The sequence below is a fragment of the Streptomyces sp. NBC_00234 genome, from assembly GCF_036195325.1.
GTDB lineage: Bacteria > Actinomycetota > Actinomycetes > Streptomycetales > Streptomycetaceae > Streptomyces.
Map to the genome: position 1 here is coordinate 1,315,764 of NZ_CP108101.1, position 228,337 is coordinate 1,544,100.

Annotated in this window: 204 protein-coding genes, 7 tRNA genes and 4 pseudogenes (2 of these 215 only partly in view); 69 read left to right on the plus strand and 146 right to left on the minus strand. The window is 70.9% G+C overall.

The genetic code is table 11. From position 1 onward, the window contains the following. The 4 genes and pseudogenes from OG230_RS05565 to OG230_RS05580 all read left to right on the plus strand — a co-directional run. Positions 1-3,407, plus strand: the 3' portion of a protein-coding gene (locus OG230_RS05565; protein WP_328909005.1) for a putative T7SS-secreted protein. Its footprint begins 1,447 nt before the window's first position; 3,407 of the gene's 4,854 nt are visible here — the last part of the coding sequence; its start codon lies beyond the left edge, outside the window; the stop codon is at positions 3,405-3,407. After that, the gene (locus OG230_RS05570) at positions 3,397-3,726 is read left to right on the plus strand and encodes a hypothetical protein (RefSeq protein WP_328911653.1); all 330 of its coding nucleotides are present in this window, start codon (positions 3,397-3,399) and stop codon (positions 3,724-3,726) included. The genes OG230_RS05565 and OG230_RS05570 overlap by 11 nt, the downstream gene beginning before the upstream one ends. A gap of 23 nt (positions 3,727-3,749) precedes the next feature. Continuing rightward, positions 3,750-3,935, plus strand: a pseudogene (locus tag OG230_RS05575) (nitrate reductase); the annotation flags it as partial. 85 nt (positions 3,936-4,020) lie between these two features. After that, a complete protein-coding gene (locus tag OG230_RS05580; RefSeq protein WP_328909006.1) occupies positions 4,021-4,716 on the plus strand; it encodes a DUF5995 family protein in 696 nt (231 codons plus the stop codon). A gap of 49 nt (positions 4,717-4,765) precedes the next feature. Here the strand turns inward: OG230_RS05580 and OG230_RS05585 are convergent, their stop codons facing one another. The 6 genes from OG230_RS05585 to OG230_RS05610 all read right to left on the minus strand — a co-directional run bounded on the left by OG230_RS05585 (position 4,766) and on the right by OG230_RS05610 (position 12,256). Continuing rightward, entirely contained in the window at positions 4,766-5,695 is a 930-nt protein-coding gene (locus OG230_RS05585; RefSeq protein ID WP_328909007.1) for a GNAT family N-acetyltransferase, read from the minus strand. Then, positions 5,692-7,827, minus strand: coding sequence for a peptidase C14 (locus OG230_RS05590; protein WP_328909008.1), 2,136 nt, complete (start codon positions 7,825-7,827; stop codon positions 5,692-5,694). The genes OG230_RS05585 and OG230_RS05590 overlap by 4 nt, the downstream gene beginning before the upstream one ends. A gap of 42 nt (positions 7,828-7,869) precedes the next feature. Beyond that, complete coding sequence (locus OG230_RS05595) at positions 7,870-8,709, minus strand: SDR family NAD(P)-dependent oxidoreductase (RefSeq protein WP_328909009.1); 840 nt, start codon at positions 8,707-8,709, stop codon at positions 7,870-7,872. A 147-nt stretch (positions 8,710-8,856) separates the two neighbouring features. After that, complete coding sequence (locus OG230_RS05600; RefSeq protein WP_328909010.1) at positions 8,857-9,702, minus strand: amidohydrolase family protein; 846 nt, start codon at positions 9,700-9,702, stop codon at positions 8,857-8,859. Then, complete coding sequence (locus tag OG230_RS05605) at positions 9,699-10,886, minus strand: mandelate racemase/muconate lactonizing enzyme family protein (RefSeq protein WP_328909011.1); 1,188 nt, start codon at positions 10,884-10,886, stop codon at positions 9,699-9,701. The genes OG230_RS05600 and OG230_RS05605 overlap by 4 nt, the downstream gene beginning before the upstream one ends. After that, positions 10,886-12,256 carry an aspartate aminotransferase family protein gene (locus tag OG230_RS05610; protein ID WP_328909012.1) on the minus strand — a complete coding sequence of 457 codons (1,371 nt, stop codon included), beginning with the start codon at positions 12,254-12,256 and terminating at the stop codon, positions 10,886-10,888. The genes OG230_RS05605 and OG230_RS05610 overlap by 1 nt, the downstream gene beginning before the upstream one ends. A gap of 233 nt (positions 12,257-12,489) precedes the next feature. Between OG230_RS05610 and OG230_RS05615 the strand changes: the two genes are divergently transcribed. From OG230_RS05615 to OG230_RS05660, 10 genes are all read left to right on the plus strand, one after another. Further along, the gene (locus OG230_RS05615; protein ID WP_328909013.1) at positions 12,490-13,347 is read left to right on the plus strand and encodes an IclR family transcriptional regulator; all 858 of its coding nucleotides are present in this window, start codon (positions 12,490-12,492) and stop codon (positions 13,345-13,347) included. Positions 13,348-13,555: 208 nt separating this feature from the next. Beyond that, positions 13,556-15,706, plus strand: a complete 2,151-nt coding sequence (locus tag OG230_RS05620; protein ID WP_328909014.1) for a peptidase C14 — start codon at positions 13,556-13,558, stop codon at positions 15,704-15,706. Between the two features lie 32 nt (positions 15,707-15,738). Continuing rightward, entirely contained in the window at positions 15,739-16,995 is a 1,257-nt protein-coding gene (locus OG230_RS05625; RefSeq protein ID WP_328909015.1) for a Gfo/Idh/MocA family protein, read from the plus strand. Next, on the plus strand, positions 16,992-18,296 hold the full coding sequence (locus tag OG230_RS05630) for an ABC transporter substrate-binding protein (protein ID WP_328909016.1): 1,305 nt from the start codon (positions 16,992-16,994) through the stop codon (positions 18,294-18,296). Before OG230_RS05625 ends, OG230_RS05630 begins: the two co-directional genes overlap by 4 nt. Before the next feature lie 92 nt (positions 18,297-18,388). Next, positions 18,389-19,294: a carbohydrate ABC transporter permease gene (locus OG230_RS05635; protein WP_328909017.1), complete on the plus strand. Its 906-nt coding sequence runs from the start codon at positions 18,389-18,391 to the stop codon at positions 19,292-19,294. A 2-nt stretch (positions 19,295-19,296) separates the two neighbouring features. Further along, positions 19,297-20,247 carry a carbohydrate ABC transporter permease gene (locus OG230_RS05640; protein WP_328909018.1) on the plus strand — a complete coding sequence of 317 codons (951 nt, stop codon included), beginning with the start codon at positions 19,297-19,299 and terminating at the stop codon, positions 20,245-20,247. Positions 20,248-20,253: 6 nt separating this feature from the next. Then, on the plus strand, positions 20,254-21,282 hold the full coding sequence (locus OG230_RS05645) for an NAD-dependent epimerase/dehydratase family protein (protein WP_328909019.1): 1,029 nt from the start codon (positions 20,254-20,256) through the stop codon (positions 21,280-21,282). A gap of 8 nt (positions 21,283-21,290) precedes the next feature. Then, the gene (locus OG230_RS05650) at positions 21,291-22,346 is read left to right on the plus strand and encodes a dihydrodipicolinate synthase family protein (protein WP_328909020.1); all 1,056 of its coding nucleotides are present in this window, start codon (positions 21,291-21,293) and stop codon (positions 22,344-22,346) included. Further along, positions 22,330-23,367, plus strand: coding sequence for a hydroxyacid dehydrogenase (locus OG230_RS05655; protein WP_328909021.1), 1,038 nt, complete (start codon positions 22,330-22,332; stop codon positions 23,365-23,367). Before OG230_RS05650 ends, OG230_RS05655 begins: the two co-directional genes overlap by 17 nt. Positions 23,368-23,419: 52 nt before the next feature. Next, entirely contained in the window at positions 23,420-24,268 is an 849-nt protein-coding gene (locus OG230_RS05660) for a fumarylacetoacetate hydrolase family protein (protein WP_328909022.1), read from the plus strand. 9 nt (positions 24,269-24,277) lie between these two features. Here OG230_RS05660 and OG230_RS05665 read toward each other — a convergent pair whose 3' ends face one another. From OG230_RS05665 to OG230_RS05685, 5 genes are all read right to left on the minus strand, one after another. Then, positions 24,278-25,969 carry a flavin monoamine oxidase family protein gene (locus OG230_RS05665; RefSeq protein WP_328909023.1) on the minus strand — a complete coding sequence of 564 codons (1,692 nt, stop codon included), beginning with the start codon at positions 25,967-25,969 and terminating at the stop codon, positions 24,278-24,280. A 55-nt stretch (positions 25,970-26,024) separates the two neighbouring features. Then, positions 26,025-26,822 (minus strand): carbon-nitrogen hydrolase family protein, encoded by a 798-nt coding sequence (locus OG230_RS05670; RefSeq protein ID WP_328909024.1) that lies wholly within the window; start codon positions 26,820-26,822, stop codon positions 26,025-26,027. 195 nt (positions 26,823-27,017) lie between these two features. After that, a complete protein-coding gene (locus OG230_RS05675) occupies positions 27,018-27,476 on the minus strand; it encodes an Lrp/AsnC family transcriptional regulator (RefSeq protein WP_328909025.1) in 459 nt (152 codons plus the stop codon). Positions 27,477-27,587: 111 nt separating this feature from the next. Further along, the gene (locus OG230_RS05680) at positions 27,588-29,045 is read right to left on the minus strand and encodes an aldehyde dehydrogenase family protein (RefSeq protein ID WP_328909026.1); all 1,458 of its coding nucleotides are present in this window, start codon (positions 29,043-29,045) and stop codon (positions 27,588-27,590) included. Positions 29,046-29,216: 171 nt separating this feature from the next. Continuing rightward, the gene (locus OG230_RS05685) at positions 29,217-30,683 is read right to left on the minus strand and encodes a GuaB1 family IMP dehydrogenase-related protein (RefSeq protein WP_328909027.1); all 1,467 of its coding nucleotides are present in this window, start codon (positions 30,681-30,683) and stop codon (positions 29,217-29,219) included. A gap of 297 nt (positions 30,684-30,980) precedes the next feature. Here OG230_RS05685 and OG230_RS05690 point away from each other — a divergent pair, with 297 nt between their 5' ends. Further along, positions 30,981-32,039 (plus strand): terpene synthase family protein, encoded by a 1,059-nt coding sequence (locus OG230_RS05690; RefSeq protein ID WP_328909028.1) that lies wholly within the window; start codon positions 30,981-30,983, stop codon positions 32,037-32,039. Positions 32,040-32,097: 58 nt separating this feature from the next. Here the strand turns inward: OG230_RS05690 and OG230_RS05695 are convergent, their stop codons facing one another. From OG230_RS05695 to fmt, 4 genes are all read right to left on the minus strand, one after another. Further along, a complete protein-coding gene (locus OG230_RS05695) occupies positions 32,098-33,093 on the minus strand; it encodes a sugar-binding transcriptional regulator (RefSeq protein ID WP_328909029.1) in 996 nt (331 codons plus the stop codon). A gap of 133 nt (positions 33,094-33,226) precedes the next feature. Then, positions 33,227-33,907, minus strand: coding sequence for a ribulose-phosphate 3-epimerase (gene rpe, locus OG230_RS05700; RefSeq protein ID WP_328909030.1), 681 nt, complete (start codon positions 33,905-33,907; stop codon positions 33,227-33,229). 113 nt (positions 33,908-34,020) lie between these two features. Further along, on the minus strand, positions 34,021-35,454 hold the full coding sequence (locus tag OG230_RS05705) for an RsmB/NOP family class I SAM-dependent RNA methyltransferase (protein ID WP_328909031.1): 1,434 nt from the start codon (positions 35,452-35,454) through the stop codon (positions 34,021-34,023). A gap of 129 nt (positions 35,455-35,583) precedes the next feature. After that, on the minus strand, positions 35,584-36,516 hold the full coding sequence (fmt, locus tag OG230_RS05710) for a methionyl-tRNA formyltransferase (RefSeq protein ID WP_328909032.1): 933 nt from the start codon (positions 36,514-36,516) through the stop codon (positions 35,584-35,586). 307 nt (positions 36,517-36,823) lie between these two features. On the opposite strand from fmt, the gene OG230_RS05715 reads away from it, so the two are divergent. After that, positions 36,824-37,390 (plus strand): hypothetical protein, encoded by a 567-nt coding sequence (locus OG230_RS05715; protein ID WP_328909033.1) that lies wholly within the window; start codon positions 36,824-36,826, stop codon positions 37,388-37,390. Between the two features lie 83 nt (positions 37,391-37,473). Here the strand turns inward: OG230_RS05715 and OG230_RS05720 are convergent, their stop codons facing one another. The 14 genes from OG230_RS05720 to pyrR form a co-directional block, all read right to left on the minus strand. Then, positions 37,474-39,618, minus strand: coding sequence for a primosomal protein N' (locus OG230_RS05720; RefSeq protein WP_328909034.1), 2,145 nt, complete (start codon positions 39,616-39,618; stop codon positions 37,474-37,476). A gap of 153 nt (positions 39,619-39,771) precedes the next feature. Further along, a complete protein-coding gene (gene metK, locus OG230_RS05725) occupies positions 39,772-40,980 on the minus strand; it encodes a methionine adenosyltransferase (protein WP_328909035.1) in 1,209 nt (402 codons plus the stop codon). A 242-nt stretch (positions 40,981-41,222) separates the two neighbouring features. Beyond that, positions 41,223-42,425: a bifunctional phosphopantothenoylcysteine decarboxylase/phosphopantothenate--cysteine ligase CoaBC gene (coaBC, locus tag OG230_RS05730; RefSeq protein WP_328909036.1), complete on the minus strand. Its 1,203-nt coding sequence runs from the start codon at positions 42,423-42,425 to the stop codon at positions 41,223-41,225. Between the two features lie 117 nt (positions 42,426-42,542). Then, positions 42,543-42,815 carry a DNA-directed RNA polymerase subunit omega gene (gene rpoZ, locus OG230_RS05735; RefSeq protein ID WP_028814064.1) on the minus strand — a complete coding sequence of 91 codons (273 nt, stop codon included), beginning with the start codon at positions 42,813-42,815 and terminating at the stop codon, positions 42,543-42,545. Positions 42,816-42,888: 73 nt separating this feature from the next. Then, positions 42,889-43,506 carry a guanylate kinase gene (gmk, locus tag OG230_RS05740; protein WP_328909037.1) on the minus strand — a complete coding sequence of 206 codons (618 nt, stop codon included), beginning with the start codon at positions 43,504-43,506 and terminating at the stop codon, positions 42,889-42,891. Positions 43,507-43,544: 38 nt separating this feature from the next. Then, on the minus strand, positions 43,545-43,868 hold the full coding sequence (locus OG230_RS05745; RefSeq protein WP_328909038.1) for an integration host factor: 324 nt from the start codon (positions 43,866-43,868) through the stop codon (positions 43,545-43,547). A gap of 243 nt (positions 43,869-44,111) precedes the next feature. Beyond that, on the minus strand, positions 44,112-44,951 hold the full coding sequence (gene pyrF / locus OG230_RS05750) for an orotidine-5'-phosphate decarboxylase (protein ID WP_328909039.1): 840 nt from the start codon (positions 44,949-44,951) through the stop codon (positions 44,112-44,114). After that, on the minus strand, positions 44,948-46,057 hold the full coding sequence (locus tag OG230_RS05755) for a quinone-dependent dihydroorotate dehydrogenase (protein WP_328909040.1): 1,110 nt from the start codon (positions 46,055-46,057) through the stop codon (positions 44,948-44,950). The genes pyrF and OG230_RS05755 overlap by 4 nt, the downstream gene beginning before the upstream one ends. 67 nt (positions 46,058-46,124) lie before the next feature. After that, on the minus strand, positions 46,125-49,433 hold the full coding sequence (gene carB, locus OG230_RS05760) for a carbamoyl-phosphate synthase large subunit (protein ID WP_328909041.1): 3,309 nt from the start codon (positions 49,431-49,433) through the stop codon (positions 46,125-46,127). After that, positions 49,426-50,568 (minus strand): glutamine-hydrolyzing carbamoyl-phosphate synthase small subunit, encoded by a 1,143-nt coding sequence (gene carA / locus OG230_RS05765; protein WP_328909042.1) that lies wholly within the window; start codon positions 50,566-50,568, stop codon positions 49,426-49,428. Before carA ends, carB begins: the two co-directional genes overlap by 8 nt. Continuing rightward, the gene (locus OG230_RS05770) at positions 50,565-51,143 is read right to left on the minus strand and encodes a PH-like domain-containing protein (protein WP_328909043.1); all 579 of its coding nucleotides are present in this window, start codon (positions 51,141-51,143) and stop codon (positions 50,565-50,567) included. Before OG230_RS05770 ends, carA begins: the two co-directional genes overlap by 4 nt. Further along, positions 51,140-52,426: a dihydroorotase gene (locus tag OG230_RS05775; protein ID WP_328909044.1), complete on the minus strand. Its 1,287-nt coding sequence runs from the start codon at positions 52,424-52,426 to the stop codon at positions 51,140-51,142. The genes OG230_RS05770 and OG230_RS05775 overlap by 4 nt, the downstream gene beginning before the upstream one ends. A gap of 2 nt (positions 52,427-52,428) precedes the next feature. Then, on the minus strand, positions 52,429-53,406 hold the full coding sequence (locus tag OG230_RS05780) for an aspartate carbamoyltransferase catalytic subunit (RefSeq protein ID WP_328909045.1): 978 nt from the start codon (positions 53,404-53,406) through the stop codon (positions 52,429-52,431). A 95-nt stretch (positions 53,407-53,501) separates the two neighbouring features. Continuing rightward, a complete protein-coding gene (gene pyrR, locus OG230_RS05785) occupies positions 53,502-54,086 on the minus strand; it encodes a bifunctional pyr operon transcriptional regulator/uracil phosphoribosyltransferase PyrR (protein WP_328909046.1) in 585 nt (194 codons plus the stop codon). A gap of 221 nt (positions 54,087-54,307) precedes the next feature. Between pyrR and bldD the strand changes: the two genes are divergently transcribed. Next, complete coding sequence (bldD, locus tag OG230_RS05790; protein ID WP_328909047.1) at positions 54,308-54,805, plus strand: transcriptional regulator BldD; 498 nt, start codon at positions 54,308-54,310, stop codon at positions 54,803-54,805. Between the two features lie 672 nt (positions 54,806-55,477). Here the strand turns inward: bldD and nusB are convergent. The 9 genes from nusB to OG230_RS05835 form a co-directional block, all read right to left on the minus strand. After that, positions 55,478-55,909, minus strand: a complete 432-nt coding sequence (gene nusB / locus OG230_RS05795; protein WP_097968313.1) for a transcription antitermination factor NusB — start codon at positions 55,907-55,909, stop codon at positions 55,478-55,480. A gap of 2 nt (positions 55,910-55,911) precedes the next feature. Beyond that, positions 55,912-56,478: an elongation factor P gene (gene efp / locus OG230_RS05800; RefSeq protein WP_031097761.1), complete on the minus strand. Its 567-nt coding sequence runs from the start codon at positions 56,476-56,478 to the stop codon at positions 55,912-55,914. Between the two features lie 49 nt (positions 56,479-56,527). Continuing rightward, complete coding sequence (locus OG230_RS05805) at positions 56,528-57,634, minus strand: M24 family metallopeptidase (protein ID WP_328909048.1); 1,107 nt, start codon at positions 57,632-57,634, stop codon at positions 56,528-56,530. A 72-nt stretch (positions 57,635-57,706) separates the two neighbouring features. After that, positions 57,707-58,531, minus strand: a complete 825-nt coding sequence (locus tag OG230_RS05810; protein ID WP_328909049.1) for a Pro-rich N-terminal domain-containing protein — start codon at positions 58,529-58,531, stop codon at positions 57,707-57,709. 149 nt (positions 58,532-58,680) lie between these two features. Further along, on the minus strand, positions 58,681-59,121 hold the full coding sequence (gene aroQ / locus OG230_RS05815) for a type II 3-dehydroquinate dehydratase (RefSeq protein ID WP_328909050.1): 441 nt from the start codon (positions 59,119-59,121) through the stop codon (positions 58,681-58,683). Next, positions 59,118-60,767 carry a 3-dehydroquinate synthase gene (aroB, locus tag OG230_RS05820; protein ID WP_328909051.1) on the minus strand — a complete coding sequence of 550 codons (1,650 nt, stop codon included), beginning with the start codon at positions 60,765-60,767 and terminating at the stop codon, positions 59,118-59,120. Before aroB ends, aroQ begins: the two co-directional genes overlap by 4 nt. Next, positions 60,764-61,948, minus strand: coding sequence for a chorismate synthase (gene aroC, locus OG230_RS05825; protein WP_328909052.1), 1,185 nt, complete (start codon positions 61,946-61,948; stop codon positions 60,764-60,766). The genes aroB and aroC overlap by 4 nt, the downstream gene beginning before the upstream one ends. A gap of 370 nt (positions 61,949-62,318) precedes the next feature. Next, the gene (locus OG230_RS05830) at positions 62,319-63,086 is read right to left on the minus strand and encodes a transposase family protein (protein WP_328909053.1); all 768 of its coding nucleotides are present in this window, start codon (positions 63,084-63,086) and stop codon (positions 62,319-62,321) included. A gap of 368 nt (positions 63,087-63,454) precedes the next feature. Beyond that, a complete protein-coding gene (locus tag OG230_RS05835) occupies positions 63,455-63,925 on the minus strand; it encodes a hypothetical protein (protein ID WP_328909054.1) in 471 nt (156 codons plus the stop codon). A 409-nt stretch (positions 63,926-64,334) separates the two neighbouring features. Between OG230_RS05835 and OG230_RS05840 the strand changes: the two are divergent. Then, a pseudogene (locus tag OG230_RS05840) lies at positions 64,335-65,238 on the plus strand (ISAzo13-like element transposase-related protein); the annotation flags it as partial. Between the two features lie 677 nt (positions 65,239-65,915). Here OG230_RS05840 and OG230_RS05845 read toward each other — a convergent pair. The 6 genes from OG230_RS05845 to OG230_RS05870 form a co-directional block, all read right to left on the minus strand. After that, on the minus strand, positions 65,916-66,752 hold the full coding sequence (locus OG230_RS05845; RefSeq protein WP_328909055.1) for a shikimate dehydrogenase: 837 nt from the start codon (positions 66,750-66,752) through the stop codon (positions 65,916-65,918). Further along, positions 66,749-68,473, minus strand: a complete 1,725-nt coding sequence (mltG, locus tag OG230_RS05850) for an endolytic transglycosylase MltG (RefSeq protein WP_328909056.1) — start codon at positions 68,471-68,473, stop codon at positions 66,749-66,751. The genes OG230_RS05845 and mltG overlap by 4 nt, the downstream gene beginning before the upstream one ends. 95 nt (positions 68,474-68,568) lie before the next feature. Beyond that, positions 68,569-69,054, minus strand: a complete 486-nt coding sequence (gene ruvX, locus OG230_RS05855) for a Holliday junction resolvase RuvX (protein WP_328909057.1) — start codon at positions 69,052-69,054, stop codon at positions 68,569-68,571. Beyond that, positions 69,051-71,720, minus strand: a complete 2,670-nt coding sequence (alaS, locus tag OG230_RS05860) for an alanine--tRNA ligase (protein ID WP_328909058.1) — start codon at positions 71,718-71,720, stop codon at positions 69,051-69,053. The genes ruvX and alaS overlap by 4 nt, the downstream gene beginning before the upstream one ends. Continuing rightward, positions 71,720-72,073 (minus strand): DUF6167 family protein, encoded by a 354-nt coding sequence (locus OG230_RS05865; RefSeq protein WP_328909059.1) that lies wholly within the window; start codon positions 72,071-72,073, stop codon positions 71,720-71,722. The genes alaS and OG230_RS05865 overlap by 1 nt, the downstream gene beginning before the upstream one ends. Before the next feature lie 7 nt (positions 72,074-72,080). Beyond that, on the minus strand, positions 72,081-72,530 hold the full coding sequence (locus OG230_RS05870; RefSeq protein ID WP_328909060.1) for a DUF948 domain-containing protein: 450 nt from the start codon (positions 72,528-72,530) through the stop codon (positions 72,081-72,083). Positions 72,531-72,748: 218 nt separating this feature from the next. Here OG230_RS05870 and OG230_RS05875 point away from each other — a divergent pair, with 218 nt between their 5' ends. Continuing rightward, on the plus strand, positions 72,749-74,953 hold the full coding sequence (locus OG230_RS05875) for an ATP-binding protein (RefSeq protein ID WP_328909061.1): 2,205 nt from the start codon (positions 72,749-72,751) through the stop codon (positions 74,951-74,953). A 14-nt stretch (positions 74,954-74,967) separates the two neighbouring features. Here OG230_RS05875 and rpsD read toward each other — a convergent pair whose 3' ends face one another. Then, the gene (gene rpsD / locus OG230_RS05880; protein WP_328909062.1) at positions 74,968-75,582 is read right to left on the minus strand and encodes a 30S ribosomal protein S4; all 615 of its coding nucleotides are present in this window, start codon (positions 75,580-75,582) and stop codon (positions 74,968-74,970) included. 193 nt (positions 75,583-75,775) lie between these two features. Between rpsD and OG230_RS05885 the strand changes: the two genes are divergently transcribed. Beyond that, positions 75,776-76,477 carry a DUF2470 domain-containing protein gene (locus OG230_RS05885; RefSeq protein WP_328909063.1) on the plus strand — a complete coding sequence of 234 codons (702 nt, stop codon included), beginning with the start codon at positions 75,776-75,778 and terminating at the stop codon, positions 76,475-76,477. Positions 76,478-76,520: 43 nt separating this feature from the next. On the opposite strand, the gene OG230_RS05890 is transcribed toward OG230_RS05885, so the two are convergent. Both OG230_RS05890 and OG230_RS05895 read right to left on the minus strand, forming a co-directional pair. Next, positions 76,521-77,903, minus strand: coding sequence for a replication-associated recombination protein A (locus tag OG230_RS05890; protein ID WP_328909064.1), 1,383 nt, complete (start codon positions 77,901-77,903; stop codon positions 76,521-76,523). Positions 77,904-77,947: 44 nt separating this feature from the next. Then, positions 77,948-78,583 carry a vitamin K epoxide reductase family protein gene (locus tag OG230_RS05895; RefSeq protein WP_328909065.1) on the minus strand — a complete coding sequence of 212 codons (636 nt, stop codon included), beginning with the start codon at positions 78,581-78,583 and terminating at the stop codon, positions 77,948-77,950. Positions 78,584-78,681: 98 nt separating this feature from the next. On the opposite strand from OG230_RS05895, the pseudogene OG230_RS05900 reads away from it, so the two are divergent. Continuing rightward, positions 78,682-78,810, plus strand: a pseudogene (locus OG230_RS05900) (ABC transporter ATP-binding protein); the annotation flags it as partial. A 128-nt stretch (positions 78,811-78,938) separates the two neighbouring features. Here OG230_RS05900 and hisS read toward each other — a convergent pair. Next, the gene (gene hisS / locus OG230_RS05905; RefSeq protein ID WP_328909066.1) at positions 78,939-80,201 is read right to left on the minus strand and encodes a histidine--tRNA ligase; all 1,263 of its coding nucleotides are present in this window, start codon (positions 80,199-80,201) and stop codon (positions 78,939-78,941) included. Positions 80,202-80,216: 15 nt separating this feature from the next. Then, on the minus strand, positions 80,217-80,903 hold the full coding sequence (locus tag OG230_RS05910; protein ID WP_328909067.1) for an MBL fold metallo-hydrolase: 687 nt from the start codon (positions 80,901-80,903) through the stop codon (positions 80,217-80,219). A gap of 148 nt (positions 80,904-81,051) precedes the next feature. Between OG230_RS05910 and OG230_RS05915 the strand changes: the two genes are divergently transcribed. Together OG230_RS05915 and OG230_RS05920 are read left to right on the plus strand one after the other, a co-directional pair. Continuing rightward, entirely contained in the window at positions 81,052-81,840 is a 789-nt protein-coding gene (locus tag OG230_RS05915; protein ID WP_328909068.1) for a peptidylprolyl isomerase, read from the plus strand. A 190-nt stretch (positions 81,841-82,030) separates the two neighbouring features. Beyond that, positions 82,031-83,260: a DUF349 domain-containing protein gene (locus OG230_RS05920; RefSeq protein ID WP_328909069.1), complete on the plus strand. Its 1,230-nt coding sequence runs from the start codon at positions 82,031-82,033 to the stop codon at positions 83,258-83,260. Positions 83,261-83,337: 77 nt separating this feature from the next. On the opposite strand, the gene OG230_RS05925 is transcribed toward OG230_RS05920, so the two are convergent. The 15 genes from OG230_RS05925 to pgsA form a co-directional block, all read right to left on the minus strand. Then, positions 83,338-86,016, minus strand: coding sequence for a RelA/SpoT family protein (locus OG230_RS05925; protein WP_443051502.1), 2,679 nt, complete (start codon positions 86,014-86,016; stop codon positions 83,338-83,340). A 172-nt stretch (positions 86,017-86,188) separates the two neighbouring features. Then, positions 86,189-86,740: an adenine phosphoribosyltransferase gene (locus tag OG230_RS05930; RefSeq protein ID WP_328909070.1), complete on the minus strand. Its 552-nt coding sequence runs from the start codon at positions 86,738-86,740 to the stop codon at positions 86,189-86,191. Further along, positions 86,737-87,849, minus strand: a complete 1,113-nt coding sequence (gene secF / locus OG230_RS05935) for a protein translocase subunit SecF (protein WP_328909071.1) — start codon at positions 87,847-87,849, stop codon at positions 86,737-86,739. Before secF ends, OG230_RS05930 begins: the two co-directional genes overlap by 4 nt. Before the next feature lies 1 nt (position 87,850). After that, positions 87,851-89,605, minus strand: coding sequence for a protein translocase subunit SecD (gene secD / locus OG230_RS05940; RefSeq protein WP_328909072.1), 1,755 nt, complete (start codon positions 89,603-89,605; stop codon positions 87,851-87,853). A 147-nt stretch (positions 89,606-89,752) separates the two neighbouring features. Continuing rightward, positions 89,753-90,217, minus strand: a complete 465-nt coding sequence (gene yajC, locus OG230_RS05945) for a preprotein translocase subunit YajC (RefSeq protein WP_328909073.1) — start codon at positions 90,215-90,217, stop codon at positions 89,753-89,755. A gap of 165 nt (positions 90,218-90,382) precedes the next feature. Then, positions 90,383-91,474, minus strand: coding sequence for a Holliday junction branch migration DNA helicase RuvB (ruvB, locus tag OG230_RS05950; protein ID WP_328909074.1), 1,092 nt, complete (start codon positions 91,472-91,474; stop codon positions 90,383-90,385). Positions 91,475-91,544: 70 nt separating this feature from the next. Next, the gene (gene ruvA, locus OG230_RS05955; RefSeq protein WP_328909075.1) at positions 91,545-92,171 is read right to left on the minus strand and encodes a Holliday junction branch migration protein RuvA; all 627 of its coding nucleotides are present in this window, start codon (positions 92,169-92,171) and stop codon (positions 91,545-91,547) included. Beyond that, a complete protein-coding gene (gene ruvC / locus OG230_RS05960; RefSeq protein ID WP_328909076.1) occupies positions 92,168-92,701 on the minus strand; it encodes a crossover junction endodeoxyribonuclease RuvC in 534 nt (177 codons plus the stop codon). The genes ruvA and ruvC overlap by 4 nt, the downstream gene beginning before the upstream one ends. Positions 92,702-92,832: 131 nt before the next feature. Beyond that, entirely contained in the window at positions 92,833-93,585 is a 753-nt protein-coding gene (locus tag OG230_RS05965; protein WP_328909077.1) for a YebC/PmpR family DNA-binding transcriptional regulator, read from the minus strand. 61 nt (positions 93,586-93,646) lie between these two features. Next, complete coding sequence (gene pdxT / locus OG230_RS05970; protein WP_328909078.1) at positions 93,647-94,240, minus strand: pyridoxal 5'-phosphate synthase glutaminase subunit PdxT; 594 nt, start codon at positions 94,238-94,240, stop codon at positions 93,647-93,649. Positions 94,241-94,246: 6 nt separating this feature from the next. Further along, positions 94,247-95,167 carry a pyridoxal 5'-phosphate synthase lyase subunit PdxS gene (pdxS, locus tag OG230_RS05975; protein WP_328909079.1) on the minus strand — a complete coding sequence of 307 codons (921 nt, stop codon included), beginning with the start codon at positions 95,165-95,167 and terminating at the stop codon, positions 94,247-94,249. Between the two features lie 112 nt (positions 95,168-95,279). After that, positions 95,280-95,825, minus strand: coding sequence for a hypothetical protein (locus OG230_RS05980; protein WP_328909080.1), 546 nt, complete (start codon positions 95,823-95,825; stop codon positions 95,280-95,282). A 173-nt stretch (positions 95,826-95,998) separates the two neighbouring features. Next, positions 95,999-97,159 carry a glycosyltransferase family 4 protein gene (locus OG230_RS05985; RefSeq protein ID WP_328909081.1) on the minus strand — a complete coding sequence of 387 codons (1,161 nt, stop codon included), beginning with the start codon at positions 97,157-97,159 and terminating at the stop codon, positions 95,999-96,001. After that, positions 97,156-98,079 (minus strand): phosphatidylinositol mannoside acyltransferase, encoded by a 924-nt coding sequence (locus OG230_RS05990; RefSeq protein ID WP_328909082.1) that lies wholly within the window; start codon positions 98,077-98,079, stop codon positions 97,156-97,158. Before OG230_RS05990 ends, OG230_RS05985 begins: the two co-directional genes overlap by 4 nt. Then, on the minus strand, positions 98,076-98,750 hold the full coding sequence (gene pgsA / locus OG230_RS05995; RefSeq protein WP_328909083.1) for a phosphatidylinositol phosphate synthase: 675 nt from the start codon (positions 98,748-98,750) through the stop codon (positions 98,076-98,078). Before pgsA ends, OG230_RS05990 begins: the two co-directional genes overlap by 4 nt. A gap of 286 nt (positions 98,751-99,036) precedes the next feature. On the opposite strand from pgsA, the gene OG230_RS06000 reads away from it, so the two are divergent. Both OG230_RS06000 and OG230_RS06005 read left to right on the plus strand, forming a co-directional pair. Continuing rightward, positions 99,037-101,256: an elongation factor G-like protein EF-G2 gene (locus OG230_RS06000; protein ID WP_328909084.1), complete on the plus strand. Its 2,220-nt coding sequence runs from the start codon at positions 99,037-99,039 to the stop codon at positions 101,254-101,256. Positions 101,257-101,416: 160 nt separating this feature from the next. Beyond that, positions 101,417-103,087: a hypothetical protein gene (locus tag OG230_RS06005; RefSeq protein ID WP_328911315.1), complete on the plus strand. Its 1,671-nt coding sequence runs from the start codon at positions 101,417-101,419 to the stop codon at positions 103,085-103,087. Between the two features lie 75 nt (positions 103,088-103,162). On the opposite strand, the gene OG230_RS06010 is transcribed toward OG230_RS06005, so the two are convergent. Then, entirely contained in the window at positions 103,163-103,735 is a 573-nt protein-coding gene (locus OG230_RS06010) for an HIT family protein (RefSeq protein ID WP_328909085.1), read from the minus strand. Between the two features lie 66 nt (positions 103,736-103,801). On the opposite strand from OG230_RS06010, the gene OG230_RS06015 reads away from it, so the two are divergent. Beyond that, on the plus strand, positions 103,802-104,479 hold the full coding sequence (locus OG230_RS06015; protein ID WP_328909086.1) for a potassium channel family protein: 678 nt from the start codon (positions 103,802-103,804) through the stop codon (positions 104,477-104,479). Between the two features lie 29 nt (positions 104,480-104,508). Here the strand turns inward: OG230_RS06015 and thrS are convergent, their stop codons facing one another. The 3 genes from thrS to OG230_RS06030 form a co-directional block, all read right to left on the minus strand. After that, positions 104,509-106,485 carry a threonine--tRNA ligase gene (thrS, locus tag OG230_RS06020; protein ID WP_328909087.1) on the minus strand — a complete coding sequence of 659 codons (1,977 nt, stop codon included), beginning with the start codon at positions 106,483-106,485 and terminating at the stop codon, positions 104,509-104,511. A 99-nt stretch (positions 106,486-106,584) separates the two neighbouring features. Further along, positions 106,585-107,856 (minus strand): hypothetical protein, encoded by a 1,272-nt coding sequence (locus OG230_RS06025; RefSeq protein WP_328909088.1) that lies wholly within the window; start codon positions 107,854-107,856, stop codon positions 106,585-106,587. Beyond that, positions 107,856-108,452 (minus strand): DUF4365 domain-containing protein, encoded by a 597-nt coding sequence (locus OG230_RS06030; protein WP_328909089.1) that lies wholly within the window; start codon positions 108,450-108,452, stop codon positions 107,856-107,858. The genes OG230_RS06025 and OG230_RS06030 overlap by 1 nt, the downstream gene beginning before the upstream one ends. A 197-nt stretch (positions 108,453-108,649) precedes the next feature. Here OG230_RS06030 and OG230_RS06035 point away from each other — a divergent pair, with 197 nt between their 5' ends. Then, a complete protein-coding gene (locus OG230_RS06035; RefSeq protein ID WP_328909090.1) occupies positions 108,650-109,375 on the plus strand; it encodes a 3'-5' exonuclease in 726 nt (241 codons plus the stop codon). An 85-nt stretch (positions 109,376-109,460) separates the two neighbouring features. On the opposite strand, the gene OG230_RS06040 is transcribed toward OG230_RS06035, so the two are convergent. Further along, positions 109,461-109,532: transfer RNA gene (locus OG230_RS06040), tRNA-Val, on the minus strand. Between the two features lie 39 nt (positions 109,533-109,571). Beyond that, on the minus strand, positions 109,572-110,018 hold the full coding sequence (locus OG230_RS06045; RefSeq protein ID WP_328909091.1) for an SRPBCC family protein: 447 nt from the start codon (positions 110,016-110,018) through the stop codon (positions 109,572-109,574). Between the two features lie 113 nt (positions 110,019-110,131). Here OG230_RS06045 and OG230_RS06050 point away from each other — a divergent pair, with 113 nt between their 5' ends. Continuing rightward, positions 110,132-112,594, plus strand: coding sequence for an SCO7613 C-terminal domain-containing membrane protein (locus OG230_RS06050; RefSeq protein ID WP_328909092.1), 2,463 nt, complete (start codon positions 110,132-110,134; stop codon positions 112,592-112,594). A gap of 28 nt (positions 112,595-112,622) precedes the next feature. On the opposite strand, the gene OG230_RS06055 is transcribed toward OG230_RS06050, so the two are convergent. The 7 genes from OG230_RS06055 to OG230_RS06085 form a co-directional block, all read right to left on the minus strand. Then, on the minus strand, positions 112,623-115,379 hold the full coding sequence (locus tag OG230_RS06055; protein ID WP_328909093.1) for an exo-rhamnogalacturonan lyase family protein: 2,757 nt from the start codon (positions 115,377-115,379) through the stop codon (positions 112,623-112,625). 82 nt (positions 115,380-115,461) lie between these two features. Then, positions 115,462-116,055: a hypothetical protein gene (locus tag OG230_RS06060; protein WP_328909094.1), complete on the minus strand. Its 594-nt coding sequence runs from the start codon at positions 116,053-116,055 to the stop codon at positions 115,462-115,464. A gap of 8 nt (positions 116,056-116,063) precedes the next feature. Beyond that, entirely contained in the window at positions 116,064-116,924 is an 861-nt protein-coding gene (locus OG230_RS06065; protein ID WP_328909095.1) for a carbohydrate ABC transporter permease, read from the minus strand. Then, positions 116,921-117,910, minus strand: a complete 990-nt coding sequence (locus OG230_RS06070; protein ID WP_328909096.1) for a carbohydrate ABC transporter permease — start codon at positions 117,908-117,910, stop codon at positions 116,921-116,923. The genes OG230_RS06065 and OG230_RS06070 overlap by 4 nt, the downstream gene beginning before the upstream one ends. Then, on the minus strand, positions 117,910-119,181 hold the full coding sequence (locus OG230_RS06075) for an ABC transporter substrate-binding protein (RefSeq protein ID WP_328909097.1): 1,272 nt from the start codon (positions 119,179-119,181) through the stop codon (positions 117,910-117,912). The genes OG230_RS06070 and OG230_RS06075 overlap by 1 nt, the downstream gene beginning before the upstream one ends. A 316-nt stretch (positions 119,182-119,497) precedes the next feature. Continuing rightward, positions 119,498-119,569: transfer RNA gene (locus OG230_RS06080), tRNA-Val, on the minus strand. 66 nt (positions 119,570-119,635) lie between these two features. After that, positions 119,636-120,088: a TIGR02611 family protein gene (locus OG230_RS06085; protein ID WP_328909098.1), complete on the minus strand. Its 453-nt coding sequence runs from the start codon at positions 120,086-120,088 to the stop codon at positions 119,636-119,638. A gap of 190 nt (positions 120,089-120,278) precedes the next feature. Here OG230_RS06085 and OG230_RS06090 point away from each other — a divergent pair, with 190 nt between their 5' ends. Both OG230_RS06090 and OG230_RS06095 read left to right on the plus strand, forming a co-directional pair. Continuing rightward, positions 120,279-120,692: an SsgA family sporulation/cell division regulator gene (locus OG230_RS06090; protein ID WP_003959770.1), complete on the plus strand. Its 414-nt coding sequence runs from the start codon at positions 120,279-120,281 to the stop codon at positions 120,690-120,692. Between the two features lie 349 nt (positions 120,693-121,041). Further along, positions 121,042-121,614 (plus strand): CGNR zinc finger domain-containing protein, encoded by a 573-nt coding sequence (locus tag OG230_RS06095; RefSeq protein WP_328909099.1) that lies wholly within the window; start codon positions 121,042-121,044, stop codon positions 121,612-121,614. A gap of 73 nt (positions 121,615-121,687) precedes the next feature. On the opposite strand, the gene OG230_RS06100 is transcribed toward OG230_RS06095, so the two are convergent. From OG230_RS06100 to OG230_RS06110, 3 genes are all read right to left on the minus strand, one after another. Continuing rightward, positions 121,688-121,843, minus strand: a complete 156-nt coding sequence (locus OG230_RS06100; RefSeq protein ID WP_164711272.1) for a hypothetical protein — start codon at positions 121,841-121,843, stop codon at positions 121,688-121,690. Positions 121,844-122,049: 206 nt separating this feature from the next. Further along, positions 122,050-123,066: a LacI family DNA-binding transcriptional regulator gene (locus tag OG230_RS06105; protein WP_328909100.1), complete on the minus strand. Its 1,017-nt coding sequence runs from the start codon at positions 123,064-123,066 to the stop codon at positions 122,050-122,052. A gap of 305 nt (positions 123,067-123,371) precedes the next feature. Continuing rightward, on the minus strand, positions 123,372-123,821 hold the full coding sequence (locus OG230_RS06110; RefSeq protein WP_328909101.1) for a hypothetical protein: 450 nt from the start codon (positions 123,819-123,821) through the stop codon (positions 123,372-123,374). A gap of 155 nt (positions 123,822-123,976) precedes the next feature. On the opposite strand from OG230_RS06110, the gene OG230_RS06115 reads away from it, so the two are divergent. Continuing rightward, a complete protein-coding gene (locus OG230_RS06115) occupies positions 123,977-124,492 on the plus strand; it encodes a DsbA family protein (RefSeq protein ID WP_328909102.1) in 516 nt (171 codons plus the stop codon). A gap of 32 nt (positions 124,493-124,524) precedes the next feature. Here OG230_RS06115 and OG230_RS06120 read toward each other — a convergent pair whose 3' ends face one another. From OG230_RS06120 to OG230_RS06130, 3 genes are read right to left on the minus strand one after another with little or no spacing between them, the layout of a single operon-like run. Then, positions 124,525-125,361 carry a GNAT family N-acetyltransferase gene (locus OG230_RS06120; protein ID WP_328909103.1) on the minus strand — a complete coding sequence of 279 codons (837 nt, stop codon included), beginning with the start codon at positions 125,359-125,361 and terminating at the stop codon, positions 124,525-124,527. 50 nt (positions 125,362-125,411) lie between these two features. Beyond that, positions 125,412-126,233 (minus strand): aminotransferase class IV, encoded by an 822-nt coding sequence (locus OG230_RS06125; RefSeq protein ID WP_328909104.1) that lies wholly within the window; start codon positions 126,231-126,233, stop codon positions 125,412-125,414. Beyond that, on the minus strand, positions 126,230-127,267 hold the full coding sequence (locus tag OG230_RS06130; RefSeq protein WP_328911316.1) for a chorismate-binding protein: 1,038 nt from the start codon (positions 127,265-127,267) through the stop codon (positions 126,230-126,232). The genes OG230_RS06125 and OG230_RS06130 overlap by 4 nt, the downstream gene beginning before the upstream one ends. A gap of 163 nt (positions 127,268-127,430) precedes the next feature. Between OG230_RS06130 and OG230_RS06135 the strand changes: the two genes are divergently transcribed. The 5 genes from OG230_RS06135 (at position 127,431) to OG230_RS06155 (ending at position 127,876) form a co-directional block, all read left to right on the plus strand. Further along, positions 127,431-127,503, plus strand: a tRNA-Gly gene (locus OG230_RS06135). Between the two features lie 37 nt (positions 127,504-127,540). Beyond that, positions 127,541-127,614 (plus strand) — tRNA-Cys (locus OG230_RS06140). A 1-nt stretch (position 127,615) separates the two neighbouring features. Continuing rightward, positions 127,616-127,687 (plus strand) — tRNA-Val (locus tag OG230_RS06145). A gap of 19 nt (positions 127,688-127,706) precedes the next feature. Continuing rightward, positions 127,707-127,778, plus strand: a tRNA-Val gene (locus OG230_RS06150). 23 nt (positions 127,779-127,801) lie between these two features. Further along, positions 127,802-127,876, plus strand: a tRNA-Val gene (locus OG230_RS06155). A gap of 108 nt (positions 127,877-127,984) precedes the next feature. Here OG230_RS06155 and OG230_RS06160 read toward each other — a convergent pair. The 4 genes from OG230_RS06160 to OG230_RS06175 all read right to left on the minus strand — a co-directional run bounded on the left by OG230_RS06160 (position 127,985) and on the right by OG230_RS06175 (position 130,318). Beyond that, the gene (locus tag OG230_RS06160) at positions 127,985-128,281 is read right to left on the minus strand and encodes a TFIIB-type zinc ribbon-containing protein (protein ID WP_328909105.1); all 297 of its coding nucleotides are present in this window, start codon (positions 128,279-128,281) and stop codon (positions 127,985-127,987) included. A gap of 65 nt (positions 128,282-128,346) precedes the next feature. Next, entirely contained in the window at positions 128,347-129,423 is a 1,077-nt protein-coding gene (locus OG230_RS06165) for a phosphotransferase family protein (protein WP_328909106.1), read from the minus strand. A gap of 242 nt (positions 129,424-129,665) precedes the next feature. Then, entirely contained in the window at positions 129,666-129,872 is a 207-nt protein-coding gene (locus OG230_RS06170) for a hypothetical protein (protein WP_328909107.1), read from the minus strand. A gap of 188 nt (positions 129,873-130,060) precedes the next feature. After that, entirely contained in the window at positions 130,061-130,318 is a 258-nt protein-coding gene (locus OG230_RS06175) for a hypothetical protein (protein ID WP_328909108.1), read from the minus strand. Positions 130,319-130,523: 205 nt separating this feature from the next. Here OG230_RS06175 and OG230_RS06180 point away from each other — a divergent pair, with 205 nt between their 5' ends. Beyond that, positions 130,524-131,852: a serine/threonine-protein kinase gene (locus tag OG230_RS06180; RefSeq protein WP_328909109.1), complete on the plus strand. Its 1,329-nt coding sequence runs from the start codon at positions 130,524-130,526 to the stop codon at positions 131,850-131,852. A gap of 10 nt (positions 131,853-131,862) precedes the next feature. On the opposite strand, the gene OG230_RS06185 is transcribed toward OG230_RS06180, so the two are convergent. The 8 genes from OG230_RS06185 to OG230_RS06220 form a co-directional block, all read right to left on the minus strand. Continuing rightward, positions 131,863-132,681: a TrmH family RNA methyltransferase gene (locus tag OG230_RS06185; RefSeq protein ID WP_328909110.1), complete on the minus strand. Its 819-nt coding sequence runs from the start codon at positions 132,679-132,681 to the stop codon at positions 131,863-131,865. Positions 132,682-132,744: 63 nt separating this feature from the next. Then, positions 132,745-133,998: a uroporphyrinogen-III C-methyltransferase gene (cobA, locus tag OG230_RS06190; RefSeq protein ID WP_328909111.1), complete on the minus strand. Its 1,254-nt coding sequence runs from the start codon at positions 133,996-133,998 to the stop codon at positions 132,745-132,747. Between the two features lie 299 nt (positions 133,999-134,297). Beyond that, the gene (gene cobT / locus OG230_RS06195; RefSeq protein WP_328909112.1) at positions 134,298-137,639 is read right to left on the minus strand and encodes a nicotinate-nucleotide--dimethylbenzimidazole phosphoribosyltransferase; all 3,342 of its coding nucleotides are present in this window, start codon (positions 137,637-137,639) and stop codon (positions 134,298-134,300) included. A gap of 332 nt (positions 137,640-137,971) precedes the next feature. Continuing rightward, on the minus strand, positions 137,972-139,207 hold the full coding sequence (gene cbiE, locus OG230_RS06200) for a precorrin-6y C5,15-methyltransferase (decarboxylating) subunit CbiE (RefSeq protein ID WP_328911317.1): 1,236 nt from the start codon (positions 139,205-139,207) through the stop codon (positions 137,972-137,974). Positions 139,208-139,313: 106 nt separating this feature from the next. Then, positions 139,314-140,000, minus strand: a complete 687-nt coding sequence (locus tag OG230_RS06205; RefSeq protein ID WP_328909113.1) for a GNAT family N-acetyltransferase — start codon at positions 139,998-140,000, stop codon at positions 139,314-139,316. Between the two features lie 101 nt (positions 140,001-140,101). Continuing rightward, the gene (locus tag OG230_RS06210; RefSeq protein ID WP_328909114.1) at positions 140,102-140,968 is read right to left on the minus strand and encodes a MetQ/NlpA family ABC transporter substrate-binding protein; all 867 of its coding nucleotides are present in this window, start codon (positions 140,966-140,968) and stop codon (positions 140,102-140,104) included. 72 nt (positions 140,969-141,040) lie between these two features. Further along, positions 141,041-141,712, minus strand: a complete 672-nt coding sequence (locus tag OG230_RS06215; RefSeq protein ID WP_328909115.1) for a methionine ABC transporter permease — start codon at positions 141,710-141,712, stop codon at positions 141,041-141,043. Next, complete coding sequence (locus OG230_RS06220) at positions 141,709-142,770, minus strand: methionine ABC transporter ATP-binding protein (RefSeq protein WP_328909116.1); 1,062 nt, start codon at positions 142,768-142,770, stop codon at positions 141,709-141,711. Before OG230_RS06220 ends, OG230_RS06215 begins: the two co-directional genes overlap by 4 nt. A gap of 635 nt (positions 142,771-143,405) precedes the next feature. Between OG230_RS06220 and OG230_RS06225 the strand changes: the two genes are divergently transcribed. Both OG230_RS06225 and OG230_RS06230 read left to right on the plus strand, forming a co-directional pair. Then, complete coding sequence (locus tag OG230_RS06225) at positions 143,406-143,765, plus strand: hypothetical protein (RefSeq protein WP_328909117.1); 360 nt, start codon at positions 143,406-143,408, stop codon at positions 143,763-143,765. Positions 143,766-143,767: 2 nt separating this feature from the next. Then, positions 143,768-144,199: a hypothetical protein gene (locus OG230_RS06230; RefSeq protein ID WP_328909118.1), complete on the plus strand. Its 432-nt coding sequence runs from the start codon at positions 143,768-143,770 to the stop codon at positions 144,197-144,199. Between the two features lie 21 nt (positions 144,200-144,220). Here the strand turns inward: OG230_RS06230 and OG230_RS06235 are convergent, their stop codons facing one another. The 3 genes from OG230_RS06235 to OG230_RS06245 form a co-directional block, all read right to left on the minus strand. After that, complete coding sequence (locus OG230_RS06235) at positions 144,221-144,724, minus strand: GNAT family N-acetyltransferase (RefSeq protein WP_328909119.1); 504 nt, start codon at positions 144,722-144,724, stop codon at positions 144,221-144,223. A gap of 37 nt (positions 144,725-144,761) precedes the next feature. Then, the gene (locus OG230_RS06240; protein ID WP_328909120.1) at positions 144,762-145,310 is read right to left on the minus strand and encodes a sigma-70 family RNA polymerase sigma factor; all 549 of its coding nucleotides are present in this window, start codon (positions 145,308-145,310) and stop codon (positions 144,762-144,764) included. A 116-nt stretch (positions 145,311-145,426) separates the two neighbouring features. Beyond that, positions 145,427-146,587 carry a glycerophosphodiester phosphodiesterase gene (locus OG230_RS06245; RefSeq protein ID WP_328909121.1) on the minus strand — a complete coding sequence of 387 codons (1,161 nt, stop codon included), beginning with the start codon at positions 146,585-146,587 and terminating at the stop codon, positions 145,427-145,429. A gap of 235 nt (positions 146,588-146,822) precedes the next feature. Here OG230_RS06245 and OG230_RS06250 point away from each other — a divergent pair, with 235 nt between their 5' ends. After that, on the plus strand, positions 146,823-147,494 hold the full coding sequence (locus tag OG230_RS06250) for a lysophospholipid acyltransferase family protein (protein WP_328909122.1): 672 nt from the start codon (positions 146,823-146,825) through the stop codon (positions 147,492-147,494). Between the two features lie 84 nt (positions 147,495-147,578). Here the strand turns inward: OG230_RS06250 and OG230_RS06255 are convergent, their stop codons facing one another. Continuing rightward, positions 147,579-149,123, minus strand: a complete 1,545-nt coding sequence (locus tag OG230_RS06255; RefSeq protein ID WP_328909123.1) for an MFS transporter — start codon at positions 149,121-149,123, stop codon at positions 147,579-147,581. Next, positions 149,120-149,671, minus strand: coding sequence for a TetR/AcrR family transcriptional regulator (locus tag OG230_RS06260; RefSeq protein ID WP_328909124.1), 552 nt, complete (start codon positions 149,669-149,671; stop codon positions 149,120-149,122). The genes OG230_RS06255 and OG230_RS06260 overlap by 4 nt, the downstream gene beginning before the upstream one ends. 92 nt (positions 149,672-149,763) lie before the next feature. Here OG230_RS06260 and OG230_RS06265 point away from each other — a divergent pair, with 92 nt between their 5' ends. Beyond that, entirely contained in the window at positions 149,764-150,270 is a 507-nt protein-coding gene (locus OG230_RS06265; protein ID WP_328909125.1) for a hypothetical protein, read from the plus strand. 58 nt (positions 150,271-150,328) lie between these two features. Here the strand turns inward: OG230_RS06265 and OG230_RS06270 are convergent, their stop codons facing one another. The 3 genes from OG230_RS06270 to OG230_RS06280 form a co-directional block, all read right to left on the minus strand. Next, positions 150,329-151,300 carry an aldo/keto reductase gene (locus OG230_RS06270; protein WP_328909126.1) on the minus strand — a complete coding sequence of 324 codons (972 nt, stop codon included), beginning with the start codon at positions 151,298-151,300 and terminating at the stop codon, positions 150,329-150,331. 68 nt (positions 151,301-151,368) lie between these two features. Beyond that, entirely contained in the window at positions 151,369-152,796 is a 1,428-nt protein-coding gene (gene argH / locus OG230_RS06275) for an argininosuccinate lyase (protein ID WP_328909127.1), read from the minus strand. A gap of 123 nt (positions 152,797-152,919) precedes the next feature. Next, positions 152,920-154,113 carry an argininosuccinate synthase gene (locus tag OG230_RS06280; RefSeq protein ID WP_328909128.1) on the minus strand — a complete coding sequence of 398 codons (1,194 nt, stop codon included), beginning with the start codon at positions 154,111-154,113 and terminating at the stop codon, positions 152,920-152,922. A gap of 168 nt (positions 154,114-154,281) precedes the next feature. Here OG230_RS06280 and OG230_RS06285 point away from each other — a divergent pair, with 168 nt between their 5' ends. From OG230_RS06285 to OG230_RS06295, 3 genes are all read left to right on the plus strand, one after another. Further along, on the plus strand, positions 154,282-155,451 hold the full coding sequence (locus tag OG230_RS06285; protein WP_328909129.1) for a hypothetical protein: 1,170 nt from the start codon (positions 154,282-154,284) through the stop codon (positions 155,449-155,451). 42 nt (positions 155,452-155,493) lie between these two features. Beyond that, positions 155,494-156,099: a pyridoxamine 5'-phosphate oxidase family protein gene (locus OG230_RS06290; RefSeq protein ID WP_328909130.1), complete on the plus strand. Its 606-nt coding sequence runs from the start codon at positions 155,494-155,496 to the stop codon at positions 156,097-156,099. A 64-nt stretch (positions 156,100-156,163) separates the two neighbouring features. Further along, positions 156,164-156,865 (plus strand): L,D-transpeptidase family protein, encoded by a 702-nt coding sequence (locus tag OG230_RS06295; RefSeq protein ID WP_328909131.1) that lies wholly within the window; start codon positions 156,164-156,166, stop codon positions 156,863-156,865. A gap of 7 nt (positions 156,866-156,872) precedes the next feature. Here the strand turns inward: OG230_RS06295 and OG230_RS06300 are convergent, their stop codons facing one another. From OG230_RS06300 to argC, 5 genes are read right to left on the minus strand one after another with little or no spacing between them, the layout of a single operon-like run. Beyond that, positions 156,873-157,409 carry an arginine repressor gene (locus OG230_RS06300; RefSeq protein ID WP_018515284.1) on the minus strand — a complete coding sequence of 179 codons (537 nt, stop codon included), beginning with the start codon at positions 157,407-157,409 and terminating at the stop codon, positions 156,873-156,875. A gap of 25 nt (positions 157,410-157,434) precedes the next feature. After that, positions 157,435-158,631, minus strand: a complete 1,197-nt coding sequence (locus tag OG230_RS06305; RefSeq protein WP_328909132.1) for an acetylornithine transaminase — start codon at positions 158,629-158,631, stop codon at positions 157,435-157,437. Continuing rightward, complete coding sequence (gene argB, locus OG230_RS06310) at positions 158,628-159,542, minus strand: acetylglutamate kinase (protein WP_328909133.1); 915 nt, start codon at positions 159,540-159,542, stop codon at positions 158,628-158,630. The genes OG230_RS06305 and argB overlap by 4 nt, the downstream gene beginning before the upstream one ends. After that, positions 159,539-160,693: a bifunctional glutamate N-acetyltransferase/amino-acid acetyltransferase ArgJ gene (gene argJ, locus OG230_RS06315; RefSeq protein ID WP_328909134.1), complete on the minus strand. Its 1,155-nt coding sequence runs from the start codon at positions 160,691-160,693 to the stop codon at positions 159,539-159,541. Before argJ ends, argB begins: the two co-directional genes overlap by 4 nt. Beyond that, complete coding sequence (gene argC, locus OG230_RS06320) at positions 160,690-161,718, minus strand: N-acetyl-gamma-glutamyl-phosphate reductase (RefSeq protein ID WP_328909135.1); 1,029 nt, start codon at positions 161,716-161,718, stop codon at positions 160,690-160,692. The genes argJ and argC overlap by 4 nt, the downstream gene beginning before the upstream one ends. Before the next feature lie 287 nt (positions 161,719-162,005). On the opposite strand from argC, the gene OG230_RS06325 reads away from it, so the two are divergent. The 3 genes from OG230_RS06325 to rox all read left to right on the plus strand — a co-directional run bounded on the left by OG230_RS06325 (position 162,006) and on the right by rox (position 164,966). Further along, positions 162,006-162,611 (plus strand): dihydrofolate reductase family protein, encoded by a 606-nt coding sequence (locus OG230_RS06325; RefSeq protein WP_328909136.1) that lies wholly within the window; start codon positions 162,006-162,008, stop codon positions 162,609-162,611. A 257-nt stretch (positions 162,612-162,868) separates the two neighbouring features. Further along, the gene (locus OG230_RS06330; RefSeq protein ID WP_328909137.1) at positions 162,869-163,387 is read left to right on the plus strand and encodes a hypothetical protein; all 519 of its coding nucleotides are present in this window, start codon (positions 162,869-162,871) and stop codon (positions 163,385-163,387) included. 106 nt (positions 163,388-163,493) lie between these two features. Continuing rightward, positions 163,494-164,966 (plus strand): rifampin monooxygenase, encoded by a 1,473-nt coding sequence (rox, locus tag OG230_RS06335; protein WP_328911318.1) that lies wholly within the window; start codon positions 163,494-163,496, stop codon positions 164,964-164,966. Positions 164,967-165,007: 41 nt separating this feature from the next. Here rox and OG230_RS06340 read toward each other — a convergent pair whose 3' ends face one another. The 8 genes from OG230_RS06340 to OG230_RS06375 all read right to left on the minus strand — a co-directional run bounded on the left by OG230_RS06340 (position 165,008) and on the right by OG230_RS06375 (position 173,251). After that, a complete protein-coding gene (locus OG230_RS06340) occupies positions 165,008-165,676 on the minus strand; it encodes a response regulator transcription factor (RefSeq protein WP_328909138.1) in 669 nt (222 codons plus the stop codon). Beyond that, a complete protein-coding gene (locus OG230_RS06345) occupies positions 165,673-166,965 on the minus strand; it encodes a sensor histidine kinase (RefSeq protein ID WP_443051505.1) in 1,293 nt (430 codons plus the stop codon). Before OG230_RS06345 ends, OG230_RS06340 begins: the two co-directional genes overlap by 4 nt. Before the next feature lie 10 nt (positions 166,966-166,975). Beyond that, positions 166,976-168,136 (minus strand): acyltransferase family protein, encoded by a 1,161-nt coding sequence (locus tag OG230_RS06350; RefSeq protein ID WP_328909139.1) that lies wholly within the window; start codon positions 168,134-168,136, stop codon positions 166,976-166,978. Then, positions 168,129-169,097, minus strand: coding sequence for an alpha/beta hydrolase (locus tag OG230_RS06355; RefSeq protein WP_328909140.1), 969 nt, complete (start codon positions 169,095-169,097; stop codon positions 168,129-168,131). Before OG230_RS06355 ends, OG230_RS06350 begins: the two co-directional genes overlap by 8 nt. Before the next feature lie 348 nt (positions 169,098-169,445). After that, positions 169,446-170,597: a serine hydrolase domain-containing protein gene (locus tag OG230_RS06360; RefSeq protein WP_328909141.1), complete on the minus strand. Its 1,152-nt coding sequence runs from the start codon at positions 170,595-170,597 to the stop codon at positions 169,446-169,448. A gap of 116 nt (positions 170,598-170,713) precedes the next feature. Beyond that, a complete protein-coding gene (locus OG230_RS06365; RefSeq protein WP_328909142.1) occupies positions 170,714-171,289 on the minus strand; it encodes a histidine phosphatase family protein in 576 nt (191 codons plus the stop codon). Positions 171,290-171,347: 58 nt separating this feature from the next. After that, on the minus strand, positions 171,348-171,779 hold the full coding sequence (locus OG230_RS06370; protein WP_328909143.1) for a GNAT family N-acetyltransferase: 432 nt from the start codon (positions 171,777-171,779) through the stop codon (positions 171,348-171,350). Continuing rightward, positions 171,776-173,251: an aminotransferase-like domain-containing protein gene (locus OG230_RS06375; RefSeq protein WP_328909144.1), complete on the minus strand. Its 1,476-nt coding sequence runs from the start codon at positions 173,249-173,251 to the stop codon at positions 171,776-171,778. Before OG230_RS06375 ends, OG230_RS06370 begins: the two co-directional genes overlap by 4 nt. Between OG230_RS06375 and OG230_RS06380 the strand changes: the two genes are divergently transcribed. From OG230_RS06380 to OG230_RS06390, 3 genes are all read left to right on the plus strand, one after another. Beyond that, complete coding sequence (locus OG230_RS06380) at positions 173,250-174,281, plus strand: DMT family transporter (protein WP_328909145.1); 1,032 nt, start codon at positions 173,250-173,252, stop codon at positions 174,279-174,281. The genes OG230_RS06375 and OG230_RS06380 overlap by 2 nt on opposite strands. A 42-nt stretch (positions 174,282-174,323) precedes the next feature. Next, on the plus strand, positions 174,324-174,527 hold the full coding sequence (locus OG230_RS06385) for a DUF1918 domain-containing protein (protein WP_328909146.1): 204 nt from the start codon (positions 174,324-174,326) through the stop codon (positions 174,525-174,527). Positions 174,528-174,775: 248 nt separating this feature from the next. Then, entirely contained in the window at positions 174,776-175,636 is an 861-nt protein-coding gene (locus OG230_RS06390) for a 3-hydroxybutyryl-CoA dehydrogenase (RefSeq protein WP_328909147.1), read from the plus strand. Between the two features lie 67 nt (positions 175,637-175,703). On the opposite strand, the gene OG230_RS06395 is transcribed toward OG230_RS06390, so the two are convergent. The 9 genes from OG230_RS06395 to ureA all read right to left on the minus strand — a co-directional run bounded on the left by OG230_RS06395 (position 175,704) and on the right by ureA (position 188,534). Continuing rightward, positions 175,704-176,234 carry an NUDIX hydrolase gene (locus OG230_RS06395; protein WP_328909148.1) on the minus strand — a complete coding sequence of 177 codons (531 nt, stop codon included), beginning with the start codon at positions 176,232-176,234 and terminating at the stop codon, positions 175,704-175,706. 87 nt (positions 176,235-176,321) lie between these two features. After that, complete coding sequence (locus OG230_RS06400) at positions 176,322-177,662, minus strand: transcriptional regulator (protein WP_328909149.1); 1,341 nt, start codon at positions 177,660-177,662, stop codon at positions 176,322-176,324. A 430-nt stretch (positions 177,663-178,092) separates the two neighbouring features. Next, entirely contained in the window at positions 178,093-180,606 is a 2,514-nt protein-coding gene (pheT, locus tag OG230_RS06405; RefSeq protein WP_328909150.1) for a phenylalanine--tRNA ligase subunit beta, read from the minus strand. Next, complete coding sequence (gene pheS / locus OG230_RS06410) at positions 180,606-181,745, minus strand: phenylalanine--tRNA ligase subunit alpha (RefSeq protein WP_328909151.1); 1,140 nt, start codon at positions 181,743-181,745, stop codon at positions 180,606-180,608. The genes pheT and pheS overlap by 1 nt, the downstream gene beginning before the upstream one ends. 116 nt (positions 181,746-181,861) lie before the next feature. Beyond that, positions 181,862-183,013: a sensor histidine kinase gene (locus tag OG230_RS06415; RefSeq protein WP_328909152.1), complete on the minus strand. Its 1,152-nt coding sequence runs from the start codon at positions 183,011-183,013 to the stop codon at positions 181,862-181,864. Between the two features lie 158 nt (positions 183,014-183,171). Further along, complete coding sequence (locus tag OG230_RS06420) at positions 183,172-184,494, minus strand: MFS transporter (protein ID WP_328909153.1); 1,323 nt, start codon at positions 184,492-184,494, stop codon at positions 183,172-183,174. Beyond that, the gene (locus OG230_RS06425; protein ID WP_328909154.1) at positions 184,491-186,233 is read right to left on the minus strand and encodes an amidohydrolase; all 1,743 of its coding nucleotides are present in this window, start codon (positions 186,231-186,233) and stop codon (positions 184,491-184,493) included. The genes OG230_RS06420 and OG230_RS06425 overlap by 4 nt, the downstream gene beginning before the upstream one ends. A gap of 10 nt (positions 186,234-186,243) precedes the next feature. Next, on the minus strand, positions 186,244-187,929 hold the full coding sequence (locus OG230_RS06430; protein ID WP_328909155.1) for an urease subunit alpha: 1,686 nt from the start codon (positions 187,927-187,929) through the stop codon (positions 186,244-186,246). Beyond that, positions 187,926-188,534 carry an urease subunit gamma gene (gene ureA / locus OG230_RS06435; protein WP_328909156.1) on the minus strand — a complete coding sequence of 203 codons (609 nt, stop codon included), beginning with the start codon at positions 188,532-188,534 and terminating at the stop codon, positions 187,926-187,928. The genes OG230_RS06430 and ureA overlap by 4 nt, the downstream gene beginning before the upstream one ends. A 121-nt stretch (positions 188,535-188,655) precedes the next feature. Here ureA and OG230_RS06440 point away from each other — a divergent pair, with 121 nt between their 5' ends. Next, complete coding sequence (locus OG230_RS06440) at positions 188,656-189,879, plus strand: PucR family transcriptional regulator (RefSeq protein ID WP_328909157.1); 1,224 nt, start codon at positions 188,656-188,658, stop codon at positions 189,877-189,879. A gap of 43 nt (positions 189,880-189,922) precedes the next feature. Here OG230_RS06440 and OG230_RS06445 read toward each other — a convergent pair whose 3' ends face one another. The 4 genes from OG230_RS06445 to infC all read right to left on the minus strand — a co-directional run bounded on the left by OG230_RS06445 (position 189,923) and on the right by infC (position 192,391). Further along, positions 189,923-190,762, minus strand: coding sequence for a TrmH family RNA methyltransferase (locus OG230_RS06445; RefSeq protein ID WP_328909158.1), 840 nt, complete (start codon positions 190,760-190,762; stop codon positions 189,923-189,925). A gap of 116 nt (positions 190,763-190,878) precedes the next feature. Further along, complete coding sequence (gene rplT, locus OG230_RS06450) at positions 190,879-191,262, minus strand: 50S ribosomal protein L20 (protein ID WP_007457565.1); 384 nt, start codon at positions 191,260-191,262, stop codon at positions 190,879-190,881. 105 nt (positions 191,263-191,367) lie between these two features. Next, complete coding sequence (gene rpmI / locus OG230_RS06455; protein ID WP_030918579.1) at positions 191,368-191,562, minus strand: 50S ribosomal protein L35; 195 nt, start codon at positions 191,560-191,562, stop codon at positions 191,368-191,370. A 124-nt stretch (positions 191,563-191,686) separates the two neighbouring features. Beyond that, complete coding sequence (gene infC / locus OG230_RS06460) at positions 191,687-192,391, minus strand: translation initiation factor IF-3 (RefSeq protein ID WP_328911320.1); 705 nt, start codon at positions 192,389-192,391, stop codon at positions 191,687-191,689. A 369-nt stretch (positions 192,392-192,760) separates the two neighbouring features. Between infC and OG230_RS06465 the strand changes: the two genes are divergently transcribed. Beyond that, complete coding sequence (locus OG230_RS06465) at positions 192,761-193,123, plus strand: DUF1844 domain-containing protein (RefSeq protein ID WP_328909159.1); 363 nt, start codon at positions 192,761-192,763, stop codon at positions 193,121-193,123. 93 nt (positions 193,124-193,216) lie between these two features. On the opposite strand, the gene OG230_RS06470 is transcribed toward OG230_RS06465, so the two are convergent. Then, the gene (locus OG230_RS06470; RefSeq protein WP_328909160.1) at positions 193,217-193,933 is read right to left on the minus strand and encodes an MIP family channel protein; all 717 of its coding nucleotides are present in this window, start codon (positions 193,931-193,933) and stop codon (positions 193,217-193,219) included. Between the two features lie 92 nt (positions 193,934-194,025). Further along, positions 194,026-194,754 carry an SseB family protein gene (locus OG230_RS06475; protein WP_328909161.1) on the minus strand — a complete coding sequence of 243 codons (729 nt, stop codon included), beginning with the start codon at positions 194,752-194,754 and terminating at the stop codon, positions 194,026-194,028. An 86-nt stretch (positions 194,755-194,840) separates the two neighbouring features. On the opposite strand from OG230_RS06475, the gene OG230_RS06480 reads away from it, so the two are divergent. Further along, positions 194,841-195,785, plus strand: a complete 945-nt coding sequence (locus OG230_RS06480) for a serine hydrolase (RefSeq protein WP_328909162.1) — start codon at positions 194,841-194,843, stop codon at positions 195,783-195,785. Here the strand turns inward: OG230_RS06480 and mycP are convergent. Continuing rightward, positions 195,769-196,968: a type VII secretion-associated serine protease mycosin gene (mycP, locus tag OG230_RS06485; protein ID WP_328909163.1), complete on the minus strand. Its 1,200-nt coding sequence runs from the start codon at positions 196,966-196,968 to the stop codon at positions 195,769-195,771. The genes OG230_RS06480 and mycP overlap by 17 nt on opposite strands. Next, complete coding sequence (locus OG230_RS06490) at positions 196,965-197,846, minus strand: hypothetical protein (protein WP_328911321.1); 882 nt, start codon at positions 197,844-197,846, stop codon at positions 196,965-196,967. The genes mycP and OG230_RS06490 overlap by 4 nt, the downstream gene beginning before the upstream one ends. 616 nt (positions 197,847-198,462) lie before the next feature. Between OG230_RS06490 and OG230_RS06495 the strand changes: the two genes are divergently transcribed. Next, the gene (locus tag OG230_RS06495; protein WP_328909164.1) at positions 198,463-199,665 is read left to right on the plus strand and encodes an amino acid deaminase/aldolase; all 1,203 of its coding nucleotides are present in this window, start codon (positions 198,463-198,465) and stop codon (positions 199,663-199,665) included. A 33-nt stretch (positions 199,666-199,698) separates the two neighbouring features. Here OG230_RS06495 and OG230_RS06500 read toward each other — a convergent pair whose 3' ends face one another. Next, on the minus strand, positions 199,699-200,640 hold the full coding sequence (locus OG230_RS06500) for a DUF2510 domain-containing protein (protein WP_328909165.1): 942 nt from the start codon (positions 200,638-200,640) through the stop codon (positions 199,699-199,701). Positions 200,641-200,716: 76 nt separating this feature from the next. Next, positions 200,717-201,787: a hypothetical protein gene (locus OG230_RS06505; protein ID WP_328909166.1), complete on the minus strand. Its 1,071-nt coding sequence runs from the start codon at positions 201,785-201,787 to the stop codon at positions 200,717-200,719. Positions 201,788-201,942: 155 nt separating this feature from the next. On the opposite strand from OG230_RS06505, the gene OG230_RS06510 reads away from it, so the two are divergent. Genes OG230_RS06510 through eutC form a run of 3 tightly spaced genes read left to right on the plus strand, consistent with a single transcriptional unit; the run spans position 201,943 to position 204,926 of the window. Beyond that, the gene (locus OG230_RS06510; RefSeq protein WP_328909167.1) at positions 201,943-202,767 is read left to right on the plus strand and encodes a hypothetical protein; all 825 of its coding nucleotides are present in this window, start codon (positions 201,943-201,945) and stop codon (positions 202,765-202,767) included. A 12-nt stretch (positions 202,768-202,779) separates the two neighbouring features. Beyond that, positions 202,780-204,180, plus strand: coding sequence for an ethanolamine ammonia-lyase subunit EutB (locus tag OG230_RS06515; RefSeq protein ID WP_328909168.1), 1,401 nt, complete (start codon positions 202,780-202,782; stop codon positions 204,178-204,180). Beyond that, positions 204,177-204,926, plus strand: a complete 750-nt coding sequence (gene eutC, locus OG230_RS06520; RefSeq protein ID WP_328909169.1) for an ethanolamine ammonia-lyase subunit EutC — start codon at positions 204,177-204,179, stop codon at positions 204,924-204,926. Before OG230_RS06515 ends, eutC begins: the two co-directional genes overlap by 4 nt. Positions 204,927-204,949: 23 nt before the next feature. Here the strand turns inward: eutC and OG230_RS06525 are convergent, their stop codons facing one another. Next, positions 204,950-205,873, minus strand: coding sequence for a LysR family transcriptional regulator (locus tag OG230_RS06525; protein ID WP_328909170.1), 924 nt, complete (start codon positions 205,871-205,873; stop codon positions 204,950-204,952). A gap of 175 nt (positions 205,874-206,048) precedes the next feature. On the opposite strand from OG230_RS06525, the pseudogene OG230_RS06530 reads away from it, so the two are divergent. Then, positions 206,049-206,966 (plus strand): annotated as a pseudogene (locus OG230_RS06530) (TDT family transporter); the annotation flags it as partial. Here the strand turns inward: OG230_RS06530 and OG230_RS06535 are convergent. From OG230_RS06535 to OG230_RS06550, 4 genes are all read right to left on the minus strand, one after another. Next, the gene (locus OG230_RS06535; protein WP_328909171.1) at positions 206,956-207,744 is read right to left on the minus strand and encodes a helical backbone metal receptor; all 789 of its coding nucleotides are present in this window, start codon (positions 207,742-207,744) and stop codon (positions 206,956-206,958) included. The pseudogene OG230_RS06530 and the gene OG230_RS06535 sit on opposite strands and share 11 nt — an antisense overlap. 16 nt (positions 207,745-207,760) lie before the next feature. Next, complete coding sequence (locus OG230_RS06540; RefSeq protein WP_328909172.1) at positions 207,761-208,306, minus strand: helix-turn-helix domain-containing protein; 546 nt, start codon at positions 208,304-208,306, stop codon at positions 207,761-207,763. Between the two features lie 178 nt (positions 208,307-208,484). Continuing rightward, positions 208,485-211,115: an ABC transporter permease/substrate binding protein gene (locus OG230_RS06545; protein WP_328909173.1), complete on the minus strand. Its 2,631-nt coding sequence runs from the start codon at positions 211,113-211,115 to the stop codon at positions 208,485-208,487. Next, positions 211,108-212,199: a quaternary amine ABC transporter ATP-binding protein gene (locus OG230_RS06550; RefSeq protein ID WP_328909174.1), complete on the minus strand. Its 1,092-nt coding sequence runs from the start codon at positions 212,197-212,199 to the stop codon at positions 211,108-211,110. The genes OG230_RS06545 and OG230_RS06550 overlap by 8 nt, the downstream gene beginning before the upstream one ends. 268 nt (positions 212,200-212,467) lie before the next feature. Here OG230_RS06550 and OG230_RS06555 point away from each other — a divergent pair, with 268 nt between their 5' ends. Next, a complete protein-coding gene (locus OG230_RS06555) occupies positions 212,468-213,376 on the plus strand; it encodes a 5'-3' exonuclease (protein WP_328911322.1) in 909 nt (302 codons plus the stop codon). Positions 213,377-213,423: 47 nt separating this feature from the next. Next, on the plus strand, positions 213,424-214,266 hold the full coding sequence (locus tag OG230_RS06560; protein ID WP_328909175.1) for a siderophore-interacting protein: 843 nt from the start codon (positions 213,424-213,426) through the stop codon (positions 214,264-214,266). Between the two features lie 89 nt (positions 214,267-214,355). Here the strand turns inward: OG230_RS06560 and OG230_RS06565 are convergent, their stop codons facing one another. Then, on the minus strand, positions 214,356-215,012 hold the full coding sequence (locus OG230_RS06565; RefSeq protein WP_328909176.1) for a MerR family transcriptional regulator: 657 nt from the start codon (positions 215,010-215,012) through the stop codon (positions 214,356-214,358). Positions 215,013-215,130: 118 nt separating this feature from the next. Here OG230_RS06565 and OG230_RS06570 point away from each other — a divergent pair, with 118 nt between their 5' ends. The 4 genes from OG230_RS06570 (at position 215,131) to OG230_RS06585 (ending at position 218,001) form a co-directional block, all read left to right on the plus strand. Then, positions 215,131-216,102: a hypothetical protein gene (locus OG230_RS06570; protein WP_328909177.1), complete on the plus strand. Its 972-nt coding sequence runs from the start codon at positions 215,131-215,133 to the stop codon at positions 216,100-216,102. Continuing rightward, entirely contained in the window at positions 216,099-216,599 is a 501-nt protein-coding gene (locus OG230_RS06575) for an ABA4-like family protein (RefSeq protein WP_328909178.1), read from the plus strand. Before OG230_RS06570 ends, OG230_RS06575 begins: the two co-directional genes overlap by 4 nt. 68 nt (positions 216,600-216,667) lie before the next feature. Continuing rightward, positions 216,668-217,252 (plus strand): sigma-70 family RNA polymerase sigma factor, encoded by a 585-nt coding sequence (locus tag OG230_RS06580; RefSeq protein ID WP_328909179.1) that lies wholly within the window; start codon positions 216,668-216,670, stop codon positions 217,250-217,252. After that, positions 217,249-218,001 (plus strand): anti-sigma factor, encoded by a 753-nt coding sequence (locus OG230_RS06585; RefSeq protein ID WP_328909180.1) that lies wholly within the window; start codon positions 217,249-217,251, stop codon positions 217,999-218,001. Before OG230_RS06580 ends, OG230_RS06585 begins: the two co-directional genes overlap by 4 nt. Before the next feature lie 142 nt (positions 218,002-218,143). On the opposite strand, the gene OG230_RS06590 is transcribed toward OG230_RS06585, so the two are convergent. The 4 genes from OG230_RS06590 to OG230_RS06605 all read right to left on the minus strand — a co-directional run bounded on the left by OG230_RS06590 (position 218,144) and on the right by OG230_RS06605 (position 222,373). After that, on the minus strand, positions 218,144-218,947 hold the full coding sequence (locus OG230_RS06590) for a DUF1295 domain-containing protein (protein ID WP_328909181.1): 804 nt from the start codon (positions 218,945-218,947) through the stop codon (positions 218,144-218,146). Next, positions 218,944-220,272, minus strand: a complete 1,329-nt coding sequence (locus OG230_RS06595) for a cyclopropane-fatty-acyl-phospholipid synthase family protein (protein ID WP_328911323.1) — start codon at positions 220,270-220,272, stop codon at positions 218,944-218,946. Before OG230_RS06595 ends, OG230_RS06590 begins: the two co-directional genes overlap by 4 nt. Before the next feature lie 2 nt (positions 220,273-220,274). Next, positions 220,275-220,997 carry a DUF1365 domain-containing protein gene (locus OG230_RS06600; protein WP_328911324.1) on the minus strand — a complete coding sequence of 241 codons (723 nt, stop codon included), beginning with the start codon at positions 220,995-220,997 and terminating at the stop codon, positions 220,275-220,277. Between the two features lie 92 nt (positions 220,998-221,089). Then, complete coding sequence (locus tag OG230_RS06605) at positions 221,090-222,373, minus strand: NAD(P)/FAD-dependent oxidoreductase (RefSeq protein ID WP_328909182.1); 1,284 nt, start codon at positions 222,371-222,373, stop codon at positions 221,090-221,092. Positions 222,374-222,572: 199 nt separating this feature from the next. On the opposite strand from OG230_RS06605, the gene OG230_RS06610 reads away from it, so the two are divergent. The 5 genes from OG230_RS06610 to OG230_RS06630 all read left to right on the plus strand — a co-directional run bounded on the left by OG230_RS06610 (position 222,573) and on the right by OG230_RS06630 (position 228,076). Beyond that, complete coding sequence (locus OG230_RS06610) at positions 222,573-224,162, plus strand: molybdopterin-dependent oxidoreductase (protein WP_328911325.1); 1,590 nt, start codon at positions 222,573-222,575, stop codon at positions 224,160-224,162. A gap of 72 nt (positions 224,163-224,234) precedes the next feature. Continuing rightward, positions 224,235-224,879, plus strand: a complete 645-nt coding sequence (locus tag OG230_RS06615) for a fasciclin domain-containing protein (RefSeq protein WP_328909183.1) — start codon at positions 224,235-224,237, stop codon at positions 224,877-224,879. Between the two features lie 152 nt (positions 224,880-225,031). Further along, entirely contained in the window at positions 225,032-226,576 is a 1,545-nt protein-coding gene (locus OG230_RS06620; RefSeq protein ID WP_328909184.1) for an amino acid permease, read from the plus strand. Then, positions 226,573-227,556, plus strand: a complete 984-nt coding sequence (locus OG230_RS06625) for an ADP-ribosylglycohydrolase family protein (protein ID WP_328909185.1) — start codon at positions 226,573-226,575, stop codon at positions 227,554-227,556. The genes OG230_RS06620 and OG230_RS06625 overlap by 4 nt, the downstream gene beginning before the upstream one ends. 82 nt (positions 227,557-227,638) lie before the next feature. Next, on the plus strand, positions 227,639-228,076 hold the full coding sequence (locus OG230_RS06630; RefSeq protein WP_328909186.1) for an SPW repeat protein: 438 nt from the start codon (positions 227,639-227,641) through the stop codon (positions 228,074-228,076). A 68-nt stretch (positions 228,077-228,144) separates the two neighbouring features. On the opposite strand, the gene OG230_RS06635 is transcribed toward OG230_RS06630, so the two are convergent. Then, on the minus strand, positions 228,145-228,337 hold the 3' end of the coding sequence (locus tag OG230_RS06635; protein WP_328909187.1) for a TetR/AcrR family transcriptional regulator. Its footprint extends 458 nt past the window's final position; only the last 193 of its 651 coding nucleotides appear in the window; its start codon lies beyond the right edge, outside the window; the stop codon is at positions 228,145-228,147.

Here is a 228,337-nt window from a genome sequence, read left to right on the forward strand (position 1 = left end):
GCGCCCCCGTCATGCCCACACACGGCCGACGCTGGCCCCTGGACCGGGTAGGCGACGGCTACACCATCACCGACCCGGAAACCGGCCAGGTCCGGCACTTCGTCGACCATCCCACCGGGGAGCTGGCACTCCTGGCCCAGATCGACGACCGCAACGGCCGCTGGATCACCTTCGAGTACGACGAGACAGGTGCTCCTGCCTCGATCGTGCACCACGGCGGCTACCACCTGAAACTCACCACGCACGAAGGCAGAGTCACCGCCCTGCACCTGGCAGGCGCCGCCCCCGACGGCACCGACCAGGAAATCCTCCGCTACGGCTACACCGACGGACACCTCACCGAAGTCACCAACTCCTCGGGCAAGCCCGTGCGCTTCGACTGCGACGAGCTGGGCCGCATCACCGCGTGGACGGACACCAACGGCAGCCGGTACGAGTACGTCTACGACGAACACGACCGCTGCGTCTACCAGACCGGCACCAACGGCCACCTCGAAGCCCACTTCACCTGGGACGACACCGACCCCGCCACCGGCCTGCGCATGACGTCCATGACGGACAGGCTCGGTCACACCACCCGATACGTGATCAACGACCGCTCCCAGGTCGTCGCCGAGATCGACCCCCTGGGAGCGGTCACGCGCCACGAGCACGACCGCTACCACCGACTGCTGTCCGTCACCAACCCGCTCGGCCACATCACCCGCTTCACACATGACGAGCATGGGCGACTGGTTGAGGTGGAGCGACCGGACGGACGCCGGTCATGCGCCGAGTACAACGAACTGGGACTCCCCGTACGCATCGTCGGCACCGACGGCAACGTCACCCGGCAGGCCTTCGACGATCACGGCAACCGCACCTCGATCACGGAACCCACTGGCGCCACAATCGCGTTCTCGTACGACGAGGCGGGCCAACTCGTCTCCATGGCCGACGCCCTCGGGCACACTTCGATCCTCACGCCCGACAAGGCCGGGCTTCCGGTCGCAGTCACCGGCCCTTTCGGCGCGACCACTCGCTACGAGCGGGATGCCTTCGGCCGCCCAGTATCGATCAGCGACGCACGGGGTGCCGTCACCCGTCTCACGTGGACTGTCGAAGGCAAACTCGCCTGTCGCATCGAGGCCGACGGAAGTCAGGAGTCGTGGACCTACGACGGTGAGGGAAACTGCCTCACCCATACCAATGCCGTCGGCGCGACCGTCAGCTTCGAGTACACCGACTTCGACCTGCTCCTGGCACGCACAGAGCCAGACGGCGGCCGGTACGAATTCACGCACGACAGCAACCTCCGGCTCACCCGGGTCACCAACCCTCAATGCCTGACCTGGGACTACGGATACAGTCCAGCCGGACAACTGATAGCCGAGACGGACTTCGACAACCGGACGCTCCTCTATGAGCGGGATGCTGCAGGTCGGCTCACCGCACGTACCAGCGCCGCAGGCCAAACAACCCGCTATGAACGGGACATGCTCGGCCGCGTCGTCCGCAAGAACGCTGCCGGAACCACCACGACCTTCGCCTACGACTTCGCCGACCACCTCGCGGAAGCAGTCAACGAGGACGCAACCGTCACGTTCCTTCGGGACAGGTACGGCCGCCTTGTCTCCGAAACGGTCAACGGCCGCACCATGTCGTACACCTACGACGCCCTCGGCCGCCGTACCGGCCGCACCACCCCCACCGGCGTGGTCAGCACCTGGACCGACGACTCCGCCGGCCGCCGCACCTCCCTCACCACCTCCGGCCGCACCATCACCTTCGAACATGACGCCGTCGGCCAGGAAACCGCCCGCCACATCGGCGACACTGTCTCCTTCACCAACCAGTACGACCCGCTCGGCCGTCTCACCAGCCAGCAGATCACCGGCACCACGGGCAGCAGCATCCAGCGCCGCGACTACACCTACAGCGCCGACGGCAGCCTGACCACCCTCACCGACCAGCTCAGCGGTACCCGCACCTTCGACCTCAACCTCGCCGGACGCGTCACCGCCGTGCACGCCGCCGGCTGGACAGAGCGTTACGCCTACGACGCAGCCGGCAACCAGACCCACGCCACCTGGCCACAAGACCACCCTGGACAGGAAGCCACAGGCCCGCGTGAGTACAAGGGCACCCGCCTCACCCGGGCCGGTTCCCTCCGCTACTCCCATGATGCTGCCGGCCGGATCGTCCAGCGCCGCAAGACCCGCCTATCGGGCAAGGCGGAGGTGTGGCACTACACGTGGGACGCCGAGGACCGGCTCACCGCAGTGACGACGCCGGACGGAACACGATGGCGGTACGAGTACGACGCGTCAGGCCGACGCATAGCCAAGCTGCGCCTGTCGGCGGACGGTACGACGGTCATCGAGCGCAGCGACTTCACCTGGGACGGGCCGACACTGTGCGAGCAGACCACGGTCTCGGACGAGTCACCTCATCCGGTCACCCTCACTTGGGACCACGACGGCCTGCGGCCGGTGGCCCAGACCGAACGCATTATGGCGGTGGTGGCGCAGGAGGCGGGGGATGGCCAGCATGGCGCTCAGGTGCGCCCCATGGGGAGCCTGCACACCATGGGGCAAGCGGCCGGTGCGGTTGAAGCGGCTGCATCAGTCGGTGTGCCGAACGGGGTGCACGCAGCCCAGCACGAGATCGACTCTCGCTTCTTCGCCATTGTCACCGACCTCGTCGGCGCACCCTGCGAGCTCGTCGACGAGCAAGGCGGAATCGCCTGGCGCAGCCGCCGGACCCTGTGGGGTACCACCACGTGGGCATCTGACAACACCGCGTACACGCCACTGCGCTTCCCCGGCCAGTACTACGACCCTGAAACAGGGCTGCACTACAACTACTTCCGGCATTACGATCCAGAGACAGCCCGATACCTCACCCCGGACCCGCTCGGCCTCGTACCGGCGCCGAACCCGTCGACGTATGTCCTGAATCCGCACACCTGGACCGACCCGCTCGGCCTGTCACCGTGCCCTCCCCATCTGTTCCGCGGAACCACCACAGGTTTCGAGGGCAGCCCCGGTGTGCAACGGCACGGCATCACACCAACCTCGTCCGACCCCGGCGTCGCCAGCGTGTTCGCGACGCAAGCCGAGCGGTTCGGCGACGCCGTCGTCGAGATCTATCCGCGCGGCGCACTGGACGGGGTCCCGGTCCACCAGGGGTACATCGCGCGCGAGGCCGAATGGCCCGTCGAGCTGAGTCCGGCGGAACTGTCGTCCCGCGCATCCGCGCAGGTGCCATCGGCGGTAGCCCGGGAGATCCTCTCCGAGATGGGCATCCACGTGCCACGCAAGATCGGCAACGGGGACATCGATCCGCTCCTTGAATACGATGTTCCCAAGCTCACCCCTGAGCAGATCGCGCACTTCGTCGAGGAGGCACACCGTCGTGCTGGATAACCTGCCCGAGAAGGCAGCCCTGAGCATCGAATCCATCGAATCCATGACGCCGGGCGTTACCGACGCGGCGGACGACGTGGCCGTGTGCGTGGTTCGCTGTGTTGAGGGGACGGCACGGCTGGGCATGGTGTTCCAGCACCCGGGTTCCGCAGTTGGCCCGGGCACGGCCACGCCAGGGTTCTTGCTGACCGCCATTGAGTGGTACGGCAAGCAGGTCGAGCAACTGGACACCGTTCACTCCGGCAAGGTCACGCTCACGGGAGCCGGAGCGGAGACGCTGGCCAAGCGCGATGTCCTGAACTCGGTGCCGCGGTACTGAATGACCCCGTCGGCCCCGGCCGCGGTGTCGGCGGGGTCAGCCTGAAGATCACCGACAACTTCGAGCTGAGCGGCATCGCGCTCGGCACCATCGTCGTGATCACCGGCTACCACGTGCTGCGGGCCTTCGCCCCGGCCCACCTCAAGACCCAGGAGCCCCTGCTGGACGAGGGCACCTCCACGTACGACGAGGACGCGTCCCGGGACTGAGGCGTACGGGGCGGATCTTCGCCCGTTCCGATGAACCCCCGGCCGGTCGGCGCCACGGCCGGCCCGGGACTGGGACGCTGCCCGCATGGCGCAGTTCGAGCAGTACGCAGACCCGGCTGGCTCCGGCACCGCGACGGCGGACGTCCCCGCGGTGATCGGGCGGATGCGCGCCCTCCGCTCCGACGGGCCGCCCCACGACGGGGTCGCGGTCTTCCACGAGGTCTATCTGACGGTGGCGGAGACCCTCGGCCGGCAGAACCGGTTCGGGACCGGGCCGGACGCGCTGGACGTCCTGTTCGCCGAGCGCTATCTGATGGCGGTCGACTCCGCCTCGGCGGGGCTGCGCCCGCCCGCCTGCTGGCGTCCGCTGTTCCAGTACCGGCGCCATCCCGGCGTACGCCCCGTGCAGTTCGCCCTGGCCGGGGTCAACGCGCACCTCGGCCACGATCTCGCGCTCGCCGTGGTGGACGCCTGTCACGCGCTCGGCTGCTCCCCCTCCGATCTGGAGGAGGAGTTCGACCGGGTCGGCGACCTCCTGGCGATGCTGGAGGAACGCATCGTCGAGGACCTGGTCCCGGGCCCCGATCTGCTGGAGGTCACGGACCCGCTCACCCATCTGGTGGGGTCCTGGAATCTGGAACGGGCCCGCGAAGCCTCCTGGTCGGCCGCGCGGGTGCTGTGGGAGCTCCGCGGATTCCCGCTGCTCGCCGAGGAGTTCAGGGAGCGGCTGGACACGGGCGCCGGGCTGGTGGGGCGCTGTCTGCTCACGCCGTGCCGATGACGCCTCCGGTCCCCCGCGCCCGTTCCTTGCGCGTTCCTTGCACGTGCTTTCAGAAGCAGTCGCCGTACCAGTGGACGGCTCCCGGCGCCGTGACCGTGGCCAGGACCGGGCCGGGTGCGGCCAGCAGGGGCCGGGCCATGCCCACGTGTTCCTCGTGCGTCCGGGCGTTCCGCAGCAGGCGGGGCAGCGCCGTTCCGGCATCCGGCGCATCGGGCAGCCGGACGCGGACGCGGTCCGCACCCGCCTCGCGCCCCTGCGCGGCGACCGCCGCGAACAGGTCGCCCAGGCACTCGGCGGCCCCCGCGAACTCGCGTACCTCCACGCACTCCCCCACGCACCCGGCCGCGAGCCAGCCGACGGTCTCCCCGGATACGGGGTGCTCGGCCACGAGCGAGCGGTCGAGCGGCCCGTACCAGGCGGGGACGCGTACGGCCCAGTCCTCGGGCCCCCGCAGCGAGCTCAGCGGCCGGGTCGCGTTGTGCGCGGCGTGCAGGGCGGCCACCGCGCCGGCGTCCGCCGCCGTGGCCGCGCGGACCCGGAACACCGCCGGGTCCCCGGCGGCCGGCGCGATCGTCCCCTCCACGTACGTGGAGGGGAACTCCCGCCAGCCCGAGCTCCGGTAGACGCCCGGCGTTGCGGTGAAGAGGAGCGACCACGCGCAGCCCTCCGCCGTCATCGTCCGCTCGGCCTCGGACAGCAGCCGGCGCACCAGGCCCCGGCCGCGCGCGGACGGCCGGGTGGCGACGCTGCCGATGCCGCCGACCCGCTGCGGGACACCGTGCGCGTCGCGGATCGTACGCGGCACGTAGACCACGACCGCGTCGATCCGGCCGTCGCTCTCCGCGAGGAAGGTACGGCGGTGGCGGTCCGGATCGAGGGCGTACAGGCGGGAGATCTGCGGGGCGTCGAAGCACAGCCGCCACAGCGCGGACAGCGCGGGTTCGTCCGCGGGGACGGCCGTACGGACCCCGGCGCTCACAGGGTCAGATTCCCGTCGGTGCGGGCGGATGCGCCGCTCTCCGGCATCGCGGTGCGCCTGGTCCCCCGCTCGACGCAGCAGGTGTGCAGGGCCGTGTCGAGTGCGGCGGGGGCGAGATGGAGCGTGCCGCCGGTGAAGCGGCTGCCCGTCGCCGCGTAGTGGTTGCGGCCGTCGGCGATCCGGATGTGGGCGGTGCCGGCGTCCTCGGTGCTGCTGGTGAGTGCGGAGACGTCCCAGGTGACCGTGCCGGTGCCGGCGGCACGTCCGAGCAGCACCTTGGCCCTGTTGGTGCCGGTGATCCGCGTGCCGGAGGTGACGGTGAGGTGCTGGTCGCGTACGGCGCTCAGCTCGATGCCCGTGCCCGCGTACGTGCCGCCGTCGATGACGATCTCGGCCGAACCCACGGAGAGCGGGGCGGCGTTCGCGGCGCCGGTGACGGTGCAGTCCGTGAAGCGGACGGGGCCTGATCCGCGCAGGACGGCCCCGTCGACTCCCCCGAACGTGCAGCGCACGAAGTGGACCGGGGTGCTGACCGGGGTCTGCACGAGGACGGCGCCCGCCGGCGGCTCGAAGGAGCAGTCGCTGATCACGGTCGGCCGGGTGGAGCGCGCCGACCGCTGTGCGACGGCGAAGGTCTTCGCGGTGCAGCCCCTGACCTGCGCCCCGTCCGCGTTGACGGTCAGGGTGCCGGCCTGGTCGAAGGTCGGACGGGCGATCACCGTGACGTCCTCCAGCGTCAGGTCGGTGATCTTGGTGTTGGCGGTGAACCAGGAGCAGACGTGTCGGCGTACGGTGATCCGCTTGGCGGAGATGCCCCACTGCCCACCGGAGTTGGCGATGTCCATCAGCCCGGAGTTGCCGTCGAAGAGCAGATCGTGCTCGTACTGGCCGTGGGTGGTGAACGGGTTGCCGCCCGCGTCGTCACCGTCGCCGTGGCAGTTGGTGACGGTGCAGTACGCGGAGGCCGTGAGGTCGTTGAGGTGGCGGACGTTGCTGGTGGTGCAGTCGGCGATGTGGCCGTACAGGCAGTAGATCTGCTGGGTGAGGTAGCCCGCGCCGCCGTAGTCCACGGTCGGCGGATTCTTCAGTGAGCACTGTTCGGTACGGAACCGGGTGCACCAGCGCCGCATGATCACCGGCCAGAAGCTGCCCGTCGCGTGGATGCCGGAGACGTCGCAGTCCACCGCGTACTCGTAGGAGACCGGGTGCGAGCCGGTGTACTCGTCGTCGCCCGCGCCCTCGAAGACGAGGTTGCGGACGTGGGTGTTGCGCACCGGCTCGACGCGGGTCCAGGTCAGCCTGCGCCCGGCGGCGAGTTCCCAGCCGTTGAGGTAGCCGATCCGGATGTGGGTGGCGTCGATGATCTCGGTGATCTCGACCAGCTTCTGGAGCTCGCGCTCGTCGGCGCCGCCGCCCGCTACCGGAGCCACCTGCACGGCCCACCACTGCCCCACCCCGAACACCTCGGCGTCCGGGACCGGGAAGGCGTCGGTGAGTTCGACGACCTCGGCGGAGAGCGCGTGCTCGACCGTGGTGTCGGTGGTGGTGCCGCGGAAGGAGAGGACGGCGCCGAAGGGGTTGTCGTGGGTGTTCTTCTCGATGCCTGTGGTGTGGACGCGGTGGCCGCCGAAGTCGAGTTCGATGTTCGAGCGGTTCCAGAGGTGGCGTTGGGTGAAGAGGAGGTCGGTGTGGGCCTCGATGCGGTGGATCGTGGGGTCGTTGATCATCGCGTCGAGTGCGGCGTCGGCGGGGTGTTCGGCATCGAGGTGGCCGAAGGTGCGGAAGTCGACGGTTCCGGTGTGGAGTTGGTGCCAGCGGCCGGTGGGGTCGGTCTTCGGTGCGATGACGGTGCCGCCGTTGTGCGGGGTGTCGGACTCGCGGTCCCAGCGGAGGGTCATGGTTCCGCCGTCGCCGGGGGTGCGGTAGCCGGCGACCAGGACGAGGGTTCCGTCCGCGAGCGGGCCGGTGTTGAGCGCCCGCAGTGCGGCGACGGTGTCGACGTGCAGGACGTCGGTGGTGTGGGCGGGCGCGGCCTGTGCGCCGGAGGTGGCCACGGCCGTACCGGCCACGACCAGACCGGCCAGACCCGAAGCCCGCAGCAGACCACGGCGTGACGATGCGTGAACGGACATGACGGAGGTGCTCCTCGCGTGGTCGGTGCGTGCGCGGTGACGTCAGATGGTGTTGCGGTACGGCGGCATGAAGCGCATACGTGGCATCTGGTCGGCCAGGACCCCGCCGTCGACGACGATGCGCGCGCCGGTCATGTACGCCCCGGCGTCCGAGGCCAGCAGCAGCAGCGCGCCCACGCACTCGTCGGGCTGTGCGTACCGGCCGAGCGGGATGCGCTCGCGGTACGCGGCTTCGAACGCCTCGCGGTCGAAGGGGAATTCGCCGTCGATCGGTGTCTCGACCATGCCGGGGGCCAGGGTGTTGGCGGTGATCCCGTGCGGGGCCAGCTCGATGGCCAGGGTCTCCGTGAGGAGCTGGGCGGCGGCCTTGGACGCGTTGTAGTGGGCCAGGCCCGCCTCGGCGACCAGGGCGTTCTTCGAACTGATCGTGATGATGCGGCCGGCGACGCCGTCGGCCGTCATGTGCTCGGCGACGCGCTGGCTGAGGAAGAAGACCGCGTCGACGTTGACCCGCATGATGTGCGACCAGCCGGCGGGCGTGATCTCGTTGAAGCGTTCGAGGGCGGCCGTGCCCGCGTTGTTGACCAGGATGTGCAGCGGCCCGGCCTCGGCGCGTACCCGGTCGGCGAAACCGGCCAGTGCGTCGATGTCGGCGAGGTCCTGGCCGTACGTCCACGCCCTGCGGCCCAGCGCCTCGACGGCCGCCGCCGTCTCGGTGACGCCCTCGGCACCCGGCAGGTCGACGAGGACCACGTCCGCGCCCGCACCGGCGAGACCGACGGCGAAGGACCGGCCGAGGCCGCGGGCGGCTCCGGTGACGACCGCGGTGCGGCCGGTCAGGTCGAAGCGGTCGGTGCCGCGGGGCGGGACGGCTGCGGTCATGGCGGTCATTCCTCCAGGCTGAGCGGTACGGAGAGGTGGGCCGCCGCACCGACCGGGGGGGCGGGGGTGCGGCGGCCCCGCTGCTGGACCGCGGGGTGGCCGGGGGGCGGCCATGCCCGTGCCGTCCAGCAGGTTCGAGGGGGCGGGTCAGCCGTTCAGGCCCAGCAGGTCCAGCGACGGCCGGTGGATGATCTCCTCCACCGCGTCGGCGTCCAGCGGGGGCAGCCCGGGGATGCCGGGGATGCGGGCGATCTCCCGCAGGCCCTTCACCGAGTCGTCGACCGTGGTGAACGGATAGTCGCTGCCGAACATGACCTTGTCGAAGACCCCGTAGTCCTGGACAAGCCGGAGGCTGTGCCAGAGCTGGAAGGGCCGGTAGTGCAGGGCGCTGATGTCCGCGTACACATGCGGGTGCTTGCGGATGACGGCGATGCACTCGCCCTCGAAGGGGTGGCCGAGGTGGGCGAGGACCATCCGCAGTTCGGGGTGGCGGATGGCGACCGCGTCGAGGTGGCGCGGCATCGCCCATTCCAGCGGGGCGTTCGACACGAAGGTGGTGCCGGTGTGGACGAGGAGCGGCAGGCCGTGCCGTTCCGCGTAGCCGTACAGCTCGTCGTACTCCTCGGCGGCCGGGTCGAAACCCGCGTACATCGGCATGAGTTTGATGCCGCGCAGGCCGAGCTCCTGGTGGCCGTAGCGGAGTTCCTCCTGCCAGCCGGGCTGGGTGGGGTCGAGAGCGAGGTAGCCGATGAGCCGGTCGGGGTGCTGCCCGGCGTACGCGGCGACCGCGGCGTCGTCGACCCAGAGACCGCTGCGGCGGGCCTTGCCGCCCACCACGATCGTGCGGGTGTCCGGCGGGGCGGTGGCCGCGTACTCCTCCCACTTCACCGTCAGGTCGACCTCGCCCGCGTGGGCGCGGGCCGAGTCGGATCTGAACGGGTCGGTGAAGTCGTGACTGTGCCGGAAGAGATGCGAGTGGACGTCGACGATCATGTGCGGTTCCGCTTCTCCCAGCCGTCCGCGAACATGTTCCAGAAGCGGTGGCTGGGCGGGTGTTCCTCGAAGACCTCGTCGACGAGTTCGACTCCGAGGCCGGGGGCGGTCGGCAGCCCGATGTGGCCGTCGGCCATCGGCAGGGTGCCCTTGAGGGCGTCGAAGACGTACGGCTCCAGGAGCCCGTCGAAGGTTTCGAGGATCTTGAAGTTGGGGATTCCGAGGGCCGCGTGTACGGAGACCGTGGTGCACAGCGGCGAGTTGGAGTTGTGCGGGGCGATGAGCATGCCGTGCGTGTCGGCGATCGCGGCCAGCTTCCGCACCTCGGTGAATCCGCCGGCCATGGAGAGATCCGGCTGGATGATGTCGACGGCGTGCGTGGCGAAGAGCTGCTTGTACTCGTAGCGGTTGTGGAAGTGCTCGCCGCCGGAGATCGGGAAGGTGGCGCGCTGCCGCAGTTCCGCGTACCGCTCGATGTGGGTCCAGGGCATCGGCTCCTCGAACCAGCCGATGTCGAAGGGCTCCAGTTCGCGCACCAGCCGGGCCGCGGTCGGCATGGCGAAGCGGGCGTGCCCCTCGATGAAGAGGTCGACGTCCGGTCCGATCGCCTCGCGGACGGCTGCCACCAGGTCGACGGAGCGGCGCAGTTCGGCGCGCTCCAGCTCGTGGAGGCCGGGGCCGAACGGGTCGAACTTGAGGGCGGTGAAACCCTTGGCGACCGTCTCGCGGGCCTTCTGCGCGAAGGTCTCCGGCTCGCGTTCGCCGGTGTACCAGCCGTTGGCGTAGACCCGGACGGCGTCGCGGCAGGCGCCGCCGGTCAGGCGGTACGCGGGAACGCCGAGGGCCTTGCCCATCAGGTCGTACATCGCCTGGTCGAGGCCGGAGAGGGCGATGCCGCCCATGTCTCCGCCGCGCAGGAAGTCGCCCTGGTAGACGCGGAGCCAGAGCTCCTCGATGTCGAAGGGGTCGGCGCCGATCAGGTGGCGCTGCGCGAGGGCCTCGGTGAGGGCGCAGACCTCACTGACCCGGTAGGGGTGGGTGATCTCGCCGATGCCGGAGAGTCCCTCGTCGGTATGGACCCGGACGTAGCCGAAGTCGCGCCAGGAGGTACCGAGCATCAGGGTCTCGACCCGGGTGATGCGTCCGGCGGGTCCTGCCGGGCGGGTGCGGTTGACGGTCAGCATCAGCGGGTCGCTCCGCCCATGGTCGAGGTGTTCTCCAGGTCGCGGGCGCCGCCCTCGGCGAGGACGGCCTTGACGGCTGCCTCGGTGCCCTCGACGAGACGGTCCACGTCGGCGTCGGTGTGGGCGTAACTGATGTGGCTGCGCTTGAGGTTGAGCGGCAGCTCGAACAGACCGTGGTCGAGGAGCTTGCGGCGGTATCCGACGAAGAGCGAGGCGTCGTTGTGCAGCAGGTCGGCGTAGGTACGGGGGGTCTCGCCCGGCATGAAGTAGGTGACGAAGACGGAGCCGTATCCGGTGACGACGGCCGGGACGCCGAGGCGCTCGTAGAGACCGGTCAGTTCGGTGCGGACCCGGTCGCCGAGCCGGAAGACATGCTCGTGGACCGGCTCCTCGCGGAGCTTGCGGAGCGTGGCGAGGGCGGCGGCGACGACGGACGGGTGACCGTTGTACGTGCCGGCGAAGAAGGCGGGGGCGCCGGGGCGGGTCGAGAAGAGGTCCATCAGGTCGGCGCGGCCACCGATCGCGCCGACGGGGGCTCCGTTGGCGATGGCCTTGCCCAGGGTGGTGAGGTCGGGAGTGACGCCGGAGATCTTCTGCCAGCCGCCGATGTCGTGGCGGAAGCCCGTGATGACCTCGTCGAAGATCAGGACGCTGCCGGCCCGGGTGGTCTCCTCGCGGAGCGTGGTGAGGAACTCCTGGTACGGGAGGAGGGCACCGACGTTGTGCGGGACGGGCTCGACGATGACGGCGGCGATGTCGGAGCCGTGCTCGGCGAAGGTGCGGCGGACGGCCTCGCTGTCGTTGAACGGCAGGACGAGGGTGGCTTCCAGGACCTCGGGAAGGATGCCCGTCGAGATCGGGTCGTGGCTGCCGACCTGCTCCGGGGCGGAGATCACGTTGAGGCTGACCGAGTCGTGCCAACCGTGGTAGCAGCCCTGGAACTTGACGACGAGGCGGCGTCCTGTGGCGGCGCGGGAGACGCGCAGGGCGTGGAACGTGGCCTCGCTGCCGGTACTGGTGAGCAGGACCTTCTCGACCGACGGGATCAGCTCGGTGAGCTGTTCGGCGAGGAGGACCTCGCCCTCGGTGACGCCGACGCCCATGTGGCCGAGGGTGGCTCCGGCCTCGACGGTGGCGCGGGCCACGTCGGGGTCGTTGTGGCCGAGCAGCGGCGGGCCGAACGCGGAGTGGAAGTCGGTGTACTCGCGTCCGTCGGCGGTACGGAACCGTGCGCCGTCGGTCCCGGTGACGACCAGGTCGGTCAGTCCGGGAACGCTGCGCTGACCGCTGTTCACGCCGCCGGGAACGACCTGGCGGGCGCGCTCGGCGAGTCGGGCTCCGGAATCGTTGCCTACCGGGCCTGAGCTCATGGTGCTTGCTCCTTGCGTCGAGAGTCGTCGGTTTTCACAGGCCCTGCCCGGCCCGTGAGTCCCTGGCGCCATCCGCCCGGCAGTCGCCGCAGGAAGAGGAGAGTCACTTTTTCAAAACGCTGTTCTGTAGAGCAGAACAGTGCCCGATATTACGTCTGCCCCCAGGGCCGGTCAACCCCTTTCCGGCCACGAGAGCACCGTTCAACCCCTCGGAGGCACTAGGCTGTTCTGCTATGACGAACAGTGCTGCCCCAGAAGAGCCGAAGTACTGGGTCAAGAGCGTGGCCCGGGCAGCGGACATCCTCGAAGCGCTCGCCGCCCCCTCGCAGGGGAACGGCCTGAGCGTCACCGAGGTCGGCCAGGCGTGCTCCATCTCCAAGAGCGCGGCCTTCGGCATGCTCCAGACGCTGCGCGCGTACGGCCTCGTCTCGGACGACGGCGAAGGCATGAACCGCCGCTACCGGCTCGGCATGAGCCTGGCCAGGCTCGGCGACCGGGCGCGCTCCCAGGTGTCCCTGCGCGGGGTCGCCCACCCCGTCCTGCGCGACCTCACCGAGGTCACCGGCATGGCCTCGCGGCTCGCCGTGCCCGAGGACGGCCACGCGGTCGTCGTGGACCAGGTGGAGCTCGACCAGCGCGTCCGGCTCGATCTCCGGATGGGCCAGCGGGAGCTTCCGCACTGCACGGGGCTCGGCAAGGCGCTGCTCTCCGCGGTGCCGCAGAGCGAGGCCGCGGCGGTCGTCGAGCGGTTCGGGCTGCCCCGCCGCACGGCACGGACCATCACCGACCCGGCCACCTTCCTGTCCCATCTGCGCGACATCGCCCGCGTCGGCTACGCCCTGGACGACGAGGAGGACGCCGAGGGCATCATCTGCATCGGGGCACCGGTCTTCGACGACCGGTCGGTCTGCGCCGGAGCGGTGAGCATCACCGGCCTCAAGCTCGGTCTGCCGGCCTGGCGCTACCAAGAACTCGGTGGTCAGGTGCGGGACGCGGCGCGCAGGATCAGCGTTTCGCTGGGCTGGGTGGACGACGCGGTGGACGACAGCGCGACGACGGCCGCCTCCGATTCCGACGAAATCAGGTCTTGACCGATCGGCTCGACGCGCCGTAGGTTCCCTGCCAACCCCGCTGACATCCACACGTCACCGGATTTTCATCCTTTTCGGCCCGCTTCCGACGCCTGCCCACCGCGTCGTGAACATCCGACGGCCGAACCCTTTTGAGCCATCCGCCTCATGGCAGTCCACCGCAGGAACGCTCCCTCACTTTCGGCACTTCTCGGAAGGCGAAGTCCGCATGAGCGTTCCGCAGCACCCCACCCCCGTGCCGTCCACCCGCCGTAGCCTCCTGCGGGCTTCGGGTCTGGCCGGTCTGGTCGTGGCCGGTACGGCCGTGGCCACCTCCGGCGCCCAGGCCGCGCCCGCCCACACCACCGACGTCCTGCACGTCGACACCGTCGCCGCACTGCGGGCGCTCAACACCGGCCCGCTCGCGGACGGAACCCTCGTCCTGGTCGCCGGCTACCGCACCCCCGGCGACGGCGGCACCATGACCGTCCGCTGGGACCGCGAGTCCGACACCCCGCACAACGGGGGCACCGTCATCGCACCGAAGACCGACACCACCGGCCGCTGGCACCAACTCCACACCGGCACCGTCGACTTCCGCACCTTCGGCCACCTCGATGCCGAACACCCCGCCGACGCCGCACTCGACGCGATGATCAACGACCCCACGATCCACCGCATCGAGGCCCACACCGACCTCCTCTTCACCCAACGCCACCTCTGGAACCGCTCGAACATCGCACTCGACTTCGGCGGCCACCGCGTCCACACCACAGGCATCGAGAAGAACACCCACGACAACCCCTTCGGCGCCGTCCTCTCCTTCCGCGGCACCACCACCGACACGGTCCACACCCACACGCTGGGTGCCCCGATGCCCGACCTCTCCGATCTCTTCGAGGTCGGAGACGCGGAGAAGTTCGCCGTGGGCCAGTGGTGGGCGGTGGAGATCAACTCCCTGTCGGGCAGGTACGAGAAGGAGATCCAGCGGCTCGTCCAGGTGACCGACGTCGTGGACGCGACGCACATCCGGGTCAACTACAAGACCGGCTGGGACCTGGCCGCGGGACGCACCCTCACCTGGACCCGGGTCGAGCCCGTGGACCGCGCACACGTGCGCAACATGGTCTTCGAAGGCTGGGGCGAGGACGAGATGACCGGCTCGCACCCGGTCGCGTACGAGTACGCCGTGCGCTGCGACGTCTCCGGGATCGAGGCCGTCGGGACCTTCTGGCCCGTGGTGATGCGCCGCTGGTGCACGTACTTCCGCACCGAGCAGTGCTCGCTCACCAACCCGAAGTCCGTCACCTACGGCGGCGCGGGCTACCTCACCCAGCAGATCTACTGCCTGTACGGGCACGTCGAGGACTGTCACACCTCCAACGCCCGGCATCTCAACGACTTCACCGCGTCCGCGTACTGCTACGTCACCAACTGCCACGGCGACGGTGACGACCAGGGCCCGTTCGTCACCCACGGTCAGTTCGAGCACGACCTCGTCTACACCGGTAACTCCGGACTGATGACCTTCGCCAACTCGGGCGCCGCCTGGGGCGGCAGGGCGAAGCGCATCACCGTACGCAGGCACTCCTGCTCCTGGTTCGTGGCCCGCGTCAAGATCACCGATCTGACGCTGGAGGACGTCCTGGTCACCGGGAAGAAGTCGCTCGCCGGCTCCGGGATGCTCTGGGTCAACGCCGACGGCGTCCAGCTCCGCGGGTGCACGGCGAGCGGACCGCTGATCGTCTCGCGGGCCTCCGACCTCTCCGCGCGGCCCAACGTGATCGCCGACTCCTCGTTCGCCTTCGCGGCGGGCGCCGAGATCACCCAGGCGAACGTGACCGCCCCGGTCACCCTGCACCGGACCGTCCTCAAGGGCGTCGACGGTGCGGTGTTCAACGGCACCGGCCCCCTCGTCCTCGACCAGTGCGTGCTGACCGGATCCCAGGACACCGCGCCCGTCTCGCTCGCCCACTCCGACGTCACGGTGCTCGGCGGCGAGCTGCGTGACACCGGCCTCAGGCTGACCTCGGCCAAGGACCAGCGGCTGCGCGTCGACGGGACCCGGCTGACCGGCACCAACAAGGACGGCGCCCTCCTCTCCCGCACCGGCGCGGGGCGGACCGTCGACTGGCAGCTGACCGGGCTCGACTCGACCGCCCCGAAGGGCACCGCCCACGTCCTCGTCACCGAGGGCGTCAACCGCTACCGGGCGACGGGCGCCACCTTCAGCGGCGGCCGGCTCGAACTGCGGCCCGCGGCCTTCACCGGCGACAGCCATCTGCTGCACACCGGCTGCGTCGAGGACGGCACCGAGCGCACCGCGCTGCCGGACGAGGGCGACCGTGTCGCCCACACCGCGGCCACGCTGCGGTTCTGACCACCCCGCCCACTGATCACCAGGGAATCCCCGTGTCCACGCATACCCCGATCACCGGCCGGCCCGTACGGGTCGCGCTCGTCGGCGCCGGCAACCGCGGTCTGACGTACGCCGAGTGGATCAAGGCCAACCCGGAGCGTGCCGAGCTCGTGGCGGTCGCCGATCCGCGTCCCGCCGCGCGCGCCGCCGCCGGCGCCCCCGTCGAGTTCGACGACTGGCGCCCGCTGGTGGAGCACCGCATCGCCGACGCCGTCGTCGTCGCCACCCAGGACCGCTTCCATGTGGAGCCCGTACTGGCCCTGGCCGAGGCCGGTTACGCGATCCTCGCCGAGAAGCCGCTCGCCCCGACGGAGGACGAGACCCGGCGGATCGTCGAGGGGGTCGAACGGGCGGGCGTCCTCTTCGCCGTCTGCCACGTCATGCGGTACACGCCCTACACCGATCTGGTGAAGAGCGTGGTGGACTCCGGGGTCCTGGGCCAGCTGGTCTCCATCGACCACCTCGAACCGGTCGGCTGGTGGCACTACGCCCACAGCTACGTACGCGGGCCGTGGCGCAGCGAGAAGGACTCCTCGCCGATGCTGCTGGCCAAGTCCTGCCACGACCTGGACTGGATCACGTACGTCATGGGCGGCCGGATCGAGCAGGTCACCGGCTTCGGCGGACTGAAGCACTTCCGGCCGGAGAACGCCCCCGCCGGTTCGGCGGACCGGTGTCTCGACTGCGCGGTGGAGTCCGGTTGCCCGTACAGCGCGCTGAAGCTCTACATGCCGACGCTGCGCGAGAAGGGCGCGGTCTGGCCGGTCACCCATGTCACCGAGGCGACCGACGAGGCCGGGCTCGTGGCGGCCCTGCGCGAGGGGCCGTACGGCGTCTGCGCGTACCGGAGCGACAACGACGTGGTCGACCACCAGGTCCTCGCGATGCAGCTGACCGGCGGGGTGACCGCGACCTTCCAGATGGTGGCGTTCACGGAGCAGACCCACCGCCAGACCCGGATATTCGGCTCGCACGGCTGGCTGCGCGGTGACGGCGAACGGGTCACCGTGCAGGACTTCCGGACCGGCGCGACCACCGTCCACGAACTCGGCACGTCCGGGTCGAACGCGGCCGACGGGCACGGCGGCGGGGACGCCGCGCTCGTGGAGGCGTTCGTCACCGCCGTCGCCACCGGTGACGCCGGGGCCGTCCGGTCCGGTCCGGCCACCTCCCTCGGCAGCCACCTCGCGGCGTTCGCCGCCGAACGCGCCCGCCACACGGGCACCGTCCAGACGGTGCCCGCCGCATGAACTCCCCTCTTCCCGGCACCACCCTCACGTCCTCGGAGGACCCCCTCATGTCCCGTGTCCTGAAGCGCCGTTCCAGAGTGCGCCGCATCGCCGCCCCCGTCCTGGTCACCGCGCTCGCCTCGGGTGTCCTGGCGGGCTGCGGCAGCGGCGACGACGCGAACACCGTCACGATGTGGACCTACCCGGTCATCTTCGACGAGGCCAAGAACAAGTCGTACTGGGACGGCCTGGTCAAGGAGTTCGAGAAGACCCACTCCGGGGTGAAGGTCACCGTGGAGACCTTCCCGTGGGCCAACCGTGACACCGCCCTGGCCACCGCGATCGCCTCGGGCAAGGGCCCGGACGCCGTCTACCTGGTGCCGGACCAGCTGCCGAAGTACGCGAAGAACATCCTGCCCGCCGACGACTTCATGCCGGCGGCGGCCAAGGCCGACTACACGGACTTCGCCCTGAAGTCCGTGACGTACGACGGCAAGGTGCTCGGCACCCCTGTGCTGACCAGCGCCAACCCGCTGATCTGCGACAAGCGGGTGTTCGAGGCCATCGGTGAGTCGGCGTACCCGACGAGCTGGGCGGAGCTGGAGGCGCTGGCGCCGAAGCTGAAGGCGAAGGGCTTCTACGCCACCAGCCACAGCGGCGACACCCTCCAGACGCTGAACATGACCTTCTACCCGCTGCTGTGGCAGGCGGGCGGCGACGTCTTCTCGGAGGACGGCAAGACGGTCGCGTTCAACGACCCGGCGGGCGTGAAGGCCCTGACGTACCTCAAGAAGCTGGTCGAGGGCGGGTACACCGACAAGGACCTGATCACGACCACTCCGAAGCTGGAGCAGACACCGGTCGCCAAGGGCAAGGTCGCCTGTACCTGGCAGAACACCCCGGCCGATGTCGAGCCCTTCTGGGGCAAGGAGAACATCGTCGTCCAGCCGCCGCTCAAGGACACCACGTCGATCGGTTACGGCACGGTCGGCGCCGTGTCGATGCTCAAGGGAGCCGACAAGAAGAACACCGGCGACTGGATCAACTTCCTCTCCGAGTCGAAGAACGCGGCCGGTCTGCAGAAGGACGCGGGCTACTTCCCGGCCCGTACGTCCGGTGGCGACCTCTACCCCGGCGACGCCCTGCAGAAGGCGGTCGGCGCCACCCTGCCGAGCATGTCCGTGGGTCCGCTGGAGGACAAGTCCCGCGAGGTCATGGGCCTGCTGGCACCGGAGATCCAGGCCGCGCTGCTGGGCAAGAAGTCCCCGCAGCAGGCTCTCGACGACGCGGCCAAGGCCGCCGACGCGATGCTCGGGCGCTGACGCGCAACGCCCGTCCGGCGCAGGACACGTCCTCGGACGCCGGACGGGCCCGACCCACCCAAGCATTTCCCTCGTCCCGCAAGGAGATCCCCGTGGCAGTCGTCGCGGAACCCACCCGCCGGGGCCGTCGCAGCGGGCCGCAGGCGCGCCGCGAGGCCCGGATCGGCCTGCTCTTCGTCCTTCCGTGTTTCCTGCTGTTCCTCGCCTTCCGGTTCGGCCCCGGTGTGGCCGGTGTGCTGATGAGCTTCACCGACTACTCGCTCACCGGCGGCGGCAGCTTCATCGGCCTCGACAACTTCACGCGCCTCTGGGAAGACCCGCTGTTCTGGCAGGCCCTGAAGGTCACCGTCCTGTACACGGTGCTGGCGGTGCCGGGCACGCTGATCGCCTCCGTCTCGCTGGCGCTGATCACCCGCCGGGCCTTCCGCGGCGCCCGCTTCTTCCGGTCGGTCTTCTTCCTGCCGGTCGTCACCTCGCTGGTGCTGGCGGCCACCGTCTTCGTCTGGATCTTCTCGACCGGCGGCCCGTGGTCCACCCTGATGGGCTGGCTCGGCTTCTCCGAGGGCTCCTGGCTCTCCGACGACCTGCTGGTGCTGCCCGCGCTCGCGATCGTCGGGGTCTGGTCCCGTTTCGGGTACGGGATGCTGATCCTGCTCGCCCGCATGCAGGACATTCCGCGGGAGCTGGAGGAGGCGGCGCTCACCGACGGCGCGGGTCCCTGGCAGCGGTTCCGGTTCATCGTGCTGCCGCAGCTCAGGCCGGCCCTGTTCTTCCTCGCCGTGATCGAGACGACGGCCTCGTTCCAGGTGTTCGACGCCGTCTACACCATGACCGGCGGCGGCCCCGCCAACGCCAGCTACACGCTCGTCTTCCAGCTCTACGACGCGGGCTTCAAGTACTTCGACCTCGGCTACGCCTCCGCCATCGGTGTCGCGCTCTTCGTGCTGACCGTGGTGGTCGCCGTGATCCAGCGGCTCGTGATCGGGAAGGACCAGTGACCATGACCGCAGCACCCGCAGAGACACCCGTTGCCGACCCGCCGGCCCCGGCGCCCCTCGCACCCGACCGGGCGGCCCGCCGCGCGGAACGCCGGCTGCGCAAGCAGGCCGAGCAGGACTCCGTGCCGCACGGCATGCGCGCCACCCCGGCCGGCCGGATCGCCCGCGGCGCGCTGCTGACCGTGGCGGCGATCGTGACGGTCTTCCCGTTCTACGCGATGGTCGTGCTGTCCCTGAAGCCGTCCGCTGCGGTCGAGTTCCCCGGCAGTCTGCTGCCGTGGCCGGTGACCGGCGAGGCGTACGACAGCGTCATGAACGCCCAGGACGTACCGCGCTGGCTGTTCAACACCGTGATCTACTCGGTCGTCTCGGTCGTGGGTGTGCTGCTGCTCGCCTCGCTCGCCGGGTACGCGTTCGCCAAGAAGCGCTTCCCGGGCCGGGAGGCGATGTTCTGGTCGTTCCTGTCGATGGTCATGGTCCCGTACCACGTCACGATGATCCCGACCTTCGCGATGATCGCGAAGATGGGCGGGGTCGACACGTACTGGGGCATGATCGTGCCGACCCTGGCCAACGCCCAAGCCGTGTTCCTGATGCGGCAGTTCATCCAGGGGCTGCCCGACGAACTCTTCGAGGCGGCCCGCCTCGACGGGTGCAGCGAGTGGCAGATCTTCTACCGGATCGTGCTGCCCCTGCTGAAGCCGATCCTCGCCACGCTCGGTGTCTTCGTCTTCCTGTGGCACTGGAACGACTTCCTGTGGCCGCTGATCATCGGCCAGTCCACCGACATGCGCACCCTGACGGTCGGCATCGCCTCGCTCCAGCAGCAGAACGTACCGCTCAACGTGGTGCTCTCCGGCTCCGTCATCGCGTTCGTGCCCATCTTCGCCGCCTACCTGGTGGGCCAGCGCTACTTCACCGAGGGCGTCACCGCGTCCGGAATCAAGGGATAGTCACGCATGTTCACCGATGAGGCCGCCCTCGAAGAGCGGCTCGCCACCCCCTCCCCCGCGCTGATCGCGGACCTCGGCCGGCTGGAGGGCGACCTGCTCGTCCTCGGCGCGGGCGGCAAGATGGGGCCGAGCCTGTGCCGGCTCGCCCGCCGCGCCCTGGACGCCGCGGGCCGCGCCGACGTCACCGTGTACGCGGTGTCCCGCTGGTCCGACAAGGCGGCGGCCGACGACCTGGAGGCCGCCGGGGTCCGCACCGTCGCCTTCGACCTGATGGACCCGGGCGCCGATCTGGCCGCACTGCCCGACGCCGGCAACGTCGTCTTCATGGTCGGGGCCAAGTTCGGTTCGGCCGGGGCCCCTTCACAGGCGTGGGCGGTGAACGCCGCGATGCCGGACCGGGTGGCGCGCCGCTGGTCCGGCTCCCGGATCGCCGCGTTCTCCACCGGCAACGTGTATCCGCTGGTGTCCGTCTCCTCCGGCGGGTGCACCGAGAGCGACCCGGTGGGGCCGGTCGGCGAGTACGCCATGTCGTGCCTGGGCCGCGAGCGGATCTTCGGCCATGCCGCGCTGACCCTGGGCACGAAGGTCGCCACCATCCGCCTCAACTACGCGGTCGATCTGCGCTACGGCGTCCTCGCCGACATCGCCGCGCGCGTACAGTCGGGCGAGCCCGTCGATGTGACGACCGGTCATGCCAACGTGGTGTGGCAGGGGTACGCGAACGAGGTCGCCCTGCGCAGCCTGCTCCACGCGACCGACGGCGAGGCGTTCACCTTGAATCTCACCGGCCCCGAGACCGCTTCGGTACGGCGCCTCGCCCAGTGGTTCGGCGAGGAGTTCGACCGGGAGCCGGTGTTCGTGGGGGCGGAGTCCCCGACGGCGCTGCTCTCCGACGCGAGCCGCTGCCATGCTCTCTTCGGATACCCGGACGTCGCCCTGCGCACCCTCGTCGGGTGGCAGGCCGACTGGCTGCGCCGGGGGCTGCCGTTGTCCGGCAAGCCCACCAAGTTCCAGGTCCGTGACGGAAGGTTCTGATCCACTCCATGTCCACTCCCTCCCTCCTGTCCACCCCCGCCCTGGAGCAGCTCGCCCGCGGGGCGGTGATCCCCGCGCATCCGCTCGCCCTCGCCGCGGACGGCACGTTCGACGAGCGCAGGCAGCGTGCACTGACCCGCTACTACCTGGCGTCCGGTGCGGGCGGCGTCGCCGTCGCCGTACACACCACCCAGTTCGAGATCCGGGAGCCGCAGGTCGGACTGTTCCGCCCGGTCCTGGAGCTCGCCGCCGAGACGATCGACGCGGAGGCCGGCCGGCCCTTCGTCAAGGTCGCCGGGGCCTGCGGCTACACCGCGCAGGCGGTCGCCGAGGCCGAGACGGCCGCCTCGCTCGGCTATGACGCGGTGCTGCTCAGCCCGGCCGTGCCGGGCGCCGACGAGAAGGGCCTGCTGGAGCGTGCCCGCGCGGTGGGCGAGGTGCTTCCGGTCATCGGCTTCTACCTCCAGGAAGCGGTGGGCGGGCGGTACTTGTCGCCCGGCTTCTGGTCGGCGTTCACCGATCTGCCGTCCACGGCCGCCGTGAAGATCGCCCCGTTCGACCGCTACCGCACCGCCGATGTCATCCGGGCGGTCGCGGCTGCCGACCGGGCGGACGAGGTGGCGCTGTACACCGGCAACGACGACGACATCATCGGTGACCTGCTCACCCCGTACGAGACGGCGAGCGGTGAGCGCCGCTGGTTCGCCGGAGGGCTGCTCGGCCAGTGGGCCGTGTGGACGAGCTCCGCCGTGACCCTCCTGGACGACGTACGCGCCGCCCGCGCCGGTGACCACGAGGCGATGGTGCGCTGCCTGGCCCGCCGCCCCGGGCTCACGGACGCCAACAGCGCCGTCTTCGACGTACGCGGGGCGTTCCGCGGCTGCATCGCCGGAGTGCACGAAGTGCTGCGCCGCCAGGGCCTGTTGGAGAACATCCGCTGCCTGGACCCGGCCGAGACGCTGTCTCCGGGGCAGGCCGACGAGATCACCCGGGTGTCCGGGACCTACCCTTGGCTGACCGACGACGCCTTCATTGCGGAGCACCTCGATGCCTGGCTCTCCTGACGCCGCCCGATCCGACCGCTCCGACCGCCCCCGGGTGGTCGTCTCCGTACCGCCGAATCTGCGGGCGCAGTTCTTCACCGCCGAGGTCTGGCGGGAGCTGGAGCGGGCGGCGGAGCTCACCGTCCTCGACGAGCACAGGGACCGGGCGGCGCTGCTCGCGGCGCTTCCCGGCGCCCGCGCCCTCGTCACGTCCTGGCGGAGCCCCCAGGCCGACAAGGAACTCCTCGACGCGGCCGACCGGTTGGAGCTCATCGCCCACACCGGCTCCGCCGTCGCCCCGTACGTGACGGAGGAGGTCTTCCACCGTTCCGTCCTGGTCACGCAGGCCGGCGACGAGATGGCCCGGCCGGTCGCCGAGGTGGCACTCGCCTTCACGCTTTCCCTGCTGCACCGCATCCAGCGTTTCGACCACGCCCTGCGGGGCGGCGCGGAGTGGGCGGCGGCGAGCCAGGCGCCGCCGCGTCACGAGATCCACGGCAGCGACATCGGGGTGATCGGGGCCTCCCGTACCGGTCGCGCGTACATCGCGATGGTGCGGGCCATGGGGGCGCGGGTGAGCGTCACCGACCCGTTCCTGTCGGAGGAGGACGCGGCGTCCCTCGGCGTGGAGTCCGTACCCCTGGAGACCCTGCTCTCGCGCAGCAGGATCGTCGCCGTGCACGCGCCGGTGACCGAGGAGACCCACCGGATGATCGGCGCCGCGCAGTTGGCGCTGATGCCGGACGGGGCCGGTCTGGTGAACACCGCCAGGTCCTGGCTGGTCGACGAGGACGCCCTGCTCGCGGAGGTGTCCTCGGGCCGGCTGGACGCGGCGATCGACGTCTTCGACGCCGAGCCCCTGCCCCCCGGCCATCCGTTCCGCGCGCTCCCCAACGTCCTGCTCACCCCGCACCAGGCGGCGGGCAGCGTCGAGTGCCGTCAGCGGCTCGGGGCGAGCGCCGTCGACGAGGTGCTGCGCCTGCTCTCCGGGCGGCCCCCGGCCCACGCGGTCGGCGTCGACGCCCTCGCCCGGCTGCGCTGAACCGATCCCCCGTGCACCTCACCCGCCCGACCTCCCAGGAGAGTTGAACCCCATGCGTCTGATGCGCGTCGGCGAACCGGGCCACGAGCGCCCGGTGCTCGTCTGCCCCGAAGGCCGCCACTACGACCTGTCGGCGATCACCGACGACATCGACGGCGCCTTCCTCGCGGCGCTGGCCGAGAAGCCGCACCTGATACCCGCCGAGCCGAAGCTCCCCGAGATCGACATCAGCGGGCAGCGGATCGGCGCCCCCGTGGCCCGCCCGTCCGCGCTGCTCTGCATCGGCCAGAACTACGCGGCGCACGCGGCGGAGTCCGGCTCGGAGCCGCCCGAGCAGCCGATCCTCTTCTACAAGTCGCCGAACACGGTCGTCGGGCCGTACGACGACGTGCTCATCCCGCGCGGCTCGAAGAAGACGGACTGGGAGGTCGAGCTGGCCGTCGTCATCGGCCGCCGCGCCTCCTACCTGGACTCCCCCGCCGACGCCGCCGCGCACATCGCGGGCTACGCGGTCAGCAACGACGTCTCCGAGCGCGCTTTCCAGCTGGAGCAGTCGGGCGGCCAGTGGTCCAAGGGCAAGAGCTGCGCCACCTTCAACCCGCTCGGCCCGGTGCTGGTGACCGCCGACGAGGTGGGCGACCCGCAGCAGCTCCGGCTGCGCAGCCGCGTCAACGGGGAGCCGCGCCAGGACTCGTCCACCGCGGACATGATCTTCGACGTGGCGCATCTGGTGCACCATCTGTCGCAGTACCTGGTGCTGGAGCCCGGCGACGTCATCAACACCGGCACCCCGCAGGGCGTGGCCCTGTCCGGCCGCTTCCCCTACCTGGGGCCGGACGACGTGATGGAGATCGAGATCTCCGGCCTGGGCCGGCAGCGCAGCGTCTGCCGGCCCGCGTGACGGCCGTCCTCAGTCCTCCGGAAGCTCCACCGGGCTGATCTCGTCGAAGACGTCGCCGGGGCCGGGGTTCGTCGCGTCCGTGCCACCGCCGAACTGGGTCATCACACCCCACACGGCGTTGAGCGCGGTCTGTACGGCGCCCTCGGCCCATCCGGCCGTCCAGGAGATGTCGTCGCCCGCGAGGAAGACCCCGCGCTTGTCGGCGGGCAGCCGGTCCTGCATGAAGTGGGTGAACAGCCGCCGCTGGTAGCGGTAGTGGCCCGGCAGGTTGGCCTTGAACGCACCCATGAACCAGGGCTCGTTCTCCCAGGAGACGGTGACCGGGTTCCCGATGACGTGCTTGCGGATGTCCACGTTCGGATAGATCTCGCCGAGCGACTTGAGCATGACGTCCATGCGCTCGTTCGGGGAGAGCGGGAGCCACTTCAGGCTGTCGTCGCACCAGGTGTACGAGAGGCAGATGACGGCGGGCTTGTCCGGGCCCTCGTCCAGCAGGTACGTCCCCCGGGTCATCCGGTCGGTGAGCGTCATCGACATCGTGTCGCGCCCCGTCACCTCGTCCTTGTCCAGCCAGAACGGCCGGTCGACGGGGACGAACAGCTTGGACGACTCCATGTAGTGGGTGCGCTCCATCGCCGTCCAGTGGTCGATCGGGAAGAGCGCGTCGTCGCAGGCGATCTTGGAGAGCAGCAGCCAGGACTGCGCGGTGAAGATCGCGGCACGGTACGTGCGGATGTCACCGCTCGCGTCGGTGACGGTGATCTTGTTGCCCGCGGTGCGGTTCAGCCGGGTCACGGCGGGGCGCGGCTCGCCGTCGTGCAGCGAGGACAGCGACGTGCCGAGCGGCCAGTGGACGATCTTCTGCGGCTCGCGGTCCCAGAGGCGCAGCGGGAGCTGCTGGCTGCCGCCGACGATCCCGCGGTGGTGGTCGTCCGCCTCGCTGTAGACGACGCGCAGGATCTCCAGGATGGAGTTGGGGAAGTCGGTGTCCCAGCCGCCGGTGCCGAAGCCGACCTGACCGAAGATCTCGCGGTGCCGGAAGGACTTGAAGGCATCGGACGCGCAGAGGAAGCCGTAGAAGGTCTGGTTGTCGAACTTCTCGACGAGCTTCGCCCAGATCTCGCGGATGCGCGGTACGTCGCGCTCGCGCATCGCCCGGTTCATGTCGGAGAAGTCGGCACCCTCCTCCAGGCACGCGTTCCAGGCGTCCATGACGTCGCGGTAGACCTGGGGCAGGTCGGCGATGGTCTCCGCGTAGTGCGACTCGCCCTTGAGGTCGACGACGGTCGACGGGGTGGCCGGGGACAGCGGGTTGGGGAACGGCTTGGTCTCCAGGCCCACCAGGTCGATGTAGTGCTGGAGGGCCGTGGAGGACGGCGGGAAGCGCATCGCGCCCATCTCGGCGGTCAGTTCGGGGTCGCAGCCCTCGAAGCCGACGGTACGCAGCCGGCCACCGATCTGGTCCGCCTCGTAGACGACGGGCCTGAGGCCCATCTTCATCAGTTCGTAGGCGGCGATGATGCCGGAGAGCCCGCCACCGATGACTGCCACCTCGGCACCGTGCTCGGTGGCCGGGATCTGGCCGATGCCCGCCGGGTGGGCGAGGAAGTCGTCGTACGCGTAGGGGAAGTCCGGCCCGAACATGGTGATCGGCGGCTGCGCGTCGGTGTGCTGGACGGCGTTGGGCACCGTGGACGTCATGGGGTACGGACTCCTTGCGCGAAAAAGTGGAACGAGGTGTGGCAGGGGGACGGGCTCAGACGAGGGAGCCGTAGAGACCGGGGCGGCGGTCGTTCAGATACGGGTTGGCGGCGCGCGAGGCGGTCAGCACCTCGGGGTCGACCTCGCCGACGACGAGCTCCTCGCCGCGCCCGGCGCGGACCCGCACCACACCGTCGGGCCCGGCCAGGCAGCTGAGCCCGACGAACTCGAACTCGCCTTCCTGGCCGGTCCTGTTGACGTACGCCACGTACATCTGGCTCTCGAAGGCCCGTACGGGCACGACGGATTCCGCGACGAACTGGAAGGGGTGCATCTGCGCGGTCGGCACCAGCAGCAGACCGGTGCCCGCGAGGGCGTGCGCCCGGACGTTCTCCGGGAACTCGACGTCGTAGCAGATCAGCAGTCCGATGCGGACGCCACCGAGCTCGGCCTGCACCACGGCCTGCTCACCGGGGGTGAACCACTCCTGCTCGAAGCAGCCGAAGAGGTGGGTCTTGCGGTAGTTGGCGAGCGCGGCGCCGTCCGGGCCGATGAGCTGCGCCGCGTTGAAGATCTGTTCCCCGGAGCGCTCCGGGTAGCCGTAGAGCACCGCGAGCCCGTGACGCACGGCGATCTCGGCGACGGCCCGCGCGCCGGGACCGTCGGATGCCTCCGCCAGCCGGGGAACGGCGTCGCCGATGGCGTAGCCGGTGAGGAACATCTCGGGGCAGACGAGCAGCTGCGCACCGGCAAGGGCGGCGCGTCCGGCGGCCTCGTCGAGGACCTTGAGATTCTCGTCCACGGCACCGGGCCGGCCGGAGCTCTGGAGCAGGGCGGTACGCAACGACGGCATGGCTGACCTCGGGCGGTGCGAGCGGGGTGGGGAGACGTAATGACGGTACGGGCCCGCGATCCCCCCGGACAAGGCGCGACCGTTGCGACCCCCCGACGATCCGTTGCGCCCGCCGACCCCGGCACGGCGATTTGTTGCGCGGGGCGTTAGCGCAGGTCAGAAGGGTGATCTGGGTCTCAGCCGGCACCGGCGGCCCTAGGCCGGCGGCGACCCCGCCGAGTACCGCCGCAGCAGGGGCGACAGCACGAGCACGGACTTCGTCCGCTCCACGTACGGCTCGCCCGCGATCCGCTCCAGCACCTGCTCGAAGTGCCGCATGTCCGCGGCGAAGACCTGCACGATCGCGTCCGCCTCCCCCGTGACCGTCGAGGCCGACGCGACCTCCGGATAGACCGCGAGGCCCCGCTTGATCGCCTCCGGCGACGTGTTGCGGCTGCAGTAGATCTCGATGAACCCCTCGGTCTCCCACCCGAGCGCCGCCGGGTCCACCCGCACGGTGAAGCCGGTGATCGCACCCTCAGCGCGCAGCCGGTCCACCCGGCGTTTCACGGCGGGGGCGGACAGCCCCACGAGTGCGCCGATATCGGCGTAGGAGCGCCGGGCGTCTTCGGCGAGGGCGTGGACGATGCGTTCGTCGAGGTCGTTCAGGCGCACGTCGGGCGGGTCACTTCTCTGCGATGGCCGGTTCGGGGGCGACGGCACTGCCGCCGCCCCCGAAGTAGACCATGCGCGCCCGCCCGCGGCGCGCTCACCGCCTCCGGCCGGTCAGAACGGGAACTGCGACCGCCCGTGCTGCACCGAGATCCACTTCTGGGTGGTGAACGCCTCGATCATCGACTCGCCGTTCAGCCGTCCCAGACCCGACGCCTTCTCGCCGCCGAACGGGACGATGGGCTCGTCGTGGACGGTGCCGTCGTTGATGTGGATCATCCCGGTGCGGATGCGCTGCCCGACCCGCACACCGCGCTCGACGTTGGCGGTGTGCACGGCGCCGCTCAGCCCGTACGGGGTGTCGTTGGCGATCCGTACCGCCTCGTCCTCGCCGTCGAACGGCACCAGCAGCGCGACGGGACCGAAGATCTCCTGGTGCAGGACGGGCGAGTCGGCGGCGAGACCGGTCAGCACGGAGGGGCTCACCAGGTTGCCGTCGATACCGCCGTGCAGCAGCGCCGTCGCGCCGGCCTCGACGGTCTGGTCCACGAGCTTGGAGACCGCCTCGGCCTGCGAGGAGTTGATCAGCGGGCCGATCTGGGTCGCCGGGTCGGCCGGGTCGCCGACCCGCAGCGAGGCCACCTTGGCGACGAACTTCTCGGTGAACTCCTTCTCCACCGCACGGTCGACCAGGATCCGGTTGGCCGCCATGCAGACCTGGCCCTGGTGGATGTACCGGCTGAAGACGGCCGCGTCGACGGCGTAGTCCACGTCGGCGTCGTCGAGCACGATGAGCGCGCTGTTGCCGCCCAGTTCGAGCACGGCGCGCTTGAGGTTCGCCGCACAGACGGTCGCGACGTGCCGGCCGACCTTGTCCGAGCCGGTGAAGGAGATGACCTGCGGGACGGGGTGCTCCAGCAGCGTGTCGCCGATCTCTGCGATGTCGGTGACCACGACGTTCAGCAGCCCGGCGGGCAGACCCGCGTCCTCGAACACCTTGGCCAGCAGGGTGCCGCCGCAGATCGGGGTGTTCTGGTGCGGCTTGAGGACGACGGCGTTGCCGAGGGCGAGCGCGGGCGCGACCGACTTGAGCGAGAGCAGGAAGGGGAAGTTGAAGGGGCTGATGACTCCCACGACGCCGACGGGCACCCGGTAGACCCGGTTCTCCTTGCCCTCGGTCGGCGAGGGAAGTATCTGTCCGGCGGGCCGGAGCGCCAGCTGCACCGCCTCGCGCAGGAACTCCTTGGCCAGGTGGATCTCGAACGCGGCCTTGAGGCGGGTACCACCCAACTCGGCGACGATCGCCTCACCGATCTCGGGCTCGCGCTCCTCGACGATCCGCAGCGCCTTCTCCAGCACACCCCGCCTGGTGTACGGGTTGGTGTCGGCCCACGCCTGCTGGGCGCGCTCCGCCGCCCGGTACGCCTGGTCCACCTCGTCGGCCGTGGCGACCGGGATCGACGCGAGCTTCTCCCCGTTGAACGGGTTGAAGTCGATGATGTCCCACGACCCCTTCCCCGGCCTCCACTCGCCGTCGATGTACTGATGGGCCAGGTCAGTGAAGAAGGACATGAGATCCCTTACCGCAGAGAGGCGGGCAGCTGATTGCGCTTCATATTACTTAATTTTCAACCGAGTTGAAGCGTGCGAAGAGCCACTGCGGAACGGCCTGACCGCCCCACGCAAAAGCCCCTCCCGGCATCATTCACCGGAAGGGGCTCAGCGGTTACGGACGGGGCGGGATCAACTCCAGCTGGCGTGCAGCGGCTTGCCCTCGGCGTATCCGGCGGCGCTCTGCACACCGACGACCGCCTTCTCCGCGAACTCCTCCAGGGAGCTCGCGCCCGCATAGGTGCAGGAGGAACGGACACCGGCGATGATCGAGTCGATCAGGTCCTCGACGCCGGGCCGGGTCGGGTCCAGGAACATCCGCGAGGTGGAGATGCCCTCCTCGAACAGGGCCTTGCGCGCGCGGTCGTACGCGGACTCCTCCGACGTACGGTTCTTCACCGCGCGGGCCGAGGCCATGCCGAAGGACTCCTTGTAGAAGCGGCCGTCGGCGGACTGCTGGAGGTCACCGGGCGACTCGTACGTACCGGCGAACCAGGAGCCGATCATCACGTTGGACGCACCGGCGGCGAGGGCCATCGCGACATCGCGCGGGTGACGGACACCGCCGTCCGCCCATACGTGCTTGCCGTACTTCTTCGCCTCGGCGGCGCACTCCAGGACGGCGGAGAACTGGGGCCTGCCCACCCCGGTCATCATCCGGGTGGTGCACATGGCGCCGGGTCCGACACCGACCTTGATGATGTCCGCGCCGGCCTCGATCAAATCGCGCACGCCTTCGGCGGCGACGATGTTGCCCGCGACGATCGGCACCTTCGGGTCGAGGGCCCGGACGGCCCTGACCGCGGCGATCATGGATTCCTGGTGGCCGTGCGCGGTGTCGACGACGAGCGTGTCGGCGCCCGCGTCGAGGAGCTGCTTGGCCTTGCCCGCGACGTCGCCGTTGATACCCACGGCGGCGGCGATGCGCAGCTTGCCCCCGGCGTCGGTGGCGGGCGTGTAAAGAGTCGCGCGCAGTGCGGCCTTACGGGTGAGGATGCCGACGAGCTTGCCGTCCGCGTCGACGGCGGGGGCCAGCTTGCGGTTGGCGCCGTCGAGCTTGTTGAAGGCGTCGCGCGGGTCGATGTCCGCGTCGAGCAGGACCAGGTCCTTCGACATGACCTCGGAGAGCTGGGTGAAACGGTCGACGCCGGTCAGGTCGTGCTCGGTGACGACACCGACGGGGCGGTGCGCCTCGTCGACGACGACGCCCGCGCCGTGGGCGCGCTTGTGCAGCAGCGACAGGGCGTCCGCGACGGTCTGTCCCGGCGCCAGCACGATCGGGGTGTCCAGCACGAGGTGGCGGGTCTTGACCCAGCTGATGACCTCGGTCACGACCTCGATCGGAATGTCCTGCGGGATGACGACGAGACCACCGCGGCGTGCGATGGTTTCGGCCATCCGGCGGCCCGCGATCGCGGTCATGTTGGCGACGACGAGCGGGATGGTGGTGCCTGTTCCGTCGGGCGAGGAGAGATCCACGCCCTGCCGGGACCCGACCGCGGAGCGTCCGGGGACCATGAAGACATCGTCGTAGGTGAGGTCGTACGGGACCGAGGGGGACTCTGTGTAGCGACCGGTGCCCGGCTCAAGAAAACGCATAACACTCATTTTTTCATACGAAACGGTGCAGGTCGTTTCCACGAAGACACAGCAAAAGACCCCCGCTTTCGTCTGTTCCTCCAAGGAGGAGGTCGGGAGGGCCGGGCAAGTGGAACCTGCCTTACCCAGGGACCTTACCCGAACGGGATTCGAACCATTCGTGATCACCATCCCTGGACCCGGTGACAAGGGGTCAGGTAGCTTCAAATCCGCAGGTCTCAGAGGTAACCGCAGCGCCGACGATCACCCATCGGAACACCTGTCACGCGTTTGACCGGAGAGGATTCAGATCCGCCCGTGGAGAGCGAACTGCCGGACATCTACTGCCCGTTCCCCCAGCGGACCAATCCGCACGTCGGGCAGACCCGTGAGCACCTCGACACCTGGACACGCCGCACCGGCCTCGTGCACAGGGAGTCCGCGAGAGCCAGATTCGAACAAGCCGATTTCGGCGCCTTCGTCGGCATGGTCTACCCGACGGCCGGCAGCGAGCACCTCGATCTGGTGGCGGACTGGTTCGTCTGGCTGTTCCTCGTCGACGACCAGCTCGACGACGGCCAGCTCGGCCGCGATCCGGAACGCGTACGCGGCGTTGTCGCCCGGATGCTGGCCGTGGTGGACGGCATGGACACCGCCCCCGTACCCGACGAGGAGCTCCCGGCCGCCGTCGTCGCCCTGGAGGATCTGTGGGCACGGACGACCCCGGCCATGGCCCCGCACTGGCGCAGACGCTTCGCCTGGCACCTCACCACGTATCTGACGACGGCCACCAGCTGGGAGGCGGGCAACCGGGCCGACGGCGTGGTCCCCTCCGAGGAGACGTACATCGCCAAGCGCCGGCACACCGGAGCGATCCACGTCTGCATGGACCTGATAGAGATCGTGGCCGGGATCGAGGCACCCGAGTCGATTCACAACGATCCCCGCTTCATCACCGCACTGGAAGCCTCGTGCAACGTGGTGTGCTGGGCCAATGACGTCTACTCCTTCGAGAAGGAGCAGGTCCTCGGCGAGATCCACAACCTCGTGCACCTGGTCCGCCACCACCGCGGCTACGGGGAACAGCGGGCCATCAACCACGTCTGCGCCCTGATCGCCACCGAGACCGAGCGGTTCCTCACGGCCGAGGACGAGCTGCTGGAGATGTACCCGCAGCTGGCGGACATGCTCGTCCCGTATCTGGACGGCATGCGCAGCTGGATGCGCGGCAACCTGGACTGGTCCCGGCTCACCCCCCGCTACAACCCGGCGGACGTCAGCCAGTACGAGGAGCCCGAGGAGTATCTGGAGGAGACGGTCCTCGGCTTCTCCGCGGACCGCGCCGGAGAGAGCGTGAGCGACGCCCGCAAGGGCTGACACACCACGAAGGCCGGGCGCACACCGCGCGCCCGGCCTTCAAGCTGTCGCCCGCCGGTCAGACGCTGTCGGGGTCCGCCCGCTCCAGCGCCGGCCGGGGTCCCGGTGCCGACTCCGTCAGCAGGAAGTCCGCGGCGGCCGTGTCCGTCACCAGGCTGGTGACCAGGCCGGACCGCAGGACGGCCCCGATCGCCGCCGCCTTGCGCTGGCCGCCGGCGATCGCCACCACCTCGGGAATCCGGCGCAGCCGGTCCGCCTCCACGGTGATGCAGCGCTCGCCGAGGTCACGGCCGACCCTGCGCCCCTCGGTGTCGAAGAGGTGCGCGGACATCTCGGCCGCGACGCCGAGCGAGGCGTAGTGCGCCCGCTCCTCGTCCGAGAGCATGTCGTGCACGGTGGAGATGCCGGGTTCCCAGGAACCGATGGAGACCGCGGCGACCGTCACCTTGTCGAAGTACTCGAAGGCCCGGGCGATCCCCGTCTGGTGCCGCAGCGCGGCTGCCGTCGCCGGGTCCGGCAAGAGCATCGGCGCGTAGATCGGGTGCGCCTCGCCGCCGGAGACCTGCGCGGCGCGGCGGACCGCCTCGACCGAGCCGCGCTCGGCCGTCCCCGCGTCGTACACCCCGGTGAGCTGCACGACCGTGCAGGGCGGGAGCCGGTCGAGGGCCGCCGCCATGTGAATCGTGGACCGGCCCCAGGCCAGGCCCAGCACATCGCCCTCGTTCACCAGTTCGCCGAGAAGATCGGCCGCGACCTCGCCCAGGTTCTCCGGGTCGGGGGCGTCCTCCTGCTCCTCGGCCGGGGATTCGACGACGACCGCGTGGCGCAGCCCGTAACGGGCCCTGAGCGCGTCGGAGCGCTCCGCGTCCAGCTCGGCCGGCACCCGGATCTCGATGCGTACGAGATCACGCTCGAGGGCGGTCTCCAGAACCCGGGCCACCTTGAAGCGGCTGACGCCGAACTCCTCGGCGATCTGGATCTTCGACTTTCCCTCAAGGTAGAACCGGCGGGCCATGGCCGCCGCCTGCACCAGCTCCGCGGGTCCCATCCGCATGGCTGACCGACCCGCCGAGATGCCAGACACCGCGATCTCCTCACTGCTGTTCACACGCTCGATACGCCGTTCATCCTGTCAGATCCGGCGATCCTTGATCAGACCCGTCGGGCCGCGTTCATCTGCCCTTGGTTCAGTGGTTGCATCCCCAGGAGGCGGCCGTGGCCGCCTCCGCCTGGGCCCTCAGTCCCCGCACCGCCCCGGCCGGGTCCGCGGCCCCGTACACCGCCGAACCCGCGACGAACACATCGGCGCCGGCCTCGGCGCACCGCTCGATGGTGGTGGCGGAGACCCCGCCGTCCACCTGGAGCCACAGTTCGAGTCCGTGCTTGGTGATCAGCTCACGGGTGCGGCGGATCTTCGGCAGCATGATGTCCAGGAACGCCTGGCCGCCGAAGCCCGGCTCCACCGTCATGATCAGCAGCATGTCGAGCTCGGGGAGCAGGTCCTCGTACGGCTCGATCGGGGTCGCGGGCTTGAGCGCCATCGAGGCGCGGGCCCCCTTCGCCCTGATCTCCCTGGCCAGCCGGACCGGCGCCGCCGCCGCCTCCACGTGGAAGGTGACGGAACCGGCGCCCGCCTCGACGTACTGCGGCGCCCAGCGGTCCGCGTCCTCGATCATCAGGTGGCAGTCCAGCGGAGTGTCCGTGGCCTTGCTCAGCGCCTCCACGATCGGCACGCCGAGCGTCAGGTTGGGGACAAAGTGGTTGTCCATGACGTCGACATGGAGCCAGTCGGCACCTTCGACGGCCTTCGCCTCGTCGGCGAGTCGCGCGAAGTCGGCGGACAGGATGCTGGGGTTGATCTGGGCCATGCCCCCAGCCTGCCATGTTCCGCGCCACTTCCCCGCCTCGGTGCGTCCCAAAGCCTCACGGGATCATCACAGTTCACGCAATCCCGGCTTTTTGCCGGTCCTCAGTCCCCGGATCAGCCGGTACGGCGCAGCAGCGCGAGGTACATCGCGTCCGTGCCGTGCAGGTGGGGCCAGAGCTGTACGTCGGGTCCCTCACCCAGCGCGGGCACTCCCGGCATCAGAGGACGCGCGTCCACCCACTCGGCCTCGACGGGCTGTCCGCCCCGGCCCCTGAGTACGTCGTCGACGACGATCCGGGTCTCCGCGAGATGCGGCGAACAGGTCGCGTAGCCGACGACGCCGCCGATCCGCACGGCCTTCAACGCCTCGCGCAGCAGGCCGCGTTGGAGCGGAGCGAAGCTTTCGAGATCCTCGGCGCGGCGCCGCCAGCGGGCTTCCGGGCGACGGCGCAGCGCGCCCAGTCCGGAGCACGGAACGTCCATCAGGACCCGGTCGAAGGAGCCCGGCTGCCACGGCGGACGGGTGCCGTCGGCGGTGATCACCTGGTACGGGCCGGGGTTGCCGGCCAGCGCCCGCTCGACGAGCCGGGCACGGTGCGGCTGCTTCTCTGCGGCGAGCAGCGCGGCGCCGCGGCCGGCCGCGAGGGCCGCCAGCAGGGCGGCCTTGCCGCCGGGCCCCGCGCAGCCGTCGAGCCAGCGGCTGTCCCTGCCGTCCACCGGCGCGTTGGCCAGGGCGGCGGCGACGAGCTGGCTGCCCTCGTCCTGCACTCCGGCCCGGCCGTCCTGGACGGCGGTCAGCGCGCCCGGCTCGCCGCCCTCGGCCATCCGTACGGCGTAGGGCGACCAGCGGCCGGGAAGGCCGTTGTCCTCGCCGAGGGCGCTCAGGAGCTCGTCGGTGGTGGAGCGGCCCGGCCGGGCGACCAGGGTCACCTCGGGCCGTTCGTTGTCGGCTTCGAGGAGGTCCTCGATGCCGGCCCGGCCCCCGCCGAGGGCGTCCCACAGCGCGGAGACGATCCATCGCGGATGCGAGTGGACGATGGAGAGGTGCTCCTCGGCGTCCTTCTCGTACGCCGGGGCGACGAGCTCCACCCAGCCGTCCAGGTCGTGTGCCGTCACCTTGCGCAGCACGGCGTTGACGAACTTGGCGCGCCCCTCGCCCAGCACCACCCGGGCCAGCTCCACGCTGGCCGAGACCGCGGCGTGGGTCGGAATGCGGGTGCCCAGCAGCTGGTGCACGCCCATGTTGAGGACGTCGAGCACCGGCGGGTCGACCTCGCGCAGCGGCCGGTCGATGCAGGCGGCGACGATCGCGTCGTACGTCCCCTGCCGGCGCAGCGTCCCGTAGACCAGCTCGGTCGCGAGCGCGGCGTCCCTGCCGTCGAAGTCGCCCTTGGCCCGTGCCTTCTTGAGCAGGGGCGGCAGGACGAGGTTGGCGTACGCGTCGCGTTCGTCGACGGCCCTGAGCGCCTCGAAGGCGAGGAACCGGACGGGGTCCTTCTGCGGACGGCGGTGCGGCTTGGCGGGACGGCGACGCTGCTGGTCGTTCACGTGAAAGGTGCTCCGCTGATGGTGAGGGGGCGAACGCTCCCAGCGTACGTCGTGGCCGGGCCGGGCCCGTCCGGCGTGCGACGGCGGGACGGCCGCCCGGCCCCGGCGCGCTTCCTAGGACGGCAGGCCCTAGACGCCGACCAGCTCACCCGGAACGATCCGCACCCCGCGCGCCCAGTCGGCGCCCCGCATCGGCTTCTTCCCCTGCGGCTGGACCCACAGCAGCTCCACCGCGTGCGAGCCGGTACCGACGTACACGTTGTTCTTGGCGGCGGACAGCTCGCCCGGGGCCAGGTCGGTACGGTCCAGGACGGGCACCGCCTGGATCAGCTTGAGGCGCTCCCCGCGGAAGAGCGTCCACGCACCGGGGGCCGGGGTGCAGCCGCGGACGACCCGGTCGACCCGCAGCGCGGGTGCGGACCACTGCACCTGGGCGTCCTCGACAGTGATCTTGGGGGCGAGGGTGATGCCGTCGGCCGGCTGCGGCACGGCGTGCAGCGTGCCGTCCTCGATGCCGTCCATGGTCGCGGCGAGCAGCCCCGCACCGGCGAAGGCGAGCCGGGTGAGCAGATCGCCGCTGGTGTCGGTGGGCCGCACCTCCTCCGTGAGGACGCCGTACACCGGACCGGAGTCCAGCCCCTCCTCGATCAGGAACGTCGACGCGCCGGTCACCTCGTCGCCCGCCATGACCGCGTGCTGCACGGGGGCGGCGCCGCGCCAGGCGGGCAGCAGCGAGAAGTGGAGGTTGACCCAGCCGCGGGCGGGGACGGCGAGCGCGGCCTTGGGCAGCAGCGCCCCGTAGGCGACGACGGGACAGCAGTCGGGCGCGATCTCCCGCAGCCGTGCCAGGAAGTCCTCGTCCCGGGGCCTGACGGGCTTGAGGACCTCGATCCCCGCCTCCTCGGCGCGCTCGGCGACGGGACTGGCGACCAGTCGGCGCCCGCGCCCGGCCGGTGCGTCGGGCCGGGTGACGACGGCGGCCACTTCGTGACGGCCGGAGGCGAGCAGGGCGTCCAGGGCGGGTACGGCTACCTCTGGGGTGCCTGCGAAGACGAGCTTCATGGGGGCTGACTGCCTCTCGGGCCGAAACGTACGGTGATGAGCAGCACACCAGTCTAGGGCCTGTCGTCGAACCGCCGTCGTCCGGCCGAAGGCCGGGGCGGCCGACGGTCCGACGAAGGCCCCGGCCCCCGGAGCCGCGCCGGATGGCGGGGGGCGTACGCACGGCCGTGCGCCCCGCGCATATGCACATACGCCCCTATAGCGTGACCACATCCCCGGGTGGCGCGTTGGTCAAGTGAGATTGACCGAAGTGGGCCGCCTCGGTGCGGCCCCGATCCCTTTCATCGCCGGTTCGAGAGGCTTCTTCATGGCCGACCACGCAACCCACGACGCCCAAGCGCGGGCCAGTCTGCATCTTCTGGTGCGGGACATCGAGCGGGTCCGGCGGCAGGTGGACGCGCTGCGCACCCTCACCGCCCAGCTGGGCAACGTCTACCGTCCGCGCCGCTCCGGCCCGTCAGCGGGCTTCGTCGTCTACGGCAGGGCCCCGGCCCCCACCGTCCGGCTGGCCCAGGAGCTGCGGGACAGCGTCGAGACCCTGGTCACGGCGGCGGTCGACTTCGACCGCTCGCTCGGATTCTCCTGGGACGCGGTGGGCTCAGCCCTCGGGGTCACGAAGCAGGCGGTGCACCGCCGCTACGGCGCCCGCCGCAACGCTCCCAGCGCAGCGCCCGAGGGGGCTGTCGCCGCCGAGACCACGCAGCGCCCGGTGGCCGTGGCCCCCGGCATGGCCGGGGCTCCGTCCGGCCCCTCCGGCCCCCCGCTTCCCTCGGTGCCCGCGGCTCGCTCGATGCCGCCCCAGCCCTCGACGGCCGGTCCGTCACTGCGGGAGGAGCTGCGCCCCGGGGCGTTCCCCGGCCCGCGCAACGGCTGACGCCGCGATACCCCCCTCTGCCCCTCCGTGCCGCGCGCACGGCGGGGCAGTCCCTTGTGCCCGCAGGTCCGCTCCGCCGCTCCTCAGCCGATGTCCGGCGGGTCGATCCTGATCCGGACGGGATCGCCGCCGCCCTTGGCCATCCGCGCCGCCTGGGCCGTCTTCAGGGCGGCGGCCAGCGCCGCTCCCCGCCCCGGTTCCACCCGGATCAGTGCCCGCTCCCAGGTCTCGCCCGGCGGGGCGTCCCACGGCCGCCGCGGGCGGCCCGGCTCGGCGGCGGGCACCGGCACGGGACCCAGGATCTGGGCTTCCGGCGGCAGTTCGGCAGCGGCGAGAAACGCGGCCAGTGCCTCGGCGGGACCCGTGACCGAGGCCATCCGGGACACCGGAGGGAAGCCCAGCTCCGCCCGCTCCGCCAGTTCGCGCCGTGCGTACCCGGCGGGGTCCCACCGCACCAGTGCCTGCACGGCCCGCAGTGTCGGCTCGGCGACGATCACCACGGTCCCGCCCTCGCCCTGCCCCCGTACCAGCGAGGCGGCGGACGTCCACCGGCGCAGTGCCTCCTCGCCGGCCCGCAGATCGGGCCTGCCGAGCATGGCCCAGCCGTCCAGCAGCAGCGCCGCCGCGTACCCGCCCTCGGCGACGGGTTCGGCGCCGGGTGTGCTGACGACCAGCGCGGGCACGTCAGGCACCGAATCCAGGATGTGGTCGCGCCCGGACGTCCGTACCGGCACGGCGGGGAAGGCTCTGCCCAGCTCCTCCGCCGTCCTGCGGGCCCCGACGATCTGGGCGCGCAGCCGGAAGGCCCCGCAGCTCTCGCAGTGCCAGGCCGTCTCGGCGCGCCCGCACCAGGCGCAGTTGAGGTCCTGCTGGTCCGGGGCCTCCAGCGGCCCGGCGCAGTGCCTGCACCGCGCAGGTGTCCGGCAGCGCTCACAGGCCAGCCGTGGCGCGTATCCCCGGCGGGGCACCTGCACCAGGACCGGACCGCTGCGCAGCCCGTCCCGGACGGTCTGCCAGGCGAGACTGGGCAGCCGCGCACTCCGGGCCGCACCGTCCCGCGCCAGCTCGCCGTCCCCGACCGTACGCACGAGGGGCGCCGCGCTCCTCAGCTGCTCCCGGTCCGGGGCCAGCGGCAGCGCCCAGCCGGTCTCGACGAGCTGGGCGGCCTCCACCGTGCAGCTCGTACCGCCCAGCAGGAAACCGCACCTGCCGTGCGCCGCCCGCAGTTCGAGCACCTCACGGACATGGGGGAACGGCGCGTTGTCGTCGCTGTGGCTGGAGTCGCCGTCGTCCCAGATCACGACGAGACCGAGATCGGCGACGGGCGCGAACATCGCCGCGCGGGTCCCGACCACCGCCCGTACGGACCCCCGCCGCACGGCGAGCCACTGGCGGTAGCGCTTCTCGGGTCCGGAGTCCGCCGTCAGGAGCGTGTGGTGCCCCTCCCCCAGCAGTCCGGTGAGCGCGCTGTCCACCCGCGCGGCGGCCCGCCCGTCCGGTACGACGACGAGCGCGCCGCGTCCCGAGGCGAGCGTGGCGGCCACCGCCCTGGCGATCTCCTCGGGCCAGTGCGGGCCCGGCAGAGCGGTCCATACGGCGCGCGGTGCCCCGCCTTCGGCCAGCGCCCGGAGGAACGCGGGCCCCTGCCCGTACCTCTCCCAGCTGCCGGCCTCCGGCGGGGCGGGCGGCGGCAGGGGGTCCGGGGACGGCCTGGACTCGGCCCTGCCGTTCCTGGGCGGCACGGCGAGCTGGAGGACGTCGGCGAGGCTGCCCGCGTACCGGTCGGCGACGGCGCGCGAGAGTGCGAGCAGTTCGGGGCCGAGCACCGGTTCGGGCGACACGACGTAGGCGAGGGCGGCGAGCGCCCCCTGATAGTCCGATTCGGCGCGCCGCTCGACGAGGAAGCCGTCGATCAGCCCGCCGCCCTCGCGTCGGCCGCCCCGGACGTTGCGCCCCCCCGCGCCGAACCGCACCCGCACCCGCACTCCGGGCCGGGCGTCGGCGTCGAGCTCCTCGGGTACCGCGTAGTCGAAGTACTGGTCGAGATGGAGCACGCCCTTGTTGACCAGGACCCGGGCGACGGGCAGCTCCTTGGCCAGCGCGGCCCCGCGCCAGGTGCGCGGCTTGGCCCGCGGCACCTGCGCCTTGCGCACGGTCTCCCGGATCAGCGCAAGCTGCTCCGGCGCCCCGGCGTCGGGCTCGGCGGATCGCTCGTTCTCGCTGCTCACAGCCAAATTCCTACCAGACGGGACTGACAGCGGCGCCGGGCCCCACGACGCCGGGGCCCGGACACCGCGATCGGTGTCCGGGCCCCGGCGTGAGCCAGACGGCTGCGGTCGTACGGCCGCGGGACGGAGCCCGAAGGCCCTCCCCGCGGATCGTTACAGGCCCGCGGCCCTGCGCAGTGCTTCCACGCGGTCGGTGCGCTCCCAGGTGAAGTCGGGGAGCTCGCGGCCGAAGTGGCCGTATGCCGCGGTCTGGGCGTAGATCGGGCGGAGCAGGTCGAGATCGCGGATGATCGCGGCCGGACGGAGGTCGAAGACCTCGCCGATCGCGTGCTCGATCTTCTCCGTGTCGACCGCGGCCGTGCCGAAGGTCTCGACGAACAGGCCGACGGGCTCGGCCTTGCCGATCGCGTAGGCCACCTGGACCTCGCAGCGGGCGGCGAGACCGGCCGCGACGACGTTCTTCGCGACCCAGCGCATCGCGTACGCCGCGGAGCGGTCGACCTTCGACGGGTCCTTGCCCGAGAAGGCGCCGCCGCCGTGGCGCGCCATGCCGCCGTAGGTGTCGATGATGATCTTGCGGCCGGTGAGGCCGGCGTCGCCCATCGGGCCGCCGATCTCGAAACGCCCGGTCGGGTTCACCAGGAGGCGGTAGCCCTCGGTCTCCAGCTTGATGCCGTCCTCGATGAGCTGCGCCAGGACGTGCTCGACGACGAACTCACGGATGTCGGGCGCGAGCAGCGAGTCCAGGTCGATGTCCGACGCGTGCTGCGAGGAGACGACGACCGTGTCGAGGCGGACGGCCTTGTCGCCGTCGTACTCGATGGTGACCTGGGTCTTGCCGTCCGGGCGCAGGTACGGGATGGTCCCGTTCTTGCGGACCTCGGACAGCCGGCGCGAGAGCCGGTGCGCGATGTGGATCGGGAGCGGCATCAGCTCGGGCGTCTCGTCGCAGGCGTAGCCGAACATCAGGCCCTGGTCGCCGGCGCCCTGCTTGTCGAGCTCGTCCTCGTCGCCCTCGACGCGCTGCTCGTACGCCGTGTCGACGCCCTGGGCGATGTCGGGGGACTGCGCGCCGATGGACACCGAGACGCCGCAGGAGGCGCCGTCGAAGCCCTTCTTGGAGGAGTCGTAACCGATCTCCAGGACCTTGTTGCGCACAAGGTTGGGGATGTCGGCGTAGGCCTTGGTCGTGACCTCACCCGCGACATGCACCAGACCAGTGGTGATCAAGGTCTCGACGGCGACGCGCGAGGAAGGGTCCTCGCGCAGGAGCGCGTCGAGAATCGTGTCGCTGATCTGGTCAGCGATCTTGTCGGGGTGGCCCTCGGTGACGGACTCCGAGGTGAAGAGACGGCGGGACACATCGCTCCCTGGGGTTGCAGCGGCTGCTGGCTGATCATTGATGGAACGCCCGGGAGCTGCGCCCGGGTACGTTCCAGCGGCCAGTTTATCGGTCGGTTCCGGCGCTTGGTCCACGCGTCTCGCCCCTTGGGAGTTCTGTGACGTGCGGCACTGATGACGCCAGTGTGACAATCCCTCCTGCTGGGCGACATAAACATCCGCTTTCCGATATTTTCAGCCACCCATGCGAGGGAATCGGGAATCTAGCCGAAACGCGCTGTCACCAGATCCCAGACCGTGTCGGCGAGAGCCTCCTTGGGCCCGTACGGCACAGGCGTCTCACCGCCGTCCGCGGCGAGCACCACGGCTTCGTTCTCCTCGGAACCGAACGTCTTGCGCTCCCCCACCTCGTTGACGACCAGCAGGTCGCAACCCTTGCGGCGGAGCTTCTCGCGGCCGTTGGCCAGTACGTCGTCCGTCTCGGCCGCGAATCCGACGACGAGCTGACCGGCCCGGGACCGGTCGGCGGAGATTTCCGCCAGGATGTCCGGGTTGCGGACCAGGGCGACGGGCTCGGGCTCGCGCCCGTCCTTCTTCTTGATCTTGCCGCTCGCGTAGACCGCGGGGCGGAAGTCGGCGACGGCCGCCGCCATGACCACCACGTCGGCGTCGGCCGCGGCCTTCAGTACGGCTTCGCGCAGCTGCATCGCGGTCCCGGCCCGCAGGACGTCGGCTCCCGCCGGGTCCGGCAGGCCGGTGTTGGCCTCGACGAGGGTGACCCGGGCGCCCCGGGCGACCGCGGTGCGGGCGAGGGCGTAGCCCTGCTTCCCGGAGGAGCGGTTACCGAGGTAGCGGACCGGGTCGAGCGGCTCGCGCGTACCGCCCGCGCTGATGACCACGTGGCGGCCGGTGAGGTCGGGAGCGGCGGTGCCTCGTGCGAGGATCCGGCGGCAGACCTCGAAGATCTCGCCCGGGTCCGGGAGCCGGCCCTTGCCGGTGTCGACGCCGGTGAGCCGGCCCACGGCCGGCTCGATGACGACGGCCCCGCGCCTGCGCAGCGTGGCGACGTTCTCCCGGGTGGCGGGGTGCTCCCACATCTCGGTGTGCATCGCGGGCGCGAAGACGACCGGACAGCGGGCCGTGAGCAGGGTGTTCGTGAGGAGGTCGTCGGCCAGGCCGTGGGCGGCCTTCGCGAGCATGTCGGCGGTGGCGGGCGCGACGACGACGAGGTCGGCGGCCTGCCCGGTGCGCACGTGCGGCACCTCGTGGACGTCGTTCCAGACCTCGGTCGACACGGAGTGGCCGGAGAGCGCGGACCAGGTGGCGGCCCCCACGAAGTGCAGCGACGCCTCGGTGGGGACGACCTGGACGTCATGCCCCGACTCGGTCAGCCGGCGCAGCAACTCGCACGCCTTGTAGGCGGCGATGCCTCCGCTGACCCCAAGGACGACCTTCGGCTTGTCCACTGCCTCTCCCCGCACTCGTGATTCCCGGCGCACCCGGCTGCGTACGCACCGTCCCATAAGACACCACAGGCCCGGCGGTGGGACCGCCGGGCCTGAGGTGAAGGTGCTGGTTCCTGCTTACTGCGCGGGGCCCTCGATGGCCTCGGAGGTCAGCAGGCCCGCGTTGATCTCGCGGAGCGCGATCGAGAGCGGCTTCTCGTGCACGTGGGTGTCGACAAGCGGACCGACGTACTCGAGGAGGCCTTCACCGAGCTGCGAGTAGTACGCGTTGATCTGGCGCGCGCGCTTGGCGGCGTAGATCACAAGGCTGTACTTCGAGTCGGTGGCCTCGAGGAGCTCATCAATCGGCGGGTTGATGATGCCCTCGGGCGTGGAAATGGAAGAGGACACTCTCTGCCTTCCGAAGGGGGTAGAGACCAAAGAGATCTTTGATCGCGCGGTTCCGTGGTGTACGTGCTTCGTGTCAGTCGCTGCTGTCACGGAGGCCGGAAGCCTGCAGCATCAAGGTTAGCAGCTCACGTGCTACATCCTCGACCGAGGTGTTGACAAGCGTCGTATCGAACTCGGACTCGGCGGCCAGCTCGATTTTGGCAGCCGCGAGCCTGCGCTCGATCACGTCGGGCGCTTCGGTTCCGCGGCCGGTGAGCCGGCGGACCAGTTCGTCCCAGCTCGGCGGAGCCAGGAAGACGAGCTGGGCGTCGGACATCGACTCGCGGACCAGCCGGGCGCCCTGGAGGTCGATCTCCAGCAGCACCGGCTCGCCCGCCTCCAGGCGGTCGAGAACGGCGCGGCGGGGCGTGCCGTAGCGGTTGCCCGCGAACTCCGCCCACTCCAGTAGTTCGCCGTTGGCGATGAGCTTGTCGAACTCCTCGTTGTCCACGAAGAAGTAGTGGACACCGTTGCGTTCGCCGGGTCGGGGCTTGCGGGTCGTGGCCGATACGGAGAGCCAGACCTCGGGGTGGACCTTGCGCATATGCGCGACGACCGTGCTCTTGCCGACCCCCGAGGGGCCGGAGAGCACGGTCAGCCGCGGACGTACGTCCGGGGGTACGGGGGACGTCCCCCGGGATGTTGCAGCCATGGAGCGATTATCCAGGTTCTCAGGAGTGCCTGAGAACGTCAGGCGGCGCTGCCGCCGAACTCACGCTCCAGGGATGCGATCTGGTTGGAGCCGAGACCCCGCACCCGGCGGCTCTCGGAGATGCCGAGCCGCTCCATGATCTGCTTGGCGCGGACCTTGCCCACGCCGGGCAGGGACTCCAGGAGGGCGGAGACCTTCATCTTGCCGATGACGTCGTTCTCCTGGCCCGTCTTGATGACCTCGTGGAGCGAGGCGCCGGAGTGCTTGAGTCGATTCTTGACCTCGGCCCGCTCCCGGCGAGCCGCGGCGGCCTTTTCGAGCGCGGCTGCGCGCTGTTCAGGGGTAAGGGGCGGAAGAGCCACGCCTACGTCACCTCGGATGTCGATCTGTCGGATACGGACCGGTGAGGAACCTAGTCGCCCCACACCTCGTGAGCAACGAACAACGTGTGCTCGTTGACTCTCGACGGAGACTAGCGGCCAAGGGCGCTCGAGTCAGCGAGAACGGACTAAAAGTCCTGGTCAGCCTCAGCCTACCGGGACTTTTCCGGCATATTGACCCTGATTTTGCTCAGGAATTCGTCAACGGGCTGTTACGTGGCATGGTCAGCTTCCCGAGACCGCCGCACGGACCTCGTCCGCGAAGCGACCGGCGGCTTCGCGCAGCCCGGAAACATCCGGACCGTGGCGCAGCACGCCCCGGCTCACGCTGGGCACCACGTTGCCCACCGCGGCGCCGAAGACACCCGGCAGGTCCGCGGGGGTCGCGCCCTGGGCACCGATGCCGGGAGCGAGCAGCGGACCGTTGATCTCCAGATTCACGCCGGCGTCGCCGAGTGTGGCGCCGACCACGGCGCCGACCGAGCCGAGCGGCGTGACGCCCTCGTTCTCCGCGGCCATGTGGTCGAGCATTACCTGGGCCAGCGACCGGCCGTCGGCCGCCGTCGCCCGCTGCACCTCCGCGCCCTCGGGGTTGGACGTGAGGGCGAGCACGAAGACACCGGCGCCGGAGACCGCCGCCGCGTCGAGCGCCGGGCGCAGCGAGCCGAAGCCCAGGTACGGCGAGACCGTGACCGCGTCGGAGAACAGCGGCGAGTCCTTGTCCAGGTAGGTCGCCGCGTAGGCGCCCATCGTGGAGCCGATGTCGCCCCGCTTGGCGTCCATCAGGACCAGGGCGCCGGCCGCACGGGCCTCCTCGACGGCCTTCTCCAGGACGGCGACGCCCCGGGAACCGAAGCGCTCGAAGAACGCGGACTGCGGCTTGAGCACGGCGACCCGGTCGGCCAGTGCCTCGACGACCGTACGCGTGAAGCGCTCCAGGCCCGCGATGTCGTCGTTGAGGCCCCAGGAGGTGAGCAGCGAGGCGTGCGGGTCGATGCCGACGCAGAGCGGCCCACGGGTGTCCATGGCGTGGCGCAGGCGTGCGCCGAAGGGTTCAGGGGTCACTTCATGACCTTCCGTGTCTCGGCGCCGACGGCTTCGGCGAGGGTGGCGTACGGGGAGGCGGCCAGGCGCGCGGCCAGGCCCTTGTGGATCGCGCGGGCGTAGACCGGGCCCTCGTAGATGAAGGCGCTGTAGCCCTGGACGAGCGTGGCACCGGCGAGGATGCGCTGCCAGGCGTCCTCGGCGTTCTCGATGCCCCCGACGCCGACGAGCGTGAGCCGGTCGCCCACACGGGCGTACAGACGGCTCAGGACCTCCAGGGAGCGCTCCTTGAGGGGCGCGCCGGAGAGACCGCCGGTCTCCGCGGTCAGGGACGGCGAGGACTTCAGCCCGAGGCTGTCACGGGCGATCGTGGTGTTGGTGGCGATGATGCCGTCCAGGCCGAGCTCCACCGCGAGGTCGGCGACCGCGTCGACGTCCTCGTCGGCGAGGTCGGGGGCGATCTTGACCAGGAGCGGGACCCGGCGGTCCGTGACGGTCCGGTCGGCTGCCTCGCGCACCGCCGAGAGCAGCGGGCGGAGCGCCTCGGTCGCCTGGAGGTTGCGCAGGCCCGGCGTGTTGGGCGAGGAGACGTTCACGACGAGGTAGTCGGCGTGGGCGGCCAGGCGCTCGGTGGACTTCACGTAGTCGCCGACTGCCTCGGCCTCCGGCACGACCTTGGTCTTGCCGATGTTGACGCCGACGGTCGTCCGGAAGACGGGGTTACGCGCTGCCAGGCGCTCGGCCACGGCGGCGGAGCCCTCGTTGTTGAACCCCATGCGGTTGATCAGCGCGCGGTCCTCGACGAGGCGGAAGAGCCGCTTCTTGGGGTTGCCGGGCTGCGGCTCGCCGGTGACCGTACCGATCTCGATGTGGTCGAAGCCGAGCATCGACATGCCGTCGATCGCGATGGCGTTCTTGTCGAAACCCGCCGCGAGACCGAAGGGACCGTGCATGCGCAGGCCGAGGGCCTCCGTACGCAGTTCCTCGTAGCGGGGGGCGAGCGCGGCGGCGACGAAGGTGCGCAGTACGGGTACGCGGGCGGCGAGCCGGATCCAGCGGAAGGCGAGGTGGTGCGCCTGCTCCGGGTCCATCCGCTTGAAGACCAGCTGGAAGAAGAGTTTGTACATCGGGGTGTCCTCGGTGTCCTCACAGAGAGGGGGACACCGTTTCCGGTGTCCCCCTGCTGGGCTTCTATCAGTCGCGGGCCGCGGTGAGATGTTCCGCGTGTTCCTGGAGGGAACGTACGCCGACATCACCGTGGTTGAGCGCGTCGATGCCCTGGACGGCGGCGGCGAGCGCCTGCACCGTGGTCAGGCAGGGCACCGAGCGGGCCACGGCCGCGGTGCGGATCTCGTAGCCGTCGAGCCGGCCGCCCGTGCCGTACGGCGTGTTGACGATGAGGTCGACCTCGCCGTCGTGGATGAGCTGGACGATGGTCCGCTCGCCGTTCGGGCCCTCGCCCTCGGACTGCTTGCGCACGACCTTGGCGTTGATGCCGTTGCGCTTGAGCACCTCGGCCGTCCCGGAGGTGGCCAGCAGCTCGAAGCCGTGGGCGACCAGTTCGCGGGCCGGGAAGATCATCGAGCGCTTGTCGCGGTTGGCGACGGAGATGAACGCGCGTCCCTTGGTGGGAAGCGGACCGTACGCGCCGGCCTGCGACTTGGCGTACGCCGTGCCGAAGACCGAGTCGATGCCCATGACTTCACCGGTCGAGCGCATCTCCGGGCCGAGGACCGTGTCGACGCCGCGGCCGTGGATGTCGCGGAAGCGCGACCACGGCATGACGGCCTCCTTGACGGAGATCGGCGCGTCGAGCGGCAGGGTGCCGCCGTCACCGGTCTTCGGGAGCAGGCCCTCGGTGCGGAGCTCGGCGATGGTCGCGCCCAGGGAGATCCGGGCGGCGGCCTTGGCGAGCGGCACGGCGGTCGCCTTCGAGGTGAAGGGGACGGTGCGGGAGGCACGCGGGTTGGCTTCCAGGACGTACAGGATGTCGCCGGAGAGCGCGAACTGGATGTTGATCAGGCCGCGTACGCCGACGCCCTTGGCGATGCCCTCGGTGGAGGCGCGCAGCCGCTTGATGTCGTAGCCGCCGAGCGTGATCGGGGGCAGGGCGCAGGCCGAGTCGCCGGAGTGGATACCGGCCTCCTCGATGTGCTCCATGACGCCGCCGAGGTAGAGCTCGGTGCCGTCGTAGAGCGCGTCGACGTCGATCTCGATCGCGTCGTCGAGGAAGCGGTCGACCAGGACCGGCCGGGTGGGGCTGATCTCGGTGGACTCCGCGATGTACGAGGAGAGGCGGGTCTCGTCGTAGACGATCTCCATGCCACGGCCGCCGAGTACGTACGACGGGCGTACGAGGACGGGGTAGCCGATCTCGTCGGCGATGGCCTTGGCCTCGGAGAAGGTGGTGGCGGTGCCGTGCTTCGGGGCCGGCAGGCCGGCCTCGGCCAGGACCCGGCCGAAGGCGCCGCGGTCCTCGGCGGCGTGGATCGCCTCCGGGGACGTACCGACGACGGGCACACCGTTGTCCTTGAGCGCCTGCGACAGCCCCAGCGGGGTCTGGCCGCCGAGCTGGACGATGACACCGGCGATCGGGCCCGCGAGGGACTCGGCGTGCACGATCTCCAGGACGTCCTCCAGCGTGAGCGGCTCGAAGTACAGCCGGTCGGAGGTGTCGTAGTCGGTGGAGACGGTCTCCGGGTTGCAGTTGACCATCACGGTCTCGTAGCCCGCGTCGCTCAGCGCGAAGGAGGCGTGGACGCAGGAGTAGTCGAACTCGATGCCCTGGCCGATGCGGTTGGGACCCGAGCCCAGGATGATCACCGCGGGCTTGGTGCGGGGCGCGACCTCGCTCTCCTCGTCGTACGAGGAGTAGAAGTACGGCGTGTTCGCGGCGAACTCGGCGGCGCAGGTGTCGACCGTCTTGTAGACCGGGCGGATGCCGAGCGCGTGGCGGACCTCGCGTACGACGTCCTCGCGCAGACCGCGGATCTCGCCGATCTGGGCGTCGGAGAAGCCGTGCCGCTTCGCCTCGGCGATCAGGTCGGCGTCGAGGCGCTCGGCTCCGGCCAGCTCGTCCGCGATCTCCTTGATCAGGAAGAGCTGGTCGACGAACCAGGGGTCGATCTTCGTGGCGTCGAAGACCTCTTCCTGGGTGGCGCCGGCCCGGATCGCCTGCATGACGGTGTTGATCCGGCCGTCGGTCGGGCGGACCGCCTCGGCCAGCAGCTCCGCCTTGTCGCCGGGCTCACCGGTGAAGGCGAACTGCGAGCCCTTCTTCTCCAGGGAGCGCAGTGCCTTCTGGAGCGCCTCGGTGAAGTTGCGGCCGATCGCCATGGCCTCGCCCACCGACTTCATGGTGGTGGTCAGGGTCGAGTCGGCGGAGGGGAACTTCTCGAAGGCGAAGCGCGGGGCCTTCACGACGACGTAGTCGAGAGTCGGCTCGAAGGAGGCCGGGGTCTTCTCGGTGATGTCGTTGGGGATCTCGTCGAGCGTGTAGCCGACGGCCAGCTTGGCGGCGATCTTGGCGATCGGGAACCCGGTGGCCTTCGACGCGAGCGCCGAGGAGCGGGAGACCCGCGGGTTCATCTCGATCACGATGACCCGGCCGTCGGTCGGGTCGATGGCGAACTGGATGTTGCAGCCGCCGGTGTCGACGCCGACCTCGCGGATGATCGCGATGCCGATGTCGCGGAGCCGCTGGTACTCGCGGTCGGTGAGGGTCATCGACGGGGCGACGGTGATCGAGTCACCGGTGTGGACGCCCATCGGGTCGAAGTTCTCGATGGAGCAGACGACCACGACGTTGTCGTTCTTGTCGCGCATCAGCTCCAGCTCGTACTCCTTCCAGCCGAGGATGGACTCCTCCAGGAGCACCTCGGTGGTCGGGGAGAGCGTGAGGCCCTGTCCGGCGATCCGGCGCAGCTCCTCCTCGTCGTGCGCGAAGCCGGAGCCGGCGCCGCCCATGGTGAAGGAGGGGCGGACGACGACGGGGTAGCCACCGAGCGTGTCGACGCCCTTGATGATGTCGTCCATCGTGTGGCAGATGACCGAGCGGGCGGACTCGCCGTACCCGATCTTCGCCTTGACGGCCTCGACGACGCCCTTGAAGAGGTCGCGGTCCTCGCCCTTGTTGATGGCCTCGACGTTGGCGCCGATCAGCTCGACGCCGTACTTCTCCAGGACACCGTTCTCGTGCATGGAGATCGCGGTGTTGAGCGCGGTCTGGCCGCCCAGCGTCGGGAGGAGCGCGTCCGGGCGCTCCTTGGCGATGATCTTCTCGACGAACTCGGGGGTGATCGGCTCGACGTACGTGGCGTCGGCGATCTCCGGGTCGGTCATGATCGTCGCCGGGTTGGAGTTCACCAGGATGACGCGCAGGCCCTCGGCCTTGAGGACGCGGCAGGCCTGGGTGCCGGAGTAGTCGAACTCGGCGGCCTGACCGATGACGATCGGACCGGAGCCGATGACCAGGACGGACTGGATATCGGAGCGCTTAGGCACGCTGGCCCTCCATCAGGGAAACGAAGCGGTCGAAGAGGTACGCGGCGTCGTGCGGGCCCGCGGCTGCTTCGGGGTGGTACTGGACGCTGAAAGCCGGCTGGTCGAGGAGCTGAAGGCCCTCGACGACCTGGTCGTTCAGGCAGACGTGGGAGACCTCGGCGCGGCCGAACGGCGTCTCGGAGACCTTGTCGAGCGGGGCGTCGACGGCGAAGCCGTGGTTGTGCGCGGTGACCTCGACCTTGCCGGTCGTGCGGTCCTGCACGGGCTGGTTGATGCCGCGGTGGCCGTACTTCAGCTTGTACGTGCCGAAGCCGAGCGCGCGGCCCAGGATCTGGTTGCCGAAGCAGATGCCGAAGAGCGGGGTCTTCCGCTCCAGGACGCCCTGCATGACGGAGACCGGGTGGTCGGCCGTGGAGGGGTCGCCGGGCCCGTTGGAGAAGAAGACTCCGTCGGGCTTCACCGCGTACACCTCGTCGAGGGTGGCGGTGGCGGGCAGGACGTGCACCTCGATGCCGCGCTCCGCCATGCGGTGCGGGGTCATCCCCTTGATGCCGAGGTCGATCGCGGCGACGGTGAACTTCTTGGTGCCGATCGCGGGGACGACGTACGTCTCCTTCGTCGCGACCTCGGCGGAGAGGTCGGCGCCGGTCATCTCGGGGGCCTGGCGCACCTTGGCGAGCAGCATGCCATCGTCGGCGATGGCGTTGCCGGAGAAGATGCCGACGCGCATCGCGCCGCGCTCGCGCAGGTGGCGGGTGAGCGCGCGGGTGTCGATGCCGCTGATGCCGACGACGCCCTGGCTCGCGAGCTCCTCGTCGAGCGAACGCCGGGAGCGCCAGTTGGAGGGCACCCGCGCGGGGTCGCGCACGACGTAACCGGCGACCCAGATCTGCTGCGACTCGGGGTCCTCGTCGTTCACACCGGTGTTGCCGACGTGCGGGGCCGTCATCACGACGACCTGACGGTGGTACGAAGGGTCGGTCAGCGTCTCCTGGTAGCCGGTCATGCCGGTGGAGAACACCGCCTCGCCGAAGGTCTCCCCCACGGCCCCGTAGGCACGGCCGCGGAAGGCGCGGCCGTCCTCCAGGACGAGTACGGCGGGAGCTTTGGCGGCTCCCCGGGTGGAGATCGTCATCGTGCGGTGCCTTCCGTAGTGCGGTTCAGATGGTTGATGGCGTCGACCCAGGCCCGGTGTTCGGCCGCGTGGTCGGAGCGGAAACCGGAGTCGATCAGCTTGTCGCCGTGCGCCCAGGTGATGACCAGCAGGCCGCCCTCGGGGAGGACCTTGCCGGCGAGCGCCTTGTCGAGCCGGGCCTCGCGCAGTGCGTCGGCCGGTACGAAGAAGTCGGCCGCTCCGGGGCGTACGACGTCGAGTCCCTGCGCGCCGAGCGTCAGCTCGACGCGGCTGCGGGTGCCGAGGCCGTGCGCGACGATCCGGTCGAGCCACTGCCCGGCGGTCGTCGAGGCGTGGTAGCGGCCCGAGAGTGTGAGCAGTGTCTCGCCGTCCGCGAATCCCTCGGGGGTGGCGGGCAGCTCGGGCAGGTCCGACTGGAGCTGTCCTCGCCACTTCCATCCCTGGCGCATCAGCCAGTAGACGAGGGCGATGAAGACGGCCAGTCCGACGACCCAGCTGATCCGGGCGGACCAGTCGGTCACTTCGGCCGACTTCTGGTCGGCGGCCAGCAGGTACAGGGGGGTCAGTGTTGTCACGCGAGCTTCCCGTCGACGACCGTGGCACGGCCCCGCAGGAAGGTGTGGGTCACTCGGCCCGGCAGCTCGCGACCCTCGTACGGAGTGTTGCGGCTGCGGGACGCGAAGCCCGCGGGGTCCACGACTCCACGGTATGCCGGATCCACGAGCGTCAGGTTCGCGGGCTCGCCTGCCGAGACGGGGCGGCCGTGGCCGTCGAGCCGGCCGATCGCCGCCGGGCGGAACGACATGCGGTCGGCGACGCCCGCCCAGTCGATGAGGCCGGTGTCGACCATCGTCTGCTGGACGACGGAGAGCGCGGTCTCCAGGCCCACCATGCCCATGGCCGCCGCGGCCCACTCGCAGTCCTTGTCCTCGTGCGGGTGCGGGGCGTGGTCGGTGGCGACGCAGTCGATGGTGCCGTCGGCGAGCGCCTCGCGCAGGGCCATCACGTCGGCCTCGGTGCGCAGCGGCGGGTTCACCTTGTAGACCGGGTTGTACGACCGTACGAGCTCGTCGGTGAGGAGCAGGTGGTGCGGGGTCACCTCGGCGGTGACGTTCCAGCCCTTTGACTTGGCCCATCGGACGATCTCGACCGAGCCGGCGGTCGACAGGTGGCAGATGTGCACCCGGGAGCCGACGTGGGCGGCGAGGAGGACGTCGCGGGCGATGATCGACTCCTCGGCCACGGCGGGCCAGCCGCCGAGACCCAGCTCCGCGGAGACGATGCCCTCGTTCATCTGGGCACCCTCGGTGAGGCGCGGCTCCTGGGCGTGCTGGGCGACGACCCCGTCGAACGCCTTCACGTACTCCAGCGCCCGCCGCATGATCACGGCGTCGTCGACGCACTTGCCGTCGTCGGAGAAGACCTTCACTCCGGCGGCGGAGTCGTGCATCGCGCCGAGTTCGGCGAGCTGCTTGCCCTCCAGGCCGACGGTGACGGCGCCGATGGGCTGCACGTCGCAGTAGCCGGACTCCTTGCCCAGCCGCCAGACCTGCTCGACGACGCCCGCGGTGTCGGCGACCGGGAAGGTGTTGGCCATGGCGTGCACGGCGGTGAAGCCGCCGACCGCCGCGGCCTTGGTGCCGGTGAGGACGGTCTCGGAGTCCTCGCGGCCCGGCTCGCGCAGATGGGTGTGCAGGTCGACGAGGCCGGGCAGCAGGATCCGGCCCGCCGCCTCGACGACGGTGGCGTCGCCGGCCTCGATGTCCGTGCCCACCCGCTCGATGGTCTCGCCGTCGATCAGGACGTCCTGCGGCTCGCCACCGAGGATCTTCGCGCCGCGGATCAGGATCTTGCTCATGATTACTTGTTCTCCTCGGTACGGGCGGGGGTGGCGGACTCGTTGCCGCCCAGCAGCAGGTAGAGCACGGCCATGCGGATCGAGACACCGTTGGCGACCTGCTCGACGACCGTGCAGCGGTCGGAGTCGGCCACGTCGGCGGTGATCTCCATGCCCCGGACCATGGGCCCGGGGTGCATGACGATGGCGTGCTCGGGCATCTTGGCCATGCGCGAGCCGTCCAGGCCGTAGCGGCGGGAGTACTCGCGCTCGGTCGGGAAGTAGGCGGCGTTCATCCGTTCACGCTGCACACGAAGCATCATCACCGCGTCCGACTTCGGCAGCACCTCGTCGAGGCTGTAGCTGACGTCGCAGGGCCACTGTTCGACGCCCACGGGGACGAGCGTCGGCGGGGCCACCAGGGTGACGTGGGCACCGAGCGTGGTCAGCAGGTGCACGTTGGAACGGGCCACCCGGCTGTGCAGGATGTCGCCGACGATCGTGATGCGGCGCCCTTCGAGGTCCTTGCCGAGACCGGCGTCGGCCCCGACCAGCCGGCGGCGCATCGTGAAGGCGTCCAGCAGGGCCTGGGTGGGGTGCTCGTGGGTGCCGTCTCCGGCGTTGACGACGGCTCCGTCGATCCAGCCGGAGGTGGCCAGCCGGTACGGGGCGCCCGAGGCGCCGTGCCGGATGACGACGGCGTCCGCGCCCATCGCCTCCAGGGTCAGGGCGGTGTCCTTGAGCGACTCGCCCTTGGAGACGGACGAGCCCTTCGCGGAGAAGTTGATGACGTCGGCGGAGAGCCGCTTGGCGGCGGCCTCGAAGGAGATGCGGGTACGCGTCGAGTCCTCGAAGAAGAGGTTGACGACGGTGCGTCCGCGCAGGGTGGGGAGCTTCTTGATCGGCCGGTCCGCGACCCGGGCCATTTCCTCGGCTGTGTCGAGGATCAGGACGGCGTCGTCGCGAGTGAGGTCGGCGGCCGAGATGAGGTGACGCTTCATCTGGGGGTTCTCCGGGTTGCTGGAGGGAGGATTCGGGCACGCGGGCGTGCGGAAGCTGCTGTACGGCCTGAAGGGCGGTGTACGGGCCTAGACAGCTACTGCTCGACCGCCGGGGCCGTCTGCTGGACACCGAGCAGCACGGCGTCGCGGCCGTCCTCCTCGGCGAGCTGGACCTTGACCGTCTCCCGCAGCGACGTCGGGAGGTTCTTGCCGACGTAGTCGGCTCGGATGGGAAGTTCTCGGTGACCGCGGTCGACGAGGACCGCGAGCTGCACCGCGCGGGGGCGGCCGATGTCGCCGAGCGCGTCGAGTGCGGCGCGGATCGTGCGGCCGGAGAAGAGCACGTCGTCGACGAGGACGACCAGCCGGCCCTCGATGCCCTCACCGGGGATGTCGGTGCGGGCCAGGGCACGCGCGGGGCGCAGCCTCAGGTCGTCGCGGTACATCGTGATGTCGAGCGATCCGACCGGCATCTTCCGGCCGGTGATCTCTTCGAGTTTGTCGGCGAGCCGACGGGCGAGGAAGACGCCTCGCGTCGGGATGCCGAGCAGCACCACGTCGTCGGCGCCCTTGGCGCGTTCGACGATCTCGTGGGCGATCCGGGTCAGTACCCGGGCGATGTCGGGAGCCTCGAGAACGGGGCGTGCCGCATTGCCGGTGTCGTCATGCTGTGCGTCCATAAGAAACGGACCTCCTTCTCCGCCTCACTGGACGGACGTTAAAGGACGTCGAAATTGCGTCATCAACGTTACCAGGGCTTGTGCGAGCCTCTGGTCCCACCCCCGGGAGGTACCGGTCCGGACCATTCAGCTTGACGCATCCAAGTAACGCTGCGTAACCTCACAGTGAGTTACCAGCCACGCGGCGGAGCCGCAAACTGTTCCAGCGTCCGGGGAGCCTTATGTCCAGCGAATACGCAAAACAGCTCGGGGCCAAGCTCCGCGCCATCCGCACCCAGCAGGGCCTCTCCCTCCATGGCGTGGAAGAGAAGTCCCAGGGCCGCTGGAAGGCCGTCGTGGTCGGTTCGTACGAGCGCGGTGACCGCGCCGTGACCGTCCAGCGCCTCGCCGAGCTGGCAGATTTCTACGGGGTCCCGGTGCAGGAGCTGCTGCCCGGCACGACGCCGGGCGGTGCCGCCGAGCCGCCGCCGAAGCTCGTTCTGGACCTGGAGCGCCTCGCCCACGTCCCGCCGGAGAAGGCCGGACCGCTGCAGCGCTACGCCGCGACGATCCAGAGCCAGCGCGGTGACTACAACGGCAAGGTGCTGTCGATCCGCCAGGACGACCTGCGCACGCTCGCCGTGATCTACGACCAGTCGCCGTCCGTGCTCACGGAGCAGCTCATCAGCTGGGGCGTGCTGGACGCGGACGCGCGTCGCGCGGTCCACGACGAGGGCTGACGCCGCACCAGCAGAAACGTACCGCCGGGTGGGCGGGGGCCTTCGGGACCCCGCCCACCCGGCTTTTGCGTACCCGGCCGTTCACCCGACCGGCGGCGTGCGGCCTCCCGGACCGGGGCGTCCGCCTGAGCGGTGGTGGGGCGGGTGCCGGGGTCGTCCACCTGAGCGGTGGTGGGTCGGGTGGGGCCCCTCCGGAGTGTCTCCTCGGGACGGGCGCGGCACCCGGGTCCGGAGCGAACGAACCCGGCTCCTACGCCCGCCCCTGCGGGGACCCTCCTGCACGGCCCCACCCGTGTCTCGTCGATCCCTGCGGCCCGGTGGCACGGCATCCCAGCCACCCGGAACCGACCCGTCTCCGCTCGCTCCCCCGGTGGCACGGCCCGCAGCGACACTCCGGCCGGTCCGGGGCCGTGCAGGAGGGTCCCCGCAGGGTGACGAACGGATACCCGGGTTCGTTCGCTCCGTACCCGCCGAACGTTCGTTGCCCGAGGAGACACTCCGGAGGGGCCCCGGACCACCCCCGAACCGGCCACCACGGGCCGCGGCGCCACAACCAAGCCCGTCCGGCGCTTGAGGACAAAACGGCGCCGCGAAGACGAACGGTGCCGAAGACAACGCCGAAAGGCCCACGGTCAACGACCATGGGCCCTTCGTGGCGAACGCCGTCGGAAGCTACTGCTCCCGGCGCAGGTTCGGCTTGAGGTCCTTGAAGCGGGCCAGCAGCCCGTTCACGAACGACGGGGAGTCATCGGTGGAGAACTCCTTGGCGAGCTGGACCGCCTCGTCGATCACGACGGCGTCCGGCGTCTCGTCCATCCAGATCAGCTCATACGCACCGAGCCGCAGAATGCTCCGGTCGACGACCGGCATGCGGTCGATCTCCCAGTCCACGGCGTAGGTGACGATGAGGTCGTCGATACGGTCCGCGTACTGCGCGTACCCCTCGACGAGCTCCATCGTGAATTCGCCGACCGGCGGCTGTCGGTCGTCGGTCCGCGAGAGGCGCACCCAGTCCGCGAGGACCGTCTGCACGGACTCACCGCGCTGGTCGGCCTCGAAGAGGATCTGGAAGGCGCGCTTGCGGGCCTTGTTCCGGGCAGCCACGGTTAGCTGTTCACCCGGCCGAGGTAGTCGCCCGTACGGGTGTCGACCTTGATCTTCTCGCCGGTGGTGATGAAGAGCGGAACACCGATCTCGTAACCGGTCTCCAGCGTGGCGGGCTTGCTGCCACCGGTGGAGCGGTCGCCCTGGACACCCGGGTCGGTGTGCTGGATGGTCAGCTCGACGGCGGCCGGCAGCTCGACGTAGAGCACCTCGCCCTCGTGCTGGGCCACGGAGGCGGTGAAGCCCTCGATCAGGAAGTTGGCGGCGTCGCCGACAGCCTTGCGGTCGACCATCAGCTGGTCGTACGTGTTCATGTCCATGAAGACGAAGTACTCGCCGTCCATGTACGAGAACTGCATGTCGCGGCGGTCAATGGTGGCCGTCTCGACCTTCACGCCGGCGTTGAACGTCTTGTCGACGACCTTGCCGGAGAGCACGTTCTTGAGCTTGGTGCGCACGAAGGCCGGGCCCTTGCCGGGCTTGACGTGCTGGAACTCGACGACGGACCAGAGCTGGCCCCCGTCGAGCTTGAGCACCAGGCCGTTCTTGAGGTCGTTCGTGGAAGCCACGGTTGCGGAATCTCCTGGACTGAAGCTGGTGGACGACCGAGGATGCGCGCTAGAGCGCGAGCAGCTCCTTGGTCGTAATGGTGAGTAGCTCGGGTCCGCCGTCCGCCTCTGGGCGCACGACGAGCGTGTCATCGATCCGGACACCGCCCCGGCCCGGGAGGTGGACCCCCGGTTCGACGGTGACCGGCACACAAGCGTCCAGTTTACCCATGGCTGTCGGTGCCAACTGCGGGTCCTCGTCGATTTCGAGCCCGACGCCGTGCCCGGTCCAGGGTGCGAGGCCCTCGCCATGGCCCGCGGAATCCAGCAGATGGCGGGCCGCGTGGTCCACGTCGCGGTAGGCGGCACCGGGGAGAAGCGCCTCCCGTCCGGCCCGCTGAGCGGCGAAAACGAGGTCGTAGAGCTCGATCTGCCAGTCCGCGGGAGTCGTCCCGATCACAAACGTACGGCCGATCTCGCACCGGTAGCCGCGATAGTTCGCGCCGAGGCAGACGGAGAGGAAATCGCCTTCCTCCACACGCCGGTCCGAGGGCCTGTGACGGCCTTGGCCCGAATTGGGCCCGGTGGCGACGGAGGTCGCGAAGGCCGGACCGTCGGCGCCGTGGTCCACGAGCCGGCGTTCCAGCTCCAGGGCCAGGTGACGCTCGGTACGGCCCACCAGGATCGATTCGAGCAGCTCGCCGAGGGCCTGGTCGGTGATCTCGGCGGCGATCCGCAGACAGGCGATCTCTTCCTCGTCCTTGACGATCCGCAGCTGTTCCACGGACGCTCCGAGATCGGCCAGCCGCAGCCGGGGGGCGACCGAGCCCATGGCACGGTGACGGGCGACCGTCAGATCGTGCTCCTCGACCGCGAGCGACTCCGCGCCGACGGAGGCGGCCAGATCGGCGGCGGCGACCACCGGATCGCCGCCCGGCACCGGGAGCACGGTCTGCCGCAGCGCCTCGTCGGGGCGGCCCTCGGCGGGATCGCCGGTGGGGGCGCGGGGGCAGAGCAGGACGTCCTCGGTGGGTCCGAGCAGCAGGACGGCCCCGAGGGGGGCTCCGCCCGCGAGATAGCGGACGTTGGCGGGACGGGAGACCAGGGCGGCCGCGGACCCCGCGGCGGCGCACCGGTCGCGGAGCAGGCCACGGCGGACGGCGTACACCTCTGACATGTTCCGAGCCTACGAGCGGGGGCCCGGCAGCGCCCGGCCAGCGCATCCGACCGGGGGGGGACGACCGGGTTGTTACCAGGCCGGCGGGCTGGCGATGGAGCGGGCGAGGACGTCGTCCAGGACCCGGGCCGTCGTCTCCACGTCGTAGCTGGAGTTGTCGATGATGGGCAGGCCCGAGCCGTACCAGCCGGCCATCCGGCCGTGGATGCGGGCCACCTCCTCGTCGGACAGCCGCCGGTTCCCGCTGCGGGCGGCGTTGCGCTCCAGCACGACCTCCAGGCCGGGCAGGAGAACGACGGGCAGGAGTCCGGGGCCCACGTGGCGCTTCCAGCCGCCGAGGCCGACGACGGGGCGGTCGGGGAAGACGGCGTCGTCGAGGATGCACGAGATGCCGTTGGCCAGGAAATTACGGGCGGCGAAGCCGCAGGTGCGACGGGCCAGGCGGTACTGGGCCTCGGAGTGGTCGTTCCACCCGGCCTGCGGATCGGCGAAGCCGGCGCACACCCACTCGCGGACGTCGTCGAGGGAGACGTGTGCGGTGGGGACCCGGCGCCGGGCGGCCCAGAGTCTGGCCACGGTGGTCTTCCCGGCGCCTGCCGGGCCGATCAGCAGCACGGCGAGCGTCGCCGTACCGGTGCCGGGCTCGGCGGGCGGGGCGGGCAGCGGCACGGGACCGCCGGGAGGCAGCCGTACGTGGCCCGTGGTCTCGCGGGAGGGCGGCACGGGGGCGTGGAGGGGCGCGGGGCCGGTCCAGCCCTGCCCGGGGGGCGGGGGCGGTATCGGCGGCGGGCCGGGGTGGCCTGGATGGCCGGGGTGCTGGGCCTGGTGCGTCCAGCCGGCAGGTCCGTTTCCGGGTCCTTGGGGCGGCGGCAGCGGGGCCCCCACTGCGTGCTGCATCCGGTGCCACTCCGTCTCGTACAGGCAACTGGCGCTGGTGGAACGGCAACCGTACCGTCCCCGGCCGCCGCAAGGTGAACGGACGGGGACGGCATGGAGTGCCCCGTCGGCCGGGGTGGCCGACGGATCGGACGTGGACGGCCGACGGATCAGATGTCGAGTTCGTCGGCCAGGGCCCGCAGCGCGAGTCGGTAGGAGCCGATACCGAATCCGGCCACGGTCCCCGTGGCCACGGGCGCGACGACCGACGTGTGGCGGAATTCCTCCCGTGCGTACGGATTCGAGATGTGCACCTCGATCAGCGGGGCGGTCCGCTGGGCGGCGGCGTCCCGCATTCCGTACGAGTAGTGCGTGAACGCACCCGGGTTGAGAACGACCGGAATTGAACCGTCCGCGGCGTCGTGGAGCCAGCGGATCATCTGGCCCTCGTCGTTGGTCTCGCGTACGTCGACCTCGAAGCCGAGCTCCTTGCCGAGCGTCTGGCAGGTCTCGATGAGCCCGGCGTAGGAGGTCGCGCCGTAGACGTCGGGTTCGCGGGAGCCGAGGCGGCCGAGGTTCGGCCCGTTGAGCACGAGGACCCTTCGGGTCACGCGGACACCTCCCCGTAGGCGGCCAGCAGGATGGCCGGGTCGGGACCTTCGAGGACGGTGGGCTTGCCCAGGCCGTCGAGGACGATGAAGCGCAGCAGGTCGCCGCGGGACTTCTTGTCGACCTTCATGTTCTCCAGCAGCTTGGGCCACTGGTCGCCGCGGTAGGTGAGCGGCAGCCCGACGGACTCGAGGACGGCGCGGTGCCGGTCGGCGGTGGCGTCGTCGAGCCGGCCGGCGAGCCGGCCCAGCTCGGCGGCGAAGACCATGCCGATCGAAACGGCCGCGCCGTGGCGCCACTTGTAGCGCTCGTTCTTCTCGATGGCGTGCGCCAGGGTGTGCCCGTAGTTGAGGATCTCGCGGACCCCGGACTCCTTGAGGTCGCTGGAGACGACCTCCGCCTTGACCCGGATGGACCGCTCGATCAGCTCGGCGGTGTGCTGTCCGGCGGGCGTGCGGGCGCCTTCGGGGTCGGCCTCGACCAGTTCGAGGATGACCGGGTCGGCGATGAAACCGGCCTTGATGATCTCGGCCATGCCGGACACGTAGTCGTTGACCGGCAGCGAGTCGAGGGCGGCGAGGTCGCAGAGCACACCGGTGGGCGGGTGGAAGGCGCCCACGAGGTTCTTGCCCTCGGCCGTGTTGATGCCGGTCTTGCCGCCGACGGCGGCGTCGACCATGCCGAGCACGGTGGTGGGTACGGCGATCCAGCGGACGCCGCGCAGCCAGCTGGCCGCGACGAATCCCGCCACGTCGGTGGTGGCGCCGCCACCGATGCCGACGATGACATCGGTACGGGTGAAGCCGGTCTGGCCGAGCGCCTTCCAGCAGTACGCCGCGACCTCGACGGTCTTGGCCTCCTCGGCGTTGGGCAGCTGGATGGCGATGGCCTCGTAGCCCTGGGAGGCGAGGTCCTCGCGGACCGCCTCGCCCGTCTCGGCGAGCGCCTCGGGGTGCAAGACGGCGACCCGCTTCGCGCGGTCGCCGATGAGGGCGGGCAGCTCACCGAGCAGCTGCCGGCCGACGAGTACCTCGTACGGGTCGGTGCCCGCGGTGCCCGCGACCTGGATGCGAGTGGGTGCCTGCTCCGTCATGCGTGTGTTCTCCCGGCCGGGCGGTACGGGGGTGTCGCCCGTGCGCTCCGGCAGTTCCAGTGCGTCGAGGATCGCCTGCGCGACCTCGTCGGGGGTGCGGTCGTCGGTGGCGACGGTCGTGCCGGCCACCTCGGCGTAGAGGTGACGGCGGGCTTCCATCAGCTCGCGCCACTGCCGGCGCGGGTTGACGGCGAGCAGCGGCCTGGCGGTGTTGAGCCCGACCCGCTTGACCGCCTCGTCGACGTCCATGGACAGGTAGACGACGGTGTGGCCGGTGAGCAGTTCGCGGCTCGTCGCGTCGAGGACCGAGCCGCCGCCGAGGGAGAGGACACCCGTGTGCCCCGCGAGCGCGGCGCGTACGGCCTGCCGCTCCAGCGCGCGGAAGTGCTCCTCGCCCTCGTCGTAGAAGATCTCCGGGATCGGCTTGCCGGCGGTGGCCACGACGTCCGCGTCGGTGTCCCGGTAGGTGGTGCCGAGCCGTTCGGCGAGCAGTTCACCGACCGTGGACTTTCCGACGCCCATGGGGCCGACGAGGACGATCAGCGGGCGGCTCATCGGATCTGCAGGTGGTCGAGGTACGACTGCACGTTGCGGTGGGTCTCGGCCACGCTGTCGCCGCCGAACTTCTCCGCGACCGCGTCGGCCAGGACCAGGGCGACCATGGCCTCGGCGACGATGCCCGCGGCCGGAACGGCGCAGACATCGGAGCGCTGGTGGTGGGCCTTGGCGGGCTCACCGGTGACGACGTCGACGGTGGCAAGCGCGCGGGGCACGGTGGCGATGGGCTTCATCGCGGCGCGGACCCGGAGCAGTTCACCGGTGGTCAGACCGCCCTCGGTACCACCGGCGCGCCCGGAAGCGCGCTTGATTCCGTCCTCGGTGACCAGGATCTCGTCGTGCGCCTTGGAGCCGGGCACGCGTGCCAGGTCGAAGCCGTCGCCGACCTCGACACCCTTGATGGCCTGGATTCCCATCATCGCGGCGGCGAGACGGGCGTCGAGACGACGGTCCCAGTGCACGTGCGAACCGAGGCCGACCGGCACTCCGTAGGCCAGCACCTCGACGACTCCGCCGAGCGTGTCGCCGTCCTTGTGGGCCTGGTCGATCTCGGCGACCATCGCCTTCGAGGCGTCGGCGTCCAGGCAGCGCACCGGGTCGGCGTCGAGCTTCTCGACATCGGCGGGCGTGGGGTAGACGCCGTACGGCGCCTTCGCCGAGGCCAGCTCCACTACGTGGCTGACGATCTCGATGCCCGCGGTCTCCTTGAGGTAGGACCGGGCGACGGCACCGAGCGCGACCCGGGCCGCGGTCTCCCGGGCGCTGGCGCGCTCCAGGATCGGCCGGGCCTCGTCAAAGCCGTACTTCTGCATCCCGGCGAGGTCGGCGTGGCCGGGGCGGGGGCGGGTCAGCGGGGCGTTACGGGCCAGCTTGGCCAGTTCCTCGGGGTCCACCGGGTCGGCCGACATGACCTGTTCCCACTTGGGCCACTCGGTGTTGCCGACCATGACGGCGACGGGCGATCCCATGGTGAGACCGTGCCGGACGCCGCCGAGGAAGGTGACCTCGTCCTTCTCGAACTTCATCCGCGCACCGCGGCCGTATCCGAGCCGCCGCCGGGCGAGCGCGTCCGCCACCATCTCCGTGGTGATCGGCACGCCGGCGGGAAGACCCTCCAGCGTCGCCACGAGTGCGGGGCCGTGCGACTCCCCCGCGGTCAGCCAGCGCAACCTGCTCAACGGTGCTCCTCATGCTCGCGCCTGAAACTGCAACGGCGCGACCGGGTGCGCGGCCCTGGCCCGCCGCCTCCGATCCTCCCACGACCGGGGGCGCGAACCGGCCGCCGGTCCACTAGGCGGACGGTTTGACCATCCGCTTAACGCAGCTGGCGACGCGGCGACCTCACCGTTTGACGGACTACCGAATGAGCACCTGGAAATGGGACATGCTCCCGTCCTCAGCAGCCCCAGCAAGTGTTCCTGCGCCCCATCTCGGCTCTGGAGAGCCTGAACCACCATGCCAGCGCCTGAAATCGACCTACCAAGGGCTGTCCCGTAAATGAGCTCCCGGCTGTTCGGGATGTGCCCGCCCCCGGGCTGGTGGTCTCGCCTATCCGGCGAGCGTGAGGTTGTGCAGGCGGGCGATGCCGAGCATGGCGTGGTGAACGCCGTCGCCGCGCAGGCGGCAGTCGCGCAGGATCTTGTAGGTCTTCATGCGGGCGAAGCAGTGCTCGACGCGGTCCCGAACTTGCTTGTGGGATTTGTTGTGGGCCTGTTTCCAGGCGGGCAGCTCTTCGCCCTTGCGGCGGCGGTGCGGCATCACCAGTCCGGTGCCGGGGTGGCCGCCGTCTGCAATGGTCGTGGTGTTGCCGACGGCGGCCTTCGCGCCGGATTCGGCCCAAGCGCGGCAGTCGCTACGGTTGCCGGGCAGCGGCTGGCCGACCACCACGACCAAGCGGATGTCGGCGACGATGACCACCTGATGGTTGATGGAGTAGCGATAGTTATTCGACTGCTCGGCCACCTTGTGATCGCGGGTGGGGACCAGGGCGGCGTCCACGATCAGCACGGTGTCCTTGGCGAACCGCCGACGGGGCTGCAGGGCAAGCTTCGGCCTGAGGTCACGGATCACACGGTCGGCGGCCGACTTCGACACCCCGAACAGCGGTGCCAGTTGTCGCATTGTCAGGTTGGTCCGCCAGTATGCCGCGACCAGCAGCACCCGATCCTCCAGCGGCAGCTTCCACGGCCGGCCACGACCCTGGGCATCGGCGCCCTCGGGACGCAGTTGGACCACCAACTTGCCGAACGCCCGTGGGCTCAGCCCAGTGAACGGGGCTATCCAGGATGACTCCGATGCCGTAATCACACCAGTCACGGCCTGATCTTTCCAGGTCGTGACTGGTGGGATCGGGCACCGCTTCGTGCAGAACTACTCTTCGTTCCTCGATCGCGCCGTTAGGGGGTAAGCGCGGTGGCGACTCGGGCCAGACGCGCGGCGGGCCAGGTGAAGCGGTTGGCGGGGTTGCGGAAGGAATAGGTGTTCGGGCTGTGCTGAAAGGGGCCGCCGTCATAGCCCGGGATCCGGGCCGGACCTGCGGGCTGTTCGTCACGAGGTCATCATGTCCTCGGCCGCCTCACGAGTGACAGCCGGGTCCGATGCTTTGCGGGACAGCCCTTAGGCAGCCTGGCCACCACCTTCACAGGAAAAAGAAGGCTACCCGTACGAGAATAGACAGAAGAACATCAAGCCAAGCTGGGCGAACCAGTCAATTGCCAGGTGTAACCACCCTGGCCATCACCGTCCAAGTCGTAATAAATACTTCCGTCAGCGGTATATCTGCCTGCAGCGGAGGTGCCGGGCGACGTACAGTCAAGGTTAGAGTTAGCGTTGTCATTTATCCGAGTCGTGAATATGCAATCCTGATACTTTTGCATAACGTCAGATTTCTCAAGCACGATCTCCACGATGAAGCTATCAAACTTGCGCAGACCTCCACCGTCTGTCGCGGTTCCGTAAGCCCGCGCCTTAAAAACACCATTAACCTTCTCAACACAGAGAGATATGCTCACGTCAACGTTCTCACCCGGTGTCGCAAACTCCTTCAATTGCCTATCACTACACATCACCGCAGCACTGGCCGGTGCGCCAAAATATACGCCACTGGCAAGAATTGAGGAGAAGGCAACAAAGAAGACAGAGATTCGCTTCTTCATATCGAACGATCCCACTATAAAACTCCCTAAATGCGACAATAGTGCACAATCGGAACGGTAGACCCGAAAATGATGCGGGCACGCCGATAATAGGGACGCTACATCACCTGCAAGGCCACGCGCCAGTAGACTCGAGGTAGCTACAAAAGAATCAATAACTGGAATCCAAGGTTCCTAGTTTCGGCACACCCAGAAGGGCAAATCGGGATCGCGTCGATTTTATTTGATATCGCAAGACTTATTCGTTATGTCCACGCGGCCAAGCGGTACAAGTCCGCACTGCTCGCTGACACCCACCCGAAACCACACAATCACCGGGGCAGCCTAAGCAACGAAGGCTCTGCGAATCCACTAAGGGCTCGCAGAGAATCAACGTACTACTTCCCGCGATCCGGCTCGTTGACGTGGTATAGGCGTACCGGAATCAACTCGTGATCAACTGGCCGTGAAGTTCGGGGTGTTGCTCCCGCATCTGGACAAACGGCAGCGTCGGCTGCTGATGGGAGTTGGGGCCCGCGTCCTGGGCCACGGCGGGATCCGGGCCGTCGCGCGGGCGGCAGGCGTCAGCGAGGCCACGGTCCGCAAGGGCGTAGACGAGCCGGCGGCGAGGGAAGAGCCGCTGGGTCGGGTCCGTCGGCCCGGCGGTGGACGGAGGAAGGCCGCGGATCTGGACTCGGGGCTGCGGCCTGCGCTGCTTGCCCTGGTGGAGCCGGACTTGCGCGGGGATCCGATGTCACCGCTGCGCTGGACGACGAGTCAACCAGGACAAGGTCAGCGCCGACAACGTCGGCGACCTGTTGCGGGAGGAGGGCTTCAGCCTGCAGGGCAACGCCAAGACCATCGAAGGCGCCCAGCACCCGGACCGAAATGCGCAGTTCCGTCACCTCAAAGGCGATTCCGTACGGGAGGCGATTACCCGCACGCCCACCGACTGCTGATCACCGCGGACGCGGGTGGCTCCAACGGCTACCGCACCCGCGCCTGGGAAGCGGAACTGTCCGCCCTGGCCGCCGAGACCGGCATGCAGATCACCGTGTGCCACCTATCCCCGGGCCCATCGAAGTGGAACAAGATCGAACACAGGCTGTTCTCCCACCTCACCATGAACTGGCTCGGCAGGCCCCTGACCAGCCACGAGACCATCGTGAACACCATCGCCGCGACCACTACCCACACCGGACTCCGGGTGCATGCCGAATTCGGCACCCGCACCTACCTACGACACCGGCGTGAAAGTCACCGACGCGCAGATCGACGCACTGACACTGAGCCGGCACTGCCTCCGCGGCGACTGGAACTACACCCTCCGCCCTGCGGGTGCGCACCCCCACCCGGACAAGAACGGGTCCAAGACCACTGGGCATACGGTCACTCCCGCGGCCCGGGCTCCGCGCCGTCTTGGCTCCGCCTCACTCCGCAACCCGGAACTGACCGGCATGACGACCACGCAGCTGAACCCCCTGGTCGGCGAGCTGGTCCCCGCCTTGGAAGAACACCGCAAACTCGGCACACACGACCTCCTGGCCGTACTCTTCGGCGTCACCCGCAGCACTCTCTCCCGGGCCGCGCAAGAGGTGCGGCCCTTCTGGCCGACCGCGGTCACACGATCCTGCCTGCAACAGCACTGTTCCGCACAGCTGCGGACGTAGCCGCGTTCCTCGCCCCGGCGGCCACCCACTCCGAGATCAAAGCCGGGTGTTGATTCTGTGCGCGCCCTTAGCCGACATCTGGTCACCTGGAGACCACAACGATCACCGCCGACGACTACCAGGTACCTGACTGGCATGCCCACCCTCGCCGCGAAAGCGAGCACCTGCCCATCTCAGAAATGGCCCACAAATCAGTCCGCGCCGACGGACAGCCAACTGAGCACGAAGAAGTCGACAGCCAGGCAAAGATCGCTCAAGGGGCCTACGACCGACGCCCTGACGGATCGCAAGGAGCCACTGTGGAAAGCTCCACTTCCTGACAATCGATGGCCACATCTTCTCTAGTCCTCACGAGAAGCGGCTAGAGCCGACTCCCCTGCAGCCCGCATGACTTCCAAAGGGGAAGTCTCGCAACCCGTCATCAATCGAAACTGCAATGCAGCCTGATGGACGAGTAGTTCAAGGCCGCCAATCACTGACCCTTTTCTTGCCACCCATGCATGGGCCAGGACGGATGGCCACGGTTCATACAACACATCGAAAAGGGCACCCGGGTTCTCTGGAACCGCCTCAGCGAGAAAGTCCGCGGCCCCTGCAGGAGTCGTAGAAATGACCAGTGGGGCCCCTAGGCCACTCGCGGCTTCGCTCCAATCAGCCGTGCGCACATCAATCCCAAGAGATTCTCCCCAACAGTTCATCTCCCTAGCTCGCGTCTTCGAGCGGACGTAGACGGTTACCGGGCCGATACACACACGGGCCAAGGCTGCAAGGGCAGACGACGCAGTGGCGCCTGCACCCAGAATCACTGCGGATTCCACTACTTCCGGGCCGCGTTCACGCAAGGCTGCCACCATGCCAGGGATGTCAGTGTTATCGCCGACTCGGCGGCCATCTTCGGCGAACACGACGGTGTTTACGGCGTTAACTGAGGACGCGGTCTCGCTGATCTCGTCCAGCAGCGGAATAATGGCGCGCTTCAGCGGCATGGTCACTGACAGCCCGGCCCAGGAAGAATCCAGCCCTTCGATGAAGCCGGGGAGTCCCGCCTCTTCCATTTCGAAGCGGTCGTACGACCAGTGCTTGAGGCCCAGCGCTGCGTAGGCGGCCCGGTGGAGGGCCGGGGAGAGCGAGTGGGCGATGGGGGAGCCGAGGACGGCGGCTCTGCGCGGTGTGTTCACTGGCCGGCCTTCTCGTCCTCGTACTTCTGCCGGTTGCGCTCGTGCTCCTCGTTCGTCACGGCGAACACCGTCTTGTCCTCGGTCACGGAGACGAAGTAGTACCAGGGACCGGAGGCCGGGTTCATCGCCGAGTGCAGTGCGTCCGCGCCGGGGTTGCTGATCGGACCCGCCGGAAGCCCCTTGATCTTGTAAGTGTTGTAGGGGTCGTCGATCTCCCGGAGTCCGTCCACGGGGCCGAGGTCCAGTGTGCTCTGGCCCTTGATGTAGTTGACCGTGGAGTCGAATTCGAGCCTGCCGACCGTTTCGGTATTGCCGGGCTTGAGCCGGTTGTAGACCACCCGGGCGACCTTGTCGAAGTCGTGCTTGTACTTGCCCTCGACCTGCACGAGGCTCGCGACCGTGATGAGTTGCCAGGGATTCTTGAGACCCAGCTTGGTCGCCTTCTCCTCGACCTCGGCCTTCTCGTACTCCTCGTTCGCCCGGGCGACCATGCGCTTCAGGGCGTCCTCGGGCTTCGACCCCTTGGAAACCGGGTAGGCAGCCGGGTAGAGGAACCCTTCCAGCGGGTCCTTGACCTCGGGATTGTCCTCGGCCCAGTCCGGCAGCCCCAGGCTCTCCGCATTTGTCTCGGCAATCTTGGCCGTGCTGCCCTTTTTGAGCTCGAGACGTGCGTCGATCTTGGCGTAGATCGTGACGTTCTTCGTCCCCTCGGGGATCACAAGGGCATTCTGGCTCTTCGGGTCAAGCATCAGCTTCACGGCACTGTCCGCCGACATCTCCTCCTTGAGGAGATACACACCGGCCTGAATGAATTTGCCCCGCGGATTGGCATTTTGTGCCGAAGTGAAGGCGCCGATGGATTTGACGACGCCTTTCTTCTTCAGGATGCCCGCGATCTCGTTGCCGAGCGCTCCCTTGGGAATCTCCACCTCGACGGAGCCGCTGCCCTCGCCCGCGTAGTCGGGCGCCGAGCCGAACTGGTCCTTGTAGTAGGAGTAGCCCAGGTAGGCCACTCCCCCGAGTCCGCCGACGAGGACCACGGAGACGACCAGGCAGGCACAGCCGCTGCGGCTCTTCTTCTTGCCCTTGTCCCGGCGTTCGCTTCCACCGCGTCCGCCGCGGCGGGACGCGCGCGAGTCGTCCTCGTACTCGTCGTCGTCGCGGTCGTCACCGCCTACCGGGTCGTCCGCGCCGGTGAAGAAGGGGTGCGTCTCCTCCTGGGGCACGTCCGGCTCCCAGTCGGGCGACTGCTGCCCCGGCGCCGCGTCACGGCGGCCCGGGGGCTGCGGCGGCGGGTACGCCTCGGGGGTGCCGTAGTAGTCCTGCTGTCCGCCGTATCCGCCGGGCTGCTGTCCGTACGGGTCCTGGGGCTGCCCGCCGTACGGCATGGCTGCCTGCTGACCGGTGTCCCAGCCCCCGTCGTACTGGGGCTGCTGCTGCGGCTGCTGCGGCTGGGCATACGGGTCCTGCGGGGTGCCGTACTGCTGCTGCGGCTGGGCATACGGGTCCTGTGGCGTGCCGTACTGCTGCTGCGGGTACTGCTGCGGCTGCTGCTGGGCGTACGGGTCCTGCGGGTAGGGCTGCTGCTGGCCGCCGTACTGGTCCTGGCCGTACTGGCTCTGGCCGTGGGCAGCCTGCTGGCCTCCCCATCCCTGGTCCCCGTACAAGGGGTCTTCGGGATGCCACGGTTCGGAGCCGGGGCCCCGGCCATACTCAGTCATCGATCCCCTAGTGCCGCGAGACGACGTTCCGCCTCTTTGCTGTGCAGTGTTTGTTCGAACACCGCCGCATCGCGCGGAACGTTACCGTATCGCGATCAGACAACCACTTCGACGCCCTCGCCCGGAGCTTTACCTGACGCCCGTTCGGACTCCAGAGCGTTCTGGAGGATCACCACAGCGGCAGCCTGGTCAATGACAGAACGGCCTTTCTTGGACTTCACGCCCGAGGCGCGCAGCCCTTGAGTGGCTGTCACTGTGGTCATCCTCTCGTCCACCAATCGCACCGGAATGGGTGCGACCGCGCGGGCGAACACCTGGGCGAACTCCCGGACCTTGGCGGCTGCGGGGCCCTCGCCGCCGCCGAGGGAGCGCGGCAGACCGATGATGACCTCGATCGGCTCGTACTCCTCCACGATCTGCCCCAGCCGCCGGTGGGCGGCCGGGACGTCACGTCCCGGCACGGTCTCCACCGGCGTGGCGAGGATCCCGTCGGGGTCGCACGAGGCGACCCCGATCCGGGCGTCCCCGACATCGATCGCCAGACGGCGACCGCGGCGCATCGGCGTCATGTCCGGCGTCATGCCGTCTCGGTGACGAGGCGTTCGACAGCGGCGACGGCGTCGCCGATGGCGTTCGGGTCGGTGCCGCCGCCCTGGGCGACGTCCGGCTTGCCGCCGCCACCGCCGCCGAGGGTCTTCGCGGCCGTACGGACCAGGTCGCCGGCCTTGAGACCGCGCTCACGGGCGGCCTCGTTGGTGGCGATGACCGTCAGCGGACGCCCGTTGGCCGTGGTGAACAGGGCCACGACGGCCGGACGGCCGCCCTGGATGCGTCCACGGACGTCCAGGACGAGCTTGCGCAGGTCGTCGGCCGAGGTGCCGTCCGGGACCTGCCCGGTGACCAGGGCGACGCCCCGTACGTCCTTGGCGGACTCGACGAGTCCGGCGGCGGCCTGGAGGACCTTCTCCGCACGGAACTTCTCGATCTCCTTCTCGGCGTCCTTCAGCTTGCCGAGCATGGCGGCGATCTTCTCGGGCAGTTCCTCGGAGCGGCCCTTGACCAGCTCCTGGAGCTGGGCGACGACCGTGTGCTCCTTGGCGAGGAAGTTGTACGCGTCCACACCGACGAGGGCCTCGATACGGCGCACACCGGAACCGATCGACGATTCGCCGAGCAGTTTCACCAGACCCAGCTGGGACGTGTTGTGGACGTGCGTACCGCCGCACAGCTCCTTGGAGAAGTCGCCGATGGTGACGACGCGGACCCGCTCGCCGTACTTCTCGCCGAACTCGGCGATGGCGCCCTGCTTCTTGGCCTCGTCGATGGACATGACCTCGGCCTGGACGTCCAGTTCGCGGGCCAGGACCTCGTTGATCTTCTGCTCGACGTCGGTGAGGACCGTGCCGGGGACGGCGGCGGGCGAACCGAAGTCGAAGCGGAAGCGGCCGGGCGAGTTCTCCGAACCGGCCTGGGCGGCCGTCGGGCCGAGGGCGTCGCGCAGCGCCTGGTGCGTGAGGTGCGTGGCGCTGTGGGCGCGGGCGATGGCCCGGCGGCGGGTGTTGTCGATGGAGGCGTAGGCGGCGGCGCCGACCGTGACCTCACCGACCTGGACCGAGCCCTTGTGGACGGAGACACCCGGGACCGGCTGCTGTACGTCGCGGATCTGGATGACGGCGCCGGTGTCGAGCCGGATCCGGCCCTGGTCGGCGAGCTGGCCGCCGCCCTCGGCGTAGAACGGGGTCCGGTCGAGGACGACCTCGACCTCGTCGCCCTCGGAGGCGGCGGGCGAGGGAACACCGTCGACGAGCAGGCCGACGATCCGGGACTCGCCCTCGGTGCTGGTGTAGCCGGTGAACTCGGTGGCGCCCGAGGTGTCGGCCACCTCGCGGTAGGCGGACAGGTCGGCGTGACCGGTCTTCTTGGCCTTGGCGTCGGCCTTGGCCTTGTCCCGCTGCTCCTGCATGAGGCGGCGGAAGCCGTCCTCGTCCACGGAGAGGCCCTGTTCGGCGGCCATCTCCAGGGTGAGGTCGATCGGGAAGCCCCAGGTGTCGTGGAGCAGGAACGCCTTGTCGCCGGCGAGCACCTGGCCACCGGCGGCCTTGGTCTCGGTGACGGCGGTCTCGAGGATGTTGGTGCCGCCCTTGAGGGCCTTGAGGAAGGCGGCTTCCTCGGCGAGGGCGACCGTCTCGATGCGCTTGCGGTCGGTGATGAGCTCCGGGTACTGCTCACCCATCGTGTTGATCACGACGTCGACCAGCTCACCGGCGACCGAGCCGGTGGCGCCCATCAGCCGCATGTTGCGGATGGCGCGGCGCATGATGCGGCGCAGCACGTAGCCGCGGCCCTCGTTGCCGGGGGTGACTCCGTCGCCGATGAGCATCACGGACGTACGGATGTGGTCGGCGACGACGCGGAGCGAGACGTCCGTGCCCTGCTCGGCGCCGTACCGCACGCCGGTCAGCTCGGTGGCCTTGTCCATCACGACGCGCAGGGTGTCGGTCTCGTACATGTTCTGCACGCCCTGCAGGATCATGGCGAGGCGTTCGAGGCCGAGACCGGTGTCGATGTTCTTCGACGGCAGGTCACCGAGGATCGGGAAGTCCTCCTTGCCGTCACCGGCGCCCCGCTCGTACTGCATGAAGACGAGGTTCCAGATCTCCACGTACCGCTCGTCGTTGACGGCCGGGCCGCCCTCGACGCCGAACTCGGGTCCGCGGTCGTAGTTGATCTCGGAACAGGGACCGCAAGGGCCCGGGACGCCCATGGACCAGAAGTTGTCCTTCTTGCCCAGGCGCTGGATGCGCTCGGCGGGAACGCCGATCTTGTCGCGCCAGATCTGCTCGGCCTCGTCGTCGTCCAGGTAGACCGTGATCCACAGACGCTCGGGGTCGAGGCCGAAGCCGCCGTCGTCGACGGAGTTGGTCAGGGCCTCCCAGGCGTACTGGATGGCCCCTTCCTTGAAGTAGTCGCCGAAGGAGAAGTTGCCGCACATCTGGAAGAACGTGCCGTGGCGCGTGGTCTTGCCGACCTCTTCGATGTCCGGCGTACGCACGCACTTCTGCACGCTGGTGACGCGCGGGGCGGGCGGCTTGACCTCGCCGAGGAAGTACGGCTTGAAGGGGACCATGCCCGCGGGGACCAGGAGCAGAGTCGGGTCGTCCGCGATGAGCGACGCCGAAGGGACGACGGTGTGACCGCGCTCCTCGAAGAAGCTCAGCCAGCGGCGGCGAATTTCAGCCGACTCCATTAGTGGTCCTCATTCCGGTTGTACGAGTTGTAGGGGAGCTTGCGGTACACGGCGGGTTCGCCCGTCCTGGCGGCGTCGGCCGCTTCGACTGCGTAGTGCTGTTGTACGGGGAGTTCGGGGTCGACCGGTGCCTCCAGGCCCAGCGCCCCGCCCAGTTCGGCTTCGCGACGGATCATGCCTTCGCGGACGTCGAGGGCGAAGTCCTTGAGCTTGTGACCGGTCTCGATCGCCTTGTCCGCGGCCTGCGCGGCGAGGCTCTCGGGGGTCAGCTGCTTGAGCTTGCGGTTGACCTTGGTGGTGGCCCAGACGCCGGCTGCGGCGCCGGCGGTGAACCAGAACGTACGGCGGAACATCGCTGCGTCAGTCCTTCTGTCCGCGGGAACTTCGGCCGTTCCGCTTCTTGCCTCGGGCGGATGGCACTGTACGGCCGACGACCACCGTACGACGGGAGGGCCGGCCTGCCGGCTCCGGTTCGGGAGCGGACCTGCGGCCGATCGCCTGTCGCACCCCGTAGCCGAAGGCGGCGACCTTGACGAGCGGGCCGCCGAAGGTCGACGCGACGGTGGTGGAGAGCGCGGAGGCGTTGGAGGTGACCTCCTGGACGTCCGTCGCGATCGCGTCGACCTTGTCGAGCTGGGTCTGCGCGGAGCGGACGGTCGCGGACGCGTCGGCGAGCAGCGGGACGGCCTGTTCGGTCACGTCCGCCACGAGCTTCGTGGTCGCCCTGAGCGTCTGGGCCAGCCTCACCAGCACCACGGCGAGGAACGAAACCAGGATCGCCCAGAAGACGGCCACCAGAATCCCGGCCACCTCTCCACCGGACACAGTGCACCGCTCTCTGCTTGTCGCCTGCCCCGTTCGGGGCTTGTCTCTGCTCTGCCGGCGACCCCTGTCATCACAGGCAATCGTCGTCCCTCGACCCTATCGCGCCGGGCGTCAGCCCCTGTACCGCATTACCGGTGGGAGGGGCCAGGGTTGGCATAAGGAGATTGTACGGAGAGCTTTCAAGCCAGTACTCTGCGTGTCTTATGCGACGCCCTCAGCGCCCCTTCTCCACACCCGACGACCCTGGTACCCATCCCGCCGCCGTCCGCGGCAATCTGCCGGCGGAACTGAACAGATTCGTCGGCCGCGACGACGAGCTGACCGAGCTGTTCCGCCTGTTGGAGGAGTCCAGGCTGGTGACGGTCGTGGGGGTGGCCGGGGCAGGCAAGACCCGCTGTGTCGCACGAGTCGCCGCATCGCTGGAGAAACGGTACTGCCACGGCGTCTGGGTCGCCGAGCTGTCCGCCGTCCAGGACCCGGGACTCCTCGAACACGCGCTGGTCGAGGCGCTGGGACTCACCGACCACACCAGCAGGCCGCCGCGGGCCACGCTCGTCGACCATCTCGCCCCGCGTCAACTCCTGCTCGTGATCGACGGCTTCGAGCAGATGACCGAGGCGGTGGCCGAACTCGTACGGGAACTGCTCCGCCGCGCCCCGGGGCTCGGCGTCCTGGCCGCCGGCCGGCGGCCGCTGCGGGTGGACGGCGAACTGACCTTCCCGCTCGCCCCGATGACCGAGCGGGACGCGGTGGCACTCTTCGCCGAGCGCGCCCGCGCGGTGCACCCGGGATACCGGGTGACGGACCACAACCGGGCCGCCGTGCTGGAGCTCTGCCGCCGTCTCGACGGCATTCCGCTGGCGCTCGAACTGGCCGCGGGACGGCTGCGCGCACTGTCGGTGGAACAGATGCTGCACCGTCTCGACGACCGGTTCCGGCTGCTGACCGGCGGCAGCCGGGGCGGCGCTCCGGCCCGCCACCAGACGCTCCGTACCGCCATCGGCTGGAGCCACGAACTGTGCGCGCCGCAACAGCGTCTGCTCTGGGCGCGGCTCTCCGTCTTCGCCGGGCAGTTCGACCTGGAGGCCGTCGAGTACATCTGCAGCGGGCCCGATCTGCCCGCCGACGAGGTGCTCGACGTGCTCGACGAACTCCTCGCCCAGTCCGTCGTGGTGCGCGAGGACGCGGGGGCGGGCTGCCGCTACCGCCTGCTGGACACCGTCCGCGAGTACGGCGCCGAGTGGCTGGCCGCCACCGGGGACACGGACCGGCTGCGCCGCAGACACCGGGACTGGTTCCTGGGACTCGCGACCTGGTGCGAGCTCGACTGGTTCAGCCCGCGCCAGAGCGAGGTGGCGGCCCGGATCGACAGCGAGCTGCCCAATCTCCGGCGGGCGATGGAATGCTCCATGGAGAGTCCCGACGAGGTCCATCTCGCCCAGTACCTGGCGGGCACGCTCTGGTTCTACTGGGTCGGCTGCGGCCGTCTCGCCGAGGGCCGGCACTGGCTGGACCACGTCCTGGAGGAGGAGTCGCCCCACGACGCGTCCCGGTTGAAGGCCCTGTGGGTGCTCGGGTACGTGGCGGTGCTCCAGGGTGACGCGATCGGCGCCATCTCGGCACTGCAGGAGTGCCGCGAGGAGGCCGAGCGGGCGGGCGACGCGGCTGCCGTGGCCTACGCGGTGCACCGGATGGGCTGCCTGGCGATCGTCACGGACGACATGGTGCGGGCCGAGGAACTGCTGCGCGACGCACTCGGGCGCTACCAGGAAGCCGGTGAGCTCAACAGCAATGTGCTGATGGCCCAGGTGGAGCTGGCGATGGCCGTGGCGTTCCTCGGTGATCTGGACGGCGCGGTCACGATCTGCGAAGAGGTCAGGGAGATCTGCGAGGACCACGGGGAACGGTGGGCCCTCGCCTACGCGCTGTACGTGCTGGCGTACGCGGCGCTGCAACGGGGGGAGACCGTCCTCGCCCGCCGGATGCTCCGCGAGTGCCTGGACATCGGCCGGACCTTCCACGATCTGCTCGGGACCGTGCTGACACTGGAGCTGCTGGCCCTGGTCACCGCGGTCGACGGGGACGCCGCCGAGGCCGCCGTGCTGCAGGGGGCCGCCGAGCGGATCTGGCCTTCGGTGGGCCTGCCGCTGTTCGGCTCGGTCTATTACGGGCTGCCCCGGACCCAGTGCGAGGAGCGTGCCCGCGAGGAACTGGGCGCGGCGACGTACGAAGCGAGGCGGCGTGCGGGTGAGCGGCTGAGCCTGGAGGCGGCCGTGTCGCGGGCCCTGGCCGGCGGGCAGCAGGGCCGCCCGGGTAGGCCGGGGCCCGGCACCGTTCCGGCGCCCGGGGGAACGCGAAGGCCCGCCGCCTCCCGGACAACAGGGAGGGGCGGGCCCGAGCTCGGTTGAGAGCTACGCCTGGATCAGCGGGCGTAGTACTCGACGACGAGCTGCTCGTCGCAGATGACCGGGATTTCCTTGCGGTTCGGGTCCCGGTCCAGGCGGAAGGCCAGGGCCTTCAGGTTCACCTGGAGGTAGCGCGGGGTCTCACCGTCGGTGTCGTAACCACCCTCGCGGGCCACCTGGAAGGGGACCTTGGAGCGGCTGCGCTCGCGCACCTGGATGATGTCGTCCGGGCGGACGCGGAACGACGGCTTGTCGACCTTGCCACCGTTGACCTCGATGTGGCCGTGGACGACCATCTGACGGGCCTGGTAGATGGTGCGGGCGATGCCCGAACGCAGGACCAGGGCGTCGAGGCGGCGCTCGAGCTCGACGACCAGCGCCTCGCCCGTCTTGCCTTCGGCCTTCTTGGCGCGGTCGTAGGCGCGCGCCATCTGGCGCTCGCTGATGTCGTACTGCGCACGCAGACGCTGCTTCTCGAGCAGACGGACCTTGTAGTCCGAGTTCTGCTTGCGGCCACGGCCGTGCTCGCCCGGCGGGTACGGACGAGCTTCGAAGTACTTGACAGCCTTCGGCGTCAGAGCGATGCCGAGGGCACGCGACTTCTTGACCTTGGGACGCGACTGGTTAGGCACGTTCTCCAGACCTCCGTTGTAGGTTAAGTTAGGTAAGGCTTACCTTACTCAAGGAGATCGCATGTCTAGCCCTGGGAACACCACAGACGTCACGGACAACACAGACAGCGGCGGCGCGCACGAGGGCGCCGCTACGACGGAAGGCCGATCTGATCGTGGTCAGCCGCGTCCCAGCGGGCTTGAAAACACTCGGATGCCGTCAGCAGCCGAGCGCACACGAACTCTCGTACAGAGTACCTGCTCCGCCGCACTGGTCGTACCCGGGCTCGATGTGCCCTGCCCCGAACACCTGGTGCCCAGCTCCCGCAGCGTAGGTCCCGACGGCGACCTGTTCCTCGAATTCCCCGCCGGATCCCCGGTCGTACGGGCCGCGACGCGCGCCCAGGGCGACGAACTCACTGCCGTGCTGGAGCTCACGGATGTGGCACCGGTCTCCGTCCCGCACCGTATCCGTGGCCGCGCCTGGGTCTCCGGCTGGCTGACCTCCGTACCGGGGCTGGCACAGCCCGGCCGGATGATGCTGCGGCTGGAGACGGCGGAGGCGTACGTGGACGATCTCTGGGGAGCCCAGGACGTCGAGCCCGACGCGTTCCGCGACGCCGCCCCGGATCCGCTCGTCGTGCACGAGACGGAACTGCTCCAGCACCTGCACGCGGCCCACGGCGAACAGATGGGGACGCTCTGCGCACTGCTGGGCGAGCGGACGGGCTGCGAATGCGCCGCCCATCGGCCGTCCGCCGTGCCGGTGGCGCTCGACCGCTTCGGTCTGCGGGTGCGCTTCGTCGAGGGCCAGGGCTCGTGCTTCGACGCGCGGTTCGAGTTTCCCGAGCCCGTACGGGACGTCGTCGAGCTGCGCCGGGCCATGCACACCCTCTTCGAGGCGGCGTCCTGCTGACCCCCGCCGCCCGGTCCCGGGCCGGGACCGGGGGCCGAGCCGGTCAGGCGGACGCGCCGCCGTCCGCTCCGTCGGAGCCGTCCCTGCCCAGCCGCTCCCTGACCCGGTCCGCCACATCCGCGTACCGTGCCTCCGCGCCGTAGCGCGTGGGTGTGTAGTACCGCTTGTCGCGCACGGCATCCGGGGCGTACTGCTGGGCGGCGATGCCGCCCGGGACGTCGTGCGGATAGACATAGCCCTGGGCGTGCCCCAGCTTGGCCGCGCCCTTGTAGTGACCGTCGCGCAGATGGGCCGGCACGGGGCCCGCGAGCCCCCTGCGCACATCCTCCTGGGCGGCGGAGATCGCCAGCGTCGCCGCGTTGGACTTCGGTGCCAGCGCCAGCGCGATGGTGGCGTGGCTGAGGGTGAGTGCCGCCTCCGGAAAGCCGATCATGGCCACGGCCTGGGCTGCCGCGACCGCGATGGGCAGCGCCGTGGGATCGGCCAGGCCGATGTCCTCGCTGGCGGAGATCATGAGCCGGCGGGCGATGAACCGGGGGTCCTCCCCCGCCTCGATCATCCGGGCCAGATAGTGCAGTGCCGCGTCCACGTCCGAGCCGCGGATCGACTTGATGAGGGCGCTCGCCACGTCGTAGTGCTGGTCGCCGTCCCGGTCGTACTTCACGGCGGCCCGGTCGACGGTGGCCTCGACGGTCTGGAGGGTGATCTCCTGCTCGTGGGTGGCCAGTGCGGCTCCGGCCGCCGCCTCCAGCGCGGTGAGCACCCTGCGGGCGTCGCCTCCGGCGATGCGCAGCAGGTGGGCCTGCGCGTCCTCGGCCAGCGTCACCGCGCCGCCGAGCCCGCGCTCGTCGGTCAGGGCGCGGGTGATCAGCGCGAGCAGGTCCTCGTCGGTCAGCGGCTCCAGGGTGAGCAGCAGGGAGCGCGAGAGCAGGGGGGAGATGATCGAGAAGTACGGATTCTCCGTGGTGGCCGCGATCAGCGTCACCCAGCGGTTCTCCACCGCGGGCAGGAGCGAGTCCTGCTGGGCCTTGGAGAAGCGGTGGATCTCGTCGAGGAAGAGGACGGTCTCCTTGCCGTACCCCCCGGTGGCGCGGCGCGCGCCCTCGATGACGGCGCGGACCTCCTTGACGCCCGCGGTGATCGCGGAGAGCTCGACGAAGCGCTTGTTCGTCGCCTTGCTGACCACGTACGCCAAGGTCGTCTTGCCGGTGCCTGGCGGGCCCCAGAGGATCACCGACGACGGGCCGGCGGGGCCGCCGCTGCCCTCCCCCACGAGACGGCGCAGGGGTGAGCCCGGCTTGAGGAGGTGCTGCTGGCCGACGACCTCATCGACCGTACGAGGACGCATCCGCACAGCGAGCGGGCTGGCGGACGGGTCCTTTTCCTGGCGGTCTTCGGCGGCTGCGGTAAAGAGATCGGGCTCCACGCTGTGAAGCCTATGTCACCCCACTGACAACGCCCTCGGGCCCGTCAGCTGGTCCAGAAGTCCCACCAGCGGGTCAGGATCAGCATCCCGATGATGCCGATCCAGAGGACCGGCGGCACCCAGTGGAACTCCAGCAGGAAGGTACGCAGCCAGCTGGGGGCGGGCAGGACGCGGTGCTTGATGTTGTGCGTGGTGACGTAGCAGAACATGACAATCGTGGCGACCCAGGCCAGGCAGCACCACAGGCACAGCGAGTTGATGTTGTACAGCGACTGGTACTGGAGCCAGGTGCAGAAGCCGACCCCGAACAGCGTGCCCGCGTTGAGGCCGAGCCAGAACCAGGACCGGAAGCGGCCCCCGGCCAGCAGCCCCATTCCGATGCAGATCACCATCGCGTAGGTGACCAGTCCGAGCATCGGGTTGGGGAACCCGAACGCGGACGCCTGGTCGCTCTTCATGATGTTGCCGCACGCGACGACCGGGTTGAGGCTGCACCCGGGGGTGAAGCTGGGGTCCTCGAGCAGCTTGAACTTGTCGATCGTGATGACCCAGGCGGCGAGCAGTCCGGCCGCACCCGTGATCACCAGGAGCAGCGCCAGCGCGCGACTGCCCCCGATGGTCCCCTTCGCACCGTCCTCTGCCTGGCCCGAGGAGGGATGGTCTACCGCTGCAGTCGTCATATCGCCGTTCCGTCACTGAGTAGCCAGCTGGGCACCGCCATTGTGCCGCACCGCCTGCGGCGTCATCCGTTCGATGGACATACGTGTGTACGCACGTCCGGAGCCGGGACGAGGGAACCGTGCTGGTCCTCGGCACCGACGCGGCCGTCGCGGACCGCCACCACCGTTCCCGGGTCGGCGCCGTCCACCAGGATGAATCGGCACCCGCCGAGTTGACCGTGCGCGAGGCAGAGGGCGAACGAAGCGGTACGGGGGCGTGAGGGGATCGCCGGGTGACGGGACGGGAAGGGGCGGGCGGGCGACAGGCCCGCCCGCCCCTTCCCGAACCGCGGTTGCCCGAACCGGGGCCGCGCCCCTACGCCAGGCGCGAGCGGATCGCCTCGGTCACGTCCGCCAGGGCGACCGCTTCCTGCTCGCCCGACTCCATGTCCTTGAGCTGGACGTTGCCCTCGGCCAGGTCGCGCTCGCCCGCGACGATCGTGAACCGCGCACCCGACCGGTTCGCGCTCTTCATCGCGCCCTTCAGACCACGGCCGCCGAACGCGAAGTCCGTCGCCACACCCTCGCGACGCAGCTGCGTGACGATGCCGAAGAGCACCCGGCGGGCCTCGTCACCGAGCGGGACCGCGTACACGCTGGTGGTGGCGGGGATGGCGAGCTCGATGCCCTCGGCCTCCAGGGCGAGAACCGTACGGTCCACGCCGAGCGCCCAGCCGACGGACGGCAGCGCGGGGCCGCCGATCATCTCGGACAGACCGTCGTAACGGCCGCCGCCGCCCACCGCGGACTGCGAGCCCAGGCCGTCGTGGACGAACTCGAAGGTCGTGCGCGTGTAGTAGTCGAGGCCGCGGACGAGCTTCTCGTCGTCCTCGTACACCACACCGGCTGCCGTCAGCAGACCGCGGACCTCCTCGTGGTACGCCTTGCAGCCGTCACAGAGGTAGTCGCGCAGCATCGGAGCGCCGACCAGCTGCTTCTGGACCTCGGCCCGCTTGTCGTCGAGGACGCGGAGCGGGTTGATCTCGATGCGGCGGCGGGTGTCCTCGTCGAGGTCGAGATCGCGCAGGAAGCCCTGGAGCGCCTCCCGGTACACCGGGCGGCACTCCTTGTCGCCGAGCGAGTTCAGCAGGATGCGGAAGCTGCGGAGACCGAGCGAGCGGTACGCCTGGTCGGCCAGGATGATCAGCTCGGCGTCGAGCGCCGGGTCCTCCGTACCGATGGCCTCGGCGCCGACCTGCGAGAAGTGCCTGTAGCGGCCCTTCTGCGGGCGCTCGTACCGGTAGTACGAGCCCGAGTACCAGAGCTTGACGGGGAGGTTGCCGGCCTTGTGGAGGTTGGCCTCCAGTGCCGCGCGCAGCACCGAGGCGGTGCCCTCGGGGCGCAGGGCGAGCTTGTCGCCGCCCTTGGTCTCGAAGGCGTACATCTCCTTCGAGACGATGTCGGTGGACTCACCGACGCCTCGGGCGAAGAGGGCGACGTCCTCGAAGCCGGGGGTCTCGATGTAGCCGTAGCCGGAGTTCTTCAGCGGTGCGGAGATCGCCTCACGGACCGCGAGGTACTTCGCGGAGTCCGGCGGGATCAGGTCGTACGTGCCCTTGGGGGCCTGGAAGGTACTCACAGGGTTTCTCTCTCGTCACATTCCTCGGCGGGGCGCGTCCATGCCGTGCAGATACGGGTTGGAGGCGCGCTCGCGGCCGATGGTCGTCTGGGGGCCGTGGCCGGACAGCACCACGGTCGAGTCGTCGAGCGGCAGGCACACACGGGCCAGCGACTCGAGCAGCTCGGCCTGGCTGCCGCCGGGCAGGTCGGTGCGTCCGACGGAGCCGGCGAAGAGCAGGTCGCCCGAGAAGAGAACCTGCGGAACATCCGCGGCCTCGGGCATCCTGAACGTCACCGACCCCTTGGTATGGCCGGGCGCATGCGCGACGCCGAACTCCAGACCGGCCAGATTCAGCACGGCGCCGTCGGTCAGCTCCTTGACGTCGTCCGGCTCCCCCACGGTCAGCTCGCCCATGAGAGGCATACCGAAGGAGCGGCCGAGGCCCTTCTCCGGGTCGCTCATCATGTAACGGTCCTCCGGGTGGATCCAGGCAGGGACGTCATGGGCGCCGCACACGGGGACGACCGAGGCGACGTGGTCGATGTGGCCATGGGTGAGCACGACTGCGACAGGCTTGAGCCGATGCTTCTTCAGCGTCTCCTCGACGCCCTGGGCGGCCTGATGCCCGGGATCGATGATCACGCACTCCTCGCCTGCGGCGGGGGCGACCAGGTAGCAATTGGTCCCCCAGGCCCCGGCGGGGAACCCGGCAATGAGCACGATCGTCCTTAATGTTCGTCCGACGGGAGAGGGTGTTGAGACAGATCCAGCAGATCAGAGCCTACCGGCGCTCCTCATCCCACAGCTAACCCATATACGGTACGGGGCAACCCAGGCCGGATCACACGACGTACAAGGAGATCAACCGGTGGTCAGCAGCGATCAGCGGCGGCGGCAGCTCGCCCGCGAGAAGTTCGAGCGGCAGCAGCAGCGCAGGGAGGAAGCCCGCCGGAGGACCAGGCGTCTCACCGTGGTCATCGCGTCCGCGCTGGCCGTGGTGGCGGTCATCGGCGCGGGCGCGTACGTCTCCGTCGGCGGCGACGACGACAAGGACAAGCCCGACGCGGCGGCGAGCGCGAGCCCGTCGGCGACGCCCTCCGAGAGCGAGAGTGCCGCGCCGGAGCCCGAGATGAAGATCGACAAGACGGCTAAGTACTCAATGTCGCTCAAGACCAGCCAGGGCGACATAGCGTTCACCATGGACGCCGCGAAGACTCCGCACACCACGAATTCCTTCAAGGCCCTCGCGGACAAGGGGTACTTCGACGGTACGAAGTGTCACCGCCTGACCACGGAGGGCATTTTCGTCCTCCAGTGCGGTGACCCGAAGGGCGACGGCACCGGCGGTCCCGGCTACACGATCCCGGACGAGAACCTGACGGCCCTGGGCAAGGCGGGCGGGGACGGAACCGTCACCTTCCCCGCGGGCACGGTGGCGATGGCCAACACCGGCCAGCCGAGCACCGGTGGCAGCCAGTTCTTCCTGGTCTACAAGGACACCAAACTCCCGCCCACGTACACGCCGTTCGGCACGATGGACGAGGCCGGGCTGAAGACCGTCAAGACGGTCGCCGAGGCGGGCGTCGCCGGTGGTGCGGGTGACGGTGCCCCGAAGAAGACCGTCACCGTCGAGAAGGCCGCGGTCGACAAGGTCTGATCCGGCCGGGCGGCCGGCCCACCCTGCCGCGTGGCGCGGACCGGAGAATTTCAGCCGCGCTGAGTGCGGACAGCCGGGTGGCCGGTCGCCTAGATTGGCGTTGTGCAGGGCGGGCGATGCCCGCCCCAGGAAACTGTGGACGATGCCCGGGGGGCGAACCCCCTCGCAGGCATCAGGTGGAGGAGGCGCTGTGAGCAGCGACCCGTGGGGCCGCGTCGACGAGACGGGCACCGTGTACGTGCGTACAGCCGATGGCGAGCAGGTCGTCGGATCGTGGCAGGCCGGTTCCCCCGAGGAGGCCCTGGCCTACTTCGAGCGCAAGTACGAGGGCTTGGTGGTCGAAATCGGCCTCCTCGAGCGGCGGGTGAAGACCACCGATCTCTCGGCCAAGGACGCGACGGCCGCGATCGACCACCTGCGCACGCAGGTGGACGAGCATCACGCCGTGGGCGACCTCGCCGCGCTGCGTACCCGGCTGGACGCGCTCGTCGCGACGGTCGACTCGCGGCGCGAGGAGCGCAAGGTCCAGAAGGCGAAGCAGACCGACGAGGCCCGGCAGGCCAAGGAGGCGCTCGTCGTCGAGGCCGAGGAGCTGGCGCAGAGCGAGCAGTGGCGCTCGGCCGGCGAGCGGCTGAGGGCCCTGGTCGACACGTGGAAGGGGCTTCCCCGCCTCGACCGCAAGTCGGACGACGAGCTGTGGCATCGCTTCTCGCATGCCCGGTCGGCGTTCTCCAAGCGCCGCAAGGCTCACTTCGCGGCGCTCGACGCGCAGCGCGAGGACGCCCGCAAGGCCAAGGAGAAGCTGGTCGCCGAGGCCGAGGCACTCTCCGGTTCCACGGACTGGGGTACGACGGCCGCCCGGTACCGCGACCTGATGACCGAGTGGAAGGCCGCGGGCCGCGCCCAGCGCGAGGCCGAGGACGACCTGTGGAACCGCTTCCGCGGTGCGCAGGACGTGTTCTTCGCTGCCCGCAGTGGTGTGTTCGCCGAGCGGGACGCGGAACAGGGCGAGAACCTCAAGCTCAAGGAGGAGCTCGCCGAGGAGGCCGAGAAGCTGGTGCCGGTGAGGGACCTGAAGACGGCCAGGGCCGCCTTCCGTGCCCTCAACGAGCGCTGGGAGGCCATCGGCCACGTACCGCGTGACGCCCGCCCGAAGGTCGAGGGGCGGATGCAGGCGGTGGAGCGCGCGCTCCAGGAGGCCGAGGAGAACGAGTGGCGCCGTTCGAACCCGGAGGCGCGGGCGCGCGCCGAGGGTCTGACCGGTCAGCTCCAGGCGGCCGTGGACAAGCTGCGCAAGCAGATCGACACGGCTCGCGCCTCGGGCAACAACGCCAGGGCGGACAAGCTGGCCAAGGAGCTCGAGGGCCGGCAGGCGCTGCTGGACCAGGCGCTCAAGGGCCTGGAGGAGTTCAGCGGCTGATTCCGGCCACATGAACGCGAGAGGGGCTCCTGTACTTCGCGTACAGGAGCCCCTCTCGCGTTCTCGTGGCGTCCGGGCTACGGCCGGCGGGCCGAGGTCACCCGGTAGACGTCGTAGACGCCCTCCACGCCCCGCACGGCCTTCAGAACGTGCCCCAGGTGCTTCGGGTCGCCCATCTCGAAGGTGAAGCGCGAGGTCGCCACCCGGTCCCTGGACGTCTGGACGGCCGCCGACAGGATGTTGACGTGCTGGTCGGACAGGACGCGGGTGACGTCGGAGAGCAGGCGGGACCGGTCCAGTGCCTCGACCTGGATGGCGACCAGGAAGACCGAGGACTGGGTGGGGGCCCACTCGACCTCGAGGATGCGCTCCGGCTGCTGGGACAGCGAGTCGACGTTGACGCAGTCGGCGCGGTGCACCGAGACGCCGCTGCCGCGGGTGACGAAGCCGATGATCGGGTCGCCCGGGACGGGGGTGCAGCAGCGGGCCAGCTTGACCCAGACGTCCTCGACGCCCTTGACGACCACGCCCGGGTCGGCGTTGGCCCGGCGCTTGCTGCGACCGCGCGAGGGCGGTGCGCTCTCGACGAGGTCCTCGTTGGCGGCGTCCTCTCCGCCGAGCGCCTGGACGAGCTTCTGTACGACGCCGGCGGCGGCGACATGGCCCTCACCGATGGCCGCGTACAGCGACGAGATGTCCGGGTAGCGCATCTCGTGGGCGAGCGTGACGAGCGAGTCACCGGTCAGAATCCGCTGGATCGGCAGGTTCTGCTTGCGCATGGCGCGCGCGATGGCGTCCTTGCCCTGCTCGATCGCCTCGTCGCGGCGCTCCTTGGAGAACCAGGCGCGGATCTTGTTCCGGGCGCGGGGCGACTTGACGAAGCCGAGCCAGTCCCGGGAGGGTCCGGCGCCGGCCGCCTTGGAGGTGAAGACCTCGACGAGGTCACCGTTGTCCAGGGTCGATTCGAGCGGGACGAGGCGCCCGTTGACCCGTGCTCCTATCGTCCGGTGGCCGACCTCCGTGTGGACGGCGTACGCGAAGTCCACGGGGGTGGCACCGGCGGGCAGCGCTATGACGTCGCCCTTGGGCGTGAAGACGAAGACCTCGTTGCGCGAGAGGTCGAAGCGCAGGGACTCCAGGAACTCGCTGGGGTCCTCGGTCTCCTTCTGCCAGTCCAGGAGCTGGCGCAGCCACGCCATGTCGTTGACGGTGTCCTGGCCGCGGCCGGTGTTCTTGGGCACGTCGGTGCGGACCTTGGAGGCACCGGCGACGGCCTCCTGCTTGTACTTCCAGTGCGCGGCGATGCCGTACTCGGCGCGGCGGTGCATGTCGAACGTACGGATCTGGAGCTCGACGGGCTTGCCGCTGGGACCGATCACCGTGGTGTGCAGCGACTGGTACATGTTGAACTTCGGCATCGCGATGTAGTCCTTGAACCGGCCGGGGACCGGATTCCATCGCGCGTGAACGGTGCCGAGGGCCGCGTAGCAGTCGCGGACCGTGTCGACAAGTACACGAATCCCCACCAGGTCGTAGATCTCGGCGAAGTCGCGGCCTCGCACGATCATCTTCTGGTAGACGCTGTAGTAGTGCTTCGGCCGTCCGGTGACGGTGGCCTTGATGCGGGCGGCGCGCAGGTCGGACTGGACCTCGTCGGTCACTATGGCGAGGTACTCGTCGCGCTTGGGGGCCCGCTCCGCGACGAGACGGACGATCTCGTCGTACATCTTGGGGTAGAGGATCGCGAAGGCGAGGTCCTCCAGCTCCCACTTGATGGTGTTCATGCCCAGGCGGTGGGCCAGGGGCGCGTAGATCTCAAGGGTCTCGCGGGCCTTCTTCTCCTGCTTCTCCCGCTTGAGATAGCGCATGGTGCGCATGTTGTGCAGCCGGTCGGCGAGCTTGATCACCAGGACCCGGGGGTCCTTGGCCATGGCGACGACCATCTTGCGTACGGTCTCGGCCTGGGCGGCCTCGCCGAACTTGACCTTGTCGAGCTTCGTGACGCCGTCGACGAGCAGTGCGACCTGGTCGCCGAAGTCCTTGCGCAGGGTGTCCAGGCCGTACTCGGTGTCCTCGACGGTGTCGTGCAGGAGCCCGGCCATCAGGGTGGCGGGGTCCATGCCGAGCTCGGCGAGGATCGTCGTGACGGCGAGCGGGTGCGTGATGTACGGGTCGCCGCTCTTGCGCTTCTGGCCCCGGTGCCAGCGTTCGGCGACCTGGTAGGCGCGCTCGATCTGGCGCAGTGTCGCCGTCTCGATCTTGGGGTCGTTGGAGCGGACCGTCCGCAGCAGCGGTTCGAGCACGGGGTTGTACGGGCTGGAGCGCTGGACGCCGAGCCGGGCCAGGCGCGCCCTGACCCGGTTGGACGATCCGCCGGAGCGGGGCACCGAGCCGGCCGGGACGACCGGCTTGGCCGTGGGCTTGACGGGGGGCTTGGCCGCCGGTCCTGCCGGGGGCGCGGGGTCCTTCACGGGCCCGGTCGCCTCCGCGGGCGCGGCCGGTGCTCCGGCGGCGGGCTCGGCGGCGCCGGCCGGGGGCTCGGTGCCCGCACCGGGTCCCGGTGCGGCCTTCGCCGGGGTCGGCCCGGCCTTCGCGGGGGCCGGCGAGGCGGGTTCCGGTGCCTTCCCGGGGCTGTCCGCGGGCTCACGCGCCGCAGGCTTCGGCGTGCCCGCCGGCTGCGCCTTCTCGGGCGTGGCGTTGTCCGCCGCGGGCTTGTCGGGCTGCGGGGCGGCGACTGGCTGGGCCTCGTCTGGCAAGAGCGCTCCTCGTGCGGAACCGGGGTACCCGGAAAGCCCATGGTATCGACCCGGTGGCGGGCCGACGCCCGGGGACCGGGGGACCCTTCGGAACGCGGGACGGGCACCCGGGTGTTCCCGGGTGCCCGTCCTGTGTGTCCGGCTGTCGTGCGCCGGCCCTTCCTGCCGTCGGTCAGACGGTGATCAGGGCCTCCAGTGGGGCGCCTCGCAGCGCCGGTTCCAGCCGTGCGCGGCCCGGGAGGAAACCGAGCTCCATGAGGACCGCGACGCCCGAGACCTGGGCGCCGGCCCGCCGGATCAGTTCCAGCGATGCCTCGGCGGTGCCGCCGGTGGCGAGGACGTCGTCGATGACCATGATCCGGTCGTCGGCCGACAGGTCCTCCGCGTGGATCTCGATCTCCGCGGAGCCGTACTCCAGCTCGTACGCCTGGCTGAGCGTGGCTCCGGGCAGCTTGCCGGCCTTGCGGACCGGTACGAAGCCGAGGCCCGCCCGCACCGCGACCGGCGCCGCCAGGATGAAGCCGCGCGCCTCCAGACCGACGATCTTGGTGGCGCCGTGCTGTACGCACAGCTCCGCAAGGGTGTCGGTCAGCAGCGTGAAGGCGACCGGGTCCGCGAGCAGCGGGGTGATGTCCTTGAACATCACGCCGGGCTTCGGATAGTCGGCGACGTCACGGATGCGGCTGAGCAGCAGCTCGCGGGTGGTTTCGGCGCTGGTGGTCATCGACGGTTCCCCGAGGTGCGGCCGTGGCCCCTGGGCTGCTGACGCTGGCCCACGACGGCGCCTGCGGTCTCGGCGTCCTCGTGGGAGTCGTCACGGGGCTCGTCGTCGCGCTCGTCCTCGACGGACTCGCCCTTGGCGGCGGCTGCCGCACGCTTGGCGAGGATCCGCTTCTTCAGCGCCTTCATCTGCGGGTCGCGTTCCTTGAGGTCGGCGACGAGCGGCGTGGCGATGAAGATCGAGGAGTACGCACCGGCCGCGAGGCCGACGAACAGCGACAGCGAGATGTCGTTGAGCATGCCCGCGCCCAGGACACCGCCACCGATGAACAGCAGGCCGGCGACGGGCAGCAGCGCGACGACGGTGGTGTTGATCGAGCGGACCAGGGTGCTGTTGATCGAGCGGTTCGCGACCTCGCTGTAGGTCCAGCGGGTCTGCTTGGTGATCCCCTTCTGGCCCTCCTTGAGGCTGTCGAAGACGACGACCGTGTCGTAGAGGGAGTAACCGAGGATCGTCAGCAGACCGATCACGGTGCCCGGGGTGACTTCGAAGCCCACCAGGGCGTAGATCCCGACCGTGATCGTGATGTCGTGGATCAGCGCGACGAGCGCCGCGACGGCCATCCGCCACTCGAAGGCGATGGCGAGGTAGATCACCACGAGGACCATGAAGATCCCGAGACCGGTCCACGCCTTGTTGGCGATCTGCTCACCCCAGCTGGGGCCGACCAGGTCCGCGTTGATCTTCGCCTCGGGCACACCGAGGTCCTCGGAGAGCTGGGTCTTGATCTCGTTGGCCTTCTCGGTCCCGACCTCGGTGATCTGGATCCGCATGTTGCCGTTGCCGAGCTCCTGGACGATCGCCTCGTGGCCGGACGCCTCCACGGCGCTCTCGTGGGCCTGGGAGACCGAGACCTTGGGCTTCTCGTCGGTCGTGAAGACCGCGCCGCCCTTGAACTCGATGCCCATGTTGAGGCCGCTGACCGCGAGGCCGACGATGGCCGTGATCGTGATCAGGATCGAGACGCCGTACCAGATCTTGCGCTTGCCGATGAAGTCGTAACCGACCTCGCCACGGTAGAGCCGGGCGCCGAGATTGCCGAGTCGCGACATCTCACGCCTCCTTCGGGTGGTCGGTGGGAGCGTTGATACGGCGCGAGCGGCGCAGCGGCGGCTTGGCGCCGAGACGCTTCGGGTCCAGTCCGGACCACGCGTTACCGCTCGAGAAGAACTTGGTGCGGCCCATCAGTGTCATGACGGGCTTGGTGAAGAGGAACACCACGACGACGTCGAGCAGCGTGGTCAGGCCGAGCGTGAACGCGAAGCCCTGGACCTTGCCGACCGTCACGAGGAAGAGCACCGCGGCGGCGAGGAACGACACGAAGTCGGAGACCAGGATCGTGCGCCGGGCACGGGGCCACGCCCGCTCGATGGCCGGACGCAGCGTGCGGCCTTCGCGGATCTCGTCACGGACGCGTTCGAAGTACACGATGAACGAGTCCGCGGTGATACCGATCGCCACGATGGCTCCACAGACCGCGGGCAGGTTCAGCGCGAAGCCGATGGCCGGGCCGAGCAGGGCCATGATCGTGTACGTCAGGATGCCGGACACCGCGAGGCTGAGGAGCGCGATGAGCGCCAGTCCGCGGTAGTAGGCCACCAGGTAGATGACGACCAGGGCGAGACCGATGGCGCCGGCGATGAGACCGGCCTGCAGCTGCTCGTCACCGAGCGCCGCGGTCACCGTGGTGACGCTCTGCTGCTGGAAGGACAGCGGGAGGGCACCGTACGAGAGCACGTTGGCCAGGTCCTCGGCGGACTGCTGGGTGAAGCTGCCGGAGATCTCGGCGCTGCCGCTGAGGGTCTCGTTCACCTGCGGCGCGGAGACGACCTCGCCGTCGAGGGAGATCGCGAACTGGTTCTGCGGCGACTGCTGCGACGACAGCTTCTGCGTGATCGTCTGGAACTTCTTGGAGCCCTTGTCGGTGAACTCCATGGAGACGAGCCAGATGCCCCGCTGCTGGTCGAACTGGGCCTTGGCGTCGTCGACGTCCGTACCGGAGACCTCGGCCGGGCCGAGGATGTACTTGGCGTCGCCCTCGGCGCTGCACGCGACCGTCGGGTCCTCGGGCTTGACGTTCTCACCGGCCTTGGCGCGGGCCGACTTGTCGGTGCAGTCGAGTTCGGTGAACTTCTTCTGCAGCGCGGCGGTCGCCGGGTCCGGCGTCTCGGCGGCGGGCGGCTCCGTGGAGGCCGGGGCCTCCGTGGTGCTCGCGCCGGGGCTGGGCGTCTTGTCCTTCTTCAGGGCGTCGGTGACCGCACGGCCCTGGGAGGTGGCGCTCGCCGAGGGAGTGGCCTTCGAGTCCGAGGCCGTCTCCTTGTCGCCCGCCTTCGCGCTGGGCGTGGCACTGGGCGACCCCGTCGCCGAAGGGCTCTCGGACCCCGTGGGCGTCGGCGTACCGGCGGTGACCGTGATCACGGGCCGGAAGTAGAGCTGGGCGGTCGTGCCGACCTGCTCCTGAGCCTGCTTGGAGTTCGTCCCCTTGGGGATGTTGACGATGATGTTGCGATCGCCCTGGGTCTGAACCTCGGCCTCGGAGACACCCAGACCATTGACACGGCGCTCGATGATGCTGACCGCGGTGTCCATGTTGGTCTTGTTGATCGCGTTCGGCTTGCCGGGCTGGTTCTTGGCCTCGAGCGTGATCGACGTGCCGCCGGCCAGGTCAATACCCAGCCGCGGCGTGGTGTGACCGGACAGGAACATCCCGCCGGTGAGCGCGACCATGGCGATCAGGATCAGGACCAGGGCACGCCCCGGCCTGCTCTGACCGCCCGCCGGCCCTCGGCCCTTCTTCGGTGCTGCCACCTTCTCGTTTCTCCCTGTCCAACCGCCCCGCGCCGGGTACGCGCCCGAGCGGCCACGAAGTGATGTGGGGACCTGCCCCCCGCAGAAGACCGCACGCTCCGTCGGACGCCGCGCACCTGTAGGCGCGCGACGCCCCCGGACCGTGAACTACTTCGCTTCGCCGTCGCCCTTGGCGTCCTTGGAGTCGACGTCCTTGTCCTCGACGTCGTCGGCCTCGGCCTTCTTGCCCAGGTCGATCTTCGCGTCGTCCGAGGCGTCGGCGTCGGAGTCCGTGGTGAGCGAGGACGCGTCGTCGGGCACGATCGTGCCCTCGGCCTTCAGGTCCTCGTCGTCGCCGTGGACGATGCGGTTGTACTCCGCGTCGTCGAGGACGGCACCGATCGAGTTCTTGGCGTAGACGGCGTGGACGCCGGGCGCGACCTCAAGGAGAACCGTGTCGTCGTGAAGCTCCTTGACGGTGGCGTACATGCCCCCGATCGTCCGGACGCCGGTGCCGGGCTGCATGTCGTTGCGCATCTGCGCAGCCGCCGCCTGCTTCTTCTTGGCGGACCGGGTCATCAGGAACATGGCCCCGATGAGCACGATGAAGGGGAGGAGAGTCACGATATTCACGGGACGGAAATTCCTTCGCACGACCGCGTTGGAATGCGGCCTGGTCTACGGGGGTGGGTACACCGACCTGTACGGGCGGCATCGGCGGAGTCTAAGCGAGTCCGCATCATTGGAACAACGCCCAGCATGGCACCGTGGTTCCTCTTCGGGCGAACCTGTGATTCATCACGCCCCGAAGAGGCCCTGTTGTCCCTTTCCGCCTTGCTGTGGCGGAACCAGGCCCAGATGTGCCCAGGCCGCGGGGGTAGCCACCCGGCCACGCGGAGTCCTCGCGAGCAGCCCTTCGCGTACGAGAAAGGGCTCCGCGACCTCTTCGACGGTCTCCCGCTCCTCCCCCACGGCGACCGCGAGGGTGGACAGGCCCACGGGTCCGCCGCCGAAGAGTTTCAGCAGGGCTCCGAGCACCGCGCGGTCCAGCCGGTCCAGGCCGCGGGCGTCGACCTCGTACACCCGCAGGGCTGCGGCGGCGATGTCCTGGTCGATCCGGCCGTCGGCCTTGACCTGCGCGTAGTCCCGGACGCGGCGCAGCAGCCGGTTGGCGATACGGGGCGTGCCCCGGGAGCGCCCGGCGATCTCCGCGGCGCCGTCCACGTCGATGGCGACGTCCAGGAGGCGTGCGGAGCGGTGGATGACGCGCTCCAGCTCGGCGGGGGCGTAGAACTCCATGTGCCCGGTGAAGCCGAAACGGTCCCTCAGCGGGGGAGGCAGCAGGCCGGCCCGGGTGGTGGCGCCGACCAGGGTGAAGGGCGGCAGCTCCAGGGGGATCGCGGTGGCGCCGGGGCCCTTGCCGACGATGACGTCGACGCGGAAGTCCTCCATGGCCATGTAGAGCATTTCCTCGGCGGGCCGCGACATGCGGTGGATCTCGTCGAGGAAGAGGACCTCGCCCTCCTGGAGGGAGGAGAGGATCGCCGCGAGGTCGCCCGCGTGCTGGATGGCGGGGCCCGAGGTGATCCTGATCGGGGCGTTCATCTCAGCTGCGATGATCATGGACAGGGTGGTCTTGCCGAGACCGGGCGCACCGGAGAGCAGGACGTGGTCGGCCGTGGCGCCGCGGGCGCGGGCGGCCTTGAGGACCAGGTCGAGCTGCTCACGGACCTTCTCCTGGCCGACGAACTCGTCGAGGTCCTTGGGGCGCAGCGCCGCCTCGACCGCGGTGTCCTCGCCGTCCGCCCCGGCGTCGACCAGCCGGTCGTCGAGCCCGGCGTCGACGTGCGGACGCTCGTCGGTGTCGGGTCCGGTCTCGTCCCAGTTCATTTCGGTCAGTCCCGCCTCGGGTGTCTCGGTGCCGGGCCGTGCGGTGCCCGGACCGGTGTGGTGCGTGGGGTCAGCGTGCGCGGTTGAGCGTCTGCAGAGCGGCGCGCAGCAGTTGCGGTACGGGCGGCTGAGCGCCGTCCGCGAGCGCGGCCTCGGCCTGCGGCGCCACGGCGGCGACCGCCTCGTCGGCCTCGCGGGTCGCGTACCCGAGTCCGATCAGCGCGGCCTGGAGCTGATCGCGCCAGCCCGAGGTGACCGCACTGCCGATGCCCTGCTGCCCGATGTGGGCGCCGACCGGCTCCCCGAGCCGGTCCTTGAGCTCCAGGAGCAGCTTCTGCGCGCCCTTCTTGCCGATGCCGGAGACGGCGGTGAGCGCCTTCTCGTCGCCGGTGGCCACGGCGATGCGCAGAGCGTCGGGGCTGTGGGTGGCCAGCATGGCCTGGGCGAGCCGGGGGCCGACTCCGCTGGCGGTCTGGAGCAGCTCGAAGACCTGGCGCTCGTCGTCGTCGGCGAAGCCGTAGAGGGTCAGCGAGTCCTCCCGTACGACGAGGGAGGTCGCGAGCCTGGCCTCCTTGCCGATCCGGAGATCGGCGAGCGTGTGGGGGGTGCACTGGACGGCCATGCCGATGCCGCCGACCTCGATCACGGCCGTGGTCGGGGCGAGGGCGGCCACCGGGCCTGAGACGAAGGCGATCATGCGGTACGGCCTTTCAGGGTGCGATGGGCGGCGACTGCCTGCTGGAGCCGGTTCTGCGCGGGGGCCCGCCAGATGTGACAGATGGCGAGCGCGAGGGCGTCGGCCGCGTCGGCCGGTTTGGGCGGCGCGTCGAGCCGCAGGAGCCGGGTCACCATCGCGCCGACCTGGTCCTTGTCGGCACGCCCCGAGCCGGTGACTGCGGCCTTGACCTCGCTGGGGGTGTGCAGGGCCACCGGGATGCCGCGGCGCGAGGCGCAGAGCATGGCGACCGCGCTGGCCTGGGCGGTGCCCATCACCGTACGCACGTTGTGCTGGCTGAACACCCGCTCCACGGCGACGAATTCGGGCCGGTGCGTGTCGAGCCACTCCTCGATGCCGCGCTCGATGGCCACCAGCCGGTGGCCGAGCTCCGCGTCGGCGGGGGTGCGGACGACACCGACGCCGATCATCGTCAGGGGACGGCCCGCGACCCCTTCGACGACTCCGACCCCGCACCGGGTCAGCCCCGGGTCCACGCCGAGTACACGCACGAAGCGCCCCTCCCCTCACCGATCGGTCAACTGTTCCCGCAGGCTATCGGCTCGCACTGACAATGCGACGGGCCGACGGGGTGTGTCCCCGTCGGCCCGTCGGCTGCGCCTGTGCGGCGACTGCCCGGAAATCAGGCGTCGACCTTCTCCATGACCTCGTCCGAGACGTCGAAGTTGGCGAAGACGTTCTGCACGTCGTCGCTGTCCTCCAGCGCGTCGATGAGCTTGAAGATCTTGCGTGCGCCCTCTTCGTCGAGGTCGACCTGCATGGTGGGCAGGAAGTTGGCCTCGGCCGAGTCGTAGTCGATGCCGGCGTCCTGGAGCGCGGTGCGGACCGCGACCATGTCGGTGGCCTCACTGACGACCTCGAACGTCTCACCGAGGTCGTTGACCTCCTCGGCACCCGCGTCGAGCACGGCACCGAGGACGTCGTCCTCGGACAGCTCGCCCTTGGGGACGATGACGACGCCCTTGCGGTTGAAGAGGTACGAGACCGAACCCGGGTCGGCCATCGAGCCGCCGTTGCGGGTCATCGCGACCCGTACGTCGGACGCGGCACGGTTGCGGTTGTCGGTGAGGCACTCGATGAGCACCGCGACACCGTTCGGACCGTAGCCCTCGTACATGATCGTCTCGTAGTCGGCGCCGCCCGCTTCGAGACCGCCACCGCGCTTGACCGCGGAGTCGATGTTCTTGTTCGGGACGGAGCTCTTCTTCGCCTTCTGGATGGCGTCGACGAGCGTCGGGTTGCCCTCGGGGTCGACACCGCCGGAGCGGGCCGCTACTTCGATGTTCTTGATCAGCTTCGCGAAGAGCTTGCCGCGCTTGGCGTCAATCACGGCCTTCTTGTGCTTCGTCGTAGCCCATTTAGAGTGGCCGGACATCTGCCTTCTCCTTCGCGTCACCAAAATCGATCCGAACCCGAGAGATCCTACCGGGGTCGAGTCAGAGGACTGCGCGCACCATGTCGACGAAGAGTGCGTGAACCCGGTGGTCTCCGGTCAGTTCCGGGTGGAATGACGTGGCAAGGGCGTTTCCCTGCCGTACGGCGACAATGTGACCGCCGTGTTCGGCGATCACCTGGACCTGCGCTCCGACGGATTCGACCCAGGGTGCCCGGATGAACACGCCTTCGACCGGACCGTCCGCGATTCCGTCGACCTCGACGGCCGCCTCGAACGATTCGTTCTGGCGTCCGAAGGCGTTACGGCGCACGATCATGTCGATTCCGCCGACGGTTTCCTGGCCCGAGCGCGGGTCGAGGATCTTGTCGGCGAGCATGATCATGCCCGCGCAGGTGCCGTAGACCGGCATTCCGGCACTCACCCGCTCGCGCAGCGGGTCGAGCATGCCGAAGAGCACGGCGAGCTTGGACATGGTGGTGGATTCGCCGCCGGGTATGACGAGGCCGTCGACCTCGGCGAGCTCCTCGGGACGCCGGACCGGCCTGGCCAGGGCGTCAGCCGAGGCCAGGGCGATCAGATGTTCCCGCACGTCGCCCTGGAGAGCCAGGACTCCGATCACAGGGGTGTCGCTCATCAGTGACTACCAGCCGCGGTTGGCGTAGCGCTCGGTCTCGGGCAGGGTGTCGCAGTTGATGCCGACCATGGCCTCGCCCAGGTTGCGGGAGGCGTCCGCGATGATCTTGGGGTCGTCGTAGAAGGTGGTGGCCTTCACGATCGCGGCGGCGCGCTTGGCGGGGTCGCCGGACTTGAAGATGCCGGAGCCCACGAAGACACCCTCGGCACCGAGCTGGCGCATCAGCGCGGCGTCGGCGGGGGTGGCGACGCCACCCGCGGAGAACAGGACGACGGGCAGCTTGCCGAGCTCGGCGACCTCCTTGACGAGCTCGTACGGGGCGCGGAGCTCCTTGGCGGCGGCGTACAGCTCGTTGTTGTCGTAGCCGCGCAGCCGGGCGATCTCGTTCTTGATCTGGCGCAGGTGGCGGACGGCCTCGACGACGTTGCCGGTGCCGGCCTCGCCCTTCGAGCGGATCATGGCCGCACCCTCGGCGATGCGGCGCAGGGCCTCGCCCAGGTTGGTGGCGCCACAGACGAAGGGGGTCGTGAAGGCGAACTTGTCGCTGTGGTTGACCTCGTCGGCCGGGGTCAGGACCTCGGACTCGTCGATGTAGTCGACGCCGAGGGACTGCAGGACCTGGGCCTCGACGAAGTGGCCGATGCGCGACTTGGCCATGACGGGGATGGAGACGGCCTCGATGATCTCTTCGATCATGTTGGGGTCGGACATCCGGGCCACGCCGCCGTCCTTACGGATGTCGGCGGGCACCCGCTCCAGGGCCATGACGGCCACGGCGCCGGCGTCCTCGGCGATCTTCGCCTGCTCGGCGTTGACGACGTCCATGATCACGCCGCCCTTGAGCTGCTCGGCCATGCCGCGCTTGACGCGGCTGGTGCCGACGGCCGGGGACTCGGTGGACTGCGGGGTGCTGGGAAGCGTGGACACGGATCGACCTCACTCGGGGAAGACGCTGACTGGTGCAAGGCAGAGCAAACGCCCCGCGACCAGTCCACAGCAAGGGCCAATAAGTACCCCGTGGATCGTTTTGGCCCCGTCCTCAGGTGCCGGGGCGGTCCGCGAGCGCCACCGGTGGCTCGTCGTCCATCTCGAACGCGAGGGGGAAGGGCGCGTGACCGGCCAGCCGGAACAGCCGCACCGTACGGTGTCTGCGCAAGGCGCGGGCCGCGCGCACCGCGTCGTTGTGGAACCGCCGCGCCATCGGCACCCGGCGCACCGCGGCGGCCAGCTCGGCCGCCGCCTCGACCCCGCCGGGGATCTCCTTCACGGCATCGACCTGGGCCGTCTCACCGAAGACGGCGCGCAGTGCGGTGCTGAGCTCGCTCTCGGCGACCTCCCGCTGCTCCTCCTCGGCCTGGCGGGCGGCGTGCGCGGCCTCGTACAGGACGATGGACGCGGCCGGGTCGAGGACACCGGACGTGGCCAGTTCCTGGGTGACCGAGGCGCGACGCAGGAGTTGGGCGTCGAGCGCGGCCCGGGCCGCGTCGATCCGCGCGTGCAGCCGGTCCAGCCTTCCGGCGGTCCAGCTGAGGTACAGGCCGATCGCGACGAGCGCGACGGCGATCCAGATGAGGGTTTCGGTCACGGGCCGCAAGGCTACCGTCGCCCGGCCCGCACCCCGGCCGACGGGCGGGCCGCACGGCGCCCGCCGGCGGCCTGACCGGGGTCACCCCCGCCGGTCGCGACCGGCGAACGGGCCGCGCCGCCGCAGGAGTTGGGACCGCCGGGCGTCCATGACCCGATACCCGGCGGGACGGTTCAGTCCCGGGCCAGCCCGAAGCGCGCCCGCAGCCCCGTGCGCTCGTCCGCGGCCACCGACGCGGCCCCGTCCGTCACCGTCTCGTACACCGCCAGGATGTCCGCACCCACCGTCGCCCAGTCGAAGCGGCGCACATGTGCGCTGCCGCGCTTGCGGAGCCCGGCCCGCCGCTCGGGGTCGCCCAGGAGCCGGATCGCGGCCGTGGCCAGCGCGTCCGCGTCCTCGTTGGCGAACAGCTCGCCCGCCGAACCCTGGTCGAGCACCTGGGCGAACGCGTCCAGATCGCTCGCGAGCACCGGCGCGGACGCCGACAGCGCCTCGACCAGGATGATGCCGAAGCTCTCGCCCCCGGTGTTCGGCGCGACGTACACGTCGACGCTGCGCAGCAGCCGTGCCTTGTCCTCGTCACTCACCATGCCGAGGAACTCCACGCGGTCGCGCAGTTCCTTGGGCAGCGAGGCGACCGCTTCCTCCTCGTCGCCGCGTCCGGCGACCAGCAGTCTGGTCTCCGGGCGTGCGGCGAGGATCGCGGGCAGCGCCTTCATCAGGACCGGCAGCCCCTTGCGCGGCTCGTCGATACGCCCGATGAACCCGATCGTCCCGCCCTGCCACTCCGCCTTGGGCTCCGCCCGGGCGAAGAAGTCCACATCGACACCGTTGGGGATGACGACCGCGTCGCCGCCCAGATGCTCGACGAGGGTCCGGCGCGCGTACTCGCTCACCGCGATGCGCGCGCGGATCTTCTCCAGCGCGGGCTGGAGGATCGGATACGCCGCGATCATCGCCCGGGAGCGCGGATTGGACGTGTGGAACGTCGCGACGATCGGCCCCTGCGCCGCCCAGCAGGCGAGCAGCCCCAGCGAGGGCGAGGTCGGCTCGTGGATGTGGATCACGTCGAAGGTGCCGTCGTGCAGCCACCTGCGTACGCGCGCGGCCGACAGGAAGCCGAAGTTCAGCCGCGCCACCGACCCGTTGTACGGAACGGGGACGGCGCGGCCCGCCGAGACCACGTACGGCGGCAGCGGGGTCTCGTCGTCGGCGGGCGCCAGCACGGAGACCTGATGGCCGAGGCGGATCAGGTGTTCCGCGAGGTCGCGGATGTGGAACTGCACGCCCCCCGGTACGTCCCAGGAGTACGGGCAGACAATGCCGATCTTCACGGCTGTTCCCCTCGGGGGTCCAGATCGGAGACCCAGAGGCGCTGCAGCATGTGCCAGTCCTCCGGATGCTCGGCGATTCCGACGGCGAAGGCATCGGCCAGCGCCTGTGTCATCACAGACGTCTTCTCGCCGCGTTCGCCTGTCTCGGGTACCTCGACGGGCGGGTGGACGCGCACCTTCATGACCGGAGTGCCGTCGTACCAGAGCGTCACGGGGAGCAGCAGCGCCCCGGTCTGCTGGGCGAGCAGCGCGGGCCCGGCCGGCATCCGCGCGGTGTCGCCGAAGAACGTCACCTCGACGCCGGAGGACGACAGGTCGCGGTCGGCGACCAGGCAGATCAGGCCGCCCGCGCGCAGCCGCCGGGCGAGCGTGCCGAAGGCCGCGCCGCCGTTGTGCGGCAGCACCTCCATGCCCAGGCCCTCGCGGTAGGCGACGAACCGGTCGTAGAGCGTCTCCGGCTTGAGGCGTTCGGCGACGGTGGTGAAGCCGACCTTGAGGCCGGTCGTCACCCAGGCGCCCGCGAGGTCCCAGTTGGCCAGGTGCGGAAGAGCCAGAATGACTCCCCGCCCTGCGTCGAGGCCCTCCGTCAGGCGGTGGACCTCCCGTACCTCGATGCTTTCGCTGATCCGCCGAGGCGTCCACGTCGGCAGCCGGAAGGACTCCATCCAGTAGCGCATGTACGAGCGCATACCGGCCTTGGACAGCTCGGCGAGCCGGGCGGCGTCCGCGTCCGGCACCACCCGCGCCAGATTCGACTCCAGCCGCAGCACGCTCTTCCCGCGCCGCTTCCACACCTGGTCGGCGATGGTGCGGAAGAGCTTCTGGGCAACCGGCTCGGGAAGCTTCTTGACCGCACCCCAGCCGAGCCCGTACAGCCCGTCCGTCACCCGTCCCCGCAGCCCGTCCCCGGTGCCGCTCACTGGGCGGCCTCGCTCCCCTGCTGCGCCGAGGCCGCCGCGGCGGCGTCGGCCTCCGCGGACTCCCGGCGCACGGTCACCACACGCTGGATCAGCGTCACCAGGCTGCCGACGGCGACGATCCACAGCGCGATCGGCAGCAGGATGTCGATGCCGGGAACGCCGAAGGTGTGCAGACCCGCGAGTCCGGCCGCGACCAGCGAGATCACCAGGCGCTCGGCGCGCTCCACCAGTCCGTTCACCGCGACCGGCAGGCCGATCGATTCTCCACGTGCCTTCGTGTACGAGACCACCTGGCCGCTCGCCAGGCAGAAGATCGCCACCGCGCACAGCACGTTGTCGTCACCGCTGCCCGCGTACCAGAGGGCGAAGCCGGCGAAGATCGCCCCGTCGGCGACGCGGTCGAGCGTCGAGTCGAGGAACGCGCCCCACCTGCTGGAGATCCCCGCCTGGCGCGCCATATTGCCGTCGACGAGGTCCGAGAAGACGAAGATCGTGATGACGATCGTGCCCCAGAAGAACTCCCCCATCGGGAAGAAGACCAGCGCACCTGCCATCACTCCGGCCGTGCCGACGAGCGTGACCGCGTCGGGGCTGACCCCGAGACGGAGCAGCAGAGCGGCGAACGGTGTGAGGACACGCGTAAAAAATGCACGCGCGTACTTGTTCAGCATGGCCTTCCCGAGGTTCGGCGGGCCGTGCGGCCACTTCGGCCACCGGCTGGCCCATCGTAGTCACGACCCGTCTGCTCCACCGGCCGGGCACCCGCCCCGGGGGTGTCTCGCCCTCCCGGGCGCTCACTCACGACGTATGGACGCCGCCCGAAGTGCGTGGAAAGCTCGGAATTACCGCGGGCGTCGACGAAGCCGCCGCGACGGCTCCCCCGTGCCCGTGCACACCTATCTCCCCTCACCGCGCAGCGCTCACACGCACCGCGCACACCACCGGGAGGCACACATCATGGGCGACAGGACACACAACCAATCCGGGGCCGCCGGCAGGGCGGCGACGGTCGACCGGCCCACTTCGGTACGCAACGTGGTGCTGGTCGGCCACAGTGGCTCCGGCAAGACCACCCTGGTCGAAGCACTCGCGCTGACGGCGGGAGCGGTCAACCGGGCCGGCCGGGTCGAGGACGGCGCGACCGTCTCCGACTACGACGAGATCGAACAGCGCCGACAGCGCTCCGTACAGCTCTCGCTGGTCCCCGTCGAATGGGGCGGCTACAAGATCAATTTGCTGGACACCCCCGGCTACGCGGACTTCGTCGGGGAACTCAGGGCCGGTCTGCGCGCGGCGGACGCGGCCCTTTTCGTCGTCTCGGCCGCCCAGGAGGCGGAAGCCGTCGCGGGCACCACCCGCGCCGTGTGGGAGGAGTGCGCGGCCGTCGGGATGCCGCGGGCCATCGTCGTCACCCACCTCGACACCGCCCGCACCTCCTTCGACGGGATGACCCGGGTCTGCGCCGAGCTCTTCGGGGGCGACGACCCCGACGCCGTGGTCCCGCTCTATCTGCCGGTACGCGGCCCCCAGACCCCGGACGGGCACGCGCCCCTCACCGGCCTCACCGGACTGCTGTCGCAGCGGATCTTCGACTACTCCTCCGGCGAACGGAAGGAGACGCCGCCCGCGGACGGCCAGCGAGAACCCCTCAGGGACGCCCGCAACCGGCTCATCGAAGGGATCATCGCCGAGAGCGAGGACGAGACCTTGATGGACCACTACCTCGGGGGCGGCGACATCGACATCAAGACCCTCGTCGACGACCTGGAACGCGCCGTCGCACGCGGCGTCTTCCACCCCGTCCTCACCGCGGCCCCCGCGGCCGACGGAGCGCGCCAGGGAGTCGGGACCGTCGAACTCCTGGAACTCATCACCGGCGGGTTCCCCACCCCGCTGGAACGCGCCCTCCCCGCCGTCACCACCCCGCAGGGCGACCCCCGCCCCGCACCGGTCTGCGATCCGGACGGGCCCCTGGTCGCCGAGGTCGTCAAGACGGCCTCCGACCCCTACGTCGGCCGCATGTCCCTCGTCCGCGTCTTCTCCGGCACTCTGCGCCCCGACGACACCGTGCACGTCTGCGGTCACGGGCTCACCGACCCGGGGCACGAGGAACGCCCCGCCCACGACGCCGAGATCCGGGTGGGCGCGCTCACCTCACCCTTCGGGAAGCAGCAGCGGCCCCTGGACCGGTGCATCGCGGGCGACCTGGCCTGTGTCTCCAGACTCGGCGCGGCCGAGACCGGGGACACCCTCTCCGCCAAGGACGATCCCCTGCTGATGGAGCCGTGGATCATGCCCGATCCGCTGCTGCCGCTCGCCATCCGGGCCCACAGCAAGGCGGACGAGGACAAGCTCTCCCAGGGCCTGTCACGGCTGGTCGCCGAGGACCCCACGATGCGCCTCGAACAGAACCCGGACACCCACCAGGTCGTCCTGTGGTGCCTGGGCGAAGCCCACCGCGACGTCGCCCTGGAACGGCTGCGCAGCCGCTACGGCGTCCAGGTCGACGCGGTCCCCCACCGCGTCCCTCTGCGCGAGACGTTCGCCACCCGCTGCACCGGGCGCGGCCGGCACGTCAAGCAGTCCGGCGGCCACGGCCAGTACGCCATCTGCGAGATCGAGGTGGAGCCGCTGCCGCCCGGCACCGGCATCGAGTTCGTCGACAAGGTCGTCGGCGGAGCCGTACCCCGCCAGTTCGTCCCGTCCGTCGAGAAGGGCCTGCGCGCCCAGGCCGCCCGGGGAGTCGCCGCGGGTCACCCGCTCGTCGACGTACGCATCACCCTGCTGGACGGAAAGGCCCACTCGGTGGACTCCTCGGACGCGGCCTTCCAGACGGCGGCGGCCCTGGCCCTGCGCGAAGCAGCCGCGGACACCCGTATCCAGCTGCTCGAACCGGTGGCCGAGGTCAGCGTGCTGATCCCGGACGACTACGTGGGCGCCGTCATGAGCGACCTGTCCGGCCGGCGCGGCCGGGTCGTCGGCACCGAACAGGCAGCGGGCGGACGCACTCTCGTACGGGCCGAGGTCCCCGAGCTGGAGATCGGCCGGTACGCCGTCGACCTGCGGTCCCTCTCGCACGGCACCGGGCGCTTCGACCGCGCGTACGCCCGGCACGAAGCGATGCCACGGCAGCTCGCCGACCGCGTCCGCGAGGAACGGGAAGGGGTGCCCGACTGACCGCGTCCGCCGCGACACGGCGTGCGCACGAGCCCGTTCGTCCGGCGGGGGACGGTGATCCGGTCAGGACGATACGCTGTGGGCCCAGCTCAGAAGGTGTGCCGCGTACGGTAGTTGGGAAAAGCGCCAAGGGCAGACCGTGCGGCGAGTGGGGGCGGCAGTGGCCAACGACGGATTCGATTTCTCTCCCGGAGCGCAGATCCCGCTCCAGGGTTCGGCCAAGCAGGCGGTGGCGACCAACGCGCTCGCCTCCGCCGCCTACCGCGACAGCCCGGTGGAGGAGATCCTCAAGGCCAACAACGAGTGGCACAAGTCGGAAGTGAAGGAGGGCGACTCCAAGCTCTTCAAGTCCGTCTACTTCAAGCCGAATCTCGGCGAGGCGTTCTCCCGCGCCGTCCAGGAACGCATGCTGGGCGGCGACCGCAAGGCGCTCATCCAGTCCTTCGGCACCGACCCGCAGACCGTCGTCGAGCACTGCCTGTCCGCGACCGGCCTCCGCAAGGCCCGTGACACCAAACTGACCCTCGTCACGGCGCTGTTCGGATTCGTGTTCCTGCCCGGCCTGCTGCTCTGGGTGCTGGCGTTCCGGCTGCGCGACTCCCTCAACAAGTCGAAGGACACCGCCTTCCGGGCGCTGGGCGGCGTCCTGCTCGCCGTCTTCGGCATCGGTGCCCTGCTCCTGCTGATCAAGCTCCCGGTCACCGGCCTGCTCGCGCTCTACCTGCGCGGGATGATCGTCGCCCCCGTCATCGGCTGGCTCCTCGCCAAGCGGATCGCGGAGACCTCCGCCAAGGACATGCGCGACCGCTGGGAAGGGCTCCTCTCCGGGGCCGGCGTCATCGCCAAGATCCCCGACTCCGTACCCAAGAACCCGAACGAGACGGCCCGCGAAGCGCTGCGCCAGGGTCTGGAGAAGCTCTCCGCCGAGCAGCAGTCCAACTCCGTCTTCTACGCGGGCCCCAAGGGCGTCCTCGGCATGGGCACCCGCTGGGGCAGCTGGCAGCTCGCCGAGGAGCTCGTCGCGAAGGACCCGACCAGGGAGATCCACCAGTTCCGCAGCTGGGACCTGATACGGGTCATCCACGACCAGCTCAAGATGCTGGAGCGCGGCCCGCTGAACACGGGCGGCTTCCCCACCCCCTCCGTCAAGCACTGGATCGTCTCCCCCGTCGGCGAGAACGCGGACTCCGTCTCCCGCCCCGAGGGCGAGGACGTCGCCACCTTCCAGGTCAAGCCGCACGAGATACAGCGCATCTGCAACCACCAGCAGTTCGGCAGCGGTGACCGGCACTACCTGGGCGTCCAGTTCACCCTCTGGGACGGCCAGCTGGTCATCACCATGATGATCACCGTGACCGTGCTCCACGAGACCCTGCGGATCGAGGTCACCGGACACGCGCTGGGTCCCGTCCACGGCCTGTTCCTCACCAAGCCGGAGGCCGAGACCAAGACGGTCAAGAAGGCCGTCAGGTTCTGGGAGACCCGCAAGATCACCCTGCCGCTCGTCAAGGCCCAGGAGGTCGTCAGGCTCGCCCTGCGCGCCCCGTTCACCTGGTATCCGCCGCTGCTCGACTACCTGGGGGGCAAGATCGTCCTGCCCGAGCCCTTCGGCCTGCGCCACGCCTGGGCCGCGCAGCCGTGGAACCACCGCTTCATGGCGGACGACGCCATACGCGCCGCGGCCCCCGTCCTGCGCGCCGTGCACTCCGCGGCCCTCCGGGTCCTGGAGGAGAACGGCGTCGACACCGAACGGTTCGACAACCGCTCCATGATCCTCAGCGGACTGGTGCAGGACCCGGCCCCGCGGAAGGCCGACGTGTACGACGCGTGAGGACGGCCGCACACACGGCTGCGGGGCGTTCCCGGCACACGCCGGGAACGCCCCGCACCGGAGCGGTGAACCGGCTCAGCCGGCCGGCAGGTCCGCAGGCCAGGCAGCCGCGAGCATCGCGCGGGTGTCACCGAGCAGCTGCGGCAGCACCTTCGTGTGACCGACGACCGGCATGAAGTTGGTGTCCCCGCCCCAGCGCGGCACCAGGTGCTGGTGCAGGTGGGCGGCGATACCCGCGCCCGCGACCGTGCCCTGGTTCATCCCGATGTTGAAGCCGTGCGCGCCCGATGCCGCCCGCAGCGCGATCATCGCCCGCTTGGTGAAGTCGGCCAGCTCGGCGGTCTCCGCGGCGTCCAGCTCCGTGTAGTCGGCGACATGCCGGTACGGCACGACCATCAGGTGACCGCCGTTGTACGGATACAGGTTCAGCACGGCGTAGACCTTCTCGCCACGCGCCACGACGAGCCCGTCCTCGTCCGATTTGGAGGGGATCACACAGAACGGACAGCCGTCCTCGGACCCCGGACCGCTCGGCTTGTTCTCCCCCTGGATGTAAGCCATCCGGTGGGGCGTCCACAGGCGCTGGAACGCGTCGGGCGTTCCCACTCCGATCTGCTGCTCCGGCTCACTCGTCATGCCGATCAGCATATTGCGTCGGCCCCTCGAAGCGTGTCGCCGGGGCCCGACCCGACTGCGGCCCGCGATGCTGTGGCCATGAGCGAGCGCCCCACCGATTCCGTCCCCAGCAGGCTGACACACTGGGAGAAACGCACCGAAGTACCGCTCTTCGCGGCCTCACTGATCTTCCTCGGCGGCTACGCGGTCCGCGTCCTCGCCCCTCACGACACCGAACCTTGGCGCGATCTCGCCCTCGCCCTGGTCTGCGGCACGTGGCTGCTCTTCCTGACGGACTACGTGGTGCGGCTCCGGCTGAGCGGACTCGGCATCCGGTTCATCCACAGCCACTGGCTGGACACGGTCGTGCTCGTGCTCCCGCTCCTGCGCCCCCTGCGCGTGGTGCAGGTCTACAGCGCGGTCCAGGACCGGCGGGACCGCCCGCGGCTGAGCCTGTACGCCCGGGTGATGGCGTACGCCGGCATGGCGGCGGTGCTGCTCGGCTTCGCCGCCTCGCTGGCCGTCTACGACCAGGAGCGCGGAGCGCCCGGCTCCACGATCAGCACCTTCGGGGACTCGGTCTGGTGGGCCTGCGAGACGCTCACGACGGTGGGGTACGGGGACGCGGTCCCCGTCACGCCGGGGGGCCGGGTGATCGCCGCGCTGCTGATGGTCTGCGGGCTCGCGCTGCTGGGGGCGGTGACCGGCTCGTTCTCCTCGTGGCTGCTGCAGGTCTTCACACGGGAGGACGAGAAGGGACCCCCGGGGCGCATGTAGCGCTCCGGGGGCCCCTCACGGCGTGCGGATCAGACCTGAACGCGGTCCTCGACGGCCTTCGCGATCTTGGCGAGGGCGTCCTCGACCGGGATGCCGTTCTCCTGCGAACCGTCGCGGTAGCGGAAGGAGACGGCACCGTTGGCCATGTCCTCGTCGCCCGCGATGATCATGAACGGGACCTTGGCCTTCTGGTGGTTGCGGATCTTCTTCTGCATCCGGTCCGAGGAGGCGTCGACATCGACCCGCAGCCCCTGCTTGCGCGCCTTGGCCGCGAACTCCTGGAGGTACGGGATGTGCGCGTCGCCGATCGGGATGCCGATCGCCTGCACGGGGGCCAGCCACACCGGGAACGCACCCGCGTAGTGCTCCAGGAGTACCGCGAAGAAGCGCTCGATGGAACCGAACAGGGCACGGTGGATCATGACCGGGCGCTGCTTGGTGCCGTCGGGGCCGGTGTACTCCAGGTCGAAGCGCTCCGGCAGGTTGAAGTCGAGCTGCACGGTCGACATCTGCCAGGTACGGCCGATGGCGTCCTTGCACTGCACGGAGATCTTCGGGCCGTAGAACGCGGCGCCGCCCGGGTCGGGAACGAGCGGCAGACCCTGCTTCTCGGCGACCTGACGCAGCGTCTCGGTGGCCTCTTCCCAGATCTCGTCCGACCCGACGAACTTCTCCGGGTCCTTGGTGGAAAGCTCCAGGTAGAAGTCGGTCAGACCGTAGTCACGGAGCAGGTTCAGGACGAACGTGAGCGTCCTGTCGAGCTCCTCCGCCATCTGCTCCTTGGTGCAGTAGATGTGCGCGTCGTCCTGCGTGAAGCCGCGGGAGCGGGTCAGGCCGTGGACGACACCCGACTTCTCGTACCGGTACACCGTGCCGAACTCGAAGAGACGGAGCGGAAGTTCGCGGTACGAACGGCCACGCGCATCGAAGATCAGGTTGTGCATCGGGCAGTTCATCGGCTTGAGGTAGTAGTCCACCCCGTCGTCGAGCTGCATGGGCGGATACATGCCGTCGGCGTACCAGTCCAGGTGGCCGGACTTCTCGAAGAGCTTGCCCTTGGTGGCGTGGGGGCTGTAGACGAACTCGTAGCCCTCCTCCTCGTGGCGGCGCCGCGAGTAGTCCTCCATGGCCCGGCGGATGACGCCGCCCTTGGGGTGGAAGACCGCGAGACCGGGGCCGATCTCGTCGGGGAAGGAGAAGAGGTCCAGCTCGTTGCCGAGCTTGCGGTGGTCGCGCTTGGCGGCCTCCTCCAGGAACTCCAGGTGCGCCTTGAGCTCGTCCTTGGTGGGCCACGCGGTGCCGTAGATGCGCTGGAGCATCGGGTTCTTCTCGCTGCCGCGCCAGTACGCCGCGGCGTTCCGCATCAGCTTGAACGCCGGGATGAACCGGGTGGTCGGCAGGTGCGGGCCCCGGCAGAGGTCCTTCCAGCAGAGCTCGCCGGACTTCGGGTCCAGGTTGTCGTAGATGGTCAGCTCGCCGCCGCCCACCTCGACGTCCGCGCCGTCGTCCGAGGACGCCGAGCCCTTGATGCCGATGAGCTCCAGCTTGTACGGCTCGTCGGCGAGCTCCTCGCGGGCCGCCTCGTCGGTGACGACGCGGCGGGAGAAGCGCTGACCCCGCTTCTGGATCTCCTGCATCTTCTTCTCGATGGCCTTGAGGTCCTCGGGGGTGAACGGCTTCTCGACGTCGAAGTCGTAGTAGAAGCCGTCCTTGACCGGCGGGCCGATGCCGAGCTTGGCGTCGGGGTGCAGCTCCTGGACCGCCTGCGCCATGACGTGCGCGGTGGAGTGCCGCAGGATGTTCAGGCCGTCCTCGGAGGAGATCTCGACGGGCTCGACGGTCTCGCCGTCCTTGAGCTCGTACGCGAGGTCCTTCAGCTCGCCCTCGACGCGTGCGGCGACCACGGTGCGCTGACCGGGGAAGAGCTCGGCCGCCGTAGTCCCCGTCGTCACCACGCGCTCTTCCCGCTCGGAATCGCGTTGGATGATCACACGGACGTCTGACACCGGTCTCTCCTGACTGAGGGGGTGCGGCGCTTCGTATCGCGCGCGCAAGACGAATCGTACCGAGCCGGCACCCCCCTTAGCGAAAGGGATACCGCCCGGCTACGTCTCCTCCCCCGTGCACGCCTCCTCGAAGAAGTCCAGGTTCTCCTGGAGGGACTTCATCAGCCGGTCCCGCTCCGTCTCGTCGACCTGGACGGGAGCCACCTGCGAGGCACCGCTCAGACGCCGGAAGCCGCCCCGGCTCTCCAGCAGCCCGTCCACCCGGATCGGCAGTCCGACCAGGTGGGCGTGGCCCGCGATGCGGTACGCCTCCTCGTCGAGCTCCAGCCGTACGTGGGCGACCTCGGCGCCCGCCAGCACGCTCAGCCGTACGATTCCTGCGCCCCGCGGCCCGGAGCGGCGCATCCGGACGACGGCGCCGGTGATCCGTACCGGGACGGCGGGCTCGTCCTGGAGGTAGCGGGCACCGGCCCGGCGCAGCGCGGGCAGGTCGCCGGGGGAGAACTCGACGGGCTCGGGGCGGGCGGGGCAGCCTTCGGGCGTTCCGGCGGCGGGCGCCCACTCCAGGGCGATCCCGGCCCCCTCGGAGCCCCGGACCAGGGCGACGAGCGCCTCGGTCAGCTCCCGGCTGACGCCCGCGCCGACCGCCGAGCCGAAGGCTTCCATGCCTCCCGTGGCCCGCTGGTAGTCGACGGCCTCACGGGTGGCGTGCAGGGCCTGGTAGAGCTGTACGGCGACGGCTCGCCCGGAGGCGACGGGCACGAACGCGGTGAGCCTGCGCCCGCCCGGCGCGGGCCCCACCAGGGTCCCGTCCAGTGCCGCCTGGGCCCTTCTGCGGTGCCGGGTGCCGTGGTAGCCGGCCGGGCCCCGGACCGCCAGCGCGCCGGCCAGCAGGATCTGCCGGGCCGCCGAGCGCAGCTGTCCGTCCTCGGTCCAGCCCGCCGCTCCGGCGGCTCCGGCGGCCGACTCGGGGACGTCGCGCCACCACCGGATCTCGTCGCTGGGCACCGCGAGGGAGACCAGGACGTCCCTGGCGGAGGGTGCGGCGCTCCGTGCCAGCGCGGTGAGGGCCTCGCCGATGAGGTCCTCGCTGTCCGGGAAGGCGGAGGTGTCGGGCACCAGCAGGCTGGTGGCGCCGCCCACGGGTCCGGGCGGGGTCCAGCGGCTGTAGCGTCCGGCGGCTCCGCCACGCCGCTGCCAGCCGTGCCGGTACAGGAGCGCGCCGAGGACGGCGGGGTCGACGAGGGCGGGATCGGGGACGTGCCCCGCGGTCCGCAGCGCGTCCGCCCGGTCGCCCGGGTGGTCGCCGGGGTGTGGTCGCGTGTCCGTGGGTGTCGGTCCGTCGAACGGTTCGTCCATCGACCGGTGCATCAGGGTCTCCCTCCCGCCCCGACCCGGGTCATGATCTCGCAGAGTGCTCGGTCGTCGAAGATCCGCGAGGTCGGGATGCGCACGGTGGTCCTGTGCCGGCCCGTCACCGCGTGGCCCGCCAGGTTGGTCCAGTAGCAGCAGTGCCGCAGGTCGAGCTGTTCGTGTCCGGCGCGGAGCCAGTCCTCCTGGCTGCGGGGCACGAGCATCACGACCAGGATCTTGTGCACCGACACGGGGGTACGGGCGAGCTTCACGAGGTGGGCGTTGTCGAGCGTGAAGGAGAACGCCGGACCGGTGGGGTGCGAGGGGATCTGGTAGGTGCATTTGAGCTGCACCTTGATGGTCACCTCGTCGTCGACGGTGTGGTCGGGGGCACCGTGACTGACGTGCCAGTCGATGCCGTTGTCGGGAAAGGGCTGTGACAGGGAGCATCCCGCCGCCGCGGCCACCGCGTGCAGGTAGCCCACCTGGAGGGTCTCCATGCAGGCGGTGGTGGCGAGGGTGCCGCGCAGCGGTGTGATGCGCTGCGGCGGCAGTACTCCCCCGTGGTTCTCGGCGCGGGAGGGGCCCCCTGGGTTCGGCTGCGCGAGCGCCATGGCTCCGGTTGCCTTCCGGGCTGTGCCGACCGGTTGCCCGGCCTCTGCCGACGGGCAGGTCAACTTCCGTTCCCGTCACTTGTGTTGTCACCGCAGGAGAGGGGTCGCAAACGGCGTATCAGGCAAACACCCCGGGTATCACCGTTTCGGGCAGAGGGAATCACTCCATCTGCCGGGCAGGTGCGAGGAGTTCGGGGATGATGCACTGGTTCGAAGGGCCGCTGGCCGCTTTTGACACCGAGACGACAGGCGTGGACGTCGAGGAGGACCGGATCGTTTCGGCCGCTCTCGTCGTCCAGGACACCGCGGGCGGGCGGACGCGGGTCACCCGCTGGCTGGTCAATCCGGGGATACCGGTGCCCGCGGGGGCGACCGAGATCCACGGCCTGACCGACGATCACCTCCAGCGCAACGGCCGCTGGCCGGCGCCGGTGGTCGAGGAGATAGCCCGGGCGCTCGCCGAGCAGTGCGCGACGGGGCGCCCGCTGGTCGTGATGAACGCACCGTTCGATCTGACGCTGCTGGACCGGGAGCTGAAGCGGCACCGCGCGTCGTCGCTGGGCCGCTATCTCCAGAACTCGCCGCTGTGCGTGCTGGATCCGCGCGTGCTCGACAAGCATCTGGACCGCTACCGCAAGGGCCGCCGCACACTGACGGATCTGTGCGAGCTGTACGGGGTGGTGCTGGACGGGGCGCATGACGCCGCGGCGGACGCGGCGGCCTCGATGGAGCTGGTGCGCGCGGTGGGGCGGCGGTTCTCCGCACGGCTGGAGCGCCTCACACCTGCCGAGCTGCACACGCTCCAGGCCGTGTGGCATGCGGCGCAGGCGCGCGGCCTGCAGGCGTGGTTCGCGAAGAGCGGGACACCGGAGGAGGTGGACCCGGCGTGGCCGATGCGCCCGGAGCTGCGCGCCGCGGCCTGAGGCCGGCGTTCCGGAGTACGGCTCCCGGTGTGCGGGAACGCGGAAGCCGGCCCGTCGATGGTGCTGACGGACCGGCTCTTCCCGGTGGGCGATACTGGTTTCGAACCAGTGACCTCTTCGGTGTGAACGAAGCGCTCTCCCACTGAGCTAATCGCCCGGGAACGGGATGAACCATACAGGGCTCCGTGGGCCGGGTTCAAACTCCTTGCAGACGAGCCGTGAGTCCGCGGCGCCCGGAGCGCATCATCAGGGCGTGATTCGCCCGGAAGACGAGGCGTCCGGGCACGGCGAGGCGCCGCATCAGGGCCCGTCGGACGACGACCTCCTGCTCGTACGTGGCCCTGCTGCCGGCGGCGCGCGCAGCGACGGTCCAGCGGGCCCAGCCCTCCAGATCGCCGGTCATCGTCGCTTCGAGGACCCGGGAGCGGGGGTCGTGGCGGCTCTGGCGCACGGTGACGACCAGGTCGTACGGCAGGAACGAGCGGAAGCGCGCGGTCCCGCTGGTCCCGTCGATCGTGGTGACCGACCGGACCTGGCGCCACCACTGCGGATACTCCTCGGCACGCTCCAGCGCGGCGTACACGGCGTCGGGCGGGGCGGGCACGTCCCAGACGCTCGTGAAGCGGTAGTGGCTCCAGTCCATGCCCCCAGTCTGCGCGCGCGGGCACCTACTCAGTCCGGGCACGCCGGAGAACGTCGTGGAACTGAGTATCCGAGCGCATGTACGAGGGTGTGGCGGGGGCCACACTCCCGTACATGGAACATCTGCCGCCGCCCGCCGAGGAATTGGCGCTCCTCGACCGTGAACTGGTGCGGCTGGACGCCCGAAGGGTCCAGCTGCTCAACCGGCGTGCCTGGCTGCTCAGCGTGCTGCAGCAGCAGGCCGCGCCGGTCCCGCCCTTCCCGGTGCGCCACGCGACGGGGCCCTACGCCGCTCCGCTGCGTCCCCGGGGTCCGGGTTCGGCGGCTCCGCCGCGCAGCGCGCAGAACGTGCTGCTGTCGCTCGGCGGCCTGCTCCTGATCATCGCCGCGATCGCGTTCACCCTGGTCAGCTGGGGCGCGATGGGCATCGGTGGCCGCTCGGCCGTGCTCGCGGTGGTGACGATCGGCGCTCTGGCAGCGCCCGCCGTCCTGCTGGGCCGCAAGCTCTCCGCCACGGCCGAGGCGCTGGCCTGGCCGGCTCTCGTGCTGACGGTGCTCGACGCCTACGCGCTGCACGCGGTGGCGGCGCCGGACACGGACGGTCTCGTGTTCGCGGCGGTCGCCTCGGCGACGCTGGCCCTGGGCTGGACGGTGTACGGGCTGGCGCTGGGCACACTGAAGCTGCCGTTGCCCGCGGCCGTGGTGGCCGGCCAGCTGCCTCTGGTGCTGTGGGCCTGGGCGGCCGGTGCTCCGGCGCTCGTCTTCGGATGGGCGCTGATGGTGACCGCGGCTGCGGACGCCGCCGTCGCGCTGTGGGGCAAGGGGCTCGGGGTACGGATCGTGGCGGGTGCCGGTGCGGCGGTCACCGGGCTGATCGCGCTGCTGCTGGGTCTGACGAAGTCGGTGACGGCGGACGGTCCGCTGTCTGCGGTGGCGCCGGGGTGCCTGCTGCTCGCCGGTGCCGCAGTGGCGCTGTGCGGGGCGTGGTGGGCCCGCCGGGAGCTCGCGTGGATCGCGGGTGCCCTGTCGGGGCTGGCGGCGGTGGCCGCGGTGGGCGGTGTCCTGCGGGCCGCGGTGGTGCAGGACTGGTCGGTCGTGGCGTACCTCGTGTGCGGGGTGCTGCTCCTTACCGCGCTGCGGGCTCCGCTCCCGCGTCACACGGCCCGGGGCGTGCTGGCTGCCGCCGGAGCGGTGATCGCCGGTGCGGTGCTCTGGGCGGTGCCTCCGGTGGGTGCGGCGCTGCTGGGTCCGCTGTCGCTGCTGACCGATGTCTGGGCGGGCGCTCCGGGCGGGGTCCGGGCGGCGCTGGGGGCTTCGGTGCCGTGGTCGGGCGTGCCGGCCTCCCCTGTGGTGCTCGCGGTGGCCGCGGCCGTGCTCGGTACGGCGCACCGGTGGGCGAAGGTGCCGGTGGGTGCACCGGGGGCGCCGGGTGCGGGATGGCGCGGCGGAGCGGCGGCCGGTGGGCTGTGTCTCGGCTGGGCCGCGTTGCTGGTGCTGCCGGCTTCGCTGGATCTCGGGTACGTGGTGGCGGTCGTGGCGCAGATGGTGCTGGTCGCCGCGCTGCTGCTGGTGGCGGTCCGTGGTCTTCCCGGGGCGCCGTCCGCTCCGCTGTCCGGTGTGACGGTGGCCGCGCTGGTGTGCGCGCTGGCCGGCGCGGCGGGTGCGGGGGTGCTGTCGCTGGCCGCGGAGGCGGTCACGTACGCGGTGTTCGGTGCGCTGCTGGTCCTGTTCACGGGTGCGGCGGTCCGGTCGGGCGTGACGGCGGTGCGGGCGGTGTTCGCCTGTGCCGCGGTGCTGTGCGGGATCGTCCTGGCTTGTGCGGTCGGCGCGTCGCTGGGGCTGGCCGCGTACGAGGGAGCGCCGATCGTGCTGGCGGTTCCCGCGGTGACCGTGCTGCTGGGGACCCGGCTGCGGGGCGGCCCGGTGGGGACCTCGGTCGAGCTCGCGGGGGCGTTCGGCGGTCTGGTCGCGGTGCTGATGGCGGTGCCGGACGCGCCGTTCCTGGCCCTGGTGCTGGCGTTGTGCGGGGTGCTGGCGGCGGGCACCGCGCTTCGTCCGGAGCGCAGGAAGGTCGCCGGATATCTGTCGGTGGGCCTCTTCGTGGCGGCCACCTGGGTGCGGCTGGCGGCTTCGGGGGTGTCGGCTCCGGAGGCGTACACCCTGCCGGTGACGGTGCCCGCGCTGGTGGTGGGCGTGCTGCGGCGGCGCCGTGATCCGGAGGCTTCCTCGTGGACGGCGTACGGCGCGGGTCTCGCGGCGACGCTGGTGCCGAGTCTCTTCGCGGCGTGGGCCGACCCGGACTGGCTGCGCCCGTTGCTGCTGGGGGTGGCGGCCCTGGTGATCACGCTGGCGGGTGCCCGGTTCCGGCTCCAGGCGCTGCTTCTGCTGGGTGGTGCGGTCCTGGCGCTGGACGCGCTGCACGAGCTGGCCCCCTATGTGGTGCAGGTGGCCGGTGCGCTGCCGAGGTGGCTGCCGCCGGCGCTGGCCGGGGTGCTGCTCCTGGTGGTGGGGGCCACGTACGAGCAGCGGCTGCGGGACGCGCGGCGGCTCAAGGACGCCCTGGGCCGGATGCGGTGACGCGTCCAGGCCCAGGCGTCCCGGGCGGTCAGGCGGGCATGCGGTCGCCGACGAGTGCGAGGTTCTCGATGGCGGCGAGTCCGTAGAGCGCGGTGTCGTTGGTGTAGACCCAACTGGCCTCGCTGCCGGGCACGGTGGTGACGGGACCGGTGAGTTCCTCCGTCTTCCAGGGGGCGGACTCCCGGTATCCGTCGCTGTTGTAGAACTTCTCCCAGGCACGGGCGGCGAGTTTCTCGTCGCCCGTCTGCACGGCCGCGTACGCGTCGAGCCGTGAGTGTCCCTGGAAGAGGATCAGGCTGCCGAAGTTCGAGCCGTAGCGTGCCGCCTGTTCCGCCTTGGTGGCGTTGAAGTAGCGGCAGTAGTCCAGGTAGGCGTTCTTGAACTCCGGCAGGTCGACGAGGTCGATGAGTTCGGCGCACAGTTCGTTGAGGCCGAAGACCGCGGAGAGGTGCGAGACGCTGACGGCGGGCGCGTCGGCGATGGCGAACTTCCCGGTGTCGAGGTCGTAGAGCCCGGTGCCCTGCACGAAGCCGTTGGGCTGGGCGGCGATGGTCTCCATGGTGCCGAGCACCCGCGCCCTGGCCTTCTCGGCCTGCGGGCCGCCGCGTTCCCATTCGGTGAGCCAGGCGGAGACCAGTCCGCTCCAGTCGGTGCCGAAGCCCACGGAGAGGGCGTGCCGGTCGGGTGTGTACGGCTCGGTGCGGATCTTGCGGATCGGGTCGAGGACGAGGAAGGTCTCGTCGGAGTCGACGTTGGCGCGCATCAGATCACCGACGCGTTCGTCGGCGGTGAGGAAGTAGTAGATGCGCCGGTACGTGGTGTTGGCGATGCGCTGCTGCTTGGCGCTGTCGGCGTAGTGCTGGATGCCGTGCCGGGTCCCGAGGCCGGCCCACTGGCCGAGGTGGTAGACGTCGACCTCGCCGGTGTGGCGGGTCATGGCCTCGGCGAAGCGGAAGATGTCGGCGCGGCCGGAGCGCAGGTAGGCGTACCAGAGCCAGAGGTCGGGCGAGAGTTCGGAGTTGTCCCAGGCGTAGCCGCCGACGTCGTAGCGCCACTGGTGGCGGGCGGGGTCGTACGAGTGCATGACGTCGCCGTAGTCCCAGAAGCCGTACCAGCGCCGCATGTCGACCTGGTCCTTGTAATACGTGAAGAGGAAGTCGAGGTGGTCCTCGATCTTCGCCTTGGCGGGGGTGGAGCGGTCGACCGGGGAGAAGAGTCCGCCGAAGACCTTGGCGCCGATGAGCTGGGACGGCGGGGCGGCGAGCTGCGGCAGGGTGCGGACGGCCTGCGTCTGCCGGGCGAGCGCTTCGGCGCCGGGCGTGGAGTCGTGGGCCCAGAAGAGGAGTTCACTGGTGCGGGCGATACCGTACGGGGTGCCGAAGCCGGGCTCGTAGTCCTCGTAGGTGATGTTGAGACCTTCGAGCTGTTCGGCGTACGTGTCCTGGCCGAGACCGTCGTGGTAGAAGCGCAGGTCCATCGGCTCGGCCTCGGGCGACCAGAGCCAGAGGGTGACTTCCGCGGCCTCGGTGTGGGCGTCGCGGATGTCGAGCTGGGCGGGGTGCTTCTCCCAGAAGTCCCGCAGTCCGAAGGAGAGTCCACCGCTCGCGCCGCCGACGTAGCCGAATCCGGAGGCTCGCCGGCCGCCGCCCGCAGCGATCCAGCCATGACCCTTCTTCGTGCGCTTGCGCAGCGAGAAGCCGTCGGCGGAGAGCTGGCTGAGGGTGTAGTCGCCCCAGGTGGGGATGAGGTGGAGGCGGCTGGTGACGCGCTGGTCCCAGGTGGCGGGGTCGGGGAGCTTCGTCCCTTCGAACTGGGCGGCCTGGACGGCGGCGCCCGGGTCGCGACGCAGCCCCGTGATGCCCTTGACGGCCTCGCGGAGCATGCCGGTGCCGTCGCCGCCGATGCGGATGTGCCGGTCGTACGCCTCGTCGCGCATCGGGACGGTGAAGCGGACACCGAGGCCGCGGATGAAGTCCCCGTCCGCCTTCCCGGGTTCCTGGGTGCCGTCGAAGGTGATGGTGTGGACCATGCGGAACGATTCCGCACCGGCGTAGAAGTAGAGGCGTACGGAGAACGGAAGCCAGGAGCGGCTGCCCCTGCGGTGCTTGCCCTCGACACGGACGACGGCGCGTACGGGGCCGCTCTGTTCGACCTCGGTCCGGGTGATCGCGCTCTCGAAGCGTTCGTACTTCTCCTGGCCCTGGTCGCCGTCCTCGATCTCCCCCTGGCGGATCAGGACGAGCTTGCCGTCCTTGGCGATCTCGGTGGAGCCGCGGGTGAGCGAGGAGATGAGGGAGGACCCGCTCTTCCCGATCCTCGCGGTGATCACGCCGGTGGAGACGGTGATGGTGGAGCCGGTGTTCTCGATGCCGACCCGGTGCGCCGCTGTGGCGGGTTCGCCGGTGGTCAGCGTGAACTTCTTGCCGCCCGCGGCCTCGGGGCCGACGGCGTGGGCGGTCCATTTCAGGGAACCGTCGGGCCAGGTGGCGGTGGCCCAGGTCTGTACGGGGACGTCCTTGCCGTCCGCGGTCGCCAGCGCGAACTTCTGGTCGGCCTGGAACCGCCCTCTGGCCCAGGGCACCCCGAAGGTGGAACCGGGTGCGGCTCCGAGCCCGGCCTCCTCCAGCCAGCCGATCTCGACGGGGTCTTCGGCGGCCTGCCCTTCGGCGGTTCTCGCCGCCGCGGCGGCCGGCCGGGCGGTGTCGTTCAGCACCCAGGAGAAGGTGGTTGCCGCGCCGGTGACGGCGGCGGCCTTGAGCACGGTACGACGAGGGATCGGGGACATCACGACTCCAGTTCGGTCGGAAATGGGCATGCCGGATCGCGCGTTGGTGCGGAGCGGGGAGACGTGCGGGAGGGCGGACCGGTCAGCGGCGGTCGACGGCGACGGCGGCTGCGGCGAGCGCGCCCAGCGCGGGTGCGGCCAGCGGCGGCACCTGCCAGGTGGTCAGGGCGAGGGCGACGAACCCGCCGATGAGCAGGAGGGAGCCGGCCGGGTCCGTCAGGGTGCGGCGGGCGGTTCCGCGGACGAGTGGCGCCCAGGCCGCGCCGGACCGCCAGGCGGCAGCCGTACGGAGGGCGGCGACGGCGAGCGCCAGCAGACCCAGCACGCTGACGGCGGCGAGCAGCCGGCCGCCCGGCAGCAGACCGGACCTGGCGACCTGCCAGTCGAAGACGAGCAGGGCGAGCGCCGCCCAGCAGAGCAGGGAGGCCCGCCAGCCCGTGGTCACGGCTTCGCGCAGATCGGCGGCGAACTCCCGCAGCCCGCCGCGCCGCCCGTCGAGGTGTCTGCGCAGATGGGCGCAGCCTGCCGCGCACGCGGGCAGCAGGGTGACCAGCGGCAGTGCGGCCAGGGTGATCCACACGCCGGTGAGCAGGCACTCGGCGAAGAGCGTGAACCGGGCGAGTTTCTCCGGGCGGCGCGCGCCCCGGACGGGGTGCCCGGCGGACCGTACGGCCATGGCGTTCCTCAGCCCTTCAGTCCGGATGTGGCGGCGCCCTCGACGAGGTAGCGCTGGAAGGCGAGGAAGAAGGCCAGCACCGGCAGGAGTGCGAGGAGGGACATGGCGATCATTCCGCCGTAGTCCGCCGCGCTGTCCTGGTCGATGAACATCTTCAGGCCCATGGAGACGGGGTACTTCTCGGGTTCGTTGAGATAAAGGAGGGGGCCGAGGAAGTCGTTCCAGGACCAGATGAAGGTGAAGATCGCGCTGGTGATCAGGGCGGGCCGGCAGAGCGGCAGCATGATGTGCCAGTAGATCCGGGGGTGTCCGCAGCCGTCGAGCCGTGCGGCCTCGTCGAGTTCCCGGGGCAGGTTCCGCATGAACTGCATCATCAGGAAGACGAAGAAGGCGTCCGTCGCCAGGTACTTGCCGAGCAGCAACGGCACATAGGTGTTGATGAGTTCCATCTTCTGGAACAGCACGTACTGCGGAATGATCAGTACGTGGTACGGCAGCAGCAGCGTGCCGATCATCAGCGAGAAGAGCACGTTGCGCCCGCGGAAGTTGATCCGGGCGAAGGCGTAGGCCGCCAGCGAACACGAGATCAGTACGCCGATGACCGAACCGAAGGCCAGCACGAGCGAGTTGACGAAGAAGGTCGAGATCGGGACGTCGGCGATGCCGTCGGCGAGGCGTTCGTAATGAGTGAACACCGGCTCGGCCGGGAAGAGTTCGAGTCCGCCGACGATCTCCTCGTTGGGCTTCAGCGAGCCCCCGATCACCCAGAACAGCGGGTACAGCACCACCATGAGCACGGCGAGCGCCCCGATGTGCCAGAGGGCCGAACGCATTCCGCGCCGCCGCCCCGGGTGGATGAGCGCGCTCATCGGGCGTCCTCCTCGTAGTGCACCCAGCGGCGCTGGGACCAGAACAGCACGGCCGTGACGAGGCCGACGGTGATCAGCAGCATCCACGCCATCGCGGAGGCGTAACCCATCCGGAGGTTCGTCCAGCCCTGTTCGTACAGGTAGCAGGTGTAGACGAGCCCGGCGTCGGCCGGACCGCACTTGCTGTTGGTGACGACGTAGGCGGAGGCGAAGATCTGGAAGGAGTGGATGGTCTCCAGGAGCAGGTTGAAGAAGAGCACCGGCGAGATCATCGGCAGGGTGATGGAACGGAAGCGTCGCCAGGCCCCCGCCCCGTCCACTTCCGCCGCCTCGTACAGCTCGCGCGGTACCTGCTTGAGTCCGGCCAGGAAGATGACCATGGGGGCGCCGAACTGCCAGACGGTGAGCGCGACCAGCGCGTAGATCACCATGTCCGGGTCGCCGATCCAGCCGCCGACGTCCACACCGAAGATCTTCTGGGTGCGGTCGACGATCGCGTCGTCGGAGAAGAGCGCCCGCCACACGATGGCGATGGAGACGCTCGCGCCGACGAGGGAGGGCGCGTAGAACGCGGCCCGGTAGAAGCCCTGCCCGCGCCGCTTCTTGGTGAGCAGCAGGGCCACGCCCAGGGCCGCCGCCAGTTTCAGCGGGGTCCCGACGACCACGTACGAGGTGGTGACCTCGACGGACTTCTGCCAGCGGGGGTCACCGAACAGCTCGGTGAAGTTGTCCAGTCCGACCCACTGAGGGGTGTCGAACAGGTTGTAGTCGGTGAAGGCCAGGTAGAGCGAGGCGAGCATGGGGCCGGCGGTGAGGAGGACGAAGCCGGCGATCCAGGGGGACATGAACAGATAGCCGGCGAGGCTCTCCCCGCGGGCCCGCCGCCTCGCGGCGGCGGGCCGTCGTCCGGATGTGCTGGGCTGCTCGGAGCTCTCGTCCCGTATCGGGGGCGCGGGGGCCTGGAGGTCAGTCATTGCCGTTCCCATCAGGAGCCGAGTGCCGTCTTCGCCTCGGAGAAGAACTGCTTCACGCCGTCGTCGACGGACGTCGTGCCCATGACGACGTCGGTGGCGATGCGCAGGAACGCGGCTTCGGCGATGTCGGCGCCCGCCGGGTGCGGAGTGATCGGCTCGACGTTGTCGGCGACCTTCTTCTCGTACTCGGCGATCTGCGCGGAGACACCGACCGGCTCGTATGCCTCGAACTGCTCGTTCGTCGCGAGGACGCCCCGGTCGTAGCCCATGATCTTGCCGACCTCGGGGTCATGGACCATGAAGTCGATGAACTGGGCGACTTCCTTGGGGTGCTTCGTACGGGCGGAGCCGCTGAGCATCAGGGAGGAGATGTACTGCCCGGTGCGCTTGCCGTCCGTCGTGGGGACCGGGGCGAGTGCGAGCGGAACCTTGGTCTCGGAGGTGTACCTGACCAGGAAATTGTCCCAAGTGAACTCGCCCGCGGAGAGGTCCTTGGAGAGGGCGGACGTGGGCTTGGCCTGCTCGGCCTTCTTCGGGTCGGTGTACAGCCCGGCCTTGGTCTGGTCGTGGTGCTTGGTCCACCAGTCCTTGAGGTCGGCCTCGGTGAAGCCGAGCCCGTCCTCGGTGAAGAACGCCTTGTCCTGCTGGCGGAGCACCAGGTCGTAGAGATACATGATGCCGCCGTGGCCGCTGTCCCCCGCGAGCTTGCCGCCGTCGCTGATCTTCTCGATGGCGGCGTTGTACTGGTCCCAGGTCCAGCCCTCCGCGGGGGTCACGCCCACCTTCTTGTACTCGGCGGGGTTGTAGACCAGCGCGAAGGTGTTCCCGCCGACAGGGACTCCGAGCAGCTTGCCCTGGACGTCACCCGCCTTCTCCAGGCCGGCACGGAAGTTCTCCATGCTGAGGTTGCCTGCCTTGACCTGGGCGTTCAGATCGAGCAGAACCCGCTTGTCGTCGTACTTGCGCAGGAAGGCCACGGAGTTCTGGAACACGTCGGGGGCGTTGCCGGCGGACGCCTGGGTGTTGAACTTCTTCCAGAAGTTCTCGTAGTCCTGGAAGTCCGTCTTGACCTCGATGCCCGGGTTCTTCTTCTCGAACAGCGCGATCGTCTTGTTGATCATCTCGGCCCGTTCCTGGCCGCCCCACCAGGAGTAGCGGATCTCGACCTTTCCGCCGGCCCCCGCCCCCCCGCCGTCACCGCCGCAGCCCGAGGCCATCAGCCCCAGAACCGCCATGGACACACCGGCCGCACGCAGCCCCTGGGCACTTCGCCAAGACCTCATGACACACCCCTTCCGGGCAGGTTGCACCCGCTGCCACGGTCGATTGAATCGTTTAAGAAAGCGCTTGCTGGGACAAGCTAAGGACCCGATGCGGCAACGTCAACGGTTGGGACGTAATCGCTTGAAGCGCTTCGACGAAACGCGGCGGCAAACACGGGGCAACAACGCAGGTGGGAGCGGCCGACGGGGCAGCCGGGGACTCCGCGGGAAGCCGTCGGGGACCGGCGCCCGGAAAACCGCGCCGCACGGCCGCCCGGACACGGAAAACGCAAGAGGGCCCGTGAGACTTTGCAGTCTCACGGGCCCTCTGTCCGGGTGGGCGATACTGGGTTCGAACCAGTGACCTCTTCGGTGTGAACGAAGCGCTCTCCCACTGAGCTAATCGCCCGGGCGCACCGCAAACATTACCCCATGTCAGCGGCGCTCCGAGACCACCCCCGAGGCCGGCCCCAGGTCACTCGGTGATCTTCCACGGCATCGTGATTCCGAACTTCCAGACGTAGATCGCGACCAGTACCGCGATGATCACGAGCCCGATCGTGGTGAGGATGATGTTGCGCCGCCGCACCTTGGGATCGAGCGCCTTCTGCGCGGCCTCCGTGACCTTGCGCCTGGTCCAGCGCAGAACCAGCTGCGCCCACACGAACTCGGTCGCCCAGATCGCCATGCCACCGAAGATCACCAGCCACCCGGGACCCGGCAGCGGCAGCATGACGACACCCGCAGCCACCACGGCGAGGCCGACGACGAAGACGCCGACCTGCCAGCTCATGTGCAGCGGCTTCGACGCCTTGATGAAGGCCGGCGCCCGCGACCCGAGCTCCCGATCGGCCTTCACCGCACCCCCCGCAGCGGACTCCGGGGCCGGCGCGGCGCCCCCGCTCCGCTCGTCACTCTCCGCATTCATGCTCCCCAACCTACCTGAACGGATTTCGTCACCGGAATGGGTGCACAACTCAAAGTTACACACCGCCGTACGAGCGACCCGAAGAGCCACAAATGGGTCAGAGGGGTTTACAACGCCACCGTAGGTGGCATGTCGATTTCGCCGACGTGCGAATCCCCGAGCGCACACTGAGCGAAAGGCCCTGGCGCTTATGAACACCACGGTCAGCTGCGAGCTGCACCTGCGCCTCGTTGTGTCGAGCGAGTCCTCACTGCCTGTACCCGCGGGCCTGCGGTATGACACGGCCGATCCCTATGCCGTGCACGCCACCTTCCACACCGGAGCGGAGGAGACGGTCGAATGGGTATTCGCCCGTGACCTCCTTGCCGAGGGGCTGCACAGGCCCACCGGCACCGGAGACGTCCGCGTCTGGCCATCACGTAGTCACGGCCAGGGCGTCGTCTGTATCGCGCTGAGCTCCCCAGAGGGCGAAGCCCTGCTCGAGGCCCCGGCAAGGGCCCTGGAGTCGTTCCTGAAGAGGACCGACGCCGCGGTTCCGCCGGGCACCGAGCATCGCCACTTCGACCTCGATACGGAGCTCTCACACATCCTGGCCGAGAGCTGAGCCAGGCCGAGAGCTGCGGGACGCCGTCCGACTCGGGGCGACGGCGTCGCGCGGACAACCTCATAGGGCACACACCGGCGCCGTCACCGCGGAATCCACCGCGGTGACGGCGCCGGTGCCCGTATCCGGCCACTTTCCGCCTCCTGCCGGCCGTCACCGCCGCCGGCCCGCGCGAGCCCCTCCCGCCGGACGGCCTCCGGGGCCGCCACAGGCCGCCGGGCCCTCCCGCCGACGCAACGGGCCACCTCAAGGCCCCTGGGCCCGCTCCGGGCCGGATGAGCGCCTCCCGAGCCAGTAGAGTCAGCCGCCATCGGCGAGCGCCCGCCCGCCGGATTCCAGGGAGCGAAGCGTGCTGATCCCACACGACACCAGGATCGCCCTCGACACGGTGGTCGATCTGGTGAACACCGCACCGGAGTACGAGCTGCCCGAGAGCGAGCAGACCGACGGGCTCGCCGACGTGGAGGCGCTGTACGACTTCGCGGAGCGCCATCTCATCAGCGGCGTCGGCGGGCTCGCCGAGAAGGATCTTCGAGCCGTACAGGATGTACGCGGGCGGTTCGCGGAGATCTTCGCGGCGCCGGACGCCCGTACGGCCGCCGATCTCGTCAACCGGCTGGTGGCCGCCGCGGGGACCACCCCGCAGCTCACCGACCACGACGGCTACGACTGGCACGTCCACTACTTCGCCCCGGACGCCTCGATCGCCGACCACCTGGCGGCCGACTGCGGCATGGCCCTGGCGTTCATCGTCGTGGCGGGCGAGCAGGAGCGGCTGCGGCGCTGCGAGGCGCCGGACTGCCGACGCGCCTTCGTCGACCTGTCCCGCAACCGCTCGCGCCGCTACTGCTCCAGCCGCACCTGCGGTAATCGCCTGCATGTCGCCGCGTACCGGGCCCGGCGCAAGGAAGCGGCCGGCTGACGTTCCCGGCATCGGCGCACCGCGCACGGAGGCGCCCGCCGCGGCGGGGCGGGACGGGGTGCCGTTCCCTGGCTCACAGCAGGAAGAGATCGTGCAGCGCGGCCATCAGCAGCAGACTGCCGATCACCGTGAGGAAGATCATCAGGGGCGGCTGGGAAAGGGCGAAGAGGCAGCCACGCGGCTCTTCGGCAGGGGGTGCGGGGGCTTCGCCCCGGGATGTGTCCACCATCTCGGGTTGATCATGGCGTAGTTGACCCCTCCATGGCGATCAACACGCCTTTTCCGGAAGGGAGTTCAACCCTTCCGTGGCCGAGAGGAATCGCTCCGGCGTCCGATCCGGCATCACACTTTCGGACCGCCGCGTCCCCACCGCCGCCCCCGGCCGCTCCGGCGGCTGCGCGCAACGCACGGAGCCGAAGGGGCACTTCGGCCCGGTCAGCGCGGGGCGGCGCTGGAGGCGCGCACGACGAGTTCCGGCTGGAGCACGACACTGCGGTGCTCGTGGGTGCCGTCGTCGTCCGCCTCCTCCAGCAGGAGTTCCGCAGCCATCCGTCCCATCACCATGGCGGGCTGACGTACCGATGTGAGGGGTACGGCCGCCGCGGCGGCGAACTCGATGTCGTCGTAACCGACGATGGCCACGTCCTGCGGGACCCGCACCCCGGCCGCGTACAGCGACTGCAGGACACCGAGGGCGAGCAGGTCGTTGGCGCAGAAGACGGCGGTCGGCCGGGGCACGAGGCCGAGCAGCCGGGCGCCCGCGTCGCGTCCCGCGGCGACGTCCAGGCGGTCGGAGGGGATCTCGACGAGGGCTTCCGGCGGCAGACCGGCCTCGGCGAGAGCTGCCAGCGCACCCTCGCGACGGTCCCTTATCTGCTGGAGGTCGCCGGGGCCGCTCACATAGGCCACGGAGCGGTGGCCGGCCGAGACGAGGTGCCCGACGGCGAGTGCGCCGCCGCGGACGTCGTCGACGGAGACGGCGCAGGACTGACCGCCGGAGGACACCCGGTCCACCAGCACGAACGGAATCCGGTGGCGGCTGAACGCCTCCAGGTTGCGGCCGGTGGCGTCCGCCGGGGTGACGAGCACCCCGCAGACCCGCTGCTCGGCGAAGAGCCCGAGGTAGTCGGCCTCCTCCGTGGGATTCTGGTCGCTGTTGCACACCATGACGCCGAGCCCGGCCTGCCGTGCGGCCCGCTCGGCGCCGCGGGCCACGTCCACGAAGAACGGGTTGCCCATGTCGAGGACGAGCAGCGCCATGATCCGGCTCCGGCCGGCCCGGAGCTGCCGGGCCGACTCGCTGCGTACGTATCCGAGGTCCTCGATGGCGGCCAGCACCCGGGCACGGGTGTCCGGCAGCACCGCCTCGGGCCGGTTGATCACATTGGAGACCGTTCCCACCGAGACTCCGGCCTGCCGGGCCACGTCCTTGATCCCTGCCACACGCCCCACTTGCCCTGCCCCACTGATGCTCCTGGCCGCCGCGCACGGGCGCGGGGACTCCCCATCGCACGGACGGCGATGCCGGGTATTCCGTCATCCTCGCGCATGCGCGGTATCCGCACCGGCACCGGTACCGGTCCCCGCGCGCCGACGTCCGTCGATGCGCTTCGACCTGCGGGACGGCTGCCGCCGACGTGCGACCACCGAATGAATTGTTTCAATTCGATCGGGACGGTAACCCCATCGATGCGGACCGTCAAGGAGGCATGAATCGATTCATGGAGGGTTCGTGAACCGATCCTCCCGCACGGCCCTCAGAGGCCGTGCTTCTTCAGGATCGCCTCGATGTCGCTGAAGTCGTCGCCGGGCGCCGCTGCCTGCCCCTTGGCGGGCTTCGACCGGGGCCGGTCCGCCGGGGTGCCGGACGTCAGCGGGGGCGCGGACGCGGCGGGGGCGACCGCCGTGTGCCCCGCCGCACGGGCGGCCTTGCGTTCCTCACGGGTGGTGGAGCGCCTGCGCTCCGTCGCCCGCGTGGTCACGAGAAGCAGCCAGGCCAGTCCGAGCAGTCCGAAGCCCAGCCAGACGCTCGGCTTGAAGGCGATGTCGGACACCCACTCGACGACCCCGGTCATCACCAGACCGAGCGGCACGAGCGAGTAGGCGGCGATCCGGGTGGCCGCGAGGAACCGCTTGCGGTACGCGGTGACCGCGGCGATGCCCAGGCCCGCCGCCGACGCCGCGGAAAAGATGGTCTCGGCAAGCATCGGGGCCTCCAGGGGCATGGGGAAACGTCTCTTCCATCCTGCACCGCCGCTCGCCCCGGGGCCACGAGCCGCGACCACATCAGGGACATTTCAGGGCCGCCCTCCTCCCCAGGTCCCGATTGGGAAGCTCCCTCCCGGCCTGAAAGACTGAATTCATGAGCGAATCCACACCCGCCGCCCCGGTCGTCCTCGACATCTGGTGCGACCTCCAGTGTCCCGACTGCCATCAGGCCCTCACCGATGTACACGCCCTGCGCGCCCGGTACGGCGACCGGCTGGACGTGCGACTGCGGCACTTCCCGCTGGAGAAGAACAAGCACGCCTACGCCGCCGCACAGGCCGCCGAGGAGGCGTACACACAGGGCAAGGGCTGGCCGTACGTCGAGGCCGTGCTCGCCCGTACCGCCGATCTGTCCCGCGCCGGTGAGCCGCTCCTGATCGAGGTGGCACGCGAACTGGGCCTGGACGCGGAAGAGTTCGACACCGCTCTGATCGACGGCCGGCACCTGCTGATCGTCGACGCCGATCAGGCCGAGGGCAAGGCCATCGGCGTGACCGGGACTCCGACGTATGTGATCGGCGACGAGCGGCTCGACGGCGGCAAGAGCCAGGAAGGGCTCCGCGAGCGGATCGAGGAGATCACCGACCGGCTGCTGGCCGCGCAGGGCTGACGGCCGGACCGGATCGCCGCGGGGCCGGCCGTCTACAGCGCCTTGGCCAGGTTGTGGTTCGTCGTCTCGTAACCGAGGGACTCGTACAGCCGGAGCGCCGGTGTGTTGGCAGCGAAGACATGCAGACCGAGCCGGTCCACACCGGCGTCCAGCGCCATGCCTTCCGCCGCCAGCATCAGCGCCCGGCCGTAGCCCCGCCCCCGGTACTCCTCGCGCACCTCGACGTCGTAGACCCAGCCGATCCAGGATCCGGGGGCGTTCTCGTACCGGGCCACCCAGATGTGGCCGACCGCCTCCTCGTCGCGGATCAGGACGTGGAGGCGCACACCCTCCGTGGCCAGTCCGTCCGGCAGCAGCCGGGCGTGGTCGGCCTCGGACTTCTGCAGGGCCTGGTCGGCGGGGACTCCGCGGCTGATCCAGTCCTGAGCGTAGGCGGTGACGGCCCCGCCCTCCCACCGCCTGAACTCCTCCTCGGACATGGAGCGCGCGAGGATCCCGCCGGGCAGCGCCGGAGCGTTCTGCGGCAGTGTCTTGATCATGTTCCGGCTGCGCTCGGTGTATCCGAGCGCGGCGGCCAGCCGCTGGGCGGGCTCGTTGTCCGCGGGGGCTTCCAGCCGGGCCAGGACGCAGCCCCACCCCCTCAGCACCTCCTCGGCGGCGAGCGCCGCGATGGTGCCCCGGCCCCGCCGCCGGTGCGGGGCGTCGATCCGCAGGGAGCGGAGCACTCCGGCCGTCGCGCCGAACGTCGGGTCGGTGGCGATCTCCAGTGCGCCGACGGGACGCCCGTTGTCGCACACGTCGTAGGCGCGCGCCCGTGCGCCGTCGGCGCCTTGCTTGCTCGGCCCGGTCGGCCGCAGGGTGGTGGTCATCAGAGGTGTTCTATCCGCTGCGCGGCGGCCCGTCACCCGTTTTTCCGGCTTTACGGGTCGAGGTCGTTCCCCGCGCGCTCGTCGAAGATGCGCATGGCCTTCGCGGTCACCGGTCCGGGGGCGCCGGGCAGCTCGCGCGCGTCGACGCGGTGAACCGCCTGGATGTCGCGCGTGGTGGAGGTCAGGAAGATCTCCTCGGCCTGGTCGAGCACCTCCGGCGACAGCTCGGTCTCCTGGGCGCCGGTCCATTCCACGGCCAGGGCGCGGGTGATTCCGGCGAGGCAGCCCGAGGCGACCGGCGGGGTGTGGATCCGTCCGCCGATGACCACGAAGACGTTGGAGCCGGTGCCCTCGCAGAGCTGCCCGGCCGTGTTGGAGAAGAGGGCCTCGGAGGCACCCAGGCTGTGGGCACGGGCGAGCGCGACGACGTTCTCCGCGTACGAGGTGGTCTTGAGTCCGACGACCGCGCTGCGTTCGTTGCGCGTCCAGGGGACGGTGATCACGGCCGTGGAGTCGGGGCGGCGCCCCACCTCCCCCAGGGCGACGACGAGACCGGGCCCGTTGTCCCCGCGGTCCGAGCCGAGCGGGGAGATGCCGCCGGTGAACGTGATGCGCAGCCGGCCGAGCGGCAGGGGCGTGGCGTCGATCACTTCCTGGGCGGCACGGCGGATCTCGTCGTGGTCGGGGTCCGGGAGGCCGAGTCCCCTGGCCGAGCGGGTCAGCCGGTCCAGGTGCCGGGTCAGGGCGAAGGGCCGGCCCTCGACGGTCTTGACCGTCTCGAAGACACCGTCCCCGACGGTGAGCCCGTGGTCGAGCACGGACACCCGTGCGTCATCGGCCTCGCGCAGCTCGCCGTTGACCCAGATCCTCATGACGCGGTCCTTCCTGTCTCCTCGTAGGTGCCCGACGCTACAGCGAGCAGCCGGGACGCCTTCAGTTCGGTCTCGTCCCATTCGCGCTCCGGGTCGGAGCCCCAGGTGATGCCCGCTCCGGTGCCGAAGCGGAGGACCGGGGCGGCGCCGGTGCGGTCGATCCAGAACGTCCGTATCCCGACGGCGAGGCCGGCGGTGCCACGGTCGGCGTCCACCCAGCCGATCCCTCCGCAGTACGGCCCGCGCGGCGAGGTCTCCAGGGCTTCGATGATCCGCAGGGCGCTGGACTTCGGTGCCCCGGTGACGGAGCCGGGCGGGAATGCCGCCGCGAGCAGTTCCGGCCACCCCGCGTCGTCCGCCAGCCGTCCCCGCACGGTGGAGACGAGGTGGACGAGGCCGGGGTGCTTCTCCACCACACAGAGATCGGGGACCGTGACACTCCCGGTCGCGCAGACCCGGCCGAGGTCGTTGCGGACCAGGTCGACGATCATCACGTTCTCCGCGTGGTCCTTCTCCAGCAGATCGTTCTCGGTGCGCCCCGTGCCCTTGATCGGTCCGGACTCGACGGTGCGGCCGTCCCGCTTCAGGAAGAGCTCGGGGGAGGCGGTGGCGATCTCGACGCCCTGCGCGGGCAGCCGGATCGTTCCCGCGTACGGAGCGGGGTTGCCGCGCGCGAGCAGGGCGGTGAGAGCGTCCACGTCGCTCCCCGCGGGATCGGGCAGCGGCGCGGACATCACCCGGCAGAGATTGGCCTGATAGACCTCACCTGCGGCGATGTGTTCACGAATACGCCGCACACCGGCCACGTAGGCGGCCTTGTCCAAGGACGAGGACCAGTCCCCGACAGCGGGTCCGCGCCAGGCTCCGGGCAGCGGAGGCGGCACCTGCTCGGTCCGTACGTCGGAGAAGCGGGCGCAGACGAGGCGGCCTTCGAAGTCGGCACAGACGGCCCAGAAGCCGGAGGAGTCGAGGGCCGCGGGATCACTGGTCACATCCCGCAGACCGGAGGCGACGAGGCCGCCGAAGCGGGCCATGGGAGCGAGGTCGTACACGCTGGTGAGTCTAGGACGGAGTGCCGTGACCTGCGTCGGGGCGAGTGCACCTCGGCAAGCTGCGCAAACGCGTTTTTGTACTGGCCCGGGAATCCGCTAGAGTTCAACACGTCGCCGGGACGCGCAAGCGAAACGGGAATGACAAGCGGACGTAGCTCAGTTGGTAGAGCGCAACCTTGCCAAGGTTGAGGTCGCCAGTTCGAACCTGGTCGTCCGCTCGCAGAAAGTGGGGGATCTTCCCGAACCCCCGCTCCTGGTGGAGTGGCCGAGAGGCGAGGCAACGGCCTGCAAAGCCGTCTACACGGGTTCAAATCCCGTCTCCACCTCCAAGGACGATTAGCTCAGCGGGAGAGCACTTCCCTGACACGGAAGGGGTCACTGGTTCAATCCCAGTATCGTCCACTGGTCCGCAAGGATCCCCGCGCGATTAGCTCAGCGGGAGAGCGCTTCCCTGACACGGAAGAGGTCACTGGTTCAATCCCAGTATCGCGCACGCAGTACACGCAGGTTCACCCTGCGCGATTAGCTCAGCGGGAGAGCGCTTCCCTGACACGGAAGAGGTCACTGGTTCAATCCCAGTATCGCGCACCATTCGGAACCCCCGGTCGTCTCGACGACCGGGGGTTCCGGCGTTTACAGAGAGAAAACGCCGCGGGCCCGGACGCGGAGCGCCCGGGCCGTGCTGCGTACAGGCCGGGCTCAGGAGGAGAAGAGCATCCGTCCGAAGCTCTTCTGGCGGTGGTGGCCGTAGTGCCCACCCTGGTGCTGCGGGGCGCCCCACGCGGGAGCGGGCGCGGCTGCGGCGGGATACGCCTGCGGGGCCGGCGGCGCGGGAGCGGGCGGGGCCTGCTGCGTCCACTGCGACTCCAGGCGGGTCAGGGACTCCAGCTCGCCGTAGTCGAGGAATATCCCGCGGCAGCCGCTGCACTGCTCGATCTGGACGCCGTTGCGGTTGTACGTGTGCATCTGCGCGTGGCACTTGGGACACTGCATCATCTGGTCGGCTCCTCGCCGTCGGTTAGCCGTCGCCGGAATTCATGCCCGGCTGCGGTCGGTTCACCCTACGACGTGCGTTCTGGGGCCAACTCGGGCGGGAGGGACGCAATTCGGGCACAGGTGTCGATCATCAACTGTTCCACCTCATCCGGACTACGCCCCTCCGCAGCGGACTTGGCCAGGGCGAGTGCGGCGGTCTGCACGGTCAGCGCCCGCGCCGGTACGTCCAGCTCGGGCCACGGGTCCCCCTCGGTACGCACGGCAGGGCCGCCCTCGGAGCGGTAGGCGTCGAGGAAGCGCAGCCAGACGTCGGGCGGCAGGAGCCCGGCCGCGTACCAGGCCGCCGGCCGCGCCAGGTCCCAGGCCGCGTCACCGGTGCCCGTGTCGTCGACGTCGATCAGCAGCCAGGGGCCGTGGGGTGCGGGGTGCCGGACCAACTGGCCGAGATGCAGGTCCCCGTGGCAGAGGAATCCCGCGCGGTGCGCGGGCGTGGGTGCCTCGTCGCGGGCCCAGGCGGGCAGGCGGCGCCAGGCGTCCAGCACGGGGCGGGTGGCCGGGTCGCCCGGCCGGGCCGCGCACATCCGGGCGACGGCCAGGGCGGCCTTGGCGGGGCCGCGCATCGGCGGGAGCGGCAGGGGCGGCTCGGTGGCGTGGAGGCGGGCGAGGAGGGCCGCAGCCTCCTCCCACGGGGCGGCGTCGGGGTCCGACGGGTCGACGGGGGCGCCGTGCGGCCAGAGCGTGACGGGACGGCCTTCGAGGAGCGCGTGCGCCCGGCCGGGCGCGTTCACCCAGGACTGCGAGAGCCCAGTAGCTGCTCCGGTGGCCGTACGGCCCGGGTGGTCCGGGTGGTCCGGCCCGTGGCCCCCGGCCGCCGTCGGGCCACCGGCCCGCGGTGCCGGTACGGGCGGGAGGAGGATGCCTGCCAGGGCGGGCGTCGCGGCCAGGGCCAGACGGGCGGCCAGGGCCGGGCCGTCGGTGCCGGGGGCGTGGGCCTTGGCCACGATCTGCCCTCTGCGGACGACCGTGCCGTCGGCGCGGTCCGCCAGCACCTGTGCGGGAGCGCAGTCGCAGGCCGCGGTCCGTGGATGGGCACTGTCGTGCGCGAGGTCGCCCAGTGCGCGTACGACCGTGGTGGTGGTCATGGACTCCCCCGGCGATGACGGGTCCGGCCCGGTCGCCGGTCCCGGCCATGAGCGTACGGGCCGGTCCGGAGCCGTCCGGCTCCGATCCTCCGGGCAGGCCCCGAAAAGGGTCCGGACAGCGCGATGTCCGGCCAGCTCCCCAGCTGGCCGGACAAACGCTGCCGTCCGCCGCACCCCCGTCCCCACGGGGTTGTTGGCCGGATGTCCCGGTCCGGACCGCTCTTCCGGACCCGGGGCGCCGCTCAGCGCCCCAGCATCACAGCCACGGACGACGCCTGTGTGACCACCGCGTCCCAGCCGCCGAAGGCGACTACGAGCAGGGCCGCCAGAGGAAGAACCATGGCCGTCGCCACCAGCGGGTGGCGCGTACCGGACGGGCGGGCGCCGAACGAGGCGTATGCCTTGCGTCCCTGCGTGCGGATCGTGGTCCGCATGGCCGTGTCCGACATGGTTCCTCTCCTGACCTGATGTGGAGCGGCGGGCGTCTGACCTCGGGGGACGAGTGCTGCGCCCGCCGCTTGACCTCAACATTAGGGAACCGTGGGGCATGGGTCGTCATGCCCGCGTACCGATTGCCGGGCCTCCCGGAGGATGAGCTGTCGGTAGTCGGCGTACTCCCCTGGGTGGAGATCCTGCGCTAGACCTTGGGGACATCCCTGAGGGGACGCTCGGAGTCGTCCTCCCTGGGAACCGGTTGTTCGACCAGGGCGAGCACCCTGGTCGCCATGAAGCGGGCGGTGCGGACGACTGATCCATTGCGAGTGACTTCACTCACTTCGACCACCCCCCGGCGGACGGCCGTCTCCACTCTCCGGCCTGCCCTGGTGGCCACCACCTCGTACGTCCTGGTGGTGTCTCCCGCGTCCACGACTATCTCCACGCGATCGCCCTTCACTGATCCAATCCCCCTTCTGCGACGGTCCATTGAGATCTCGCACGGGCCGGGGCGCCTGGATCCGCCGCTCCCTGACCACTCCTCAAGTTTCCCACCCGGCACTGACAATCGATTCTCCGGCGAGGGCGCGGCCTCTGAGCGTGCCGGGCGCCGGGTACGTAAGCTGTGCCTCGTCAGGCGGACCAGGCAGCGGGGATGGGCAGACATGGCGATGATGCGGCTCCGGCGCGAGGATCCGCGTCTCGTCGGCTCGTTCAGGCTGCACCGGCGGCTCGGTGCGGGCGGCATGGGTGTCGTCTATCTGGGTTCGGACCGGCGCGGCCAGCGGGTGGCACTCAAGGTGATCCGCCCGGATCTGGCGGAGGATCAGGAGTTCCGTTCGCGTTTCGCGCGCGAGGTGTCCGCCGCACGGCGGATCCGCGGCGGGTGTACGGCCCGTCTGGTGGCCGCCGATCTGGAGGCGGACCGTCCGTGGTTCGCGACGCAGTACGTGCCGGGCCCGTCGCTGCACGACAAGGTCGCCGAGGAGGGCCCCCTGTCGGCCGCCGAGGTCGCCTCGATCGGGGCCGCGCTCTCCGAGGGGCTGGTGGCGGTCCACGAGGCCGGTGTCGTCCACCGTGACCTGAAGCCGTCGAACATCCTCCTCTCCCCCAAGGGCCCCCGGATCATCGACTTCGGTATCGCCTGGGCGACCGGGGCGAGCACCCTCACGCACGTCGGCACGGCGGTGGGCTCCCCCGGCTTCCTGGCGCCCGAGCAGGTGCGGGGCGCGGCGGTCACGCCCGCCACCGACGTCTTCTCCCTGGGGGCCACGCTGGCGTACGCGGCGATGGCCGACTCACCCTTCGGGCACGGCAGTTCCGAGGTGATGCTGTACCGCGTGGTGCACGAGGAGCCTCAGCTGTACGACGTGCACGACGCGCTCGCCCCGCTGGTCCGCGCCTGCCTGGCGAAGGACCCCGAGGAGCGGCCGAGCACGCTGCAACTCTCCATGCGGCTCAAGGAGATCGCGGCGCGCGAGGCCCAGGGGCTGCACGACAGCCGGCCTCCCGCTCAGCGGTCCGCGCCGGACACGGACCGGCCCACCGGCCGGCTGGACGGCCCGTACACCGAGCAGCAGACGCGGCGCGCCGACGGTTCCGACGCGGCCTCCAGGCCGCAGGGGCAGCGGCCCTCCTCCTCCCGGTCCACCACGTCCCGCACCGGCGGCACACGTCCGCAGGCGGGGCGCAGCACGACACACTCGGGGAAGCGTCCGCACGGCACGCAGGGGACGAACGGAACGCAGGGACGTCCGGGCACCCGGCCCGGCACCCGGACCACCTCGACGGGGCGGCGGCCCGCCAATCCCCGTCTGCTGCGTCAGCGGCTGGTCGTCTTCGTGGTCGTGACGCTGCTGGTGGCGCTGGGGATCGCGGCGGCGCAGGGGTGTCAGGGACCGGCGCGCGGACTGGGCGGCGGGCAGGGGCAGGAACAGACACAGACGCACGAGCGGGCCGCCGGCTCCCGGGACATGCCCCGGGAGCAGCGGTAACCCTGCTCCGTCAGCTGCTGGGGCGTCCGGTCGCCACCGCGTAGAAGGCGACGGCCGCAGCCGCGCCCACGTTGAGCGAGTCGACGCCGTGCGCCATGGGGATGCGTACCCATTCGTCGGCGGCCATGAGCGCCTGGGTGGAGAGGCCGTCGCCCTCCGCGCCGAGCATGAGCGCGACCCGTTCCAGCCGGTGGGGCGCGGCGTCGTCGATGCTCGACGCCTTCTCGTCCGGGGTGAGCGCGAGGAGTTTGAAGCCTGCCTCCCGTACGCCGTCCAGCGCCTTGGGCCAGGCGTCGAGTCGGGCGTACGGGACGGAGAACACGGCGCCCATGGAGACCTTGACCGAGCGCCGGTAGAGCGGGTCCGCGCAGTCCGGGGAGAGCAGGACCGCGTCCATGCCGAGGGCCGCGGCGCTCCGGAAGATCGCACCGATGTTGGTGTGGTCGTTGACCGACTCCATGACGACCACCCGGCGGGCGGTGCGCAGGAGTTCGTCGGCCGTGGGCAGCGGCTTGCGCTGCATGGAGGCGAGGGCGCCGCGGTGCACGTGGTAGCCGGTCACCCGCTCGGCGAGCTCGGGGGTGACCGCGTACACCGGGGCGGGGACCTCGTCGATGACGTCGCGCATCACGTCGACCCACTTGGCGGAGAGCAGCATGGAGCGCATCTCGTACCCGGCGTGCTTGGCGCGCCTGATGACCTTCTCGCCCTCGGCGATGAACAGGCCCTCGGCGGGCTCGCGCCGGCGCCGGAGTTCGACGTCGGTCAGGCCCGTGTAGTCGCGCAGGCGGGGGTCGTCGGGGTCGTCGATGGTGATGAGATCAGCCACAGGGTGATACTGCCTTGTCCGGTGTGAGGTGCCAACGGCTCGGATGAAGATCCATTCCGCCGGTTACTCGGCGGGGGTGGCCACGGGGTCCGGTCCGACGGCCACGACATCGCCGATGACGATCACGGCCGGCGGGCGTACGTCTTCGGCGACGGCCCGTTCGCCGACGGTCGCGAGGGTGGCGTCGACCCGGCGCTGAGCCGCTGTCGTGCCCTCCTGGACCAGGGCGACCGGGGTGTCGGGGGACTTCCCGTGGGCGATGAGCGCGGCGGCGATGGCACCGATCTTGTCGACGGCCATCAGGAGGACGAGGGTGCCCCGCAGTTGCGCCAGGGCCGCCCAGTCGACCAGGGAACGCGGGTCCTCGGGGGCGACGTGGCCGCTGACCACGGTGAACTCGTGGGCGACACCGCGGTGGGTGACGGGGATTCCGGCGGCACCCGGGACCGAGATGGAGCTGGAGATGCCGGGCACGACGGTGCACGGGATGCCCTCGGCGGCCAGCGCCTGGGCCTCTTCCATGCCGCGGCCGAAGACGAAGGGGTCACCGCCCTTGAGGCGGACGACGGCCTTGCCGGCCTTCGCGTGCTCGATCAGCGCCTGGTTGATCGCCTCCTGCGCCATGAAGCGGCCGTACGGGATCTTGGCCGCGTCTATCACCTCGACGTGCGGCGGGAGTTCGTCGAGCAGGTCGCGGGGGCCGAGCCGGTCGGCGATGACGACATCGGCCTCGGCGAGGAGGCGGCGCCCCCGGACCGTGATCAGGTCGGGGTCGCCGGGGCCGCCGCCGACCAGCGAGACGCCCGGGGCGTGCGTGCGGTGGTGCGGGGCGGCCAGGGTGCCGTCGCGCAGGCCCTCGACGATGGCGTCGCGGATCGCCGCGGAGTGGCGGGGGTCGCGGCCCTCCGAGGTGGTGGTGAGCACGGCGACGGTGACGCCCTCGCTGCGGCCGGTCGCCGGCGTCCAGGCGGTGGCGGCCTCGGCGTCGTCACTGCGGACGCACCAGGTACGGCTGCGCTCGGCCTCCGCGGACGCCGCGTCGTTCGCTGCGACGTCGGTGGAGGCGATGAGGGCGTACCAGGTGTCGGCGAGGTCCCCGTCCTGGTACCGGCGGCGCTCCCAGCGGATCTCCCCGGCGTCGGCCATCGCCTCGACGGAGGGGGTCGCGGACGGGGACACCAGGGTGATGTCGGCGCCGGCCGCGATGAGCGCGGGCAGGCGGCGCTGCGCGACCTGGCCGCCGCCGACGACGACTACGCGGCGCCCGCGCAGGCGCAGTCCGACGGGGTAGGCGGGGTGCTCGGCGTGCTCGGCCATGGCTGTGCGGGCTCCTCGGGCAGGGTGCGGTGCAGATGCGGTGTGCTGCGGGCCGCTGCGGCGGTGGAGCGGCTGTGACGTGCGGGTTCCGGGGCGTGGGTGGGGCGTGGGACCACGATACGGGGTGTGGGGGCGGGGGGTGGGTGCGGTGGTGGGCGCCTTCGGCGGGCCTCGTCCCCTGCCCGCCCCTTCCCGAAACCGGGGCTCCGCCCCGGGGGCCGGTCGTCAGGCGCCGGGCCGGCCGAAAGATGCCCTCGGACGCCGGGCGGGCCGCAGTGCGGTCCGCCCGGCGCATGGGGTTACTTCTCCGTGACGCCTGCCGAGTCGAACGTCGCCACCTCGTGCATCGCGCGGGCAGCGCTCTGCACGATGGGGAGCGCGAGCAGTGCGCCCGTACCTTCACCGAGGCGGAGGTCCAGGTCGACCAGAGGGCGCAGGCCCAGCTTGTTGAGGGCCGCGATGTGGCCCGGCTCCGCGCTGCGGTGGCCCGCGATGCAGGCCGCGAGCGCCTCCGGGGCGATGGCCCTGGCGACCAGTGCCGCTGCTCCGGCGCTCACCCCGTCCAGGATGACGGGGGTACGCAGCGAGGCGCCGCCGAGCAGGAACCCGGCCATAGCCGCGTGCTCCAGGCCGCCGACCGCGGCGAGCACGCCGATGGGGTCGGACGGATCGGGCTGGTGCAGGTCGAGGGCCCGTCGGACCACGTCGACCTTGCGGGCGTGCATCTCGTCGTTGATTCCGGTGCCGCGCCCGGTCACCTCGGCCGGGTCGATCCCCGTGTACACGCAGATCAGGGCGGCCGAAGCCGTCGTGTTGGCGATGCCCATCTCGCCGGTCAGCAGGCCCTTGTTGCCTGCCGCCACGAGGTCGCGGGCCGTCTCGATACCCACCTCGATGGCGGCCAGCACCTCCTCGCGGGTCAGGGCCGGGCCGGTCGTGAAGTCGGCCGTTCCCGCACGGACCTTCCGGGGAAGGAGACCGGGAGTCGCGGGCAGTTCGGCGGCGACGCCGACGTCGACCACACAGACTTCGGCGCCCACCTGGGCCGCGAAGGCGTTGCACACCGCTCCGCCGCCCAGGAAGTTGGCGACCATCTGCGCCGTCACCTCCTGCGGCCAGGCCGTGACGCCCTGGGCGTGCACGCCGTGGTCCCCGGCGAAGATCGCGACTGCCGCGGGCTCCGGGATGGGCGGCGGGCACATGCGGGAGAGTCCCGACAGCTGCGCGGAGATGATCTCCAGCATGCCGAGGGCGCCCGCCGGCTTGGTCATCCGCTTCTGGCGTTCCCACGCCTCGCCGAGCGCCTTCGCGTCCAGCGGGCGGATGTTGGAGATGGTCTCCTGGAGCAGGTCGTGCGGGTCCTCGCCTGGGAGCGCACGGCGGCCGTACGTCTCCTCGTGCACGACCCACGACAGCGGGCGGCGCTTGGACCAGCCGGCCTGCATCAGCTCGGGCTCCTCGGGGAACTCGTCGACGTAACCGACACAGAGGTACGCGACGACTTCGAGGTGGTCGGGCAGGCCGAGCGCCCGGACCATCTCGCGCTCGTCGAAGAAGCTGACCCAGCCGACACCGAGCCCTTCGGCCCTGGCGGCGAGCCAGAGGTTCTCCACGGCGAGGGCCGAGGAGTACGGGGCCATCTGCGGCTGGGTGTGACGGCCGAGGGTGTGACGGCCGCCGCGGGTGGGGTCGGCGGTGACGACGATGTTCACCGGGGTGTCGAGGATGGCCTCGATCTTCAGTTCCTTGAACTGCTTGGCGCGCGCCTTGGGCAGCGACTTGGCGTACGCCTCGCGCTGGCGCTGTGCCAGCTCGTGCATGGACCGCCGGGTCTCCGCCGAGCGGATGACGACGAAGTCCCAGGGCTGCGAGTGGCCCACGCTGGGCGCCGTGTGCGCGGCCTCCAGGACGCGGAGCAGGACCTCGTGCGGGATCGGGTCGCTGCGGAAGCCGTTGCGGATGTCGCGGCGCTCGCGCATCACCCGGAGCACCGCCTCGCGCTCGGCGTCGTCGTAGCCGGGGGCGGGCGGGGAGACGGCGACGGGTGCGGCGGTCTCCTCGGCCGGCTCGGGTGCTTCGGCCGGGTCCGCCGCCTCGGCGGTCTCGATGGTCCCGGCGAGCGGCGCGATCTCCTCGGCGGCCTGGGCCGGGGCTTCGGCGGGAACCTCTGCCGGGGCCTCCACCGCGGGCGCGGCCGGAACGGCCGCCTGCTCCGGTTCCAGGATTTCCGGTGTCTCGATGATCTCGGGGCCCGTGACGGCTTCCGGCTCGGCCGCGGCCACCGGTTCCGCGGGTGCGGCCTCGGGAACGGCCGGGGCCGGTGAGGGCTCGGCGGCGGGTTCCGGAATCGGCGCCACCTCGGGAGCCGCCTCCTGCTGGGGCTCGGGGGCGATCTCCGCCATGACCGGCTCGGGCTCCGTCACGACCGCTGCGGCTTCCTCGGCGACCGGAATCGCGACAGGGGCCACGGGCTCGGGCTGGGCGGGCTGGACCTGCTCGGCCACCGGCTCGGGCTGGGTGAACTCGGCCACGGGCTCGGCGACCGGCTCCGGTGCGGGCACGGTCACGGGCTCCGGGGCGGCCGTCACGGCTTCGGGCTGCGGTTCGGCCACCGGCTCGGGCTGCGGTTCCAGGACGGCGGGCACGGCCTCCGGCTGTGCCTGCTGTTCGGCCACGGCGGGTGCCTCGGGGGCCTGCGTCGGCGCGAGGTGCGGGGGCGTCGGGACGGAGCCGTCCACCGCCACGAACCGGCCCAGGCTCGCGTCCTCGGGCACGGGGGCGGGGGCCGGCACGGCGACGGCCTCGGCGGGAGCCTCTGCCGGGACCTCGACCGGGGCGGCGGCCACCGGCTCGGGGACGACCGTTTCTGCTGGGGCCACCGGTGCGGGCGGGGCCATCTGCTCGGCCTGCGGCGGCTGGGCGGTCCACGGGCCCGGGGCCTGCGGCGGGATCTCGCCCAGCTGGGGACCGGCCGACGGGGCCGGCTCGTCGGCCGGCAGGTCGAAGTACTCGGGACCGGTGGTCGGCGGACCCGCGTGCCGGGCCGGCGCCTGGGTCTGCGGCGCGGCCGTGGGACCGCGGTCGGCCAGGGAACGGACCACTCCGCCGCTCGGTGTGCCGCCGAAGGAAGGCGCCTCGGTGGAGGCGGGACCCCGGTGCAGCGGCCGGCGTGCGGGAGCGGCCTGGGCGCCGACGGCGACCGGCGCGGGTGCCTGCACCTGAACCTGTGCGGGCGCGGGTGCGGGGATGCGGACCCCGTTGAGGTCGACGGAGCCGGAATCACGGCCGCCGGACTCGTGGGTTCCCGCGAGCTGTTCGACCTGGGCGGCCTGGACCTGCCCGCCGTACGAGTGGTCCTGCGCCGGCGCCTGGGTGGCGGGCTGCGCCGGAGCCTGCGCGTACTGCGGCTGGTACATGGCCTGCTCGGGTGCCGGTGCGTACGCCGTCGGCTCGGCCGGGGCCGCCTGCGGGTCGCTCCAGGCGCCCTGGGAAGTGGGCATCAGGAGAAGATCGTCGTCCTCGGGTGCGTGCTCGGAGGGATCGAGGAAGGTGTAGGCGTCCGGGGCGGGGACGCCCGGCTGCTCCACCATGCCTGCGTTCTCCGGCAGTCCCTCGCCCGGGATCTGGCCGGTGTCAGTCATGCGTACCCCTCGCCCATCGTCAGTGCTCCTTCGGCCCTTCGCCCGGGACGCCCGAACCACGGCACGCCGGTGCTCGTCAACAAGAACGAGCGGGCTCGCCGCGCGGCACGAATCGCCCGCGGACATACACATTCTCGCGGCCGTTCGCCGCCGCGGCAGCTACTTCTGCCACGGCTAGCTGTGGACTGCGCCACGTCGCGCGTCCCCCGGTTGTGCCGTACCACAGTGAGGACCAAAACGGTCCCCTTTTCCGGACATTGACGAACGAAGCGACGAACGGCCGGGTGCGGTACAACGATCGGCCAGCCTACCTCCCGTCGCCTCCCACCGGGTCAGGGGGCGAGGTCCGAACGCACTCCGGAGAGCAGGAAGACGACAGAGCGTTCGCGCTCCGACCATGCGGCCGTGTCGAGTTCGACGGTCTGGAGGAGTGCGCAGTCGACCCGGTATCCGTTCGCGGCGAGGGCGCCGCCCAGCGCTTCGGCCTCGTCGCGGGTCGAAGCGTGCGTGACGATGCGTTCGGGGCGGCGGTCCGCCACGGCGGTGACGACGGGGACTCCGCCGCCTCCGATCCGTACGACATCCGGTTCGGGCAGGCGTTCCAGGACGTGCGGGGCGCGGCCCTGGACGACCTGGAGCGGGACACCGAAGGTGCGGGCCGCGGCCGTCGTACGGGCACAGGCGTCCGGGTCGCTGTCCACGGCGAGGACGGCCGCGCCGAAGCGGGCGGCCTCCACGGCCAGGGCGCCGCTGCCGGAGCCGATGTCCCAGACGAGGTCGCCGGTCCGCGGGCCGAGGCGAGCCAACTGGGCGGCGCGCAGGCCCGGGAACTCGCCTTCGCCGGTCTCCCCCGCGTCCGTGGCGCCGTCGCGGTACGCGTCGGCGGGCAGCGCCCAGCCCCGTACGCCCCGGGGGTACGCGGGGTGGCGGCCGGCGATCCAGGCGCCGGTGGCGGTGGTTTCGGGGCCGCCGCCGATGACGATGACGACGTTCGGGTCGCGCCAGGCGTGGTCGGCGGCCTTGTCCGAGGTGAGGACGGTGACCTGTTCGCGCTCGGTGCCGAGCTCCTCGCAGATCACGAAGGTGCGGTGGACGCCGTCGAGGAGCAGGGCGAGTTCGGCGGGGCCCGCACCGGGCGAGGTGAGGACGGCGACCTTGTGGTGGGCGCGGCAGACGTTGACGGCGCGGCGCAGGGTGCGGGGATGGGCGACGACGACCTGGGCGTCGTCCCACGGCATTCCGGCGCGGGCGAAGGCGGTGGCGACGGAGGAGACGGCGGGGACGACTTCGACTTCCAGGCCGTGTTCGGGTGCGCGCAGGGTGCGTACGACGCCGAAGAAGCCGGGGTCGCCGTCGGCGAGGACCACGGCGCTGCCGCGGTGTCCGGCGATCCTGCGGGCGGCCAGGTCGACGCTGCCGAGACGGATGCGTTCGGCGCGTTCGGGGACTTCGGGGAGCGCGAGGTGGTGCCCTGCTCCGGCGACGAGCGTGGCGGCCGAGAGCGCGGCCGTGGCGGCTCTGTTCAGTGGCGAGCCGTCCCAGCCGATCACCGTGACCCGGTCGGCCATCGTCGTCAGTCTCCTGGAGGTGTCGCAGGCGTGGGGCTGCCCGCTGGTGGCGGGCACGGTGAGAGTACCTGGTCCGTACCTTGGCGGGTCCGGCGCCTGCTCGTTGTCAGTTCCAGTCGTTGTAGCTGCCGTAGCCGCCCGCGTCGGCGAGCTGCTCGGCGACCCCTTCGAGGTCCTCGGGGAGGAGGCCCCAGACGATCAGGTCGGTCCTGATGTCGGTCCAGCCGCCGTCCGTGCCGTTCTCGGTCCGGGTACGCGCTATCCGCGCGTTGCGCAGGACCCCTTCGCTGATGCAGCCCAGCTTCTGGGCGACCTGCTGGGAGGCGGTGTTGTCGGCGGGGGTCCGCAGTTCGATGCGCTCGAACCGCTGGTCCCGGAAGAGCCACTCGGCGAGGGCCAGGACGGATTCGGTGGCGTACCCCTCGCCGCGTGCCCACGGCGCGGTGATGTAGCGGACCTCGGTCGCGAGGGTGCGCCAGTCGGTGTTGAGGAGGCGGACCGATCCGACGAGGCGCTGGGTGAGGAACTCGGTGACGGCGAAGACGATTCCGCTGCCCTGGGTGCGCTCCGCAGGAGCGATCCTGCGGACCCACCGCTCGGCGTCGACCTGGGTGTAGGGATGCGGACTTTCGGTCCAGGCGGTGACGAGTTCGTCGTTCATCATCTCGATGTACGCGGGCACGTCCGCCATGTCGAAGGGGCGCAGCACCAATCTGTCCGTGCTGATGGAGATGGACGGAAAGGTGGTAGTCATGCGCAGCTCCATGCCGAAGACCGTGTAAAGGCACAGCATGCAGCATCGGCCCGGCGTTGTGCATGGCCGGGTCCGCACGGCGGAGCCCCGCACACCCCGTCGGGGTGTGCGGGGCTCCGTGAGCAAGTTCCGCGCGGGGGTCAGGACTTGGCGGGGGTACCGAAGGCCGGGACGATGGAACCCTGGTAGGTGTCCTCGATGAACTTCTTGACCTCGTCGGAGTTCAGGAGCTCGGCGAGCTTCTGGACGCGGGCGTCCTTCTCGTTGCCCTCCTTGACGGCGAGGAAGTTGGCGTACGGGTTGCCCTCGGCCTTCTCCAGGACGAGGGAGTCCGTGCCGGGCTTGAGGTCGGCCTCGATGGCGTAGTTGCCGTTGATGACGGCGGCGTCCACGTCGTTCAGGGCGCGGGGCACGGTCGCGGCCTCGAGCTCCTTGAACTCCAGGCCCTTCTTGTCCGTGATGTCGCTGAGCTTGGCGTTGGTGCCGACACCGGGCTTGATGGTGATCAGGCCGTTCTCGGCGAGGAGCTGAAGGGCACGGCCCTCGTTGGTGGTGTCGTTCGGCACGGCGATGGTCTGGCCGGACTTGATGTCCTTGATGTCCTTGACGCTCTTGGAGTAGAGGCCGAGGGGCTCCAGGTGCACGTTGACGACCGGGACGATGTGGGTGTTGTTCTTCTTGTTGAAGTCGTCCAGGTACGGCTTGTGCTGGAAGAAGTTGGCGTCGACCTGGCCGGTCTCCGTCGCGGTGTTCGGCAGGACGTAGTCCGTGAACTCCTTGACCTCCAGCTTGAGGCCCGCCTTGTCCGCCAGGTTCTTCTTGACGAAGTTCAGGATGTCGCCGTGGGGCGTCGGGGACGCCGCGACGACGAGCGCCTTGGAGGTGTCGGCCTTTGCGCCGGTCTCGCCCTTGGCCGCGGGGTCGGAGTCCGTACCGCAGGCGCTGAGCCCGAAGGCGAGAGCGGCGGTGGCGGCGGCAGCTGCGGTGATCTTGATGTTCTTACGCACGAAAAGTGCCTCTTTCGGTGGTGATGGTGGAGCGCCCGGACAAGGAGTTCGGGCTTGGTGGGGAGGAAAGTCTCAGGTGGTGGTGCGGCCTCGGCGGGCCAGCAGCCGTACGGCTCCGTCGCCGATCAGCTGGACCACGGTCACGATGACGACCAGGAGCACGACGGTGACGAGCATGAACTGGTTGTCGAAGCGCTGGAATCCGTAGGTGACGGCCTTGGATCCGAGCCCTTCGCCGCCGACGGCACCCGCCATCGCGGAGTAGCCGATGAGGACGATCACGGTGGTGGTGACGCCCGAGATCAGCGAGGGCAGGGCCTGCGGGAGCAGGACCTTGCGGACGATCGTCGGGATGGATCCGCCCATGGACTGGACGGCTTCGACGAGCCCGTGGTCGACCTCGCGGATCGCCGTCTCGACGAGCCGCGCGAAGAAGGGGACGGCGCCCACGGCGAGCGGGACGATCATCGCGGTCGGGCCGATGAACGTGCCGACGACCCAGGTGGTGAACGGGATCAGCGCGATCAGCAGGATGATGAAGGGCAGCGAGCGGCCGATGTTCACGATCACACCGATGACCTTGTTCACCGCGGTGTTCTGCAGCAGTCCGCCCTTGTCGGTGAGGACCAGCAGAACGCCGAGCGGCAGGCCGACCAGGACGGTGACGAGCGCGGACCACAGCACCATGTAGAGGGTGTCGACGGTGCCCTGGGTCAGCAGTGGCTGCATTTCGGACCAGGTCACTTGACGGCCTCCTTGGCGAGCGGGGCGGGGGTCTGTACGGGGACGCCGGGCGCGGCGGGCTCCACGACCTCGGCCTGGAGTCCCTGCTCGCGCAGGAAGCCGATCGGGACGACGTTCTCCTCGAAGCGGCCGGGGAGCTCGATGCGCATCCGTCCGATCTGGTTGCCGCCGACGGTGTCCATGGCGGCGCCCAGGATCGAGATGTCGATGTTGTACGTACGGGAGAGCTGCGAGATCACCGGCCGGCCGGCGGCCTCGCCGTGGAAGGTGACGTCGACGACCGTGCTGTCGGGGCCCGATGCCGTGCCGCCGACGGGGAACAGCTCGTGGGCCAGTTCGGAGCCGGGGGTGGCGAGGAGCTCGCGGACGGTGCCGGACTCGACGACGCGGCCACTGCGCATCAGGGCGGCCGAGTCGCAGACCGTCTTGACGACGTCCATCTCGTGCGTGATGAGCAGGACGGTGAGGCCGAGCTGCTGGTTGAGGTCGCGCAGCAGCTGGAGGATGGAGCGGGTGGTCTCGGGGTCGAGAGCGGAGGTCGCCTCGTCGGAGAGCAGCACCTTGGGGTCGCCGGCCAGGGCGCGGGCGATGCCGACGCGCTGCTTCTGGCCGCCGGAGAGCTGCCCGGGGTACGCCTTCGCCTTGTCGGAGAGACCGACCAGGTCGAGGAGTTCGAGGGCCTTGCGGGCCCGGTCCCGGCCGGAGACGCCGAGGATCTCCAGGGGCAGTTCGACGTTGTCCTGGACGGTGCGCGAGGCCAGCAGGTTGAAGTGCTGGAAGACCATGCCGATGCGGCTGCGCGCCTCCCGCAGTTCCTTGCCGGCGCGGTGGCCCCGGCCCGCGAGTGCGGTGAGGTCCTGGCCCGCGACGGTCACGGTGCCCGCGGTGGGGCGTTCCAGCAGGTTGACGCAGCGGATCAGGGAGGATTTCCCGGCGCCGCTCTGTCCGATGACGCCGTACACCTCACCCTCGCGGACATGCAGGTCGACGCCGTCGAGGGCGGTGACCTCTCGGCCGCGCGACTGGTAGACCTTCGTGAGGCCCGAAGTGGTGATCACAGGGGTTTCCGTCACTGTCGAGTGCGCGGCGCGGTGTCCGCCGGGCACGGGGCGTTCGTCTGGTGAGACTGTTCGCAGTGGTTGACCGGTAGGTCTCGGCACAGCTGATCGCGGCGGACGGCCGGAAGGCAGCGCGTGCTCGGGCAGGCACGTTCCGCTGGGTGCGGACGGCGTGGGCTCGATCTCGCTTCGGGGCGCGAGACTCAGGCGTGGACCCTCAGAAGGCGCGCATTCGACACATACAACGAGCACCGGGCGTGGTGATCGCCTCGGTCGCAGGGATGCGGTAGCTCGTCGTGGTCATGTCCCCAGTAAAACAGACGTCACGACGGCGCCCACCAGCCTGTCCGGATAGCGGACAGCCGTGGATGGTGACCGTCCGCTTTTCCCCGGGGCGCGGAGGATTTCACGCACACGGCTGTGACCTGCGCCGATACGGCCGCACCGGGGCCGCGGCCCGGGTCGGGTGTGGTCCGGGGGCGGTCGCCGTCTGTGGCCAAGGCCACGATCTTCGCTCCGGCGGGGGCCACGGCCCCTGCGGCGCCCGGCGCCCCGGCCGGCCGCCCGGCCCGTGGACGGGACCGCGTCACGGGGCCGAACGCGGGGGCTCCGGCGGGCCGTAATACCCTCGCATCATGCTTGACGCCCTGACGGTCGCGGTCGCCGTGTCCGCGCTCGCCCTTGCCGCCTGGTGCGGTTTCGCCGCCATCCGGGACCAGCCGACGAAGGACTGGCACTTCATCGGGATGGCCGTCGTCTCGGTACTGGCGCTGGCGCAGCTGGTGGTCGGGATCGTGCAGCTGGCCCGCGGCGAGCGGCCCGAGCAGGGGATGACGATCTTCATCGCCTATCTGATCGGTGCCTTCGCGGCCGTGCCCGCGGCCGGCTTCCTGTCGCTGACCGAGCGGACCCGCTGGGGTTCGGTGACGGTGGCGGCGGGGGCGGTCGTGCTGGCCGTCCTCGAAGTGCGGCTCTACGACATCTGGGGAAACTGACCGTGACCGACACCGATCGCACCGCCGAGGGCGCCCGCAGGCAGCCGTTCGAACTCGGCACCGGGCCGGGGCGCGTACTGGTCTGGTTCTACGGGGTGTTCACCGTGGCCGCCGCCTCCCGTTCGATCGTCCAGATGATCCTGGACTTCGACAGGGCGCCGCTGGCCTACGTGCTGTCCGCCGTCGCCGCCGTCGTGTACGGCTTCATCACGTACTCACTGGTGCGGGGTGGGGAGAAGGCACGCAGGGCGGCGCTGGTGTGCTGCGCCGCCGAGCTCGTCGGCGTGCTCGTCGTCGGTACGTGGACGATGGTGGAGCCCTCGGCCTTCCCCGACGCCACCGTCTGGTCGGACTTCGGGACCGGTTACCTGCTCATCCCGGTGATCCTGCCGGTCACCGGGATGATCTGGCTGCGTCGCGCGAAGAGCGCGTAACCACCCGCGTACGACGTCCTGTCAGGCGCTCGCCACGTAGGCGGGTGCGGCGGCGTCCTTCTCCAGCAGGATCAGCCGGACACCGTCCTGCCCGGTGGTGTCCCCCACTCGTGCGTACCCCTCCCGGCGGTACAGCCGCAGGTTGCCCTCGCTCCGGTGCCCCGTGTGGAGCCGGAAGCGGGTGGCCGCGCGACCGGCCGTGAGACCCGACTCCGCGGCGCGCAGCAGACGGGCGCCGAGGCCGTGTCCCTGGAGCCGGGGATGGACGCAGAGCTTGCCGATCTGTCCGGTGCCGTCCGCGTCGGCCACGCCGCGTACCGAGCCCACGACTTCGTCGCCGAGCCGGGCCACGAACACCAGGTCCGTCTCGACTTCCTCGCGGACCGAGTCGAGGGTCTGCACGAGGGGGTCGATCCGGTAGTTGCCGTAGAGCTCCGCCTCGCTCTGGAAACAGAGGTATCGGAGTTTGAATATCTGCTCGACGTCCTGTGTGGTCGCCGCCGAGATGGTCACGCTCATGCCCATGTGTGCATGCCTCCCGCTCACCTGATCCGCCGGTTGTCTACCGCTCCTTTCCCCGCAGTTCAGGAGCTACAACCTCCGCCGCGAGCATTCTGCGCAGACATCCAAGGCATCGGGAACGCATCGGACCCAAACTCCCCTGTGACATACCCAACCTTCCTGCGATTTCCCGGTAGGTCGGATCGGTGGGGGAAAGCATCGCCTCCAGCAGCCGAGGGCATCCTCCGGGCAGGCGTTCCAGTGCCGTGCGTAACACCCGCCGGGTGTCGGCGCCGAGGGCGCTGCGTTCCGGGCAGCCGTAGGCGTCCGCGGCGGGTTCGGCGCTGCCGTACGGGTACTCGTGACGGGCCGTCCGCCGGGTGCGCCGGGCCTCCGCGCGTACGGCGTCACGTACCCAGCGGGCCGGGTCGCCGGGCGGCCCCTGCGCCGCGAGGCGCTCGAACAGCCGGAGCCATACGGCCTGTTCGAGGTCGGCGGGATCGGCGGAAGCGGCCTGGGCCTCGGCCTTCGCCTCCGCGCGGACCAGCGGGAGCAGGGCCCGGACGACGGCCGGTCCGGCCGGGGGCGGGGCATGATCGATAAGCGTCATGCCCCACCCGACGTGCCGCGCGGGCGGCCGGTTGCCGTGTGCGGGGAGCGCCACCCGACCGGGGTCCGCCCGGCCGGGTGCTGACGTCGGGGCGGGGCCCGGCCGGCCCCTGCGTGTCAGTCCCGGGAGAAGTCGGCCGCGGCGAGCAGCGCGGTGTCCGGGTTGTCGGAGAACACGCCGTCGATGCCGGCCTCGAAGTACGTCCGGAACGCGCCGAACGCGTCGCCGTACGCGGCGGGGTCGGTGCCGCGGCGGAACTCGGCGGGCAGGAAGCTGTTCTCGTTGCGCATCGTGTACGGGTGCAGGATCAGGTCCTGCGCGTGTGCGTCCCGCACGAGGGTGGTCGGCGTGGTGAGCCGTCCGGCGGCGTCCTTGGGGATGATCAGGTCCAGCGTGGGGCCGATGCCCTGCGCGAAGGACGCCATCCACTTGAGACCGGCGGGCTGCACCAGTTCGGCGACGGTACGCGGGTCGTCGGCCTCCACGAAGTCCCAGGGGCGCGTCGCGGCGCCGGACAGCAGGACGACCCGGGGGGTGGCGACGAGCTTCGACAGCCGCTGCATCGAGCTCGGCTCGAAGGACTGCAGGATGAGCGGGGAGTGCGCGCGGTGCCGGCCGTGGCGGCGCAGCAGCCGCGCGAGCGGCTCCTCCAGGCCGAGGCCCAGGGACCGGAAGTACGTGGGGTGCTTGGTCTCGACGTACAGCCATACGGGTGCTCCGCGCCGGCGCCCTTCCTGGTCGGCCCAGCGCAGGACCTCCTCGAAGGTGGGGATCTCCCAGCGGCCGTCGTAGAGGGTGTTCTCCTGGCGGGTGCCGGGGATGCGCTCCTTGGCCCGGAGCGTCTTCAGTTCGGCGAGGGTGAAGTCCTCGGTGAACCAGCCGGTGAGGGAGACGCCGTCGACCTTCTTCGTCGTCCTGCGGTTCGCGAACTCGGGGTGCTCGGCGACATCCGTGGTGCCGGTGATGTCGTTCTCGTGGCGGCAGACGAGGTGGCCGTCCTTCGTCGGCACGAGGTCCTGTTCGATGATGTGCGCGCCCATGTCCAGGGCCAGCTGGTAGGCGCCGAGGGTGTGCTCGGGCCGGTAGCCGCTCGCGCCGCGGTGGCCTATGACGGTCGGCACGGGCAGGTCGCGGTAGCCGCCGCGCCCGGTGCCACGCCCCTCGGGGCCGCGCTCGGCGGCTGCGGCCGTCCCGGTCAGGCCGAGGGCTGCCGTGCCGAGCACGGCGGCTCCCAGAAGGGTCCGCCTGCCGGGGCTCGTCTGCGCACGCTCTGTCATGAATGCTCCTCGCTGTGATGTCCGGCACCTTGGTCGAGCGAGGCCCGAGCGTAGGCAGCTACGCCATCGGTGGGGCAGCTTCTGGACGAACATGGCGGAAACACACGTCAACACTGCGTATCCACTTCGTGAACCCGATGTGCGATCAGGGAGTACCCGCGAGTATCGTCCTCACCTGCACAGACCCTCGCTTCGCACCCGCCCCGGCCGCCCGGCCACGACACCGGAGGAACCGTTGTCCCGACTCACGGTCATCAAGGCAGTGCTCGGACCGATCCTGCGCCTGATGTTCCGCCCGCAGGTGGAAGGCGCCAAGAACATCCCCGGGACCGGGCCGGTGATCCTCGCGGGCAACCACCTCACGTTCATCGACTCGATGATCATGCCGATCTGCTGCGACCGGCCGGTGTACTACATCGGCAAGGACGAGTACGTCACGGGCAAGGGGCTCAAGGGCCGGCTCATGGCCTGGTTCTTCACCGGCTGCGGCATGATCCCGGTGGACCGGGACGGCGGTCGCGGCGGCGTCGCGGCGCTGATGACGGGCCGCCGGATCCTGGACGAGGGCCACGCCTTCGCGATCTACCCGGAGGGCACCCGCTCCCCCGACGGCCGCCTGTACCGCGGGCGTACGGGCATCGCTCGGCTGACCCTGATGACGGGCGCCCCCGTGGTCCCGTTCGCGATGATCGGCACCGACAAGCTCCAGCCGGGCGGCGCCGGACTGCCGCGCCCCGGCAAGGTCACGGTCCGCTTCGGCGAGCCGATGGAGTTCTCCCGCTACGAGGGCATGGACCGCGACCGCTACGTGCTGCGTGCCGTGACGGACTCCGTCATGGCCGAAGTGATGCGGTTGTCCGGCCAGGAGTACGTCGACATGTACGCCACGAAGGCCAAGGCCGCGTGAGCTGACGCGCTCCGCGTCGCACGGAAGGGCCCGTACCCCGGTCAGGGGGGTACGGGCCCTTCCTCGTGCCGTGCCCGTCGCGCGCTACGGGTGCTCGACACCGTCCTCCAGCTTCTGGCCCCGCAGCAGGAACCAGGCTGCGACGGCCGTCGCCAGCAGTACGGCGGCGCCGATGCCCGCGGCGAACCGCAGCCCCTCGACGAACGCCTCCTGCGCGGCCGACACCAGGGGCGCCGCCTGCGCGGCGGGCAGCGTGGAGGCCACGTCGACGGCGCCGCCCAGTGATTCGTGGGCAGCCGCCGCCGTACCGGAGCCGATTCCGGCCGGGGTCTCGAAACCCTGGTAGACGCCCGTGACGATGGAGCCGAGCAGGGCGATACCGAGGGCGGCGCCGAGTTCGTACGCCGTCTCGGAGACCGCGGACGCGGAGCCGGCCTGGTCCTTGGGAACGGTGGAGAGAATCACGTCGGCGGTGACGGTGAAGGCGAATCCGGCACCGACGCCGACGACCAGCAGCATGACGCCGAGCATCGGGTATCCGGTGTCCTTGCTCAGCAGGGTCACCGAGGCGAGGGCCACCCCGACGGCGGCGAGGCCGCCCGTCACCACCGAGCGTACGGAGTAGCGGCGGGCCGCCACTCCGGCCATCAGTCCGGCGGCCACCGCACCGATGGCCGCGGGCAGTTCGGCGAGGCCCGCCTCCAGCGGGCCGCGGCCCTGGACCAGTTGGAGGAACTGGGAGAGGAAGAAGACCAGTCCGGCCAGGCCGAGAATGGTCAGGAGGTCGGCGAGCACCGCACCCGAGAAGCCCCGGTGGTGGAAGAGCCGCATGTCCAGCAGAGGTGCGGGGAGCTTCAGTTGCCTGCGTACGAACCAGGCGAGCGCTCCCGCCCCGATGACGGCGGACGCCGCCACCTCCCAGCTCGCGCCGTGGGCGGCCAGCTCCTTGATGGCGTACACGACGCCGATCATGCCGACGAGGGAGAGTCCGACACTGGTCAGGTCCCAGGGGCCCGGCGCCGGGTTCTTGGACTCGGGGATCAGCTTGATGCCGACGACGACGAGGACGGCCATCACCGGAAGGTTGATCAGGAAGACCGAGCCCCACCAGAAGTGTTCGAGCAGGAAGCCGCCCATGACGGGGCCGACGGCCGCGCCCGCCGAGGCCATGGCACCCCAGATGCCGATGGCGAGGCTGCGTTCGCGCGGGTCGTGGAAGAGGTTGCGGATCAGGGCGAGGGTGGAGGGCATGAGCGTGGCGCCCGCGACACCGAGCAGCGCCCGCGCCAGGATCATCATCTCCGGGCTGGTGGCGTAGGCGTTGAGCACCGAGACCGCGCCGAAGGCGACGGCGCCGGTCAGCAGCAGCTTCTTGCGGCCGATGCGGTCGCCGAGGCTGCCCATGGAGACGAGCATTCCGGCGATGACGAAGGAGTAGACGTCACCGATCCAGAGCAGCTGCGTGCCGGTGGGTGCGAGGTCCTCGCTGAGGAACGGCGTCGCCAGTCCGAGGACGGTGGCGTCGACGGCCACGAGCAGCACCGCGAGCACGAGGACGGCCAGGGCTATCCACCGTCCCGGCCGGCGCACGATCTCCGTGGTCTGCGGGTTCTGGGCGATGCTGGTCACTGCTCCACGCTCCGGCGTGCTCCGCCGAGCAACAGCTCGACGATCATGTACTGGAAGTCCTTGGGTGCGACTCTGCCGACCTGTACGGCCCAGGCGCCGGTCCCGATGAGGCCGTAGAGGGCCTCGGTCAGCCAGGCGGGGGTGAGGTCGATGCGGAACTCGCCGCGTTCCTGGCCGCGCCGGAAGAAGGCGGCGACCCGGGCGTCGAGCCGGCTCCAGCCCTCGTTCACCTCGTCGCCCTCGAAGAGCTGGTTCTCGGTGACCAGGAAGGAGAGCAGGCCCGCGCTGGGTTCGACCGCCGCGACGAAGCGGCGCAGGCCGTCCTCCGCGCTGCCCTCGTCCAGTGCGGAGGCGTCCAGGGCCGCCTCGAATTCCTGGATACCCAGATTCTCCAGCGCCCTGACCAGCGCGTCCCGCCCGGCGAAGTGCCGGTGCAGGGTGGCGCGGCCGATGCCCGCGGCCTTGGCGACCTCGTCCATGGTGGCGGTGGATTTATGGGTCAGCAGGGCGGCGGCGCTGCGCAGCACCTGCTCACGGTCCAGAGTCATGAGACAACCATAGCCCATGTGAGACACAAATGTCTCACCGCTGGATGTCCGGACCCGTCGCCACGCGCGGCTGGGACGGGCACCATGAGGCCATGAAGCCGTTGCTGCTGATCGACGTCGACGGTCCGCTCAATCCGTATCTGGCCCTGTCCCGTCGCACGGCTCCGGAGGGGTACCGCAAGCACCGGATGCGGCCGTCCGGGTGGACGGAGGGGCCCGCGCTGCCGGTCCTGCTCAATCCGGAGCACGGCGGTGAACTGCTGGCCCTCGCCGACCGGTACGAACTGGCCTGGGCCACGACCTGGATGGCCGAGGCCAACGAGTGGATCGGCCCGCATCTCGGGCTGCCCGAACTGCCGTACATCGACTGGCCGTCCCTGCCCGGCGGCACGCCGGACGGCGTGTTCTGGAAGACCCGACACGTCGTGGAGTACGCGGCCGGGCGGCCGTTCGCCTGGATCGACGACGAGATCACCGAGCGGGACCGGACATGGGTGGCGGCCCATCACGCGGGACGGTCGCTGCTGCTGCGGATCGATCCGTGGACCGGCCTGGAACAGGCCGACTTCGACGCGCTCGCCGCGTGGGCCGGGGACTGAGCCCCGGCCCACGCGGGAGTCGGTCACCGAGAAGCACGGCGGAATGCGACGGCTTCCGTCAGCTCCAGGGCAGCGAGGCGCGATGGCGCCAGTACGCCTCGGGCTCCTCCACCAGTGCGTCGAGCCTGGCCCGCCGCTCCTCGTCGAGGTCGAGGACGGCGGCGTGGAGGTTCCCGGAGAGCTGGTTGACCGTGGCCGCGCCGGAGAGGACCACACCGGCCCACGGCTGGTGCAGGACGAGCGCGAGGGCGACGGCGTCGCTGTCGAGTCCCGCCTCCGCGGCGATCTCCCGCACGACGGCAGGGGCGTCGGTGCCCGCGAGCCGGCCGTTGGCCATGCCCTCCTTGACGATCACCGTGAGCCCGGCGTCGTGGGCCTCGGCGAGCGCGGCTCCCGCGGAGGTCTCCAGGACGTTGTAGGTGGCCTGGACGGTGCGGAAGAGGGGCGCGCCGTCGACGGTGACGGCGAGCGCGGCCCGGATGGCGTCGGCCTGGCCGGGTCCGCTGGTGGAGAGTCCGACGCTGACGCCCTCGGCCGCGTGCTCGGCGAGGCGTGCGTGCAGTTCCTTGTCCGTGAGGGCCGGGCTGTCGGCGGTCACGGAGTGGATCTGGTAGAGGTCGAGCCGGTCCCCCAGCAGCGCCTCGGTCTCGGTGCGCTGACGCTCGTACGTGGCGAGTCCGTGGTCCTTGACCTCGTGCGCCTCGGCGTCGACGCGCCAGTCGGCGGTGTAGGTGTAGCCCCATTTGCTGCCGACGACGACGTCGTCAGCAGCAGGGCGGGACGCCAGCCAGTCGGCGAGGAACTCCTCGGAGCGGCCGTAGGAACGGGCGGCGTCGAAGTAACGGACGCCCTGGGCGTAGGCGGCGTCGAGGAGTTCATGGGTCCGGGCGCGCAGTTCCTCCACGCTGCGGTCCCCGGGCAGGTCCCGGTCGCGGTGGAGGGTGATGTAGCCGGGTCTGGCGACGGCGGCCAGGCCCAAACCGATGTGGGCGGTCGGGGTCGTAGCGGTGGCCAGCCTGGCGAAGGGCATCGCGGGCTCCTCGTGGTCGGGTCGGTACTCCTTCCCGTCCAACGTAGCCCGCGACGCCGTTCCTACACCTACTGCCGGGCGGTCGCCCAGGCGTGCTGCGCCGCGAGGTCGGTCCTGACCTCGGCGAGCTGCACGGCGACGGCGGACGGGGCCGTACCGCCGCGGCCGTCGCGGGAGGCGAGGGCGCCCTTCACGTTGAGGACGGTCCTGACCTCCGGGGTGAGGTGCTCGGAGATCTTCGCGAACTGCTCGTCGGTGAGCTGGTCCAGCTCGATGCCGTGCTGCTCGCACTCCTTGACGCACTCGCCCGCGACCTCGTGCGCGACCCGGAACGGGACGCCCTGCTTGACCAGCCACTCGGCGATGTCGGTGGCGAGCGAGAACCCGGCCGGGGCCAGCTCCTCCATGCGCTCCCGGTTGACGGTGAGCGTCGCCATCATGCCGGTGAAGGCGGGCAGCAGGACTTCGAGCTGGTCGCAGGAGTCGAAGACCGGCTCCTTGTCCTCCTGGAGGTCGCGGTTGTACGCGAGCGGGAGGGCCTTGAGCGTCGCCATGAGGCCCGTCAGATTGCCGATGAGGCGACCCGACTTGCCACGCGCCAGCTCGGCGATGTCCGGGTTCTTCTTCTGCGGCATGATCGAGGAGCCGGTGGAGAAGGCGTCGTGCAGGGTGACGAAGGAGAACTCCTTCGTGTTCCAGATGATGACCTCCTCCGCGATCCGGGAGAGGTTGACGCCGATCATCGCGGTGATGAAGGCGAACTCGGCCACGAAGTCGCGGGAGGCCGTGCCGTCGATGGAGTTGGCGACGGAGCCGCGCTCGAAGCCCAGGTCCGCGGCGACCGCCTCGGGGTCGAGCCCGAGGGACGAGCCGGCGAGCGCGCCGGAGCCGTACGGCGAGACGGCGGTCCGCTCGTCCCACTGCCGCAGCCGCTCGGCGTCCCGGGACAGGGACTGCACATGGGCCAGGACATGGTGGGCGAAGAGGACGGGCTGGGCGTGCTGGAGGTGCGTACGACCGGGCATGGCCACGTCCGGGTGGGCCTCGGCCAGACCGACCAGGGCGTCCTGGAGCTCGGCGACGAGGCCGCCGATGATCCGCGCGTGGTCGCGCAGGTACATCCGGAAGAGCGTGGCGACCTGGTCGTTGCGGGAGCGGCCCGCGCGCAGCTTGCCGCCGAGGTCGGGGCCGAGGCGCTCCAGCAGGCCGCGTTCGAGGGCGGTGTGGACGTCCTCGTCGGCGATCGTGCCGACGAAGGTGCCCGAGGCCACGTCCTGTTCGAGCAGGTCGAGGCCGGCGAGCATGCGGGTCAGCTCGTCCTCGGTGAGCAGGCCGGCCTTGTGCAGCACGCGCGCGTGGGCACGGGAGCCCGCGATGTCGTACGGGGCCAGGCGCCAGTCGAAGTGGACCGAGGCGGAGAGTTTCGCCAGGGCCTCGGCGGGGCCGTCGGCGAACCGGCCGCCCCAGAGGCGGACATCGCCGGTGTTGCTGCTCACGGTTGCTCCTTGTTGTGCGGCGGGGCGGGTGCGGGGATTCGCTCCCCGCACCCGCCCCTTCCCGTAACCGGGGGCTCTGCCCCCGGACCCCGCTCCTCGAACGCCGGAGGGGCTGAAAGTGTGTCAGGCCAGGTCGCGCTTGGCCGCGATCTTCGAGGAGAGTCCGAAGATCTCGATGAAGCCCTGCGCCTTGGACTGGTCGAACGTGTCGCCCGAGTCATAGGTGGCGAGGTTGAAGTCGTAGAGCGACTGCTCGGACTTCCGGCCGGTGACGACGGCGCGGCCGGCGTGCAGGGTCATCCGGATGTCGCCGGTGACGTGCTGGTTGGCCTCGTTGATGAAGCCGTCCAGGGCACGCTTGAGCGGGGAGAACCACAGGCCGTCGTAGACCATCTCGCCCCAGCGCTGCTCGACCTGCCGCTTGTAGCGGGCCAGCTCGCGCTCGACCGTGACGTTCTCCAGCTCCTGGTGCGCGGTGATCAGTGCGATCGCGCCCGGGGCCTCGTACACCTCACGGGACTTGATGCCCACGAGCCGGTCCTCGACGATGTCGATCCGGCCGATGCCCTGGGCTCCGGCCCGCTCGTTGAGCTGCTGGATCGCCTGGAGCACGGTGACGGGCTTGCCGTCGATGGCGACCGGGACGCCCTCCTTGAAGGAGATGACGACCTCGTCGGCCTCGCGGGGGGTCGCCGGGTTCTGCGTGTACTCGTAGATGTCCTCGATCGGCGCGTTCCAGATGTCCTCCAGGAAGCCCGTCTCGACGGCACGCCCGAAGACGTTCTGGTCGATGGAGTACGGGGACTTCTTGGTGGTCGCGATCGGGAGGTTCTTCTCCTCGCAGAAGGCGATCGCCTTGTCACGGGTCATCGCGTAGTCGCGGACCGGGGCGATGCACTTCAGGTCGGGACCGAGCGCGGAGATGCCGGCCTCGAAGCGGACCTGGTCGTTGCCCTTGCCGGTGCAGCCGTGGGCGACGATGCCGGCGTTGTGCTTCTTGGCGGCGGCGACGAGGTGCTTGACGATCGTCGGCCGGGAGAGCGCCGAGACCAGCGGGTAACGGTCCATGTAGAGGGCGTTGGCCTTGATCGCCGGGAGGCAGTACTCATCGGCGAACTCGTCCTTGGCGTCCGCGACCTCGGCTTCGACGGCGCCGCAGGCGAGCGCGCGCTTGCGGATGACGTCCAGGTCCTCGCCGCCCTGGCCGACGTCCACGGCAACGGCGATGACCTCGGCGCCCGTCTCCTCGGCGATCCAGCCGATGGCGACGGAGGTGTCCAGGCCGCCCGAGTAGGCGAGTACGACGCGCTCGGTCACGGGTTTCTCCTTACGGTGCAATCACTGATGGGTATAACTATGCAGTCCTCCGTATGCTTTGTCAAAGGTCCAGGTCAGAGGGGTCCGCAGAGCGGGGCAGCCGTAAATGGCGGCGACTTCTGGCGCCCGGCCCCTCTACGATCGGCGCCTCACGAGGGGCGGGGCGCGATGTACTACGACGAGGGCAGGGCCGCGGAACGGCTGGCGCGCGGCGTGCCGCCGCACGAGGCCCTGGACACCACATCGGCCCAGGCATGGGTGACCTTCGACGCGGATGTACGGACACTGCCCTGGGTCGGCCGGCCGAGCACACTGGCCCGGCGCCCCCCGCTCGCGCTGCTCCTGTGCCACCCCGACGGCCGGACCCGTGAGGCTGCGCTGGACTCGGTGCGTGATGCTCCCGAACTGCGCCCGCTCGTGGTGCTGCGCTGCGCCGACTGGGCGGGGCCGGTACGCGAGCGCGCCCGGACCCTGCTCGCCAAGGTGCCAGGACCGGAACTGGTGCCGTTGGCCGCGCTGATCCTGCGGCTGGCCGGGCGGGCGCAGGGCGGTTTCGCCCATGCGCTGCTGGAGAGCAGCCTGCGCGAGGGGCCTGCGGCCGACGTCGAGGTGCTGATGGCACACCCGGACCGGGCGACGCGCCGGTTCGCCCACCGGATCGCGGTCGGCCGACAGCTGCTGTCGCCCATGCGGCTGGCCGTCATCGCCACCACGGAAGGGGATGTCACCCTCCAGGACCTGTGCGCGGAAGCGGCTCTCGCCCGCCTGCGGGAGGGTGCCGAGCCCGCCTTACTGGACCGGCTGCTGGCAGCCCGCTCGCCCCGTGTCCGCTCGGCGGGCGTCACCGCCCTGCGCGCGGCCGGGCGGCACGGTGAAGCCGAGCCGTACCTCGCCGATCGCTCCGCGGCCGTACGGGCCTGCGCGCGCTATGTCCTGCGACAGGCCGGAGTCGACCCGCTCCCCCTCTACCGGGACCTGTGCTCGGATCCGTCCGCGCACCCGGGGGCCGCCGCCGGACTCGGCGAGTGCGGGGAGAGGGCGGACGCGGGCACCCTGTGGACGCTGACCGGGCACCCGCTCGCGGCCGTACGCGTCCAGGCGGTCACCGGCCTGCGCGCGCTCGACGCCGTGTCGTACGAGCGGATGCGCCCGCTGCTGGAGGACCCCGCGCCCGCCGTGGTCCGGGGTGCGACGCTCGCGCTGCTCCCGGACGCCGACCGGTTCGAGGAACACTGGCTGCGGGCGTGCCTCGCTCCGGACCGCCCACGCGCGGCACAGGTGGCCGCGCAGCGGCTGCTGCGGGAGCGCCACCGTCGCAGCGGTCGTCCCGCGGGCTGAAATCCCCATGGCCGGGCGGGAACGGGCCGCGATACTCGCCCCATGGGAAAAACGTACGAACGCATCGACGGACGGCTCAGGACCTTCATCGAAGAGCAGCACATCTTCTTCGCGGCGACCGCTCCCCTCGACGCGGAGGGCACGGTCAACCTCTCCCCCAAGGGCGTGAGCGGATCGTTCGCCGTAGTCGACGAACGGACCGTGGCGTACCTGGACTTCGCCGGGAGCACGGCGGAGACCATCGCCCATCTCCGCGAGAACGGCCGCGTCACGCTGATGTGGTGCGCCTTCCAGGGGCCGCCGAACATCGTCCGGGTGCACGGGCGCGGGGAGCCGGTGTTCCGCGACGATCCCCGCTTCGGCGAGCTGCTGACCCACTTCCCGGCGGTGGACCCCACGGCGCACGGGCTGCGGGCGATCATCGTGGTGACGGCCGAGCTGATCCGGGACTCGTGCGGGTTCGCGGTGCCGTACATGTCGTACGACGAGGACCGCTCGCTCCACGCCGACCGGTTCCGGCGCGACGACGACGCCAGTCTCAGCGCCTACTTCGAGAAGAAGCCGGACATCGCCACGAGCATCGACGGACTGCCGGGGCTTCCGCTGCCGCTGCCGCCTCTTCCGGTGCCCGTGCCGCCCGCCGGGTGACCCGCTGGGCCGTACGGAGCAGGCGCGGTGGGGGCCCGGCCGCCCTGCCCGTACGGTCCGGAACATGCGCAGACTTCTGGTCACCGGTTCGGTACTGCTGGCTCTGCTGGGCTCCGTCGCGGCCGGTGACCCCGGCGCGCCGCCCCTTCCGGAGCGGCTCGCCGACACCGGCGGCGGCTCCCAGCTGATCACCGCCGAGGCCCCGTCCGAGGGCTCCACCACCGGCACGGTCACCTGGTGGGAGTGGCGGCGGGGCGGCTGGTCCGAGGCCGGGTCCGCGCCGGCCCGCTTCGGCGCGAACGGCCTGACGGAGGGCAGTGCGCGAACCCAGGGCACGAACACCACGCCCACCGGTCTGTACGACCTGCCGTACGCCTTCGGGATCGAGGAGGCCCCGGCCGGGACCGGCTACCCGTACCGCCGGGTCAACGACCGTTCCTGGTGGTGCCAGGACAACGACGCCCGCTCCTACAACCGTTGGGTGGAGCCGCGGCCTGCGGACTGCCGGGCCACCGAGGCCGAGCATCTGGTCACGTACGGCACGCAGTACGCGCACGCGCTCGTCATCGGCTTCAACTACGAGCAGCCGGTACGGGGCCGGGGCGCCGGGATCTTTCTCCATGTCAACGGCCGTGGTGCGACCGCCGGTTGCGTCTCCGTACCGGCGGCCGCGATGAGCCGGATCCTGGCCTGGGCCGATCCTGCCCGCCGTCCCCACATCGCGATCGGGACGCGTTCGGGACCGACGGCGATCACGCGCTACTAGGGCCTCGTCAGCGGTCGTTCTGGGCGAGGCGCAGGAGGTGGTCGGCGAGCGCCTGGCCGCCCGCCGGGTCGCGGCTGATCAGCATCAGCGTGTCGTCGCCCGCGATCGTCCCGAGGATGTCGTGCAGTTCGGCCTGGTCGATGGCCGAGGCGAGGAACTGCGCCGCGCCCGGAGGCGTACGCAGGACCACCAGGTTGGCCGATGCCTCCGCCGAGATGAGCAGTTCGGCGGAGAGCCTGCGCATCCGCTCCTCCTTGGCGGAGCCGCCCAGCGGTGCCTGCGGGGTGCGGAAACCGCCCTCGCTCGGCACCGCGTAGATCAGCTCGCCACCGGTGTTACGGATCTTCACCGCGCCGAGCTCGTCCAGATCGCGGGAGAGCGTCGCCTGGGTGACGCTCAGCCCGTCGTCGGCGAGGAGCTTGGCCAGCTGGCTCTGCGAGCGCACCGGCTGCCGGTTCAGGATGTCCACGATCCGGCGGTGGCGGGCCGTGCGGGTCTGCGGCACGGACGGCCCGCCGTGCTCGGTTTCCTGCGCCTCGGTCATCGTCGTCGCCTCATTCTCCGGATCGTCATTCCCCGGATCGTCCGTCCCCGTATGCCGCGTCGAGAGCTCCCGGCAGAATCCGCAGGAACGCGTCCACCTCCGCGTCGCCGATGATCAGCGGCGGCATGAGCCGTACGACATCGGGGGCGGGCGCGTTCACCAGGAGTCCGGCTCCCTGGGCCGCCTGCTGCACCTGCGGTGCGAGGGGTCCGGTGAGCACGATACCCAGCAGCAGGCCGGAGCCGCGGACGTGGGAGACCAAGGGGTGCCCCAGGCCCTCCACTCCCTCCCTGATCCTCTCGCCCAGACGCTTCACGTTGTCCAGGGCGCCGTCGGCGGCGAGCGTGTCCAGGACGGCGAGTCCGGCCGCGCAGGCGATCGGGTTGCCGCCGAACGTCGTGCCGTGGTGACCGGGCTTCAGCAGGTCGGCCGCCGGGCCGAACGCGACGGTGGCGCCGATCGGCAGTCCGCCTCCGAGGCCCTTGGCGAGGGTGACGAGGTCCGGCTCGACACCCTGGTGGGCCTGGTGCTCGAACCAGTGGCCGCACCGGCCGATCCCGGTCTGCACCTCGTCGAGCACGAGGAGGGTGCCGGTGGCCCGGGTGATCTCCCTGGCGGCCTCCAGATAGCCCTTGGGCGGGACGACGACGCCGTTCTCGCCCTGGACCGGCTCGACGATCAGCAGGGCCGTGTCGGTGGTCACCGCGGCCCTGAGCGCCTCGACGTCGCCGTACGGGACATGCGTGACGTCGCCGGGCAGCGGGACGAACGGCTCCCGCTTCTTGGGCTGGCCGGTGAGGGCCAGCGCGCCCATGGTCCGGCCGTGGAAGCCTCCTTCGGTGGCGACCATGTGCGTACGCCCGGTCAGCCGGCCGATCTTGAAGGCGGCCTCGTTCGCCTCGGCGCCCGAGTTGGAGAAGTAGACCCTGCCGGCCCGGCCGAAGAGCTGGAGCAGCCGTTCGGCGAGGGCCACGGGCGGTTCGGCGATGAAGAGGTTGGAGACGTGGCCGAGGGACGCGATCTGGGTGGAGACCGCCTCGACGACGGCGGGGTGGGCGTGGCCCAGCGCGTTCACCGCGATACCGCCGACGAAGTCGAGGTATTCGGTGCCGTCGGCATCCCAGACGTGGGCGCCGGCGCCGCGGACCAGGGGGAGCTGCGGGGTGCCGTAGTTGTCCATCAGCGTGCCCTGCCAGCGCTGCGAGAGCTCCTCGTTGCTCATGACTCCCCCTCGGTGTCGGTCGGTGCGTCGGCCACGACCATCGTGCCGACTCCTTCGTCGGTGAAGATCTCCAGCAGGATCGAGTGCTGGACCCGGCCGTCGATGACACGGGCGGTCCCGACCCCGTTGCGTACGGCGTGGAGGCAGCCCTGCATCTTCGGGACCATGCCACTGGAGAGGCTGGGCAGCAGCTTCTCCAGCTCGGTGGCGGTGAGCCGGCTGATCACGTCGTCGCTGTTGGGCCAGTCCTCGTAGAGGCCCTCGACGTCGGTGAGGACCATCAGCGTCTCGGCGTTCAGCGCGGCGGCGAGTGCGGCTGCCGCCGTGTCCGCGTTGACGTTGTAGACGTGGTTGTCGTCGGCGGAACGCGCGATGGAGGAGACGACGGGGATCCGGCCGTCGTCCAGCAGTGCCTGTATGGCGCCGGTGTCGATCGCGGTGATCTCGCCGACCCGGCCGATGTCGACGAGTTCGCCGTCGATGGTGGGCCGGTGCTGGACGGCGGTGATGGTCTGGGCGTCCTCGCCCGTCATGCCGACGGCGAGCGGACCGTGCTGGTTGAGGAGACCGACCAGCTCGCGCTGGACCTGTCCGGCCAGGACCATCCGTACGACGTCCATCGCCTCGGGCGTGGTGACCCGGAGTCCGGCCTTGAACTCGCTGACGAGGCCCTGCTTGTCGAGCTGGGCGCTGATCTGCGGGCCGCCGCCGTGCACGACGACGGGCTTGAGGCCGGCCTGGCGAAGGAAGACGACGTCCTGGGCGAAGGCCGCCTTCAGCTCCTCGTCGATCATGGCGTTGCCGCCGAACTTGATGACGACGGTCCTGCCGTTGTGCCGGGTCAGCCAGGGCAGCGCCTCGATGAGGATCTGCGCCTTCGGCAGTGCGGTGTGCTTCCGCGCCGTACTCATGAGCTGTACGCGCTGTTCTCGTGGACGTACTCCGCGGTCAGGTCGTTGGCCCAGATGACGGCCGACTCCGTGCCCTCGGAGAGGTCGGCGGTGATCCTGACCTCGCGGTACCGCATGTCGACGAGGTCGCGGTCCTCGCCCACACCGCCGCCCTTGCAGACCCAGACGTCGTTGATGGCGACGTTCAGCCGGTCGGGCTCGAAGGCGGCCCCGGTGGTGCCGATCGCGGAGAGGACGCGGCCCCAGTTGGGGTCCTCACCGTGGATGGCGCACTTGAGGAGGTTGTTACGGGCGATGCTCCGGCCGACCTCGACGGCGTCGTCCTCGGTCGCGGCGTTGATCACCTCGATGCGGATGTCCTTCGAGGCGCCCTCGGCGTCGCCGATCAGCTGCCGGGCGAGGTCGGCGCAGACGCTCCGTACGGCCTCGGCGAACGCGTCCTGCGCGGGCGTGATCCCGCTCGCTCCGGAGGCGAGGAGCAGCACGGTGTCGTTGGTCGACATGCAGCCGTCGGAGTCGACCCGGTCGAAGGTGGTGCGGGTGGCGTCGCGCAGTGCGGCGTCGAGCGCGGGGGTCTCGACATCGGCGTCGGTGGTGAGGACGACCAGCATGGTGGCGAGGCCCGGGGCGAGCATGCCCGCGCCCTTGGCCATGCCGCCGACCGTCCAGCCGCCCTGGGTGGCCACGCTCGTCTTGTGGACCGTGTCGGTGGTCTTGATCGCGATGGCGGCCTTCTCGCCGCCGTGCTCGCTGAGCGCCGCCGCGGCCAGCTCGATGCCGGGCAGCAGCTTGTCCATGGGGAGCAGCTGGCCGATGAGTCCGGTCGAGGCGACCGCGATCTCGCCCGCGCTGTGGCCTTCGAGGACCTCGGCGGCCTTCTCCGCGGTGGCGTGCGTGTCCTGGAAACCCTGGGGGCCCGTACAGGCGTTGGCGCCACCCGAGTTGAGGACGACGGCCGTGACCTCTCCGCCCTTGAGCACCTGCTCCGACCAGAGGACGGGAGCGGCCTTGACGCGGTTGGAGGTGAAGACGCCCGCGGCGGCGCGACGCGGCCCGTGGTTGACCACGAGGGCCAGGTCCGGTTGACCGCTCTCCTTGATTCCGGCGGCGATGCCCGCCGCCGAGAATCCCTGTGCTGCCGTGACGCTCACGGTGCGACTCCGATCGTGGAAAGACCTGTGTCCTCGGGGAGTCCGAGGGCGATGTTCATGCTCTGCAGGGCGCCGCCCGCGGTGCCCTTGGCGAGGTTGTCGATGGCGCTGATCACGATGATCCGGCCCGCGGCCTCGTCGTGGGCGACCTGGATCTGTACGGCGTTGGAACCGTGGACGGACGCTGTGGCGGGCCACTGCCCCTCGGGGAGCAGGTCCACGAACGGCTCGTCCGCGAACGCCTTCTCGTAGGCCGTACGCAGGGTCTCGGCGTTCACGCCCGGCTTCGCCTTGGCGCTGCAGGTGGCGAGGATGCCGCGCGGCATGGGGGCGAGGGTGGGCGTGAAGGAGACGGTCACCGGCTCCCCGGCGGCGGCGCTGAGGTTCTGGATCATCTCGGGGGTGTGCCGGTGCGCTCCGCCGACGCCGTACGGGGACATGTTGCCCATCACCTCGGAGCCGAGCAGGTGCGGCTTGGCCGCCTTGCCCGCCCCGGACGTACCGGAAGCGGCGACGATCACGGCCTCGGCTTCGGCGAGTCCGGCCGCGTACGCGGGGAAGAGCGCGAGGGAGACGGCGGTCGGATAGCAGCCGGGCACCGCGATGCGCTTGGCGCCTGCCAGCGCCGCCCGGCCGCCGGGCAGCTCGGGCAGCCCGTAGGGCCAGGTGCCGGCGTGCGGCGAACCGTAGAACTTCTCCCAGTCGGCGGCGTCCTTCAGCCGGAAGTCGGCGCCCATGTCGACGACGAGCACCTCGTCCCCCAGCTGCTCGGCGACGGCCGCGGACTCACCGTGCGGCAGGGCGAGGAAGACGACGTCGTGCCCGGCGAGCACCTCGGCGGTGGTCGGCTGGAGCACCCGGCCGGCGAGCGGCCGGAGGTGCGGCTGCAGGGGGCCGAGCGGCTGCCCCGCGTTGGAATGCGCGGTGAGGGCCCCGATCTCGACCTGGGGGTGGACCAGCAGGAGACGGAGCAGCTCCCCGCCCGCGTATCCGCTCGCCCCTGCTACCGCTGCGCGTACCACCATCGAAATCCTCCTCCTAGAGGGCATGACTATACGCAGCGCTGCACTTTTATGCAAAGATCTCGACAGGACTCCAGGAACTCCGGTTGTGACTGAGCGTTTCAGTTGGCCCCTGAGCGTTGTACTTGGCCCGGCCGAGCGTGACGGTTGGCCGGGCCGTTCACGGATGGCGCTCCGCCGATCTGATCCGCTGCAGCGTCATGGGTTTTCTCGTTACTCCACGGCGCGGCCGATGAGTTTGCGGCTCCCGGCCGGTCCAAGCTCGTGACACCGCAGGAAAGGACACCGCCATGTCGAAGCTTCTCGTCGACTTCATCACCTCCCTCGACGGCCACGCATCGGGAGAGGGATGGCCCGGGTTCTGGGGCCTCGAGGGCCCGGAGTACCTCGCATGGCTCGGCAAGCAGCCCGAGGCCACCTACCTGATGGGAGCGAACACCTACCGCCTTATGTCGGGCTTCGCTGCAGGCGAGGTCCCGAATGACCAAGACGAGTTCAGGCCCGAAGAAGAGGCGTCCGTCGACGAGCTCACGCAAGCGTCCAAGATGGTGTTCTCCTCCTCACTCGAGGAGCCACTGACGTGGGCCAACTCCACGCTCGTCCGCGACGACGCCGTCGAGGCGGTCCGCGCCATGAAGTCGAGTGGCTCGGGGCTCCTCAGCACCATCGGCAGCCTCAGCCTGTGCCGGTCCCTGCTACGAGCCGGACTCGTCGACCGCTTCCGGGTCGTGATGTTCCCGGTGATCACCGGGGCCACGGGCGAAGAACGCATCTACGACGGCTATCCGGACATTGCCCTCGAGATGATCGAGCACCACACCTTCGACGGCCGCATCCAACTGGTCGAGTACAAGCCCCGCGTGCTCGAGCACCCGCCGCTCGGCGTACCTGCGTGACGTCGCCCCGTCCGCCGCAGTCTCCGCAAAGATCCACCTTCCGGATACGGATGCGCCGCTGAACGCTTCCCTGGGCAGAGCCTCGCGAACCGAGCGCTCTACATGGCCGATGGGGCCGGCTGAAGCGCTCAGTCACATCCGGTTGTGACTGAGCACCATGGACGGCCCCTGCGCGTTCCGGTCGGCTCCCACGAGGACGCCAACCAGACCGGAAGCCGCCGGGTCTCGCTGTCGTACCCCGCCTCTATGCTCCTGCGATGACGTCCTACGAAGGCACACACCCCACCGTTCTCGTTCGTGTGGGCAGCCGAAACGCCCGGATCGACGAAGAGCTCGCGCCTGCGATCCAGGCAATCTGGGAGTGCGGGTTCGACACCTTCACCTGCTGTCAGGATCTGGCCGAGAGCAATGCGGCTTGGCCGGAGAAGCTGCCGCACATGGCGGAGTGGGTGGAGTCCCGCCGAGGCTGGATGCTCATCGACTTCCCGGTCGACAGTGGGCTCGGCCTCCTCACGGCCGTGGCGAACGCCGGCCCGCGCGATGCCTTCTACGTGCGGATGACGCATTGGGCCGCCCCGGACGCCTGGGACGTGAAGATCAAACCGATGGACGCCGCGATGTTCGGTGAGGACCGGCCGTCCCACTTCGGCCTGCGCCTGCTGCAGGTGAGCTTTCCCGCCTACGACCTGCCGGAACTGACCCGACGCCTCCACGAACACGCGGCCGGCCGCACTGTGCCGCCTGCCCCCGCCGACTGGAGCACCGTCGGCCGTTAGCTCTGGATCTCCACAAAAGGAAAGGCAAGGAGGTAACCCACTCCTTGCCACTCTCAAGATATAGCGCACCCGGGGGCTTGCGGCAAGACCCCGGTCGTCCCGCAGAATCACCCACTCAAGCGAGAACCTGCGGAGACGGATGAGGGCTTTGATGAGTGACGTGATCGTGGTCGGCGGCGGACCCACCGGCTTGATGCTGGCCTGCGAGCTGCGGCTGCACGGCGTGCACGTGGTCGTACTGGAGAAGCTGACCGAGCCGACCCCGCAGTCCCGCGGGCAGGGTCTGCACGCGCGCAGCGTCGAGGTGATGGACCAGCGCGGACTGCTGGAGAGGTTCCTCGCGGTCAGTGAGAAGTTCCAGGTCGGCGGTCTCTTCGGCGGCATCGCCAAGCCGTGGCCCGACCAATTGGACACCGCCCACCCGTTCGGTCTCGCCACTCCGCAGCCGGTCACCGAGCGGCTGCTCGACGAGCGTGCCGTCGAACTCGGCACGGAGTTCCGGCGCGGCTGCGAAGTGGTGGGGCTGAGCCAGGACGAGGACGGGGTGACCGTCGAGCTGGCGGACGGCACGCAGCTGCGCTCGCGCTACGTCGTCGGGTGCGACGGCGGCCGGAGCACGGTGCGCAAGCTGCTCGGCGTCGGCTTCCCCGGCGAGCCCGCCAAGGTCGAGACGCTGCTCGGCGAGATGGAGGTGACCGAGGACCCGGCGACGATCGCCGCCGTGGTCGAGAAGGTCCGCAGGACCCAGCTGCGGTTCGGCGTCGCCCCGGGCGAGAACGGGGTGTGCCGCGTCGTCGTGCCCGCCGACGGGGTGGCCGAGGACCGTGCGGCCACGCCGACCCTGGAGGATTTCCGGAAGCAGCTGCGGGCGGTCGCGGGCACCGACTTCGGCGTGCACTCGCCGCGCTGGCTGTCCCGGTTCGGCGACGCCACCCGGCAGGCCGAGCGCTACCGGGTCGGCCGGGTGCTGCTGGCCGGCGACGCGGCGCACATCCACCCGCCGACCGGCGGCCAGGGGCTCAACCTCGGCGTGCAGGACGCGTTCAACCTCGGCTGGAAGCTGGCCGCCGCGGTCGACGGGTGGGCACCGGAGGGGCTGCTGGACAGCTACCACGCCGAACGCCACCCGGTGGGCGCCGCCGTGCTGGACAACACCCGCGCCCAGATCACGCTGCTGGGGACCGATCCGGGTGCGACCGCGCTGCGGGAGCTGTTCTCGAAGCTGATGGACTTCGAGGAGGTGAACCGGTACGTGACCGGGATCATCACCGCGGTCGGGGTCGCGTACGACTTCGGCGAGGGGCACGCACTGCTCGGCACGCGGATGCGGGACGTACCGCTCAAGCAGGGGCGCCTCTACGAGCGGATGCACGGCGGGCGCGGGCTGCTGCTCGACCCGACGGGGCGGCTCTCGGTGGCGGGCTGGGCCGACCGGGTCGACCACGTCGTGGACGTCAGCGAGGAACTGGACGTGCCCGCGGTGCTGCTGCGGCCGGACGGCCATGTGGCGTGGGTCGGTGAGGACCAGCAGGATCTGCTCGGCCGGCTCCCCCGGTGGTTCGGCGCCCCGGCGGCCTGACCCTTCGTCGGCGCACCGGCCCCGGGCCGGTGCGCCGGCCGTCAGTACCCGGCCGGGCGTACGAGTCCGGTCTCGTACGCGTGGACCGCCGCCTGGGTCCGGTCGCGCAGGGAGAGCTTGACGAGAATCCGGCTCACGTGGGTCTTCACCGTCTGTTCGGCGACGACCAGGCGGACCGCTATCTCCGCGTTCGACAGCCCGTGCGCGATCAGCGACAGCACCTCCGTCTCGCGCTGCGTCAGGTCCCCGAGGCGCTCCTTGAGGGGGGCGCGCGGGGCGTCGGCCAGCCGGGAGTACTCGGCGATCAGCCGCTTGGTGATGTTCGGGGCGAGCAGGGCGTCTCCGGCCGCAACGACCCGTACCGCGTGGGCCAGTTCGGCCGCCGACGCGTCCTTCAGCAGGAAGCCGGACGCGCCCGCGCGCAGCGCCTCGTACACGTACTCGTCGAGGTCGAAGGTGGTCAGGACGAGGACCTTGACGGTGGCGTCGTGCGGCGCGGTGAGGCGGCGGGTCGCCTCGATGCCGCCGAGTCCGGGCATTCGGATGTCCATCAGGACGACGTCGGGGGCCAGTTCGGCGACCTTGGCGACGGCGTCGAGGCCGTCCACGGCCTGACCGACGACCTCGATGCCCGGCTCGGCGTCGAGCAGCACCGTGAAGCCCTGCCGGACCATCATCTGGTCGTCGACGATCAGCACACGGATGGTCATACGGGATCCTCCAGGGGAAGGGTGGCGACCACTTCGTAACCGCCTTCGGCCGTAGGCCCGTTGGCGAAGTCTCCGCCCAGCATGGCGGTACGTTCCCGCATGCCGAGCAGTCCGTGGCCGAGTCCGGGCGACGGGGCGGCGGGACGGTCGGGGGCGGTGTTGGTGACGCGGACGGTGACCGCGGACGAGTGGTAGCCGGTCTCCACCCGCACCTGCGCTCCGGGCGCGTGGCGCATCACGTTGCTCAGCGCCTCCTGGACGATACGGAACGCCGACAGTTCGACGCCCGGTGAGAGCGGGCGCCGCTCCCCCGACCACTCGGTGACGACCGCGATCCCGGCCCCCCGCACCGTACCGACCAGCTCCTCCAGCCGGTCGAGCGTGGGCTGCGGTGCGTGGCGCACCCCTTCGGAGAGGGCGTCCTCGGAGCGCAGCACGCCCAGCACCCGGCGCAGTTCGGTGAGGGCCTCGACGGCGTTCTCCCGTATCGAGGCGAGGTTCTCCCGCAGCTCGCCGGAGGGGTTCTCGACCAGGTGCGGGGCGACCTGCGCCTGGATGGAGATCACCGTCATGTGATGGGCGACCACGTCGTGGAGTTCGCGGGCGATCCGGTTGCGCTCCTCCGCCACGGTGCGCCTGGAGCGTTCCTCGGCGGTCAGTTCCGCCTGGACGACGAGCTGGCCACGGGCCACCCGGATGCCGCGCAGCGCGGCGCCGAGCACTGTCGCGACGAGGAAGAAGGGCGCTGCCCGGTCGACGTCGTAGTTGTGGGACTGGGTGGCGAATCCGGTGCAGGCGACGCCCGCCAGGAAGGTGAGCGTCAGCGTCCGCACCGCGGTCCAGGGCCGCACCCGTGACGCCACCAGGAACAGCACCAAGCTCTGCAGGGCGATCCCGGGAATGGTCCACGGGTACAGCGTGTCCCTGCTGATCAGCGGTTCCGATACGAGGGTCGCGACGACCATGAGGACCGTCGAAGCCCACCAGGCCGGCAGGGGCCGGGACATCGCGGCGACGAGCGCCGCCGACTGGAACGCTGCCAGCAGCACGGCGTGCCAGGTGACCGCCCCGCCCTCCTCTCCGGAGACGTTCACGTTCATGACGGCGATGGTCACCGCGAACATCACCAGCACCATCCAGGACACCGGCCGCCAGACCGGCCAGCCCGGCTCGCCCATGCGCGGCAGCGGATCGGCGGCCCCCGTCCACATGTCCTCGCGCACGGTGCGCGGCAGCCTCCGCACCGCCGCCACCAGTCTCCTGCCGTTTCCCGCCCCCGTCGGTTCCACCTGATGCACCCTAGGCACTCCGCACCTCGGCTGTTCGGTCGGGGCGGGCCTCGCGGACCACCACGGAGCGGCGGGGCCGCCCCTGTTCGTAACTACGGAAGGCGGCCCAGCACACCAGCAGTGCCACGGCGAACACCGGCAGCCAGGCCAGTCTGGCCAGGACCCAGGCCGCACCGTCGGGGACGGTGTGCAGTCCCGGCAGCGGCTCGCCCGCGAGAAGGCCGGTCGCGGTGACCGTCATCATGGCGGTCTGGTGCCAGAGGAAGACGGTCATCGCGGAGAGGTTGGCCAGCGCCACGACCGCCCACACGGCGGGCCGCGCGAGCACCCTCCGCAGCGGGCCGAGCAGCAGCAGGGCCGCGCCGCACTGGGCGAGCCCGAAGGTCACCGCGGCGAGCGTGGGCGGGTCGAGGTTGGAGACGGCCGCGCCGGGAACGCCGACCATGGACGCCGGGTAGCCGGCGAACAGGACGAGGAGCACAGTGGCGGCGGCTCCCCCGACCAGCAGGAGCCAGCCCGTCGTACGGCCCCGGAGTCCGCCCTTCGCCCAGACGGCGCCCAGGCAGTACGGGACGAGCCAGCCGGCCACCACGTTGACCCCGCCGAGCGAGGCGGGCGCGTCGGCCGCGAGGACCAGCAGGTCGACATGGATCACGACGACGAGCGGCCACAGCGGATGCACCCTCGCCACCAGCGGGGTGGCCGCGGTGAGGACGGCGAAGACCAGCAGGAACCAGAGCGGCGAGAGCACCAGCTTGCAGAGGGTGTACAGCGTTCCGTGGCCGACTCCGGCCAGCGCCATCACGCCCACCGCCACCGCCCACACGGCCAACAGGGCGGCGACCGGCCGGAACAGCCGGGCCAGCCGGGCCCCGAGCCACCGCCGGTAGGACGTCCCCCGGGCGCGGGCGGATGCCCACCCCTGTGCGCCCATGCGTCCACCGACCAGGAAGAACACGGCGAGGGTCTGGAACACCCAGGAGACGGGGGTCAGTTCGGGCATGTACAGGAGGGGGCTCGCGGCGCGCACCGTGCCGCTGTCCGAGACCAGGGCGGTCACCAGCCAGTGGCCGACGACCACTCCGAGGATGGCGAGTGCGCGCAGGGCGTCGACCGCGCGGTCGCGGCCGGGCGGGGTGGCGGCCTCGACGGTCCGCACGAAGTCACGCATGGTGCCGGCCCTCGCTCGCCGCGCGCCCGTTCACGATCCGGGCCATGTTCCGCAGAGGTACGGAACCGGGCCGCAGATAGTCGCTGTGGCCCCCGGAACCCGCGTCGAAGACCTGGGCGCCGAAGGCGGGCGACATCGGGTCGGGCCCGAAGCCGATGGTGGTGAACCCGAGACCGATCCGCCCGTGCGGGACGGCGGCGATCCAGTCGCCGGTGCTCCGGCCCGCCCAGACGGTGGCCGTGGTCCGCAGGCTTCCCGCGGTGTCGGCCCCGGTGCCCGGACTGCCGTACAGCACGATGCCGTCGACCGGCAGCTCCGCCGCGGCGCGGGCACAGACGACCGAACCGTAGGAGTGACAGAGCAGCGTGATGCGGGAGTCGGGCCTGACCGCGCTCAACTCCCCCACGAAGGAGGCGAGTCGGGGAGCAGCAGCGACCGCGCTCCCGTCCGTCAGGACCTCGTGGCTCGCCGTGCCGGGGGTCCGGTAGCCGAGCCAGGCGACGACCGCGGCGCTGTCGCCCAGTTCGCGGCGCAGTGCTGCGGCGCCCGCCCCGAGACGTCCGTACGCGTCGAGGCTCGTGTCCGAACCCGGCACGAGCACGGCGATGCGTCCGGCGTGCGCGAGGTCTCCGAAGACCTCGGTGGTACGGCCGCCGTCGCGGCCGTCGAAGGAGAGGAACCGGCGGCCGGGGTCCGCCATCGCGCGCAGGACGGCGGCCCGTCGCCGGTCGCCGTGACCTGCGGCCGTCCGCTCCGCCGCGCGGATGCCCGCGCGGTTGGCGGCGTACCGCTCGTCGAGGGCCGCCGGGGCCGCGGATCCGAGGGGGCCGAGGTCGGCCGGGGCGGGTGCGGGGACGGCCGCGGGCCCGGCCGCACCCGACACCGGCACCGCCACCGAGGCGGCGACGAGGGCGGCGAGAAGGGTGCGGCGCAGACGGCTGGTGCGCGGGCGGGTCGCCATTGAGGGGGTTCCTTCCGTACCGGAGGCGGGGTGTGCTTCCGGTGCTGAAGGTATGGATCGGCCCTTGTGGTCGGCGTCCCGCTGGAGGGTGCACCTGACGGGTAGCTCTCAGGTACTACGGGTAGGGGCCGGCCCGTCGTGTTCGCGCACGGCCCGCCTCCGGGGCCGGGGCCGGACGCGGGCCGGCGCGCGGCGGGGGCACGGCCACGGGAGTTGCCGGGCCCGTCCGGAGGGTGCCCGGCGCCACGTCATCGGCATCCCCCTTCCGTATGACGCCGACTCAGGCGCCCAAGTGCCCTTTCTTCGACCGGACTTGCCGGGGATGCCTCCCGGGGCCTCTCCGGCCGGTCACAGGGACGCGTACACCGCGTCGATCAGCGCCATCTTGCGCGGGTCGTCGGCGATGTTCGGGCCCATCCGGTTCATGACGTAGCCGAGCGCGACACCGGCTTCGGGGTCGGCCAGGCCGCAGGAGCCGCCCGCACCGTCGTGGCCGAAGGCGCGCGGGTTGGGACCGTAGGAGCGGTTCGCGCCGCTGAGCCACAGGCCGAGACCGATCTCGGTGTCGTGGGCGAAGCCCGCACCCAGGACCAGGTCCCGGCAGCTGCCCTGACCCTCGCGCACCCGCTCCGCCGCCTCCTCGGAGAGGATCCGCCGGCCGCCGAAGCTACCGCGGCCGGCGAGGATCCCGTACAGCGTGGCCACCGCGCGGGCCGTTCCGTGGCCGTTGGCCGCGGGGATCTCGGCGGCCCGCCACTCCCGCGTGTTCGCGGCGGCCACGCCCGTCGGCGGGTTGGCCAGCGAGGCGATGGCGACCGGCTCCATCTGCGCGAAGAACGCCGAGGCCGCACCCGTGACCGTCCTCGGCTGGACCAGTTCGGCGACCCGGCCCTCCTCCTTCTCCGGGAGTCCGACGGTGAAGTCGATACCGAGCGGGCCGGTGACCTCCTGGTGCAGGAAGGCGCCCGGCAGGAGTCCGGTGACCCGGCGGACGACCTCGCCGACCAGGAAGCCGTACGTGAGCGCGTGATAGCCGGAGCGGGTTCCGGGCTCCCACCAGGGTTCGGTCGCGGCCAGCCGGGCGGTGGTCAGTTCCCAGTCGTACAACTCGGCCAGCGTGTGGGGTTCCCTGAGCCCCGCCAGGCCCGCACGGTGCGAGAGGAGGTCCCGTACGCGGACGGATTCCTTGCCCGCTGCGGCGAATTCGGGCCAGTACGCGGCAACCGGGGCGTCGAGGTCGAGCAGCCCCCGGTCGACGAGCAGATGGGCGCAGAGGGCGGTCGGGCCCTTGGTGGTGGACCAGACGTTGACCAGGGTGTCCCGCTCCCAGGGCCGGGTACGGGCCGGGTCGGCCCAGCCGGCCCACAGGTCGGCCACGGGGACGTCGTCGACGAGGACCGCGACGGCCGCGCCCAGTTCCTCGCGCTCGGCGAAGTTCTCCTCGAAGGCGGCACGCACCGCGCCGAATCCGTCATCGCAGTGACCATGGATCTGCGGCACGTCGGGCTCCTCGTTTCGCGCACAGCCTGATGGGTTTCGCGCACAGCCTGACGGCTGGACCGAACGGCAACATACCGACTGGTCGGACCGGCGGGAAGAGGCAGGCGCACACCGGCTCAGCGCGGCGCCGCCTCCAGGCTCAGGCTCCAGCGGCCGGGCACTCCGGTGAGCGTGACCGTGGACAGGGGGCGGACGTCCACGTTCCAGTACGTGGAGGGCGGGGCCTTCAGCGCGTAGACGAGGGCGGCCCGCACGACCGAGGGTTCGGCGACCGCGACGATGAACCCCTCGCAGGCGGGACGGGTGTCGAGCCAGCCCCCTATCCGCGAGATGAACGCCATCAGGGGCTCGCCGCCGTGCGGGGCAGAGCGCGGGTCGGAGAGCCAGGCGTTGACCGCCGCGGGTTCGCGGGCGGTGACCTCGGCCAGGGTCCAGCCCCGCCAGCGGCCCATGTCGCAGTCGCGCAGCGCCGGCTGCGCCATCGGCGCGAAACCGAGCGCGTCACCGGTGGCACGGCTGCGCGGGGTCGGCGAACAGTAGCGCAGCTCGGCTGCGCCGAGCGGCAGAAGCGTGTGCGCGGCGAGCTGGATCTCGTGCCAGCCGGCGTGGTCGAGCGGCCGGTCGTCGTCGAAGCGCTCGGCGAGCAGGGCGGAGCTGCGGGCCGCAGCGACCAGAGAGACTCGAACACTCATGGGCGCGATCGTGGAGCCGAACGCCACGCCGGTCAAGGGGGCACCTGGGGCGGCCGGGTCAGCAGGGCCGGGCGAGCATCCACTTCCCCGGTTCCGCGAGCGGCTGGAAGCCGACCTTCTCGTACACGCCGTGGGCGTCGGCGGTGGCCAGCAGCAGCCGGTACACACCGATCTCCGCGAGATGGTCGCGCACCGCGGTGACGATGCGGACGCCGAGTCCGTGACCTCGGGCGGCGGGGTCGACGTACACGTCGCAGAGCCAGCCGAAGGTGGCCCCGTCGGTCACCACCCGGGCATAGGCGGCCTGCTCGCCCGAGCCGGTGTCGTACGCACCGAAGTTGAGGGAACCGGCGATGGCACGGTCCTGGTGTGCGCGGGTGCGTCCGAGCGCCCAGTAGGCATCGGTGGAGAGCCAGTGGTGGACACGGGCGTGGTCCAGCCTGGCCGGATCGGACGAGATCTCGTACAGGTGCTCGGAAACGCTGGTCATGACGGGAGACTACCGCCCCGCTCCGAGCGGTCGAGAAGCTCCTCGCAGGCGCTGCGCAGCCGCCGTACGCCATCGGTGATCTCGGCCGGTCCCGACACCGCCGCGAAGCTCAGCCGGATGCGTCCCGCCGGTGCCTCCGCGCAGAAGTACGGGCGCCCGGGCGCGACGGCGACGCCCGCGCGCAGCGCCGCGGAGACGACCGCGGACTCCTCGGCCCCGGTCCACGCGTCGGGCAGCCCCAGCCAGAGACTGCCGCCGCCGGACGGCACGTGCGGCAGGGCGAGTGCGGGCAGTTGCAGCCGCAGCGCGGCCGTCATCGCGGTGCGGCGGTCCTTGAGCGCGGTCGCGACCGCGCGCAGATGACGGCCCCAGGAAGGCGAGCCGACCAGTTCGAGGGCGGCCTCCTGGAGCGGCCGGGGGACGAAGAAGCTGTCGACGACCTGGATGGCGCGCAGACGCTCCAGCACCGGCCCGCGGGCGGCCAGGGCACCGACGCGCAGGCTGGGCGAGGTGACCTTGGTGAGGGAGCAGACATGGATGACGACACCGTCCTCGTCCTGGGCCATGAGAGGCGCGGGCAGCGGGCCGGCGTCCTCGTGGACGAGGCGGCGGGCGAAGTCGTCCTCGACGACGAAGGCGCCCGCCTCGCGGGCGATCCGGACGACGTCGCCCCGCCGGTCGGGAGCCAGGACGGCACCGGTCGGGTTCTGGAACAGCGGCTGGCAGACGAAGACGCGGGCGCCGGTCGCCCGGAACGCGGCGGCGAGCAGGTCGGGGCGTACGCCGTCGGCGTCACCGGGGACCGGCACGGGGCGCAGGCCGGTAGCGCGGGCCGCCGCGAGCATGCCCGGATAGGTGGGGGATTCGACGAGGACGGGGGCACCGGGCGGGGCGAGCGCGCGCAGGGCGGTGGCCAGGGCGCTCTGGCCACCCGCGGTGATCAGCACGTCGGCCCCGGTGACGGTGGGACCGATCTCCCGGGCGAACCAGGCCCGCAGCTCGGGAAGCCCGTCCGTGGGCGGACGGCCCCAGGCGCCGGGGCGGCGCCCGGCACGGGCCAGCGCGGCGGCCATGGCGCGCTCGGGCTGGAGCGAGGGGTGGAGGTATCCGCCGTTGAACTCGATGACGCCGGGAGCCGGCGCGGCGAGTGTGACCAGGACACCGGAGGCGTCGACCGTGCGCGGCACCACCTCGGGCCCGCCGTCGGCACTGAGGGACACCTCCTGCCATGAGGTGTCCCCCGGCGGGCGTACCTCGGTACGGGGCTCCGCCCGGAAGGCCCCGGCCCCGGGGCGTGTGACGACGAGCCCTTCGGCGGCGAGCTGGGCGATGGCCCGGGAGACGGTCACCGGGCTCACCCGGAAGCGCTCCACCAGAGCCCGGCTCGACGGCAGCTTTCCACCTGGAGAGTAGCGGTCGAGTTCACCTCGGAGGGCTGCTACCAGCTCGGCCACGCTGCTACGCTCATGCATGAGAGCAGAGAATAGCGCTACTCGCGGCACAGCGATAGCAGTCGGCCCCCTGACCGACGAGCCCGCCGGATCCGGAGCAGATGCCGGAACGGAAGCCGGAGTCGCCGCGGGCCGTGCGCGGGGCCGCGCCGCAGCCGTGGCGGACGCCCCGGCCGCCGGCGGCAACGGGACCCTGCTCGCCGTCCTCGGCGTGGTCGCCTTCTCCCTGACCTTCCCCTCCACGGCCTGGGGCCTGGAGAGTTTCGGCCCGTGGTCGCTGGTCGCCCTGCGCAGTCTTCTCGCCGCGGCCATCGCCGGAACCGTCCTGCTGGCCGGCCGCGTGCCGGTGCCCGAGCGCCGGCACTGGGCGGGCCTGGCGGTCGTCGCGGGCGGCGTGGTGGTCGGCTTCCCCCTCCTGACCACCCTGGCCCTGCAGACCACCACGACCTCGCACGCGGCCGTGGTGGTGGGTTTGTTGCCCCTGACCACCGCGGTCTTCGCCTCGCTGCGTACCGGCTCACGCCCTCCGCGCGCGTTCTGGGCCGCGGCCCTGGCCGGTGCGGCCGTGGTCATCGTGTTCACCGTGCAGCAGAGCGGCGGGGCGCTCTCCGCCGGTGACCTCTATCTGTTCGGCGCCCTGCTCGTGTGCGCCGCCGGGTACACCGAGGGCGGCCGGCTGGCCCGGACCATGCCGGGGTGGCAGGTGATCGGCTGGGCCCTGATCCTGGCCCTGCCGCTCGCGGTGGCGGGTGCGGCGATCGCCCTGCCCTTCGAGCCGGTGCGGCTGACGGCCCACGGCGTCATCGGCCTGGTCTGGGTCGCCGCGGGTTCCACGTTCGTCGGCCTGTACGTCTGGTACCGGGGCATGGCCGAGATCGGGGTGGCGCGGGCCAGCCAACTCCAGCTGGCGCAGCCGCTGCTGACCCTGGTCTGGTCGGCCCTGCTGCTCGGCGAGGAGATCCCGGCAGCCGCTCCGGTGGCCGCGCTGGCCGTGCTCGTCTGCATCGCGGTCACCCAGCGCGCAGGGGTCGGAGCCGCCCGGCGGTCATAGACTTGTCGATATGGATCGCCACCCGTGAGGAGGCCACTCCCGATGGAGGCACACACCGGCGACCGGCTCCTGATCCACGGCAGGACCGTGGGGCAGCACGACAGAGTCGCAGAGATCATCGAAGTGCTCGGTACCGGGGGCGCCCCTCCGTACCGGCTTCGCTACGACGACGGACACGAATCGATCAAGTCCCCCGGCCCGGACTGTGTCGTGCGGCACACGCCCCCGCAGGACAAACAGCGGTAGAGCCGGGAACGACCGCCGGGGACCTCCGAGCGGGGTCCCCGGCCCCTGCCCCCGCCCCGGCGGGGGCAGCCTCGTGTCGCCCTGCCGGCCCTCCCGCGTGACGGGCGTCACGCCCGGCCTCCCGCGGTACGACCCCCAGGTCACCGGCCCCGGATCACGGAGTAACGTCGTGGGGTCGAGGCGGGCACCGGAACCGGACGGGAACCTGCGACACAGGGATCAGCGAAAGGCACGAGGTGACGGACTCTATGGCCGACATTGCACGCGTCGGAGTGGTGGGCTGTGGCCAGATGGGCGCAGGTATCGCGGAGGTGTGCGCCCGCAGCGGCCTTCAGGTCATGGTGGCCGAGACCACCGGCGAGGCGCTGGAGATCGGCCGCACCCGGCTGCACAACTCCCTCTCGAAGGCCGCCGAACGCGGCAAGATCACCGAGGAGGAGCGGGACGAGACGCTCGGCCGCCTCAGCTTCACCACCGACCTCGGCGAGTTCGCCGACCGCGATCTCGTCATCGAGGCCGTCGTCGAGAACGAGCAGGTCAAGACCGAGATCTTCCAGGTGCTCGACCAGGTGGTGACCCGGCAGGACGCGATCCTCGCCTCCAACACCTCGTCCATCCCCCTGGTGAAGCTGGCCGTCGCGACCTCGCGCCCGGACCAGGTCATCGGCATCCACTTCTTCAACCCGGCACCGGTGCAGAAGCTCGTCGAGCTGATCCCCGCGCTGACCACCTCCGAAGAGACGGTGAAGCGCGCGGAGGCCCTGGTCCAGGACGTCCTGGACAAGCACCCGATCCGCGCGCAGGACCGTTCCGGCTTCGTGGTCAACGCCCTGCTGATTCCGTATCTGCTCTCCGCGATCCGGATGTTCGAGTCGGGCATCGCCAGCCGCGAGGACATCGACAACGGCATGGAGATGGGCTGCGCCCACCCGATGGGTCCGCTGAAGCTCGCCGACCTCATCGGTCTGGACACCGTGGCCTCGGTCGCCGACTCGATGTACGCCGAGTACAAGGAGCCCCTGTACGCCGCTCCCCCGCTGCTCCAGCGGATGGTGGACGCGGGCCGGCTCGGCCGCAAGACGGGCTCGGGCTTCTACCCGTACTCCTGAACCACAGCGCGTCCGTGAAGGGCCGGCCGGGATCTCCCGGCCGGCCCTTCGCGCGTTCCGTTTCGGCTCAGCCCAGCCGCATGTGATGGAGCATCATCAGCCCGGCGGCCATGTTGGCGGCGGGGATCTCGCCGCGCGCGATCATGTCGGGCACCAGCTTGAGCGGTATCCATTCGCGGCGCGAGGACTCGAAGTCGTCCTGGGGATGGCCGGTGTACGTGGCCTCACGGGACCAGTAGAGATGGTGCCGGGCGTCGATGAGCCCGTTGGCGGGCTCCACCGTCATCAGCGGCTCCAGCTCACCCGGGCGCCAGCCGGTCTCCTCCTCCATCTCGCGGGCGGCGGCGGAAGCGATGTCCTCACCGTCCTCGACCACGCCCGCCGCGAGTTCCCAGCCCCAGCTGTCGGTGATGAAGCGGTGCCGCCAGAGCAGCAGCACCTCGTTGGCCTCGTTGACGACGGTCGCCGCCGCGACCGGGCGGAGCCGGATGAGGAAGTGGTCGAGGTGCCGCCCGTCGGGCAGGACGACATCCGCCAGATTGACCCGGAACCAACGGTTCTGGTACACCGTGTGCTCGTTTAAGTTCATCCACTGCACAGTTCTGCCACCTTCCGACAAGTCGATGGCAACATCGGAGCAGGGACTGACCGTCAGGGGAACCGACGGCAGGCCGTACGACGGAGCTCACAGAGGCACGCGCAGCGCCCCGTCGATGATCCCCGCGGCCTCTTCGGCATCGGCGCAGCCGCTCGCCACGAGGTGTTCACGGACCGCTCGGAGCCGGTCGCGCAGCCGCCGGGACTCCATGCCCCTGGCCCGTTCGGCCATCTCCGAAGCCGTGCGCGCCGCCCGGTCCGCCTCCCCCTGGAGCAGCTCGATCTGGGTGAGCATCGCCAGCCGGTGCACCTGGCCGCGGTCGTGGGCCGGGGAGCGTACGGCCGCCGCCGCGTGCTCCCGGGCCCCCACCAGATCCCCGAGACCGAGCAGCGCCTCGGCCACCTGCACATTGACCAGGCCGGGCTGGACGTATCCCGTCTCCTCCGGTTCCCGGCCCGGCAGGATCCGCTCGGCCTCCGACTCCGCGCGGCGGATGCACGTGCGGGCGTTGCTCCCGTCGCCGAGATGCGCGTACGCCTTGGCCTGCATCGCGTACAGATCGGCGGCCAGCGCCGGGGTGATGTGGGTGCCCGCCGCCCGCAGCGCGGCCTCGGCGAAGGCGACGGACCGGCGGTACTCGGCCAGGAACAGGGACTGGTTGACCAGCAGCGCGATCACATAGCCGCCGAGCCCCCGGTCACCGCTGGCCTTGGCCAGCCGCAGCGCCTGGTGGAAATAGCGCTGGGCGAGGCCGTGCGCGTCGGAGTCGTACGCGCAGATACCGGCGACGGCCACCAGCCCGCCGGTCGCCCGGTGCAGCTGACGTCCCACCGGGTCGCTGTAACCGCCGCGCAGCAGGGGAGCCGTCTCCGCGTTGAGGAAGCCCACGACCCGTGAACGGGTCGCGACGCCACCGGTCTTGCGGTACATCTGCTCGTAGTGGGCGCGGGCCGCGCGGAGCATCACGATGTCCGCCGGGCTCACGCGGACCGGCCCGGGGCGGGAGACATCGGCGTCCTCGGGCGGGTTCTCCCACTCCCAGACCGGCATCACGGCCGTCGTGCCCGTGACGGCCGGGGCGGTGACGACGTTCGGGCGCTGCTGTTCGTCGGAGCGCCACAGCGCGGTGGCCCCCTCGACGAAGCCGGGAAGGGTGGAGCCGTGCACCACCGTGTTCCCGCCTGCCGGTCCCATTCCGATGTCGTCGAGGGCGAGGGAGCGCTGCAGACGCGCCCCGAGGACGTCGCAGATCAGGTCGGGCACATGCCCGCGCGGTCGCTGTCCCTTGAGCCAGCGGGCCACCGCGGTGTGCTCGTACCGCAGATCCAGACCCCGGGCGCGGCCGGCCCGATTGACATGCCCTGCCAGACCGGCACGGGACATCCCGGCCTCGTCGATCAGGGATTCGAGCAGGATGTTGGGCTCCATTGCCCCCCCCAGTCACGCGTCGCACTGAGCCTAGTGCAGCACGATTCACACGGGGTGTGAACGGAATGCCCGAACCATCCTGCTGTGCGCTCTGTCGCGTCCTGGGGCGAATCGGTTGACTGGGTCGTCTCGCAAGAGGCGGCCGGGTCGTCGGCTCCCCCTCGTACAGTCGACGACCCGCACCCGCGCCGTCCGCTCTGCCGACCTGCCCAACACTCCGTGGCAGCGCGGACGGCGCCGGATCGCACGACCCACTGCCCACGGATCGGAGGGTGGCTGCGGGTCGGTCCGCAGCCGGGTTCCCCCGGTCCGGGGCCTGGACCCGTGTGCGGTCCCCCGCCTCTCGGCGAGCACGGAGGAGGGGCGTATCCGGTGGCCGGATACGCCCCTCCTTATGACGTGGTACCAGCGGATGCCCGCCGGTGCCGTACTACGCGCCGCGCAGCACCGCGCCGGTCCGCTCGGCGGCCAGGGCGACCGCCGCGTCACGGGCGCGCGAGGCCTGGTCGACGGTCAGCGTGCGGTCCGCGGCACGGAACCGCAGCGCGTACGCCAGGGACTTCTTGCCCTCACCGATCTGGTCGCCGGTGAAGACGTCGAACAGCCGCACCGATTCGAGGAGCTTGCCCGCGCCTTCGCGCAGCGCCCCCTCCACCTCGGCGGCGGTGACGTCCTGCCCGACGATCAGCGCGACGTCCTGGGTCGCCACCGGGAAGGTGGAGATCCGCGGCGCCTGGAGGGCGCCGTCGACGGCCTGCTCCAGGACGTCGAGCTCGACCTCCATGGCGCAGGTGCGCTCGGGCAGGTGGAACTCCTTGACGACGCGCGGGTGGAGCTCACCCGCGTGTCCGAAGAGGGTCTCCTCGCCGTTCACCGTGACGTACAGCGCGGCGCAGCGGCCGGGGTGCCACGGCGCGTGCTGGTCGCTCCGGACGATCAGCTCGACGCCCGCCTCACGGGCGATCGTGCGGGCCGCCTCGATGGAGTCCGCCCAGTCGGCCGGGCGGCCCTTGCCCCACCAGCCGGCCTGCTCGCGGGCGCCCGCGAGGACGACGGCGGCGCGGCGCGGCTGACGCGGGAGCGCCGCGTCGAGTCCGGCGATCTCCTCGTCGGTGGGACGGCGGTCGACGGGCAGCCGTACGGCCTGCGTCTCGTGGCCGGTCGGCCGGAAGACCAGACCGGTCTCGAAGAGCGCGAGGTCGTGGCTGCCGCGGCCGTCGTTGCGCCGCAGTGCGCCGAGGAGACCGGGCAGCAGCGTCGTGCGCAGCGCCGGCTCCTCGTCGGAGAGCGGGTTGACGAGCGTGACCGTGCGGCGGCGGGCGTCGTCCTTGTCCAGACCCAGCTGGTCGAGGACGGCGTCGCCGATGAACGGGTAGCTCAGCGCCTCGACGTAGCCCGCTCCGGCGAGCGCCCGGCCGATGCGGCGGTGCAGCCGCTGGCGCTCGGTGAGCCCCCGGCCGGACGGCGGCGTCGGCAGGGTCGACGGAAGGTTCTCGTAGCCCTCCAGCCGGATGACCTCTTCGGCGAGGTCGTTCGGCTCGCCGAGGTCGGGGCGCCAGGACGGCACGGTGACGATCAGCTCGTCCTGCCCGTAGACGTCGCAGCCGACCTGCTGGAGGCGGCGTACGACGGTCTCGCGGCCGTAGCCGACACCGGCCACCCGGTCGGGGTGGTCGGCCGGCATGGCGATGGTGCGGGGCGCGGACGGGGCGCTGATCTCGGTGACGCCCGCCTCGGCGGTGCCGCCCGCGAGGAGGACCAGGAGGTCCACGGTGCGCTGCGCGGCGGCTGCGGCGGCTGCCGGGTCGACACCGCGCTCGAAGCGCTTGGACGCCTCGGACGACAGCTTGTGGCGGCGCGCGGTGCGGGCGATCGAGATCGCGTCGAAGTGCGCCGCCTCGATGACGACCGAGGTGGTGGTGCGCTCACCGGCCGCCGCGTCGGCGATCTCGGTGTTGGCTCCACCCATGACGCCCGCGAGACCGATCGGGCCGCGGTTGTCGGTGATGACGAGATCCTCGGCGTCCAGGACCCGCACGGTGCCGTCGAGCGTGGTGAGCTTCTCGCCCTGCTGGGCGCGGCGCACGCCGATCGGACCGTCGATGAGGGTCCGGTCGTAGGCGTGCAGCGGCTGGCCGAGTTCGAGCATCACGTAGTTGGTGACGTCGACGGCGAGCGAGATCGGGCGCATCCCGGCCTTCTGCAGACGGCGCTGCATCCAGATCGGGGAGCGGGCCTCGGGCTCCAGGCCGACCACGGTGCGCGCGGTGAAGCGGTCGCAGCCGATCGGGTCGGACACCTGCACCGCGTAGCCGAACGCGTTCGGCGCGGGTACGTCGAGGAGTGCCGGGTCGCGCAGCGGCAGCCCGTACGCGATGGCCGTCTCACGGGCGACACCGCGCAGGGAGAGGCAGTAGCCCCGGTCCGGGGTGACGGCGATGTCGAGGACCTCGTCGATGAGCTCCAGGAGCTCGATCGCGTCGGTGCCGACCTCGTGCTCCGGCGGCAGCACGATGATGCCGTGCGTGCCGTCGTCGCCCATGCCGAGCTCGTCGGTGGAGCAGATCATCCCGTGGGAGGTCTTGCCGTACGTCTGACGTGCGGCGATGGCGAATTCGCCGGGCAGTACGGCGCCCGGGAGGACCACGACGACCTTGTCGCCGACGGAGAAGTTGCGGGCTCCGCAGACGATCTCCTGCGGTTCACCGGTGCCGTTGGCCATGCCGACGTCGACCGTGCAGAAACGGATGGGCTTCTTGAAGCCCTCCAGCTCCTCGATGGTCAGGACCTGTCCGACGACCAGGGGGCCCTTGAGGCCGGCGCCGATCTGCTCGACGGTCTCGACCTCCAGACCCACGGCGACGAGCTTGGTCTGTACGTCACGGCCGGTCTCCGACGCCGGCAGGTCGACGTACTCCCGCAGCCAGGAAAGCGGGACGCGCATCAGATCTCCATCCCGAACGGCCGGGTGAACCGGACGTCACCCTCGACCATGTCTCGCATGTCTTCGACGTTGTGGCGGAACATCAGCATCCGCTCGATGCCGAACCCGAAGGCGAATCCGCTGTACTTCTGGGGGTCGACACCACAGGCGATGAGCACCTTGGGGTTGACCATGCCGCAGCCGCCCAGCTCGATCCAGCCCTCGCTGCCGCAGGTGCGGCAGGGGCGGTCCGGGTTGCCGACGGACTCGCCGCGGCAGACGTAGCAGACCATGTCCATCTCGGCGGACGGCTCGGTGAACGGGAAGAAGTTCGGCCGCAGCCGGGTCTTCATGTCCGGACCGAAGAGCGCCTGGACCATGTGGTCGAGGGTGCCCTTGAGGTCGGCCATCGTGAGGCCCTCGTCGACGGCCAGCAGCTCGATCTGGTGGAAGACCGGGGTGTGCGTGGCGTCGAGCTCGTCGGTGCGGTAGACCCGGCCGGGGCAGACCACGTAGACGGGGGGCTTCCGGCTGAGCAGGGAGCGGGCCTGGACCGGCGAGGTGTGCGTACGCAGCACGATGCCGGACTCGTCGCCCGTGGTGGGCTTCCCGTCGGGCGTGGTGCCCTGGACGAAGAAGGTGTCCTGCATCTGCCGGGCCGGGTGGTCGGGCACGAAGTTCAGGGCGTCGAAGTTGAACCACTCCGCCTCGACCTCGGGGCCCTCGGCGATCTCGTAGCCCATCCCCACGAAGACGTCGGCGACGCGCTCCATGATGGTGGTCAGCGGGTGCCGGGCGCCTGCCGGGGTGCGGTCGTAGGGCAGCGTGACGTCGACTGCCTCCTCGACCAGGACCCGGGCGTCACGCTCGGCCTCCAGTTCCTTCTGACGGGAGGCGAGTGCCTTGGAGACGGCACCGCGGGCCTGGCCCACGCGCTTGCCCGCCTCGGCCTTGGCCTGCGGCGGCAGTGCGCCGATCTCCCGGTTGGCGAGCGACAGGGGCGAGGTACCACCGGTGTGCGCGGTCTTCGCCTGGGCGAGCGCGTCGAGGTCGCCCGCGGCGGCGAAGGCGGCGAACGCCTCGTCCCGCATGCGCTCGATCTCTTCCGGTTTCAGTGCCTCGACCTCGACTGGGTCGTACGACTTGTTCGGTGCCGACATCTCTTCCCGTGCTTCCGATTGGCTGATGGCGCGGCCCCGCTCGACGACTGGAGGACGCAAAGGTGCCAAAGGTCGAGTCTAAAGGCCACAGGGAGGCGAAGAAGCCCGTGGGCTGCTCAGGCCAGGTAGGCCGGGGCGCTCACGGGCAGGATAAATCGGAATTCCGCGCCGCCGCCGGGTCCGCGGTCGACGGTGATCGTCCCGCCGTGCGCCTCGACGATGCCCTTGACGATGTACAGGCCCAGGCCGGTGCCGCCGCGCTTGCTCCCCCGCCAGAAGCGGGTGAAGACGCGGCCCATCGACTCCTCGGGGATGCCGGGACCTTCGTCGCTCACGGTGACTGCCGTTCCTGTCTCGTCGCTCTTGGCCGGTGCGGGGGCGATCTCAATGGTGACGGTTCCCTCGCCGTGGCGCACCGCGTTTTCGAGGAGGTTGCCGAGCACCTGATCGACCTTGTCCGGGTCGGCCCACAGCGCGGGCAGCGGCTGCCGGGTGCGTACGAGGAAACGGTCGGGCGCCTGGCCGTTCGCGGTGAGGGCCTGGATGTGGCGCTCGACCGCCGCGGAGATGTCCACGGGCTGGCGGCGCAGTTCCAGGCGGCCGGAGTCGATCCGTGAGATGTCGAGCAGTTCGGCGATGAGCCGGGTGACGCGGTTGGCGTCGGCGTCGACCGTCTCCAGCATCAGCCGCTTCTGGTCGTCGGTGAACCGTTCCCACTTGGCGAGGAGGGTCGCGGTGAAGCCCTTGACCGAGGTGAGCGGGGAGCGGAGCTCGTGGGCGACGGTGGCGATCAGCTCGGCGTGGCTGAGCTCGGTGCGGCGGCGGGCCTCGGTGCCCCGCAGGGAGACCACCAGGCGGCGCACCGGTCCGGTCGGGCTCTCGCGTACGTACCGCGCGGAGACCAGGACCTCGCGCCCGCCGGGCAGGAGCAGATTCCTCTCGGGCTGGCCGACCCGGGTGGCGAGACCGCCGTACGGGTCCGTGAGGGTCCACCAGCGCCGGCCCTTGAGGTCTTCGAGGGGCAGCGCGTGTTCCAGCGGGCGGCCGAGCGCGGCGGCCCGCGGCGTGGCGGTGATCCGGGCCGCGGCGGAGTTGAAGCAGATGACCCTGCCGGTCTCGTCGGCGACGACGAGACCGTCGGGCAGGTCGTCCGGGTCGATGGCCTCGCCGGGAGCGAGGACGGACTCGTCCCTCGTGGCGGCTTCGGCGGTCACGGCGCGCACGACGGCCGTGTGTGTCTCCCGCGGCCTGCTCATGCCGACAGCCATTCCCGTACCCCACCTCTCGAACCGGTGCAGTGGGCCCCCGAGTTCGTCACCCTACTAGTCGTCGGGGAACGAGCGACACCCTGCGGGGGCGCACTGCGCGGGTCCGCCGGTCGGCGGGGTACGGGACGGCCTGATTCAGCCGGTGCCGGGCCGTCGGCTCAGACGGCCGCCTTCACGCGCTCCGCGGACGGGGCGGCTGCCCTGTCGCGCCGTTCCAGCCTGCCCGCGGCGAGGGAGCCGACCGCCGTACAGGCGGCGATGGCCACGAGGAGCAGGGCCGCGCCCCAGGAGGCGCCGTTCGCCGCGCCGGTGAGGGACGTGGCGAGCAGCGGCACGAAGCCGGCCACGACGCCCGCGAGGTTGTACGACATGGCAACGGCGCTGTAGCGGAACGCCTCGGGGAACATGCCGGAGACGACGGCGCCGATGGGGGCGTACGGAATCGAGAGTGCGCCGATCCCGAGCCCCACACCGAGGTAGACCAGGCCCGGGCGGCCGGTGTCGACGAGCCAGAAGGCCGGGAAGGCGACGGCCATCGAGACGAGGCCACCGATGGCGCACACCTTCCAGGCGCCGATCCGGTCGGCGATCCGGCCCGCCACGACGAGCACGGCGATCTCGACGACGGAGCCGATGACCGTGGCGTTGAGCATCACCGACTTGTCGATGCCCAGCTCGTCGGTGCCGTACGAAATGATGAAGGTGGTCATCAGGAAGAAGCCGCCCACACCCAGCAGCGCGGCGCCGATGCCGACGATCATGCGGCCCCAGGTGCGGCGGAACGCCTCGATCAGCGGGGCGGGCTTGGGACCGTTCTTCTCCGCGTCGGCGAGCATGGCGTGGAAGACCGGGGACTCCTCGATGCGCAGCCGCATGTAGAGCGCGAAGCCGAGCAGCGGGAACGCGGCGAGGAACGGCAGACGCCAGCCCCAGGAGTAGAAGTCCTCGTCCGGCAGCAGGCCGACGAGGGCGAAGGCGCCGGAGGAGATCAGGGTGCCGACGGGCGAGCCGAGCTGCGGGATCGAGGAGTAGCTGCCGTGCTTCTCCTTCGGCGTGTGCTCCAGCGTGAGCAGCATGGCCCCGCTCCACTCGCCGCCGACCGAGATGCCCTGGAGGAAGCGGAGGAGGGCCAGGAGTATCGGGGCCCAGATGCCGATGGTGCCGTAGCTGGGCAGCAGGCCGATGCAGCCGGTGGTGACGCCCATCATCACGACGGTGATGATCAGGGCGACCTTGCGGCCGTAGCGGTCACCGATGTGTCCGAAAACGGCTGCTCCGATGGGACGGGCGACGAAGCCCACCGCGAAGGTCACGAAGGACGCGATGGTGCCCACGGTCGGGTCCAGCTCGGGGAAGAAGAGCCGGTTGAAGACCAGGGCGGCGGCGGTGCCGTAGAGGAAGTAGTCGTACCACTCCAGGGCTGTACCGGTGAAGGCGGCGGTCAGCAGCCGCCGGATGTCCTTGATGTCGGGCGAGCTCACACGTTCTCCTGGGGACGGAGGGCCTGGTGGCCTTGAGGGGACGGGGGAACAGGCGGTGCGGGGGTACGGGGGGCGAGCGGGGTCGCGAGGCCGTGCGGATCGTGGGCGGGGTCGCCGCCCACGACGGTCGCGAGGACCTGGATGGCGCCGATCCGGTCCGGATCGGTACGCAGCGGGTCGGCGTCCAGGACGGTGAGGTCGGCGAGGTATCCGGGGGCGAGCCGGCCCTTGCGGCCGGCGAAGCCGGTGGCCCGGGCCGAGCCGTCGGTCCAGGCACGCAGCGCGTCGAGGGCCGGGACCCGCTCCTCGGGGCCGTAGGCGGCGCCCGAGGCGGTGAGCCGCTGGACCATGGCCTGGATCGCGGGCAGGGGTGCGCCCGGTGCGACGGGCCGGTCGGAACTGCCGGGGACGGGCAGCCCGAGGTCGAGGAGCGAACGCAGCCGGTAGGACCAGGCGGTGCGCTCGGGGCCCAGGGACGCGGCCATCGCGTCGCCGAAGGCCGACAGGAAGTTGTGCTGCGGTACGGGGACGGCGCCCAGCGCGGCGAACCGGCGGAGCTGGTCGGGGCGGACGACACCGGCGTGCTCGACGCGGTGCCGGACTCCGGGGCGCGGCAGCTCGTGCTGGGCGCGCTCGAAGGCGTCCAGGGCCAGGTCGACGGCCCGGTCGCCGATGGCGTGGGCGGCCACGGTCCAGCCGGCGCGGTGGGCGGCGACCACTGTCTCGGTCATCGCGTCCGCGTCGTTCTGGAAGTAGCCGGTGGGGTTCTGCGCCTCGGCCTCGTTGTGCGGGCAGCCGCAGAAGGGTTCGCTGACCGCGGCGGTGCGCCCGAGGAGCGAGCCGTCGAGGAAGATCTTGACGGGGCCCAGGGAGAGCAGGTCGTCGCCGAAGCCGGTGCGCATCCCGAGGTCCAGGCCGAAGTCGATGGGGTCGTCGGCGTGCGAGACGAGCGGGTGCAGGACGTCGGAGGCCGCCATCAGCTGGGCGCGGGCGTGCAGACGGCCGGTCTCGCGGGCCAGCTGGTAGGCGGCGAGCTCGACCGGGGTGTGGCCGATCCAGCCGCCGCCGATGCCGGCTTCCGTGAAGCTGGTGATGCCCTCGGTGAGGTAGTGCCGGGTGGCCGCGTCCACCGCGTCGGCGACGGTCTCGACGGGGTACGGCAGGACGTGCCGCTGCACCAGCCGCTGGGCGGTCTCCTCCAGCAGCCCGTCGGGCCGCCCGTGCTCGTCCCGCGAGACGACCCCGCCGTCCGGGTCGGTGAAGGAGGGGTCCAGGACGCCCGCGAGGCGCAGGACCGGGGTGCTGACGACGCAGGCGTGCCCGGAGGTGTGCTTCAGCCAGACGGGGCGCCCGCCCGCGGCCCGGTCGAGGGCGTCCCGGTGCGGATACCGCCCGCCGGTCCGGTTGTGGTCGAGTCCGGCGCCGATCACCCAGGCGTCCTCGGGCAGCGTGGCGGCGTACGCGGCGACGGCGTCGTACACCTCCTCGACCGTGCGGGCCGTGGAGACGTCGAGCTGGGTGAGCGTGAGGCCGAACCAGGCGGTGTGGCAGTGGGCGTCGTTGAAGCCGGGCACCACCGTGGCTCCGCCCGCGTCGACGACCCGGTGGGCGGGGAGGTGCTCGACCTCCTCGTCGAGTCCGACGATCCGGCCGTGCAGCACGCCGAGCGTGCGGGCGGTGGGCCGGGTGTCGTCGAGGGTCAGGATGCGGGCGTCGCGGATCAGCAGGTCGAGTTTCACGGGGCGGCTCTCAGGCGAGGTGGTGCAGCTGGGCCAGCGGCACGGCGTGGGCGGGTGCGGTACCGGTGGGGACGCCGTCGACGAGGACGGGCGCCGGTTCGCGGGGCACCACGACCCGCGGCGTCGCGGTGTTGTGGAGCATGTCGGCCCGGGTGAGGCCGCGGGAGCCGCGGATCGCCGCGTACGTGAGCCCCTTGGGCAGGGCCGCGCGGGCGGCGCGGTCCTCCAGTGCGGCCTGCGAGACGAAGACGCGGGAGAGCCGCGCGGGTGCCTGGCCGAGTGCGCCGAAGTAGGGCCGGTACGTACGGGGCTGGGTCAGCCGGGTCGAACCGGAACCCGATCCGCTGTTGCCCCAGGCCACGAATCCCGCCTTGATGACCAGTTCTGGCTTGGAACCGAAGTAGGCGGGGTGCCAGAGCACCAGGTCGGCGAGGCGCCCCACCTGTGCGGTGCCGACCTCGTGCGCGAGGCCGTGGGCGATCGCCGGATTGAGGGTGATCTTGGCGAGGTAGCGCAGCGCCCGCTCGTTGGCGCGGTGCCCGACACCGCCCTGCCCGTTGGCGAGTGCCTGGAGGTGGGCGAGCTGCCAGGTGCGGCGTACGGTCTCGGCGATCCGGCCCATGCCCATGGAGTCGGAGTTGACGATGGAGATCGCCCCGAGGTCGTGCAGGGCGTTCTCGGCGGCGATGGCGTGGGCCCGGATGCGGCCCTTGGAGATCTCCACATCGCTGGCGGAGTGGTGGTTCTGCCGGTGCACGGTCATCGTCATCGGGAAGAGTTCGCCGACGGTGTTCGGGGTGTACGGGATCGTCGGCGTCGTCGAGGACGGCAGGATGTTCGGCTCGGAGAGGATCTCCAGCAGATCGGGATGACCCCCGCCGCCCTCCACGTGGTAGGCGTGCACGGTCCGGCCCCGGGTCGAGCCGATGGTGTCGCGCAGGTAGCCGGACTCGTTCATCGAGTCGGTGTGCAGGGCCACCGGGAGATCGGCGGCCTCCGCGGTGTCGAGGCAGTTGTCGATGATGCGCGGGGTGGCCCCGAAGTCCTCGTGGATCTTGAAGCCGCCCGCCCCGGCGAGCACGGACTCGTCGAGGAGGGTGCGGGAGCTGGACGAGCCGCGCGCCAGGAACGCGATGTTGAGCGGGGTGCCCTGCCAGGAGCTCATCAGCGTGTGCAGATTGTGCGCCGGGTTGCAGCCGATCTCCCAGACACCGCCGAGGCCCATGCCGACGAGCGTGGTCACTCCGGCGGCGAGTGCCGCGGGGGCCACGTCGGGAGAGGAGAGGTGGACATGGCTGTCGACGATTCCGGGGGTGGCGATCAGGCCCTCGCCGGGGACGACCGAGGTGTGCGAGTCGATGGCGTACTCGACGGGCATGATGTCGGGGTTCCCGACGCCGCCGACCGAGACGATGCGGCCGTCCTTGATGCCGATGTCGGTCTTGCGGATCCCGAGGACCGGGTCCATGAGCACGACCCCGGCGACCACCATGTCCAGGGCGGAGTCCCGGTCGGAGCGGGGCGAGGCCAGCAGCCCGTCGCGCACGGTCTTGCCGCAGCCGCCGAGCAGTTCGTCACCGGGCGTGCCGTCGTCCGCCTCGACCTCGACCCACAGCTCGGTGTCGCCGAGCCGGATGCGGTCGCCGGTCGTGGGTCCGTACAGAGCGTTGTACGTACGTCGGTCGATGCTGGTCATGCGCGCTCCTCGGACGGTGCGTGGTGCGGGTGGCGGGAGAGGGGGACCAGCGAGACCTCGCGGGACTCCCCCGGCTCGAAGGCCAGCGCGGTGCCGGCCGCGACGTCGAGCCGCAGACCCCGCGCCGCCGTCCGGTCGAGCTCCAGGGCCTCGTTCACCTCGTGCAGCGGATAGTGCGAGGAGACGAACACCGTACGGTCACCGGTGTTGCGGACGGTGAGGGTGGTGCGGGTGCGCCCCTCGTTGATCAGCACCGGGTCGGGGGCGGTCCGTACGGCTCCGGGGGCCGACGCCGGTGTGCCCGCGCCGATCGGTCGGTCGACGGCGACGAGCGCGGTGCCGCTCGGGAAGAGCGCTTCGACCTGGACGGTGGTGACGATGTCCGGGACACCCTCCATCACGTCGGCCTCGGTGAGCACGGAGCGGCCCACCTCGATGACCTCGTCGAGGGAGAGCCCGTCCCAGGCGGCTTCCAGCACCTCGTCGCAGATCAGGGCGATGGCCTCCGGCGTGTTGAGCCGTCGTCCGCGCGCCCTGCGGCGGCGGGCCAGTTCGGCAACGGTGAACAGTTGGAGACGCTCCTGCTCGCGCGGCGTCAGATGCACTGCCAGGACCTCCCGGAGGAAACGGAACCGCATGCGATGTGCGGGATCGCCCCAGCTTCGAGGGCAACGAGCACAAATCCAACGTCGAAACATCACCCGTACAGCCCCTTACATTGGTCACATGCACACTCCGGTGACCAATTTCCCTCCTCCCTCGCGTCGGATCGCGGAGCTGGCGGGCCAGTGCCTGGACAACATCGACGGGCTGATCGGCCAGTGGATGGAGATGATCAACCCGGTGCGCAGCGCCTACGCGGAGCGGGTGCCGGACGCCGACTTCCGCAGTTCGGCCTGGCAGGCGTTCGAACTGCTGCTGCGCACGGTGGCGCAGCTGCCCGTCCCCGCCCACATCGCCGGGGTCTCGGAACGGGTCGGTGAACAGCGCGCCCGTCAGGGCGTCCCGCTCGACGCCCTGCTGGAGGCGGCGAGGCTGGACTTCCGCGTGGTCTGGGCGGCGCTGGTTCAGCGGGCCGACGAGGCGGACATGGCGGATCTCGTGACGTCCGCGTACCACGTGTGGGAGGCCGTCGAGAGCCATGTCACCGGCATCATGACCGCGTACCAGCGCACGGTCCTGGAGATGGGCCGGCGCCAGGAGGACGAGCGGAGGATGTGGTTCTCCCGGCTCCTGGAGAGCGAGGGCCGCAATCCGACGGTGGTACGCGACGCGGCGCTGGCCCTGGGTTTCGGGAGCGCGGGAGACTTCCTGTGCGCCGCCGCTCCGGCGGCGGAGGGCTCGGGACTGCACAGGGCGGCGACGGCGCTGCGGGCCGCGGGCGCGCCGGTGCAGTACCAGGCGGTCGGCGGGGACGCGGTGCTCGTGGTGGAGCTGGGCGGGCGGACTACCTGGCAGTCGGTGCTGGTCCGTCTCGCGTCCACGCCCTGCGGGGTGTCACCGCGGGCGGGCGGACTGGCGGCGGTGCCGAGGGCCGCCGTACTGGCCATCGCGACCGCGCAGATGCTGCCGCCGGACGCGCTGGCCCCGCGGCTGCTGGAGGACAGCTGGCTCGACGTCCTGGTGCGGCGGGCCGGGGACTTCGGTGCGGACCTGGCCACCGACGTACTGGGCGGCCTCGACGCCCCGGGCGTCTCCGCCTCGGAGCGGGCGCGCCTGCTGGAGACCGTCACGGTGCATCTGCAGGGCAGCGGCTCCATCGCGGACACGGCGACCGCGCTCTACTGCCACCGCAACACGGTCCAGCACCGGTTCGCCCGCTTCCACGAGCTGACCGGCCGCGATGTACGGCGCCCGGACGACGCGGCACTGGTGGCGGTGGCCCTGCGGGCGCGTGGCATCGAGGACCAGGCGGGACGCGGAGGCGCCTCCGCCACGCTCAGGGCCTAGGGAGTGTCCGAGGGCACCGCGGCCGGACGGTCCCGGTGAACCGTCAGGCGCCCTTGCGCGGTCGCTGCGCCCGCGCGGACGCGTAGAGGCACACCGCCGCCGCCGTCGCGAGGTTCAGGCTCTCGGCCTTGCCGTGGATCGGCACCCGGACCACCGCGTCGGCCAGGGCCCGCGTCTCCTCGGGCAGCCCCCACGCCTCGTTGCCGAAGACCCAGGCGGTCGGCCCGCCCATGGTGCCGGCGTCCAGCTCGTCGTCGAGGTCGTCGTCCCCCGCCCCGTCCGCGGCGAGAATGCGCACGCCCGCGTCCCGCAGTCCCCGTACCGCCTGCTCGACGGGCACACCCACGGCGACCGGCAGATGGAACAGCGAACCGACCGACGCCCTCACCGACTTGGGGTTGTAGAGGTCCACGGACGCATCGGTCAGCACGACCGCGTCGGCCCCCGCCGCGTCGGCGCAGCGCAGCACCGTACCGGCGTTCCCGGGGTCGCGGACGTTGGCGAGCACGGCGACCAGCTTCGGCTTCGCGGCGAGGATGTCCTCGAACGGCGAGTCCAGGAAGCGGCAGACGCCGATCAGGCCCTGCGGCGTCACGGTCTGCGACACATCCGCCAGTACGTCGCCGTCGGCGAGATGGACCCGGGCTCCGGCGGCATGCGCGGCGTCGACGATGTCGGCGTACCGCTCGGCGGCCTCGACGGTGGCGAAGAGCTCGATGAGGGTCGGCTCACCGTCGCCGCCCCGGTGCTCCGCGGCCTCGCGCACGGCCTGCGGCCCCTCGGCGATGAACCTGCGCTCCTTGCCGCGGAAGTTTCGCTTGGCCAGCCGTCGGGCGGCCGTGACACGCGGCGACCGCGAGGAGATCAGTTCGGGGATGCCCATGGTCGGCGGCGGGCCTCTCTGCGTACGGAGGGACGGAAACGGGGGTGCAACGCACCGGACCCGCAGACGGCTTGCGCCTGCGGGTCCGGCTCACATACCTGGAAGGACTGCCTGGATCAGGCGGCCTTCGGGGCGTTGACGTCGCTCGGGAGGGCCTTCTGGGCAACCTCGACGAGGGCGGCGAACGCGTTGGCGTCGTTGACCGCGAGCTCGGCCAGGATCTTGCGGTCCACCTCGATGTTGGCGGCCTTCAGACCCTGGATGAGGCGGTTGTACGTCATGCCGTTCTGGCGGGCAGCGGCGTTGATGCGCTGGATCCACAGCTGACGGAAGTCGCCCTTGCGCTTCTTGCGGTCGTTGTAGTTGTAGACCAGGGAGTGGGTGACCTGCTCCTTGGCCTTGCGGTACAGGCGCGAACGCTGACCGCGGTAGCCCTTGGCCGCCTCGAGAATTGCCCGGCGCTTCTTGTGGGCGTTGACTGCCCGCTTGACGCGTGCCACTTGTTAACTCCTTGTAGCGGGGCCGCGGTTGAACTCACACGGCCCGGAAACGAATTGGTCCCGGTCGGATCGAGATCGCGCCCCCGGATCAGCGGGGGCGGCGACTCACTTGCCGAGAAGCTTCTTGATCTTCTTGGCGTCGGCCGGAGCCACGACGACCGTGCCGGTCAGCGAGCGGGTCTTCTTGGACGACTTGTGCTCGAGCAGGTGGCGCTTGCCGGCCTTCTCGCGGAGCACCTTGCCGGAGCCGGTGATCTTGAAGCGCTTGCTGGCACCGCTGTGCGTCTTGTTCTTCGGCATCGCGCCGTTCTCTCCTCGTCAGTGGCGCCCCTCTCGGTGCGGGGCACCGGACTGCAGGGGCGTCAGATCTTTGGTGGGATATTCCGGAGGGACCTGGGGGCGCCTGGATGGCAGCCCCCAGAGGTCACGCCTCGGAAGGTGTCTCGGCCGGAGCCTCGGCCGCTTCGGCCGGAGCCTCTGCCGCGTCGCCCTCGGACTCGGCGTCGTGGGCGTAACCCTGACGCTCCGCCTTGCGGGCGGCCTGGGCCTCACGGGCCTCGGCCATGGCTTCGGTCTTCTTCTTGTGCGGGCCCAGAACCATGATCATGTTCCGGCCGTCCTGCTTCGGGTTGGACTCGATGAAACCGAGGTCCTCGACATCCGAAGCGAGACGCTGGAGCAGTCGGAAGCCCAGCTCGGGGCGGGACTGCTCACGACCACGGAACATGATCGTGATCTTGACCTTGTCACCCTGCTTGAGGAACCGGACGACATGACCCTTCTTGGTGTCATAGTCGTGCGGGTCGATCTTCGGCCGGAGCTTCATTTCCTTGATGACCGTGTGCGCCTGGTTCTTGCGCGCCTCACGGGCCTTCATGGCCGACTCGTACTTGAACTTCCCGTAGTCCATGAGCTTGCACACGGGGGGACGGGCTGTCGCCGCCACCTCGACCAGGTCGAGGTCATACTCCTGTGCGAGCTCAAGGGCCTTGGCGAGCGGAACAATCCCGACCTGCTCGCCGCTGGGACCGACAAGTCGCACCTCGGGAACGCGAATCCGGTCGTTGATGCGGGGCTCGGCGCTGATGGATCCTCCTCGGTAGCACCACGCGGACCGCCTGGCGGACAGCCGCGTAACGTCTGTTTCGAAAGACCAACCGTGCCGGGATACGAAAAATGCCCCGGACGGGACACAGGCGGGGCTCCTGGAAATACCGGAACACCGCCGCGGTCAACCGCGGGGCGCATCGAGCGGCTCCATCGTCCGTACGGAACGATGGGCGCCACCTGACCGGTGACCCGCCGTCCCGGAGGACAGTCGGGTGGGAGATCGGAGCCTCCACTTGTGGGCCGAGCACATAGGTGTCCGGCCGGTCGTTACACAAGGTTAGCAGCTCTGGCGGGGTGCCGCTAACCGCGCGCCGCCGCAGGCCGGGGCCGGGTCGGAGAGCCTCTCCCGCAGTCGGGGGCCTGTGGGCATGGCCTTATCGTGTGGGGCATGAGTGACGCGACCCCCCGCAGTGAATCCCCCGGCTTCGACGACATGGCCCGCGACATCGCGGAGGTCCCCGCGGTCGAGGTGATCGTGACGGTCGCCGTCAACCTGATGAGTGCCGCCGCCGTGAAGCTCGGTCTCACCGAGGACGGCGACCAGCACAAGGACCTGGACGAGGCCCGCAAGCTGGTGCAGGCCCTGGCCGGCCTGCTCGACGCGAGCACCACCGAGATCAGCACCTTCCACGCGTCCCCGCTGCGCGACGGCCTGAAGTCGCTGCAGCTGGCGTTCCGCGAGGCATCGCTCGTACCGGACGAGCCCGGCCAGGGCCCGGGCGAGAAGTACACGGGGCCGGTGTACGGCTAGAGCCTTTCGTTTGGATCCACCATGCGAGCCCGCAGCCTGTGACAGGCCGCGGGCTCGCTTCATGTCCGCCCGGGGTTCGCCGGACGACAGACCCTAGGTCGTGTTGTCGGCCGGCGCGGTGGCGTACCCGGTGGGGAGCGGGTGGGTCACCCGGTGCACGAGCGCCGCGAGCGCGCCGCCGATCAGGGGCGCGACGAAGAACAGCCAGAGTTGCGAGAGGGCCGCGCCGCCCGCGAAGAGTGCCGGGCCGAGGCTGCGGGCCGGGTTGGCGGACGTGCCGGTGAGCGGGATGCCGACGAGGTGGATCGCGACGAGCGACAGCCCGATGGGAAGTCCGTCGAAGCCGAGGACCGCGACCTTGTGGGTCACCGCGAGAACCACGAAGACCAGCAGGAAGGTCAGCATCACCTCGACGAGGAACGCCCCGCCCACGTTGATGTGCACGGCCGACCGGTCGCCGTAGCCGTTGCTGCCGAACGTGCCGCTCGTTCTCAGCCCCGGAACCTGCTTGGCGAGCAGGAAGAGCAGAGCGGCGCCCGCGACGGCACCGAGGAACTGGGCCACCCAGCGCCATACGGCGACACGCAGCCCGATCCGCCGGGCGACCAGCATCCCCAGCGTGACGGCCGGGTTCACATGGCAGCCGGAGATGGGGCCGAGTGCGTAGGCGAGCGCCAGGAGCGTCAGGCCGAACGCGAAGGCGATGCCCACCGTTCCTATGTAGTCGACGGCGAGCACCGCAGATCCGACGGCGAAGAACACCAGCAGCAGCGTGCCGAGGAATTCCGACACGACCGTCCGCGTCTGCATACAACCACCTCGCGAGGTTTGTCCGTTGTGTGGACTTCCTCGCTCATTCTGGAGGCGGGAGGCGGGACGCGCGCGTTGGGCCGTCCGGGTGATCAGCGGGTGAACAGAGGCGTACCCGGAGCGACGGCGTCCGCCGGCAGGAGCGCCAGGTCCAGACCCCGCACGAGCCGGGCCCGCAGGTCCTCGCTGGCCGCCAGTGCCCCGGCCAGCCGCCGGGCGGCTTCGGCGGGAACGGCGTCCGGGGCGAGCACCACCGCGACGATGCCGTCGGCCGGACCGGGGCCGAGATGGGCGCGGATCACGGCGGGCTCGGCGGCGACGACGTCACGCACCGCCGCGACGACGGCCGGGTCGTCGAGCGGGTCCGCGCTGGCGCGGTTCTCGGCGAGGGCCCGCAGCGCGGAGCCGGTCAGCTCGAAGGCGACGGGACCCGCGAGGTCGAGCACGACGGTGTCGGCCTTCTCGTGCGCGGCGGCCTGCAGCGCCTGGTGCAGGGGGACGGCGACGGGGCGGGCCTCCGGGTCCCAGAGCGCCAGCGAGGCGGTCGAGGTGAAGGCGGGCAGGGCGCGGCGGTCGCCGGCCTGCAGCGTGGGCACCGCCATGTCGCTGGTCTTCTCGCGCCGCAGCCCGTTCTCGTCCTCCTCCACCTCGCCGAGGACGGCGACGACGGGGACGAGCAGCCGGGCACCCAGCAGGGCTTCGAGGACCGGGGCCACGGCCGTCCGGTCCTGTGACCATGCGGCGAGTGCCGCGGTCAGCTCGGGAGCGGCCGTGCCGTCGTCGTCGGAGAAACCGGAGTCCGGGATGTTCTTGAGCGCCACGGGACGAGCGTAGTGGGTCGGCTCTCTCACCTGGGCGACAGGTCGGGCACAGGGTGCTGCCAGCTCCGCTTCCTAGCGTGCCGACCATGCCCCGCCGCCCTCTCCGCCGCCCTGCCGGACACCTCCCCCGCCACCGGGTGCGCCGCTCCGCGCTGTCCGCTTCCGTGACGGCCGTGGTTCTGCTCGCCGGTTCGGCCGCCGGGGGTGCCTTCCTGGTGGGTCGGTCGCCGGACAGCGCGCCCGCCGCCGTCGCGTCCGTATCGTCCGCTTCGAGTCCGCCGGCCGCGGCGGCGACGAGCGAGGAGGCCGGGGTGGATCTCGACGCGGTGCTTGCCGAGGCGGTGGCGCCGTTGATCGGCGACGCCCGTCTGTCGGTGGCCGTGCTGGGCGACGGCGACGCGATCGCGGCGTACGGGGACTCGGAGGCGTACGACACCGCGAGCATCGTCAAGGTGGATGTGCTGGCCGCCCTGCTGCTCCTGGCCCAGGACGAGGGGCGCGAGCTGAACGGGGCCGAGCACGGATACGCGTCAGCGATGATCCGGCGCAGCGACAACGCCTCGGCCACCCGGCTGTGGCAGGTGATCGGCGGTGCGGAAGGGCTCGACGCGGCCAACGCCCGGCTCGGGCTCACCGCGACGACCGCGGCGCGGGCGTGGGGGCTGACGCAGACCACGGCCTCCGACCAGGTGCGCCTGCTCCGTGCGGTCTTCGACACGGACGGGGACTCCGTGCTCTCCGCGGATGCGCGCGCCTACGTCCAGGAGCTGATGGGCCGGGTCGAGGCGGACCAGCAGTGGGGGGTCTCCGCGGCGGGCACCGGCTGGTCGCTGAAGAACGGCTGGATGCCGCGGACCACGACGGGGCTGTGGGACATCAACAGCGTGGGCCGGGTCGTCGCCGGTGGCCGCACGTATCTGGTCGCGGTGCTCTCCGACGGACACGCGACGAAGGAGGCGGGCATCTCTCTCGTCGAGTCGGTGGCCGAGGCCGCCGTCTCGGCGGTCGGAGCGGTCAGCGACGCCCGGTGAGGCCGCGGCCTTCCCTGCCCCGCCACAGGACGACGGCCAGCGCCAGCAGGACCGCGCCGAGTCCGCCGGCGGACGGCGCGAGCCAGTTGGCCGGGCCGTCGTCCGCGGGCGGCGGGGTGGGGCCGGAGCCGAAGTACTTCCTGGCGTGGCCGGTGGCGGCGGCGCCCGAGCTCCCGGCGGTACGGATGCGCGCTCCGGCCTCGATCGCGGCGGCCGGGTCGACGAGGCCGTAGCCCCGGGCGTCGTCGCGGCCGTCCGGCGGGGAGTTGCGTGCGGTGTCCGCGAGCAGCTTCTTGATCTGGACGGGAGTCAGCCCCGGGTGGGCGGCGCGCACCAGCGCGACGGCCCCGGAGACGAACGCGGAGGCGGCCGAGGTGCCCCACTCGATGTAGTAGTGGCGGTCGGGGTTGGCGACGACGATGTCGACGCCGGGCGCGCTGACGGTGGCGTACCAGCGGCGGGTGGAGAACGCGGCGTGCGTGCCGTGCTTGTCGACGGCCGCGACCGCGATCACTCCGGGGTAGGCGGCCGGGTACGAGATGTGGTCGCCCTTCTCGCCGCTGTTGCCGGCCGAGGCGACGACGGAGACGCCCTTGGCCAGGGCGTACTGGACGGCGGCGTCCTCGCTGGGCTCCGGGTGGGCGGACTTGCTGTCGTCGCCCAGGGAGAGGTTGATGACGTCCGCGCCCTGGTCGGTGGCCCAGCGGATGCCTTCCGCGAGGGCGGTTCCGCGTGAGGTGCGGGCCTTGGCGCGGGAGGGGTCGTTGGACTCCAGGATCACCCGGCCGGGGAGGATCTTCGCTCCGGGCGCGATGCCGAGGACGCCGTTGCTCCGGCCCGGACCGCTGCCCCGGCCCGCGATGATGCCGGCCATCGCGGTGCCGTGCAGCGCCCAGGACCGGTCGCCGCGCTCGGCGCCGAAGCCGATCAGGTCCTTGCCCGGCAGCACCTGGCCGGCGAGGTCCGGATGTCCGGCGTCGACGCCGGTGTCGAGGACGGCGACCGTGATGCCTTCGCCCTTGGTGGTCTGCCAGGCCCGGTCGGTGTGGAGCGCCGCGAGGCCCCACTGCTGGTCCCGGATGCCGTCCGCGTGGGCGGGCGCCGCGGGGATCAAGGTGAACGCGGTCGCGGCGCAGACGGCGGCGAGGCTCCGGCGGCGGGCGGGCGGGCGTCGGCGGCTCATCCGGGCTGCTCCGTGCGTGCGGTGACGGTCCTGCGCAGACCTCGTTCCACGCGGTCCGCGACGCCCTTCGCCTCGTGGCCGAGCCCGGCCTGCGCGACGGCCGTCGTCGCGCCCGCGGCCATGGCCTCGGCGGCGGGCTGGGGGGTGCCGACCGGGCGTCCGTCGGCGAAGCCGGAGACGGCGAAGACGACGACGGGCACCTCGGTCAGGACGTGGATGGTCCAGCTGGCACGCTGCCGGTCACCGAACCCGGAGGCGACGGTGCCCTCGGGGGCGTACGTACGCGGCATCAGATCGGCCCGCCTGTCGAGGCGCTGGCCGGTGAACCGGGCGTCGAGGGCGCGCATCCCCTCGGTGTCGGCCTCGGTGAAGACCATCCCGACGGTGACGACGCTGCTGTGGGTCGCGTCGGTGTAGGTGGCCCGCACCATGCGTGCGCAGCCGACGGGGCGCAGTGTCTTCAGCAGCAGCGGGTCGAGGCCCTTGGTGCAGGTGCTGTCCGGGGCGACGGCGACCCGGGTCCAGACCCGGTCGGTGGCGCCGGGTCCCGCCCCGTCGCCCTTGAGGGTGGCCGGGAAGAGAGTGGCGACGGGCACGCTGTGCCAGGCGCTGCGGCCCTCGCTGTACGCGGTACGGGCGCCGGGGTCGGCCGAGGAGTCCCCGGTCAGCCAGGTTCCGGTGACCGCGCCGCCGATCAGCCCGAGTCCGAGGACGACGCAGGCCGCGGCGCCCGCGGTCCGCGCGGGGTGGCGGGGCCGGACGGGGCGCAGCCGGGTGGTGGTCTCCACGGGCGTCTCGGCGAAGGAGTACCGCGGCGGCGCGTAGGGGTACGGAGAGGGCGGCGCCGGGGAGGACCCGGGCGCCGCGGTGAGGTCCACGGCTCCGACGGGCCTGCGCCGGGTCACGGCGGGGGGCGGCCCGCCGGGCGTCGCGGGGCGCGGTCCGGCCGGCGGACCGGCCGCAGGGCCGTCCGCCGGACCGGCGGGAGGTACCCGCCGCAGCCGCGTGGTCGTTTCGGCGGGCGAGGGCGGTACGGGCGGCGCCTGCCCCGGCGGCCTGCTCGGGGGCAGGTGGACAGGGGGCAGGTGGACGGGGGGCTGCTGCCCTGCGGGAGCGGGGCGGCCCGGCAGCGGGGGCACGGCGGGAGCGGGCGGCTGCGTGTGCACGGGGGCGGGCGGCGCGTTCCGGGGCGACGGGGGTTCCGGCGGCTGCGGTGCGTCGTGCCGGGCGGCGGGCGGAGGGGGCGTCGCCGTGGACGGCGGGCCGGCCGGGCGGGGTGGCACGGGAGCGCGCTGCGCTTCGGTACTCATCCGGCCCCCTGGTTCGCGTCCTCGTACCGCCCGCGGACCGCCCTCACGGGCGGGCCCGTTGGTCAGCGCGTGACGGTCACTCTACGGGTTGACGGCTGACCGTTGGGAACGGACGCAGCGGCTCGGGGGATCTGCCCCGATCGTCCCCCTACCCAGCGGTACGGCCGTCTGGCAAGCTGCGGCCATGACTGCCCGTGCCGCTGACCGGACCCGCTACGACCGGGCCACCGCCCACCTCGACGCCCCGCTCGCCGTGGTCGACTTGGAGGCGTTCGACGCCAATGCCGACGACCTCGTGAGCCGGGCGGCGGGCAAGCCCGTCCGGGTGGCGAGCAAATCGGTGCGCTGCCGGGCGCTGCTGGAGCGGGTGCTCGCACGTCCCGGGTTCGCCGGGATCATGTCGTTCACCCTCGCGGAGTCGCTGTGGCTGGCCCGGGCCGGCTTCGAGGACGTGCTGCTGGCCTATCCGTCGGCCGACCGTGCCGCCTTCGCCGAGCTGGCCGGTGATCCGAAGCTCGCCGGGGCCGTGACCGTGATGGTCGACGACCCGTCCCAGCTGGAGCTGATCGACGCCGCGCGGGCCGGCGGGCGGGAGGAGATCCGGGTCTGTCTGGAGCTGGACACCTCGCTGCGGATGCTCGGCGGCCGGGTCAGGATCGGGGCGCTGCGCTCTCCGCTGCGCTCCCCCGCGCAGCTGGCCGAGCTGGCCCGCTCGGTGACCCGCAGGCCGGGCTTCCGGCTGGTGGGTCTGATGGCGTACGAGGGTCATGTCGCCGGGGTGGGCGACTCCGTCGCCGGACAGCCGCTGCGGTCGCGTGCGGTGCGGCTGATGCAGTCGGCCGCCCGCAGGGAACTGGCGGCGCGGCGGGCCGAGGTCGTGCGGGCGGTGCGGGCGGTGGCACCGGATCTGGAGTTCGTGAACGGCGGCGGCACCGGCAGCGTGCAGCACACGGCCGCCGAGTCCGCGGTGACCGAGATCGCGGCCGGGTCGGGGCTGTACGTGCCGCGGCTGTTCGACAACTACACGTCGTTCACGGGCCGTCCGGCGGCCCTGTTCGCGCAGCCGGTGGTCCGGCGGCCCGGTGTGGGCGTGGTGACCGTGCTGGGCGGCGGCTACCCGGCGTCCGGGGCGGCGGGGCGGGACCGGCTGCCCGTCCCGTATCTGCCGGAGGGGCTGCGCTACGACCCGCAGGAGGGTCCGGGCGAGGTGCAGACCCCGCTGCTGGGCTCCGCCGCCGACGACCTGCTGATCGGTGACAAGGTGTGGTTCCGGCACGCCAAGGCCGGTGAGCTCTGCGAGCGCTTCGACGAGCTCCGGCTGATCGAGGGCGACCGGATCACGGCGACGGTGCCGACGTACCGCGGCGAGGGCCTGACCTTCCTCTGACCGGACCGCCCACCGGTCCGTCCGGGGACCGGTTCAGGGGGCGATCGAGCTGCCCACTCCGCCGCTGGTCGCGCTGTCGCCGACCGGGCGGATGCCCTTGGTGATGGTGTCCATGAGGGAGAGCGGCAGGTCGTCCTGGCCCGCGTCGAAGGCGAAGCGCACGACGACCGGCGTCTCGCTGCCCACGGCCGAGGGGAAGGCGAGGGACTGCACGTAGCCGCCGGGTCCCTTGCCCGTGGTCACCCGCCAGCGCACCAGATAGCCGGTGCGCCCCGCCACGCTGACCGACCTGGACGCGAGCTCCTGGTGGGACCTGATGCCTCCGTGGATGCGGTCGCCGAGGGAGTTCTCCTCGTACGCGTTGTCCGCGGCGGTTTCGATGTCCGCCTTGGCCAGGGCCTCGACGGAGGTGAGATCGGTGGAGCTCGCGGTGCGGCTGGTGACCGTCCCGTGGTGGCAGAAGTCCCCCGCGTCGCCGGGGCACCGGTAGGAGACGAGCGTACGCATCGTCGTCGCGTCCTCCAGCGTGTTGTCCGGCTTCTCCCAGCCCTCGGGGACGGGCAGGGTGATCCCGTTGAGCTGGTCGACGAGCACCTTCGGGTCCTCGGACGGGGCGGGGCCGGGCGCCGGGGTGTCCGACGTGGCGCTGTCCGTGGGGGCCGGGGCCGTGCTGCTGGGCGCGGACTCCGGTTTCGTACCGCCGTCGTCCTTGCCGAGCAGCACGGCCCCGGTGACGGCCGCGCCGACGACGACCAGTCCCGCCAGGGTCATGACGACGATCCTGGTACTGCCGCCGGGACGCCGCTCCGAGGGCCCCGGGGCCCCGAACTCCTGCGTCGCGTACACCTGGTGCGGGGCGGGTGCGACGGCGCCGGCCGGGCGGGTGTGCGCGCTCCACGCGGCGCCGTCCCACCAGCGTTCGGTACCGGGTGTTCCCGCGTCCGGATACCAGCCGGGCGGTGTCGCGTTGCTCATCCGGCCTACCTTAGGGCCCCGGATCCGGGGCCCGGGAGGCGGCGCCCCTCCTTCGCGGCGCCGTCGTGGTGTCCGCTCACTTCCCGCCCCGCACGGGGCCGACGGCCGTCGTCCACCCGGGTGCGCGCCGGCGTCTGCCGAATCCGCGCACGGCGGGTCCGCCGTCCTTGACGGGCTCCGGGAGCGTCTGTCCGTCCTCCTCGGACGTGAGCAGGTGGTCGAACGTCCGCCATCCCTCCCACTGGCGTATGTCGGCGTCCACCTGCGGCGTGAGCGGGGCGAACCGGCCCAGCTCGAAGTCCTCGCCGTCCAGGTCGAACCAGCGTTCGCCGAAGACCTCCGTGCCCAGCCCCCCGGCCTTTCCCGTCAGCCGGACCAGGATCCTCACGGACTCGGCGCCGTCCAGGGTGGTGCCCTGGATCTCGGTGATCGGCAGTGTGGGGACGGCCGCTTCTACGGGGACCCACACGGTGAAGGCCGCGCCCCGGTCCATGACGAACCAGGTGCGATCCTCGGCCGGAATGCCCTGATGGTCGAGTACGCGCAGCGTCTGCTTGCGGAAGACCGGGGTCCCGTCGTGCGGGGACTTGCGCAGGTACCAGAGGTAGACCCGGGCCGTCAGGTCGATGACGGTGAGGTTCTCCATCCGGTTGTAGAACCGCACGGCGATGATGCGTTCCTCGCTGCCCCGGTGTGCCTCGGCGAACTCGTGGGCGTCGGCCTGGTGCGCGTAACAAACACTCAGTTTCCGGCGCCAGACGAAGGGCCGCATCGAGAACATCTTGATGAAGACGACACCCACCATCGTCGCGGGGACGACGGCGCCGACGACGGATGCCGTGGTGGAGAGCAGTTCGTGTGCCGTGTTGCCCTCCTGCGGTGTGATGCTGTCCGTGCCGACGCAGGCGCGCAGCGACTGCATCGTCAGACCGGCGAGCTGCCCGGTGTCGCCCAGTCTCTCGGCGTGGCCGCGCGGCGAGTCGAGCGTCAGTGTGAGCGCCACGGCGATCAGGACCGAGAGCAGGACGAGCCCACCGATCACGAGACCGACCAGCCCCAGGACCGTTCGTTCGGCGATCCACCAGCGCAGTGACGTCCGGAAACGCGGATGTCCCCTCCTCATGATCACCGCACGCGTCAGCATCATCAAAAAGCCTCCCCCGTAAGACATTTGAGCTGCAAGCCACCAATTCTAGCCGGGGCGGCGCCCCGCCCGGCGGTGTGGCGCGAGCCGGGGCTTCCGCCCTACCGTCGGTGTGACAAGCTCAGCCGCTGAGGACGTGGTCAGTGAGGAGACACAAGGTGCTGAATCGTTCACTCAAGGCCCTGGGCCTGGCGACCGTACCGGCGAAGGAACCGCTCAGCTATCCCGGGCGGCCGATCGAGGCGCCCTCGCTCCTCGACGACGGATCCCTCCTGGAGCTGACCGTCGGACCGGGGCCCGTGGAGACCTGGGACGTTCTCACCGAGGAGGGCCCGGTACCGCTCGACGTCCACCTGGCGGCGCGCGGCACGGCTCCGCTGCGGGAGCGCCACGCCGCCGTGTCGGTCGGCTCCAACGCGTCACCGGCGCAGCTGAACAACAAGCTGGTGAGCCGCGGGCTGTCGGGCACCGTGCCGATGATCCCCGTGCAGGCCCACGGAATCGCGATCGGCATGTGCGCGCACATCTACCCCGCCGGGTACGTGGCGACCGCGCCCTTCGCCGACGAGCGTTCCGAGCTGACCCTGGCCGTCACCTGGCTGGACGACGACCAGCTCAAGGCCGTCGACGAGACCGAGATCCCGTTCTACGAGCGCGTCGTGCTGCCCGGAGACCTCTTCCCCATGCGGCTGCCGCACGGGGAGACGCTCAAGGAGGTGCATCTCTACGCCAGCGCCATGGGCGTCCTGGCGGGCCCGGACGGCGCACCCCGCCCCGCGCAGGCGGAGCAGGCGGCACTCCTCGAAGACCTGCTGGCGGCCTCGCCGCGGCTCCGCGCCCTCCTCGGACCCGACCCGCACAGCTGGGTGGAACGCGCGGTAGGCCAACCGGAGTTGCGGGAGGAAGGGACCCGGATCTTCCGCGAGGAGGGCTGGGTCCTGATGCTCGACGACTTCACCCGGTACGCCGTCGGACAGTCCTGATCGGAGTGTGTCGTGGCGCCCTACTCCGCCTCGGTCGGCGTCTCCGGGTACCGCTTTCCCGATCTGCGGACGGTGCTCGCCCGGGCGAGCCCCGTGCGTTCGGGCGACGAGCTCGCGGGAGTCGCGGCCGGCAGTGACGCCGAGCGGGTCGCCGCCAGGCTCGTCCTGGCGGATCTCCCACTGCGCACGTTCCTCGACGAGGCGGTGGTGCCGTACGAGACCGACGAGGTGACGCGTCTGATCGTCGACACGCACGACGCGGCGGCCTTCGCGCCGGTCGCCGGGATGACGGTGGGCGAATTCCGCGACTGGCTGCTGTCGTACGAGGTCACCTCGTCGGAGCTGTCCGCACTGGCCCCCGGCATCACCCCGGAAATGGCCGCGGCCGTCAGCAAACTGATGCGCAATCAGGATCTGATCCAGGTCGCCCGGAAGTGCACGGTCGTCACCCGTTTCCGGAACACCATCGGTCTGCCGGGGCGCATGTCGGTCCGCCTCCAGCCGAACCATCCCACCGACGCGCCCGAGGGGGTGGCCGCCTCCGTCCTCGACGGCCTGCTGTACGGCTGCGGCGACGCCGTGATCGGCATCAACCCCGCGACGGACTCCGTCCCGGCCGCCATCGAGCTGCTGCGGCTGACGGACGACATCAGGCAGCGGTACGCGATCCCCACCCAGACCTGTGTGCTGACGCATGTCACGAACACGATCCGGGCGATCGAGCGGGGCGCACCCGTCGATCTCGTCTTCCAGTCCGTCGCCGGTACCGAGGCGGCCAACCGCGCGTTCGGCGTCGACCTCGCCCTGCTGGCCGAGGCGCATGCGGCGGGGCGCTCCCTGGGCCGGGGCGAGGTGGGAGACAACGTCATGTACTTCGAGACGGGCCAGGGCAGCGCCCTCTCCTCCGACGCCCATCACGGGGTCGACCAGCAGACGCTCGAAGCGCGCGCGTACGCCGTCGCCCGGCGCTTCAGTCCCCTGCTGGTGAACACGGTCGTCGGCTTCATCGGCCCCGAGTACCTCTACGACGGCAAGCAGATCGCGCGGGCCGGGCTGGAGGACCACTTCTGCGGGAAGCTGCTCGGCCTGCCGATGGGCTGCGACGTCTGTTACACGAACCACGCCGAGGCCGACCAGGACGACATGGACAACCTGCTGACGCTGCTCGGCGTGGCGGGCTGCACGTTCGTCATGGGAGTGCCGGGCTCGGACGACGTCATGCTCAACTACCAGAGCACCTCCTTCCACGACGCCCTCTACGTCCGGTCGGTCCTGGGGCTGCGCCCCGCCCCCGAGTTCGAGGCGTGGATGGAGCGCATGGGGATGTTCGACGCCGAACGCAGGGTCGTGGCGCCGGTCGGCCACAGTCCGCTGGCGGCCGGTCTCGACGCACTGCTGAGGGGGGCCGGATGAACGACGCGGAGAGCCCGGACCTGTGGGACCCGCTGCGCCGGTACACCCCGGCCCGGGTGGGTCTCGGGCGCAGCGGCGCCGCGCTGCCCGTGCGCCGGCTGTTGGAGTTCCAGCTCGCTCACGCGCAGGCGCGCGACGCGGTCCATCTCCCGGTCGACTTCCGGTCGGTACGGGAGGCGGCCGACGGGCTCCCGGTCGTCGAGGTGCGCAGTTCGGCGCCCGACCGCACGACGTATCTGCGCCGCCCGGATCTCGGCAGGCGGGTGCACCCGGACGATCTCGCGCTGCTCCCGGAGCCCGACGGCTGCGAACTCGTCGTGGTGGTGGCGGACGGACTCTCGGCGGCGGCGGTCCACCGGCACGCGGGGCCCCTGCTGACGGAGCTGCGTCCGCGTCTCGCGGCCTTCGGCGCGGTCCCGGTCGTCCTGGCCTCCCAGGCACGCGTCGCCATCGGGGACGAGATCGGCGAACGGGTCGGCGCACGCCTGGCCGTGGTCCTGGTGGGCGAGCGGCCCGGTCTCAGCGCGGCCGACAGTCTCGGGGTCTATCTGACGTACGCGCCGCGCGTCGGCCGCCGGGACTCCGAGCGCAACTGTCTCTCCAACATCCATCCGCCGACGGGGCTCGGCCATGAGGCCGCCGCGCGTGCTCTGGCCTCGCTGATCACGCGCTCACTGCGGCTGGGCCTGACCGGTGTGGGACTCCAGGACGACGAAGGGCCGCCGCCCATCGGCCCCGCGCGGTGAGCCCGCGCGGCGCATGCGCCGCGTCAGGACTCACGGCCGGTCAGCGAGAGCAGGTCGCGGGCCGGGCCTGTGGGGCGGTGGCCGGTGGGCCAGACCGCGCGGAGCTGGCGCCGGAGCCGTACGCCCGCGATGGGGACCGTGACCAGGCGGCGGGCGGAGAGTTCCTCGCCGAGCGCCAGTTCGCTCAGTACGCAGGGGCCGGCGCCGCTCTCCGCCGCGCCCTTCACGGCCGTGGTCGAGGAGAGTTCGAGCAGCGGCTGCGCCAGACCGCCGTGGACGGCGAGTGCGGCGTCGAGGACCTGGCGGGTGCCGGAGCCGTACTCGCGCAGGATCAGCGGGGTGGCGGCCAGCTCCCCGGGTGTCAGGGCCGTGCGGCGGCGGGCCCAGGGATGGCTGGGGGCCACCACGACGACGAGGCGGTCGTGGGCGATGACCGTGCCGTCGAGACCTTCCGGTATCGAGAGGCCCTCCACGAATCCCAGATCGGCCTCGCCGGCGAGCAGGCGCTGCGCGACCGCCGCGGAGTTCCCTGCCAGCAGGGACACCGCCGTGCCGGGCCGCTCGGCACGCAGCGCGATCAGCCAGCCCGGCAGCAGGTACTCGGCGATGGTCATGCTGGCCGCGACCCGCAGCCGGGAGTCCCTGCGGTCGCGCAGTGCCTGCGCGCCCGCGTCGAACGCCTCGGCCGCCTCGACGATCCGGCGCGCCCAGTCCGTGACGAGTGCGCCCGCGTCGGTCAGCCGGGAGCCGCGGGGCGAGCGGTCCAGGAGGGCGACGCCGAGCTGGCGCTCCATCGTCCGGACGCGGCTGGACGCCGCGGGCTGGGTGATGCCGACGTCGCGGGCCGCACGCCCGAGGCTGCCGTGCCGGGCGACGGCGAGAAGCAGCTCCAGCGCTCCCAGGTCGGGAACCCGGTGGGACAGGGGTGTGTGCTGGTCGCTGGGCATAAAGGCAGCTTATGACCTCATAGGGCAGGGCTCCCTGGTGGGGGATGCCGTACGCCACCAGAATCGTGTCATGGCCATCTATTCGCAGACCCAGTCCCGCGCCGGTGCGTACCGCCCGGCCGCTCTCCGGCCCCCGGCCCTGCGGTATGTCGGCCCCAACTGGTACGCGACCGTCATGGGCACCGCGATCGTGGCGAGCGCGGGCGCCACCCTGCCCGTGCACGTCGACGGACTGCGGGCGGCCTGCACGGTCGTGTGGGCGCTCTCGGCGGTGCTGCTCGCCGTCGTCCTCGTGGCCCGCGCCGGCCACTGGCTGCTCCACCGCGACCAGGCGCGGGCCCACCTCCTGGACCCGGCCGTCGCCCCCTTCTACGGCTGCCTCTCCATGGCGCTGCTCGCGGTCGGCGGGGCCACGATGGTGGTCGGCCGGGACGTGATCGGGCACGGGGCAGCGGTCGCCGTGGACACGGTCCTGTACGTTCTCGGCACCGTGATCGGACTCGTCACCGCGGTCGCGATCCCGTATCTGATGGTCGTACGCCACCGGCCCGCGCCCGGGACGGCTTCCCCTGTCTGGCTGCTGCCGCTGGTGGCGCCCATGGTCTCCGCCGCGCTCGGTCCGCTGCTGGTGCCGGAACTGCCCGCCGGTCAGTGGCGTGAGGCGCTGCTGCTGGCCTGTTACGCGATGTTCGGGCTGTCCCTGCTGGCGACGCTGGTGGTGCTGCCGCTGGTGTTCGGCCGGCTGGTGCACCACGGGCCGCTGCCCCTCGCCCTGACGCCCACGCTGTTCCTGGTGCTCGGTCCGCTGGGGCAGTCGACGACCGCGGTGAATCAGCTGGCCGATGTGGCGCCGGCGGCGATCGGGGCGCCCTACGCCTCCGCCTTCTCCGCGTTCGCCGTGCTGTACGGGGTGCCCGTGATGGGGTTCGCGCTGCTGTGGCTGGCGCTGGCCGGTGCCATGGTCGTACGGGCGGCGCGGGGCGGGATGACGTTCACGATGACGTGGTGGGGCTTCACCTTCCCGGTCGGCACGTGTGTGACCGGCGCCTCGGGACTGGCCAGGCACACCGGGCTCACGGCCTTCACCTGGCTGGCCGTCGCCCTGTACGTGTTCCTCGTGGCGGCGTGGTCGGTGGCCGCGGTGCGGACGCTGCGGGGTCTGGCCGGCGGATCGCTGCTCGCAGCGCCGCCGGCGCCGCTGCCAGTGACGGCCCGTACCACGTGAGGAAACGCCCGTCGACGAGTGCGGCGGGCAGTCCGGGGAAGGCTTCGGGGCCGTCGTCCGCGGTGAAGCGGTACGGCTCGTCGGGCAGCACGACCAGGTCGGCCCCGGCCGCGCGGAGCTCCTCCAGCGGAATCCGCGGATAGCGCTCGGGGTGGTCCGCGTAGACGTTGCGCACGCCGAGGCGGGCCAGCAGGTCGCCGGCGAAGGTGTCGCGTCCCAGCACCATCCAGGGTCTGCGCCAGATCGGCACGATCGCGTCCCGGGGCGGCGGGGGCGGCGGCAGCGCCGCCCAGGCCGCCCGCGCCTCCTCCAGCCAGCCGGGCACGGCCAGTCCGCAGCCGGTGACCAGGACCCTGCGCAGCTCGTCGAATGCCTCGTCGAGGGTGCGGATCCCGGTGGTCATCACCTCGATGCCGGCCTCACGCAGCGCGGTCAGGTCGGCGGGCCGGTTCTCCTCCTCGTTGGCGAGGACGAGGTCGGGGCGCAGCGCGACGATCGCCGCCACGTCGGGGTTCTTGGTGCCGCCGATACGCGCGGCGGCGAGACCGGCGGGGTGGGTGCACCAGTCGGTGACACCCACCAGCAGGCCGGGGGCCGTGACGGCGACGGCCTCGGTCAGCGAGGGGACGAGCGAGACGACGCGCACGCGCGATCAGCGCCTTTCAGCGACGGGGGTCGAAGGTGGCGTCGATGTGCTCCGCCACCGCGACGACGAGCAGCCTGGTGCCGGGGACGGTCGCGCGCCAGCGGTGCCGCACACCGCCGGACAGGAACAGCGTGTCGCCGCGGTCGAGCCGGTACGCCTGCCCCTCGGCCTCCACCTCGGCGGCGCCCTCCACCACGTACATCACCTCGTCGTTGCGGTGCTGGAACTCGCGCCCGAGGTCCTGCTCGCCGGTGAACTCCAGGGCGCTGAGCTGATGACGCCCGCGCACCACCCTGCGTACGCCGTCGCCCTCGCCCGCCCGTACGACGTCCACGGCGCGCGCCGAGTCGGCGGCGGCCCGCAGCCGGGCGGTCGTGGTCTCCAGGGCTTCCGCGACGCGGTCCAGGGACTTGGCGCTCGGCCGGGCCCGTTCGTTCTCGATCTGGCTGAGGAAGGGCACGGACAGTCCGCTGCGCGCGGCGACCGCGGACAGCGTGAGCCCGAGGTTCCTGCGCCGTCGGCGAACCGCGGCACCTACCCGCGGTGTGTCCTTGTCGTCCATGTCCGGCTCCCTCCCGCCTGGCCATCCTCCCGGCTGCCAGCACCCTACGCATGTCGTTCGCCGGATGGCGCCGGAGCGAATGGAGGGAAACCTACCGGGGAGTGACCGGGAGTACACCGAAGGGGACGGTCCCGGTGCGATACCGGGGCCGTCCCCTTCGTCGTGTTACGGGGCCGAATCAGCTGCCGACGGGCGTCAGCTCGTCGATCACGTCCGGGTTGGCGTCCATCCAGCGACGGGCGGATTCCTTCTCCTTGCCCGCACCGCCCTTCTGGATCTCCACCTCGAGCGAGGCGAGCTGCGCCTCGCTGAGCTTGAACTCCTTGAGCCAGCCGGTCAGCTCGGGGAAGTCCTCGGCGAAGTCCTTCTTGGCGACCGTGTGGATCTGCTCGCCCTTGCCCCAGGCACCCTTCGGGTCCTTGAGCTTCTTCAGGTCGTGCTTGCCGTAGGCCCAGTGCGGCGACCACAGGGTCACCACGACCGGCTCCTTCTTCTTGATCGAGCGGTTGAGCTCGGCCAGCATGGAGGAGGTGCTGGAGGAGACGACCTCGTACTCGCCCTCCAGGCCGTACTCCTTGAGGACCTTCTTGTTCAGCGTGCCCATCATCCCGGCGCTCGACTCGATGCCGATGATCTTGCCGTCGAACTTCTTGCCCTGACCCTTGAGGTCGTCGAGCGAGTCGATGCCCTTGACGTACGAGGGGACGCTCAGCTCCAGCGAGGTCGGCCCGTACCAGGAGCCGAGATCGGTGAGGTCGTCCTTGTAGCGGTCGAAGTAGTCCTTGTGCGTGGTCGGCAGCCAGGAGTCGAACTGGACGTCCATCTGCCCCTGCGCGAGACCGGTGTACAGCGGACCGGGGTCGAGCTGCTTGACCGTCGTGTCGTAGCCCCGGTCCTCCAGCATGTTCTGCCAGAGGTAGGTGCTGGCGATGGCCTCGTCCCACGGGAAGTAGCCCATGTTGACGGTCTTGCCCGCGTCCTTGCCCTGGGCGGGGCCACCGGCGCCGTCGGGCAGCGGGGCGAGCTTGTCGACGAGGCCCGGGTTCTTCTTCAGCCAGGTGCGGACGCCGTCCTGCTCCTGGCCCTGGCCGGCTCCCTGGATCTCGTTCTCGAGACCGGTGAGCTGCTTCTCGGTGAGCTTGAACTTCTTCAGCCAGTCGGCGACGGCGGGCGCCTTCTTCGCGAAGCCCTTGTGCGCGACCGTGTGGATCTGCTCGCCCTTGCCCCAGGCACCCTTCGGGTCCTTGAGCTTCTTCAGGTCGTGCTTGCCGTAGGCCCAGTGCGGCGACCACAGGGTCACCACGACCGGCTCCTTCTTCTTGATCGAGGCGTTCAGCTCGGCCAGCATGGAGGAGGTGCTGGAGGAGACGACCTCGTACTCGCCCTCCAGGCCGTACTCCTTGAGGACCTTCTTGTTCAGCGTGCCCATCATCCCGGCACTGGCCTCGATGCCGATGATCTTGCCGTCGAACTTCTTGCCCTGACCCTTGAGGTCGTCGAGCGAGTCGATGCCCTTGACGTACGAGGGAACCGTCAGCTCCAGCGAGGTCGGGCCGTACCAGGAACCGAGGTCGTCCAGCTGGTCGCTGTACTTGTCCCAGTAGTCCTTGTGCGTCGTCGGCAGCCAGGAGTCCGTCTGGAAGTCGATGTCACCGCGGGCGACGCCCGAGTAGAGCGGACCGGCGTCGAGCTGCTTGATGCCCGTCGTGTAGCCGCGCTGCTCCAGGAGTTCCTTCCAGAGGAAGGTGGAGGCGATGCCCTCGTCCCAGGGGATGTAGCCCAGGTTGATCTTCTGGCCCTTACCGACGTTCGTACCGGCCGCCTGAGCGGTCTTCCCGTTGTCGGAGCCCACGAGGTTCAGGCCGCCCGCGACGAGCGCCAGGACGACCACACCGACCATCGCGACCGCGGTGCCCGGCTTGTAGTGCGTGAACGCGAGGCGCCGCGCACCGGAGGCGGCCTTGGCCGCGGCCCGGCGTCCGAGCGGGGAGACCCGCTCGTTGAGCGCGCCGGTCATCCGGTCCAGGTACATGGCGAGGATGACGACGGCGATGCCGCTCTCGGCGGCGAGGCCGACCTGGAGCTGGGTGATCGCGGCGTACACCTTCTCGCCGAGACCGCCGGCTCCGGCCATACCGCCGATGACGACCATCGACAGCGCCAGCATGATGACCTGGTTGATACCGGCCATGATCGTCGGCAGTGCGAGCGGCAGCTGCACCCGGGTCAGGGTGTCCTTGGGCGTGGTACCGAACGCCTCGGCCGCCTCGACCAGTTCACCGTCGACCTGACGGATGCCGAGCTCGGTCATGCGGACGCCGGGCGGCATCGCGAACACGATGGTGGCGATCACACCGGGGGTGACGCCGACGCCGAAGAACATGACGCCGGGGATCAGGTAGACGAAGGCCGGCATCGTCTGCATGACGTCGAGCACGGGCCGCAGAGCGGCGCTGACCTTGTTGTTGCGTGCGGCCCAGATGCCGGTGGGCACCGCGATCACGATGGTGATGACCGCCGCCACGACGACCAGCGACAGCGTGGCCATCGCCTCGTCCCAGAGGGCGAGGGAGTCGATCAGGGCGAAGCCCACGAAGGTGAGGGCGGCCGGGATCACACCGCGCAGCCAGAAGGCGATGACGGCGAAGATGCCCGCCATGAGCAGCGGTTCACCGCCGCCGAGTACCGCGTTGACTCCGTCGTACATGCCGCCGAGCACGGCCTTGATGGCGTCGAAGATCCAGGTGAGGTTCGACTGGAGCCAGTCGACCGCGTTCTCGACCCATTCGCCGAAGGTGAACCTAGGCACCGGCGCTCACCTTCTTGACGTCACGCGGAGCGGGGAGCACCGTCTCGATCTGCGGTTCCTCGCCCAGGGCGGCGAGCAGCCGGTCGCGGGGCACGACGCCGATGACGTCGCCCTCCGCATCGGTGACCGCGACCGCGACACCACTGGTGGAGCAGGGGGTGAAGAGCTCGGCGATCGGCGTCTCCGCGGACACCGTCGCGGGCGCGTCGGCCAGCAGCTCGGCGTCGGAGCGGCCCTTCTCGGGCTGCTCCATGATCGAACCCGCGGTGAGCACGCGCGAGCGGTCGACGTCCTGGATGAACGAGGCGACGTAGTCGTTCGACGGACGCACCAGGATGTCCTCGGCGGTGCCCTGCTGGACGATCTTCCCGTCGCGCATCACGGCGATCCGGTCACCGAGGCGCATGGCCTCGTTGAGGTCGTGCGTGATGAAGACGATGGTCTTCTTGAGCCGCTTCTGCAGTTCGAGGAGCTGGCTCTGCATGTCGCGGCGGATCAGCGGGTCCAGCGCGCTGAAGGACTCGTCCATCAGCAGCAGGTCCGCGTCCGTGGCGAGCGCGCGGGCCAGGCCGACCCGCTGCTGCATGCCTCCGGACAGCTCGTCGGGCCAGGACTTCTCCCAGCCGGCGAGGCCGGTCATCTCCAGCGCCTCGGCGGCGCGCTTCTCACGCTCGGCGCGCGGCACACCCTGGACCTCCAGGCCGTACGCGGCGTTCTCCAGGACGCTCCGGTGCGGGAAGAGCGCGAAGTGCTGGAACACCATGCTGATCTTGGAGGAGCGGACCTTGCGCAGGTCCCGGGGGCTCAGTGCGGTCAGGTCCTGACCGTCGAAGAGCACCCGTCCGGCTGTGGGGTCGAGCAGCCCGTTGAGCATCCGCAGCAACGTGGACTTGCCGGATCCGGACAGACCCATCACGACGAAGATCTGGCCCGGTTCCACGGTGAACGATGCGTCGATCACCGCTGCGGTCGTTCCGTCGGCGCGCAGCTCGTCGCGGTCCGTGCCGCTCTCGAGTTTCCGCACGGCTTGATCGGGTCGTCTGCCGAACACCTTGTACAGGTGCTCAGCTTGCAGCCTTGACACATACACCTCACGCGTTGAACCGAAAACGGTCTGCCACCCCCGCCGGCAGACCGTGGAGCGGTGCGGATTCGGTCCGCACTGCACACGCACTGGTCGAAAATGCGCGTGGTCCGCTCCGGTGGCGCGCCTGCCCCCGCTTACGTAACCCAAACACGAGAGTGACCCAGTTCACTTTTATTCATGGCTCAACCAGGAACCGCGCGGGCTCCGGCGGGTCGCCGCGGGTGTCAGTGGCGTGCGGCATCATCGGGGTGTGACGCGACGCCTGATGCTCCTCGACACCGCTTCCCTCTACTACCGCGCCTATTTCGGCGTTCCGGACTCGGTGCGCGCACCGGACGGCACCCCGGTGAACGCCGTGCGCGGACTGCTCGACTTCATCGGACGCCTGGTGCAGGACCACCGGCCGGACGATCTGGTCGCCTGCATGGACGCCGACTGGCGGCCCCACTGGCGCGTCGAGCTGATCCCCACCTACAAGGCGCACCGGGTGGCGGTGGAGACGCCCGCGGGCCTGGCCGACGAGGAGGACACCCCCGACACCCTGGCCCCCCAGGTCCCGATCATCGAGGACGTCCTCGACGCGCTCGGTATCGCCCGGGTCGGCGTCTCTCCGTACGAGGCGGACGACGTGATCGGCACACTGACGGGCCTGGCGAAGGGCCCCGTGGACATCGTCACGGGCGACCGGGACCTCTATCAGCTGGTCGACGACGCCCGCGAGGTGCGGGTGCTCTACCCGCTGAAGGGCGTCGGCTCGCTCCAGGTGACCGACGAGGCGTGGCTGCGCGGGAAGTACGGCGTGGACGGCGCCGGCTATGTCGATCTGGCCCTGCTGCGGGGCGACCCGAGCGACGGGCTGCCGGGCGTCCCCGGCATCGGCGAGAAGACGGCCGCCAAACTGCTGGACGCCTTCGGCGACCTGGCCGGGATCATGGCCGCGGTCGACGATCCGGCCGCCCGGCTGACCCCCTCGCAGCGGAAGCGCCTGGACGAGGCGCGGGACTACGTGGCGGTCGCCCCGAAGGTCGTCCGGGTCGCCGCGGACGTACCCCTGCCCCCGTTCGAACCGGCACTTCCGCGTGAGCCGCGCGACCCGGCCGCCCTCGAAGCGCTCGCGGAGCAGTGGGGGCTGGGTGGCGCCCTGATGCGCCTGCTCTCCACACTGCGGAGCTGAGATGCTAACTTAGGTAAGCCTAAGTATTCGGAAACAGGGAGACCCTCGTGGCAGAACGGCCGGCACGTCAGGCACCCCAGGCGCAGGGGGCCCAGGTCCTGCGGACCGAGCAGATCACTCCGCACATGGTGCGCGTGGTGCTCGGTGGTGACGGTCTTGCCGATTTCGCGCTCGCCGGGTTCACCGACCACTACATCAAGCTGTGCTTCGCACCCGAGGGCGCGGACTACACACACCCCTTCGACATGGCGGCGATCCGCGAGGAGTTCCCGCGGGAGCTGTGGCCGACCACCCGCACCTACACCGTGCGGGCCTGGGACCCGGTCGCCCGTGAGCTGACGGTCGACTTCGTGGTGCACGGCGACGAGGGCCTCGCGGGCCCGTGGGCGATGCGCGCAGCCCCCGGCGACCAGGTGACGTTCCTGGGCCCCGGCGGGGGTTACGGGCCGGACGCCTCGGCGGACTGGCACCTGCTGGTCGGCGACGAGAGCGCCCTGCCGGCGATCGCCGCGACCCTGGAGCAGATGCCGGCGGGCGCGGTGGTCCACGCGTTCGTCGAGGTGCCGGACGCCTCGGAGGAGCAGAAGATCGTCACGCCCGACGGCATCGCCGTCACCTGGCTGCACCGGGGCGACCGGCCGGTCGGCGAGGCCCTGACGGCCGCGGTGACGTCCCTGGACTTCCCCGCGGGCGAGGTCCAGGCGTTCGTGCACGGCGAGGCGGGCTTCGTGAAGGACATCCGCCGCCATCTGCGCCTGGAGCGGCAGATCCCGCTCTCGCAGCTGTCGATCTCCGGGTACTGGCGCGCCGGCCAGAACGACGACGCCTGGCGCGCGGTCAAGCGCGAGTGGAACGAGCAGGTGGAGCGCGAGCAGGAGAGCCCCGCATAGCGCGTACGCACAGGAACCCCGGTCACCGACCAGGACGGTGACCGGGGTTCGGTCGTTCCGGGGGCACGCCCCCTCCCCGCGCGGCGCCCTCAGCCGGCCTCTCCCCCGGCCCCCTCGCCACCCTCCCCGTACGCCCGCGCCGACGCGTCCACGTGCGCGAGGCGTCGCAGCGCACTGAACATCGCCTCGCCGAGCACCGTGCCGACGACCACGCTCTCCACGAGGTCCTCCCGCGCGACCCGCCGCCCCACGTAGTCCAGATCGGCGCGGGCGACCGGCTCGGCGGCAGCCGCGTAGTCGTCGAGCAGTTCGACGAATCCCCCGTGCCCGACGCGCCGCAGCGCGGCCAGGACCGCGGCCAGGCTCTCGCCGGCCGGGCTCGTCGCATCGACCTTCCAGCCGCGCCGCTCCAGCAGTTCGGCCACCTCTTCCCGGGCGTCCTCCAGCTCGGGCCCGGCCTCGCCGCCCTCCAGCAGCGCGATCCGTTTCGCCGCGACACCCAGCACGTTGTGCACGGGCTGGCCGGGGTCGTCGACCGAGCGGAGCACGTCCCCGATCGCGGAGAGCGAGAGCCCGCCGACGTCGAGCAGCGCACGGATCAGCTTCAGCCTGCGCTCGTGGCCGGAGTCGTAGCTGGCCTGGTTCGGGCTGGTCAACTGCCCGGCGGGCAGCAGCCCTTCCCGTACGTAGAACTTGATCGTCGGTACCGGGACCCCCGACTTGCGACTCAACTCACCGATGCGCACCGCGTGTTCATCCTTCCGCCCTTGCCAACTACGGAGCCCATAGTAGATAGTTCCACTACCGGATAGCAGACAGTTCTACTATCCATAATTGCTCATGATCCTCACCGGGGGTACTCCTATGCAGTCCTGGCGTTCCTGGCACCGTCCCTTAGTCCTCTTCGCCGCGGCGATGGCCGTGATGGCCGTGGTCTCCGCAGTCGGCGTCCTGGCCGACGACCGGGTCCTCGCGGGCTCGGCGATCTGGGCGAAGCCCTTCAAGTTCGCCGTCTCGTTCGTGGCGTACGCGCTGTCGCTCGCCTGGATGCTGACGCTGCTCACACGCGGCCGTCGCATCGGCCGGTGGGCGGGGAACGCGGTGGCGGCGGCCTGCCTGGCCGAGATGGTCATCATCACCGTCCAGGTGGTCCGCGGCCGGCGCAGTCACTTCAACAACGCCACCCCCTTCGACGCACAGCTGTACAACGCGATGGCCATCAGCGTCGTCGTGCTCTGGACCGGCACCCTCCTGATCGCGATCCTGCTGATGCGCGCCCGCATCGCGGACCGCGCCTCCGCCTGGACGATCCGGGCCGGCGTCGCCCTCGCCCTGGCCGGGGCCGGACTCGGCTTCCTGATGACCCGGCCGACCCCCGAGCAGGAGGCCGCGGCCGACGCCGGCACGACCGACGTGGTCGGCGCCCACGCCGTCGGCGTACCGGACGGCGGCCCGGCGATGCCCCTCACCGGCTGGTCGACGACCGGCGGCGACCTGCGCATCCCGCACTTCGTCGGGATGCACGCGCTCCAGCTGCTCCCTCTCCTCCTGCTCGTGCTGGCCGCGCTGGCGGCTCGTCTCCCCCGCCTGGCCGACCCGCTGGTCCGGCTGCGTCTGGTACGTGTCGCCTCCGGTACGTACGCCGGCGTCCTCGCCCTGCTCACGTGGCAGGCGCTGCGCGGCCAGCCGCTGATCCACCCGGACGGTGCGACGCTCACCGCCGCGGCCCTGGTCCTCGGCGCATCCGCCGCCGGGGCGTACGCGGCACTGCGACCGACGCCCCTGACCCCCGCAAGCCACTCCACCGGACCCGCCGAGAAGGAGCTCATGTCATGACCGGTGCACTCTTCGAGATCGCGTTCCTGCTGGCCGCGCCCTTCTGGCTGCTCATGATCTTCGCCCCGCGCCTGCGGGCCACCGCACGCATCGCCGCCTCCCCGCTCACGGTGCTGCCGGTGCTGGCCGTCTACGTCACCATGGCGGTGCCGGTCCTCCCCGAACTGTGGACCGCGGTGAGCAGCCCCGACATCGACACGTTCCGCGAGCTGACGGCCCTGGCGAACGGCGCGGGCGCGGTCTGGGCGCAGGTCATCGCCTGGGATCTGCTGCTCGGTCAGTGGATGTACCTGGAGGGGCGGCGGCTGGGCATCTCCCCGCTGGTGATGGGTCCTCTGCTGGTACTCACGATCCTTCTGTCGCCGTTCGGCCTCCTGGTCTTCCTGGCCCTGCGCGCGGGCGTCGCCCGGGCGGCGAAGAAGCGTCCCGACCGGGCGGCACCCGTCGCCCACGGCCTCGCGGATTCCCCCGTGCGTGGAAGAATTTTTACGGATTGACCAATCCGTGCGGGCACCGGCTCCGAATCATGCCTGGGAACCGATGCGCTGCCTTGGAGGAAGCCCGCGTGAAAGAAGCCGTACACATCAGCGGAGCCCCTGCGGCGGGGCCCGATCTCCAGGAACTCCTGGTGATGGTCGCCCGTGGTGACCAGAACGCCTTCGCCACGGTGTACGACGCCGTCTGCGGGCCCGTACTCGGGCTGGTACGCAGTGTGCTCCGCGACCCGGCCCAGTCCGAGGAGGTGGCCCAGGAAGTCCTGGTGGAGGTGTGGCGCACGGCGCCCCGCTTCCAGCCGGACCGCGGGAGCGCCATGAACTGGGTCCTGACACTGGCCCACCGCAGGGCCGTCGACCGGGTCCGTTCGGCGGAGGCGGCGTCGGCACGCGAGCACAAGGCCGCCCTGCTGGACCGTACGCCCGACTTCGACGAGGTCGCGGAGCAGGTCGAGACCCGGCTCGAACGCGAGCAGGTGCGGCGCTGTCTGCGCACCCTCTCCGAACTGCAACGCCAGTCCGTGACCCTGGCCTACTACCGGGGTCTCACCTACCGCGAGGTGTCGGAGCTGCTCTCCGTACCTCTCGGCACGATCAAGACACGGCTGCGTGACGGGCTGATCCGGATGCGCGACTGCCTGGGGGTGAACGCATGAGCACGGCCGAGTTGCACACGCTCACCGGCGCCTACGCCCTGCACGCGCTGCCGGACGACGAACGGATCGAGTTCGAACGTCACCTGGGTGTCTGCGAGGCATGCGCCCAGGAGGTGCGGGAGCTGTCCGCGACCGCTGCCCGGCTCGGTCTCGCGGTGTCCCGGACACCGTCGGCCGGACTGCGCGACCGGGTGCTGCGCGAGATCGTGACGGTACGCCAGGAGCCGCCGCCGAACGGCAGGCTCGCCCGGTCCGCCGGGGCCCGCGAGCGGGCGCGCCGCCGGACCACGTACGTGCTCGCCGCCTGCATCGCCGCCGCGGTGGCCTTCGGCGGGGTCGCGGTGTGGCAGAACCAGGTGGCCCAGGACGCGAGGCAGGAGGCGAACCGGGCCGAGGCGCGGACCGAACAGATGGCCCAGGTGCTCACGGCTCCGGACGCGAAGACCAGTTCGGCCACGCTGGAGGGCGGCGCGCGGGGCACCGTCGTCGTCTCCGAGAGCGTGAACCGGGCGGTGTTCCTGGCTTCGGGGATGGAGCGGCCACCGGCGGGGAGCGTGTACCAGCTGTGGTTCGACGAGGACGGCACCATGCGGTCCGCGGGTCTGATGGACCCGTCCCGCTCGGACGAGGCCGTGCTGATGGACGGACCGGTCGACCAGGCGTCCGGCATGGGCATCACCGTCGAACCGGCGGGCGGGTCCGAGGAGCCGACCTCCGCTCCGCTGGCCCTGATGAGCCTCCCGGCCTGAGAGGCCCGGTGGCCGGACGGGCGCCGGCAGAAGAGCGGGACCCGGTGGTGCGTCATGCACCACCGGGTCCCGCTCTTCTCCGTCAGCCCGTGCGTGGCGGACGCTCTTCGTCGTCAGGCCCTGCGTGGCGGACGCTTCGTCGTCAGGCCCTGCGGGGCGGACGCGGGAAGAAACCGCTCGTGCGCGCCCGGTACTCCGCGAACCCGGGCCGCTCGGCCATGTGCCGCTCCAGGAGTGCCTTGCCGCTGCCCCTGATCAGCAGCCAGCTCATCACCAGGGGCGCCACGATCGTCGCACCGAGCACGGCCGGCTGTTCGCAGACGAACAGGAAGAGTCCCCACCACACGCAGAAGTCGCCGAAGTAGTTCGGGTGCCGGGTCCACGACCACAGCCCCCGGTCCATGATCCGGCCGCGATGCGCGGGATCGGCCTTGAACCGCGCCAGTTGCCGGTCCCCGACCGCCTCGAAGCAGAACCCGACCGACCACAGCGCCGTCCCCGCCCAGGACCACCACGTCAGCGGCCCCGTCAGGTACTGCGCCGCCTGAACCGGCAGGGAGACCAGGAGAACCAGGGCGCCCTGGAGCAGGTAGACCTTCCAGAGCGCGTGCAGGACGGGATTCCCCCGGGCCTTGGCGAGCATCGCCGCATAGCGGGGGTCCTCGCCGTGCCCCCGGCCGCGCCGCGCGATGTGCACGGCCAGCCGCAGCCCCCAGACCATGGTCAGAACCGTCACCAGGAGGCGGCGGACGTCGTCCCCGTGCCCCGCCGAGAGGGCGTACGAGACGAGCGCGACAGCCGCGAACCCGACACCCCAGGCGACGTCGACGATGCGGTGCACACCCTTGCGCAGGGCCAGCGCGAACGTGACGAGCATGACGCCGAACGCGGCACCCGCGCAGGCCCCGAGCGCCTGCGCGAACGCCGCTCCGTCGAAGCCGTTCACCGCAGGCTCCCTTCCGGGCTCCCCGGGATCCCCGCGCCGCGCGTGAGCAGTATCTGCTGCACATCGAGGTACCCCGAACGGAATCCGGCCTCGGAGTAGGCGAGGTAGAAGGTCCACATCCGGCGGAACGTCGCGTCGAAGCCGAGGGCGTCGACCTCCGCGGTGCGTGCGGTGAACCGTTCCCTCCAGAGCCTCAGGGTCTCCGCGTAGTGCATGCCGAACCGGATCCGCTGCTCCGTTCGCAGCCTCGTGTGCGCGGTGGCGGTCCGTTCGATCGCGTCGGCGGAGGGCAGCAGACCGCCGGGGAAGATGTACTTCTGGATCCAGGTGTACGTGGCCCGCGAGGCGCGCAGCCGCTCGTCCCGCATGGTGATGGCCTGGAGCACGATCCGGCCGCCGGGAGCGAGCCGCTCGTCCAGCGTCCGGAAGTAGACCGGCCAGTACTCCTCGCCCACGGCCTCGATCATCTCGACGCTGACGATCGCGTCGTACTCCCCGGTGATCCGGCGGTAGTCGAGGAGCCTGATGTCCACGCGGCTCTCGAAGCCGGCGTCGCGGACACGGGCGCGGGCCAGTTCCCGCTGCTCCCGGGAGAGCGTGACGGTGACGACGCGGGCGCCCCGCTCGGCCGCCCGGACGGCCAGCTCGCCCCAGCCGGTGCCGATCTCCAGAAGCCGGGTACCGGGCCCCACGTCCGCCATGTCCAGCAGCCGGTCGATCTTGCGGTGCTGGGCGGCGGGCAGGAGTGCCTGCTCGGCGGGGAAACCGCGGAAGACGGCGGCGGAGTACGTCAGGGTCTCGTCGAGGAACGTCGCGAAGAGCTCGTTCGACAGGTCGTAGTGGTGGCTGATGTTGGCGCCGGCGCCCTCCGGGGTGTTGGCCTGCTCCGGCGGACGGTGCAGCGCCCACAGTCCGCGCAGCCGTTGCAGCGGCTTCGGGACGAGCTCCGCGGCGTGACTCGCGAAGACCGTCAGGACACCGACGAGGTCGGGCGACTCCCACTCCCCCGCCATGTAGGACTCGCCGAAGCCGATGAGTCCGCTCGCACCGATCCGCCGGAAGAACGCGACGGGATCGTGGATCTCCATCAGCGGTCCGCCGAGGCCCACGCTCTCCCCTCCCGCGAGCCGGGCCCGGAGCGGCAGCCGGGAGAGGGCGCGGCGTACGAGGCGCTCGGCGAGGGCGGTGCGGGCCCGGGACGCCCGGGGCAGGGCGACGACGTCCGGCCAGCGCAGCGGGTCGGGACCTCCGGTGCCGTACGGCGCCGGGGGCGCGGGCGGGCTCGAAGCCGAGGGCGAGGGGGACGGGGCGGGCGAAGGGGGCATCTTCACTGCATGCCTTCCTGAGTGCGGTGGCGGGGACGTGGCTGCACGGGTGTACGGCGCAGATACAGCCGGATGCCGTGCAGTCGGATCGCGGCGGAGACGGCCGCGGTGGACAGGGGGTGGCGCAGGGCGACGCGGAGCAGCGAGGCGGGCGTCGCGGGGCGCCGGGTTCCGCGGACGGTGGCGGTGAACGGCCGTGTTCCGGCGCGCTCCAGCTGGACCGTCAGATCGAGGCGGCGGCCCGGCTCGGGGAGCCGCATCCGGTAGCCGCCGTCGACGGGGAAGAACGGGGATACGTACAGCTCCTTGGCCGTCTCCGCCCGGCCCGCGGCATCCGGGCGGAGCAGGTAGCAGTGCCGTTCGCCGTAGGTGTTGTGCACCTCGGCGACCACGCAGAGCGGGGTGCCGTCGGCCCGGCGGCACCAGTAGACGGTCAGCGGGTTGAAGACGTGGCCGAGGACCCGGGCGTGGGTGAGCATGGTGACGGTGCCGTCGGCGAGCTCGATGCCACGGGGGGCGAGGAACCGTTCGAGTCCGGCTCTGATGGTCGGCACGCCGCCGCCGAAGTGGTCACGGGCGTCGAAGCGGGCCAGCGGGCGCAGGACGGCGGGCAGCCGCGGCGGCCGGTCCGGGTCGATCAGCCACATGTAGGTGCGGTGGCGGAGCGCGTACCTGCGGGGCGTGGTCCGCACGTGCCGGATCGTGCAGGGGTAGAGGGCGTTCACGCCGTCGCTCCCGATGCCGTTCACGCCGTCGCTTCCGGTGCCGTTCACGCCGTCGCTTCCGGTGCCGTTCACGCCGTCGCTCGCGATGCCGTTCACCACGGCGCCCCCAGCGCCCCGGCGGCCTCGGCCCCCGAGCGGCAGCCGTCCTCGTGGAAGCCCCAGCCCTGGTAGGCCCCCGCGAAGGCGACGACCGGCCCGGACAGGGCGGGCAGCCGGGCCTGCGCGGCCACCGACTCGGGGGTGAACACCGGGTGCTCGTAGACCATGCGGGCGCGGACGAGGGCCGGATCGACGCGGTCGGCGCCGTTCAGGGTGACGACGAAGGACTCGGGCGCGTCGAGGCGCTGGAGACGGTTCATGTCGTAGCTGACGGTGACCCGGTCGGCATCGGCGGAGCAGGCGGGCATCAGGTAGTTCCAGGAGGCCCTGGCCCGCCGGCTGCGCGGCAGCAGCCTGGTGTCGGTGTGCAGCAGGGTCGGGTTGCGCGAGTACCGGAACGCGCCGAGGACGCTCCGCTCCTCGTCGCTGGGGTCGGCGAGCAACCGCAGCGCCTGGCCGGGATGGGTGGCGACGACCACCGCGTCGTGCCGCTCGGTGGAGCCGTCCTCGGTGACGACGTCCACGCCGTCGCCGTGCCGGCGCACGGTCCGTACCGGCGTCGAGGTCCGCACGGCGGAGAGCTGCTTCGCGACACGGTCCACGTAGGCGCGCGAGCCGCCGGTCACGGTGCGCCAGACGGGCGAGCCGCCGATCGCGAGCATGCCGTGGTGGTCCAGGAACCGGAAGAGGTGGCGGGCCGGGTAGCGCAGGGCCGTCACCGGGTCGCAGGACCAGACGGCGGAGACCACCGGGGTCAGGAAGTGGGCCCTGAAGTACGGGGAGAAACGGCCGCGGTCGGCGAACTCTCCGAGCGTCGGACCCGTTTCGCCGTCCGTGCCCGTCTCCGCACCCGCCAGCAGCGCACGGGCCTCCCGGTGGAAGCGCGGCACCTCGGCCAACATCCGCAGGTACGGCCCTCGGAGGGCAGCACCCGGCTGGGCGAGGAGTCCTGCCGGTCCGCGCGCGCCCGCGTATTCGAGGCCACACCCCTCGCACCGTACGGACATGCTCATCTCCGACTCCTGCGTGTCCACGCCGAGTTCCTCGAAGAGCCGCAACAGGTTCGGGTACGTACGCCGGTTGTGCACGATGAAGCCCGAGTCGACGCGGTGCACGCGGCCGTCCGACGCGGCCAGGTCGTGGGTGTGGGCGTGACCTCCGAGCCGCTCGTCCGCCTCGTACAGCGTCACTTCGTGCGTCCGCCGGAGGAGGTACGCGGCGGTCAGTCCCGCCACCCCGCTTCCCACCACGGCTGCGCGCCGTCTTTCCCCTGACATCCCGGTTCCCTCTCGTTCACTGCCTGCGTGTCGGGGCCGCCCTGGCACGCCCCCGATCTGATTCGTCGCAGGACGCGCGAAGGATTGGTCGGAACCGCGGATTCATCCGATCGGGTGACTGACCAATCCGCGGCCCGCCCGGGGCCGAATCACCGGTGTGAAAGCAGATCAGAACGATTCGCAGCCGCACGGGGTCTCGCTGTCCCGTCGATCCCGCTGGGCGCGCGCCTTCTTCGCCGCGCTCAGCGGTCTGATCGCGGGTTTCTGTGCCCTGTGCGTCGCCGAGCTGGTCGCTGCTGCCGTACGACCGGAGGCCGGTCCCGTCAACGCGGTGGGCGGTGCGGTCATCGACCGCACTCCCCCGGCGGTGAAGGACTTCGCGGTCCGGAACTTCGGCACCAACGACAAGCTGGTGCTGCAGCTCGGCATCCTCGCGCTCCTGGCGGCCTTCGCCATGGCGGTGGGGGTGCTGGCGCTGCGGCACCGGCGGCTCGGTGCGGCTGCCGTCCTGGTCTTCGGTGTGGTCGGGGCAGTGGCGGCGGTCGGGCGGCCCGAGGGCCTGCCCGGCGACGCCCTGCCTTCGGTGGTGGGTGCCCTGGTGGCCGCAGGAGTGCTGTACTTCCTGGTCGGACGGCTTGCCCCGAGGACCGTTCCCTCTCCCGCGGCTGGGGAGACGGAGGTCCGGGCGGACCAGGGCACCTTCGACCGTCGCGGATTCGTGATCGCGGCGACCGCCGCGGCGGTGGCCTCGGCCGGCGCCGGCTTCGTCGGACGCCGGATCACCGCTTCGGTACAGGCGGGGGCGTCCGCTTCACGCGGTGCGATCACCCTGCCGGTTCCCGATGCGGCGGCGCCCGCCGTACCCCGCGGCGCCGATCTGGGCATCCGCGGGCTGAGCTCCTTCGTCACGCCGAACAAGAGCTTCTACCGGGTGGACACCGCCCTGGTGGTCCCCCGTGTCGACGCGGGCCGCTGGCGGCTGCGCATCCACGGCAAGGGCGTGGCGCGGCCCCTCACGGTCGACTTCCAGGACCTGCTCCGGCGGGAGCTGATCGAGCGCGACATCACCCTGACCTGCGTCTCCAACGAGGTCGGCGGCCCGTACATCGGCAACGCCCGCTGGATCGGCGTACGGCTGGCCGATCTGCTGCGCGAGGCCGGGGTGAAGCCGCCGTCCAGGGGCGGGCCCGCCGACCAGCTCGTGGCCCGGTCCGTCGACGGCATGACGATCGGCACGCCGGTCGAGGACGTCATGGACGGCCGCGACGCGATGCTCGCCCTGGGGATGAACGGCGAACCGCTCCCCTTCACCCACGGATTCCCTGTCCGCATGCTCGTCCCCGGTCTGTACGGCTATGTGTCCGCCTGCAAGTGGATCAAGGACATCGAGCTGACGACCTTCGACGACTACGACGCGTACTGGGTCAAGCGCAGCTGGTCGCGCGAGGCCCCCGTCAAGACCCAGTCACGCATCGACACCCCGCGCCCCTTCGCCTCCCCCACGGCGGGCACGGTGCCGGTCGCCGGGGTCGCCTGGGCCCAGCACCGGGGCATCGCCCGGGTGGAGGTCCGGGTGGACGGCGGCGCGTGGCAGACCGCCCGGCTGGCCGCCGAGGACAGCAGGGACACCTGGCGCCAGTGGGTGTGGGAGTGGCCGGCCACGACCGGCAGCCACACCCTCGAGGTCCGCGCGACGGACCGCACCGGCGCCACCCAGACCGACGAACGGGTCGGCACCGTCCCCGACGGTGCGACCGGCTGGCATTCGGTGGTGGTCAACGTGCCCTGAACAGCCGTCACCGTCAGCCGTCGTACGCACACCACAGCTCCGGAACAACAGAATCCGAACCAGGAGAACACCATGAACACCCTCCACTTCCGCCGCGCAGCCGTCGCCGTCTCCGCCGCGGCCGTCCTGCCGCTCGCCCTGACTGCCTGCTCCAGCGACACCAAGGACTCGGCCGCCGGTTCCACGCCCTCGGCCGCGTCCTCGGCACCGGCAGCCTCGGCCGACGACTCCATGGACACGGACAAGCCGTTCGGTCCGGGCTGTGCGTCCGTGCCGGAGGACGGAGCGGGTTCGTTCGACGGCATGGCGAAGGACCCGGTCGCGACGGCCGCCTCGAACAACCCGGACCTCTCCACGCTGGTCACCGCCGTCAAGCAGGCCGGCCTGGTCGACACGCTGAACAACGCGGAGAACATCACGGTGTTCGCGCCGACCAACGAGGCGTTCGCCAAGGTCCCGAAGGCGGACCTCGACGCGCTGCTGGCGAACAAGGCCGAGCTCACCAAGGTCCTCACCTACCACGTGGTGGGCGAGAAGCTGACGCCGCAGCAGCTGGAGAACGGCTCCTTCGACACCCTGGAGAAGAGCAAGCTGACCACGTCCGGTTCGGGCGTGACGTACACCGTCAACGACTCCTCGAAGGTGGTCTGCGGCAACGTCCCGACGGCCAACGCCACGGTCTACATCGTCGACTCGGTGCTGATGCCCCCGAAGTAACCGCGGTGCCTCCGCCGGGGCCGGGCGTCCTCCGGCCCCCGGCGGAGCGGCGTGAGCACTTCGGCGCCGCGCGGACACCGTCACGTGACGCCCACGAAACAGCCCGTCCCTAATTTCTGTCGCCTGACAGGTAATCGGCGACAGGGGCTCACATGACTGCCACCGCACCACCCGGAGTACGGCAGGACGAGGCCGGGACCGGCCCGCGCGACTCGGTCGCGCTGGCCGGTTTCGGCTACCAGCAGGAGTTGCACCGGACCATGGGGCGGTACGCCTCGTTCGCCGCCGGGTTCTCCTTCATCTCCGTCCTCACCACGGTCTTCCAGTTCTTCGCGTTCGGTTTCTCCTTCGGCGGCGCCGCCTTCTTCTGGACCTGGCCCGTAGTCCTCGTCGGGCAGCTCCTGGTCGCCGCCTGCTTCGCCGAACTCGCCGCCCGTTACCCCTTGTCGGGCGCGATCTACCAGTGGGCGACACGGCTCAGCAGCCCGGCGTTCGGCTGGTTCGCGGGCTGGATCATGGTGATCGGGCAGATCGTCGTGGTCGCCGCCGCGGCGCTGGCGCTCCAGGTCGTACTCCCCGCGATCTGGTCGGGCTTCCAGCTGCTGGGCGGCGATCCGGCCCCGACCACACCGACGGGCGCGGCCAACGCCGCGCTCCTCGCGGTGGTGCTGCTCGTCCTCACCACGACGGTGAATCTGCTCGACAACCGGATCATGTCGGCCGTCAACCGGGTCGGGGTCACGGCCGAGATCATCGGAGCCGTCCTCATCGTCGTCCTGCTGTTCACGCACGCCGAGCGGGGCCCCGGCATCACCCTGCACACCGGCGGCCAGGGCGGCGCGATCGGCGCGCTGCTGGTCGGCTCGTTCACGGCGGCGTACGTCCTGATCGGGTTCGACAGCGCGGGCGAGATGAGCGAGGAGACCCGCTCCCCGCGCCGGACCGCACCCCGCACGATCCTGCTCGCGCTGGCATCGGCGGGCGTACTCGGCGGGCTCCTGGTCCTCGGCGGCGTCCTGGCCGCGCCGGACCTCACCGACGGCAGGCTGGCCACGGAGGGGCTCTCCTACGTGCTGACCAGCAGCCTCGGCGACGGGGTCGGCCGCGCGCTGCTCGCCGATGTCGCGGTGGCCATCGCCGTAGCCACGCTGGCCATCCAGACGTCCGGGTCCCGGATGCTCTTCTCGATGGCGCGGGACGGTGTGCTGCCCTGCTCGGCCCTGCTGTCCAGGGTCTCGCCCCGCACCGGGATGCCCGCCGCGCCCGCGCTGCTGGTCGGCGTCGCCGCTGCCGCGCTCGGCCTGCTGAATCTCGCGTCGCCCGAGGCGTTCCTCGCGATCGGCACCACCTGCATCGCGATGCTCTACCTGGCCTACACGATGGTCACGGGCCCGATGCTGTGGCAGAGGCTCCGGGGCGCCCCCGTCGCCCCGGCGGACGGCCCGCTCCACGACGAGACGGGCCGGCCGCTCTTCTCCCTGGGCCGGTGGGGACTGCCGGTCAACGCGCTGGCCTTCGTGTACGGCGTGGGCATGACCGTCAATCTGGCCTGGCCACGGGCCGCGGTGTACGACCCGGCGGGCGGCCACTGGTACTTCCAGTGGTTCACGGTGCTGTTCCTGGCGGTGACCGTGGCCCTGGGAGCGGTCTACCGGACCGGCCGCGCCCGGAAGGTCACCTCTACGCTGGCCGGATGAACCGAACGGACCGGGCCGTGGGAGCCGTCGTCGGCTCGGCGGTGGGCGACGCGCTGGGCGCACCCTTCGAGTTCGGCGCGGCAGGCGTCTTCACGGAGCGCTTCCCCGACGGCGTCGGCACGATGTGCGGGGGCGGCGGCTGGGACCCCGGCGAGGCCACCGACGACACACAGATGGCGGTCCTGGTCGGGGAATCCCTGCTGGAGCGTGCGGGGCTGGACCTGCCCGACATCTTCGACCGGTTCCGTCGCTGGGCGGCGGGCGACCCGAAGGACATCGGCCTCCAGACGGAGGACGTGCTGACGAGCGGGGAGCCCTGGGACCTGGCGGCGGCGCTCCACTTCCAGATCAACGGGCGGGCGGCGGGGAACGGTTCGCTGATGCGGGCCACCCCGCCCGCCGTCCACTTCGCGCGGGCGGGCCGGACGCCGACGATGGACGCGGCCCGGCGGATCGCGGCGCTGACGCACGGCGACCGGGCGGCCTGGGAGGGCACGGCCGTCTTCCACGAACTGGTACGGATCGCCCTGGACGGAGGCGACCCGCTCGCCGCCGTCCCGGAGACCCTCGCGGAGGTCCACGCCGACCACCGCGCCCGCTGGGCGGTGGTCCTGGCACCCGACTGGCACCCGGACGACGCGACGGAGTTCAACGGCGCGGTGTGGCCCTGCCTCGGCACGGCCCTGTGGGCGCTGCGTACGACCCGTACGTACGAGAGCGCCCTGGCGGCGGCCGTCGACGTGGGCGGCGACACCGACACCGTGGCGGCGGTGACGGGCGGCCTGGCGGGCGCGGTGTACGGGGCGGACGCGATCCCGGAGCGCTGGACCCGGCCGCTGCACGTCCCACTGCCGGGCTCGGGCGGCCGGGTGCTGCGGGCGGCGGAGCTGGCCTCGCTGGCCCGGAAGTTGAACGGGGACGAGGCCCCGGCGGTGGATTCGAATCCTTGGACCGACCCGAAAGCTACACATAAGGGATAGATAAGCGCAGAATAGGCGTGATGGGCGCCAACCGCGCACGCATCCGGCGGTCGGGCCCGTAGGACCGAAGGGGACGAATCTCATGAGTAACGTCTCGCACACCGGGAGCGACCTACGCGGTCACCCCGATGTCTCCGAAATGCAAGCACGGTACGACCGCATGCTCGGCGGCCGAGACGTGGCCCTCGTGGACGCACCGGTACTCCTGGTCGGTCTGTACTGCGCCGTCTCGCCGTGGGTGCTGCACTTCACGGCGAGCCAGCCCGCTCTCGTGGCGCACAACCTCGTCCTGGGCATCGCGATCGCGGTGCTGGCACTCGGGTTCACCGTGATGCCGGAGCGGATGTACGGACTGAGCTGGGCCATCTGCGCCATCGGCGCCTGGCTCATCGTGTCGGCGTGGGTCGTGGGCTCCAGCCCGGACACCGGGGTCATCCTCAACAACGTCATCGTCGGCGCCCTGACCGTCGTGCTGGGCATGGCCTGCGCGGCCACGGCGATGAGAAGCACCAAGAGCTGAGGAGGCCGACAGGCGACTGTGGCCGCGGACCGGGTACGGAGAGCCGCCCGTCCGGGGCCACAGCCCTGTCAGGCCCGGCCCCCCGCGCCACCACCCGCGGCGCCCGCGATCCGCAGCGCCGCGTCCGCCGTCGCCTCGGCGAACGCCGCCACCGGGCGCTGCGGGTCCGAGCGGTGCACCAGGATCACGCCCTCGATCAGCCCGAAGACCAGATCGGTGCGCAGTTCCACCTCCGTCTTGTCGAACTCCGCGCCCGCCCGG

What these genes read in the sequence shown, in the direction of transcription:
- OG230_RS05580 (WP_328909006.1), top strand. Translation starts at nt 4,021, where the DNA reads ATGGCGCAGTTCGAGCAGTACGCAGACCCGGCTGGCTCCGGCACCGCG.
- OG230_RS05590 (WP_328909008.1), bottom strand. Translation starts at nt 7,827, where the DNA reads ATGTCCGTTCACGCATCGTCACGCCGTGGTCTGCTGCGGGCTTCGGGT.
- OG230_RS05595 (WP_328909009.1), bottom strand. Translation starts at nt 8,709, where the DNA reads ATGACCGCAGCCGTCCCGCCCCGCGGCACCGACCGCTTCGACCTGACC.
- OG230_RS05600 (WP_328909010.1), bottom strand. Translation starts at nt 9,702, where the DNA reads ATGATCGTCGACGTCCACTCGCATCTCTTCCGGCACAGTCACGACTTC.
- OG230_RS05605 (WP_328909011.1), bottom strand. Translation starts at nt 10,886, where the DNA reads ATGCTGACCGTCAACCGCACCCGCCCGGCAGGACCCGCCGGACGCATC.
- OG230_RS05610 (WP_328909012.1), bottom strand. Translation starts at nt 12,256, where the DNA reads ATGAGCTCAGGCCCGGTAGGCAACGATTCCGGAGCCCGACTCGCCGAG.
- OG230_RS05615 (WP_328909013.1), top strand. Translation starts at nt 12,490, where the DNA reads ATGACGAACAGTGCTGCCCCAGAAGAGCCGAAGTACTGGGTCAAGAGC.
- OG230_RS05620 (WP_328909014.1), top strand. Translation starts at nt 13,556, where the DNA reads ATGAGCGTTCCGCAGCACCCCACCCCCGTGCCGTCCACCCGCCGTAGC.
- OG230_RS05630 (WP_328909016.1), top strand. Translation starts at nt 16,992, where the DNA reads ATGAACTCCCCTCTTCCCGGCACCACCCTCACGTCCTCGGAGGACCCC.
- OG230_RS05640 (WP_328909018.1), top strand. Translation starts at nt 19,297, where the DNA reads ATGACCGCAGCACCCGCAGAGACACCCGTTGCCGACCCGCCGGCCCCG.
- OG230_RS05645 (WP_328909019.1), top strand. Translation starts at nt 20,254, where the DNA reads ATGTTCACCGATGAGGCCGCCCTCGAAGAGCGGCTCGCCACCCCCTCC.
- OG230_RS05650 (WP_328909020.1), top strand. Translation starts at nt 21,291, where the DNA reads ATGTCCACTCCCTCCCTCCTGTCCACCCCCGCCCTGGAGCAGCTCGCC.
- OG230_RS05655 (WP_328909021.1), top strand. Translation starts at nt 22,330, where the DNA reads ATGCCTGGCTCTCCTGACGCCGCCCGATCCGACCGCTCCGACCGCCCC.
- OG230_RS05660 (WP_328909022.1), top strand. Translation starts at nt 23,420, where the DNA reads ATGCGTCTGATGCGCGTCGGCGAACCGGGCCACGAGCGCCCGGTGCTC.
- OG230_RS05665 (WP_328909023.1), bottom strand. Translation starts at nt 25,969, where the DNA reads ATGACGTCCACGGTGCCCAACGCCGTCCAGCACACCGACGCGCAGCCG.
- OG230_RS05670 (WP_328909024.1), bottom strand. Translation starts at nt 26,822, where the DNA reads ATGCCGTCGTTGCGTACCGCCCTGCTCCAGAGCTCCGGCCGGCCCGGT.
- OG230_RS05680 (WP_328909026.1), bottom strand. Translation starts at nt 29,045, where the DNA reads ATGTCCTTCTTCACTGACCTGGCCCATCAGTACATCGACGGCGAGTGG.
- OG230_RS05685 (WP_328909027.1), bottom strand. Translation starts at nt 30,683, where the DNA reads ATGCGTTTTCTTGAGCCGGGCACCGGTCGCTACACAGAGTCCCCCTCG.
- OG230_RS05695 (WP_328909029.1), bottom strand. Translation starts at nt 33,093, where the DNA reads ATGCGGATGGGACCCGCGGAGCTGGTGCAGGCGGCGGCCATGGCCCGC.
- rpe (WP_328909030.1), bottom strand. Translation starts at nt 33,907, where the DNA reads ATGGCCCAGATCAACCCCAGCATCCTGTCCGCCGACTTCGCGCGACTC.
- fmt (WP_328909032.1), bottom strand. Translation starts at nt 36,516, where the DNA reads ATGAAGCTCGTCTTCGCAGGCACCCCAGAGGTAGCCGTACCCGCCCTG.
- OG230_RS05715 (WP_328909033.1), top strand. Translation starts at nt 36,824, where the DNA reads ATGGCCGACCACGCAACCCACGACGCCCAAGCGCGGGCCAGTCTGCAT.
- gmk (WP_328909037.1), bottom strand. Translation starts at nt 43,506, where the DNA reads ATGGCTGCAACATCCCGGGGGACGTCCCCCGTACCCCCGGACGTACGT.
- OG230_RS05755 (WP_328909040.1), bottom strand. Translation starts at nt 46,057, where the DNA reads ATGTACAAACTCTTCTTCCAGCTGGTCTTCAAGCGGATGGACCCGGAG.
- carA (WP_328909042.1), bottom strand. Translation starts at nt 50,568, where the DNA reads ATGACGATCTCCACCCGGGGAGCCGCCAAAGCTCCCGCCGTACTCGTC.
- OG230_RS05775 (WP_328909044.1), bottom strand. Translation starts at nt 52,426, where the DNA reads ATGAGCAAGATCCTGATCCGCGGCGCGAAGATCCTCGGTGGCGAGCCG.
- OG230_RS05780 (WP_328909045.1), bottom strand. Translation starts at nt 53,406, where the DNA reads ATGAAGCGTCACCTCATCTCGGCCGCCGACCTCACTCGCGACGACGCC.
- pyrR (WP_328909046.1), bottom strand. Translation starts at nt 54,086, where the DNA reads ATGGACGCACAGCATGACGACACCGGCAATGCGGCACGCCCCGTTCTC.
- bldD (WP_328909047.1), top strand. Translation starts at nt 54,308, where the DNA reads ATGTCCAGCGAATACGCAAAACAGCTCGGGGCCAAGCTCCGCGCCATC.
- OG230_RS05805 (WP_328909048.1), bottom strand. Translation starts at nt 57,634, where the DNA reads ATGTCAGAGGTGTACGCCGTCCGCCGTGGCCTGCTCCGCGACCGGTGC.
- OG230_RS05810 (WP_328909049.1), bottom strand. Translation starts at nt 58,531, where the DNA reads ATGCAGCACGCAGTGGGGGCCCCGCTGCCGCCGCCCCAAGGACCCGGA.
- aroB (WP_328909051.1), bottom strand. Translation starts at nt 60,767, where the DNA reads ATGAGCCGCCCGCTGATCGTCCTCGTCGGCCCCATGGGCGTCGGAAAG.
- OG230_RS05835 (WP_328909054.1), bottom strand. Translation starts at nt 63,925, where the DNA reads ATGAAGAAGCGAATCTCTGTCTTCTTTGTTGCCTTCTCCTCAATTCTT.
- mltG (WP_328909056.1), bottom strand. Translation starts at nt 68,473, where the DNA reads ATGACTGAGTATGGCCGGGGCCCCGGCTCCGAACCGTGGCATCCCGAA.
- ruvX (WP_328909057.1), bottom strand. Translation starts at nt 69,054, where the DNA reads ATGACGCCGGACATGACGCCGATGCGCCGCGGTCGCCGTCTGGCGATC.
- alaS (WP_328909058.1), bottom strand. Translation starts at nt 71,720, where the DNA reads ATGGAGTCGGCTGAAATTCGCCGCCGCTGGCTGAGCTTCTTCGAGGAG.
- OG230_RS05865 (WP_328909059.1), bottom strand. Translation starts at nt 72,073, where the DNA reads ATGTTCCGCCGTACGTTCTGGTTCACCGCCGGCGCCGCAGCCGGCGTC.
- OG230_RS05875 (WP_328909061.1), top strand. Translation starts at nt 72,749, where the DNA reads ATGCGACGCCCTCAGCGCCCCTTCTCCACACCCGACGACCCTGGTACC.
- OG230_RS05885 (WP_328909063.1), top strand. Translation starts at nt 75,776, where the DNA reads ATGCCGTCAGCAGCCGAGCGCACACGAACTCTCGTACAGAGTACCTGC.
- OG230_RS05895 (WP_328909065.1), bottom strand. Translation starts at nt 78,583, where the DNA reads ATGACGACTGCAGCGGTAGACCATCCCTCCTCGGGCCAGGCAGAGGAC.
- OG230_RS05930 (WP_328909070.1), bottom strand. Translation starts at nt 86,740, where the DNA reads ATGACCACCAGCGCCGAAACCACCCGCGAGCTGCTGCTCAGCCGCATC.
- secF (WP_328909071.1), bottom strand. Translation starts at nt 87,849, where the DNA reads ATGTCGCGACTCGGCAATCTCGGCGCCCGGCTCTACCGTGGCGAGGTC.
- ruvB (WP_328909074.1), bottom strand. Translation starts at nt 91,474, where the DNA reads ATGAACTGGGACGAGACCGGACCCGACACCGACGAGCGTCCGCACGTC.
- ruvA (WP_328909075.1), bottom strand. Translation starts at nt 92,171, where the DNA reads ATGATCGCCTTCGTCTCAGGCCCGGTGGCCGCCCTCGCCCCGACCACG.
- OG230_RS05965 (WP_328909077.1), bottom strand. Translation starts at nt 93,585, where the DNA reads ATGTCCGGCCACTCTAAATGGGCTACGACGAAGCACAAGAAGGCCGTG.
- pdxT (WP_328909078.1), bottom strand. Translation starts at nt 94,240, where the DNA reads ATGAGCGACACCCCTGTGATCGGAGTCCTGGCTCTCCAGGGCGACGTG.
- pgsA (WP_328909083.1), bottom strand. Translation starts at nt 98,750, where the DNA reads ATGCTGAACAAGTACGCGCGTGCATTTTTTACGCGTGTCCTCACACCG.
- OG230_RS06000 (WP_328909084.1), top strand. Translation starts at nt 99,037, where the DNA reads ATGGGCGACAGGACACACAACCAATCCGGGGCCGCCGGCAGGGCGGCG.
- OG230_RS06010 (WP_328909085.1), bottom strand. Translation starts at nt 103,735, where the DNA reads ATGCTGATCGGCATGACGAGTGAGCCGGAGCAGCAGATCGGAGTGGGA.
- OG230_RS06015 (WP_328909086.1), top strand. Translation starts at nt 103,802, where the DNA reads ATGAGCGAGCGCCCCACCGATTCCGTCCCCAGCAGGCTGACACACTGG.
- OG230_RS06025 (WP_328909088.1), bottom strand. Translation starts at nt 107,856, where the DNA reads ATGCACCGGTCGATGGACGAACCGTTCGACGGACCGACACCCACGGAC.
- OG230_RS06030 (WP_328909089.1), bottom strand. Translation starts at nt 108,452, where the DNA reads ATGGCGCTCGCGCAGCCGAACCCAGGGGGCCCCTCCCGCGCCGAGAAC.
- OG230_RS06035 (WP_328909090.1), top strand. Translation starts at nt 108,650, where the DNA reads ATGATGCACTGGTTCGAAGGGCCGCTGGCCGCTTTTGACACCGAGACG.
- OG230_RS06045 (WP_328909091.1), bottom strand. Translation starts at nt 110,018, where the DNA reads ATGGACTGGAGCCACTACCGCTTCACGAGCGTCTGGGACGTGCCCGCC.
- OG230_RS06050 (WP_328909092.1), top strand. Translation starts at nt 110,132, where the DNA reads ATGGAACATCTGCCGCCGCCCGCCGAGGAATTGGCGCTCCTCGACCGT.
- OG230_RS06055 (WP_328909093.1), bottom strand. Translation starts at nt 115,379, where the DNA reads ATGTCCCCGATCCCTCGTCGTACCGTGCTCAAGGCCGCCGCCGTCACC.
- OG230_RS06060 (WP_328909094.1), bottom strand. Translation starts at nt 116,055, where the DNA reads ATGGCCGTACGGTCCGCCGGGCACCCCGTCCGGGGCGCGCGCCGCCCG.
- OG230_RS06065 (WP_328909095.1), bottom strand. Translation starts at nt 116,924, where the DNA reads ATGAGCGCGCTCATCCACCCGGGGCGGCGGCGCGGAATGCGTTCGGCC.
- OG230_RS06070 (WP_328909096.1), bottom strand. Translation starts at nt 117,910, where the DNA reads ATGGGAACGGCAATGACTGACCTCCAGGCCCCCGCGCCCCCGATACGG.
- OG230_RS06075 (WP_328909097.1), bottom strand. Translation starts at nt 119,181, where the DNA reads ATGAGGTCTTGGCGAAGTGCCCAGGGGCTGCGTGCGGCCGGTGTGTCC.
- OG230_RS06085 (WP_328909098.1), bottom strand. Translation starts at nt 120,088, where the DNA reads ATGAATGCGGAGAGTGACGAGCGGAGCGGGGGCGCCGCGCCGGCCCCG.
- OG230_RS06090 (WP_003959770.1), top strand. Translation starts at nt 120,279, where the DNA reads ATGAACACCACGGTCAGCTGCGAGCTGCACCTGCGCCTCGTTGTGTCG.
- OG230_RS06100 (WP_164711272.1), bottom strand. Translation starts at nt 121,843, where the DNA reads ATGGTGGACACATCCCGGGGCGAAGCCCCCGCACCCCCTGCCGAAGAG.
- OG230_RS06110 (WP_328909101.1), bottom strand. Translation starts at nt 123,821, where the DNA reads ATGCTTGCCGAGACCATCTTTTCCGCGGCGTCGGCGGCGGGCCTGGGC.
- OG230_RS06115 (WP_328909102.1), top strand. Translation starts at nt 123,977, where the DNA reads ATGAGCGAATCCACACCCGCCGCCCCGGTCGTCCTCGACATCTGGTGC.
- OG230_RS06120 (WP_328909103.1), bottom strand. Translation starts at nt 125,361, where the DNA reads ATGACCACCACCCTGCGGCCGACCGGGCCGAGCAAGCAAGGCGCCGAC.
- OG230_RS06125 (WP_328909104.1), bottom strand. Translation starts at nt 126,233, where the DNA reads ATGAGGATCTGGGTCAACGGCGAGCTGCGCGAGGCCGATGACGCACGG.
- OG230_RS06130 (WP_328911316.1), bottom strand. Translation starts at nt 127,267, where the DNA reads ATGGCCCGCTTCGGCGGCCTCGTCGCCTCCGGTCTGCGGGATGTGACC.
- OG230_RS06160 (WP_328909105.1), bottom strand. Translation starts at nt 128,281, where the DNA reads ATGATGCAGTGTCCCAAGTGCCACGCGCAGATGCACACGTACAACCGC.
- OG230_RS06165 (WP_328909106.1), bottom strand. Translation starts at nt 129,423, where the DNA reads ATGACCACCACCACGGTCGTACGCGCACTGGGCGACCTCGCGCACGAC.
- OG230_RS06170 (WP_328909107.1), bottom strand. Translation starts at nt 129,872, where the DNA reads ATGTCGGACACGGCCATGCGGACCACGATCCGCACGCAGGGACGCAAG.
- OG230_RS06180 (WP_328909109.1), top strand. Translation starts at nt 130,524, where the DNA reads ATGGCGATGATGCGGCTCCGGCGCGAGGATCCGCGTCTCGTCGGCTCG.
- cobA (WP_328909111.1), bottom strand. Translation starts at nt 133,998, where the DNA reads ATGGCCGAGCACGCCGAGCACCCCGCCTACCCCGTCGGACTGCGCCTG.
- cobT (WP_328909112.1), bottom strand. Translation starts at nt 137,639, where the DNA reads ATGACTGACACCGGCCAGATCCCGGGCGAGGGACTGCCGGAGAACGCA.
- cbiE (WP_328911317.1), bottom strand. Translation starts at nt 139,207, where the DNA reads ATGGCCGACCGGGTCACGGTGATCGGCTGGGACGGCTCGCCACTGAAC.
- OG230_RS06205 (WP_328909113.1), bottom strand. Translation starts at nt 140,000, where the DNA reads ATGCTGTGCCTTTACACGGTCTTCGGCATGGAGCTGCGCATGACTACC.
- OG230_RS06225 (WP_328909117.1), top strand. Translation starts at nt 143,406, where the DNA reads ATGCTTGACGCCCTGACGGTCGCGGTCGCCGTGTCCGCGCTCGCCCTT.
- OG230_RS06235 (WP_328909119.1), bottom strand. Translation starts at nt 144,724, where the DNA reads ATGGGCATGAGCGTGACCATCTCGGCGGCGACCACACAGGACGTCGAG.
- OG230_RS06240 (WP_328909120.1), bottom strand. Translation starts at nt 145,310, where the DNA reads ATGACGCTTATCGATCATGCCCCGCCCCCGGCCGGACCGGCCGTCGTC.
- OG230_RS06245 (WP_328909121.1), bottom strand. Translation starts at nt 146,587, where the DNA reads ATGACAGAGCGTGCGCAGACGAGCCCCGGCAGGCGGACCCTTCTGGGA.
- OG230_RS06260 (WP_328909124.1), bottom strand. Translation starts at nt 149,671, where the DNA reads ATGACTCTGGACCGTGAGCAGGTGCTGCGCAGCGCCGCCGCCCTGCTG.
- OG230_RS06265 (WP_328909125.1), top strand. Translation starts at nt 149,764, where the DNA reads ATGAAGCCGTTGCTGCTGATCGACGTCGACGGTCCGCTCAATCCGTAT.
- OG230_RS06270 (WP_328909126.1), bottom strand. Translation starts at nt 151,300, where the DNA reads ATGCCCTTCGCCAGGCTGGCCACCGCTACGACCCCGACCGCCCACATC.
- OG230_RS06285 (WP_328909129.1), top strand. Translation starts at nt 154,282, where the DNA reads ATGTACTACGACGAGGGCAGGGCCGCGGAACGGCTGGCGCGCGGCGTG.
- OG230_RS06290 (WP_328909130.1), top strand. Translation starts at nt 155,494, where the DNA reads ATGGGAAAAACGTACGAACGCATCGACGGACGGCTCAGGACCTTCATC.
- OG230_RS06295 (WP_328909131.1), top strand. Translation starts at nt 156,164, where the DNA reads ATGCGCAGACTTCTGGTCACCGGTTCGGTACTGCTGGCTCTGCTGGGC.
- OG230_RS06300 (WP_018515284.1), bottom strand. Translation starts at nt 157,409, where the DNA reads ATGACCGAGGCGCAGGAAACCGAGCACGGCGGGCCGTCCGTGCCGCAG.
- OG230_RS06305 (WP_328909132.1), bottom strand. Translation starts at nt 158,631, where the DNA reads ATGAGCAACGAGGAGCTCTCGCAGCGCTGGCAGGGCACGCTGATGGAC.
- argB (WP_328909133.1), bottom strand. Translation starts at nt 159,542, where the DNA reads ATGAGTACGGCGCGGAAGCACACCGCACTGCCGAAGGCGCAGATCCTC.
- argC (WP_328909135.1), bottom strand. Translation starts at nt 161,718, where the DNA reads ATGGTGGTACGCGCAGCGGTAGCAGGGGCGAGCGGATACGCGGGCGGG.
- OG230_RS06325 (WP_328909136.1), top strand. Translation starts at nt 162,006, where the DNA reads ATGTCGAAGCTTCTCGTCGACTTCATCACCTCCCTCGACGGCCACGCA.
- OG230_RS06330 (WP_328909137.1), top strand. Translation starts at nt 162,869, where the DNA reads ATGACGTCCTACGAAGGCACACACCCCACCGTTCTCGTTCGTGTGGGC.
- OG230_RS06340 (WP_328909138.1), bottom strand. Translation starts at nt 165,676, where the DNA reads ATGACCATCCGTGTGCTGATCGTCGACGACCAGATGATGGTCCGGCAG.
- OG230_RS06350 (WP_328909139.1), bottom strand. Translation starts at nt 168,136, where the DNA reads ATGCGTGACTTCGTGCGGACCGTCGAGGCCGCCACCCCGCCCGGCCGC.
- OG230_RS06355 (WP_328909140.1), bottom strand. Translation starts at nt 169,097, where the DNA reads ATGGCGACCCGCCCGCGCACCAGCCGTCTGCGCCGCACCCTTCTCGCC.
- OG230_RS06365 (WP_328909142.1), bottom strand. Translation starts at nt 171,289, where the DNA reads ATGAGTGTTCGAGTCTCTCTGGTCGCTGCGGCCCGCAGCTCCGCCCTG.
- OG230_RS06370 (WP_328909143.1), bottom strand. Translation starts at nt 171,779, where the DNA reads ATGACCAGCGTTTCCGAGCACCTGTACGAGATCTCGTCCGATCCGGCC.
- OG230_RS06380 (WP_328909145.1), top strand. Translation starts at nt 173,250, where the DNA reads ATGAGAGCAGAGAATAGCGCTACTCGCGGCACAGCGATAGCAGTCGGC.
- OG230_RS06375 (WP_328909144.1), bottom strand. Translation starts at nt 173,251, where the DNA reads ATGCATGAGCGTAGCAGCGTGGCCGAGCTGGTAGCAGCCCTCCGAGGT.
- OG230_RS06385 (WP_328909146.1), top strand. Translation starts at nt 174,324, where the DNA reads ATGGAGGCACACACCGGCGACCGGCTCCTGATCCACGGCAGGACCGTG.
- OG230_RS06390 (WP_328909147.1), top strand. Translation starts at nt 174,776, where the DNA reads ATGGCCGACATTGCACGCGTCGGAGTGGTGGGCTGTGGCCAGATGGGC.
- OG230_RS06400 (WP_328909149.1), bottom strand. Translation starts at nt 177,662, where the DNA reads ATGGAGCCCAACATCCTGCTCGAATCCCTGATCGACGAGGCCGGGATG.
- pheT (WP_328909150.1), bottom strand. Translation starts at nt 180,606, where the DNA reads ATGCGCGTCCCGCTTTCCTGGCTGCGGGAGTACGTCGACCTGCCGGCG.
- pheS (WP_328909151.1), bottom strand. Translation starts at nt 181,745, where the DNA reads ATGTCGGCACCGAACAAGTCGTACGACCCAGTCGAGGTCGAGGCACTG.
- OG230_RS06415 (WP_328909152.1), bottom strand. Translation starts at nt 183,013, where the DNA reads ATGGCTGTCGGCATGAGCAGGCCGCGGGAGACACACACGGCCGTCGTG.
- OG230_RS06430 (WP_328909155.1), bottom strand. Translation starts at nt 187,929, where the DNA reads ATGACCAGCATCGACCGACGTACGTACAACGCTCTGTACGGACCCACG.
- OG230_RS06440 (WP_328909157.1), top strand. Translation starts at nt 188,656, where the DNA reads ATGCACACTCCGGTGACCAATTTCCCTCCTCCCTCGCGTCGGATCGCG.
- OG230_RS06445 (WP_328909158.1), bottom strand. Translation starts at nt 190,762, where the DNA reads ATGGGCATCCCCGAACTGATCTCCTCGCGGTCGCCGCGTGTCACGGCC.
- rpmI (WP_030918579.1), bottom strand. Translation starts at nt 191,562, where the DNA reads ATGCCGAAGAACAAGACGCACAGCGGTGCCAGCAAGCGCTTCAAGATC.
- OG230_RS06465 (WP_328909159.1), top strand. Translation starts at nt 192,761, where the DNA reads ATGAGTGACGCGACCCCCCGCAGTGAATCCCCCGGCTTCGACGACATG.
- OG230_RS06470 (WP_328909160.1), bottom strand. Translation starts at nt 193,933, where the DNA reads ATGCAGACGCGGACGGTCGTGTCGGAATTCCTCGGCACGCTGCTGCTG.
- OG230_RS06480 (WP_328909162.1), top strand. Translation starts at nt 194,841, where the DNA reads ATGCCCCGCCGCCCTCTCCGCCGCCCTGCCGGACACCTCCCCCGCCAC.
- mycP (WP_328909163.1), bottom strand. Translation starts at nt 196,968, where the DNA reads ATGAGCCGCCGACGCCCGCCCGCCCGCCGCCGGAGCCTCGCCGCCGTC.
- OG230_RS06495 (WP_328909164.1), top strand. Translation starts at nt 198,463, where the DNA reads ATGACTGCCCGTGCCGCTGACCGGACCCGCTACGACCGGGCCACCGCC.
- OG230_RS06500 (WP_328909165.1), bottom strand. Translation starts at nt 200,640, where the DNA reads ATGAGCAACGCGACACCGCCCGGCTGGTATCCGGACGCGGGAACACCC.
- OG230_RS06505 (WP_328909166.1), bottom strand. Translation starts at nt 201,787, where the DNA reads ATGATGCTGACGCGTGCGGTGATCATGAGGAGGGGACATCCGCGTTTC.
- eutC (WP_328909169.1), top strand. Translation starts at nt 204,177, where the DNA reads ATGAACGACGCGGAGAGCCCGGACCTGTGGGACCCGCTGCGCCGGTAC.
- OG230_RS06525 (WP_328909170.1), bottom strand. Translation starts at nt 205,873, where the DNA reads ATGCCCAGCGACCAGCACACACCCCTGTCCCACCGGGTTCCCGACCTG.
- OG230_RS06540 (WP_328909172.1), bottom strand. Translation starts at nt 208,306, where the DNA reads ATGGACGACAAGGACACACCGCGGGTAGGTGCCGCGGTTCGCCGACGG.
- OG230_RS06555 (WP_328911322.1), top strand. Translation starts at nt 212,468, where the DNA reads ATGCTCCTCGACACCGCTTCCCTCTACTACCGCGCCTATTTCGGCGTT.
- OG230_RS06570 (WP_328909177.1), top strand. Translation starts at nt 215,131, where the DNA reads ATGCAGTCCTGGCGTTCCTGGCACCGTCCCTTAGTCCTCTTCGCCGCG.
- OG230_RS06575 (WP_328909178.1), top strand. Translation starts at nt 216,099, where the DNA reads ATGACCGGTGCACTCTTCGAGATCGCGTTCCTGCTGGCCGCGCCCTTC.
- OG230_RS06585 (WP_328909180.1), top strand. Translation starts at nt 217,249, where the DNA reads ATGAGCACGGCCGAGTTGCACACGCTCACCGGCGCCTACGCCCTGCAC.
- OG230_RS06595 (WP_328911323.1), bottom strand. Translation starts at nt 220,272, where the DNA reads ATGCCCCCTTCGCCCGCCCCGTCCCCCTCGCCCTCGGCTTCGAGCCCG.
- OG230_RS06605 (WP_328909182.1), bottom strand. Translation starts at nt 222,373, where the DNA reads ATGTCAGGGGAAAGACGGCGCGCAGCCGTGGTGGGAAGCGGGGTGGCG.
- OG230_RS06615 (WP_328909183.1), top strand. Translation starts at nt 224,235, where the DNA reads ATGAACACCCTCCACTTCCGCCGCGCAGCCGTCGCCGTCTCCGCCGCG.
- OG230_RS06620 (WP_328909184.1), top strand. Translation starts at nt 225,032, where the DNA reads ATGACTGCCACCGCACCACCCGGAGTACGGCAGGACGAGGCCGGGACC.
- OG230_RS06625 (WP_328909185.1), top strand. Translation starts at nt 226,573, where the DNA reads ATGAACCGAACGGACCGGGCCGTGGGAGCCGTCGTCGGCTCGGCGGTG.
- OG230_RS06630 (WP_328909186.1), top strand. Translation starts at nt 227,639, where the DNA reads ATGAGTAACGTCTCGCACACCGGGAGCGACCTACGCGGTCACCCCGAT.